The organism is Flavobacterium sp. KY-23415 (genome assembly GCF_055384985.1).
On the sequence record NZ_AP044001.1, the window covers coordinates 1,268,775 to 1,499,460 of the forward strand.

At 30.4% G+C, this 230,686-nt stretch carries 201 protein-coding genes and 1 pseudogene (2 of these 202 only partly in view); 105 read left to right on the forward strand and 97 right to left on the reverse strand.

Going from position 1 to position 230,686, the window contains the following annotated elements:
• Positions 1-282 carry the 5' portion of a superoxide dismutase gene (locus ACZ49Z_RS05660; protein WP_464307213.1) on the reverse strand. Its footprint begins 327 nt before the window's first position, so the window shows 282 of its 609 coding nt (coding positions 1-282); the start codon lies at positions 280-282; the stop codon falls past the left edge of the window.
• 103 nt (positions 283-385) lie between these two features.
• Between ACZ49Z_RS05660 and ACZ49Z_RS05665 the strand changes: the two genes are divergently transcribed.
• The 5 genes from ACZ49Z_RS05665 to ACZ49Z_RS05685 all read left to right on the forward strand — a co-directional run bounded on the left by ACZ49Z_RS05665 (position 386) and on the right by ACZ49Z_RS05685 (position 9,972).
• Positions 386-3,544 (forward strand): UvrD-helicase domain-containing protein, encoded by a 3,159-nt coding sequence (locus ACZ49Z_RS05665; RefSeq protein WP_464307214.1) that lies wholly within the window; start codon positions 386-388, stop codon positions 3,542-3,544.
• Positions 3,545-3,572: 28 nt separating this feature from the next.
• On the forward strand, positions 3,573-4,769 hold the full coding sequence (kbl, locus tag ACZ49Z_RS05670) for a glycine C-acetyltransferase (protein ID WP_464307215.1): 1,197 nt from the start codon (positions 3,573-3,575) through the stop codon (positions 4,767-4,769).
• 101 nt (positions 4,770-4,870) lie between these two features.
• The gene (locus ACZ49Z_RS05675) at positions 4,871-6,274 is read left to right on the forward strand and encodes an OmpA family protein (protein WP_464307216.1); all 1,404 of its coding nucleotides are present in this window, start codon (positions 4,871-4,873) and stop codon (positions 6,272-6,274) included.
• A 65-nt stretch (positions 6,275-6,339) separates the two neighbouring features.
• The gene (locus tag ACZ49Z_RS05680; RefSeq protein WP_464307217.1) at positions 6,340-9,120 is read left to right on the forward strand and encodes a PD-(D/E)XK nuclease family protein; all 2,781 of its coding nucleotides are present in this window, start codon (positions 6,340-6,342) and stop codon (positions 9,118-9,120) included.
• Positions 9,121-9,129: 9 nt separating this feature from the next.
• On the forward strand, positions 9,130-9,972 hold the full coding sequence (locus ACZ49Z_RS05685; protein ID WP_464307218.1) for a mechanosensitive ion channel family protein: 843 nt from the start codon (positions 9,130-9,132) through the stop codon (positions 9,970-9,972).
• Positions 9,973-9,975: 3 nt separating this feature from the next.
• Here the strand turns inward: ACZ49Z_RS05685 and ACZ49Z_RS05690 are convergent, their stop codons facing one another.
• Entirely contained in the window at positions 9,976-10,764 is a 789-nt protein-coding gene (locus ACZ49Z_RS05690; RefSeq protein ID WP_464307219.1) for an alpha/beta fold hydrolase, read from the reverse strand.
• Between the two features lie 527 nt (positions 10,765-11,291).
• On the opposite strand from ACZ49Z_RS05690, the gene ACZ49Z_RS05695 reads away from it, so the two are divergent.
• Positions 11,292-11,642, forward strand: coding sequence for a hypothetical protein (locus tag ACZ49Z_RS05695; RefSeq protein ID WP_464307220.1), 351 nt, complete (start codon positions 11,292-11,294; stop codon positions 11,640-11,642).
• 89 nt (positions 11,643-11,731) lie between these two features.
• Here the strand turns inward: ACZ49Z_RS05695 and ACZ49Z_RS05700 are convergent, their stop codons facing one another.
• Both ACZ49Z_RS05700 and ACZ49Z_RS05705 read right to left on the reverse strand, forming a co-directional pair.
• The gene (locus ACZ49Z_RS05700) at positions 11,732-13,024 is read right to left on the reverse strand and encodes an aminopeptidase P family protein (RefSeq protein ID WP_464307221.1); all 1,293 of its coding nucleotides are present in this window, start codon (positions 13,022-13,024) and stop codon (positions 11,732-11,734) included.
• Positions 13,025-13,095: 71 nt separating this feature from the next.
• Positions 13,096-13,686, reverse strand: a complete 591-nt coding sequence (locus ACZ49Z_RS05705; protein ID WP_464307222.1) for a Crp/Fnr family transcriptional regulator — start codon at positions 13,684-13,686, stop codon at positions 13,096-13,098.
• A gap of 119 nt (positions 13,687-13,805) precedes the next feature.
• Here ACZ49Z_RS05705 and ACZ49Z_RS05710 point away from each other — a divergent pair, with 119 nt between their 5' ends.
• A complete protein-coding gene (locus ACZ49Z_RS05710) occupies positions 13,806-16,604 on the forward strand; it encodes a VPS10 domain-containing protein (protein WP_464307223.1) in 2,799 nt (932 codons plus the stop codon).
• A gap of 542 nt (positions 16,605-17,146) precedes the next feature.
• Here the strand turns inward: ACZ49Z_RS05710 and ACZ49Z_RS05715 are convergent.
• The 8 genes from ACZ49Z_RS05715 to gdhA all read right to left on the reverse strand — a co-directional run bounded on the left by ACZ49Z_RS05715 (position 17,147) and on the right by gdhA (position 29,246).
• Positions 17,147-19,045: an amidophosphoribosyltransferase gene (locus ACZ49Z_RS05715; protein WP_464307224.1), complete on the reverse strand. Its 1,899-nt coding sequence runs from the start codon at positions 19,043-19,045 to the stop codon at positions 17,147-17,149.
• 84 nt (positions 19,046-19,129) lie between these two features.
• Positions 19,130-20,056 carry a PfkB family carbohydrate kinase gene (locus ACZ49Z_RS05720; protein ID WP_464307225.1) on the reverse strand — a complete coding sequence of 309 codons (927 nt, stop codon included), beginning with the start codon at positions 20,054-20,056 and terminating at the stop codon, positions 19,130-19,132.
• A gap of 94 nt (positions 20,057-20,150) precedes the next feature.
• Complete coding sequence (locus tag ACZ49Z_RS05725; protein ID WP_464307226.1) at positions 20,151-20,750, reverse strand: lipoprotein signal peptidase; 600 nt, start codon at positions 20,748-20,750, stop codon at positions 20,151-20,153.
• Positions 20,751-20,833: 83 nt separating this feature from the next.
• Positions 20,834-21,214, reverse strand: a complete 381-nt coding sequence (locus ACZ49Z_RS05730; protein WP_464307227.1) for a TraR/DksA family transcriptional regulator — start codon at positions 21,212-21,214, stop codon at positions 20,834-20,836.
• Positions 21,215-21,275: 61 nt separating this feature from the next.
• Positions 21,276-24,677: an isoleucine--tRNA ligase gene (ileS, locus tag ACZ49Z_RS05735; RefSeq protein ID WP_464307228.1), complete on the reverse strand. Its 3,402-nt coding sequence runs from the start codon at positions 24,675-24,677 to the stop codon at positions 21,276-21,278.
• 106 nt (positions 24,678-24,783) lie between these two features.
• A complete protein-coding gene (gene recO / locus ACZ49Z_RS05740) occupies positions 24,784-25,497 on the reverse strand; it encodes a DNA repair protein RecO (RefSeq protein ID WP_464307229.1) in 714 nt (237 codons plus the stop codon).
• Positions 25,497-27,776 (reverse strand): type IX secretion system anionic LPS delivery protein PorZ, encoded by a 2,280-nt coding sequence (porZ, locus tag ACZ49Z_RS05745; protein WP_464307230.1) that lies wholly within the window; start codon positions 27,774-27,776, stop codon positions 25,497-25,499. The genes recO and porZ overlap by 1 nt, the downstream gene beginning before the upstream one ends.
• Positions 27,777-27,902: 126 nt before the next feature.
• On the reverse strand, positions 27,903-29,246 hold the full coding sequence (gdhA, locus tag ACZ49Z_RS05750) for an NADP-specific glutamate dehydrogenase (RefSeq protein WP_464307231.1): 1,344 nt from the start codon (positions 29,244-29,246) through the stop codon (positions 27,903-27,905).
• 229 nt (positions 29,247-29,475) lie between these two features.
• Here gdhA and ACZ49Z_RS05755 point away from each other — a divergent pair, with 229 nt between their 5' ends.
• Positions 29,476-30,258 (forward strand): THC0290_0291 family protein, encoded by a 783-nt coding sequence (locus ACZ49Z_RS05755; RefSeq protein ID WP_464307232.1) that lies wholly within the window; start codon positions 29,476-29,478, stop codon positions 30,256-30,258.
• Between the two features lie 66 nt (positions 30,259-30,324).
• Here ACZ49Z_RS05755 and ACZ49Z_RS05760 read toward each other — a convergent pair whose 3' ends face one another.
• Both ACZ49Z_RS05760 and ACZ49Z_RS05765 read right to left on the reverse strand, forming a co-directional pair.
• Positions 30,325-31,473 (reverse strand): cystathionine gamma-synthase, encoded by a 1,149-nt coding sequence (locus tag ACZ49Z_RS05760; protein ID WP_464307233.1) that lies wholly within the window; start codon positions 31,471-31,473, stop codon positions 30,325-30,327.
• 26 nt (positions 31,474-31,499) lie between these two features.
• Complete coding sequence (locus ACZ49Z_RS05765) at positions 31,500-31,955, reverse strand: DinB family protein (RefSeq protein ID WP_464307234.1); 456 nt, start codon at positions 31,953-31,955, stop codon at positions 31,500-31,502.
• A 193-nt stretch (positions 31,956-32,148) separates the two neighbouring features.
• Between ACZ49Z_RS05765 and ACZ49Z_RS05770 the strand changes: the two genes are divergently transcribed.
• The 7 genes from ACZ49Z_RS05770 to ACZ49Z_RS05800 all read left to right on the forward strand — a co-directional run bounded on the left by ACZ49Z_RS05770 (position 32,149) and on the right by ACZ49Z_RS05800 (position 37,872).
• Positions 32,149-32,499 carry an arsenate reductase family protein gene (locus ACZ49Z_RS05770; RefSeq protein ID WP_464307235.1) on the forward strand — a complete coding sequence of 117 codons (351 nt, stop codon included), beginning with the start codon at positions 32,149-32,151 and terminating at the stop codon, positions 32,497-32,499.
• Entirely contained in the window at positions 32,499-33,386 is an 888-nt protein-coding gene (locus ACZ49Z_RS05775; protein WP_464307236.1) for a DMT family transporter, read from the forward strand. Before ACZ49Z_RS05770 ends, ACZ49Z_RS05775 begins: the two co-directional genes overlap by 1 nt.
• A gap of 80 nt (positions 33,387-33,466) precedes the next feature.
• Positions 33,467-34,327: a YicC/YloC family endoribonuclease gene (locus ACZ49Z_RS05780; RefSeq protein ID WP_464307237.1), complete on the forward strand. Its 861-nt coding sequence runs from the start codon at positions 33,467-33,469 to the stop codon at positions 34,325-34,327.
• Positions 34,328-34,372: 45 nt separating this feature from the next.
• Positions 34,373-34,945 (forward strand): guanylate kinase, encoded by a 573-nt coding sequence (gene gmk / locus ACZ49Z_RS05785; protein WP_464307238.1) that lies wholly within the window; start codon positions 34,373-34,375, stop codon positions 34,943-34,945.
• A gap of 88 nt (positions 34,946-35,033) precedes the next feature.
• Complete coding sequence (nadD, locus tag ACZ49Z_RS05790) at positions 35,034-35,615, forward strand: nicotinate (nicotinamide) nucleotide adenylyltransferase (protein WP_464307239.1); 582 nt, start codon at positions 35,034-35,036, stop codon at positions 35,613-35,615.
• A 232-nt stretch (positions 35,616-35,847) separates the two neighbouring features.
• On the forward strand, positions 35,848-36,426 hold the full coding sequence (locus ACZ49Z_RS05795; RefSeq protein ID WP_464307240.1) for a hypothetical protein: 579 nt from the start codon (positions 35,848-35,850) through the stop codon (positions 36,424-36,426).
• Positions 36,427-36,438: 12 nt separating this feature from the next.
• On the forward strand, positions 36,439-37,872 hold the full coding sequence (locus tag ACZ49Z_RS05800; RefSeq protein WP_464307241.1) for a hypothetical protein: 1,434 nt from the start codon (positions 36,439-36,441) through the stop codon (positions 37,870-37,872).
• Between the two features lie 86 nt (positions 37,873-37,958).
• Here the strand turns inward: ACZ49Z_RS05800 and ACZ49Z_RS05805 are convergent, their stop codons facing one another.
• The 26 genes from ACZ49Z_RS05805 to ACZ49Z_RS05930 all read right to left on the reverse strand — a co-directional run bounded on the left by ACZ49Z_RS05805 (position 37,959) and on the right by ACZ49Z_RS05930 (position 58,035).
• On the reverse strand, positions 37,959-39,407 hold the full coding sequence (locus ACZ49Z_RS05805; protein WP_464307242.1) for a nicotinate phosphoribosyltransferase: 1,449 nt from the start codon (positions 39,405-39,407) through the stop codon (positions 37,959-37,961).
• 4 nt (positions 39,408-39,411) lie between these two features.
• Complete coding sequence (locus tag ACZ49Z_RS05810; RefSeq protein ID WP_464307243.1) at positions 39,412-41,055, reverse strand: hypothetical protein; 1,644 nt, start codon at positions 41,053-41,055, stop codon at positions 39,412-39,414.
• Between the two features lie 36 nt (positions 41,056-41,091).
• A complete protein-coding gene (locus ACZ49Z_RS05815; protein WP_464307244.1) occupies positions 41,092-42,162 on the reverse strand; it encodes an adenylosuccinate synthetase in 1,071 nt (356 codons plus the stop codon).
• Entirely contained in the window at positions 42,163-43,026 is an 864-nt protein-coding gene (locus tag ACZ49Z_RS05820) for a hypothetical protein (protein WP_464307245.1), read from the reverse strand.
• Positions 43,027-43,028: 2 nt separating this feature from the next.
• Positions 43,029-43,364, reverse strand: a complete 336-nt coding sequence (locus ACZ49Z_RS05825) for a hypothetical protein (protein ID WP_464307246.1) — start codon at positions 43,362-43,364, stop codon at positions 43,029-43,031.
• A 108-nt stretch (positions 43,365-43,472) separates the two neighbouring features.
• Positions 43,473-44,201 (reverse strand): metallophosphoesterase family protein, encoded by a 729-nt coding sequence (locus tag ACZ49Z_RS05830; RefSeq protein WP_464307247.1) that lies wholly within the window; start codon positions 44,199-44,201, stop codon positions 43,473-43,475.
• 1 nt (position 44,202) lies between these two features.
• Entirely contained in the window at positions 44,203-44,805 is a 603-nt protein-coding gene (locus ACZ49Z_RS05835; RefSeq protein ID WP_464307248.1) for a macro domain-containing protein, read from the reverse strand.
• Positions 44,806-44,807: 2 nt separating this feature from the next.
• The gene (locus ACZ49Z_RS05840; protein ID WP_464307249.1) at positions 44,808-45,350 is read right to left on the reverse strand and encodes an RNA 2'-phosphotransferase; all 543 of its coding nucleotides are present in this window, start codon (positions 45,348-45,350) and stop codon (positions 44,808-44,810) included.
• A 122-nt stretch (positions 45,351-45,472) separates the two neighbouring features.
• Positions 45,473-45,976 carry an O-acetyl-ADP-ribose deacetylase gene (locus ACZ49Z_RS05845; protein WP_464307250.1) on the reverse strand — a complete coding sequence of 168 codons (504 nt, stop codon included), beginning with the start codon at positions 45,974-45,976 and terminating at the stop codon, positions 45,473-45,475.
• A 2-nt stretch (positions 45,977-45,978) separates the two neighbouring features.
• The gene (locus ACZ49Z_RS05850) at positions 45,979-46,449 is read right to left on the reverse strand and encodes a macro domain-containing protein (RefSeq protein WP_464307251.1); all 471 of its coding nucleotides are present in this window, start codon (positions 46,447-46,449) and stop codon (positions 45,979-45,981) included.
• A gap of 10 nt (positions 46,450-46,459) precedes the next feature.
• Positions 46,460-47,347 (reverse strand): MBL fold metallo-hydrolase, encoded by an 888-nt coding sequence (locus ACZ49Z_RS05855; protein ID WP_464307252.1) that lies wholly within the window; start codon positions 47,345-47,347, stop codon positions 46,460-46,462.
• Positions 47,348-47,398: 51 nt separating this feature from the next.
• Positions 47,399-47,605, reverse strand: a complete 207-nt coding sequence (locus tag ACZ49Z_RS05860; protein ID WP_464307253.1) for a hypothetical protein — start codon at positions 47,603-47,605, stop codon at positions 47,399-47,401.
• A gap of 146 nt (positions 47,606-47,751) precedes the next feature.
• Positions 47,752-48,441 carry an SIR2 family NAD-dependent protein deacylase gene (locus ACZ49Z_RS05865; protein WP_464307254.1) on the reverse strand — a complete coding sequence of 230 codons (690 nt, stop codon included), beginning with the start codon at positions 48,439-48,441 and terminating at the stop codon, positions 47,752-47,754.
• A gap of 108 nt (positions 48,442-48,549) precedes the next feature.
• Positions 48,550-48,966, reverse strand: coding sequence for an ADP-ribosylation/crystallin J1 (locus ACZ49Z_RS05870; RefSeq protein ID WP_464307255.1), 417 nt, complete (start codon positions 48,964-48,966; stop codon positions 48,550-48,552).
• Entirely contained in the window at positions 48,963-49,427 is a 465-nt protein-coding gene (locus ACZ49Z_RS05875; RefSeq protein ID WP_464307256.1) for a nucleoside 2-deoxyribosyltransferase domain-containing protein, read from the reverse strand. Before ACZ49Z_RS05875 ends, ACZ49Z_RS05870 begins: the two co-directional genes overlap by 4 nt.
• Positions 49,411-49,983: a prolyl hydroxylase family protein gene (locus ACZ49Z_RS05880; RefSeq protein WP_464307257.1), complete on the reverse strand. Its 573-nt coding sequence runs from the start codon at positions 49,981-49,983 to the stop codon at positions 49,411-49,413. The genes ACZ49Z_RS05875 and ACZ49Z_RS05880 overlap by 17 nt, the downstream gene beginning before the upstream one ends.
• 18 nt (positions 49,984-50,001) lie before the next feature.
• Complete coding sequence (locus ACZ49Z_RS05885; RefSeq protein ID WP_464307258.1) at positions 50,002-50,601, reverse strand: nucleoside 2-deoxyribosyltransferase domain-containing protein; 600 nt, start codon at positions 50,599-50,601, stop codon at positions 50,002-50,004.
• Positions 50,602-50,617: 16 nt separating this feature from the next.
• Complete coding sequence (locus tag ACZ49Z_RS05890) at positions 50,618-51,433, reverse strand: TIGR02452 family protein (protein ID WP_464307259.1); 816 nt, start codon at positions 51,431-51,433, stop codon at positions 50,618-50,620.
• 30 nt (positions 51,434-51,463) lie between these two features.
• Positions 51,464-51,994, reverse strand: a complete 531-nt coding sequence (locus ACZ49Z_RS05895; protein ID WP_464307260.1) for an NADAR family protein — start codon at positions 51,992-51,994, stop codon at positions 51,464-51,466.
• A gap of 50 nt (positions 51,995-52,044) precedes the next feature.
• Entirely contained in the window at positions 52,045-53,025 is a 981-nt protein-coding gene (locus tag ACZ49Z_RS05900; RefSeq protein ID WP_464307261.1) for an ADP-ribosylglycohydrolase family protein, read from the reverse strand.
• A gap of 2 nt (positions 53,026-53,027) precedes the next feature.
• Positions 53,028-53,675 (reverse strand): DUF4291 domain-containing protein, encoded by a 648-nt coding sequence (locus tag ACZ49Z_RS05905; RefSeq protein WP_464307262.1) that lies wholly within the window; start codon positions 53,673-53,675, stop codon positions 53,028-53,030.
• Between the two features lie 34 nt (positions 53,676-53,709).
• Positions 53,710-54,555 carry an ADP-ribosylglycohydrolase family protein gene (locus ACZ49Z_RS05910; protein WP_464307263.1) on the reverse strand — a complete coding sequence of 282 codons (846 nt, stop codon included), beginning with the start codon at positions 54,553-54,555 and terminating at the stop codon, positions 53,710-53,712.
• A gap of 83 nt (positions 54,556-54,638) precedes the next feature.
• Positions 54,639-55,469, reverse strand: a complete 831-nt coding sequence (gene prs / locus ACZ49Z_RS05915; RefSeq protein ID WP_464307264.1) for a ribose-phosphate diphosphokinase — start codon at positions 55,467-55,469, stop codon at positions 54,639-54,641.
• A 71-nt stretch (positions 55,470-55,540) separates the two neighbouring features.
• Entirely contained in the window at positions 55,541-56,236 is a 696-nt protein-coding gene (locus tag ACZ49Z_RS05920; protein ID WP_464307265.1) for an NUDIX hydrolase, read from the reverse strand.
• Positions 56,237-56,597: 361 nt separating this feature from the next.
• The gene (locus ACZ49Z_RS05925) at positions 56,598-56,762 is read right to left on the reverse strand and encodes a hypothetical protein (RefSeq protein ID WP_464307266.1); all 165 of its coding nucleotides are present in this window, start codon (positions 56,760-56,762) and stop codon (positions 56,598-56,600) included.
• Between the two features lie 376 nt (positions 56,763-57,138).
• Complete coding sequence (locus ACZ49Z_RS05930) at positions 57,139-58,035, reverse strand: LysR family transcriptional regulator (RefSeq protein ID WP_464307267.1); 897 nt, start codon at positions 58,033-58,035, stop codon at positions 57,139-57,141.
• A gap of 86 nt (positions 58,036-58,121) precedes the next feature.
• On the opposite strand from ACZ49Z_RS05930, the gene ACZ49Z_RS05935 reads away from it, so the two are divergent.
• Positions 58,122-58,913 carry a type 1 glutamine amidotransferase domain-containing protein gene (locus ACZ49Z_RS05935; RefSeq protein ID WP_464307268.1) on the forward strand — a complete coding sequence of 264 codons (792 nt, stop codon included), beginning with the start codon at positions 58,122-58,124 and terminating at the stop codon, positions 58,911-58,913.
• Positions 58,914-58,918: 5 nt separating this feature from the next.
• A complete protein-coding gene (locus ACZ49Z_RS05940) occupies positions 58,919-60,097 on the forward strand; it encodes an iron-containing alcohol dehydrogenase (RefSeq protein WP_464307269.1) in 1,179 nt (392 codons plus the stop codon).
• Here ACZ49Z_RS05940 and ACZ49Z_RS05945 read toward each other — a convergent pair.
• The gene (locus tag ACZ49Z_RS05945) at positions 60,094-61,650 is read right to left on the reverse strand and encodes a T9SS type A sorting domain-containing protein (protein WP_464307270.1); all 1,557 of its coding nucleotides are present in this window, start codon (positions 61,648-61,650) and stop codon (positions 60,094-60,096) included. The two genes, ACZ49Z_RS05940 and ACZ49Z_RS05945, sit on opposite strands and share 4 nt — an antisense overlap.
• A gap of 254 nt (positions 61,651-61,904) precedes the next feature.
• Here ACZ49Z_RS05945 and ACZ49Z_RS05950 point away from each other — a divergent pair, with 254 nt between their 5' ends.
• The 4 genes from ACZ49Z_RS05950 to ACZ49Z_RS05965 all read left to right on the forward strand — a co-directional run bounded on the left by ACZ49Z_RS05950 (position 61,905) and on the right by ACZ49Z_RS05965 (position 66,127).
• On the forward strand, positions 61,905-62,897 hold the full coding sequence (locus tag ACZ49Z_RS05950) for an NAD(P)H-dependent glycerol-3-phosphate dehydrogenase (RefSeq protein ID WP_464307271.1): 993 nt from the start codon (positions 61,905-61,907) through the stop codon (positions 62,895-62,897).
• A gap of 174 nt (positions 62,898-63,071) precedes the next feature.
• Positions 63,072-64,049 carry a TerC/Alx family metal homeostasis membrane protein gene (locus ACZ49Z_RS05955; RefSeq protein ID WP_464307272.1) on the forward strand — a complete coding sequence of 326 codons (978 nt, stop codon included), beginning with the start codon at positions 63,072-63,074 and terminating at the stop codon, positions 64,047-64,049.
• 168 nt (positions 64,050-64,217) lie between these two features.
• Positions 64,218-64,514, forward strand: coding sequence for a hypothetical protein (locus ACZ49Z_RS05960; RefSeq protein ID WP_464307273.1), 297 nt, complete (start codon positions 64,218-64,220; stop codon positions 64,512-64,514).
• 272 nt (positions 64,515-64,786) lie between these two features.
• Positions 64,787-66,127 carry a sigma-54-dependent transcriptional regulator gene (locus tag ACZ49Z_RS05965; protein ID WP_464307274.1) on the forward strand — a complete coding sequence of 447 codons (1,341 nt, stop codon included), beginning with the start codon at positions 64,787-64,789 and terminating at the stop codon, positions 66,125-66,127.
• Here the strand turns inward: ACZ49Z_RS05965 and ACZ49Z_RS05970 are convergent.
• The 6 genes from ACZ49Z_RS05970 to ACZ49Z_RS05995 all read right to left on the reverse strand — a co-directional run bounded on the left by ACZ49Z_RS05970 (position 66,105) and on the right by ACZ49Z_RS05995 (position 74,444).
• Positions 66,105-68,489 (reverse strand): ATP-binding response regulator, encoded by a 2,385-nt coding sequence (locus ACZ49Z_RS05970; protein WP_464307275.1) that lies wholly within the window; start codon positions 68,487-68,489, stop codon positions 66,105-66,107. The genes ACZ49Z_RS05965 and ACZ49Z_RS05970 overlap by 23 nt on opposite strands.
• A gap of 76 nt (positions 68,490-68,565) precedes the next feature.
• Positions 68,566-71,355: a GH92 family glycosyl hydrolase gene (locus ACZ49Z_RS05975; protein ID WP_464307276.1), complete on the reverse strand. Its 2,790-nt coding sequence runs from the start codon at positions 71,353-71,355 to the stop codon at positions 68,566-68,568.
• Between the two features lie 135 nt (positions 71,356-71,490).
• The gene (locus ACZ49Z_RS05980) at positions 71,491-71,898 is read right to left on the reverse strand and encodes a hypothetical protein (protein WP_464307277.1); all 408 of its coding nucleotides are present in this window, start codon (positions 71,896-71,898) and stop codon (positions 71,491-71,493) included.
• Positions 71,899-71,992: 94 nt separating this feature from the next.
• On the reverse strand, positions 71,993-73,012 hold the full coding sequence (gene pheS / locus ACZ49Z_RS05985) for a phenylalanine--tRNA ligase subunit alpha (protein ID WP_464307278.1): 1,020 nt from the start codon (positions 73,010-73,012) through the stop codon (positions 71,993-71,995).
• 103 nt (positions 73,013-73,115) lie between these two features.
• Positions 73,116-74,072, reverse strand: coding sequence for a bile acid:sodium symporter family protein (locus tag ACZ49Z_RS05990; RefSeq protein WP_464307279.1), 957 nt, complete (start codon positions 74,070-74,072; stop codon positions 73,116-73,118).
• Positions 74,073-74,087: 15 nt separating this feature from the next.
• The gene (locus ACZ49Z_RS05995; protein ID WP_464307280.1) at positions 74,088-74,444 is read right to left on the reverse strand and encodes a hypothetical protein; all 357 of its coding nucleotides are present in this window, start codon (positions 74,442-74,444) and stop codon (positions 74,088-74,090) included.
• 140 nt (positions 74,445-74,584) lie between these two features.
• Here ACZ49Z_RS05995 and ACZ49Z_RS06000 point away from each other — a divergent pair, with 140 nt between their 5' ends.
• Complete coding sequence (locus ACZ49Z_RS06000; RefSeq protein WP_464307281.1) at positions 74,585-75,139, forward strand: CvpA family protein; 555 nt, start codon at positions 74,585-74,587, stop codon at positions 75,137-75,139.
• Between the two features lie 22 nt (positions 75,140-75,161).
• Here the strand turns inward: ACZ49Z_RS06000 and ACZ49Z_RS06005 are convergent, their stop codons facing one another.
• From ACZ49Z_RS06005 to ACZ49Z_RS06050, 10 genes are all read right to left on the reverse strand, one after another.
• Complete coding sequence (locus tag ACZ49Z_RS06005; RefSeq protein WP_464307282.1) at positions 75,162-76,538, reverse strand: hypothetical protein; 1,377 nt, start codon at positions 76,536-76,538, stop codon at positions 75,162-75,164.
• Between the two features lie 42 nt (positions 76,539-76,580).
• Positions 76,581-77,342: a tetratricopeptide repeat protein gene (locus ACZ49Z_RS06010; RefSeq protein WP_464307283.1), complete on the reverse strand. Its 762-nt coding sequence runs from the start codon at positions 77,340-77,342 to the stop codon at positions 76,581-76,583.
• Positions 77,343-77,348: 6 nt separating this feature from the next.
• A complete protein-coding gene (locus ACZ49Z_RS06015; RefSeq protein ID WP_464307284.1) occupies positions 77,349-79,130 on the reverse strand; it encodes a BatD family protein in 1,782 nt (593 codons plus the stop codon).
• 1 nt (position 79,131) lies between these two features.
• Positions 79,132-79,941, reverse strand: coding sequence for a tetratricopeptide repeat protein (locus ACZ49Z_RS06020; RefSeq protein WP_464307285.1), 810 nt, complete (start codon positions 79,939-79,941; stop codon positions 79,132-79,134).
• Between the two features lies 1 nt (position 79,942).
• On the reverse strand, positions 79,943-80,980 hold the full coding sequence (locus ACZ49Z_RS06025) for a VWA domain-containing protein (protein WP_464307286.1): 1,038 nt from the start codon (positions 80,978-80,980) through the stop codon (positions 79,943-79,945).
• A gap of 11 nt (positions 80,981-80,991) precedes the next feature.
• Complete coding sequence (locus tag ACZ49Z_RS06030; RefSeq protein WP_464307287.1) at positions 80,992-81,999, reverse strand: vWA domain-containing protein; 1,008 nt, start codon at positions 81,997-81,999, stop codon at positions 80,992-80,994.
• Complete coding sequence (locus ACZ49Z_RS06035; RefSeq protein ID WP_464307288.1) at positions 81,999-83,618, reverse strand: BatD family protein; 1,620 nt, start codon at positions 83,616-83,618, stop codon at positions 81,999-82,001. The genes ACZ49Z_RS06030 and ACZ49Z_RS06035 overlap by 1 nt, the downstream gene beginning before the upstream one ends.
• 1 nt (position 83,619) lies before the next feature.
• On the reverse strand, positions 83,620-84,486 hold the full coding sequence (locus ACZ49Z_RS06040) for a DUF58 domain-containing protein (RefSeq protein ID WP_464307289.1): 867 nt from the start codon (positions 84,484-84,486) through the stop codon (positions 83,620-83,622).
• A gap of 84 nt (positions 84,487-84,570) precedes the next feature.
• The gene (locus tag ACZ49Z_RS06045) at positions 84,571-85,575 is read right to left on the reverse strand and encodes an AAA family ATPase (RefSeq protein WP_464307290.1); all 1,005 of its coding nucleotides are present in this window, start codon (positions 85,573-85,575) and stop codon (positions 84,571-84,573) included.
• 273 nt (positions 85,576-85,848) lie between these two features.
• Positions 85,849-86,949 carry a DUF3103 family protein gene (locus ACZ49Z_RS06050; RefSeq protein WP_464307291.1) on the reverse strand — a complete coding sequence of 367 codons (1,101 nt, stop codon included), beginning with the start codon at positions 86,947-86,949 and terminating at the stop codon, positions 85,849-85,851.
• 226 nt (positions 86,950-87,175) lie between these two features.
• Here ACZ49Z_RS06050 and ACZ49Z_RS06055 point away from each other — a divergent pair, with 226 nt between their 5' ends.
• Positions 87,176-88,315, forward strand: coding sequence for a DUF5929 domain-containing protein (locus ACZ49Z_RS06055; protein ID WP_464307292.1), 1,140 nt, complete (start codon positions 87,176-87,178; stop codon positions 88,313-88,315).
• A gap of 336 nt (positions 88,316-88,651) precedes the next feature.
• Here the strand turns inward: ACZ49Z_RS06055 and ACZ49Z_RS06060 are convergent, their stop codons facing one another.
• From ACZ49Z_RS06060 to ACZ49Z_RS06080, 5 genes are all read right to left on the reverse strand, one after another.
• Positions 88,652-89,329, reverse strand: coding sequence for a response regulator (locus ACZ49Z_RS06060; RefSeq protein ID WP_464307293.1), 678 nt, complete (start codon positions 89,327-89,329; stop codon positions 88,652-88,654).
• A 10-nt stretch (positions 89,330-89,339) separates the two neighbouring features.
• Positions 89,340-91,355, reverse strand: a complete 2,016-nt coding sequence (locus ACZ49Z_RS06065) for a tetratricopeptide repeat-containing sensor histidine kinase (protein ID WP_464307294.1) — start codon at positions 91,353-91,355, stop codon at positions 89,340-89,342.
• Positions 91,356-91,584: 229 nt separating this feature from the next.
• Positions 91,585-91,803: a hypothetical protein gene (locus ACZ49Z_RS06070; protein ID WP_464307295.1), complete on the reverse strand. Its 219-nt coding sequence runs from the start codon at positions 91,801-91,803 to the stop codon at positions 91,585-91,587.
• 51 nt (positions 91,804-91,854) lie between these two features.
• Positions 91,855-92,079, reverse strand: a complete 225-nt coding sequence (locus ACZ49Z_RS06075; RefSeq protein ID WP_464307296.1) for a hypothetical protein — start codon at positions 92,077-92,079, stop codon at positions 91,855-91,857.
• Positions 92,080-92,129: 50 nt separating this feature from the next.
• Positions 92,130-92,351: a hypothetical protein gene (locus ACZ49Z_RS06080; RefSeq protein WP_464307297.1), complete on the reverse strand. Its 222-nt coding sequence runs from the start codon at positions 92,349-92,351 to the stop codon at positions 92,130-92,132.
• A 411-nt stretch (positions 92,352-92,762) separates the two neighbouring features.
• On the opposite strand from ACZ49Z_RS06080, the gene ACZ49Z_RS06085 reads away from it, so the two are divergent.
• From ACZ49Z_RS06085 to ACZ49Z_RS06095, 3 genes are read left to right on the forward strand one after another with little or no spacing between them, the layout of a single operon-like run.
• Positions 92,763-93,497: a metallophosphoesterase family protein gene (locus ACZ49Z_RS06085; protein WP_464307298.1), complete on the forward strand. Its 735-nt coding sequence runs from the start codon at positions 92,763-92,765 to the stop codon at positions 93,495-93,497.
• 35 nt (positions 93,498-93,532) lie between these two features.
• Positions 93,533-94,027: a DUF6646 family protein gene (locus tag ACZ49Z_RS06090; protein ID WP_464307299.1), complete on the forward strand. Its 495-nt coding sequence runs from the start codon at positions 93,533-93,535 to the stop codon at positions 94,025-94,027.
• 2 nt (positions 94,028-94,029) lie between these two features.
• Complete coding sequence (locus ACZ49Z_RS06095; RefSeq protein ID WP_464307300.1) at positions 94,030-94,602, forward strand: PhnA domain-containing protein; 573 nt, start codon at positions 94,030-94,032, stop codon at positions 94,600-94,602.
• Between the two features lie 86 nt (positions 94,603-94,688).
• On the opposite strand, the gene amaB is transcribed toward ACZ49Z_RS06095, so the two are convergent.
• The 3 genes from amaB to ACZ49Z_RS06110 form a co-directional block, all read right to left on the reverse strand.
• The gene (amaB, locus tag ACZ49Z_RS06100; protein ID WP_464307301.1) at positions 94,689-96,242 is read right to left on the reverse strand and encodes an L-piperidine-6-carboxylate dehydrogenase; all 1,554 of its coding nucleotides are present in this window, start codon (positions 96,240-96,242) and stop codon (positions 94,689-94,691) included.
• A gap of 87 nt (positions 96,243-96,329) precedes the next feature.
• Positions 96,330-96,860: a 3-hydroxyanthranilate 3,4-dioxygenase gene (locus ACZ49Z_RS06105; RefSeq protein ID WP_464307302.1), complete on the reverse strand. Its 531-nt coding sequence runs from the start codon at positions 96,858-96,860 to the stop codon at positions 96,330-96,332.
• A 99-nt stretch (positions 96,861-96,959) separates the two neighbouring features.
• Positions 96,960-98,066 (reverse strand): endonuclease/exonuclease/phosphatase family protein, encoded by a 1,107-nt coding sequence (locus ACZ49Z_RS06110; protein ID WP_464307303.1) that lies wholly within the window; start codon positions 98,064-98,066, stop codon positions 96,960-96,962.
• Positions 98,067-98,204: 138 nt separating this feature from the next.
• Between ACZ49Z_RS06110 and ACZ49Z_RS06115 the strand changes: the two genes are divergently transcribed.
• From ACZ49Z_RS06115 to hflX, 9 genes are all read left to right on the forward strand, one after another.
• The gene (locus ACZ49Z_RS06115) at positions 98,205-101,006 is read left to right on the forward strand and encodes a carboxypeptidase-like regulatory domain-containing protein (RefSeq protein WP_464307304.1); all 2,802 of its coding nucleotides are present in this window, start codon (positions 98,205-98,207) and stop codon (positions 101,004-101,006) included.
• 10 nt (positions 101,007-101,016) lie between these two features.
• Entirely contained in the window at positions 101,017-101,634 is a 618-nt protein-coding gene (locus ACZ49Z_RS06120) for a hypothetical protein (protein ID WP_464307305.1), read from the forward strand.
• Positions 101,635-101,640: 6 nt separating this feature from the next.
• Positions 101,641-103,050: a DUF5689 domain-containing protein gene (locus ACZ49Z_RS06125; protein WP_464307306.1), complete on the forward strand. Its 1,410-nt coding sequence runs from the start codon at positions 101,641-101,643 to the stop codon at positions 103,048-103,050.
• Between the two features lie 133 nt (positions 103,051-103,183).
• Positions 103,184-106,270: a hypothetical protein gene (locus ACZ49Z_RS06130; protein ID WP_464307307.1), complete on the forward strand. Its 3,087-nt coding sequence runs from the start codon at positions 103,184-103,186 to the stop codon at positions 106,268-106,270.
• Positions 106,239-110,252 carry a DUF6443 domain-containing protein gene (locus ACZ49Z_RS06135; RefSeq protein WP_464307308.1) on the forward strand — a complete coding sequence of 1,338 codons (4,014 nt, stop codon included), beginning with the start codon at positions 106,239-106,241 and terminating at the stop codon, positions 110,250-110,252. The genes ACZ49Z_RS06130 and ACZ49Z_RS06135 overlap by 32 nt, the downstream gene beginning before the upstream one ends.
• Positions 110,253-110,262: 10 nt before the next feature.
• On the forward strand, positions 110,263-110,898 hold the full coding sequence (locus ACZ49Z_RS06140; RefSeq protein ID WP_464307309.1) for an Imm26 family immunity protein: 636 nt from the start codon (positions 110,263-110,265) through the stop codon (positions 110,896-110,898).
• A 356-nt stretch (positions 110,899-111,254) separates the two neighbouring features.
• Entirely contained in the window at positions 111,255-112,616 is a 1,362-nt protein-coding gene (locus tag ACZ49Z_RS06145) for a transposase family protein (protein ID WP_464304430.1), read from the forward strand.
• A 247-nt stretch (positions 112,617-112,863) separates the two neighbouring features.
• Complete coding sequence (locus tag ACZ49Z_RS06150) at positions 112,864-113,922, forward strand: transposase family protein (RefSeq protein WP_464307310.1); 1,059 nt, start codon at positions 112,864-112,866, stop codon at positions 113,920-113,922.
• Positions 113,923-113,981: 59 nt separating this feature from the next.
• Positions 113,982-115,205: a GTPase HflX gene (hflX, locus tag ACZ49Z_RS06155; RefSeq protein ID WP_464307311.1), complete on the forward strand. Its 1,224-nt coding sequence runs from the start codon at positions 113,982-113,984 to the stop codon at positions 115,203-115,205.
• A 54-nt stretch (positions 115,206-115,259) separates the two neighbouring features.
• Here hflX and ACZ49Z_RS06160 read toward each other — a convergent pair whose 3' ends face one another.
• The 12 genes from ACZ49Z_RS06160 to ACZ49Z_RS06215 form a co-directional block, all read right to left on the reverse strand.
• A complete protein-coding gene (locus tag ACZ49Z_RS06160; protein WP_464307312.1) occupies positions 115,260-116,192 on the reverse strand; it encodes a DUF3078 domain-containing protein in 933 nt (310 codons plus the stop codon).
• A gap of 117 nt (positions 116,193-116,309) precedes the next feature.
• A complete protein-coding gene (locus ACZ49Z_RS06165) occupies positions 116,310-116,816 on the reverse strand; it encodes a DUF2480 family protein (protein ID WP_464307313.1) in 507 nt (168 codons plus the stop codon).
• An 8-nt stretch (positions 116,817-116,824) separates the two neighbouring features.
• Entirely contained in the window at positions 116,825-118,660 is a 1,836-nt protein-coding gene (locus tag ACZ49Z_RS06170; protein WP_464307314.1) for an ABC transporter ATP-binding protein, read from the reverse strand.
• 62 nt (positions 118,661-118,722) lie between these two features.
• Positions 118,723-119,046, reverse strand: coding sequence for an SUF system Fe-S cluster assembly protein (locus tag ACZ49Z_RS06175; RefSeq protein ID WP_464307315.1), 324 nt, complete (start codon positions 119,044-119,046; stop codon positions 118,723-118,725).
• A 46-nt stretch (positions 119,047-119,092) separates the two neighbouring features.
• Entirely contained in the window at positions 119,093-119,512 is a 420-nt protein-coding gene (locus ACZ49Z_RS06180; protein ID WP_464307316.1) for a SufE family protein, read from the reverse strand.
• A gap of 4 nt (positions 119,513-119,516) precedes the next feature.
• Positions 119,517-120,050 carry a hypothetical protein gene (locus ACZ49Z_RS06185; RefSeq protein WP_464307317.1) on the reverse strand — a complete coding sequence of 178 codons (534 nt, stop codon included), beginning with the start codon at positions 120,048-120,050 and terminating at the stop codon, positions 119,517-119,519.
• Positions 120,051-120,163: 113 nt separating this feature from the next.
• A complete protein-coding gene (locus ACZ49Z_RS06190; RefSeq protein WP_464307318.1) occupies positions 120,164-121,384 on the reverse strand; it encodes an aminotransferase class V-fold PLP-dependent enzyme in 1,221 nt (406 codons plus the stop codon).
• A gap of 180 nt (positions 121,385-121,564) precedes the next feature.
• Positions 121,565-122,881 carry a Fe-S cluster assembly protein SufD gene (sufD, locus tag ACZ49Z_RS06195; protein ID WP_464307319.1) on the reverse strand — a complete coding sequence of 439 codons (1,317 nt, stop codon included), beginning with the start codon at positions 122,879-122,881 and terminating at the stop codon, positions 121,565-121,567.
• Positions 122,882-122,923: 42 nt separating this feature from the next.
• On the reverse strand, positions 122,924-123,673 hold the full coding sequence (gene sufC, locus ACZ49Z_RS06200; protein ID WP_464307320.1) for a Fe-S cluster assembly ATPase SufC: 750 nt from the start codon (positions 123,671-123,673) through the stop codon (positions 122,924-122,926).
• 10 nt (positions 123,674-123,683) lie between these two features.
• Entirely contained in the window at positions 123,684-124,181 is a 498-nt protein-coding gene (locus ACZ49Z_RS06205; protein WP_464307321.1) for a flavodoxin family protein, read from the reverse strand.
• Entirely contained in the window at positions 124,174-125,622 is a 1,449-nt protein-coding gene (gene sufB, locus ACZ49Z_RS06210) for a Fe-S cluster assembly protein SufB (protein ID WP_464307322.1), read from the reverse strand. Before sufB ends, ACZ49Z_RS06205 begins: the two co-directional genes overlap by 8 nt.
• Positions 125,623-125,694: 72 nt before the next feature.
• A complete protein-coding gene (locus ACZ49Z_RS06215) occupies positions 125,695-126,024 on the reverse strand; it encodes a HesB/IscA family protein (protein WP_464307323.1) in 330 nt (109 codons plus the stop codon).
• 164 nt (positions 126,025-126,188) lie between these two features.
• Between ACZ49Z_RS06215 and ACZ49Z_RS06220 the strand changes: the two genes are divergently transcribed.
• The 13 genes from ACZ49Z_RS06220 to ACZ49Z_RS06280 all read left to right on the forward strand — a co-directional run bounded on the left by ACZ49Z_RS06220 (position 126,189) and on the right by ACZ49Z_RS06280 (position 142,626).
• A complete protein-coding gene (locus tag ACZ49Z_RS06220; protein WP_464307324.1) occupies positions 126,189-127,049 on the forward strand; it encodes an MBL fold metallo-hydrolase in 861 nt (286 codons plus the stop codon).
• 84 nt (positions 127,050-127,133) lie between these two features.
• Positions 127,134-128,735, forward strand: a complete 1,602-nt coding sequence (locus ACZ49Z_RS06225; protein ID WP_464307325.1) for a S8 family peptidase — start codon at positions 127,134-127,136, stop codon at positions 128,733-128,735.
• 72 nt (positions 128,736-128,807) lie between these two features.
• The gene (locus ACZ49Z_RS06230; RefSeq protein WP_464307326.1) at positions 128,808-130,688 is read left to right on the forward strand and encodes a M1 family metallopeptidase; all 1,881 of its coding nucleotides are present in this window, start codon (positions 128,808-128,810) and stop codon (positions 130,686-130,688) included.
• Positions 130,689-131,605: 917 nt separating this feature from the next.
• A complete protein-coding gene (locus tag ACZ49Z_RS06235) occupies positions 131,606-135,271 on the forward strand; it encodes a hypothetical protein (RefSeq protein WP_464307327.1) in 3,666 nt (1,221 codons plus the stop codon).
• A gap of 77 nt (positions 135,272-135,348) precedes the next feature.
• On the forward strand, positions 135,349-137,715 hold the full coding sequence (locus tag ACZ49Z_RS06240) for a hypothetical protein (protein WP_464307328.1): 2,367 nt from the start codon (positions 135,349-135,351) through the stop codon (positions 137,713-137,715).
• Between the two features lie 22 nt (positions 137,716-137,737).
• A complete protein-coding gene (locus ACZ49Z_RS06245; RefSeq protein ID WP_464307329.1) occupies positions 137,738-138,037 on the forward strand; it encodes a hypothetical protein in 300 nt (99 codons plus the stop codon).
• A 278-nt stretch (positions 138,038-138,315) separates the two neighbouring features.
• Positions 138,316-138,870 carry an REP-associated tyrosine transposase gene (locus ACZ49Z_RS06250; RefSeq protein WP_464307330.1) on the forward strand — a complete coding sequence of 185 codons (555 nt, stop codon included), beginning with the start codon at positions 138,316-138,318 and terminating at the stop codon, positions 138,868-138,870.
• 218 nt (positions 138,871-139,088) lie between these two features.
• Positions 139,089-140,192 (forward strand): zincin-like metallopeptidase toxin domain-containing protein, encoded by a 1,104-nt coding sequence (locus ACZ49Z_RS06255; protein WP_464307331.1) that lies wholly within the window; start codon positions 139,089-139,091, stop codon positions 140,190-140,192.
• Positions 140,193-140,196: 4 nt separating this feature from the next.
• The gene (locus tag ACZ49Z_RS06260) at positions 140,197-140,466 is read left to right on the forward strand and encodes a hypothetical protein (RefSeq protein WP_445712371.1); all 270 of its coding nucleotides are present in this window, start codon (positions 140,197-140,199) and stop codon (positions 140,464-140,466) included.
• A 19-nt stretch (positions 140,467-140,485) separates the two neighbouring features.
• Complete coding sequence (locus ACZ49Z_RS06265) at positions 140,486-140,809, forward strand: YrhB domain-containing protein (RefSeq protein ID WP_464307332.1); 324 nt, start codon at positions 140,486-140,488, stop codon at positions 140,807-140,809.
• Between the two features lie 190 nt (positions 140,810-140,999).
• Positions 141,000-141,554 carry an REP-associated tyrosine transposase gene (locus ACZ49Z_RS06270; RefSeq protein ID WP_464307333.1) on the forward strand — a complete coding sequence of 185 codons (555 nt, stop codon included), beginning with the start codon at positions 141,000-141,002 and terminating at the stop codon, positions 141,552-141,554.
• A 234-nt stretch (positions 141,555-141,788) separates the two neighbouring features.
• Positions 141,789-142,232 (forward strand): hypothetical protein, encoded by a 444-nt coding sequence (locus tag ACZ49Z_RS06275; protein WP_464307334.1) that lies wholly within the window; start codon positions 141,789-141,791, stop codon positions 142,230-142,232.
• Positions 142,233-142,290: 58 nt separating this feature from the next.
• Positions 142,291-142,626, forward strand: a complete 336-nt coding sequence (locus tag ACZ49Z_RS06280; RefSeq protein WP_464307335.1) for a hypothetical protein — start codon at positions 142,291-142,293, stop codon at positions 142,624-142,626.
• Between the two features lie 145 nt (positions 142,627-142,771).
• On the opposite strand, the gene ACZ49Z_RS06285 is transcribed toward ACZ49Z_RS06280, so the two are convergent.
• Positions 142,772-143,470, reverse strand: a complete 699-nt coding sequence (locus ACZ49Z_RS06285) for a S24 family peptidase (protein ID WP_464307336.1) — start codon at positions 143,468-143,470, stop codon at positions 142,772-142,774.
• Positions 143,471-143,989: 519 nt separating this feature from the next.
• Between ACZ49Z_RS06285 and ACZ49Z_RS06290 the strand changes: the two genes are divergently transcribed.
• The 22 genes from ACZ49Z_RS06290 to ACZ49Z_RS06395 all read left to right on the forward strand — a co-directional run bounded on the left by ACZ49Z_RS06290 (position 143,990) and on the right by ACZ49Z_RS06395 (position 161,282).
• Positions 143,990-147,571, forward strand: coding sequence for a hypothetical protein (locus ACZ49Z_RS06290; protein WP_464307337.1), 3,582 nt, complete (start codon positions 143,990-143,992; stop codon positions 147,569-147,571).
• A 58-nt stretch (positions 147,572-147,629) separates the two neighbouring features.
• A complete protein-coding gene (locus ACZ49Z_RS06295) occupies positions 147,630-150,272 on the forward strand; it encodes a hypothetical protein (RefSeq protein ID WP_464307338.1) in 2,643 nt (880 codons plus the stop codon).
• A gap of 13 nt (positions 150,273-150,285) precedes the next feature.
• A complete protein-coding gene (locus tag ACZ49Z_RS06300) occupies positions 150,286-150,723 on the forward strand; it encodes a hypothetical protein (protein ID WP_464307339.1) in 438 nt (145 codons plus the stop codon).
• Between the two features lie 59 nt (positions 150,724-150,782).
• Complete coding sequence (locus tag ACZ49Z_RS06305; RefSeq protein ID WP_464307340.1) at positions 150,783-151,466, forward strand: zincin-like metallopeptidase toxin domain-containing protein; 684 nt, start codon at positions 150,783-150,785, stop codon at positions 151,464-151,466.
• Positions 151,463-151,771, forward strand: coding sequence for a hypothetical protein (locus tag ACZ49Z_RS06310; protein ID WP_045970483.1), 309 nt, complete (start codon positions 151,463-151,465; stop codon positions 151,769-151,771). Before ACZ49Z_RS06305 ends, ACZ49Z_RS06310 begins: the two co-directional genes overlap by 4 nt.
• 61 nt (positions 151,772-151,832) lie before the next feature.
• Positions 151,833-152,564 (forward strand): hypothetical protein, encoded by a 732-nt coding sequence (locus tag ACZ49Z_RS06315; protein ID WP_464307341.1) that lies wholly within the window; start codon positions 151,833-151,835, stop codon positions 152,562-152,564.
• 25 nt (positions 152,565-152,589) lie between these two features.
• On the forward strand, positions 152,590-153,027 hold the full coding sequence (locus ACZ49Z_RS06320; protein ID WP_464307342.1) for a hypothetical protein: 438 nt from the start codon (positions 152,590-152,592) through the stop codon (positions 153,025-153,027).
• Positions 153,028-153,240: 213 nt separating this feature from the next.
• Positions 153,241-153,663, forward strand: coding sequence for a hypothetical protein (locus ACZ49Z_RS06325; protein ID WP_464307343.1), 423 nt, complete (start codon positions 153,241-153,243; stop codon positions 153,661-153,663).
• A 120-nt stretch (positions 153,664-153,783) separates the two neighbouring features.
• Positions 153,784-153,924: a hypothetical protein gene (locus ACZ49Z_RS06330; RefSeq protein ID WP_464307344.1), complete on the forward strand. Its 141-nt coding sequence runs from the start codon at positions 153,784-153,786 to the stop codon at positions 153,922-153,924.
• A gap of 196 nt (positions 153,925-154,120) precedes the next feature.
• The gene (locus ACZ49Z_RS06335; RefSeq protein ID WP_464307345.1) at positions 154,121-154,864 is read left to right on the forward strand and encodes a hypothetical protein; all 744 of its coding nucleotides are present in this window, start codon (positions 154,121-154,123) and stop codon (positions 154,862-154,864) included.
• A gap of 12 nt (positions 154,865-154,876) precedes the next feature.
• On the forward strand, positions 154,877-155,215 hold the full coding sequence (locus ACZ49Z_RS06340; RefSeq protein ID WP_464307346.1) for a hypothetical protein: 339 nt from the start codon (positions 154,877-154,879) through the stop codon (positions 155,213-155,215).
• Positions 155,216-155,298: 83 nt separating this feature from the next.
• Positions 155,299-155,988 carry a hypothetical protein gene (locus ACZ49Z_RS06345; RefSeq protein WP_464307347.1) on the forward strand — a complete coding sequence of 230 codons (690 nt, stop codon included), beginning with the start codon at positions 155,299-155,301 and terminating at the stop codon, positions 155,986-155,988.
• Positions 155,989-155,999: 11 nt separating this feature from the next.
• Entirely contained in the window at positions 156,000-156,386 is a 387-nt protein-coding gene (locus tag ACZ49Z_RS06350) for a hypothetical protein (RefSeq protein WP_464307348.1), read from the forward strand.
• A 60-nt stretch (positions 156,387-156,446) separates the two neighbouring features.
• Entirely contained in the window at positions 156,447-156,758 is a 312-nt protein-coding gene (locus tag ACZ49Z_RS06355; protein WP_464307349.1) for a hypothetical protein, read from the forward strand.
• Positions 156,736-157,131: a hypothetical protein gene (locus ACZ49Z_RS06360; protein ID WP_464307350.1), complete on the forward strand. Its 396-nt coding sequence runs from the start codon at positions 156,736-156,738 to the stop codon at positions 157,129-157,131. Before ACZ49Z_RS06355 ends, ACZ49Z_RS06360 begins: the two co-directional genes overlap by 23 nt.
• A 2-nt stretch (positions 157,132-157,133) precedes the next feature.
• A complete protein-coding gene (locus tag ACZ49Z_RS06365; RefSeq protein ID WP_464307351.1) occupies positions 157,134-157,481 on the forward strand; it encodes a hypothetical protein in 348 nt (115 codons plus the stop codon).
• A 63-nt stretch (positions 157,482-157,544) separates the two neighbouring features.
• Positions 157,545-158,198: a hypothetical protein gene (locus ACZ49Z_RS06370; protein ID WP_464307352.1), complete on the forward strand. Its 654-nt coding sequence runs from the start codon at positions 157,545-157,547 to the stop codon at positions 158,196-158,198.
• Between the two features lie 9 nt (positions 158,199-158,207).
• On the forward strand, positions 158,208-158,612 hold the full coding sequence (locus tag ACZ49Z_RS06375; RefSeq protein ID WP_464307353.1) for a hypothetical protein: 405 nt from the start codon (positions 158,208-158,210) through the stop codon (positions 158,610-158,612).
• A gap of 65 nt (positions 158,613-158,677) precedes the next feature.
• On the forward strand, positions 158,678-159,367 hold the full coding sequence (locus ACZ49Z_RS06380; RefSeq protein ID WP_464307354.1) for a hypothetical protein: 690 nt from the start codon (positions 158,678-158,680) through the stop codon (positions 159,365-159,367).
• A gap of 12 nt (positions 159,368-159,379) precedes the next feature.
• On the forward strand, positions 159,380-159,961 hold the full coding sequence (locus ACZ49Z_RS06385) for a hypothetical protein (protein WP_464307355.1): 582 nt from the start codon (positions 159,380-159,382) through the stop codon (positions 159,959-159,961).
• 394 nt (positions 159,962-160,355) lie between these two features.
• Positions 160,356-160,730: a hypothetical protein gene (locus ACZ49Z_RS06390; RefSeq protein ID WP_464307356.1), complete on the forward strand. Its 375-nt coding sequence runs from the start codon at positions 160,356-160,358 to the stop codon at positions 160,728-160,730.
• A gap of 6 nt (positions 160,731-160,736) precedes the next feature.
• A complete protein-coding gene (locus tag ACZ49Z_RS06395; protein WP_464307357.1) occupies positions 160,737-161,282 on the forward strand; it encodes a hypothetical protein in 546 nt (181 codons plus the stop codon).
• Positions 161,283-161,469: 187 nt separating this feature from the next.
• Here the strand turns inward: ACZ49Z_RS06395 and ACZ49Z_RS06400 are convergent, their stop codons facing one another.
• Positions 161,470-162,654, reverse strand: a complete 1,185-nt coding sequence (locus ACZ49Z_RS06400) for an IS4 family transposase (protein ID WP_464307358.1) — start codon at positions 162,652-162,654, stop codon at positions 161,470-161,472.
• Between the two features lie 77 nt (positions 162,655-162,731).
• On the opposite strand from ACZ49Z_RS06400, the gene ACZ49Z_RS06405 reads away from it, so the two are divergent.
• The 19 genes from ACZ49Z_RS06405 to ACZ49Z_RS06495 all read left to right on the forward strand — a co-directional run bounded on the left by ACZ49Z_RS06405 (position 162,732) and on the right by ACZ49Z_RS06495 (position 180,552).
• Positions 162,732-163,004: a hypothetical protein gene (locus ACZ49Z_RS06405; protein ID WP_464307359.1), complete on the forward strand. Its 273-nt coding sequence runs from the start codon at positions 162,732-162,734 to the stop codon at positions 163,002-163,004.
• 22 nt (positions 163,005-163,026) lie between these two features.
• Entirely contained in the window at positions 163,027-163,458 is a 432-nt protein-coding gene (locus ACZ49Z_RS06410) for a hypothetical protein (protein ID WP_464307360.1), read from the forward strand.
• A gap of 83 nt (positions 163,459-163,541) precedes the next feature.
• Complete coding sequence (locus tag ACZ49Z_RS06415) at positions 163,542-164,297, forward strand: hypothetical protein (protein ID WP_464307361.1); 756 nt, start codon at positions 163,542-163,544, stop codon at positions 164,295-164,297.
• Between the two features lie 2 nt (positions 164,298-164,299).
• Positions 164,300-164,806, forward strand: coding sequence for a hypothetical protein (locus ACZ49Z_RS06420; RefSeq protein WP_464307362.1), 507 nt, complete (start codon positions 164,300-164,302; stop codon positions 164,804-164,806).
• 110 nt (positions 164,807-164,916) lie between these two features.
• Positions 164,917-166,686, forward strand: coding sequence for a hypothetical protein (locus tag ACZ49Z_RS06425; protein WP_464307363.1), 1,770 nt, complete (start codon positions 164,917-164,919; stop codon positions 166,684-166,686).
• A gap of 6 nt (positions 166,687-166,692) precedes the next feature.
• Positions 166,693-167,238 (forward strand): hypothetical protein, encoded by a 546-nt coding sequence (locus tag ACZ49Z_RS06430; RefSeq protein WP_464307364.1) that lies wholly within the window; start codon positions 166,693-166,695, stop codon positions 167,236-167,238.
• Between the two features lie 243 nt (positions 167,239-167,481).
• Positions 167,482-168,666, forward strand: coding sequence for an IS4 family transposase (locus tag ACZ49Z_RS06435; RefSeq protein WP_464307358.1), 1,185 nt, complete (start codon positions 167,482-167,484; stop codon positions 168,664-168,666).
• A 21-nt stretch (positions 168,667-168,687) separates the two neighbouring features.
• Positions 168,688-171,615, forward strand: a complete 2,928-nt coding sequence (locus ACZ49Z_RS06440; protein ID WP_464307365.1) for a hypothetical protein — start codon at positions 168,688-168,690, stop codon at positions 171,613-171,615.
• A 58-nt stretch (positions 171,616-171,673) separates the two neighbouring features.
• Positions 171,674-174,400 carry a hypothetical protein gene (locus ACZ49Z_RS06445; RefSeq protein ID WP_464307366.1) on the forward strand — a complete coding sequence of 909 codons (2,727 nt, stop codon included), beginning with the start codon at positions 171,674-171,676 and terminating at the stop codon, positions 174,398-174,400.
• The gene (locus ACZ49Z_RS06450) at positions 174,390-174,833 is read left to right on the forward strand and encodes a hypothetical protein (RefSeq protein WP_464307367.1); all 444 of its coding nucleotides are present in this window, start codon (positions 174,390-174,392) and stop codon (positions 174,831-174,833) included. The genes ACZ49Z_RS06445 and ACZ49Z_RS06450 overlap by 11 nt, the downstream gene beginning before the upstream one ends.
• A gap of 201 nt (positions 174,834-175,034) precedes the next feature.
• Positions 175,035-175,478 (forward strand): hypothetical protein, encoded by a 444-nt coding sequence (locus tag ACZ49Z_RS06455; protein ID WP_464307368.1) that lies wholly within the window; start codon positions 175,035-175,037, stop codon positions 175,476-175,478.
• Positions 175,479-175,535: 57 nt separating this feature from the next.
• Positions 175,536-175,760: a hypothetical protein gene (locus ACZ49Z_RS06460; RefSeq protein ID WP_464307369.1), complete on the forward strand. Its 225-nt coding sequence runs from the start codon at positions 175,536-175,538 to the stop codon at positions 175,758-175,760.
• Positions 175,750-176,235 carry an SMI1/KNR4 family protein gene (locus ACZ49Z_RS06465; RefSeq protein ID WP_464307370.1) on the forward strand — a complete coding sequence of 162 codons (486 nt, stop codon included), beginning with the start codon at positions 175,750-175,752 and terminating at the stop codon, positions 176,233-176,235. Before ACZ49Z_RS06460 ends, ACZ49Z_RS06465 begins: the two co-directional genes overlap by 11 nt.
• Before the next feature lie 248 nt (positions 176,236-176,483).
• Positions 176,484-177,089: a hypothetical protein gene (locus ACZ49Z_RS06470; protein WP_464307371.1), complete on the forward strand. Its 606-nt coding sequence runs from the start codon at positions 176,484-176,486 to the stop codon at positions 177,087-177,089.
• Between the two features lie 4 nt (positions 177,090-177,093).
• On the forward strand, positions 177,094-177,393 hold the full coding sequence (locus ACZ49Z_RS06475; RefSeq protein WP_462679930.1) for a hypothetical protein: 300 nt from the start codon (positions 177,094-177,096) through the stop codon (positions 177,391-177,393).
• 131 nt (positions 177,394-177,524) lie between these two features.
• The gene (locus ACZ49Z_RS06480) at positions 177,525-178,061 is read left to right on the forward strand and encodes an SUKH-3 domain-containing protein (protein WP_464307372.1); all 537 of its coding nucleotides are present in this window, start codon (positions 177,525-177,527) and stop codon (positions 178,059-178,061) included.
• A 192-nt stretch (positions 178,062-178,253) separates the two neighbouring features.
• Positions 178,254-178,697, forward strand: a complete 444-nt coding sequence (locus ACZ49Z_RS06485; RefSeq protein ID WP_464307373.1) for a hypothetical protein — start codon at positions 178,254-178,256, stop codon at positions 178,695-178,697.
• A gap of 100 nt (positions 178,698-178,797) precedes the next feature.
• Positions 178,798-178,938, forward strand: a complete 141-nt coding sequence (locus tag ACZ49Z_RS06490; protein ID WP_464307374.1) for a hypothetical protein — start codon at positions 178,798-178,800, stop codon at positions 178,936-178,938.
• Between the two features lie 252 nt (positions 178,939-179,190).
• Entirely contained in the window at positions 179,191-180,552 is a 1,362-nt protein-coding gene (locus ACZ49Z_RS06495) for a transposase family protein (protein WP_464304430.1), read from the forward strand.
• Positions 180,553-181,459: 907 nt separating this feature from the next.
• On the opposite strand, the gene ACZ49Z_RS06500 is transcribed toward ACZ49Z_RS06495, so the two are convergent.
• Positions 181,460-182,230: a DUF5995 family protein gene (locus tag ACZ49Z_RS06500; protein ID WP_464307375.1), complete on the reverse strand. Its 771-nt coding sequence runs from the start codon at positions 182,228-182,230 to the stop codon at positions 181,460-181,462.
• Positions 182,231-182,446: 216 nt separating this feature from the next.
• Here ACZ49Z_RS06500 and ACZ49Z_RS06505 point away from each other — a divergent pair, with 216 nt between their 5' ends.
• The 9 genes from ACZ49Z_RS06505 (at position 182,447) to ACZ49Z_RS06545 (ending at position 188,190) form a co-directional block, all read left to right on the forward strand.
• The gene (locus ACZ49Z_RS06505; RefSeq protein WP_462679287.1) at positions 182,447-182,935 is read left to right on the forward strand and encodes a M15 family metallopeptidase; all 489 of its coding nucleotides are present in this window, start codon (positions 182,447-182,449) and stop codon (positions 182,933-182,935) included.
• Positions 182,936-183,084: 149 nt separating this feature from the next.
• Entirely contained in the window at positions 183,085-183,540 is a 456-nt protein-coding gene (locus tag ACZ49Z_RS06510; RefSeq protein WP_464307376.1) for a hypothetical protein, read from the forward strand.
• Positions 183,541-183,554: 14 nt separating this feature from the next.
• The gene (locus ACZ49Z_RS06515) at positions 183,555-183,881 is read left to right on the forward strand and encodes a hypothetical protein (RefSeq protein ID WP_464307377.1); all 327 of its coding nucleotides are present in this window, start codon (positions 183,555-183,557) and stop codon (positions 183,879-183,881) included.
• Between the two features lie 27 nt (positions 183,882-183,908).
• Positions 183,909-184,946, forward strand: coding sequence for a patatin-like phospholipase family protein (locus ACZ49Z_RS06520; RefSeq protein ID WP_462679284.1), 1,038 nt, complete (start codon positions 183,909-183,911; stop codon positions 184,944-184,946).
• A 40-nt stretch (positions 184,947-184,986) separates the two neighbouring features.
• Positions 184,987-186,018, forward strand: coding sequence for a T9SS type A sorting domain-containing protein (locus tag ACZ49Z_RS06525; protein WP_464307378.1), 1,032 nt, complete (start codon positions 184,987-184,989; stop codon positions 186,016-186,018).
• Between the two features lie 43 nt (positions 186,019-186,061).
• Positions 186,062-186,721 (forward strand): hypothetical protein, encoded by a 660-nt coding sequence (locus ACZ49Z_RS06530; RefSeq protein WP_464307379.1) that lies wholly within the window; start codon positions 186,062-186,064, stop codon positions 186,719-186,721.
• 7 nt (positions 186,722-186,728) lie between these two features.
• Entirely contained in the window at positions 186,729-187,166 is a 438-nt protein-coding gene (locus ACZ49Z_RS06535) for a hypothetical protein (RefSeq protein WP_464307380.1), read from the forward strand.
• A 107-nt stretch (positions 187,167-187,273) separates the two neighbouring features.
• Entirely contained in the window at positions 187,274-187,903 is a 630-nt protein-coding gene (locus tag ACZ49Z_RS06540; RefSeq protein WP_464307381.1) for a zincin-like metallopeptidase toxin domain-containing protein, read from the forward strand.
• 5 nt (positions 187,904-187,908) lie between these two features.
• On the forward strand, positions 187,909-188,190 hold the full coding sequence (locus tag ACZ49Z_RS06545) for a hypothetical protein (RefSeq protein WP_462679281.1): 282 nt from the start codon (positions 187,909-187,911) through the stop codon (positions 188,188-188,190).
• Positions 188,191-188,382: 192 nt separating this feature from the next.
• Here the strand turns inward: ACZ49Z_RS06545 and ACZ49Z_RS06550 are convergent.
• Positions 188,383-189,894: pseudogene (locus ACZ49Z_RS06550) on the reverse strand (IS1182 family transposase); the annotation flags it as partial.
• A gap of 185 nt (positions 189,895-190,079) precedes the next feature.
• Between ACZ49Z_RS06550 and ACZ49Z_RS06555 the strand changes: the two are divergent.
• Positions 190,080-190,517, forward strand: a complete 438-nt coding sequence (locus ACZ49Z_RS06555) for a plastocyanin/azurin family copper-binding protein (RefSeq protein WP_464307382.1) — start codon at positions 190,080-190,082, stop codon at positions 190,515-190,517.
• Between the two features lie 70 nt (positions 190,518-190,587).
• Here ACZ49Z_RS06555 and ACZ49Z_RS06560 read toward each other — a convergent pair whose 3' ends face one another.
• The 5 genes from ACZ49Z_RS06560 to pelF all read right to left on the reverse strand — a co-directional run bounded on the left by ACZ49Z_RS06560 (position 190,588) and on the right by pelF (position 200,253).
• Entirely contained in the window at positions 190,588-194,382 is a 3,795-nt protein-coding gene (locus ACZ49Z_RS06560) for a DUF2194 domain-containing protein (protein WP_464307383.1), read from the reverse strand.
• A 1-nt stretch (position 194,383) separates the two neighbouring features.
• Complete coding sequence (locus ACZ49Z_RS06565; protein WP_464307384.1) at positions 194,384-196,189, reverse strand: hypothetical protein; 1,806 nt, start codon at positions 196,187-196,189, stop codon at positions 194,384-194,386.
• Positions 196,190-196,341: 152 nt separating this feature from the next.
• A complete protein-coding gene (locus ACZ49Z_RS06570) occupies positions 196,342-197,109 on the reverse strand; it encodes an endo alpha-1,4 polygalactosaminidase (RefSeq protein WP_464307385.1) in 768 nt (255 codons plus the stop codon).
• A gap of 7 nt (positions 197,110-197,116) precedes the next feature.
• Positions 197,117-198,715: a hypothetical protein gene (locus ACZ49Z_RS06575; protein ID WP_464307386.1), complete on the reverse strand. Its 1,599-nt coding sequence runs from the start codon at positions 198,713-198,715 to the stop codon at positions 197,117-197,119.
• 11 nt (positions 198,716-198,726) lie between these two features.
• On the reverse strand, positions 198,727-200,253 hold the full coding sequence (gene pelF, locus ACZ49Z_RS06580) for a GT4 family glycosyltransferase PelF (RefSeq protein ID WP_464307387.1): 1,527 nt from the start codon (positions 200,251-200,253) through the stop codon (positions 198,727-198,729).
• A 223-nt stretch (positions 200,254-200,476) separates the two neighbouring features.
• On the opposite strand from pelF, the gene rnpA reads away from it, so the two are divergent.
• The 4 genes from rnpA to ACZ49Z_RS06600 all read left to right on the forward strand — a co-directional run bounded on the left by rnpA (position 200,477) and on the right by ACZ49Z_RS06600 (position 204,219).
• Complete coding sequence (rnpA, locus tag ACZ49Z_RS06585) at positions 200,477-200,848, forward strand: ribonuclease P protein component (protein ID WP_464307388.1); 372 nt, start codon at positions 200,477-200,479, stop codon at positions 200,846-200,848.
• Between the two features lie 63 nt (positions 200,849-200,911).
• The gene (locus tag ACZ49Z_RS06590; RefSeq protein ID WP_464307389.1) at positions 200,912-201,757 is read left to right on the forward strand and encodes a DUF4349 domain-containing protein; all 846 of its coding nucleotides are present in this window, start codon (positions 200,912-200,914) and stop codon (positions 201,755-201,757) included.
• A complete protein-coding gene (locus ACZ49Z_RS06595) occupies positions 201,757-203,391 on the forward strand; it encodes a S41 family peptidase (protein ID WP_464307390.1) in 1,635 nt (544 codons plus the stop codon). Before ACZ49Z_RS06590 ends, ACZ49Z_RS06595 begins: the two co-directional genes overlap by 1 nt.
• A gap of 3 nt (positions 203,392-203,394) precedes the next feature.
• The gene (locus ACZ49Z_RS06600) at positions 203,395-204,219 is read left to right on the forward strand and encodes an OmpA family protein (protein WP_464307391.1); all 825 of its coding nucleotides are present in this window, start codon (positions 203,395-203,397) and stop codon (positions 204,217-204,219) included.
• On the opposite strand, the gene ACZ49Z_RS06605 is transcribed toward ACZ49Z_RS06600, so the two are convergent.
• The 10 genes from ACZ49Z_RS06605 to ACZ49Z_RS06650 all read right to left on the reverse strand — a co-directional run bounded on the left by ACZ49Z_RS06605 (position 204,216) and on the right by ACZ49Z_RS06650 (position 226,611).
• Positions 204,216-204,659, reverse strand: coding sequence for a GNAT family N-acetyltransferase (locus ACZ49Z_RS06605; protein WP_464307392.1), 444 nt, complete (start codon positions 204,657-204,659; stop codon positions 204,216-204,218). The genes ACZ49Z_RS06600 and ACZ49Z_RS06605 overlap by 4 nt on opposite strands.
• A gap of 103 nt (positions 204,660-204,762) precedes the next feature.
• On the reverse strand, positions 204,763-205,743 hold the full coding sequence (locus ACZ49Z_RS06610; RefSeq protein WP_464307393.1) for a DUF4837 family protein: 981 nt from the start codon (positions 205,741-205,743) through the stop codon (positions 204,763-204,765).
• Positions 205,744-205,755: 12 nt separating this feature from the next.
• Positions 205,756-207,255, reverse strand: a complete 1,500-nt coding sequence (locus tag ACZ49Z_RS06615) for a lytic transglycosylase domain-containing protein (protein WP_464307394.1) — start codon at positions 207,253-207,255, stop codon at positions 205,756-205,758.
• 36 nt (positions 207,256-207,291) lie between these two features.
• On the reverse strand, positions 207,292-208,476 hold the full coding sequence (locus tag ACZ49Z_RS06620; protein WP_464307395.1) for a phosphoglycerate kinase: 1,185 nt from the start codon (positions 208,474-208,476) through the stop codon (positions 207,292-207,294).
• Positions 208,477-208,572: 96 nt separating this feature from the next.
• A complete protein-coding gene (locus ACZ49Z_RS06625) occupies positions 208,573-209,526 on the reverse strand; it encodes a PorP/SprF family type IX secretion system membrane protein (protein ID WP_464307396.1) in 954 nt (317 codons plus the stop codon).
• 60 nt (positions 209,527-209,586) lie between these two features.
• A complete protein-coding gene (locus tag ACZ49Z_RS06630) occupies positions 209,587-220,035 on the reverse strand; it encodes a T9SS type B sorting domain-containing protein (RefSeq protein ID WP_464307397.1) in 10,449 nt (3,482 codons plus the stop codon).
• A gap of 63 nt (positions 220,036-220,098) precedes the next feature.
• Positions 220,099-223,266, reverse strand: a complete 3,168-nt coding sequence (locus tag ACZ49Z_RS06635; protein ID WP_464307398.1) for a PorP/SprF family type IX secretion system membrane protein — start codon at positions 223,264-223,266, stop codon at positions 220,099-220,101.
• Between the two features lie 15 nt (positions 223,267-223,281).
• Positions 223,282-224,760: a T9SS type B sorting domain-containing protein gene (locus tag ACZ49Z_RS06640; RefSeq protein ID WP_464307399.1), complete on the reverse strand. Its 1,479-nt coding sequence runs from the start codon at positions 224,758-224,760 to the stop codon at positions 223,282-223,284.
• A 111-nt stretch (positions 224,761-224,871) separates the two neighbouring features.
• Positions 224,872-226,149, reverse strand: a complete 1,278-nt coding sequence (locus tag ACZ49Z_RS06645) for a hypothetical protein (protein ID WP_464307400.1) — start codon at positions 226,147-226,149, stop codon at positions 224,872-224,874.
• A gap of 27 nt (positions 226,150-226,176) precedes the next feature.
• Complete coding sequence (locus ACZ49Z_RS06650) at positions 226,177-226,611, reverse strand: hypothetical protein (RefSeq protein WP_464307401.1); 435 nt, start codon at positions 226,609-226,611, stop codon at positions 226,177-226,179.
• A 541-nt stretch (positions 226,612-227,152) separates the two neighbouring features.
• On the opposite strand from ACZ49Z_RS06650, the gene ACZ49Z_RS06655 reads away from it, so the two are divergent.
• Positions 227,153-228,301, forward strand: a complete 1,149-nt coding sequence (locus tag ACZ49Z_RS06655) for a DNA polymerase III subunit (RefSeq protein WP_464307402.1) — start codon at positions 227,153-227,155, stop codon at positions 228,299-228,301.
• Between the two features lie 4 nt (positions 228,302-228,305).
• Positions 228,306-228,689 carry a DoxX family protein gene (locus tag ACZ49Z_RS06660; RefSeq protein WP_464307403.1) on the forward strand — a complete coding sequence of 128 codons (384 nt, stop codon included), beginning with the start codon at positions 228,306-228,308 and terminating at the stop codon, positions 228,687-228,689.
• A gap of 1 nt (position 228,690) precedes the next feature.
• Here ACZ49Z_RS06660 and ACZ49Z_RS06665 read toward each other — a convergent pair whose 3' ends face one another.
• Positions 228,691-230,686, reverse strand: partial view of a helix-turn-helix domain-containing protein gene (locus ACZ49Z_RS06665; protein ID WP_464307404.1) — the 3' portion only. The gene runs 284 nt beyond the window's last position; the window shows 1,996 of its 2,280 coding nt (coding positions 285-2,280); the start codon falls outside the window, past its right edge; its stop codon occupies positions 228,691-228,693.

A 230,686-nucleotide genomic window follows, 5' to 3' on the forward strand; every position in this document is an offset into this window, starting at 1 on the left:
TCCAGTAGGATTTCCTCCACCGTTCGGAGACATCACTGTCCAAAAAAGGTTGTGATTGTAATATCCTCCACCATTATTTCTAACAGCTCCGTTATTAAGATCTAAATTAATTAGAATATCTTCAATAGATTTCCCCTCTAAATCTGTACCTGAAATAGCATTATTCAAGTTTGTTGTGTAACCATTATGATGTTTAGAATGGTGTATTTCCATTGTTCTAGCATCAATATGTGGTTCCAATGCATCATATGCATAAGGTAATTTTGGTAATTCAAAAGCCATAATATTATTTTTTATTAGTATTAGCGAATCCAAATTTATACATTTAACTTTGGAATAAAAAATAGATTGTTCTTATAGAGCAATAATTAAGATAAATAAACATTTGGAAAAAGCTGCTTTTACTCTGTATGATGCCTCTGCTGGGTCTGGAAAAACATATACTTTAACTAAAGAATATTTAAAAATATTATTTTTAGCAACAACTGATGATGCCTATAAGCGTATTTTAGCTATAACATTTACAAATAAAGCGGTTGAAGAGATGAAATCTAGAATCGTAGATAATTTGTATGAGTTTTCCAAAGAACATTCATCTGATAAAGCTTTTGACTTCCTAAAAGTAATTAGTAGTGAAACTGGTCTTACCGTTGCAACTTTAAAAGATAAAGCCAAAGCAATAATAAAAAATATAATCCATAATTATGCAGCATTTGGAATATCTACAATAGATAAATTCACACATAAAGTAATACGTTCTTTTGCTCAAGATTTAAATTTACCTCCAAATTTCGAAGTAAGTCTAGATACCGATGCAATTCTTCAAGAAGCTGTAGATTTAGTTATATCCAAGGTGGGAGAAGACGCATTTTTAACAAAATTGTTAGTCGATTTCACACGAGACAAAACGGATGATGACAAAAATTGGGATATATCAAGAGAGCTAATCGAAGTGTCTAAACTTTTAGTAAACGAAAATGACGCAAATGAAATTAACGAATTTGAAACAAAATCGTTTGAAGATTTTTCCATTATCAAAGAAGTTTTAAAGAAAAAAATTGCCGAATTTGAAGAAGCAAATAAAACAATAGCCACAGCATGCTTTCAGTTATTATCTAATTCAGACATAGATCTTGCTTCTTTTTCTAGAAAAACATTTCCTAATCATATTGAAAAAATTGGGCAAAATATTTTGCCATTAAAAGATAATTATAAATATTCTTCTTTTGAAGACATCGCAATTAACAAAACAGCCAAAGACAAAGCCACGATAGAAAATTTATCTGAAACTTTGTTAGAGCATTTAACTAGAGCATATTATAATATTTCAAAAATAGCATTTTACGAAGCATTTTTACAAAACATAAATCCACTTTCACTATTAAACACAATCAATCAAGAATTCAAAAAAATACAACAAGAAAAAAACATCCTTTCAATATCCGATTTTAATAAAATTATCTTTAACGAAATTCAAAACCAACCAGCTCCTTTTATTTACGAAAGATTGGGTGAAAAATACAGACATTTTTTCATAGATGAATTTCAAGACACCTCTATAATGCAGTGGCAAAATCTAATTCCGTTAATAGATAATGCACTATCAAGTGAAGACAATGGAATTAAAGGAAGTTTGATGCTTGTTGGAGATCCTAAACAATCCATCTATAGATGGAGAGGGGGCAAAGCAGAGCAATTTATTGCGTTAGGAAAAGAAGGCATTAATCCATTTTCAAATAAAGACAAACAAATAATTAAGCTTGACACCAACTATAGAAGTTATGCAGAAGTAATAAAATTCAACAATCATTTCTTTTCTTTTTTGTCTAGTAAATTTGACAATGAAGACTACAAATTGCTTTATTTGGAAAATAGTTTTCAAAAAACAAATAATAAAGAAGGGGGCTACGTTAACATTTCTTTTATAAATACAGATGAAGAAGAATTTTCAGTTGAAGAAGAAGACAAAGAATACTCATTAAAAACAAAACACTATCTAGAAAAAACCCTACTAACTATAGAGAATGTGTTAGAAAAAGGTTTTGAATATAGAGACATCGTACTACTAACAAGAAGAAAGCAAGATGGTGTCTATTTAGCTAATTATTTAACTGAAAGCAATATCCCAATTTTGTCTTCTGAAACATTGTTAATTCAGAATGCAACAGAAGTAAAATTGATTATTGATGTTTTACGCTTTTTAAAAAACAGTAAAGATCAAGAAGCAAAAGTGAAAATGTTGTATTTTATTGGAAAATACAATCAATCAACAGTTGAAATTCATGACTTTATACTTTCTACCAAGGATTTGTTCGAGGTAGAGTTAGAAAAGCATTTAGAAACACTTAATCTGAAAATTTCATTTAAAAATTGCAGGAAAAAATCGCTTTATGAAGCAGTTGAAATTATAATTGCAACATTTATTAAAGGAAAAACAAATACGTCCTATGTGCAATATTTTTTAGATTTAGTACTAGAAAGAGATAATAAAACACAATCTGGTATTTCAGATTTTTTAGATTATTGGGATAAAATTGGATATAAAAAAAGTATCCCTTCTCCAGAAGGCAACAATGCTGTTCGAATAATGACAATTCATAAATCTAAAGGCTTGGAGTTTCCAATAGTAATCTATCCTTTTGCAGAAGAAAACTTTTCTGCAAATAATAGAAATAAATTATGGGTTAATTTTGATGAAACTGAACAAATAGATTTTCCAAAAGCTTTAGTAAACCAAAAGAAAGATGTGATTAATTATGGAGAAAAAGCAAAGTATATATATGAAGAAAAAACTCAAGAAGAGATATTAGACATTGTGAATGTCCTTTATGTAGCTTTAACAAGAGCCGAAGAGCAATTATATGTAATATCTAATCACCTGACCAACAAAACAGGTTTACCAAACAATCTATCTTCCTATTTTATTGAGTTTTTGCAAAAAGAAGGATTGTACCAAGAAGACAAATTAGAATATGAATTTGGAGATGTTTCTAAAAAATCAACAGAAGAACATGTTTCTAAAAAACAAAAATATATTGAGTTAGTTGCAAAAAAACTAGAACAAAAAAAAATAAAAATTGCACAAAGAGAAGCTTTAATGTGGGATTCTGAACAACAAAAAGCTATTGAATTTGGAAACTTGCTTCATGAAATATTAGCATTTGTTGCAACCCATCAAGATATTAATTTAGCTGTAGGTATAGCCATTGAAAATGGATTAATTTCTGTTTTACAAAGAGAAAACATAACGAAAATCGTCACTCAAATCGTTAATCAAAATGAATTGAAAGACTTTTTTGACGGAGAAGGAGTAGTTTTTAACGAGCAAACAATCATTAAAAAAGGCTATGGGAATACAAAGCCAGATAAAGTAGTAGTTAAGGGGAATGATGCTTTTTTATTAGATTATAAAACAGGAGAACAAGATATTAAACATGCAGATCAATTGAATGGCTATGCTGCTTTAATTGAAGAAATGGGATTTAAAATTAGAAAAAAAGCATTGGTTTATGTCGGAGAGAAAATAGAAATAGTACTTTTGTAGACACTATGAAACTTTATAAATATTTAAAATGTACGGTAAAGTAAAACAACACTTAGAAGAAGAATTAAACGCTATTCAAGAAAATGGATTGTTTAAAAAAGAGAGAATAATAACCTCACCACAAGGAGCAGAAATACAAATTTCAACAGGCGAAACAGTTTTAAACTTTTGCGCAAATAATTATTTAGGACTGTCTTCACATCCTGAAGTTGTTCAAGCGGCAAAGGATGCTTTAGATTCTCACGGATTTGGAATGTCTTCTGTACGATTTATTTGTGGAACGCAAGATATTCATAAAGAATTAGAACAAAAAGTAGCACAGTTTTATAGAACAGAAGATACAATTCTTTACGCTGCTGCATTCGATGCGAATGGAGGTGTCTTTGAACCGTTATTAGGTGAACAAGATTGCATTATTTCTGACAGTCTTAATCATGCTTCTATAATCGACGGAGTTCGTTTGTGTAAAGCAGCTCGTTATCGCTATCAGAATAATGACATGAACGACTTGGAAGCTCAATTAATTAAAGCGACAGAAGCAGGGCATAGATTTAAACTTATTGTTACTGATGGTGTCTTTTCTATGGATGGCTTAGTGGCTCCTTTGGATAAAATTTGTGATTTAGCAGACAAATACGAAGCTATGGTTATGGTTGATGAATGTCATGCTGCTGGCTTTATTGGAGCAACAGGAAAAGGAACTCTTGAAGCTAAAAACGTAATGGGAAGAGTAGATATCATTACAGGTACATTTGGAAAAGCTTTAGGAGGTGCAATGGGAGGTTATACGACTGCAAAAAAAGAGATTATAGAAATTTTAAGACAGCGTTCTAGACCTTATTTATTTTCAAACTCATTAGCTCCTTCAATCGTTGGTGCTTCATTAAAAGTTTTTGAACTGTTAGAGAAAGATACTTCTTTAAGAGATAAGCTAGAATGGAATACTAACTATTTTAAAGAAGGAATGAAAAATGCAGGTTTTGATATTATAGACGGAGATGCTGCAATCGTTCCTGTTATGCTTTATGATGCAAAATTGTCACAGATAATGGCAGAAGAACTATTAAAGAAAGGAATTTATGTTATTGGATTCTTTTTCCCAGTAGTACCAAAAGACAAAGCAAGAATAAGAGTGCAGCTTTCTGCTGCTCATTCAAAAGAACATCTAGATAAGGCGATTAAAGCATTTGTAGAAGTTGGAAAATCGTTAAAAATTATTAATTAGAACGCAAATAGACTTGACTTTTTTTAACAAAACTTTTTGTATTTAAAAAAAAATAGTATTTTTGTTCCAATTATAACGCATTGTAATTTAAAAAATAAAGTATGAAACATCTAAACAAATTATTTGCTGCTGGTTTATTGTTTGCTGGTTTAACATCGCAAGCACAAAACGGTGACAATCCATGGGCAGTGTCCTTTGGTGCAAATGGTGTAGATACCAAGGTTAGTGCCGAAGGTAATTCTAAACCGCAATTTATCCAATTAGCTAACGCTAGAGATAATTGGAATATTTTACCATCTGTGTCTTATTTAAACGTATCTAGATATGTAGGTGATGGTTTTTCATTAGGGTTAACAGGTTCTGTTAACAAAATTGACAAATGGTTAGAAAGAGTTCCTGGAACTGAAAGTACAGATGCTGTATTAAATCCTGGGAATTTATCTTACTATGCAATAGATGCAGTTGTTAAGTATAGCTTTCAAGACTTAATCAAATTAACTTGGTTAGACCCTTCTATCAATGTTGGTGGAGGTTATAATTTCTTTGGAGATGCTTCTGCAGGTACAGTTAATGGAGGTTTAGGATTAACTTTCTGGGTAACAGAAGGTGTTGGTATTCAATTACAGTCTACTTACAAGCATTCATTTGACGAAAATAGAGTTGCTGATTTAGACGTTCCTACTCATATCCAACATTTTGCAGGTCTTACTTTCAGATTTGGAGGTAAAGATACTGACGGTGACGGAATCTATGACAAAGAGGACGCTTGTATCAATGAGCCAGGTCTTAAAGAATTAATGGGTTGTCCTGATACTGATGGTGACAAAATCGCTGATAAAGACGATGCTTGTCCTGAAGTAGCTGGTACTCCAGAACACAATGGTTGTCCTGATACTGACGGAGATGGAATCATCGATAATGAAGATGCTTGTCCTGAAGTAGCTGGAACTAAAATCATGAAAGGTTGTCCAGATGCAGACGGTGACGGTGTAGCTGATAAAGATGACAAATGTCCTAACCAAAAAGGAGCTAGAGATAACGGTGGTTGTCCATGGCCAGATACTGACGGTGACGGAGTATTAGACAAAGATGATAAATGTCCTAATGTAGCTGGTACTGTTGCAAATAATGGTTGTCCTGAAGTTTCTGACGAAGCTGTTAAAAAATTAAACGATTATGCTAAAACTATCTTGTTTAATTCAGGAAAAGCAACTTTCCAACAACAAACTTTCCCAGTTTTACAAGCGATTACTGCTATCTTAAAAGAGTATCCTTCTTCTAAATTCTCTATTGAAGGTCATACTGATAGTGACGGTTCTGAAGCCAACAACTTAAAGTTATCTGAAGATAGAGCTGCAGCTGTTAAAAATTATTTAATTGAGAACGGAATTGATGCTTCTAGATTAGCTTCTAAAGGTTTCGGAGAATCTACACCAATTGATTCAAACAAAACTGCAAAAGGTAAAGCAAACAACAGAAGAGTAGAAGTGAAATTAGTAAAATAATTTCTTCACTAAAATATCTTTAAAAACGCTCCGATTTATCGGGGCGTTTTTTTTATTTTTATACTATGAATAATGAATCTTTTTTAGACAAACTTTCCAAGGAAATAATCGCAAAATATGATGGGGAATTACAAAATATAATCGTTGTACTACCAAACAAAAGAGCTAAAGTATTTTTACTTGATAGCCTTAATAAATTTACTTCAAAAACTATTTTCGCTCCCCATATTACTAGTATAGAAGATTTAATACAAGAAATTTCAGAAATAAGAGTAATAGACTCCATTGAATTACTTTTTGAATTTTATGAGGTTTATCTTTCTATAACAAAGAAAGAAAACCAACAATCCTTTGATGTTTTTTCTAATTGGGCAAAAACTTTAATTCAAGATTTTAATGAAATCGATCGCTACCTTTTAGACTCTAAACATGTTTTTTCGTATTTAAAGGATATTGAAGCATTAAAACGTTGGGATTTAGAACCATCAGAAACTACTGAATTAATAGATAATCATTTGGATTTCTGGAGAAAAATTCCAGAATATTATTCAGCATTCTATAATTATTTAAAGAATAAAAAAATTGGCTATCAAGGTTTAATTTACAGAGAATCAGTAAAAAAAATTGCTGAGTATTCGAATAATTTAGGTCATAAAAAAATTGTTTTTGCAGGTTTTAATGCATTAAATCAAGCAGAAGAAAAAATTATACTGCATTTAATGACAGAAGCAAAAGCACATGTCTATTGGGATATTGATGGCTTTTTTATAAATAATTTTTATCATGATGCAGGTTTGTTTATTAGAAAATTTAAGTCGCAATGGAAAAATTATTTTTCACAACCTTTTGAGTGGATTTCTGAAGATTTTCAGCAACAAAAGAATATTACTATTATTGGAACTCCCAAGACTGTCGGACAAGCAAAAATTGCTGGAAAAATAATTGAAGAACTTAGTATTGAAAAGGATACTAAAAACAAAACCGCCATAATATTGGGCGATGAGAACCTGCTTATACCCATTTTGTATTCTTTACCAAATACTGTTGACTCATTAAATATTACAATGGGCTACTCGGGTAAAAACAACCCAGCGCAATTATTAATTAATAAGTTATTTAAGCTTCATTCTAATGCTGTAAAGAGACAATCTTCAAGCTATATACTTTATTACAAAGAAGTTTTGGAAATTCTAAACCATCCTTTGGTTGAGCCTTACCTTGGTGTAAATGAAGTAATTCAAACAATACATAATAATAATTTTACTTTCTTTTCAGTTGAAACGCTATTTCGAATAAAAGAAGAAAAATACCCCGATACTAAAAATGAATATTTTGATTTACTCTTTTCTAAATGGGATGGAGATGTTATAGAAACACTCAATAAAATTGCATCTATACTTTTAAAAATTAAAAGTTTTTTAAACGATACAGAAGAGCAAGAAAAAATTTCAAAGTCATTTATTTATGCAGTTTACAAAGTAATAAATAAACTAATTAGTTATTGCGACACCTATAAGCGAATTAGCAGTTTAGATTCGCTTTATGAAATGTATAAACAAGTAATAGATATAGCAGAAGTATCTTTTGAAGGAGAACCATTGACTGGTTTGCAAATTATGGGAGTGCTTGAAAGCAGAGTTTTGGATTTTGACAATGTCATTATTACTTCTGTTAATGAAGGAAAATTTCCATCTGGTAAGAGTCAAAATTCATTTATCCCTTATGATGTGAAACGAGAATTAGGGTTGCCAACATATAAAGAAAAAGATGCTATTTATAGCTATCATTTCTATCACTTATTATTTAGGGCTAAAAATGTTTTTATTCTTTATAACACAGATAACGAAGGTATTGATGCTGGTGAAAAAAGTAGGTTCATTACTCAATTAGAAATTGAAAAGCAACAAAATCATACCATCACACATGAAATTTACAATGCAGTACTTCCAGAAAAAGCATATAGTATTATTCGAGTGCCTAAATCTGAAAAATTATTAGAACGATTAAAGGAAATTGCTACAGTTAAAGGCTTTTCACCCTCTTCATTAACAGCCTATATCAGAAACCCTATTCAATTTTATTTTCAACGTGTTCTGAGAATTAACGAAATGGAAGAGGTAGAAGAAAATATTGCAATTAACACTTTAGGAACAATTATTCACGAGGCTCTAGAAAGTCTTTATAAGTCATATATTGATAAGTTTTTAACAGTTGAAGATGTAGATGCTATGATGTTGAAAATTGATGACGTTACCATAGAACAGTTTAAATTAGTCTATAAAGAAGGGGAAATTAAAAAAGGTAAAAACCTCCTAGCATTTGAAGTAGCAAAAAGAAACATTTATAATTTTCTTCAATTGGAGAAAAAAGCCATTCTTGCTGGAGATGCCATTAAAATTATATCACTAGAAGAAAAGTTAAGCACAGTCATTGAAGATGAAAAACTACCTTTTCCTGTTATTATTTCAGGTAACGTAGATCGAATAGAAATAAGGAATAATAAAATTCGAATTATTGATTATAAAACAGGTAAAGTAGAACCAAACACTTTAAAAATAATTGATTTTGAAGGATTGACAACAGTACTTAAAAATGAAAAAATCATTCAAATATTATGCTATGCCTTAATGTTTAGGCAAAAAACAGCCTTTTCTAATCATGAAATTGAAGCAGGTATTATTTCTTTTAAGAATATGAAAGCTGGATTTATGCCTTTCGGATTAGGACGCGGTAAGGAGGTGGTTAACAACATTGATCAAACAATTTTAGAAGATTTTAAAGCAGAATTAGTTAATTTGATTCTTAGAATATTAGACCCTGAAACACCTTTTAAAGAAACCTTATAACGATTCATAATGGAGAAAATTATCGAAAAACTACAGTTCTATTATAATGTAATTATTGAAAATGCTTTCACATTTTTGACTGGATTAGTGATTTTGTTATTGGGTTTTTGGATCGCTAATTTCATTAAAACTTTCACTCAAAAACATATTAAGACAAGAGTTGAAAATACATTGTCTGGTTTGTTCATCGCTCAAATATTAAGCATTGTAATCAAGTTGTTTGTAACAATACTTTTTCTGGATTTAATCGGTTTTCAGGACATTACAACCAAGATTTTAGCAGGTGCAGGAATAGTAACCTTTGTAATTGGATTTGCTTTTAAAGATATTGGAGAAAATTTCTTAGCTGGAATGTTATTAGCATTTAAAAGCCCATTTAAAGAAAATGACTTAATTGAAACTGAAAATTTGATTGGCTACGTAAAAGAATTACGCATAAGGGAAACCGTAATCAAAACAACCGATGGGAAAGATGTTTTTATCCCTAATTCTCAAATTTTGAAAACTCCACTTATAAATTATACCATAGATGGTTTTTTGAGAAACGATTTTATAATTGGAATAGATTATGGAAGCAATCTAGATGAAGCAATCGCACTAATTATTGATACAGTATCCAAAGTAGATGGCGTTTTAATACAAGACAAAAAGCCCTCAGTAATTATTGACGAATTTGCCGCAAGCACGATTAATTTAAAAATATTTTTTTGGTTAGACACCTTTAAAAGTGCTTCAAAAAGCTATCATTTAAGCGTAAGAACAAAGGTTATGAAAAATGTTTTGTCTAATCTAGTAGAACAAGGCTTCTCACTTCCTTCAGAAATTATTGAAATTAAACAATACGAAAAATAATAATTATACTTTTTTCAAGAAAGATTGTAATGCAAAAATTAATTCTTCTTTGTTTTCAAAATGACTCATGTGCCCGTCATTGAAAGTGATTAGTTCTGTATTTGTGTTTGTTACTTGTGCTTTATTTTCTTCATAACTCAAAACAGGATCTTTTTTACCTAAAACAATCATTTTAGGATAGGAAGTGGTGTGCAAAAGCATTTCCCTATCATTTCTTCTTTTCATGCCTTCTTGGGCAGCAATAATGCCTTGCAATGGAGTTTGTAAAGCTTCATTCTTTGCCCATTCAATTTCTTGAACTAATCGAGCTCTGTTTTCTTCACTAAACAAATTTGCAATCGACATACAAATGGCAGCTTTGTAATTTTGTTTTACAGCTAAAATAGCACGATCTCTATTGGCTTTTCGCTCTGGGCTGTCTTCTTTTGTAGTAGAATTTACCAAAACCAAACCCTTCATCATTTCAGGAAACAATTCTGCAAAAGCCAAAGCAACATAGCCACCCATTGAATGCCCTACTAAAACCACTTTTCTTAGTTTTAATTCATGGAGAATGTGGTGTACTGCATCTGCCATGTCTTCCATGGTGTGTATGTAGCTTAGAGAATCACTTTTTCCATGACCTAATAAATCAATACAAATGACTCTGTTTTTTTTAGACAATTCAGGAAGTAAAGCTTGCCACATAGAACTGTTTTCTAAAAAACCATGTAGTAAGATTACAGCAGTTCCTTTTCCTTCATCTGTGTAAGAAAGAATGCTATTTTTATATTGGATTTGTTGGTAATGCACGATTGGTGTTTAAAACTATTTTTTTTGCAAAAGTAAAGTTTCTGTTTTTAAAAATGTAAATTTGAGAATAGCAATTTTTAGATTTATGAATAGATTATTTATTATTGGAAACGGATTTGATTTAGCAAATGTCACACAGCATCTTACAGGAATTTTGATAATACTACTCTCAAACCTGTTATTTCAAAGAAAAAGAAAAACCCACTAGAACACACTTATCAATCAAATTTGAATAAAATTCTCCTTTGCCACTTAAAATTAAACCTTAAAAGCAACTTCATTTAGTTAAAACACTCTTATTTTGACATAAAAAATATTACTTTTGACACTTTTTATGTCATTCTGAATACTATAATAATGATATTCAATATATAAAATATCAAAAAATAAATTAAAAGTGTTGTTATACTAACTTTAAATATTAAATTTGATATAAAAAGTAAGACTATTGAATATAAAACAGTCAATTAAAATGCATTTAATGTGACTTGAATATTTAATTGCTTCACCAAAATTGTAAAAAGAATATGAAAAGAGGAAAAAACAATATTGACACAGGGAAAATATTAGGAAATTACATAAGAACGCATAAAATTAACAAAACCGAACTAGGAAATGCGATCAATAGAAGAGGACTTTCAATTTTAAATTATACTAGAAATAATAGTATTCAAACCGGTATATTAATTGAGATTTGCTATGCCTTAAAGCACAATTTTTTTAAAGAAATTGCAGACCAACTTCCAGAAGATTTTACAACTACAAACAAGAAAGACAAAAAATTGGTTTCTGAAAAGGATCAGATCATAGCCCAATTACAAGAAGAAAACAAAGTGCTTAAAATTCAAAATGATTTATTAATGAAGTTGAGAGGTTAATAGGTTAAAATTTCATATAAGTGTATAAAAAAACGGTTCACTTTCGCAAACCGTTTAACTGACAACAGATATCCGAGAACAGACAACTGTTAACTATTCATAATTGATTCTATTTCATCTACTTCAATAGGAATATTGCGCATTAAATTAAATGGCTCTCCTTTTGCTTGTATTACAACATCATCTTCCAGACGAACACCAAAACCTTCTTTAGGAATATAAATACCTGGTTCCACAGTGAAAACCATGTTTGGTTGCATGGGTTCGTGAAGTAATCCATAATCGTGAGTATCTAACCCCATATGATGTGATGTTCCATGCATGAAATATTTTTTATATGCGGGCCAATCTGGATTTTCATTTTGAACATCTGCTTTGTCAATTAGACCCAAACCTAATAATTCAGACGTCATTAATTTACCCACTTCAACATGATATTGTTTCCAAATTGTCCCTGGAACCAACATTTTTGTTGCTTCGTTTTTCACATTCAAAACTGCATTATAAACGGCTTTCTGACGGTCATTGAATTTTCCAGAAACAGGAATTGTTCTTGTCATGTCGCTAGAATAGTTCGCATATTCTGCACCAACATCTAACAATAATAAGTCTCCAGGATTACATTGCTTGTTGTTTTCAATATAATGCAACACATTAGCGCTATTTCCAGAAGCAATAATAGGTGTATAGGCAAAACCTTTAGAACGATTTCTTAAAAATTCATGTGCAAATTCTGCTTCAATTTCATATTCCATTACATTAGGTTTTACGAAGTTTAATATTCTTCGGAAACCTTTTTCTGTAATATCACACGCTTTTTGGATCAAATCTAACTCTTCGCTTTCTTTCACAGAACGAATGCGTTGAAGAATTGGATTCGATTTTTCTACTTTATGTGCAGGATAATTTTCTTTCCACCATTTTACAAAGCGTGCTTCACGAGTTTCGGTCTCAATAGTAGCGCGGTAATGTTCGTTGGTATTAATATACATTGTTTCTGCATGAGCCATTATTTCTTTTAATGTCTTATGAAAATCTTGTAACCAAATTACTGTTTTAATTCCAGAAACTTCAAAAGCTCTCTCTTTGGTTAGTTTTTCACCTTCCCAAACTGCAATATGATCGTTTGTTTCTCTTAAAAATAAAATTTCTTTTAAATGGTCATGAGGAGCATCTGGAAAAAGTAATAAAACACTTTCTTCTTGATCAACCCCGCTAAGATAAAAGATGTCTCTATGTTGAGCAAAAGGTAATGTACTATCTGCACTTACTGGGTAAATGTCGTTAGAGTTAAAAACAGCAACGCTGTTAGGTTTCATTTGAGAAATAAATTTTTTTCGATTTTTCACAAATAAATCACGCTCTATTTGATGGTATTTCATAATTATATATGGTTTATGTTGTTGCTTTCAAAATTAGCGATGTTTACCCTAAAACAAGTAGCCAAATGGCGTTATTTTATATTTTTCCTAATCCTACTCATATGTCGCGTTGAAATGCCTAAAAAAGAAGCTAAGTAATGCAGTGGAACTTCTTGAAGTAGTTTTGGTTCATTAATTAATAATTTTTTATAACGCTCTTCTGGAGTTAGCGTCAATAAATCCACTCTGTAATCATCAATTAAACAAAGTTGACGTTCAATTAGGTTAAAATAAAACTGATGAAAAGTAGTATTGTTTTGGATTAAATTCTTAAAAGACTCTAAATCAATAATCCACAAAGTACAATCACAAATAGCTTTAATGTTTTTTCTTGAAGGAACTTTATTGATAAAGCTATTTAACGAGCTTGTAACCGAATTTTTCAAAGCTAAATAACTTGTTTTTTCTTCCCCTAGAACCATTATAGAATGTTGTAAAATACCACTTTCTACATAGCAGAAGTAAGGACAAATTTCTCCTTCTTTTATGAAATAATTATTTTTATCCAACTCTATTCTAGAAAATTGTCTTAGAGCTAAATCAACTTCATTTTCAGAAATAGCTTCTTTAATAAAAGATTTTATATAGTCGGCAAAATGCTTTGAGGTATTTTTAATTTCCATTGCAAATACTATTTGGAAATTCAAAGTTATAAAGATATTGAAAAGAACAGCTGTTAAAATGAAAATAAAAATTTTGCGAACCTTTATAAATTCAGTATTTTTCAGCAAATTTTTTTATAATGAAAAGTAAATTTCTTCTCTTAGGTTTGTTTCTCCAAAGTTTAATTTGGGCGCAAAACGATATGTTTTCAGATGTAAAACTTCAAAATATTGGACCAACTATTATGAGTGGTCGAATTGTTGATGTAGCAGTTAATCCCGAAAATCCAACAGAATTTTATGCAGCTTATGCTTCTGGAGGGCTTTGGTACACTAATAACAATGGAACAAGTTTTGAACCAGTTATGGATAGTGCACCAACATTAAATTGTGGTTCGGTCACTGTAGATTGGAAAACAGAAACAATTTGGGTTGGAACAGGAGAAGTAAATTCTTCTCGATCTTCTTATGCTGGAATTGGGGTTTTAAAATCTACAGACAAAGGAAAGACATGGCAAAATATTGGGCTAGAAGATAGTCATCATATTAGTCGCATTTGGGTAAACCCGAAAAACAATAACGAAATTGTAGTCGCTGCATTAGGTCATTTGTATTCTCCAAATGAGGAAAGAGGTGTTTTTAAAACACTAAATGGAGGGAAAACATGGCAAAAAACGTTGTTTATTAATCAAGATACTGGAATTGTAGATTTATCTGTTGCTTCAGACAATACAAATATAATGTATGCTGCAGTATGGGAAAGAGAACGTAAAGCTTGGAATTTTAAAGGAAATGGTAAAGGTTCTGGAATTTACAGAAGTGAAGATGCAGGAACTACTTGGAAGTTAATCTCAACAGACGCAAGTGGGTTTCCAAATAATGAAGGCGTTGGAAGAATAGGACTTGCAGTATTTAATCAGAATGTTTTATATGCAATTGTAGATAATCAAAACAATAGACCTGAGACAAAAACGAAAACAGATGATAAATTACCTAAGCCAGAAATGTTTAGTGCTCCCGGTGAGGTTTTTCTTCAAAAATCGAATAAAGAGATAAACGCCTATTTAAAGAAACATAATTTAGGAGAAAAATATAGAGCCGAAACTTTAAAGAATTGGGTAGAAAAAGGAGATATAAAACCCTCAGAAGTGAAAGCAATTCTTAAAGATGCAAATAAAGCACTTTTCGAAACAGAAGTTATTGGTTGTGAAATTTATAAATCTTTAGATGGTGGGAAAACATGGAATCGAACTCATGAAGGTTTTATTGACGATTTATATTATAGTTATGGTTATTATTTCGGAACTATAGCTGTTGATCCAAATAATGAAAATAGAATCTATTTTGGTGGTGTTCCACTTTTGTTCTCAGGAGATAGTGGAAAGACCATAGAAATTATTAGCAAAGAAAATGTTCATGCAGATCATCATGTAACTTGGATAAACCCTAAAAATCCAAATCATATTATCAATGGTAATGACGGCGGAATTAATATTAGTTATGATAATGGTGCGCATTGGATAAAATGCAACAATCAAGCAGTTGGACAGTTTTATGCTGTGAATGTTGACAACAAAGAATCGTATAATGTGTATGGAGGCTTGCAAGACAATGGTGTTTGGGTTGCGAATAACAATTATTATCCCTCAACTTCATGGCAACAAGAAGGCAAATACCCTTATGAAAGTTTAATGGGTGGCGATGGAATGCAAATTCAGATTGACAATAGGAATACTAATATTGTTTTTACAGGTTTTCAATTTGGTAACTATTACAAAATTGATCGTGCAAATCATAAAATGGACTTTATTTCTCCACAAGCAAAAAAAGATGAAGAACCATTGCGCTTCAATTGGCAAACACCAATACTATTATCTTCTCATAACCAAGATATCTTGTATATGGGATCTAACTTTTTACACCGATCAATGAATCAAGGAAAAAGCTGGGAAAAAATTTCTCCAGATCTAACTAAAGGTGCTGTTGAAGGGAATGTGGCTTTTGGAACAATTACATCTTTTTCAGAAAGTAAGTTTCAATTTGGTTTGTTCTATGTTGGTTCAGATGATGGTTTGGTTCATGTTTCTAAGGATGGCGGAACAACATGGCAAAAAATATCAGATAATTTACCTCAAGATTTATGGGTGTCTAGAGTAATTGCTTCAAGTCATGAAAAAGGACGTGTTTATGTCACTTTAAACGGATATCGAAATGATGATTTTAAAACCTATGTTTATGTTTCAGAAGATTATGGAACTACATGGAAAAATATAAAAGCTAATTTACCAGAAAGTGCTGTGAATGTCATTCTTGAAGACACAGAAAATGAAAACATCTTGTTTGTTGGCACCGACAATGGCTTGTTTGTTTCACTAGATAGAGGCGAATTATGGGAAGATTTTTCATCTGAAATGCCTAATGTAGCAGTGCATGATTTAGCTGTCCAACCAAAAGCAAAAGAACTAATTGTGGGCACACATGGTCGTTCGTTGTATAAAGTTGGAATAGATAAATTACAAAAACTAACTTCAAATATTACGAATAAATCTTTGCATGTTTTTGAAGTGCCTTCAATTAAAAAATCTGAACGTTGGGGAAATAGCTGGAGTGCTTGGGCAAAACCATTCGAACCTAAAACTTCAATTTGGTTTTATTCTAATTCAAATGAAGAAGTAGAAGTAACAATAGAGAATGAAAAAGGAATTGCTGTTTTTTCTAAAATAGTAACAGCAAAAAAAGGATTAAACATAGTTGAATATGATTATACTTTATCTGATGATGTGATTGCTAAATGGAAGAAAAAAGATAAAAAAGTGGTGTTTGAAAAAGCCAAAAACAAAAAACAATACCTCCTTCCTGCTAAATACTCAATTCGATTAGTCAAAAATAAAGAAGAGGTGAAAACAGAATTAGAGATTACCGAGAGCAAGAAGGTTTAGTTAATTTTGACATTAAATTTCACAAGAAAGCGATTGTATGAAAACTGCACTGCCCTCAAATAGTTAGACACTATTTGGGGGCAGTGTTGTATTAGGTAACCTTTAAAAAAACATGTACCTATCAGAAACCATTTATATAACAATTCTTGAAAAAGTAATTTGACTTTTTTGTACAGTCTCTTTCTCGCAAATAAAAAAAGGCAGAATTTCTTCTGCCTTTTTGCCCCAAATCTACCATAAAACTTAACCTACTAATTTTCTGGTAGTGCTAAAGTAGTACTGTTTATATATACAAACACAAAAAAATTGTTGAACAACAAAAAAAAACGATGAATAGTAGTTTTTAAGATTTCCCTTTCTATACAGTCTATCACTAGTAAAAATAAAAAAGGTGAAATGTTACTTTCACCCTTTTTGCCCCAAATCTACCATAAAACTTAACCTACTAATTTTCTGGTAGTGCTAAAGTAGTACGCTTTTTATGTACAAAAACAAAAAAATTGTTGAATGGCAAAAAAAAACGTTAAGCAGTTAATTTTTTATTAATATGCCCGAGCATTCTTTCCTTCATAGAAGTTCATAAACGCTCTATTAACAACTCTATTACCTCCAGCTGTTGGATAATCTCCTGTAAAATACCAATCTCCCAAATTCTTAGGACATGCTTTATGAAGATTTTCAACACTTTGATAAATTATTTCTACTTCTGCTTTAGTGTTTTCTGGCTTCAACATTTCGGATATTTTTGCAGAAATTTCTTCATCTGAAAATGGCGCATAAATTTCATTAACATAATTTATAACATCAATATCTTTAAAGTTTTCTTGAGCTTTAGATTTCTCATAGACCTCATCAACAATATGGTAAAGATTTCTTTCTTTAAGCAGCTCTAATGCAGCCCTAAAAGCCACTAATCCTTCTAATTTGGCCATATCAATACCATAACAGTCCGGAAATCTAATTTGCGGTGCAGAAGAAACTACTACAATTTTCTTCGGCTTTAATCTATCCATCATTTTAATGATACTTTGCTTCAAGGTTGTTCCTCTAACAATACTATCATCAATAATAACTAAATTATCTGTAGGCTTCACAACCCCATAGGTAACATCATACACATGAGCTACTAAATCATCTCTACTACTGTCTTCAGTAATAAAAGTACGTAGCTTTGCATCTTTAATTGCTACTTTTTCAGAACGTAATTTAACAGACAAAATTTCTTGAAGTTTTTCCTCGGATAATGTCTCTTTATTTTCCAAAATAGACTGGATCTTTCTTTGATTTAGAAAATCATTTGCTGCTTCAACCATTCCATAAAATGAAGTTTCTGCTGTGTTAGGAATAAAAGAAAAAACAGTGTTATCAGTATCATTATTTATTGATTTCAAAACTGATGGAAAAACTAATTTCCCTAACTCTTTTCTTTCTTTATAAATTTCTGAATCACTTCCTCTAGAAAAATAAATTCGTTCAAAAGAACATGCCTTTTTTTCTAAAGGTGTACGAATTTGATTAATAGATACATTCCCATTTTTCTTAACAATAATTGCACTTCCAGGCTCTAATTCTTGCACAGCATCAAAAGGCACATTAAAAACGGTTTGAATTACTGGTCGTTCAGACGCCACAACGACTACTTCATCATCTTTATAATAAAATGCAGGACGAATTCCGGCAGGATCTCTCATTACAAACGAGTCTCCATGACCTAATAATCCCGCCATAGCATAACCACCATCCCAATTTCTTGATGCTCTTTCTAAAATTCGAGGTATATTTAATCGTTCAGCAATTATTGGAGAAGCGTCCTTTTTATTAAATCCTTCATTTTTACATTCCTGATACAAGCCCGTCACTTCATCATCGAGAAAATGACCAATTTTTTCCATTACAGTTACTGTATCGGCTAATTCTTTTGGGTGCTGTCCTAAATTAACTAAATCTTGAAACAACTCCTTAACATTGGTCATGTTGAAATTACCTGCAACAATTAGATTTCTATGCATCCAATTGTTTTGTCGCAAGAAAGGGTGAACGCTTTCAATACTATTTTTCCCAAAAGTACCATAACGCACATGACCTAAAAAGAGCTCTCCTATGTATGGAATTTTTTCTTTTTGAAGCGCAACATTATTCAAATATTCTGGATTCTCTTCAAGTTCTGTGTTTATTCTTTCGTTAATTTGAGAAAATATATCCTTTATTGGTTGAGAGTCATTTGATCGAACTCTACTAATATATCTTTCTCCTGGATTAACATCTAATTTAATACTTGCCAATCCTGCTCCATCTTGCCCTCTATTATGTTGTTTTTCCATTAAAAGGTACATTTTCTGCACACCATAAAAAGAAGAGCCGTATTTCTCTTTATAATATTCTAATGGCTTTAATAATCTCAAAAGGGCAATGCCACATTCATGTTTAATAGCGTCGCTCATAAATTTGTTGTGTTGTTTTTGTTATTATAGTTAAGTCAATGAAACTTATATTAAAAATGCCCCGAAAAATCGAGGCATAAATATTTATTCTAATTCTATTTCGAACTGAGTCAACGCTTTAAATTGTTGCAAACGCGCTAAAACTTCTTCTTTTTTTAATTTTTCCATTCTCTCGGTTCCGAATTTTTCCACACAAAATGAAGCTAAATTTGAACCATAGATAATTCCGTTTTTCATATTATCAAATGAAATATTTTCGCTTTGCGCAATATATCCTGCAAAACCACCTGCAAAAGTATCGCCAGCTCCTGTTGGATCAAAAACTTCTTCTAAAGGTAAAGCTGGAGCAAAGAAAACCTCTTTATCATGAAACAATAACGCTCCATGTTCTCCTTTTTTAATTACAACATATTTTGGTCCCATTGCATGAATTTTTTCTGCGGCTTTAACTAAAGAATATTCTCCAGATAATTGACGAGCTTCTTCATCATTAATTGTGATTACATCTACACGTTTTATCACACTCATTAACTCTGGTAAGGCACAGTCCATCCAAAAATTCATTGTATCTAAAACAATTAATTTTGGCTTTTCAGTCATTTGATCTAGAACCCCAGCTTGAACAAGCGGATGCAAATTTCCTAATAAAACCACATCAGATTGCTTGTATGCTTCAGGAACTACTGGATTAAAATCTGCCAAAACATTAAGTTCTGTTACTAAAGTATCTCTAGAATTTAAATCATTATGATATTTTCCGCTCCAAAAGAAAGTTTTCCCTCCTTTTACAATTTCGATTCCTTCGATATTAACCCCTTTATTTTCTAATAAATCTAAATATTCCTTTGGAAAGTCTTCTCCTACTACAGAAACAATTGCTGCATCTACATTAAAAAATGAAGACGACAAGCCAATATACGTTGCTGCCCCGCCTAAAATCTTATCTGTTTTCCCGAAAGGTGTTTCAATAGCATCAAAAGCTACTGTTCCTACTATTAGTAATTTATTCATTATGTCCTTTTTGAAATAAGCCGCAAAGATAAAACTTTCCTTTAAAAGATTAAAGGTTTAATTTTAGATTTAGATAATTAAATCGGAAAGCTATTTATTTTGCAAATGCCCTTTTATTAAAAACAATCAAAATCCCAACACCTGTTGAGATTGCCATATCGGCAATGTTAAATATTGCATTAAAAAAAGAAAAGTCTTTCCCACCCCAAAAAGGCAACCATTCTGGCAATTTACCTTCCCAAAAAGGAAAATACAACATATCTACAACTTTACCATGAAACCAAGTTCCATAGGGAGCATCAGAAAACAAGGTTGCAACTTGTCCATTACTTTCATTAAAGATTACACCATAGAAAACAGAATCAATTATATTACCTATTGCACCAGCAAGAATTAGGGCAATTGCAGTAATTAAATAATTAGATTGTTCCTTTTTAATTGCATCCCACAACCACCAAGCAATACCTGGCACAACAATTAATCTAAACAAAGTAAGCGCTAATTTACCGTATTCGCCAGGAATAACAGCTCCCCAAGCCATACCTTCATTTTCTATAAAATGGATTCGAAACCAATCTAGATTAAGAACTTTTATATATTCTCCAATATGAAAATGTGTTTTAATATAAATTTTAGATATTTGATCTGCTAATAATATTAGGATTACTAAAAAATAGGCTTTCTTTAATGACATTTTTTAAAAATTTCAACAAAAATAATGATTTTACTAAACAAAAAACGCTCCTAAAGGAGCGTTTTTAAAATTTTATACAAACATTAACGTTGCAAATTCTTTGCTTCAATACTCATTGTAGCATGAGGCACAACTTTCAAGCGTTCCTTTGCAATTAGTTTCCCTGTTACTTTGCATATTCCATAGGTTTTGTTTTCAACACGAAATAGTGCATTTTTCAAATCTCTAATAAACTTTTCTTGACGAATTGCTAATTGAGAATTTGCTTCTTTCGACATTGTTTCACTTCCTTCTTCAAACGCTTTAAACGTAGGGGACGTATCATCTGTTCCATTATTTAAATCATTCATGTAAGCACTTCTAATCAAATCTAAATCAGCTTGTGCTTTTTCAATTTTCTTTAGCAAGATTTCTTTAAACTCAGCCAAATCAGCATCTGAGTATCTTAATTTGTCCTCTACCATAATTTCTAAAATATTAAGGTTAATAATTTAACATCAAAATACAAGAAACGATTGAACTATTCTATTTTGATATTAATACTTTTGTTTTTACTTCATCAAACTCAATTTCTGTACCATTTTTTAATTCTTCTACAAAAATCAGTTCCTTTGTTAATGTTTCCGATTTTATATATCCTTCATTTTCCTTAACAGCTTGTTCAATAATCTCATTATTTTGTATTTGAACTTTAATTTTATCTGTCACTTCAAATCCAGAATCTTTTCTTATGTTTTGAATTCTATTCACTAATTCCCTAGCTACTCCTTCATTGCGCAATTCATCAGAAATTGTAATATCTAATGCTACTGTTATTCCATTTACATTAGCTACCAACCAACCTGGAATATCTTGAGATGAAATCTCTACATCTTCGGTTGTTAAATTAACACTTTTTCCTGATATTTCAAGAACAATTTCTCCTTGTTTTTCAATAACTCCAATCTGCTCTTGGCTAAAATTTTGTATCTCTTTAGAAATCAGCCCCATATCCTTACCAAAACGTGGCCCTAGTGCTTTGAAATTTGGCTTAATATGTTTCACTAAAACGCCTGATGCATCATCTAATAATTCAATTTCTTTTACATTAACTTCTGCTTTAATCAGATCTGAAACTGCCTCAATTTCAAGTCTCTGCTTATCGTCTAGTACAGGAATCATAACCTTTTGCAATGGTTGACGCACTTTTATTTTTTCTTTAGCCCTTAACGACAACACCAAAGAAGAAACTGTTTGAGCCTTCAACATTTTGCTTTCCAAAGATTTATCAACAAAGTTTTCAACCGATTTTGGAAATTCGGCCAAATGTACACTATCAAAACTTTCTAACTGTGTAGTTGCTGTTAAATCTTTGTAAAGTTTATCCATAAAAAATGGAGCAACTGGAGCCGCTAATTTTGCAACAGTTACCAAGCAAGTATAAAGTGTTTGATATGCTGCAATCTTATCGGTACCATATTCACCTTTCCAAAAACGTCTTCTGCACAAACGCACATACCAATTACTCAAATTTTCCTGAACAAAATCTGAAATTGCACGAGATGCTTTTGTTGGTTCATAATCTGCATAAGCCTCATCAACAAGCTTAATTAAAGTATGCAACTCAGACAAAATCCAACGATCAATCTCTGGACGTTGCTCTAAAGGCACTTCTTCTTCAGAATGATTAAACTTATCAATATTAGCGTATAACGCAAAGAATGAATATGTATTATATAGTGTTCCGAAAAACTTTCTCCTTACTTCAGCAACTCCTTCAATATCAAACTTCAAGTTATCCCAAGGGTTTGCATTAGAAATCATATACCATCTTGTTGCATCAGGACCATAATCTGCGAGCGTAGTAAAAGGATCTACTGCATTACCAAGACGTTTAGACATTTTCTGCCCTTCTTTATCTAGCACCAGTCCGTTAGACACAACATTCTTATAGGCCACTTTATCAAAAACTAACGTTCCAATCGCATGCAAAGTATAGAACCACCCTCTTGTTTGATCTACACCTTCTGCGATAAAATCAGCAGGAAAATCCTGATTCCCATCAATTTTTTCTTTATTCTCAAAAGGATAATGCCATTGCGCATAGGGCATAGATCCTGAATCAAACCATACATCTATCAAATCTGTTTCACGCTTCATTGGCTTTCCAGTAGGAGAAACTAATACAATTTCATCTACTACATTTTTATGCAAATCGACTAAATCATAGTTATCTTCGCTCATATTTCCAATTTCAAACCCTTTGTATGGATTTTTAGTCATGAAACCAGCTTTTATAGCTTTTTCTATTTCATTGTACAATTCTTCTACAGAACCCACTAAAATTTCTTCTGTTCCTTCCTCATTTCTCCAAATTGGCAAAGGAATACCCCAATATCTTGAACGAGACAAATTCCAATCATTTGAATTCTTTAACCAATTTCCAAAACGTCCTTCACCAGTAGATTTAGGTTTCCAATTAATAGTTTCATTTAAATCGAACATTCTATCTCTCACCTCAGTTATCTTTATAAACCAGGAATCTAATGGATAGTACAAAATTGGCTTATCGGTTCTCCAACAATGAGGATAACTGTGTACATATTTTTCAACCTTAAAAGCTTTATTTTCTTCTTTTAATTGAATCGCAATTTCCACATCTATAGAACGCTCTGGAGCTTCTCCTTCAAGATAGTATTCATTTTTAACATATTTACCTGAATATTCTCCTAGACCTTGAATAAATTTTCCCTGCAAATCAACTAAAGGCACCAAATTATCATTAACATCTTTAACCAACATTGGAGGAATTTCTGGAATTGCCTCTTTAGCCACTTTAGCATCATCTGCTCCAAAAGTAGGAGCAGTGTGCACAATTCCTGTACCATCTTCTGTTGTAACAAAATCGCCTGCAATTACTCTAAAAGCATTTTCAGGATTATCATTTGGTAAAGCCAAAGGCATTAACTGTTCATATCGAATGCCTACTAAATCAACTCCTTTGAATTCCTTTATGATTTGGTAAGGTATTTTCTTATCCCCTTCTTTAAAGCTTTCAAAATCTGTAACATCAGAAGCCTCAAAAAAACCTTTCCCAAATTGTTTTCCTACCAAATTTTTAGCTAAAATTACTTTTATAGGTCTGAATGTATATTGATTGAAAGTCTCTATCAAAACATATTCAATTTTTGGACCAACTGTCAATGCAGTATTTGAAGGCAAAGTCCATGGAGTTGTTGTCCAAGCTAAAATATGAATATCATCAAACCCAGCTAAAAAATCTGGTAACGTTTCATTAATAGCTTTGAATTGAGCAACAACCGTAGTATCGGTAACATCTCTATAACTTCCTGGCTGATTTACTTCATTAGCACTTAAACCTGTTCCTGCTTTTGGTGAATAGGGTTGTATAGTATAACCCTTATACATCAAACCTTTATCATATATCTGTTTTAACAACCACCAAACTGTTTCCATGTATTTGGATTTATAAGTAACATATGGATTTTCCATATCTACCCAATAACCCATTTTTTCAGTAAGATCATTCCATACATCAGTATAACGCATTACTGTTTTTTTACATGCTTCATTATACTCAGCAACAGTAAGTTTTTTTCCTATGTCTTCTTTGGTTATACCTAACTCTTTTTCTGTGCCTAATTCTACTGGCAAACCATGAGTGTCCCAACCAGCTTTTCGTTTTACTTGAAATCCTTTTTGAGTTTTATAACGGCAAAAAATATCTTTAATAGCACGTGCCATTACGTGGTGAATACCAGGTAATCCATTCGCTGAAGGTGGTCCTTCAAAAAAAACATAAGGTTGATTTCCTTCTCTAGTTGTAACACTTTTCTCAAAGATGTTTTCTTTTTTCCAAAAATCTAGAACTTCTGACGCAACTTTCGGCAAGTCTAGTCCTTTGTATTCAGTAAATTTTGCGCTCATTTTATTGCTTTCTATAATCAAAGATGCGAAAATACTAAATTTCAAATAATTGTATGGATTTTTAAGCAAAAAGAAATTAAGAAAGCCATATAAAACCTCGACAAATTCAAGAAAAAACTTCTTTCAAAACTTGAAGTGATTTTGGATGTCTAAAATTTTCAAAATTAAAACTATAATATTGCATTAAAATTTTAAGTAATAATTGCCTTTGAGAAACAGAAAAAATCCGTTGATTATCATCCATTTTCAAATCCATTAGCTTTCTAAATAATGTTGTTTCCTCTAATGTTAACGAAGTAATGGTTTGGGAAGAAACAAATACCCCCTCAGAAATTTCAAAAAAAGTATTTGATTCTAAATTATTTTGAGGATAGACCCCTAAGTATTTTGTAATTTGAAGCAATAAAATTAGATGAAAATTAGCAATTTCATCATGATTATCAAACCACAAAAATGCCGCTTCTAAGAAAGAAAACAATTCTTCCGAACTCCCTTCTTCTTTAAGTACATTATGTAAAACTTCTGAAAGAAAAAGCGTGATTGTTGTTTTCTCGATATTCAAATATATACTTTGATATGGATTTACTATCTTTATTTCTTTAAACCGCTCTAAGACCCCTTTATTTTTATGATATGCCTCTATTTCAATTTGATTGAGTGGTTGAAATAAGGAATTTTTCTGTTTATTATTTTTTCCAGTAAACGCATTGTTAACAAAATAACTCTTTATTCCATCAGTTTTTGTTAAACATTTTACAATCAAACTTTTTTCTTGATATTTAAGAGAGGAAATTACAATAGCTTTGGTTTTAACTAACATTATCTAACAACCATTATCTTCTTAACTGTAGAATCTAAACCATCTTGAGAAGCAATAAAAACCATATATACCCCAGAAGCAACCTTATTACCTCCAAAAACAGTAGTATCCCATTCTATTGTTCCACCTGCAGAAGCAACTTCATAAACTAAATTCCCTTCAATATCAGTAATTTTCACATTTGCTTTATCGGTCAAACCAGCAATTTTTACCGTACCATTAAACTCAGGCCTCACAGGATTAGGATACACATAGACATTAGCTAAATCATCACTTGGCTTTGTAGAAGTCCCAAGAAAAGAAACCATGCCTTTGTCTGTTGCAAAAAACACTTCACCAGTTACTTCATCTATTTCAATATCTTTAACATTATTACTTGGAAGAGGCGAATTTTCTTTTGTGAACCTATAAATTGTCTGTTGTCCGTTTGAGGACACCAGAAAAACCCCTCCTTCTTCAATAGAAACCCACTTTCTATTGGCTCCATCTACTTTAATATCAAAAATATTCTGCTGGTAAAACAGCTCTTGTGCTAAATCTCCTTCTTGAATAATAATTGAATTGGTAGATAATTCGTTTTCAGAAACAAAACGATCAACACTAGAAAGCACTCTTAGCCCTTTCTCTGTACCAATCCATAATTGATTTCTTCTATCAATTGCAATACATTTTACAATATTTGTTGGCAAATTACCTGTTTCAAAATTTATCAAAAGTAATTTATTGCTTAGCCCTTCATTGAAACCAAGCACCCCTTTATCATATGCAGCAATCCACTTTGTATTATTTTTATCCACTTCGGTTAACCCAAATCTTATGGGTATAATATTTGTAAAAACACTCGACAGATTATAGGATTGCCATTGCCCATTTGACCTCATCACTTTTATTGCTTTTTCCACAAAAGCGTTAGTCATCCAAAGGTTATTGTTTTTATCAAAAGCCAATCCATTAAGTCTTATTGAACCATCAGATCCAGAAAAAACAGGCATTGTTTCCAACCCATTAGGACCAGTATTAGATTGATTAAATAAAGAAATATTTTCTCCATTTATCTTAAGTAACCCCGCATAATAGGAAGATGCAAAAACCTCATTAGAGTTATTTGGATTAACAACGATATCACAAATCGATTTTGCTCCTAACAAGTTTGTATAAGGAATATTTTCCCAGCCATTATTGTTAGAAAACTTACTAATTGGCAATTCATCCAAAGGGTAAGGGTTATAATCGAAAGTATAATCTCCATAAACCGCCCAAAGATAATTTGGAGCTTTCTTAACTCTAAAAATATTATTCCTAACTGGGCCATCTGGTGAAATATTATCAAAAGTGGTTGGATTTAAGAGACTTGTTACAAACAATCCCTCCTTAGTTGTGCCTATAAATAATTCATCCCCAACAACATTAGCGGCTGAAAAAATAGCATTATAGCCCGTAATTGCAGTAACATGAGCTAGTTGAACAAATTGATTATTTAAAACAAAAACATTATTTTGAGTAGTTATAACCAATTTATCATCATTTACTTTTATTTTTTTTCCTTGTTGAACATGATTTAAAACTTGCTGAAAACCTCCATTATACCTATAAGTTATACTATTCGCATTCATTGCAATTATCTGCTCATCAAACGTCACTATTCCAGACCAATAACCTCCGTCAAAAGTTTGCCATTGATTAAAATCGTACAAAAACTGATTTGACAAACTCGCTTTTCTAATTCCAGAATACCTAGTAACGGCATATATTTCATTATTTAACACAGTAGTTTGTAAAACTTGTGTTTCTTGACCCGAAGTTCCAATAAAATAAGTGCTAACAAACTCTGAAGTTGCCAAGTTTAATACAGAAATTCCATAATCTGTAGCAATATAAAGTCTCCCGTTAAATTCATAAATATCATTAATTCTTTTTTTATTTTGAGCAACAGGAACCTCTTCGATGATATCAACTTTTATTTGTGTATTTCCCTCATCATCAGATATTAAAATTAACCCATTAGAATTTCCTGCAATTGTTTTTTTAAATTCCTCTGAATAATGAATCGCAGTAATCAATTCTGGTTTGAAACCGTTTACCGAATTTAGAATGACAACATCTCCGTCTATACTATTCTTACTAAAAACAGCATTCTCTGTCGCTGCAAAAACTTTATCAGAAGTAGCTTCAAGATCTACAATCTCATTATAGGAAAAATACCCTTTCCAAAGTTGGTTCCCTTGCGCTGAAAGTAACTGGTTTAAAAATAAAAATAGTATTATATATTTAGATTTCATTTTTATTATTTTATACAAATATAAGATAAACGAAGAAAAACAAGTTTAGGTATATTTTAAAAATAAAAAAAGAGACTTTCATTTCTGAAAATCTCTTCTATATAATTTAGACGTATGCTTTAAAGATTAAACAACTCCTTGCGCTAACATTGCTTCAGCAACTTTAACGAAACCTGCAATATTTGCTCCTTTTACATAGTCAATATAACCATCAGCATCTTTACCATATTTCACACAAGCTTCGTGGATGTTTGACATAATTCCTTTAAGTTTTTCATCAACTTCTTCTCTTGTCCAGCTTAAACGTAATGAATTCTGAGACATTTCCAATCCAGAAGTTGCAACACCTCCAGCATTAGAAGCTTTCCCAGGTGCAAATAATATTTTAGCATGTTGAAAAACCTCAACTGCTTCAGGTGTAGAAGGCATGTTTGCTCCTTCAGCCACACAAATACATCCGTTTGCAACAAGTGTTTTAGCCTCTTCCTCATTCAACTCATTTTGAGTAGCACAAGGCAATGCAATATCGCATTTTACTTCCCATGGACGTTTACCTGCAACATATTTAGCATTAGGATATTTATTTAAATAATCACTAATTCTACCATAGTTTACATTTTTAATCTCCATAACATAAGCTAGTTTTTCAGCATCAATTCCTGCTTCATCATAAATGTAACCAGCAGAATCAGAAAAAGTAACAACTTTTCCTCCTAATTCAATAGCTTTTTCAGCTGCATATTGAGCCACATTTCCTGAACCAGAAATGACTACAGTTTTTCCAGAAAAACTTTCTCCTCTAGTTGCAAGCATGCTTTGAGCAAAATATACATCTCCATATCCTGTTGCTTCTGGACGAATTAAAGATCCTCCAAAAGAAATTCCTTTACCAGTTAAAACTCCCGTAAACTCATTTCTCAATCTTTTATATTGACCGAACATATAGCCAACTTCTCTTCCTCCAACACCAATATCTCCAGCAGGAACATCTGTATCAGCACCAATATGCTTAGACAATTCAGTCATAAAAGCTTGGCAAAAACGCATAATTTCATTATCTGATTTTCCTTTAGGGTCAAAATCAGCTCCTCCTTTACCACCACCCATTGGTAATGTAGTTAAACTATTTTTAAATGTCTGTTCGAAAGCAAGGAATTTTAAAATACTTAAATTTACTGATGGATGAAAACGAATTCCTCCTTTATAAGGACCAATCGCAGAATTCATCTGAATACGGTAACCTCTATTAACTTGAGTATTTCCAGCATCATCTTGCCAAACAACTCTAAACATAATTACTCTTTCAGCTTCTACCATTCGCTCTAAAAGCATTTTATTTTGGTATTTTTTATTTTCTTCAATAAAAGGAATAACAGTTTCTGCTACTTCTTTAACCGCCTGCATAAACTCAGGCTCATTTGAATTTCTTTTAGCTACTGCTTCAATAAAAGATGCTACACTTTCTTTCATGATATTTTGGTTTAAATTTGCTTTAATATTCGCTTCATTTATACTAAATGAAAACGTTTTCGTTTTGCGCAACAAATATACATTTTATTAAATCACAAGATCTTTTTTTTGAGAAAAAAATACGATGGCTCGCCTGTTTTAATTTTTTTTTAACGAAAAAAATAAAAAAAATTTTCATCTGACTTAAGTTTTCATATATTTGTTCTTAACTAATGAAAATACTAAAAGTATGCCTAAAATGATAAAACCCTTTATTTTACTAACTCTTTTTGCCAGTTTTTCAGTAAATGCGCAAAGAGGATTTTCTCACGAAATAGGAGCTTTCGTTGGTGGTGTTGCCTTTCAATCTGATTTTGGTGTTAGACATGATTTCGAAACCAATAAAGGTAATACTGGTTTTGCAGTCGGTCTTGTTCATTATTTAAACTTTTCATACGGTGCAGAATGTAATTGTTACACACCTGACACCTATTTTAATGACCACTTTAAATTACGCACTGAACTATCATACAATAGCACTAAATTAGAGCATTTTGGAGAATGGGCTGACAAAAATTCCCCAAATGGAATTAAGTTAAGAGCCATGAAGGGTGAAGCTAAAGTTACAGACATTGGTATGCAATTAGAATATTACCCTTGGAGTATTCGAGAGTTTACAGCAAATGACAATGGTGCGTTTGCTCCTTTCTTAGGTTTAGGTGCGCATTTCTCATTTTTTCAAAACAACACCTATTCTGAATTAGGCCCTTTAGGCACACTTGAAACTACATATGATAGATATTTACCTGACGGATATTCTTCTGAAGGAGGGAATACTTTTTCTGTAGTTGGTAGTCTTGGTACTCGTTATAAATTAACAGAACTATCTGATTTATTTTTAGAATTAAGATGGCAATATTACTTCTCTGACTGGGTTGATGGTTTAAGAAAGAATCCAGAAATATACAAGGAGAACAAAGCAAATGACTGGAATCTTTGGTTAAATTTCGGATATATCTATTATTTGGATTAAAAAATATTTTTTTTATTTTATATAAAATGCCTTGAAATAATCAAGGCATTTTTATTTTCAACCATTTTATTGTTTCAATGCTTGGTTTAAATCCTCAATTAAATCTTCGATATCCTCAATACCTACACTCAACCTAACTAAATCAGCAGTAATTCCAAACTCATTCCTCTTCTCTTCAGGCATAGATCCATGTGACATTGATACTGGGTGACTTGCTAAAGATTCTACTCCGCCAAGAGACTCTGCTAATGTGAAAATTTTTAACTTCTCTAAAAAAGCAATCGCATCTTCTGATTTCCCAGATTTAAAAGTAAAAGCCACCATTCCGCCAAAACCACCTATCATCTGTTTTTTTGCAATTTCATGATTCGGGTGTGATTTTAATCCAGGATAATAAACCCTATCAATTAAAGAATGACTTTCTAAAAAATTCGCAACGGCCATTCCATTTTCTGAATGACGTTGTACTCGTAAATGCAGTGTTTTAATACCTCTCAAGACTAAATAACTATCCATTGGGCCCAATATCCCTCCAGTTGCAAATTGAGCAAAGTGTAGTTTTTCTCCAAGTCCTTTATCTTTCACCACTAAAGCACCAGCCATAACATCTGAATGACCACCTAAATATTTTGTTGCGGAGTGCATAACAATATCTGCACCTAGATCTAAGGGTTTTTGCAAGTAGGGTGTTGCAAAAGTATTATCTACAGCTAAAAGTAATTTGTGTTTTTTAGCAATCTTAGCAACTTGTTCAATATCTGCTAATTTCATCATTGGGTTTGTTGGTGTTTCTACCCAAACCAACTTTGTTTTATCAGTAATTAAAGATTCAAGCTTTTGTATGTTGCTCATCTCTACATAATGAAATTTAATCCCAAAATCTTCATAAACTCTAGTAAACATTCTGTATGTTCCTCCATACAAATCTTCTGTAGCTATAACTTCATCACCAGATTTTAAAACCTTCATAATAGCATCTATTGCCGCCAAACCAGAAGCAAAAGCCAACCCTCTAGTTCCATTTTCTATGCTTGCTAAAGCCTCCTCCAAAGCTGTTCTTGTTGGATTAGCTCCTCTGCTATATTCATAATCGCCAATTGGTTTTCCGGGTGACATTTGTGCAAAAGTTGATGTTTGAAAAACTGGAGGCATAACTGAACCTGTAAGCTTTTCATGATGTTGTCCACCATGAATTGTCTTTGTGTTAAACTTCATTTTTATCTTTTTATTCTACATTCTATTTATAGAAACTTCTTAATCTGAAACATGATACCAAGATGAATTCCTTCATGATAGTTATTAAACTCAAACGCATTTTGAAGGTTAGCAATATAAAAACCCGTTTTTGTTTGATAAGGATTGAACGTTTTAAAAACACCTTGGTTGTAATCTTCTTCTGTCTTTTCTATTGTTGATACTAATATCGTTTTTATTGCTTCTAGTTCTTCAAAAGAAACTTCATTTACTGGCTTTGTTCCATTTTGATATTTATCGACCCAATGTTCTGCTATTTGTAGTGGTAATCCAGACAAAGCATAAACCAATTTTTGTTGAGAGACAACAACATGAGCTATATTCCAAATTAAATTATTACTAAATCCTTCTGGTATTTTGTTTAATTGTTCTAAAGAATGTTTATCTAATAGATCTAGATAGATTTTTCTACTTGTTTTCCAAATTTCAAAAGTTGTCTTCATAAAAAACTGTTTTTACGAAGGTAATAAAATGAAATATTAAAAAAATCCTAAAAGTTGGCTTTTTTACCCAAATGAAAGAGACTTCCTTTTCTTTTTCATTCAAAAAAGAAAAAGGCATAATGAACAGCAAGAAAATGGAAAACAAATAAAACAAATGGTTTCGGTTCAAATTTGTATTTTTGTAAAAAAAAGAATGAATACTATTTACTATTTGGCTTCTTGTGATACTTGTAGAAAAATCATAAAATCTTTACCAGAAAACAATGGACTTGCTTTTCATGACATTAAACAAGACCCTTTAACAGATGCTATTTTGGAAAGAATGTATTCGCTTTCGGGTAGTTATGAAGCGTTATTTAGCAAAAGAGCACAATTATACAAACAACGCGATTTGAAAAACCAAAAACTGACTGAAGAAGACTTCAAATCCTTAATATTGGAACATTATACTTTCTTAAGTCGCCCTGTTTTTATAATTAATGGTAAGATTTATATTGGCAATAATCAAAAAGTCATTAACGAAGTAATATCTGCCTTAAGCTAATGTCAAAAAGAAGACTAGCCGTCATTGGGGCAACCTTTGTTGCCATGATTTATGGTTCGACTTTTACTGTCGCCAAAGACGTTATGCCCAACTATGTGCAGCCTTTTGGATTTATTCTCATTAGAAGTATTGGTGCGACCTTGCTTTTTTGGTTTTTAACATTTTTTGGACCAAAAGAAAAGATTGACAAAAAGGACTTTCCAAGAATTATAGCTGCCGCTTTTTTTGGAGTAGCTTTCAATCAATTAACTTTTTTTAAAGGACTCAGCTACACGTCACCAATTAGCGCATCTGTAATAATGGTTACTGCTCCAATTATCGTCTTAATATTATCTGCAATTCTCATTAAAGAACGGATTGAATTAAAAAAAGGAATTGGAATTATTATCGGTTTAACCGGGACATCGATTTTAATACTTTATGGAAAATCTATTGAAAGTGGTTCAAATGCAAACTGGGGCAACTTTTTAGTATTTACAAATGCTTTTTCCTATGCAATTTACTTAATTATAGTAAAGAAATTAATTTCTAAATATCATGCTTTTACTTTTATAAAGTGGGTTTATTCTTTCGGGTTACTCTTTGTGATACCATTTGGTTATTCTGAATTTAATGCAATAGAATGGCAGGAACTACCCACTAATATATATTACAAAATTGGTTTTGTAGTTTTTTTTACAACATTTTTAGCCTACCTGATAAACTTAATGGCAATGAAACAATTAAAACCAACTACATTATCTGTTTTTATCTATTTACAACCACTTTTTGCTGCAAGTTTTGCTATTAGCTTAGGAAAGGATGAATTGAATTTAATTAAAATAATTTCAGCAATTTTAATCTTTATAGGTGTTTATCTTGTTACACAAAAAAAGAGTATTCCATAGGACAATGATTTTTGTTCTGAATTACCAAATTATTATTAATAGACACTTTTTCTTATCTTTGAAATCTTTTAAAGTAAATTATGATACTATCCATGACTGGCTTTGGTAAGGCTACGAAACAATTACCAAACAAAAAGATTAATGTTGAAATAAAATCATTAAATAGTAAAGGACTCGATTTAAACATGAGAATGCCTTCTATTTATAGAGAAATGGAATTAGGTCTTCGCAATGAAATTTCTCAAAAACTAGAGCGTGGTAAGGTTGATTTTTCTTTATTTATTGAAATTACTGGAGAAGAAACTTCATCTAAAATTAATGCACCTATCATAAAGGGATATATTAATCAGATGAAAGAGATACTTCCTGACGCAGATAATACTGAATTAATGAAAATGGCTGTTAGAATGCCTGATGCACTTAAAACAGAACGCGATGAAATTGATGAAAATGAATGGAAGGAAATTTCACAAGTAGTAAATGAAGCTTTAGAAAATATATTGACTTTTAGAAAAGACGAGGGTAAATCACTTGAAAAAGAATTTCAATTGCGTATTGCCAATATTCGTTTGTTTATGGAACAAGCCTTGTTGCTAGACCCAGAACGCGTTAAAAATATTAAAGAACGCTTACAAACGGCAATTGAAGAATTAAAAGTTACGGTTGACGAAAATCGATTTGAACAAGAATTAATTTATTATCTTGAAAAATTAGACATTACAGAAGAAAAAGTACGTTTAACAAATCATCTTGATTATTTCTTAGAAACCTTAAATGGTACAGAAGCGAATGGTAGAAAACTTGGCTTTATTACTCAAGAAATGGGAAGAGAAATTAATACAATGGGATCCAAATCGAATCATGCTGAAATGCAGAAACTTGTAGTAATGATGAAAGACGAGTTGGAAAAGATTAAAGAACAAGTTTTGAATGTTCTTTAAAGAAAATAGAGCAAAGAAAAAAAATAAAGACTACACAACACCACAATGACTAAAGGAAAATTATTTGTATTCTCAGCTCCGTCTGGTTCTGGAAAAACAACAATAGTACGACACTTATTAGGAAAAGAAGAGCTAAATTTAGAATTCTCTATATCATGTGCTACTCGTGAACCTAGAGGACAAGAAATAAATGGAACCGATTACTATTTTATTTCATGGGAACAGTTTAAACAACATATCAAGGACGAAGATTTCATTGAATGGGAAGAAGTATATACAGATAATTTCTATGGAACTTTAAAAAGTGAAGTAGAACGCATTTGGTCATTAGGTAAACATGTAATTTTCGACATAGACGTTGCTGGTGGTTTACGTATCAAACGCAAATTTCCAGAGCAAACATTAGCAGTCTTTGTAAAACCACCTAGTATAGATGAATTAAAGCGTAGATTGAAACTGCGCTCAACTGAAAGTGAAGACAAAATAAATATGCGTATTGCTAAAGCTTCAGTTGAATTAGCAACTGCACCTCAATTTGACACCATCATCAAAAATTACGATTTAGATACAGCAAAAGAAGAGGCATATCAGTTGGTGAAGAATTTTTTGCAAAAATAATATTACACAAAGCCTCGTAAAGATGCACAGAGATACACAAAGACTTTGTGAAACTTAGCGAAAACTCTGTGAAACTCTGTGAAACAATATGAAAATCGGATTATATTTTGGAACATTTAACCCTATTCACATCGGTCATTTAATCATTGCCAATCATATGGCGGAGCATTCCGATTTAGATCAAATTTGGATGGTAGTGACACCTCACAATCCTCATAAGAAGAAAAATTCTTTGTTGGATGATTATCATCGTTTGCATATGGTTCATTTGGCTTCGGAAGAATATTCTAAAATCCAACCATCTGACATTGAGTTCAAACTACCGCAACCTAATTATACGGTGCATACGTTAGCTCATTTACAAGAAAAATATCCGAAATATGAATTTTCATTAATCATGGGTGAAGACAACTTAAACTCGTTACACAAGTGGAAAAACTATGAGGTAATTCTACAAAATCATGACATTTATGTATATCCTAGATTAAATGCGGGTGACATGGATGACCAATTTGCCAATCACCCTAAAATCCACAGAATTGGAGCTCCAGTGATTGAATTGTCATCTACTTTTATTCGAAATAGCATTAAAAACAACAAAAATGTAGTACCGATGTTACCTAGCAAAGTTTGGAAATATGTGGAGCATAATTTGTTTTATAAGAAGTAAGCGAGAAGTATTAAGATTAGTGTATTAAGTAGCAAGATTTTTATGAAAAAAATAATTTTAGAAAACAATAAACTTCTTTTGAAAACCAAAAGAAGTAGCAACTGCAATTACTGCTAAAGAGCTAAAAAAACGTACTACTTCAACTTTAAAACAACAAAAAACTTAAGACTTTAATAATTATAAAAAACTTTAATTTAGCTATATTTGGCTTTTAAATTTACACCTATATTCTATGAATAAATTACTTATTTTTACTTTCGCTTTATTATTCTTTTCATGTAGCAAAGATGACAACGAAAACCCAAATCAATCCTCTACAAGTTTAGAGGTCAATGGTCAATCATATTACATTTCTAAAGCAACTGCCGTTGATAATCACAGATTTTCAAGTAACTCTCATGCTGAATTTGATTTTTTAATGACGAATGGAAATTTAACCATTTTAGCAGAACCTATGTCCTATTTTGGATTTGAAGCTACAAATGCATCAATTTTATTAAATGTTCGAATGTTTTCAAACAATACAGAATTTTCAAATGGAGTATATACCTATATCCAAAATGGGAATTTTTCAAATCCTCTGCCAGGATCTAACTTTTTTAATGAATTAGGTATTCATATAGACGGAAATAACAACAATGAACTTTATGACGCACAAGACAGGTACTTAACAGCCACTTCTGGCACAATTTCAGTATCAGGAACAAGTCCAAATTATACATTGGAAATAGATGTAACATTATCTAACAATGAAAATTTTAGATATACTTACAATGGTGGATTTGATTATTATAACAACAGAGGGAATTAATTTTTAATAAAAATGAAGAATATATTTGTAATAGTATTTTTAGTTTTCTCAATTTTTGGTAGATCACAGCAAGTTATTGTAGAAGAAAAATTTGAAAAAGACAATGTTCCTTTAGGTTATGAATTTTTACCAATTAAAAATCAAATAGCTATTAAAAAGGGTAAACATATTGGAATATCTCAAAATAGAGAGGTTAATAAGATTATGACTTTTGATTCTAAAGGTAAAGATAGCATTTGGTTTGAAAATAAAAATGTAATGAATCCTTTTTTTAATTATAGTGGAAATGTTTTGATTGCCGAAGATTACTCAAAACTAAGGCTTTCAGGTGACAACATCAATTTATTTGGAAAATTTGGAGTAAAAGTATTGGATGCAAAAAAATATTCACCTCAATATTATTTTGACAACCAAATGTTAATGTATAAAAAAGATAAAGACAAGTTCAATGTCATTTATCCTTATGAAGGTAACAAGACTTCAAAAGTTGAACTTAGTTTTAATGGATTTGAAAGGCTAGTAGGAGAAAATTTTTATAAGTCACAAAGAACTCCTGGAATTAGAACATTTATAAATAAAAACGGAAATATTGAAGTGATTTCTAAATCAATCTCAAAAGATTGTAAAGAATCAATAATATACAGAACAGAATATAATCCATCTGGTGAAAAAATAGGTGAGATACAATATAATTTATTACTAAAAGATTACAGTTTTATTCTATCAGTTACTGGTGGTGGTAGAATGGTTTTAAAATCGGTTGGAGGATTTAGTAACACTTTTACTAATCATGCTGGATTTAGTTATACAGTTAGCTCAGGACCAAGAACTTATTCAGATTTTGCAGATGATGGATCGATTAACAACTTATTTTTTGATTCCTCAGGAAATGTATATGTTTATGGAATGTTAGGCAATAAAGAAAAAGAAAATTTACTTTACAACAGAATAGTTGGCTATTATATTTATAAGTTTGACAAAGCAGGAAATTTATTATGGGAGAAGAAATTTCAAACTGATAAATTAGAAAAAATTCGTATAGCTTATTTAAACAACACTTACGTTAGAATGTTTAATATGAATGGGCAGTTACAGTTTTTATTCGCATCAACTCAGCCAGAAGAAATTTTAATGTTATCCGACATAAACGATAAAAACGGTGACTTTGTTAAAACTGATTTTTATTCGTTTAAGACAAATAATTCAAATGATATTCGAGACTTTATTTATGCTAATATTACTGATAAAGATCTTTTAAAAAATAAGATTATGGATTATGAGGCGTTAATGTTATATTATAAAAACAAAGATTTCAAATTATATATTGACTCTATTGATACAAAAAATAAAATCTATTTTAATACAATGGTAAGCAATGATGGAATTTGGCTAGTAGAATCTAATAACAAAGACTATTATAAAGTCTTAAATTTTAAGTCTAAATAAATTATCATTTTTAATAAAAAGAAATCCCACTAAGTATTAAAACCTAGTGGGATTTTTCCTTTCGTAAAAATAACAATTTTATAAAACTACCTCACTCTCTTACGAATATCCTCCAAAGCGTGATCCACCAACAATTTTCCATCTCGGAATACCTCTTGCATTTCTCCTTGTTGTTCCTCTTCCCAAGAAACCTCATCTTTTAAATTGTATTTTCCGTCAATAAGTTCAATTTTCATTAAGCCTTTTGCCGATTTTTTAGTACCATCATCAGTAACTGGATCTTTAAAAATAGCCCTTCCTTCTCCGTTTACTTCTCCATAAGTCGCTTTCATGGCAAAACCAAAAGTATCTCGTGTGTTGTATTGATAGGTAAACGAACCAATTCCTAGAACAACATTGGTAGACGCAAATCCTTTTTTCTTTAACTCTTCACAAATTTGAGTCGCTCTATCAATCGTAATACTATCGCCATAAATTGCTCCAATTTGAGGAATCAACTCTTTATAGCCTTTCGCATTAATCGTTCCTCCAAAAGTATCCCAAAGCAGCTCCACAACCCCTTTTCTTTCTTGTTCGGTTTTTCCATTCGGGTTACCGCATAAAATATAAATTGGATCACCACTATCTGGTCGAATTACTACTTTACCTTCTCTCGCTATAATTTCTTCTTTTAATCGTGGTAAATAATCCGTTAGTACTTTCCATAAATCCCAAGTATCGGAAACGATAGACACAATACCTTTTGGATACACCTCACAAATTAATCGTTTGAATGTGTCGTATTCTCCTTCAGTTGTTCCCATACACATTACCGAATGCTCTGTAGCTGCAACTGAACCACCAATTAACATGGCATCGGAATTGGCATTGTAATAGGTTTCCAGAAAATCAATGGCTGGAATGGTATCTGTTCCTGTAAAACTCAATAAATGTCCGGCTGCAGAAAGAACCGCTGCTTCAATACCAGCCATACCACGCATAGAGAAATCGTGTGCTTGCCAATCGACAAACTCTGGAATGGAAGCTGTGTCTTGCGCATATTGGTCTAAAATCTTACGATATTGTTTTGCAATAGTAGCCGAATTACAGGGCAACCAAACCACTGCTGAAAGTAACGTTTCAAAATAATTGGTCAACCAAAAGAATTCCGATTGGGTATTATACATGGTAAACATAGGTGTACGAATGGGCACACTCACTCCTTCAGGTAAAGCTTTGAATACCATTGGAATATATCCTAAATCATGTAAAGCAGCGATGTGTTGTGTACCTACTTGATTTTCGCCCAAATAGTTATTGATACGACGTGCATATTTTTGCACCACTTCTTCTTTAGGTTTTGCAAAAAAATGATTTTGAAAATCTTCTAAAATGTATTTTTTTATAAAATATTGTAATCCAAAGAATACCACTTCATTAACGCCTTCAATTCTTGATTTTCTAGGTGTCCAATTGGAATATACTAAACTTGTTCCATTTGGGTATTGTCTTCGGTGATCTACTTTATAACCGTCGGTTAATAATAATGGGTTCATATAATTATGCTTTATTGTAATTAGTAAATTGATTTAACATTTCTTCTGATAAATTTATTCTTTTTCGCCTTGAAAATGGAGCAATGCATTTTAATAGTTTAGATAGGTTTTCGTCTTGACTGTTTGAAGGAATAAATTTTTTGTTCATTTCAGAAATATGTAAATCAAGCCATTCTTGAAAATTTGTATCATTTTTTAATAAATAATTTTTTGAAGAAATTAATGTATCAATATCTATAATAACTAAATCCTTAATTCTTGCTGAATCATAATTAATTCCTAATTTATCTCTTATTTGCTTTTTGTAGTATTCATTTAAAATAAAATTTAATCCGTGAATATCAAAAATTCGTTCGCATAAAACCAAAATTGGATATATTTTATTTGAATTTCCGCAATTTAGTTTGTTATCAAATTTAAATTCATTATTTATGATCTTTTCAATGTGTAACGTTAGTTGTTGAATACCTTTGGGAGTAATAATTTTTTCTTCTATCGCCTTAATTAATTTCTCTAAATTTCTAGATTCTTTTACTTTTCCAGCAATCATGACATCTTTACACTCAAATATAAATATATCATTACTTTTTTTATTTCTTACATAGTAATCAGGTTCAAATTTTTCTTCTTTTTCATTTCTTTCTAAAACGATATAATTTCCATTTTTAAAAATATCATCACAAACAGAATGAAATAAATGTTTTTCTGAAAACTCAAGATTGTAAAATGAAAAGAAATCTCCATACTCCTTAATAAGGTTCACGTCATCATTGAATGCTTTTAGAATGTTGAACTTTATTCCTTTATAAAATCGATCTACAACAAAAAGATAGTCAAAATATGTATAATGTTTATCCGAGAGTTTAACAATTGGGTTTTCTTTTAATTTTTTAAAATCTTCGTCGATTTCAACATTATCAGAAATTAATGAATTGAAAAACAAAACATCCTTTTCTTTTAGTACTTTAAATTCATTACTATTCTCTATTTTAGTCGCAATAAATATTGTGTATAGTAATTGGTGTATATTTTGTATTAGTTCAGACTCATCATTAAAACTAAATTGCGTTATTAAATTTCTCTTCAATCCATTTAATCCTTTCACTTTAAGAAAAATGAATAATTTCTCCAACTTATATACTGTGGAATAGATATATTTTATCAAGTCTTCATTATTTCTATCAGCTTCAGTGTCTGCTGAAATAAATTTATTTAAAAGTATACTATATGAAAAATTCTCTTCAGGACTTATCTCTCTAAGGTTCATTATATATTGAAGTCCAAAATTTTCTTTTTCTTCTAAATCCTCATTGATTGATAGAAAAGCTTTAAAAATATTTTCTTCAAATTCACTTATGTCAATATTCTGATTTATTAAATTCTGATTTTGAGAAAGAATAATCTCAATTATTTTTAAATATCCAATGTCACTTATAAAATCTATCTCTTCATATTTTAGTTTAGAGATTCTTTGATTAACATTATCCTGTATATCATTATCTGAAAAAAAATTATCTAACCTTAATGTATTATTGTGTTTAAAGGGAATTATTCTTTTAATTTCGTCAAACGGAATATTTTTTAAATATTCTGTTGTGTCTTTTCTCGAATCATCGTAAACATCGGAATATTTTAATAAATATGTCATTTTTCAACTTTTTTAGGATAAATATTTGCCATTTCCTTATTTTATTTGTTTAAAAAAATTTGATTCTGGTCCATAAGAACCATAAATCGCATCAAATGTAGTACTTAATTTATCAATATTAAGTTTGTGCTTATATTGATCCAAACAAGTAATTACTAAACTCTTTTGGGTTGGTTTTGAATATATTTGATCTATTTGTAAAGCGTGAAGTAACAATTCTTCATCTACTTTTCCCAATCGCAATTCTTTTTGATACTCGTTAAACACACACGTTTCTTCCTCATTATTTATTAGTTCAAGCGTTTCTTCATTTGGCATCCATCCATTTCCATGTCTAGTAAGATAACATCTTGTCACATAGAATATTTCTATATCTTGAATATCTAATTGTTTACAAATCTCCATTGCGTTCTTGGAAGTTGTGTTCGCATAGGTTACATTAGGAAACACACCATGATTCATATCTAATAAAACGCCCTGACTTCCTTCAAAAATAAGAGTTTTATAGTTTTCTAAGAAATCATAATTAGAAATTTTCCAATCTACTTTTTCAATACATTCTAAGAAATAGGCAACTTCATTTTGCAATTCATTATCATTGGAAAACCCATAATAAGAAGCAATATTTTTTAATTTTTGGATAAGGAAATTTTGCGGTCCAATTAAGTCTATAGCAAATAACTTGTATGCGCCTTCATTGCGTTTCATCGTTGCACCAATTCCTTTCCCACAAGAACCGTGTGTTAGATTCTTTGTGTTATTTCGGTTTTGCCAAACATCAAAAGGTGTAGTTATTTTGGCTAACGGATGAATGTGCAAGTTGGTGTTTCCTCCTTTTTCTTTTAATTCTAAAAATTCATTGTACAAAAGAGACGGATGAATCGTGCAATGTTCGCTAAAATACGATGGCAAACCGCGCAATGCACCACTAGCAAAACTAGAATGAATATGCTTTTTCCCATTAAGCATTACCGTGTGTGCTGCTTGTTGTCCACCAGAAAAACGAACCACTATAGCTTCAGGATTTTGGCTACAAAGGAAATCGGTTGTAATGCCTTTACCTTCATCTCCAAATCCTAAACCTATCACAATTTTGGCCTTTTTCATTTATAACATATCAATGTGATCGAATCCTGTTGTTCCAGAAACACCTGAATCTCCAGTAAATCGAGCTTTATGTCTTTCACACACAATGTTTTTAATTACATCTGGAATCGTTTTATAATCTTCAACTGAAATGCAATTTTCTCCTAATACTTCTTTCCATCCAATTTCTGCTGTTTGAGCTCTTCCAGAATGTAAAACACTAATATGATACACTTCGTATCTTTTTTTAGCTTCTGCTAATAATTCTAAATCACTATACGTTTGTTCTCCATTACCCATGATTTCTTTAATAGCTGAAGCAGGTAATGTTTTTAAATTGGGTTCGTCTCCAATCGTAAATAACAAGCCTTTTTGACCTCTTTTTTCAAAAGCATCTGTTCGTGTATGGAAAGCTGCAAAATACCAAGCCAACAGATAACTCTCTCCAGCATTGCCTCCACCACCAGATTCGATATAAGTTCTGGTTAACCACATGTCTAATTCTTCATCACCCGATTCGAATTGGCCAACCTGTAAAGGAAAACTATCGCATTCATGGTCTCCAATACCCAGAAAAAGAAGTGCAGGATCTGGAACACCACCATCGATAATACCACCCATTAATTTGGGCAACCCTTCTTTTACTAATTCATGTGGAATATGCCCCATACTTCCAGTAACGTCTAATCCTAAAATGATAGGGTATGAATTAGGGTTTGCTTCAGAATCTCTTGCTTCTCTAAAGGTTACTCCATTAGGATTCATTGCTTCATGAGCTCTTCCTAACTGGTTTTGTTTAAAGATTTCGTTAGCAGCTTTTGAAGCATATCCTTCTGCTGCAGCTTTACTAAAACGTGCGCTAAAATTATATTTTGTTCCTCCCATAATTAGAATGTTTTACCAAATAAATATTCATATCTTGTTTTTGCTATTTCGAATTGAATTTTTAGATTTCTGATGTTTAAGGACAATTCGATATCCTTTTGTACAAAAGTATCTGGATTGAAATCGGCAAAAGTTAAACTATTTTTGTCTAACGGACTGATATCGATACTGCTTTCTTGTTCTCTTTCCAAACGTTTTATTTTCAATTCGATATCTTCAATACGTCTTCTGTAGATTAATTCTGAATCTTCAGCAATCGCATTTGCTCTGTCTTCTCTTATTTGATCGTTGTTTCTTCGTAAAGCATCAACAAATCTTGGTTTTAAATTATCGCTCATATTTTTAGTTTTTATAGTTTTTGTTCTTACTTTTCTAAAAGTATCCTTTTTTTCAAAGGTACAGTCATATTACCTGCTTTATATCGTTATAAATAATGATTTTCTTTTCTAATTTCTTCCTTTTTCATTTGGATATAATGATTGTACTGAATCACTTTGCCAAAATTCTTTCGTTTCTATATCTAAACACGATATTTTACCTGTAAAAGCTGCACCTGTATCGATATTCCAAACATTTGCTTTATTCATAGGTGTTGTAATTCCGTAATTTAATGTAGGAGTATGACCAATATAAATTTCGCTAAACAATTTTAATCGTTTTGGATAAAAAACACTGTCTTTTTCGATTCTTTCATCTAGTGCCAAAGCCATTTCCCACAAGGTTCTGTCCCAAGAATAATTAGTGGAATACGTTTCCTTACTAGGTCCATACATGGAAGAAAAACCAGCATGAATAAATAATCTATTTTGCTCATCCACATGATAATCTTTCATTCTTTCGAAGAAATTCAAATGTTTTATCTTCTCGATATTTCTATTATCATAACTTTCTACTGTTGCTGTTCCTCCATTAAAAAGCCACTCGTTCAAGGATTCATTAGTTTTTAGATAATGTTCGCACCAAGCGTCATGATTTCCTCTAATAAAAATGCAGTTATGCTTTTCTGTGATTTCTATTAAAAATTGTATGACCTCAGCAGATTCACTCCAACCATCGACATAATCTCCAAGGAAAATTAATTTATCATTAATAGTAATTTCAGCTCTTTCAAACAATTGTTGTAAAGCTCTTAAACCACCGTGGATATCTCCGAAAACGAGCGTTCTTTTTTTCATTTTAATAATCCCAAATTAATCCATTTTCATTTAATCTGTATTGAAACTTTTGCACGTCTCCAAATGTCTGATAGTCTTTGTAATTCCCATTGATTATTTCATCGTAAGCTAAAAACATTTGATTGGATGCGATGTGAAATGGCATTCTTCCACAACCTGTACACAAGCCAGGGATAGCAACTGTTTTAATAGCTTCATTGTTTTTACAAGCTATTAGAATGGCTTTCATTGCTAAATAAGCATTTACAGAAGTGGCAATATTAAAGCTCATAGGCACTCGCATTGTGGGTGCAGAAATTAAATATGGAATGGTGTCATTTCCTGTTTCAAGTGTAATGGATTTACCAATTAGTAATTCTTTTTCATCTAATTGAGCAATTTGAGCTTGTAGATTCTCTTGTAAATGCCAACCTAATTTCTCAGAAATATGTAAATCCAATCCACCATCCATAAAACCAAAAGAATTGGCCGGACTAACAATTGCATCGCAAGAAACTTCTAAAATATCTTGCCCAATGATTTCTACATTTGGACAATCTTTAAAATCTTCTTTCCAAGCGTTGCCTAATGCTTCCTCTCTGTAAACTAATTTAACTTGTAACATGTTTAAAATTCTATATATTCTGCTGGTACATGATCGGCTAACCAAACTCCGTTTTCTGATACGTAAAATTTGAATCCTTCTCGATGCATTTTAGGTGCATTGATACTCAAAACAATGGGTTTTCCTCTTCTACTACCAACTTTTATAGCTGTTTCTCTATCTTGACTCAAATGTACGTGTTGTCGGCTCATTTTTAGCAAGCCTTCTTTTCGAATGGCTTGTATGAATTTATCCACTGTTCCGTGGTATAGAAAATGAATGGGTTCGATTTCTTTTAATTCTAATTCGACCGAAATGGAATGCCCTTGACTCGCTCTTATTTTGGTTTTATCTTCATTGAAAGCGAATCTTTTTTTATCATTATTTTCTACTACGTAATCCAATAGCGCATGATCTAATTTCTTGTGGAATTTATTACATTGAATAATAAGTTCCTCTACATTTGCCCATCCGTTTTCATCTAGGGTTAAGGCTATTTTTTCTGGTGCATGCCTTAGTACTAAACTAAGGAATTTACTAGTGCTTTTTATTATATTTTCGTTCATATAAATTTAGTTTTGATTTTCCTTTTTCTTATAGAAAATCAATTATTAAAACGGTTCTCGATACATTTTTTGTTTCTTTTCTCTACACAAAAAACACTCGAACTGACGTTTTACGTTTTTTTTTATAAAAGTTGTTCATACAACTTGTAATTTTCTTCATCAAAACATACAAAGGTTATTTCTTGTATGCTTTCAACAGGAAATAGTTTTACCGTTTGTATTGCTATTTTTGCCGCTTCATTTTTAGGGAAACGATAAATCCCTGTGCTTATATTTGGAAAAGCGATTGATTTTAATTGATGTTTTTCAGCTAATTGTAAGCAATTGTTATAACAACTAGCTAATAACTGCTTTTTTTCTTCTTTATCACCATTCCAAACAGGACCAACAGTATGTATGACATATTTTGAAGGCAAATTTCCAGCAGTAGTAATAACCGCTTCTCCTACTTTACAACCGCCTTGCTTGTTTCTTATAGCCATACATGCTTCTAAAATGGCTTTTCCTCCTGCTTTATGAATGGCGCCATCTACACCGCTTCCACCTAATAAAGAAGTATTAGCAGCATTGACGATGGCGTCAACTTTTATTGTTGTAATATCTGCTTGTTTTACCTTAATTATCATCCCTAAAAATCATAAACCGTTACCTCAACATCTTTCTCAGAAAGCGTTTCCAAAATAATAGGTTCAATACATTCCCATTTCCCACCAGCTAATCCACAGCCAATTCTTGGCATATGAACGGATACTTGTTCATTTCTTGCAAAGTCTGAGACTTTGGCAAGTGCTTTTTTTACTGATTCATAACGAATAAGCGCTTCACCCTTTTCGTCTCTATTAATTTTATGCTGCGCAATCATATTAGCCACCCATATATTTTCTTCAACAGCTATAAATTGAACCTCTCCTAATTCAAAATTATCTTTAGATTTGAACCATTCTCTATATTGCTTTTCTGGAGTTTCCCATTTTTTTGAAAGCGCCATCACAAAGCCTTTTCCCCAACCTCCAATATCATTACATATATGAACGATTATTCTTTTATCATTCCCAATTGGAGTTGTTGCATCTCCTCTTACATATTGAATTTCTTTCATTTCCTTAAATTTAATTTATTGGTTTCCCATCCAAAATAGCTTTGCTTACTTTACCAATAGGTATTCGATACACGGGTATCTTTATTTTATAAAACGCAATTAATTCTTTTATCTTGTTATCAATTTCTTCTTGATAATATCGAGAAGAAAAATGTCCTAAAATCAACTGTTCTATATTACAATTCGCAACCATTTCAAAAACTTCTTCTAAAGAGCTATGCCTGTTTTTATCATTTTTAGTTTGCGTTTCCTCTTTAGTTAAAAAAGTAGCTTCATGAATTAATACTTTCGTACCGTCAAAACGAGCATAATCCACAACAGGAGTATCACCAGAATAGGATAATAAATTGGTTTTTTGTTCTTCCATCAAAAATGGTTCTCCTTTTTCTTCCCTTATCTTTTTAATCGTTTCAGAAGGCATTCCTAGAAATTCTGTTTTTAGTTTCTTTTTCGTTTCCCATACTTTATAACTCAAACTCTTAATGATTCCATTAGAAGTATAAACGTGTTCATTTTCTAAAGACTCTATTGAAATTCTTTCTTTTATTGCTACATGTTGTCCTTTGTCTATTGGTTCCCAAAATGTTCCTTGGATATGTGGATCAAATTTCTTTGAAAAAGCTTCTAAAAAAGGAAAAGATTGTGATCCTTTAGGATAATATATAGTTGGCCCAATATGAGAAAAGAGTTGGTTATATTGCAACAATCCCGTTAAATGATCTCGATCTGCATGAGAAATAAAAACTTTTTTTATTTTTCCACATTTCCCCATTAATCCTGATACCAGTCCATCACCTGCATCAAAAAGGATTCCAAGTTCTTCGATGAAATACCATGTAGCAAACAAAGCAGTTGAATATCCGTGTATAGTTAGTTTCATATATACATTTTGCTCCATTGGAGCTGTTTTTTTTATTATTATACATCAACTTTACTAAAGTTTATTATCTTATTGATTACTTCTTAACTTTTCAATTAACTGAATCGTTTCGGCTAGTTTTTCTTTGGTAAAACCTTCCCAATAATTTGTTTTCACCCATCTTTCTTTGATTAAAACAGAAAGATCAACCGTTGAGTCATCATCGTCATCATCACCAATAATGATATAATAAGTTGCCTTTGTTTTATCTTTTTTTCTTGATAAAAAAAGAAACAAAAAAATGAAGTCTTAGCTTCCTCATCGGTCAAATTTGTTTTTGAAGTCTAAAACAAAAGAACTCGCTTCGCTCAAACAACTTTTGTTTTTAAGACTTCTTCAAACATTTGACACTCGATTGCGGAAGCAAAGGACTCCCCAAAACACTATTTTTCTTCTTTTATCAAAACATCAAATACTTTTTGCATTCCAGTTGTTGCTTTCTCCTTTACATAAATAGCTCTTCCCCCATAGTTTCCTCCATCATGATCTGGGTTGATAATGATGAGTTGGGCATCGATTTTTATAAAGTTCAAAAGATTAGCTGCTGGATACACTTGCAAAGAGGTTCCTATAACCATAAAAATGTCGGCTTGTTTTACCATTTCAATAGCCACAGGATACAATGGCACATCTTCTCCAAACCAAACAATATCTGGCCTTAACTGAGAACCATCTGTTGCTTTGTCTCCTATTTTGATGTCATCAAAGCAATCATAACTTAATTTTCTGTTCAAAGAAGAACACATTTTATTTAATTCCCCATGAATGTGTAATACATTTTGAGAACCGGCTCTTTCATGCAAGTCATCGATATTTTGAGTAATGATTTGCACTTCAAAATGTTCTTCTAATTGTTTAACTAAACGATGCGCTTGATTAGGCACTACTTCTTTTAATTTTCGTCTTCTTTCATTATAGAATTCTAAAACTAATTCTCTATTTTTTCTCCATCCTTCTGGCGATGCCACATCTTCTACTCTATGGTTGTGCCATAAACCATCGGCATCTCTAAAGGTTTGAATTCCGCTTTCTGCACTTATTCCTGCTCCTGTTAATAGTACTATTTTCTTCATTTTTATATCTTTTTTTATTCTACTTTTTATTTATAATCGGTTCTCGATACATTTTTTACTCCACTTTGTTATGTAAAAAAACTTCGAACTGACACTGTTCTATAAGTACTAAAAAGTATTTTTATTATGTAATTTTTTATTCAAGGTTTCATTTTGAGAAGGTTTATACTTTTCTCCATAAAACACTTGTACAATCTTTATTTCTCCAACGATGTTTTCATTGAACGTTTCTAATTCTTCAGCAGGAATCCATAATTCGTTATGGTTTTTATCACCTACATTTTGAATTTCAAATTGTTGTAAATACTCACTAACCACTTCAAAAGCCGTAACGATACCACAATAGCTTGAAAATTCATCAGGTGTATTCCATTCTCTTGCGATTTGCGCTGCATATTCCTGATTCATTACTGGATAAAAAATAGGTTGCCATTCCAAACGAGGTGGAAAAGCCGAGAAATTACTTTCTGCAATTAATTCCATTTCTCTTAAACCTACTGGTCTGTATAAAGTTGTTGTTTTCATTCTTTTTCTTCTAATAAATGGTTATACAAAACCTCAAGTGAATCAAATTGTTCAATTTGATATCTTTCACAAACAATATCAATATTTCCTTTTCTCCAAAACCCTTCTTCAACTACTACTTTCATTTTGTTCGAATGAGCAAATAAGCCTAATTCTAATAATGAAATGGGTGATTTTGTATTATTTGCAAAAAACATAATTATGATATCAGATTGTTCTAATGCATTCAATTCCCATATAACCTGTTCCTTAAACTGAGGATTTTCTATCGACTGTTCCCAGCCTGTACTCCATGAGTCTCTTCTAGGATTAAAAATAACGTATTTTCTTGCTAATACTTCTTCGCTTCTTTTCTGCCAATTTACAGCCAAATCCATCTCAATAGAACCTGCTAGGAAAATTGATTTTCTTGTCTTGTCTCTATTATCAATGTTTTCTGGTGATTTATAGATTGTTTTCATTTTCATTTTTGATTTTATACATTACATCACTACGTAAAGCATATTTAAAACCACTTTCTATTATTCTTCCTTCATGCCTATATGGATGATAAAAAACCAACAAATCACCTGTTTTGGGTTGAATGGTAAACAAATCTTCAAATTCGGTTGCTCCACCTTCAAATTCTTCGTTGAGATACACTAAAAACGTAAAAAAACTCTTTTCCCTTTCATTTCGTTTAAAGCTTCCGTCTCTATGCATTTTAAAGCGTTGACCCGGACTGTATTTATAGAAGCGGAACATTTCATTAAGACCTATCTGATCATAATTACCAATTTCATTTGATAGAAATGGGAGTGCTCTTTGATACAGTTTATTTGCTAGCACCTCATCTTTATATAAAATTCTATCGTTATTTCTAACTCCTTTTAAAATAGATTGTCTATTTCCACCCATTTGTACTTTAGCTTCTTCATAACCTATTTGCTCACTTTTTTGAATGAGTTCCTCACATTCTTCTTTGGATAAAAAGTTTTCTATTACAAATATGTCTTTGTTGTAAATGATCTTTTTCATTGTTACTATCTTAATTTATTAGAAAACCCATTTGTTTTTTACTAATGTCGAAGCAATTTCTTCTATAAAAGAAGCTGCCACTTGCTTTTCTTTGTCTCCTTTTTCCAAAACATGCCACTTTATACCATGTGATGCGACTAACTTTTTAGCCCAGTTTATACTTTCGGCATCTTCTGGTGCACCCACAATAAAATGTTTTTTTTGTGGGGCTTTCAAATATTCTTGAAAATAATACCCAAATTCCCAACGACTGGTAGGTCCAATATTGGCAGGAAAGTTTTCAGATATACCTTTAGAAAAATAAGTGGGCAACCAAAAAGCTGTTATATCACATAATTGCAGATATTGCCATTCCCAAGCAATTTGATCATTATGTACTTTATTCAATAAACCGTTACTTGGTTTTTCAATAGTATTCCAATTTCCAGATTCTGGTTCGGGAGAAACAATTAACATACTTGGATCCAAACGTTCGTCTTTTAGCAACTTATCAACTATCACTCTTCTCCAACCTGATGTCATCCCTCCGTTTGGTGGTGTTGGTCCTGCTAAAAAAACGCCCAAATTAGGAAGTACCGTTTCATGTTCTCTTGAGAATAAAGTTCTTATTGTTTCCATTAAAACCTTTTGAATATTACTTGTCAATAATCTTTTTAAAAGTGTTGTATTTATCTCTTTCTTCCGAACTGTCATATACTGCAAATACAATTTTTGAAAAACAATTAACTACTTTTTCGTCAATTATTTTTTTAAAATATTGAGCAACTTCGTGTACTTCATTTTTAAAAACACCACAACCCCAAGCTCCTAAAATCAATACATCAATTTTATTTTGATAAGCTATCTTAAATACAAACTCTATTCTTTTTCGAAAAACATGATTTATTTGTTCTAATTCGTCTTCTCTATTATGTTGAATCATTGCGCCTTTATTCGGTGCTGGACATGTAACTACATCAACTTTTATTTTCTCGTTAAGTGATTCTCCTTCATCATCAAACCAAAACAAAGTATCTGGACTATAAATAGAATAATTTGAATATATGAATTTTCCCCATTTTCTATTAAACTCATACATTTCCATTTGATTTCTAAGAGATGCATAAAGACTCGATGATCGTGCTAAACTTTCTTCTTGTGCTGACGCTCCTCCTAAAAAACCTCCACCAGGATTATTTGCTGAGGCAAAATTTAAAACGCCTATTTTACCATACATCCTATTTTCTACTATAGCCTGAATCGTAGAACTATTTATCACTTCTATTTGTTGATTTTCAACCTTAGGAGTTAAATCAATTTCAAGATATTCATTAAATTTATCTGGTGAAATTAAAAAAGTCTTATCAATATTATTCTGAATTTGTTCTTTTATACATAGTCCTTCAAACATCCCTGTTTCTATTATATTGAGTGTGCTTTCTGCAACTTTTCTTCTCTTTTTATTATTCATTTTTTCCATTTTTTACTATTGTCTCCTCTTTTACCTTCTTAATTCATCCCTAACTTCCATCAAAGCAAATCCTAGTAAATTTAATCCTTTCCACTGTTTTGGATTATGACAATCTTTATGGTCGCTTGCCATACCAATGCCCCAAATAGCATCCTCTGGACTGGCTTCTACAATGATTCTTTTATTGGTATTCAAAAGAAATTGCTTTAAATCTTCATGCTGACTGAACTTATGGAAGTTTCCTTCTTTTACTATTTGAAATCTATTGGCTAACCAAGTTTCGTTATCATAATTACGAACTTCTCTGCCTAGTTTTTTGGCTTCAGCTGGTGATTTACTATCTAAAACCTTTTGAGCCATTTCTTTATCTCCAAACAACTCCGCTTTCTTTGCCATCATCCAATGTTCGGCTGTTTTGTATTCAATTTCGTTCACTATGAAACTACTTTCCCACCATTGACTAAAACATGTTTTTGTAATTGTTCCGTCATTTGATGGTTGATGACCCCAAAAGAATAGAAACTTATTATCTGTATTTATGTTTTCAATTGTGTATTTCATATGTAGATAGTTATTTGATTTTAAAATTGTCATATGTTATCACCTAATCTTCATTTGTGTTTATTTGCAATAAACTTGTTGTTAGTGGTGATTTCATATTTCTTACTCATTTTATCGCATAACTTTGTGATGTCGTCTTTTCTAGCTAATACATTAATCCATTCTTCTGGAATGCTTTCGTATCCATATAACAATCCAGCTAAACCACCTGCAATAGCAGCTGTAGTATCGGTATCACCTCCTAGATTAACGGCTTTTAAAACCGTTTCTTCATAGGTATTGGAATTTAACAAACACCACAAACTGGCTTCGAGGCTGTGTAAAACATAACCGCTCGAATGGATTTTATTTTCTTCTAACTCATTAATATTTCCTTTTAAAATCCTATCAAATAATTGAATCTCTTTTTCATTAAAACCTTTATTTGAAATAAAATCATTAACAATTGCTTTAGTTTGTATATAGGTTTCAAATTTATTACGTCCTTTTAGTACTTCTAATGCGTAAACAATATATATAAAACAAGCCAAAACCGAACGAAAATGAGCATGTGTAATAGAAGAAACTTCTTTTACTTTTTGATAAATAACCGTAATATCCTTTTCTTCTTGAAGATGAAAGACTAAAGGTAAAATACGCATTAAAGAACCATTTCCATTATCTTCCTCAAAAAAATTCCCTGAAAACATAGCTGATTCCCCATTTTCAATTCTAGACAATGAATATCTTGTCGTACCTCCAATATCAAATACCTCATTATGAGCTCCCCAGTAACCTTCTTTTTTCCATCTAACAAAAAGGCGTCCTATTTCTTCAATATCAAAGCCATAACACAAACTCTCCGCCAAACAAAAAGTTAAGGAACTATCATCACTCCAAGTTCCTTTTGGTTGATTCCAAGCCATATAACCTAACATAGTTGTAACTGGATTTTCTCTAAGTTTTTCTCTTGATTTAAATTCCACAGGAACTCCTAATGCATCACCAACTGCAACCCCAAATAAAGCGCTATGTATTTTTGTTGTTTTCATTTTTAATTTACTTCATTTGCAATCTTCAACTTTTTATTTAATTCTACATCCTTAAAAACCAATGGTTTTTCTACTGGAATCATCAAGTTTTCTAGGGAATTATTCTTTACATTTTCATATTCCTTGGCTACAAAATTGCTGATATCTTCTATTAACAGGATGTCTTCTCTTGCAAATGTTTTTATAAACTCATTTCGTAACCCAATTTGAATGGCTCTTCGTTCTAATTTTGCACCATACGGATCGTGATCTGGATCCCATTGTAATCTAACATTTGATGTTTTTACTTCCTTTTGCCATTCTTCTCTTGTCATTCCTTCTACTTGATTGAAAGAGGAATAAACTGCATTTTTCAAGTAGGTTTCAAAAGCTTCTCTTTTTAGATGAATTGCCAAAACCACTTCTTGACCTTCTTTTGTTCCCCAACCGTTTCGGTACATCATCCAAAGAAAATTGGGTTTTATCCAAGTCATTCTTTCTAAACTAAATGCGCCACCAAAGTATTGGTTTTTGACTGCGAATTCTCCTATCTCTTTTCTGTAGGATTGATATACTACTATTTTATCTTCATCATATTGTGCCATGATGTGATAGCCTTCTTTTGGCCATTCTTGTATTTGTGTTATATATTTTTTTAATTCTAATTTCATGTTTACTTCATTTAATCCTTTCAAAGGATATCTGTTACGCTATACTAAATTTCTCTTCTAACTTTATATCTAATTTCTTTAGATATTCTTTACCGAAAGCTTCATTTTCTAATTCTTCTAACAAGAAAGAAGGTAAGGTTTTATCACAATCTTTTTTCTGACTTAAAATCGCCATACACAAGGCAGCGACTGTATCTGTATCTCCACCAAAATCGATTCCATATTGTAAACATTCTTCCATTGAAGTAGCTTCTGACACAATTTTTATTACCGCTTTAGTAGTAGGGTAACCGTGCATATCTATTGGCGAAACGACCTCGTAAACTTCATCTTCTTTTAAAGTTTCATTCAAGAAAGAGATTAAATCCGTTTTTTTATCGTAATCGTATCGATAAAAATGCACGGCTAATGCAATTCTTTTAGCGCATTGAATTCCTTCTTCAGTATTGTGAGATGTTCTTGCTTGAATTTCACAAAAAGAAAGTAATTTTTCTATATTCCTAATATAACCAATTGGATAAGCTCTCATCGCAGAGCCATTACCTGTACTTTGAAAAGTTAGATTACTAATAAACTCTTTACCATTTTTACTCCTATCGAGTGCATTGTAAACTCTGTCTGAATACCCTCTTCTCTTATCTCTGTGAAAAGCGGCTACAAATTTATTGGCTACTTTTTCTGCTGTCCAGTTGTCTTCTTCTAAAAGTAATTCGGCAATAGCAATTGCCATTTGCGTATCGTCTGTATATCTTTTATAGATTTCAGTGTACATTCCGTGTTTGTGATATTGAGTCAAATTGTTATACTTTTCAATATAATTCATTTCTTGAAACTCAAAACCTGCTCCATAAGCGTCTCCTATTGCTGCTTCTAAAATCATTTTTCCTTTTTTTTATGTGTTCTCGATACATTTTTATTCCATTTCATTGCATAAAAAATACTCGAACTGACGTGCACTACTATTTATTTTACTTCTAATTGAATCACTTCCACTTTTTCGTTTTCGATATCTTTAAAAGAATTGGTTGTAAAAATGCGTTCAAAAACTTGAAGACTCTCAAAACCTTTATTGAATATCCCATGACTCACTGCTAAGTATAAGCGACCGGCATTTTTATTTTTCAGCTCTTGGGCTAAACCAATAAAAGTACCTCCACCATCGCAAATGTCATCTACAATTAAGCAGTCTTTACCTTCTAAATCATCTGAATAGACCTTAAAGCCTGATAATTTTCCTGTTTTTACATCCCTACTTTTACTACATTCTACTACCTCAACACCTCCAAGATATTCAGATACTTTATAGATTTTCTTTAAAGCGCCTCCATCTGGTGAAATTAGCAAAACATTGTTTCCTATTGTTTTAATAACTTGTTGTATAAAATTATAATTGGTTATTACTTCACAATTATTCAACAAAGCAGGAGTTACTTCAGAATGGGGATCGAATACTTGGATTTTATTCAAATTCAAACTATTAATAATATCTGCATATACTTTAACAGACAAAGGTTCGCCAGGAATCATCACACGATCTTGTCTTGCCGCTGGAAAATAAGGAATAAAAGCATTGATGGTTTTTACCCCCATTCTTCTTAAAGCATCTATTGCCAAACAAAACAATCCTAGATCATTAAATGAATTGAGTCGGTGTGTAACGGTCACCGTTGCAGTAGTGTCAAAATTGGCTGTAATTTTTATATGAGGTTCTCCTCCTGAGAAAACAAAACTTTGAAATTCAATCGTGTTTTCTTTCCCTAGGGGGCTAAAATTAGTATCTAAATTAAGAATCATAATATTTGTGTTTATTTTACACAAAATTATAATTTAATTTTTTACTGACAAAATTTTATTTAGTGTTTTTTTTACACTAATTTGATTTCAAAGTGAATCCCCTCTTTTTCAAGCCTTTTGTACTCGGCAGTATTGAAGGTATATAATTTTGCTGGACGTCCCGATTTCTTATCTGCAAATTCATCTGTTTCGGTTATAAAACCAAAACTCATCATTTTTTTTCTAAAATTTCTTCGATCGATATCTTTTGCAATAATTGTTGTGTATAAGTTCTCTAGATCCGAAAACATGAATTTATTAGGCAACAAATCGAAACCTATTGGCTGATAGGTTAATTTATTTTTTAATCTTTTTATTGCCCTATTCACTATCTCATCATGATCGAAGGCTAGGTTTGGAATTTTATCGATTTCTACCCAAGAAACATGGTCTGCATCTGTATCTGCAATTAAAGTTAATTTTGAAGGATCTACTAAAGCAAAATAGGCTACAGAAATAACACGATTTCTTGGATCTCTAGAAATATCGTCTCCAAAAGTATATAATTGTTCCAAATAGTTTACTGAAACATTTGTTTCTTCTTTCAGTTCTCTTTTAACAGCTTCTAGTAAAGATTCATCTTCTTGAACCAAACCACCAGGCAAAGCCCAATAAGTATTTAGACTTCCAAATTTTTGTTGAATTAACAATACATATAACTTGTTTTCTTTGTATCCAAAAACGACTGCATCGACTGCTATTCTAATGTTTTGATGATTTGCTGACATAATAACGTGTATAAACAACACAAATATAGTTCATTTTGTTTTCTCTATATACTTTTGACTGTTTGTTTTACGTTTTCTCACGAATTTTTGTGGTACTACTTTCGAATTAGAGTTACTATAAAGTTACTATAACCTTACTATAAAGTCACTATAAGGTTACTATAAGATTACTATAAATAGTGTTTTATAATGAGTTTTCTAAAGACTATTGCGGTTTTAACCTTGATGAATGAATTTTAATGCAATAATTCTTTTTTCTTTTAACTATATGAATATGTTAGTAATTAATTTAAACACAAAATGCATATAGTGTAAATTAAAATTCACACTATATGCATTTCTTGCATTAAGTTTAAACTATTTATCTTTCTTCAGGATCGTGCATGCAAACATCTGTACATATTGGTCCCATTAAAATATAACATGGGTCGTTAAGAGTACACAAATAAGATGCAACACCTCCGTTTATCGCCTTTTGTTCTTTTTTACTTAAAACTTTACCTATTTTTAATATTGATTTTTTCATTCTATTTGTTTTTTTAAATTAATTCACATTTAGGATAATCCACTCTAAAGCACAAGCCTAAACTTGGGCAACATGCTTGCCCAGATGGACAATCATTGCGCGTGGAACAAAACTCGTGTACTCCACCCTGAATTGTTTTCTGCTGTTCTCTACTTAAGGTTTTCCCAAAGGTTAAAATTTGATTTTTCATAATTAGATATAATATTTGTTGATTAATACTTACAAATTTGTAAAAGCTTGATACATTATTTTTCATTTCAACTTTTAAACAATGAAATTGTTTAAATGGAATCAATACTAATATAAGTATTTTTAACTTAGTCACTTGGGTTTAATTCCAAAATATTGAAATTATCTCTTAGCATACCAATGAACATTATTTTAAATATGCTTTCAATTCCTCTATGACTTCCTCTAAAACATTATTTAAGGCTTCTTTTTTTCTAGACAATAAAAAAACTTTTGTAGTAGGCATTTTTGGACTATTCCAAAGTAATTGCACTTTTTTTTCTTTTATATATGATTTGACATTAACATCCCAAACGATAGCTAATCCAGAATTTTTTATCAACGCTTGAATTAAGTCACTTTCAGAAGGTATGATGTAGTTAGAAACTAGCGTAGGTCTTTTTTTATCAAAAACGTATAACCAAAATAATTTTACATGCGGTATTCTTGCATCATAATTATACCATTTTTGTTGATTTAACCAATTTTCAACATTCAAAAGATTGTGGTTTTCAATTTCTGTTATACAATTTTCTATATTTATATTATTACTCGCAATTATTATTTGCTTTATTTCTCCAATTTCTTTTTGAATGGTATCGAAAGTGTCATATTTTTTAGTTACTATAGCAAAATCTATTTTCTTCGAATCGACTAATTGAAAAAGAGTATCATTAGTTTCAAAAGTGAAATCAATAAAATCAAATTTAGAAAGTAATTGACAACCAATACTAGAAAACAAATGTTTTGAAATACCAACAGAAACCAGTTTATTCGCATTAAAGGCTTTTTCTCGAAATCCATTTTCAACATTTTCTAATCTGTCTAAAGCCTCAATAATTAAATTATTCAGTAGCTTAGCATACTCGGTAGGTTCCACTCCTTTTGATTTTCTATTGAACAATTTATATCCGATGTGGGCTTCTAACATGCCCATTTGTTGACTAACGGCTGGTTGACTTATAAAAAGTTCTTTGGCAGCATTGGAAAAATTACCGTTTTTATATACCGATTTAAATGTTCTGTACCATTCTAGATTGACCATGATATAAATATTTTTATCACAAACATAATTTAAATTATTTTTACTAATACCATTAATATCTTAATTTTGAATTAAATATTTATAACATGAAAAAAATAGCAATTGCATCAATCTTAGTGTTAACATTAGGATGTAAAGAAGAAAAAAAAGAAGAAACTATTACAAAAGAAGCAGCAGCGATAGAAACTTCTAAAGAGATCAAGAAAGTCCTTTTCGTTGTTACCAGTCATGATAAACTTGGTGATTCTGGAGAAAAAACTGGTTTTTGGATTGAAGAATTTGCAGCACCTTATTATGAATTAGCCGATAAAGGAATAGAAATAACCATTGCTTCTCCAAATGGTGGACAGCCTCCTATAGATCCAAAAAGTGAAGATACTGCATTTGCAACAGAAGACACCAAACGATTTGACAATGACAAAGACTTGCAAGAAAAGTTAGCAAACACAGTAAAACTAGCCACTATAAATCAAGCCGATTATGATGCTGTATTTTATCCGGGTGGTCATGGCCCGTTATGGGACTTAGCTTCTAGCGAAGCTTCAAAAAACCTGATTAGTTCTTTTTATACTAACAACAAGCCAGTTGCTTTCGTTTGTCATGCTCCTGCTGTTTTAAAAGACGTAAAAGTAAATGGAGAATTTTTAGTGAAAGGAAAAAAACTTACAGGTTTTACAAACGAAGAAGAAGCTGCTGTTGGTCTAACTAAAATAGTTCCTTTCTTATTAGAAGATGCTTTACAGGCAAATGGTGCCATTTATAGTAAAGGCGAAAGTTGGTCACCCTATGCCGTTGAGGATGGTTTGCTAATTACTGGTCAAAATCCTGCTTCTTCAAAAATGGTTGCGCAAAAATTATTCAAACAATTAAATAAATAAGAACTATGTTAAATTTTGATTTATACAACCCTGTAAACTATGTTTTTGGAAAAGGGCAGATAGAAAAGTTAAAAGACTTGGTGCCAAACGATACAAAAATTCTAATAGCTTATGGTGGTGGAAGTATTTTTAAAAACGGAGTTTATGATCAGGTAAAATCATCACTATCAAAACAGTTTGAAAAAAACAACATTATTGAATTTGGCGGCATTGAGCCTAATCCAAGATATGAAACATTAATGAAAGCTGTCAACATCATTCGTGAAGAAAAGATTGGTTTCATATTAGCTGTTGGTGGTGGTAGTGTTATTGATGGTGTTAAATTCATTTCTGCTGCTGTGAATTATAACGGTGATGCTGCTGAAATTTTAAGAAAGCGAATCTTATTCAAAGATGTCTCTAAGGTTATTCCATTTGGAACCGTTTTAACATTACCTGCAACAGGCTCTGAAATGAATTCTGGTGCAGTTGTAACTATTGAGGCTACACAAGAAAAGTTAACATTAGGAGGTAGTGCTTTGTTTCCTGTTTTTTCTATAGTTGACCCAACCGTTATTGTTTCTTTACCAAAAAGACAATTGCAAAATGGTGTTGTTGATGCTTTTACCCATGTAATGGAACAATACCTTACCTATACTCATGATGCACTTTTACAGGATAGAATTTCTGAAAGTATTTTGCAAACTTTAATTGAAATTGGTCCCGATGTGGTTGAAAACCCTTCTGATTATAGATTAGCTTCTAACTTTGTTTGGAGTGCAACAATGGCTTTGAATGGTTTGATTCAAAAAGGAGTTCCTTCGGATTGGGCAACCCATATGATTGGCCATGAATTAACTGCTTTGTATGAAATTGACCATGCTAGAACATTAGCTATCATTGGGCCTAACTTATATAAAGTGATGTTTGAAACTAAAAAAGACAAATTAGCACAATACGGGAAACGTGTTTGGAATATTACTGGAAATTCTACAGAAGCCATTGCAGAACAAGCCATCGAGAAAACAGTTGCTTTTTTCCATACTATGGGAATGAAAACTAAAATATCCGAAAACACAGATAATTATGAAAACACAGCAGATTTCATAGTGAATCGATTTGATGAAAGAGGTTGGAAAGCTATGGGAGAAAGACAAAACATTACACTAGAAAAAGTGAGAACAATCGTTGAAATGAGTTATTAGTCTTTTATTATCTTTATTAATTTAATTTTAGAATTTGATTCCAATTTAAGAAAATATATTCCTTTCTCAATTGCTGAGAAATCCATTTGAAAGTTTTCTTGATTTGGAATCATTTTTTCTACAACAACTCCAATTGTATTCGTTACTAAAACAGAAGTAATGATTTCTTTAGCTTCAATTTTTAAAGTTGTTTTGGTTGGGTTTGGGAAAACAATAAAATCGTCATTTTCAAAACTATCTACATCTAAAGCACCAACTTCAATACTCAGAACAAAAGAGCTGCTTCCATATTCATTTGATACAGAGACTACATATTCTGTCAATGGGGAATTTTCAATAGGCACACCACTAATTTCTCCAGTAACCTCATTAAAATTCAACCCATTTGGCAAATTAGGAACTATTAAATATCTGTAATTTTTTATTTTTCTAATCTTATGGTTGCCATAATCTGCAATAAAAATCTCGTCGTTAGAATTGATTGCAATTCCTGTTAAACCATTAAAAGTTGCTAATGAAACAACATCATCATTTGCACCTTGAATACCAGTTCCTGCAAAAGTAACAACTTCTCCGTTAGTCGTTATCGTTCTAATTTTATGGTTTCCTTCATCTGTCACATAACATTTATCATGACTATCAAACGCGAGAACAGCAGGATGGTTGAAAGAAGCTAATATGCCTATCCCGTCTATGTTTCCAGCAATTCCCGAACCAGCAAAAGTTTCAACAACACCATTTGTGTTGATTTTACGTATTCTATGATTTCCATAATCTGCAACATACAATATACCCTGAGAATCAAAGGCTAACCCAGTTGGCCCTTTAAATTGTGCTACTGCAGTAGTACCATCTTGAAAACCCGAAACACCAGTTCCTGAAAAAGTTGTTACCACACCACTTGGAGTAATTTTACGAATACGGTGATTACTATAGTCGGCAACATAAAGATTATCATTCCCGTCTATTGCCATAGCGGCAGGATAATAAAATTTTGTATTTGTTCCAATACCATCTTGAAAACCAGCCACTCCAGAACCCGCAAAAGTAGTTACTACTCCATTGTTATCTATTTTTCTAATTTTATGATTACTTTGATCTGTTATAAAAATATTTCCTTGCGAATCTACTATGGCACCATCTGGAAATTTAAAAGTTGCTACATTAGTATTTCCATCAGTGCTTCCAATAGTTCCTGTACCAGCAATAGTTTCTACATTTCCTTGAGTAGTAATTTTTCTTATTTTATGATTACTTCTATCTACTACAAGTAAATTATTCTGATTATCGAAAGTTACCACTGTTGGATAATTGAATGAAGCCACGTTGGCTAATCCATCGTTTGAACCTATTGTTCCTGTACCTGCAAGAGTTGAAACAATAGGTTCTTGAGGAATAGTTCCTCCAGAATTAACTGGCAATAACGAGACGACATCTTGATTACTAACAAAAAAATTAGGTGTATTATATGTGATATTAGGTACTTGCGCAAAAACACCTAAATAGGTCATGAAAATATAACAGAAGAAAATTGCTTGTTTATTTTGTTTCATAGTACTAACAAATGTAAAACAAAAAAGCGTTCAAGAAAAAAAAATGAACGCTTTTAACTAACCAACCAAAACTAAATAGATTAACCCAAACTATTTAAAATATATAGCTTTAACGCATGCAAAAACAAATAATTGCCTATTGATTCATTAAATAAATGTTAAAATTCAAATCATGAAAAACAAATTCAGAAAAACAGCGATTTCGAATATTGAAACTATTTCTTTACCTTTGAATTTCCTAAAATTTAAAAAAAATGGAAAAACCAAAGTTTGCTGTAATTGGTGGTGGAAGTTGGGCTACAGCGATTGCCAAAATGTTATGTGAAAACCAAGAAAAAATAGCTTGGTACATGAGAAGCACCTATGCATTAGAATGCATTAAACACCAAAAACACAATCCCAATTATTTAAGTTCAGTTCAGTTTGATAATGATAAATTAATTCTAACAAATGACATTAATGAAGCGGTACTATTTGCTGATTATGTTATTTTTGCCATACCCTCTGCTTTCTTAAAAGGAGAACTGGATAAACTAACTGTAGATTTGTCTGACAAAATTATTTTTTCGGCAATTAAAGGTATTGTTCCAGAAACTAGTCTTATTGTTGGTGAACATTTCCATTCAAAATATAATATCCCCTATGACAATATAGGTGTTCTAACTGGTCCTTGTCATGCAGAAGAGGTAGCCATGGAGCGTCTGTCTTATTTAACAATTGCATGTAGTGATAAAATAAAGGCTAAATATGTTGCAAAAAACTTGAGTTCCTATTATATTAAAGCAAAAACAACTGATGACATTATTGGTACAGAATATGCCGCAGTGCTTAAAAACATTTATTCAATTGCTGCTGGTATTGCACATGGTTTAGGTTATGGCGATAATTTTCAAGCCGTTTTGATGAGTAATGCTATTCGTGAAATGAAGAAGTTCATTCGAAAGGTTCATAAAATGAAAAGAAACATTAATAATTCTGCCTATTTAGGCGATTTGTTAGTAACAGGATATTCTGTATTTTCTCGAAACAGAATGTTTGGCAACATGATTGGCAAAGGATATACCGTAAAATCTGCGCAAATGGAAATGAGTATGGTTGCAGAAGGTTATTATGCTGCGAAAAGCGCTTATAAGTTGAACCAAGAATACAAAGCGGACACTCCTATAATTAATGCAGTATATCGCATTCTATATGAAGGAAAAGAGGCTAAAGTAGAATTTAAAAAACTTACTGAAAAATTAAATTAAAAAAATGCTTTTTTTTGGTTCTTCTGCAAAAAAACACAACTAACTAAAAGACAAAGCGTTACCTTTATTACTTAATGAAATTCATTTTTTTAAAAAATTGAAATACAATTACTTACAACCGATTCTCTTGGTGTAAAAAATAGATATTAATTTTGCAAAATAAACAAAAAAGTTATGGATTCATTAATTAATCATCCAGTTATCATAACGGTATTTACAATCGTAATTATCGCAATGTTATTACTAGATTTAGGTGTTCTGAATAAAAAAAGTCATGTAATTTCTAACAGAGAAGCAGCCTTCTGGTCCATCCTGTGGATTTCATTAGCTATGGGCTTTAGTGGAATTTTATATGTTTACATGGGCTTTGAAAAATTCGCTCAATTTCAAGGGGCTTATTGGATAGAAAAAGCACTTTCCATTGATAATTTATTCGTTTTTATATTAGTTTTTGGCTATTTTAATGTTGCCAAAGAATTGCAACACAAAGTTTTATTTTGGGGTGTTTTAGGTGCTTTATTTTTTAGAGCTATTTTTATTTTTTCAGGTGTTTGGATTTTAAATTACACTTATTTACCTGAAATGTCGTTATTTGGTCAAACTATCAAAATAAATTATCTGCTTACTGTTTTTGGAATTATACTTATTGTAGCAGGTATTAAATCTTGGTTTAGTGACGGAAGTGACGATGGAGACAAGGATTTTTCTAAAAGTCCAGGATCAAAATTAATACATCGTTTTTTTAAGGTTAGTCCAAAATTTGATGGCGATAAGTTTTTCACGGTAGAAAACGGGATAAAGATGGCTACACCTTTATTAGTTGTTGTAACCATAATAGAATTTACCGATTTACTTTTTGCTGTTGACAGTATTCCTGCGATTTTTGCTATTGCTCCAGATGATCCTTTTATTCTATATACTTCTAATATCTTCGCTATTTTAGGACTTCGATCACTCTATTTTCTATTGGCAAATTTTATGTATATGTTTAGCCGTTTACATTATGGATTGGCTATTATTCTGGCTTTCATTGGCGTTAAAATGATTATCGCACCGTTTTTTCACATCTCGTCTTTAGCCTCATTAGGTGTGGTTGGTGGTGTTTTAATTATCTCAATGATTTGGTCTTTAGTATCACCAATTAAAAAATAACAAATTACACTTGTGTATAAAATATACAATACCGTTACTATTATGTGTTTTTTACACATTCTAATAAGTAAGACAAAAAAGATAAAGCTTTATTAATCAATAAATTACCATTTTATTTTGTTTTTTAAAAGTTGGCACGTTTTTTTCATTCCTATCTAAAAAATTGCCATGAAAAAGATAATTTTACTGGTGGCGTTGAGTTTTGCCACAATTAATGCTTTATCAGTAGAAAAAAATCAAACTGAAAGAAGCCAAAACAACGTTCTACAGGAAGAGTTTAAAGAGTTTCCTGTCGATAAATTGCCAACAGCTGTAAAAGAAGCTGTAAAAAAGGGTTTTGAAAAAGCTATAATTACTAAAGCTTTTATTAACGAAGACAAAGAATTTAAGCTTGAACTATTACTTGACATTGTGAGTCAAACTGTGTTTATTGATGAAAATGGATATTGGCTAGAAAAAGAATAAATTCTCATTATTTATTTTATTTAAAAATGCTATCTCAATGAGATAGCATTTTTTATATTATATTTAACCCAAATAACGCATTAGAATTCTAATACGAAAAAACTGCTTTATATTTGCTTCTGTACTCTGTTTTACGCTCTCAATGTAGCTAATACTACATTTGTGGGTTGTAACTTCCATACTTCGCAACTATTTTGCATTTATTTCTCTCAAAACTGAGTCTAATGGGGAATTTGGTTTTAATCTGAAATAATTATTTAAAAGAGAATCAAATGCCAAAGATATTAATCATTGAAGATGATAATACTTTCAACAACATGCTTTTACATTTTTTAAAAAGGCATGATTATGACGTTGTGCAAACGTTTACCGCAAATGAAGCATTAGACCAAATAGCGCTTCAAAACTTTGATATAATTCTTTCTGACCTTCGATTACCAGATATTGATGGGTTGACATTATTATCTACTCTTAAAGAAAAACAAACAAAAACACCTTTTGTCTTAATGACTGCTTATGCTGATGTAAAAACAGCCGTTAAGGCAATGAAAATTGGTGCTTCCGATTATATTTCCAAACCATTTGTTCCTGAGGAAGCCCTTTTGGTTTTGCAAAAAATACTCTCTAATTCAAGAAATAAAACAACGTTAGCCAATAGGCCTGAAAGAAATAAAATTGAATCTTCTCATTCTAATTATTATTGGGGAAATGGAATTGCATCAATTACTTTAAAAAAACATATTGATTTGGTTGCCCCAACTACCCTTTCTGTTTTAATAACTGGAGAAAATGGAACGGGCAAAGAAGTAGCTGCAAAAACAATACATGACAAAAGCAATAAACATAATGGTCCCTTTGTGGCAGTAGATTGTGGAGCCATCCCTAAGGATATTGCTACTAGTGAATTTTTTGGACACATTAAAGGTTCTTTTACTGGTGCTATTAATGACAAAATGGGATGTTTTGAAGCTGCAAATGGTGGCACTTTGTTTTTAGATGAAATTGGGAATTTATCCTATGAAAATCAAATTTTACTTTTAAGAGCGATTCAAGAAAGAAAAATTAAAAAAATTGGCTCTAACAAAGAAATTGACATTAGTATCCGTTTAGTTACTGCAACTAACGAAAATTTAAAAAAAGCAGTAGAAAATGGCGTTTTTAGAGAAGATTTATACCACAGACTCAATGAATTTTCAATACACATTCCAGCTTTAAGAGACCGAAAAGAAGATTTAGAATCGTTTTCCTATCTTTTTTTAGAAAAAGCAGCTATTCAATTGGAAAAAAAAGTAACGAAGATATCAAAAGATGTTCTAACTGTTTTCTATCAATATCATTGGCCTGGAAACCTTCGTGAGCTACAAAATTATATTAAAAGAGCTACATTGTTGAGTAGTGGCGATACTATTGACGTTTTGAGTTTGCCAGAAGAATTAACAACTTCTGAAAAGCAAGAAAATAATTTTCAGTTTGGGCTGAAAGATGTTGCCGAAAAAGCGGCAATAGCGAATGCTTTGTCTATTGCGAAAGGAAATAAATCGAGAGCAGCGGAACTTTTAGGAATTTCTAGAAAAACACTTTATAATAAGATTAATCAGTATGAATTAACATAAGGTTTTCCTTGAAAATACTTAATTTTTTGAAAAGTAACTGTACTAATTTTATCAACTCATTATTGATACCTTTAGTTTTACAGTCAGATTCTATTGTGTTTAACAAAAAAAGAAGGTCTTTTTCTTTTAATTGCCCAACCATTGTTTGCATCTTGTGGCAAATTGAGATTATTATTTTCTCGTCTTTCTCATTTACTCCTTTTTTAAGATTTTCTATATCTAGGCTTAGCTCTTCAATATAATTTTTAACAAATTGACTGATGTCTTCTTCATTACTTCCCAAATAAGTTTCTAGAATAGCTTTGAAGGTTGTTTCATTCTTTTCAACTTTATCAATTTGTTTTCCAGATAAATTAGCAATACAATTTAGAAGTTGATTTGATGTGTATGGTTTAGGCAAAAATCCATCAAATGAAAATGATGATTTAACTACCTCTTCATAGGGCATTTGCCCACTAACAACAATAACTTGCACATTGTTTGCGGAAGGAATCTTTCGCAATTGTGTTAAAAAAGAATAGCCATTCATTTTAGGCATATGAATATCTGTCAAGACAAAAGAAGGTAGTTCCTTTTTACAAAAAGCAAGCGCTTCATTTCCATCGGAAAAGGTATAAACGGCTTCAAAGTGAGGTGTGAGTAGAGCCTTGGCGAGTTGAATTTGCGAATTGTCATCATCTAAAATAACACAACTCTTCAATTCTATTTCATTAATGTTTAGATTTTTTTCTTTGATTCTAAAAGGTAAATCTACGGTAAAAGTAGTACCTCTGTCCACTTCACTTTCTAGATCAATACTTCCTTCTAGCAAGTCGGTTAATCGCTTACAAATTGAGAGCCCCAAACCAGTTCCTCCATATAAAAGTTCTATTTCTTCATTTTCTTGAGTAAATGAATTAAATATTTTTTCGAATGATTCTGAAGGAATGCCTATTCCAGTATCTTTTATTGCAATTAATAGGCGCTCTTGTTCTATTCTCGTACTAATTGTTATACTTCCATTTAAGGTAAATTTATAAGCATTACTAATTAAGTTATATAAGATTTGTCTGGTTTTGTTATAATCACCAAAATAGACCAAATTTTCAGTTTCTTCAATATCATATAATAAATCGACTGTTTCCTTTTGATGCAAATCGGCTATGTTTTGACCTGTCTCCTCTAATAATTCATTCAAATCGAATTCTTGAAAGAGGACTTTAATTTTGCCTTTTTCCATTCTGACATAATCGAGCAAATCGAGCACCAATTGCTCAATATAGTGTGTTGCCGACTTTATTTTTAATAACTTTTCCCTTTTTTCGAAAGAACCCTCATTCTCTAACAACTGAGCACTATAACCAATTAATGATTGTAATGGTGTTTTTACATCGTGACTTACTGCTGCCATTAATTGTTCTCTCGATTCTAAAATCACTTCTGTTTTTTGTTTTTGCAACTCAAGCTCTTCTCTGTATTTTTTGTTTTTAAGAAAATCTAAAGACAATATAAAGAAGAAAAAAACCACAATTAGAAAACAAATTATCGCAGCTATAGATAAAAGTCGAAAAGATTTTTTTTGACTCTCCATTTTTTGCTTTTTGTTTTTAGCATGTACTACATCGCTCGTTGCACGAAGCTTTGCAATAATGTTTTCCATTTTTTTAGCTATAACAAGTTCATTCTCTAGTAGTTTTATTTCTTTACTTTTAATAGCCACGGAATGCTGACTCCTCTTTTTTTGAGACTCTAATAGTATAATTTTTGAAGCTGTTAATATAGAATCTGCTTCTTCATGTGAAATTGAATTCGTATTATCTTTTGGCACATTACTATTTAAATAATCAACATATTCTTGCGCTACTTTTCTTTGATAGGGTGTTAAGCTATTGGCGTTTTTGAAAATATTTTTAATTTTTAATTTCCCTTTTTCTGCTTCAATATTTTCAATTTTCTTTACAACTTGATCGATGGTTTGAGCGTTATTCCCTTTCATTTGAACATCTATCAGCATCAAAACATTGTACTCTTTATCTTTCAAACATTGTTCAAGAGAATCAATAATCACACGATCTTCTTTTAGTATATTGCTTTTTAAAGTGTCTAATTTTATGATTATGTCTTCGTTGTCTTTTAGAAAAGCAATAACATTGTCTCTTGTTTTGGTTTGCATTGCAACTTGCGACAAATTATCAGCTTCATAGAGGTCTTTTATTAATTCTGTATAGGCTATTTGTTTTTCATCGATAGCGTCAGATTTCAATAGCTCATTGAGTTTTGATTGTTGTTGAAACAAATACCAAACAGAAAAAGCCATTAACCCTAATAATAGTAGATAACTCGTTAGAAGTTTTAGCGAAGTATATTTAGAAATTGTATTCATTTAAATATTATAAAAACACAAATATAGTCTTTCAAAAAAACATCAATTCTATTTCAATTTAATTAAGAAAACACCGTTATTTCACCGTTATTTCATCTATAAAGATAAAAGCATCCCCGTCAAAAGGATATGCTTGATGTCCTGCTGGAAGTTTTCCGAAATTCTTTGCTATAATCTTAACATACCTAACATTTTTTACTTCTTTGTTTGTTACAAAAGGTGCAATTTTAATTTCATTATCTAATGGCCCAATTTCATTAAGAATAGGAGTGTTTACCAAAGTATAATTCTTATTGTCTGTCGAAGTATAAAAAGCTACTTCTTTTGGCATTAAAATCCAAGAGCGGCTATCTTGCAAGAAATTAGCACTAAAATAAGCAACTGTTTTATTTTCTCTTAAATCTACTATTGCTTCAAAATCTTGTGATTGATACCCTTGCCATTCTCCTTTTTTCCAGTTTTCATCTCCATAAATACCATCAATTAATCCTTCATCTCCACCAGCATGATATTGAGGGTTGTATTTTGATTTGATGTCAATTGAGTAATTATTAGGTTTTTTGAAGAATTGAGCGGAAATGGTGTCACTGATATTATATTGATTTTCATATAAATAAAAACGGATATCTCCTGATTCTTTTAACAAAATCTCTTTTTTAAATAATTCAAATTTTGAATTATTAATACTATAAAATATTTTCGCATTTTTATTCCAAGCTTTAAAATTAATTGGTAATTCATTCTTAAAGGATTTACTTTTTGCTTGAATTACTGGCACTTGAGTAATAGTTGGATCAGCTGCATATGCCAATATTTCCGTGGCTACTGAATCGAAATATTCGATACTTTTAATTTCTGAATCTATCAAAATAGATTTTGAAGTATTATTTTCTAAGTTAAGTTTAATTTTTTCAAAATAGGGTTTAGTCTTATTCCAAGAATTTCCAGCAGGTGTTACTTGATACATTCCCATAGAGCTCAACACATACCAAGCACTCATTTGTCCGCAATCTTCGTTACCTATTAGACCATCTGGGGTGTTTTTGTAGAAATTATCCAAGATGTATTTTACTTTTTCATTTGTTTTTTCGGGTTTGCCAATATAATTATACAAATAGGCCATGTGATGACTTGGTTCGTTTCCATGTGCATATTGCCCCATTAAACCCGTAACATCTACTTGCTCTCGACCTGTGGTTTTGCTTTCACTGTTAAACATTTCATCTAATTTAGCTTCAAATTTTTCTGGTCCACCATAAGCTTCAATCATTCCTTTAATATCTTGTGGCACAAAAAAGGTATATTGCCACGCATTGCCTTCGGTAAAATTATTATTCACTTCACGCGGATCGAAAGGATTGTCCCAACCACCATTTTTCTTGGGCCTGATAAACCCTGTTTCCCAATCGAACAAATTTTTCCAATTTTGAGAACGTTTCATGAAATACTGATAGTCTTCATGATTGTCTAATATAGCAGCCATTTGTGCAATGCACCAATCGTCATAAGCATATTCTACTGTTTTCGAAACACTTTCATGATCGTCGTCGATTGAAATGAATCCGTTTTTCTTATAGGCTTCTAATCCTAAAACATCTCGCATCGCAGAAGCTTTACTCGCTTCGTACGCTTTTTCGTAATCGAAACCTTTAATGCCTTTTGCCATCGCATCTGCAATTACAGAAACCGAATGATAACCAATCATGCAATCGGTTTCATTAGATGCTAATTCCCAAACGGGTAATCGTCCGCCTTGCTCATATTGCTTAATAAATGTATTGATATAATCTGCAGTACGTTTTTTATCTATTAGAGTATATAATGGATGCGCTGCTCTAAAGGTGTCCCAAAGCGAAAAAACGGTATAATAATCGAAGCCTTCTGCTGTGTAAATTTGGTGATCACGACCTCGATATTTTCCGTCTAAATCTTGTGCAATATTAGGTTGCATCATGGTATGATACAAAGCCGTGTAGAAAATAGCTAACTTATCTTTATCATCTGAAGTCACTTCAATCTTTGACAATTCTTTGTTCCAAAGTGCCACTGCCTCTTGATGCACTTTTTCGAAGTCCCAATGTTGAATTTCTGTACTATTTAATTTAGCTCCTTCATATCCTGTTGGAGAAAGCGCTACTTTTACCAATATTTTTTCTCCTTTTTTGACTTTTTTAGAAAAACTTAGAGCAACATTTTGACCGAAATATTCGTTTTTAGTACTTGTTGAATCAGCAGAAGTTTTACTTAATTTGAATGGCATATTGAATTCAATTCGAGCATACACATATTGATTGGTAGCCCAAGCTTCACTTCTTCGTAAAACCTCAACTGTTTTATCATCAATTATACGAACCTTCCCTTCTAATAATTTATCTCGGTGATTCAAATCCAAAATAATATTAGCTTGACCAGCTTTATTAAAAGTATATTCATGAAAACCTACACGAGTGGAAGCTGTCAGACGAACATTGATATTATGTTTCTCTAATTTTACGCTGTAAAATCCAGCGGAAGCTTTCTCATTCGCATGAGAAAAGGGTGAAGAATATACTTTATTATCGAATGAAGGTTCGCCCATGGTTGGCATGAGTAAAATATCTCCATAATCGGAAACTCCTGTTCCATTTAAATGCGTATGAGAAAATCCGTAAATGACATTATCTGAATAATGATAGCCAGAACAACCATCCCAACTACCATCTATTCTTGTGTCTGGAGACAATTGCACCATTCCATAGGGAGTGGTTGCACCAGGGAAAGTATGGCCATGTCCACCAGTACCAATAAATGGGTTAACATATTGTGCAAAATCCTGAGCAAATGTACAATTTGCGATAAAAAACAATGATAAAAGAAAATTCCTCATTTTATAGCTTGAATTAGACTATAAAAATGAGGAATTTTTATGAGTATTGCAATATTTTGTGTTCTCGTCTTAATTGAAAATGATGCTATTCGTTTTCATAAGGTTCTCGACTCCGCTTGAACTGAAAAATATATTTTAAACTCCCATTACACCACGTTTAGGAATAACTGGCAAATCGGATTGGGCTTTTTCATTGATACTATTCACTTTGAACATGAATTTTTTATCGAACATTTGATTCCCAATAAAATAGGACAGCATGAACTCATTATTCAACTGCAAAACGCTGTTCTCTAAAAATTCTATTTTAACCGCTGTTTGTGGTTCTACTTTAGCATATGCATGACGCAATTGCATGGTGTTTCTATTTTCTCCATTAATTAAACCATAGGCACGAGAAACTATCATTGCCATTTCTAGGGTTTCGTTAGTAGCATTCAACAAATAGGCATACCAACAATTTTCTTGAAAATCATCGCTCCATTCTTGTATGGCTACAATATGAACGTTTTCTACTTTTGGGATTATAATGTCTGCTTTCATTACTAGGTTTAGGTCTTAAAGTTTGAAAGTCGAAAGTCGTAAAACCAATGTGATTTACTCACTCAACTTTACGACTTTCAACTTTATGACTATTTTAAATTGAGGATTTAAATTGTTCTAGGAAACGTACGTCGTTTTCATAAAACATGCGAATGTCTCCAATTTGATACAACAACATGGCAATACGTTCTACTCCCATTCCGAAAGCAAATCCTGTATATTCATCAGCATTTATATTACAATTCTTCAAGACATTTGGATCTACCATTCCACAACCTCCAATTTCTAACCAACCTGTTCCTTTAGTAATTCTATAATCGGTTTCTGTCTTTAATCCCCAATAAATGTCTATTTCTGCACTTGGTTCTGTAAAAGGAAAATAAGAAGGTCTTAATCTGATCTTAGATTTTCCGAACATTTCTTTAGTAAAATATAACAACGTTTGCTTCAAATCGGCAAAGGAAACGTCTTTATCAATATATAAACCCTCTACTTGGTGGAAGATACAATGTGAACGTGAAGAGATATCCTCATTACGAAAAACGCGCCCTGGAGAAATAGTTCTAATAGGTGGCTGGTTGTTTTCCATATAACGTACTTGCACCGATGAAGTGTGTGTACGCAATAGTATATCTGGATTGGTTTGAATGAAGAAAGTATCTTGCATGTCTCTTGCAGGATGGTACTCTGGAAGATTTAAAGCGGTAAAATTATGCCAATCGTCTTCTATTTCTGGACCTTCTGAAACATTAAAACCTACATTAGAAAAAATATCGATAATTTGATTTTTAACAATAGAAATAGGATGACGAGAACCAATGTTTATTGACTCACCAGGACGTGTTAGGTCTCCATAAATTCCTTTTATTTCTTCTTTACTTTCTAATTGTTCTTGTATAGAAGCAACTTTTCCTTCTGCAGTGTTTTTTAACTCATTGACAATTAATCCAAAATCTTTTCGCATTTCATTTGGAACATTTCTCATATCTGCAAACAACTCTCTTAGTAAGCCTCTGCTACCTAAATATTTGATGCGGAATTCTTCTAGTTTCTCTTTACTATCAGTATGAAAAGCTTTAGCTTCTTCAATATGACTTTTAATCTTGTCTATCATTGCAAATCTTAAAATGGACTGCAAATTTACAAATTAAATTTTTTTGTTTTGATTTAATTCTAAAGTTTGTCTGTTTCTATAGTAAATCTATAAAAATTTAGTCTTATTCTCTTGTTCCTAGTTTGGAGGCTATGACACTAATAATGAAAATTTGAGTAGCGTGAAATAGCATTAATGGCAAAAGAATAATTCCTGTAGAAATAGTTGAAGGGAATAAAATTTTTGATAATACTGTTCCATGAACCAATGATTTTTTGGTTCCACAAAACTTTGCTGTTATTTGGTCTTCTTTGTTAAAATGGAGTTTTTTAGAAAAAAATCCAATTAAAGAATACACCACAAAAAAGAGCAATATATCTATCGTAAAAATCAATACTAAATCTACTATTTTAACCGATGTAAATACATTTTCCTCAAAAGATTCTGCAAAACTTTTATAAATAATTAATAAGATAATCGACTTATCAAACAAGGTCAATTGCTTGTTATATTTTGCAGCATATTTTCCGAAAAATCGTTGTAAACTAAGACCTAAAATAACTGGTAAAAGAATTTCTGTTGCTAATTTGATATAGATTACACCTAAATCAAAATCGGTTGAAGCTTGTTGTAAAAACAATCCCATCCAAAGTGGTGTAATTACTATTCCAATTAATCCTGAAATACTAGCATTGAAAATTGCTGCTGGAATATTACCATTAGCCATTGAAACCATTACAACTGAAGAAGAAACGGTTGAAGGCAAAGCTGCTAAAAATAAAAAAGCTAGCCAAATTATTTCTTGATTTTCTGAAGTTATAAAGGGCTTATAAACCAATACTAGAATTGGGAACAATAAAAAAGTAGACAACTGAACCAAAACATGCAATTTCCAATTCTTTAGTCCACTTTTAATTTTATCAGGATGCAATTTTAATCCGTAAAAGAAGAAAATCAAAGCAATACCTATGCTTCCTATTAAATCTAAAGGAATCTCGCTGTCTTTTGCACCCAACTGTGGAAAAAGATAGGCTAAAAGAACTATTGCTATAATAGCTAATACAAACTTATCTATTTTCATTTCTCTTGTTACAGATTAATTGATTAATTCTTTGTCTAAAAAATAATTTACAATAGCATCTTTCATTAGAATTGTTTGCTCTCCAGCTTTTAAAGGCGGTAATTCTTCTTTAACTTTATAATGTGGCCAGCCGTCATTATCAAAATATTCGAATTCGTAATACCCATAAGGTTCTAGTAAACGACAAATAGCAATGTGCATGAGATTTACTTTTTCGTCTTTTTTAAATTCTTGTTTAAATTTACCTAACTCCTGAATACCTATTAGATAAATAATGGCATCCAAATCGAGTTCTTCTCCATCTGCAAATTTTGTAGATAATATATTGACAACGTTTTCCCAACGTTCTTTTAATTGCTCGTCTCTTGACATTTTTTTTTAAGATAAATGAACAAAGATGAAAGCTAAAAAACTTTCACTTTGTGTTAATTTTAATTTTGGCAAAGATATAGCTGAAATTTGGTTTTAAATAATTTCTATTATCTTTATTGTTTAATCTATTATCATTTGATATGCGTTTTATTGATATTGTATTTGCTGTTTTGTTGTGTTATGCTTTGTATAAAGGGATTAAGAATGGTCTTTTTGTTGAATTAGCTTCTTTAATAGCTTTAGTTGCGGGGATATTTGTAGCCATTAAATTCTCTTTTTTTATAAAAAACATTTTAGAAACCAAAGTGAGTTGGGAGCCTAAATATATTGAAATAATGGCTTTTGCTTTAACTTTTATCCTAGTTGTTGTAATCATTCACCTTTCTGCTAAATTATTGACTAAAATAGCTGATTTTGCTTATTTGGGTTGGATTAACAAATTAGCTGGAGCTGTTTTTAGTGCTTTAAAAACTATTTTATTATTAAGTATCGTCATTTTATTATTTGAAAAAGTGAATGTGAACAATACATTAGTAAAGCAAGAAACATTGGATGCTTCAGTTTTTTATAATCCTACGAAAGAAATTTCAGCTTTAATTTATCCAAAGATTGAAGAATGGTATGAAAAAAGCGTTTCTAAAAAGCATGGTGAGAGCTATGAAATGAATGATAACGAACAAAATAGTGTTAAATAATTAGTTGTTTTAAAAAAACAAACTAATCTCCACCGCAGCCTCCACAACCACCACCGCAGGAACTACCACAACTTGAACCACAACTGCTACCACAGCTAGTTCCACAGCCAGAAAAATAGTTCGAACTAGTATAAGAATTTACTAAAGGAATAAATGCAGCAGACAATAAAGCTGTTCCATTTAAAAAATAATTCCATTCCCAACCTGTGTGTTCTATTTCGGTGTTTGGAATAATTTCGTTTTTAAAATGATCAGGAATTGTTATTTGAACGATCCTATAAAGTGTTTTTTTCAAATGAAGAAAAGAAACATAAAATGCGATTGCCAGTAAAAGTATTAGAAACAAAACTGCTTTTCCTCTTTGTATTCCTACAATTAACCTACTTAAACCAATAGCTAGAAAAAAGACAACAAAAACATAATTAGTAATAAACAATTGCATATTGTTTTTAGAAAAAATCAGTTCTTTTTTAATTACATCTGTAGCTTTTAAAATTGTTCTAAAAACAGGTTTACTAATAAGTGTAGTAAGCAATTCACCATATTTTAATATATTTTTACCTTCAAAAGTATCTATAATGGCTTTATCTATTTTATTATTTAATTCCTTTTGAGTATTTACTTTAGAGATTTCTTTTGAATCTCTTATTTTTAATTTTTTCCCTACTATTAAATTATTCACATATCCGTTAACTACTACTTTTATTTGATTTGTTTTTAAGCAGATTAATTCGCTTGCAGATAGTTTTTTGATTATTGTATTCGATAAAATTAATTTTGTTTTGTTTTGAATATTATTCTTACTATAACTATTTAAAATTTTAAAAAGGATGAAACCTAACAATGCATAGGACAATAAAAAAAACGCTCCATTTATCTTAATAAAAAGTCCATTAAAAAGAAATTGGAATACTGGCACTAAGAAAAAAAGAAATAGCGCCCCTGAAATAATAACCGTTTGAATTTCATATTTCGATTTTTCTATTTCAAGACCTGCCTTGAATGAATCATATTCCCAAAACTCTTTAGGTTGCACCCCAAAAACACTTTCATATAATTCTTTAGTACGTTTTTTAGCTACAAAAAACTTATCTTTTTCAGCTTTGTTATGTGTAGAAGGAATATGTTCTATTTTTTTGCCTAGGATGCCTCCAAATTCTTTGTAAGATTGCGTAAAAATTAAATGTTGATGCCAAACAATATCTACGATTTCTGAAGGAGAAACCATTTGGTCTGTAGTTGCAGCCAAATACATAAATTTCTTATACTCTTGAATTGCTTGTTTGGCAAAAAATTCAGTCCATTCGTTTTCATAAGCTAAACGAGTAGAAAAACCATATTCTGAAAGTGGAAAATCAAAATCGAATTTTTCGATTTCATTCCAAAGTGTTTTATCCATCTTTTTTAAGATTCCGTTTATTTCAAAAATAGGAAAAACTTCCTATTCTTTTAACTCAACAATTGCTTCGGATTTTATCCAACCTTCGGTTTTATCTGTTAGTTGTACCCGCTTCCAGTTACCTAAAACTTCTTTCACATATACTTTGGTTCCTTCATGCAGTAATTTTATGTTTTTAGAACTGTTCTTAGCTTCACTTTTAAGATTTGTTAGTTCTTCAAAAACAATGGCTGGTCGAATGGTTCTTTCAAATCTTTTTTGCAGAAAACCGAATGTTAAAGCTATTACTATGCAACCCAAAAAAACAAACATCCCTAAAAAAAATACTCTTTTTATTATCGTTTTTCCTGAGAAATAATAGACTATAAATGAAATTAAAAAAAATATTGATAGTATTACAGCCATCCAAGCCCAAACATCGTATTGAAACCAAAGAGTTATCTTATAAATAAAATTTGAAAAACCTACATCTGGAACAACGTTTATGTCATCTACAGCTTTTTTTTGAGCGAAAACTAAATTTGTTTTTATACTTAAATCGGTTGGATTTATTAGCAAAGCTTTTTCATAATTATAAATTGAAGGAGCTATTTTCCCAAGCTTGTAATAGCAATTTCCTAAATTAAAATATAATTCTGATGATTCTAACTTGTTGTTTTTTTCAATTAATTCATATTTTTTAATAGCTTCATTATATTTTTCATTTTTATAGAGCTCATTTGCTTCTTTAAACAATTTATCGGCTTCATTTTGAGCAAAAATGAAATTTGACAGTAGCATAATTATATAAACAATCTTTTTCATATGCATTTAAACTAATTGTTTTTCAAGTTCTGAAATAATTTCGACTGCTTTCTCAAAATCGTGTTGCATACTCTCATTTGTAGATGGTGCATAACGTGCAAACTCACAATCGTTCATTAAAATCATAAACTGGTCTATTACTTCTTGGCTTGCTTGTTTGTTTTCTAATAATTCTTGAATATTTTCCTTACTCATTTCGGTAGTTTCGATATGCAGTTTGGCTTTTAAGAAATTATGTAAAGCTCTTTCCATTGCCATATAAAAAGGTATTTTATTGCCTTTTTGTTTTTTAGCCTCTGAAAGATATTTTTTTGCTAATTTATTATTCCTTTTAATTCTGTTCCCAAATTCATCGGCATCTATGGCTTCTTTTTTCTTTCTTACTATAATAATTAGTGGAACAATCAAGAAAGGAATTAATAAAAAAGTATAAAACAAACGTGTTCCAAAAAAAGGTTTATTTTCTTTATTTTTAAATATTGTTTTCGTTTTTATATCCTGAAAAACCTCAGCTATTTTGTCTTTTTCCTTACCTTTTTCAGCTAAAGGACTTACCGTCGGTTTAAAATCTGGATTATCTAAAACATTAATTTCTATCTCTTCTGAACTAATAGTTTTGTAGCTTTTTGTATTCAAATCAAAATAAGAAAAAGAAATTGGTTTTAATTTATAATTGCCTTTATATTGTGGAACTATTGTATAAATATCTGAAATGGTTCCATTCATACCTGTAACAGGAACTACAACTTTTTCATTATGTTTTGGGTCATATACTTCAAATCCACTTGGGAATTCTGGCTTTGGCAATGTAAACAACTTTAAATTACCAGTTCCTGAAACACTAATTTCTAAATCTAGAGCTTCTCCACTTTTTAATTCTTTCTTAGAAGCCTTCATTGAAAGCTTGAATGCTCCAACAGCTCCATTAAAATCTAACGGTTTTCCTTGTTCTGGAAATGCTTTTACGGTTACTTTCTTGTTTCCTGTTGAAAGGTTTTTTGTTATTGGCACATAAACTGCCCTTATAAAAGGCCCTATTTGCTCTCTTTTAGGCACACTAATATCTAACGCTACTGAAAGCGCTTCTATCTCTTTATTTCCTGCTTCTAAGGGATATAACAACACTTTTTTTAGAATAGCCATTCCATATTGCTTTCCATCATATTCCACTAATTCATGTTGAATATTTTTAATATCTATATTTTGACTCCAAAAACCGTTATACTTAGGCGTCTCCAACTCTGTTAAATTGTGCAATCTGAAATTAGGATTATAATAGAGTTTATAAACCACAGTAATTGGTTCGTTTATAAATGGACTAGATTTTGACACTTCTGAAACCAAATGCACCCCTTCCCCAGCAATATAATCTACATCATTAGGATCTTTTGGCACTTCTCTTGGAGCAATAATTGTCACTTTTACTGGATTAGACCTATATATCTTCCCATTATATTCTATTTCAGCGGGTCCAATTGTAAAGGTTCCTTGCTTTTTTGCTGTTAAAAAATAAGTATATTGAGTGTTAACTACACGTTTTACCGTAGTTTGTCCATTTATTATTGTTGTTGTTGTTCCCCCTCCACTACTAAACAAAGGTCCTTCTGCAATAAAATTCTCAAAAGAAGGCGGGTTAAAATTATCTGCTCCAGAATTGATTGTAAATACTAAGCGTATCTTTTCATTTAGAGGATAAGTTGTTTTTTGTGTGACTGCTTCAAACTGAACTTCTTGAGAAAAAAGAAGTGCCTGAAGAAAAAGGAATCCGAATAAAAAAAGCTTTTTCATTTTACCAATCTTTTTCATTTGTTGAAGATCTCGCTTTTACTTTCTTAGCATTTACTTTATCTTGAATTTTCTTTTCTGCATTATTCACTGCGTTTAACAAATTTTCAATTTGTTGTTTGTTTGCTCCTGAAGGTTTTGGATTGCCATTTTCGTCTTCTTTTTTGTCTCCGTCTTGCTTATCTTTTTTATTGTCTCCTTCTTTGTTTTTATCGTCGTCTTTACCTTTATCAGAATCTTTTTTATCCTTATCTTTTCCGTTATCTTCTTTATCTTTTTTGTCCTGATTTTTGTCGTTTTGATCTTTTTTATCTTGATCTTTTTTGTCTTGATTTTGTTGGTCTTTATCTTTGTCTTTATCCTTATTCTTATCGTCTTTAGGTGGATTTTCTTTTAGTTTTTGTTTTGCTAAAGCATAATTATATCGTGTTTCTTCATCGGCAGGATTATTACGCAATGCGTTTTTATAGGCTTCTACCGCTCCTTGATAATTTTTTTCTAACATTAAAGTATTCCCTAAATTATGAAATGCTTTATGTTTTTCTTCTTTTGTTTTCGCAATTTCAATCGCATTCAAGAATTTATATTTTGCTTCTCCTGGTTGATTTTGTCTGTAAATACTGTTCCCTAAATTATAATTCGCAACTGCTTTTTTCTGTTCATTATTTGACTGAGAAACCCTAAAATCTGATTCTGCTGAAATATATTTTTTTTCCGCAAATGATTGAGTGCCTTCAAATAATTTTTTGTCTTTATTTTGAGAATAAGACATTGAAGATACAACCGAAATTATTCCTACTACTATCCTTTTCATACTACTTTTCATTAAATAAGTTTAATTTTTGTAACCATGAGGTTTTTCTTTCTAAAAAGAAAACATCGAGTAACAAAAGAAAAAATGCTACACCAATAAACCATTGAAATTGAGTTTGATATTCTGCAATTTCTTGAGAATCGAATTCAGTTTTTTCAATATTATCTAAAACATTTTTGGTTTGCTCTAAAACTTGTTTGGTATTATTCCCTTCAATATATGTACCTTTTGTACTTTTAGCTATATTTTGTAGAATTTCAGAATTTAGTTTGGTTATAACTATTTCTCCATTTCTATCTTTTTTATATTCTGCAATTACGTTATTATCTGCTCTAATCGGTATATTGCCTCCTTTTTCTGTCCCTACTCCAATGGTTAGGATTTTTATTCCTTTTTCTTTTGCTAATTCTGTTGCTTCTTCTGCTCCATCTCCATGATCTTCTCCGTCTGAAATTAGGATAATTAGTTTGCTGGTATCTACTGCGTCAAAATAGGTTGTTGCTAAATTTATTGCATCATTTAATGCTGTTCCTTGCGAAGACAACATGTTTGTATTCATATTTTGAAGATACATTTTTGCAATACTATAATCCGTTGTCATCGGTAAAACAGGATAAGCACTTCCTGCATAACCAACTATTCCAACTCTATCATTTCCAAGAGTGTTTATTATTTGGCTGATTAACTGTTTAGCTTTTTCTAATCGATTTGGAGCAATATCTTCAGCTAACATACTTTTAGAAATATCTAATGCAAAAACTATGTCTATCCCTTGACGTTTTACTGTTTCTATTTTTGTTCCTATTTTTGGGTTAACTAATGCAACGATAAGTGCTGTTAATGCCAAAATTAGAGTTACAAATTTTAATACAGGTTTAAATCTAGATTTTGTAGGGCATAATTGTTTTATTAAACCTAAATCTCCAAATTCTTTTTGTTTTTTCTTTTTCCAATATACCTGAAACAAGAACAGTCCTATTAGTATTGGAATTAATAGTAATAGATATAATAATATTGGTTCTTCTAGTTTATGATACATTTTTTCTTTTTTTAAACAAATCCTCTAAAAACAGTATTTCGTAAAGTAATTTCAATTAATAATAATGCGAAGGCAAACCAAACAAATGGTTTAAATTTCTCATCATAATTAAAATATTTTTTTTCTTCTACTTCTGTTGTTTCTAACTTATTAATTTCTGCATATATGGCTTTTAATTTCTTGTCGTCTGTAGCTCTAAAATATTTTCCATCTGTCATTTCAGCAATTTCTTTCATCAATTTTTCATCAATTTCCACTTTCATATTTCTAAATAGAAACTTACCCGTTTCTTCATCTTTTGCATAAGGAAAAAGTGCCATACCATTTGTGCCAATACCAATAGTATATACTTTTATACCATATTGTTTGGCAATATCTGCAGCCATTCTAGGGTCTATAGTTCCTGCGTTATTAACTCCATCTGTTAAAAGAATAATTACTCTACTTTTTGCTTTACTGTCTTTTATTCTGTTAATTGCTGTTGCAAGACCAACTCCAATTCCTGTCCCATCTGCTATAATAGAATCGTCATATTCGACAGTTTTTAAAGATTGTAAAATAACAGTCTTGTCTGATGTTATTGGAGTTCTTGTATAACTTTCTCCTGCATAAACAACCAACCCTATTCTATCATTTATCCTATCTTCAATAAAAGTAGAAGCAACCCTTTTTAGAGCATCAAGACGATTCGGTTTGAAATCTTTCGCCAACATACTTCCAGAAACGTCTATTGCCATTACAATATCTATTCCTTTTGTTGTTCTTGATTTTGCTGTTACATCTACGCTTCTGGGTCTAGCTAATGCAATAATTATTGAAGACAAAGCCAATAATCTAAAAATAAACAGCAGAGGCTTCAATCTAGACAATACTGTTTTAGTTTGTAAAAAAGGAGCTAAAGAGCTCATTTTTATTGTAGCTGAATCTTTTTTTCTCGTGAAAAAATACCAAGCTATTGCAAATGGTAATAGCAAAAACAACCAAAAAAAATCTGGATGTAAAAAAGTTACATTTTTCATTAATTTGATGTTTTTTTAAGTTCAACAGAATGCATTACTCTTTCCATTATTTGTTGCGCATATTCATCTTCTTCCCTATAAATCATGAGTAATTCTTGAGCTCCACCTGGTTGAGCAAACACAATAAAAGCATAATTCATTAGTTGTTTTTCACCGTTTTCTGGGTTAACTAATTCGAATGATCCATCTGCTTTTTTCCCTGTTAATCCATTGGCATCTTCATAGTCTTCTTCTTTGACTACTGTATTTTTTGCACCAAACTGTTCTAGTTGTTTTAACCCTTCTTCTAAGACAAGGTTTAAATCAACAACCGTAGTATCTTTAAAAGCAGTAGTATTCAAAACAATTGAAAAGTTATCTAACACACTACCATACATAAACTTTGCTGTAGCTCTAACATGTTCTGGTAAGTTGTTTTGAACTCTCTCATCGGTAACTCTTTTTAAAACTTTAGGTGTAGAGACAATAATTGCTGGGTCCCCATATTCCGAAGTTACCCATTCTTCTTCCAATAAAGATTTCGCATTATGTCCTAACCAATTTTCTCGCACATATGCAGTTCCTTTGTTCACCCCAACAAATACTCCAACTAAAACTAATAGAAATAATACTACTGATAGTGGAATTAAAATTCTTTTTGCCTTTTGGGAACGCCCTTTTTTTCGTTTCAATTCTTCTGTAAATAATCCTTCTGTTTCTTCTTCTGTTCTTGGAATTGCTTTATCCATAGACATTAAGAACGCATTGATCATTTTTTTATCATTTTCAATTTCGAAATCTAATGGTTTTGATTTTGCAAATTTTACTAAGTCTGCATTAGACATTACACGTTTAAACTTATCCAAAACTTCTTGGCTTAGCTTAATCTTTCTTTCTTTAACTGTTACTCTAAGTGCTTCATAAAGTTCATTTGAAGTACTTTCCATTGCTGGAATTTCTATGGCTTCTTCTAGATAATTCCTAGCAATATCTGTCAATTCTGAATAGTATGCTTTTGTTTCTCCTTTTTGCCAAAGCGATCTCCCTTCTAATGTTTCCAAATGTGCTAATGCTTTTTCAATTGGAGAAGCATAAATAATTTCTTCTTCTTTATTTTTTTTAACCTGATATTTTTTGATTAAAAAATAGAGTACTATTCCAATTAAAAATATTCCAATTATACCTAGTAAAACATATAACCAAAAATAATCTGTAGGCTTCTCAACAGATATAATTTCCTTAATATCATACATTTGTTGTTTTAGTGTATCTACAACTATATTATTAACAACGATAGGAAATGAATCTGTTCGAATAGTTTTTTGGTTAATTATTACTTGCAATGGCGGAATGACATATCGACCTGAATCAAATTGTGTAAGTCCGTATTTTTTAATTAATTCTAATTCATCATTATTTTTTATTGAATCTACCGGATAGGATTCTAGAACCTCTAATTGCCCAAAAAATGGTCCTTCTGGAAAAGTCACTTTATCTTTATTAGATACTTTTGCTTTAATTATTAAATTAAATTGTGATCCAATTTTTATCTGAGTAGAATCTATAGTTGATTGTATCGATTGTGAAAAAGCAAACGAACTAATGAAAAGATATAATAATATGTATATTTTTTTCGACATTTTAATTTCTTGCTTTAAAGTAACCTAAAAGTTTTTTTACGTAATTCTCATCTACTCTAGAACTTACAGTTCCTGAGCCACATTTTGAAAAAGTTTCTGTAAAATATTTCACGTTTTCGTTATGATATTTTTCATAATTTAAACGTACACTTTTTGAATTGGTATCTACTAAAAAAGAAGCTCCTGTTTCTGCATCTAACATGCTTACCATCCCCAAATTTGGAATTGATTCTTCTCTTTTATCATAGACCCTAATCCCAGTTACATCATGTTTCTTTGATGCTATTTTTAAAGTATGTTCATAATCTTTGACCATGAAATCTGAAATTAAGAAAACAATGGCTTTCTTTTTCATGATACTTGACAAAAACTTTAATGCTTGAGCTAAATCTGTTTTTTTGCTTTTAGGCTTAAATTCTATTAACTCCCTAATTATTCTTAAAACATGAGATTTTCCTTTTTTTGGAGGGATGTATAACTCAATAGTATCTGAAAAAAGTATCAACCCCACCTTATCATTATTCTGTGTTGAAGAAAATGCTAGGGTTGCAGCTATTTCTGTTATTACTTCGCTTTTAAACTGATTTGTAGTACCAAAACTTTCCGAACCACTACAATCAACCATTAACATCATGGTAAGCTCTCTTTCCTCTTCGAAAACTTTAATATAGGGCTCATTATAGCGTGCAGTAACATTCCAGTCAATTGCCCTAACATCATCTCCATATTGGTATTGACGCACTTCTGAAAAGGTCATTCCCCTTCCTTTAAATGACGTATGATATTCTCCCGAAAAGATATGATTACTCAACCTTTTGGTTTTAATTTCAATTTTACGAACTTTTTTAAGAATTTCTTTAGTATCCATTTTATTTAGTAGTTAGTGGTTAGTCATTAGTGATTAGTCAATAGATATTAATGCTAATTACTAATCTCCTGTTACTAGTTACTACTATGGTACTTCTACTTCGTTAACAATTTTATTAATTATATCTACAGAAGTAACGTTTTCTGCTTCTGCTTCATATGTTACTCCAATTCTATGACGCAATACATCATGAACTACAGCTCTAACATCTTCTGGGACTACATAGCCTCTTCTCTTAATAAAAGCATAACATTTGGCTGCTATTGCTAAATTAATACTTCCACGAGGTGATGCACCAAAACTAATTAAAGGTTTAAGATTTTCTAATTTATATTTTTCTGGATAACGTGTTGCAAAAATAATATCTAAGATATACTTTTCTATCTTTTCATCCATATATACTTCCCTAACAGCTTGTTGAGCTCTACTAATTTGTTCTACAGAAACAACAGGATTTACTTTTGTATATTCCCCAGCTAGGTTTTGACGAATTACCATTCTTTCATCTTCCATTTTCGGGTAATCTATAACCGTTTTTAGCATAAAACGATCCATTTGAGCTTCTGGCAAAGGATAAGTTCCTTCTTGTTCCACAGGATTTTGAGTTGCCATAACCAAAAAAGGTTTGTCTAACTTAAATGTTTCATCTCCAATAGTCACCTGCTTTTCTTGCATAGCTTCTAGCAAAGCAGACTGTACTTTTGCTGGAGCACGATTAATTTCATCTGCTAATACAAAGTTTGCAAATATTGGTCCTTTTTTAATAGTAAAATCGTTTTCTTTTATATTGTAAATCATAGTACCTACAACGTCGGCTGGCAAAAGATCTGGAGTGAACTGAATTCTACTAAAAGATCCTTGAACAGCTTGAGAAAGTGTATTGATTGCCAATGTTTTTGCTAAACCAGGAACTCCCTCCAGAAGAATATGTCCTTGTCCTAGAAGACCAATAAGTAATCTTTCGATCATATATTTCTGACCAACAATTACCTTATTCATTTCCATCGTTAGTAAATCAACAAATGCACTCTCTCTTTCTATTTTTTCATTAATTGCGCGAATGTCTAAAGCAGCTGTATTTTCTTCCATTGTCATATTATTTTGTGTCAAATTTTCAAAAAAAAATTAACAATTCAAAATTGAAAATTAATTTAGGACTACGATGTTAATATACCGTTAAAAAAATTGGAAAACTACTATTTTGAGAGTTATTTATGATTTTCTTTTTATTTTTTTAAGATTTTCCAATATCAGCATTACACTTTATCCCCTAAACATTTAACAATCAAATACTTTATTTTTTAAAAAAAGAAAAAGCACATTTAAAAAAATGTGCTTTTCAAAATTATTTTTTTTACTTCTCTACAAAGTTTCAAAAGAATATGTCATTGAAGCATTATTACTCGCTCCACTTTTTAATGTTGTAATGTTTTGCTTTCTAATGATGTAATATTGGTCTATCTCATCATCTGAATCTTTAGACCAACTTCCTTTTATTGCATCTAGAACAGCCGTTACAGTATTCACAACGAAAGGAGTCCAAACCACATCTCCTGTTCCAAGTGTTACTCCTGTTCCTATTGCTTGAACAACAATATTAATTACCGCTGAATAATCGAAGCCAGAATCTTCTTCCATTATTATCATTGTAGCGGCATTTCTAGTGTGTTCATTCCAAAAAACGAAAGGTTGCTCTGGTGTATATAAAACATTTTTTTTCTTGATATAAGGCATTTGTAAAACTCTAAGCGGTGGAACTGAAGGATCATTAAAGTTTTTATCAAAATTGAATACTATTGCATAAATTTCTGGATTTCCTTTAAACCATGGCTCTTGTACATCCGATAATTTTATTGAATCTATCTTATTAAAATCTACAGGTGTAGATTTATTCGCAACATTATTTGTCAGAGTATAATCATATCCTCTTCTCTTTAATTCTTCATTAAATAATTTCATGTTTTTCTGAAACTCAAATTTTCCATGCTGATCAATGAAAAGCATTGGTTTGTCTGAAGGCTTTAATGCATCTACAATTATTTTATTTCCATTAATATCTACTCCTTCTAATTTTTTCACATTATCATCAATCGGTACAAATAAAATTTGCAGATCATTTAAAAACTTAGAATTCATTTTCTCTTGGTTATAGACAAAGCATTCCAAAATTCCTTCATTTCTAACTTCTGAAGAAATGAATTCTTCACTATTCTTCATGTTTAAAGAATTAAAAACGTCAGTTAACAATACTTCTCCTTGGTCTTTAAATTTACTATCACTAAAAAGATTTATCCCGTTAGAACTTTTTATAGAATTAGCTATATATTTTGCTAACTCCATTTTATCTGAAGATAAATAACTCGATTGATTATTTTCATTTTCTACAACTGGTTCGTTGTTACAAGAAAAGAAAAAAGTAGAGATTGCTAATAATGAAGCAATTTTTCTAAAATTTGTTTTCATGATTTTCAATGTTTAGTTTAATTAATTTCTATTTTTTATAATTGTAAAACTACAACAGGAAGCTAATAATTCGGATATAGATTTTTTGCCTTTGTTGTTAAAGTTTAGTTCAATAATCTTTATAGTTAGAATACTTAACTACTACAAAAACAATGTTATAATTTATATTAAAACATTTTGAAACGGGATAAATAAAACAGTAAATTAGTAGCAAATATTTCCAGGGATGCTAAATAAAAGATTACTAATAAAAAATTTATTAGCTCACAATGATGAGAATAGTTTTTATGACAAAAAGCGTCAGTTAAACTTACATAGCAAGGAAGGAAAAGCTAAATTTTTGAAACATATTTGTGCCCTATCAAATTCTAATCCAGCGAATAATTCTTATATAGTTGTTGGAGTCGAAGATGATAACAATGAAATTGTGGGTGATGATTTTTTTGATGATAGCAAAATTCAAAATTTGGTAAATGCCTATTTAGAAAACCCGCCAAAAATTCAATATGAAAATGTTCCTTTTCCTAATTTACCTTTAAATAAAGTAGTTGGATTAGTTACAATAAAGCCTAAAAGTAAAACTTCTCGATTTAAGAAAGGGATTCATACTATAGTAGCAAATACCGTTTTTATTAGGCGAGGAAGTAATTCTACCCCTACCGAAGAAAAAGTTAGATTTTCTAAAGCGAATATAGAAACACTAATTAGCATTGAAAACAATTCGAGAAACAGCATAGAACACACACTAGATGGAGTTCTAGACTTTATAAACAACAAACACAAGAATATGAATTCTAACTATAAAGTTTTCAAGGAGCTATTTATTGTTTGCTGGGCTGGAATTCAGAAAAAGGTGCGTGAGACAACTTTTTATTCAAGAGTTGACATTGAACTTATTAACGAACAAATTAAACTTTTCTACTCTAATCAGGATGACGTGACAATTAACTATAATGAAAACTCATTTATAATTACAGAATATATTGCTTTAGGAATCAATGATAAAACGAGCTATTATCCTTTAGAAAAAGTAGTAATCTCTTTTTTTGATAATGGGTATTACAAAATTAATTCGGAAATGATTTTCAAACCTCCATTATACAACAAAAGAATTCTTCATCATATCTATAATTCCACAATTAGTTTAATAAAAAAATTAGAAAACAATACTACACTAAACTCAAGAGAGTTAAAAGACATAGAAAACATCCCCTCAACTTTAATGATTTGCTATTGGAATGGTTTTGAAGATGCTAAACTTAGGCTTATAAACTCAAAACCTCTTCTCAAACAACACCATTCCCCAGAAGCTTATAACAGTTTTAAAGAAACAATGAGAATTTTAAGAAAAATGAAATATAATTAATTAAAATGATGGTTGTTTTCATTGTTGTGTTTTATAAGTATCAATACAGAATAGGAAGTCACAATAATTACTCCCAATATATAAACTATTTTTAACTGCGTACTATAATCTAAGATTAACAATTTAGAATCAAACTCTTGAAATAGTATATTATACATTAACTCCATAACAGCACAAAACCATAACAAACTCATTACCTGTAGTAAAATTATTATTTTTAAAAAAAATGATGGTTTATTAAAGAATTGCATAAATGTTGTTATTAATCAACATAAATTTACAAACTTCAAAGCAATCAATTTTACAAGTTTATTATAAATTTTGTTAAACGTTTACTTACACAAATCCATGTTTTTTTGCTTCTCTAACAATATCTTCATCAGAACCTCCTTTAACACAAAAATAGTCTTTTATTTGTGCCTTTCTCTTGTCTATAGAACTCTGAGCAAGGTTAACATAATTTGGCAGGTTTTTAGACAAAACACCCTGTGCCAAAAGAGAAATTATCGTTCTATTGTTCTCATCTAAAAAAACGTTATTTCTTACAGCCAACATTTCCTGAATACTTTCATTCACAGTTTTGCTAACATATTTTTCTTTGTTAATAATCACTTCGAATGCCTTTAAAAATTCGTCTGCTGTAAAATCACTTTTTACGAGTAAACCATCTGGATCTATTGTTTTTTGGATATCAAATAAAATAAATGCTTCTGCATGAGAAGTTAGCATAACAATTTTTGCAAACGGATATTTTTTCCTTGCAAATAAAGCAAGATCTTGTCCAGAATTCATATTTGCTATTTCATAGGGTGGCAAACTAAGATCTAAAAAGATCATATCAAACTCATAAATATCCTCAGATTGTGACATTCTTTTATATGCCGTTTCACAATCAAACGCTGGTGTAACATTGATTTTATAACCTAGATCATTATAGGAAAGGATACTTTTATAACCTTCAATCATTGAAGGATGATCATCAACCATGAAAATGTTAATTGTTTTTGAGCTCATAATATTAATTTTATTTAATTGGTATTTTTAAAAACAGAGTTGTTCCCTTCCCTATTTCAGATTCAATATTTAATTCTCCATTAACAGCAGTTGTTCTTTGAAACATATTTTTAATTCCTATACCTTTTTTCGCTTTATTTAAATTAAATCCTTCTCCATCGTCTTGTATTTGTAAAGTTACAATTTTTTCTCGTTTTACAATACTCACACTTATAGTTTTAGCATTTGCATATTTATTACAGTTGTTTAAAGCTTCTTGAAGTATTCTATAAATATGCATTTTTGTTTCAACATCAAAAATATCCCATTGAATTTCTTTATCGATATTATACTCACATTCTGGGGCATATAGATTTTGTTGCTCTATTAATAATTCTGTAAGAATGCTTTTAAAATTACTTTTTTCTGAAAAAACCTCATTACTAAGTTCATGCGCAATTGCTCTTACTTCTTTTTCAATATTTTGAATTTCATTAATGTGTCCTATACATTTTTTGATTGTTTCTTCATCTGTTCTTCGTGTCAAAATATACAAATTAAGTCTTGTACTTGCTAATTTGTTCATGATCCCATCATGTAATTCTCTTGCAATTCTATTTTTTTCTATATGTTTCACCTCGTCCAATTTAACTTGCTGATCAAGCATTAATTGATAAATTTCTTCATTCGTCCGTTGCTGTTCTTGAATTAAAATCAGCTCTTTCTGTTTTGATCTTTGAAATAGAATTATATATAGTAGTGCAACAAATAATACTGTTAACACAGCAATAGTAATTATTCTTTTATTTTCACTTGAGATAGCTTCATTTTCATGCATGATTTCATCGGTTTCAAACTCAATTCTTGCTAATTTATTGCGTGTTGCTCTTTCAAGATCATACAAACTATCACTTAGTTTTATATATTTTTTAGCATAATAAAGTCCCTTTTTTGGAATTATCTTGGTATATAAATCCAATGTCTTTAATAAATCATCATTATAGCTAGATTTTAGAGCAAGTGCATTTGCTTCATCATTTAATTGTAGTGCTTTTGCAATGTTTCCTTTAGACAAATGGTATTCTGAAAGATGCATTTTACTTCTTATCATTCCCGCGACATTTCCAATACTATCTCTAATAAAAAGAGAACGATTTAACTCCTCATAACCTTCATTTTTATTCAACTTAAATTTTGAATAGGCTAAATTATCCATTAAGGCAGAATAAACGACTGGATGAATGCGTAAAAGATTGTTAACTGCCAACCCTTTTTGAAAATTTTCTATTGCCTTTTCATATTCCTTATTCTTTTGATAGACCAAACCAAGATTATTAAACGTTTGTGCCTTCATAGCATCATAGGAAGGATTTGTTTTAAGTTTATCTAATTGAATTAATGATTTACTGTGATAATAAAGTGCTCTATCAAAATTATCGAGCCCTAATAACGAACTACCTAAATTCACATAGCATTCGTATATTAAAACATCCTCCTGAATTTCTTTTGAAATGTCTAGTGCCCTTATAGTAGCAGTTTCGCTACCCATAAAATCTTTTTCATATAACAAAACATAAGCTTTATAAAGTATTAGTCTCGATAAATTTTCTTTATCATTTAAACTTCTATAAATTTTTTCAGATTTATTATAATACCAATAAGCACTGTCATTTTTTGCTTTTTCAAAGAAATAATCTCCCAAATAACAAAACGATTTTGCAATAGTTACAGAATCTTTACTGTTTTTACCAAGTTCTAAAGCTTTCTTTGCAGCTTTCTTATATTTCTCTAATTCATAGAGTGAAAAATATCGATTTGCAACTTTAAAATAATTTCTTCTTAGTGTAGAATCATTACTCTTTTGTTGAAGTTCTGCATACGCAGAATCACTATACTTCATTCTACTCTCATATGAATTAGTCCCATCTTGGGCACTTGACAGATAGCTATTTATTTTTTGATCAGAAACTGATATTTTTTGTTCTTCTTTTTGATTAGAACAACTTATGAAGAAAAAAAGTATTCCAATTTGTGCAATATATTTCAATTTACTCTGTTTTAATTTAGCTTTAAAAAACCAAATTTAATAATATCCTTTATAATACTTTTTACTTTTCGACTTTAAAACAATAAAGCATTCTAATAAAAGCTAAAAAAACATCACATATTCAGCATTTTATCAAACTAAGATAAAATTACACTCTAATTTTGTAATATTTTCACATTTTTAAAAATCATTTTACAAGATAGCTCTATTTCATTCAAAGAAATATAATCTAGTCTTTCTTTGGTTTTACGATTGGGTCTGTACTATCCCCAGCTGCCTCATCAGTTCCACCATCTTCAACTGTACCATCTCCGTCTTTATTCATCAATGGACTTATAACTTCAAGTTCATTGCTTTGATTTTCCACATCATAAGAATCTGTTGAGCATGAAATCATTACAATTGAAAACCCTAAAACCATTACGAAATATAGTATACTTTTTTTCATCTAACTTTTTATTTTTTAATTCTTAATTTTTTTATTTGTTTTTTATTCAATTTAGTCTTTCTTCGGTTTTACAATTGGATCTGTGCTTTCTTCTTCTTCTTCTGCTTCATTAGTGTCACCTTCTTCAACTACTCCATCTCCATCTTTATTCGCTAATGGACTTACAACCTCTAACGTACTTTTTTCATTTTGAACATCATATGCATCTGTTGAGCATGAGATAATCCCCATTGAAAAACCTAAAATTATTCCAAAATACAATATACCTTTTTTCATCTTATTTGTTTTTTAAAATTAATTGTAATTCTATTTTTTATCTCACGTATTTAGTCTTTCTTTGGCTTTACAATAGGATCTGTGCTATCTCCTTCTGTTTCATTATTACCATCTTCTTGAACTGTCCCATCTCCATCTTTATTCATTATTGGATGGCTTACAACTTCTTGGGTTGTTTTTTCAGTTTCCACATCATACGCATCTGTTGAACATGAAGTTATTCCTATTGAAAAACCTAAAATCATTACGAAATATGCTATACCTTTTTTCATCTTCTTTAATTTTTAATTATTATTAATTTATCTATTATTATTTCAAAAAAAATCAAACTCATAAATATCTTTCCAAGCATTTTAAAAATTTCACCCACAAAATAAAATCCCATTTTTATGTCTTATATTAATTAAAATTTTAACTAAAAAAAACACATTAAACTGGTTTACAATAAATTAAATCTCAAAATCAAATAACATTTTTTTATAGTCTTATTTTTTTTGTTTGCTTATATTGTTTTTTATTGCTATTTTTTATTGCTATTTTTTATTAATTGCAAGATTTTGATTTGTAACACCTTATTTTTGTTATTTCAAAAATAAGGTGTTACAAAATTTTAATTTTACAACTTTTCTGCCGATTTTGTTAAAGTTTTAAAACATGCAAACAACTGAAATACAACAAATTAAATGAAAAACAACAGAAAACTTGTCATAGGTGACATTCACGGAGGGTTCAAAGCACTGGTACAAATTATAAATAGAGCACAAATTTCAAAAAATGATGAATTACTTTTTTTAGGTGATTATGTAGATGGATGGAGTCAGTCTTTAGAAGTTATTGATTATTTAATTACATTAAAACAAACACACAATTGCATTTTTATTAAAGGAAATCACGATGATTTATTTCTTGATTTCCTAAAAACCAACACTTTTAGAAATGAATGGTTAATAAACGGAGGAAAAGCCACCATTGATTCCTATAAAGATACTAGTCGGTCAACAATTAATCAGCATATTGAATTTCTAGAATCGCTACTTCCCTATCATATTGACAATGAGAATAGATTATTTGTGCATGGCGGTTTTACAAATCAAAAAGGGGTTATGCATGAATTCTTCAAACCTATGTTCTATTGGGACAGAACATTATGGGAAACTGCAATTGCATTAAACCCAAAACTGTCTATTGATGATAAAGAATATCCAGAAAGACTAAGGCTGTATAAAGAAATTTTCATTGGACATACACCGGTTTTAAGAATAAATAAAGAAATACCACAGCAAGCGGCAAATGTTTGGAATATAGATACAGGAGCAGCATTCGAAGGAAAACTTAGCATTATGGATATTAATACAAAACAATTCTGGCAAAGCGATGCTTTACCCATCTTATATCCTAGTGAAAGAGGAAGAAATTAAGTTATATTTCTATATTTGTATAAAATATATACGTAATGAGAAAAATTTTAATATTAGCAATATTATTTACAGGTATTGCAAATGGACAGGTATTTTCTGGAAAAGGTGATGCTAAATTTCAAATTGGGGCAAATTTTCAGAATAAAGGAAATGGAATAATTGCAACATTTGACAAAGGAATTAATCAAAACATGTCATTTGGATTAACTTCATCCTATATTTTAGGCATTGAAGAAGTATTAGGAGAGAAACCAAACTTTGATGACCGTTTCGATATTAGAGCACGATTTAGTGCAAACATTGCAGATATTTTCAACATAGAAGACAAGTTTGATATTTATCCAGGATTAAATGTTGGGATTAAAAATTTTGGAGCTCATTTAGGAGGTCGCTACTATTTCACTGAGGCTTTTGGGCTTTATTCTGAAGTTCAATTCCCAATAGCATACTATGACAACAGTCCAGATAATTTTTTTGAAAAATACAACAACCAATTTAACTTCTCTATTGGAGCAAGTTTTAATCTATAAACATGAGTGTAATAGAAAAAAAATTAAAGGACAGAAGTCAGTCTAAATGTGAATTATGTGGCAACGAACATGATTTACTTGTTTTTAATGTTGCACCAAACACAATAGAAAGTTTAGAGCACTCAATATTAGCCTGTTCTACTTGTATAGATCAGATTGAGAATCCAGAAAACACTGATGTCACTCATTGGCATTGTTTAAACGATAGCATGTGGAATGAAAATCTTCCTGTACAAATTATTTCTTGGAGAATGCATGCGCGTTTAAAAAATCATGATATGTTAGACATGATGTATCTTGATGAAGAAGCATTAGAATGGGCAAAAGCTACTGGAGAAGGAGACGAAGAAGAAGGTAAAATTATACACAAAGACAGTAATGGTGTAATTCTACAAGATGGTGATTCGGTGGTCTTAATAAAAGATTTAGATGTAAAAGGAGCAACATTCACCGCTAAAAGAGGAGCTGCTGTACACAATATTAAATTAGTTTGGGACGATGCGAACCTAATTGAAGGTAGAGTTGAAAATCAAAGTATTTATATTTTAACGCAATATGTAAAGAAAACGAAATAGTTAATCTAAAAACATTTTCATTAAGAAAACCCCTGCAATGTTCAATTCTTGCAGGGGTTTTTGATTAATATATTTTGCGATAAAAATTATAAATCAAATTTAATCCCTTGTGCTAAAGGCAACTGATCAGAATAGTTTACTGTGTTAGTTTGTCTTCTCATATATACTTTCCAAGCATCAGATCCAGACTCACGTCCACCTCCTGTCTCTTTCTCACCACCAAATGCCCCACCAATTTCGGCACCAGAAGTACCAATATTAACGTTTGCAATTCCACAGTCAGAACCAGCGAATGACAAGAATTTTTCCGCTTCCTTCATTTCATTTGTCATAATTGCCGAAGACAACCCTTGAGCAACTCCATTTTGAAGTTCTATAGCATTTTCAACATCTCCAGAATATTTCATTATATATAATATAGGAGCAAAAGTTTCGTGTTGTACTATTTTAAAATGATTTTCTGCTTCTATGATTGCAGGTTTAACATAACAACCTGATTCATATCCTTCTCCAGAAAGAACCCCACCTTCAACTAATACTTTACCACCTTCTGCTTTTGCAGATTCTATAGCTGCTAAATAAGTATTTACTGCATCTTTATCAATAAGCGGTCCAATATGATTTTTTTGATCTAGTGGGTTCCCGATTGTTAATTGACCATAAGCACCAACAATAGCGTCTCTCACTTTATCATAAACTGATTCATGAATAATTAATCTTCTTGTAGAAGTACATCTTTGACCACAAGTTCCTACAGCTCCAAATACAGCTCCTGGAACAACAACTTTTAAATCGGCAGTTGGTGTAATAATGATTGCATTATTACCGCCTAATTCTAATAATGATTTACCAAAACGTTCTGCAACTGTAGCTCCAACAATTCTACCCATTCTTGTTGAACCAGTAGCAGATATTAAAGGAATTCTAGAATCAGTAGTCATCATCTCACCAACCTTATAATCACCATTAATAATACAAGAAATTCCCTCTGGTAAATTATTATCTTTTAATACTTGTGCAATTATATTTTGACAAGCTACTGCACATAGAGGAGCTTTCTCAGATCCTTTCCACACACAAACATCTCCACAAATCCATGCTAAAGCAGTATTCCATGCCCAAACAGCAACTGGAAAATTAAATGCCGAAATAATACCAACAACGCCAATTGAATGCCATTGTTCTCGCATTACATGACCAGGTCGCTCGGAAGGAATTGTTTGTCCGTTTAATTGACGAGACAAACCAACTGCAAAATCACAGATATCGATCATTTCTTGAACCTCTCCGTAACCTTCTTGTAAAGATTTACCCATTTCATAAGAAACTAATTTCCCTAGTGGTTCTTTTAATTCTCTTAGTTTATTACCAAACTGACGAACAATTTCTCCTCTTTGTGGAGCTGGCATTGCTCTAAAAATTTTGAAAGCAGTAGTGGCACTTTGCATTACTCTTTCATAATCTTCTCTTGTTGTTGTTTTTACTTTTCCTATTAATTGTCCATCTACGGGTGAGTAACTTTCAATAACGTCTCCATTTGAAAACCATTCACTTCCTGTTGATGTACCTTCATTAGTCGCTTTTACTCCTAATATTTCCAATGCTTCTTGCATTCCGAATTGTTGTGCTATTGTTGACATTGTAACTTTTTTACGTGTTTTTGTTATATTTTTACAAATGTATGAAATTGATTTTAATTATTATCTTTTGATAACTTCTTAGTTAATTTATAAAAACCTAGGATCTACTTTCATAATTGTATCACATTTATCACAGGTTCTTTTTTCTTCAGAAGTATAAAAATCTCTAAAATGACTTAAGAAATCTTTCTCAATATCATTTAATTCAAAATAAACTTCGTGTAATTTATGATTGCAATTATCACAATACCATAGCAGACCGTCTTTTCCTGGCAATTCATTTCTTTTTCTCTCTATTACTAATCCAATAGATCCCTCAGTTCTATTTGGAGAATGAGGAATCTTTGCAGGATGAAGATACATGTCTCCAGGAGTAAGTTTCATGGTTTTCTTTTTTCCATTTTCCTGAATAAATATTTCTATCTCTCCCTCCAACTGGTAAAATAATTCTTCGGTCTCATTATAATGATAATCTTTCCTGAAATTTGGACCACCAACAATCATTACAATATAATCTCCAGATTCTATATATAAATTCTTATTTGCCACAGGTGGTTTTAACAAATGTCTGTTATCTTCAATCCACTTAGTCAAATTAAAAGGTTTTTGCACACTCATCATTAAAAAATTTTAAACTATAAAATTAGTAAAAAAAGAAAAGGTTAATTAACAATTGAAAAATTATTAATTAACCTTTATCATTATTCAAATTACAATCTAGTTAACTTGTTTAATTAAATATAAATAAACAGGAAGGTGATCGCTAAATCCTGGAACGCCATTAGAATTTCTTTTAGGATAACCTTTCCATCTTCCTTCATTTTGAATTAAATATGGCTTTTTAAACACTTGTGCTTTCCAATAGGTCCAAGACATATAGTCCTTTCCTAATAAAGGTTCAGAAACAATCATTTGGTCAAAAATATTCCATGAATCTCTATAACCTAAAGTGCCAATTCCTTGTTTGTGCATTTTTTCCATAGGATTATACATATCAAACTCCTTAACATCTTCTTTTTTTCCAATTGCTTTTACTCCTTTTTTAACACTTTTATTTGTAGGATCATCATTTAAATCTCCCATAGTAATAATCTTTGCATTTGGATTAATCTTATACAATGAATCTATAATTGTTCTGTTCAAAGCACCAGCAGCTTCACGATTTGGGCTACTCTTCTTTTCTCCGCCAGAACGTGATGGCCAGTGATTCACAATAAAACTTATTTCCTCTCCTTCTAAATATCCCGTAACAAGTAGTTGATCTCTTGTGTAAATTCTCTTTGTTTTAGAATCAATTTCAACGTTATCGTCTGTTTTTTCTTCATTTTCTTCCTTCTCTTTTTTGCTATTTTTATCTCCATTTTCATAGATATATAAAGGCACATTGGTATAACTAGTAGGAGTGAAAAATTTCTCTTGATACAATAAAGCTACATCAATCCCCCTTTTATCTGGTGAATCAAAATGAATAATTTTATATCCTTTATCAATTATTTTCGGGTTTTTAACCAAATCTTCTAAAACTTGTCTGTTTTCAATTTCACATGCTCCTATAACCACAGGAGAATTAGATGGATTTTCATCGGTACCAATTTCACTAATTACTCTAGAAAGATTATCCAATTTCTTTTTATAATTTTTATACGTCCAACCATTAGTTGGCGTGTACTCCTCATCATAAGTATTAGGATCATTAATTGTGTCGAATAGATTCTCAAAATTGTAGAAAGCTACAGTATGAATTTTAAATTTCTTCTCTTGAGCAAAAGAGTGATTTATTTGAAAAATCACAAAAAAAACGGCTAATAGTTGTTTGGTTTTCATAAAATGAAATGTTACGTTATCATCAAGTTTTTTACAAAACGGGTGCCAAAGGTAGATAATATTATTAAAATTTGTACATTTACAGGCTGTTAAGTTTAAATCTTAACATTAAAATAATTTATAATTTTAATTAAATTTATGAAAAAAATTTTATTCAGTGCCTTACTGTGCCTATTTGGGTTTACTATGCATGCACAACAAAACCCAGCTCTGAAAGGTAAAGTCATTGATTCGAAAAATCAAAAACCACTACAAAATGTTGTTGCAACAATTCAAAGTACAAATCAGTCTGTAACAACTGATTTTGAAGGTAGTTTTTTCTTTCAAACACTGCCTACTGGCGAACCTATTTTACTTATTAGTTCTACTGGATACAAAACGAAAACATTTATATTAGAACCAACAAAAGGCGAAACTCTAGATTTAGGAGTAATTACCCTTGAGGAAGATATCACAACAGAACTTCAATTAAGTCTTGTTACGATAACAGAAAACGACTTAGGAGATGATAATTCTGGTTCAGAAAGCACTTCTGGTTTATTACAATCATCTAGAGACACCTACCAACAAGCAGCTGCATTTAATTGGGGACAAGCTAGATTTAGAATTCGTGGATTAGACAATGCTTATGGGAAGACTATGATTAATGGAATTTCTATGAACAAAATTTATGACGGAAGACCACAATGGAGCAACTGGGGTGGTCTAAACGATGCAACTCGTAATCAAGAATTCACAATGGGTTCAGGTACTTCTGACTATACATTTGGTGGTGCATTAGGAACTCAAGAAATCAACACTAGAGCCTCTTTCTATAGACCTGGTAATAGAATTACTATGTCTGGTACAAACACAAACTATAGCTGGAGAGCGATGGCAACACACGCATCTGGATTAAATAAAAATGGCTGGGCATTTGTTGTATCTGGATCAAGAAGATGGGCTCAAGAAGGATATTTCGAAGGAACAGATTATGCTGCAAACTCTTTATTTGCAAGTGTTGAAAAAAAAATAAATGATAACCATAGTATTAATTTCACATCTATTTATGCACAAAACAGTAGAGGTAAAAGCTCTCCAAATACTAAAGAAGTTACTGACTTAATGGGCGTAAAATATAACTCTTATTGGGGATGGCAAGATGGAAAAAAACGTAATTCTAGAGACAAGGATATTGCTGAACCAATAAATATGTTATCTCATTACTGGAAAATAAATGAAAACACTTCATTAAATACCAATGTTGCATACCAAGTAGGTACTATAGGAAACACTAGAATTGACAATCAAACAGCCAATAATCCAGACCCTACCTATTACAGAAATCTACCAAGTTATTATCTAAATACACATGACAATAATGGTGTATGGACTCCTAACAATGCACAAGCTGATATTGCTAAAAATTATTTCTTAAACAATAGTCAAATTAATTGGAATGCAATGTATCAAGCAAACCAAACCAGCGCTTCTTCAGGAAAAAGCTTGTATGTTTTATATGAAGACAGAACCGATGACAAATTGTGGAGTGCAAACTCTATTTTAAATACAAGCCTTTCGGATAATATTTCAATGAATGCAGCTGTAAATTTTAAAAGATTAAAATCACACAACCATCAAAATTTATTAGATTTATTAGGAGGTAGTTATTTCTTAGACATTGATCCATTTTTCACTGGTGATGCAATACAATCAGATTTAAACAATCCGAATAGACAAGTAAAAGAAGGAGACACTTATGGTTATAACTATAATCTTTTCGCTACTATTTTTGACGGATTTACACAATTTAAATTTGCATATGATAAAATTGATTTTTATTTGGCACAATCATTCTCTAGATCAGAATACAAAAGAGAAGGTTTGTATAAAAACGGAATATATGCAAATAATTCATACGGAATGAGTAACTCAAAAGTATTTGAAAACTTTGGCTTTAAAGGAGGAATGACATACAAAATCAATGGTCGTCATTTAGTTGATTTTAATGCTATGTATATGACAGCTGCACCAAATTTGAGAAATTCATTTTCTAATGCACGTTTAAACAATAGTTTTACTCCAAATCTTGAAAGCGAAGCAATAACAAGTACAGATTTAAGCTATATTATTAGAACACCTAAATTAAAAGCAAGACTTACTGGTTTTTATAACAAAATTAAAAACGCAACAGAAATATCTTTCTTCTATGGAGAAGGAATTGGAGAAGTAGATGCAAGTACAGGTGCAGCAGATGACTCATTTATTAGTGAAATTGTAACTAATTTAGACAAACAATCTCTAGGAACCGAATTAGGATTAGAATACCAAATTACATCTACTGTTAAAGCAACTGTAGCAGCTTCTTATGGTCAATATATTTATTCAGATAACGCTAAATTATTAACCAATGATGACGGAAGAGCTGCATTAGGATTAAATTCTATCAGAAACTTTGGAACTGCTTATCTAAAAAATTATAATCAACCAGGAATGCCACAACAAGCATATTCTTTTGGGCTAGAATATAGAGATCCACATTATTGGTGGGTTGGAGCAAATATCAATTATCTTTCAGATAGCTACTTAGATGTTTCAAGTATTGTTAGAACAAACAATTTCACAATAGATCCTGCAACAGGCATCTCTTATCCAGGAGCAAACGAAAGTAGTGTAAGGGATTTATTAAAACAGGAAAAATTTGATTCATTCATGCACTTGAATTTAGTTGGTGGAAAATCTTGGAGAATTAGCTCAAAAAACAGAAATACCTTTGGTTTTTTCGCCTCAATCAATAATGTACTTGATATAGAATATAAAACTGGTGGTTTTGAACAATCAAGAAAAGCAACATTTACAGATCTCCAACAAGATTATGCAAGTGGTACACGTGCCTTTGGACCAAAATATTTTTACGGTTATGGAAGAACGTATTTTGTAAACTTCTATATTAATTTCTAAAAAATATACTATGAAAAAAATTATAAAAAATATACTTATTCTAACATCAACAATTGTGCTAACAAGCTCTTGTGTTAGTAATGATGATTTTGACATTCCAAAATTAAGAATTCCATTTTTCCAAGAAGACTTTGAAACAGCAACAAACAACACCAATTTAGACATAACCGGCTGGACAAATTTTGCAGAAGAAGGAACTTGGCTTTGGAGAGAACGAGTTGTTCAAACAAAAGGATTTACAGAATTTAGTCCCTATAATTCTGGTTCAGCTTCAAATATAGCATGGTTGGTTTCTCCAGCAATAGATTTAAATAGTTATGCTTCACCTATTCTTAAATTTAGTATAGCACAACACCATTTAGATGTTGACTCACCAGATAACTCTTTACAGGTATTAATATCTACAGATTATGACGGAACAGATGTTTTAGCAGCCACTTGGACACCTGTAAATGCAAACATTCCAAACTCTACAGTTGATTGGTATCAATTTATAAAATCAACAGTAGCTTTGCCAACTACTAATGGAAATATCCACATTGCCTTTAAATTTAAAGGTTCTGGAACAAACACAACCTTAGATGGTGCATTTCAAGTAGATGATGTAATATTATATAATGAAAATTAAAAAAATATGAAAAAAATAATTTTTACAACAATGATTATCACAACTTTATTTAGTTGTGTAAATGACGATGATTACGGAAGACCAAATGATGATTGTATTGAACTCACAGTCAACACCTCAATTCAAGATGTAAGAAACTTAGCAAATTCCTCGCCTCAATTATATGATATGAATCCATCAACAGAAGATGTTTTAGAAGCATATATAACTTCAAGTGATGAAGGTGGAAATTTTTATAAATCAATATCATTAATTTCAACAGATGGCACAAAAGCATTCACAATACCTATAGATGATTACAATCTATACACTAAATTTGAACCAGGAAGAAAAGTTTTTGTCCACTTAGATTCATTATACTTTCACTATAATTCGCAAATATCTTCACTAGAAGTTGGAGATTTATATAATAATGACACTCCTTTAGATCTTTCAGATGATGAAGTTGGACGAATTCCAACTGTAAAGTACAAATCAGCAATAATAAGATCTTGTACAAAAGTGAGTGAAGAAGACATAATTAAAAACGTTACAATACAACAAGCAAAAGACAATCAATATTTAAATATGTTAATTGAATTTGATAACGTACAATTTACAGAAACATCCTTAAACCATACTTATTTTGATAGCGATTTAAATGCAGTTTCAACTTGGACTGGTACAAATCATAACATAACTGACGAATTTGGCAATACAATATACTTAAGAGCAAGTAAGTACGCATCATTTGCTTCCAGCCAAATACCGAACGGAAATGGAAAAATAAGAGGTGTTTTAACAAAATATAACAATGATTATCAATTATTAATTAGAACACTAAATGACGTACAATTAACCAATACAAGAGTAGAAATAGATTATTTCCCTCCTTTAGTAGGGTCATCACTTGTATATAGTGGTACATTAAATGAACCTTTCACAAGTTACACAAATTCAAATCAACAAAATTTCCCAGCATACATCAATGATGCATCTATAGGGAATAGATATTGGCAAGTTAAACAATACCCAGTAAATACAGGTAACAGATATATTCAAATGTCATCTTTTGGAGGCGGAAACATTGAAGCTAATCGCGCATTATTCATAGTTCCAGTAAATATGACTACTGCAAACACTTTTTCATTCAAAACAAAAGACGGCTATAATAATGGAAATGTTTTAAAAGTTTATTATTCTACAAACTACGTTCCTGGAAATCAAATTTCAACAGCAACATTAGTTGATATAACTTCAAATTTCACCATTTCCTCTGGAAACACTTCAGGTTATGGAGCAAACTTTATTAACAGTGGTACTTATAACATTCCAGCTTCTTTAACTGGAAATGGATATTTCATCTTTGAATATGTTGGAAACGGATCAACAGGTCCAACAACAACAATGCAAATTGATGATATTGTGGTTAATTAAAAAAATAAAGTTCTATAGAACCAAACGCCCTGAATTTCAGGGCGTCTTTTATTTAAACCAAATTAATCAATTAAAAATAATAATGATTAAATAAAAAAAGTTATTTTAGTAAAAAATTTAACATAAACAATTCATGAAAAAAATTTCTCTTGTTTTGATTTTAATATCAAACTTATTATTCTCACAAGAAGAATCTAATCCTTTTACTTCTAATGACAATGAAATAGAAAACATAGGAGAGCGGGTTTTATTATACAACATTGAAATGGATGGTTTAACAATTCCATTAGAGATAGTTTATAATCACAATGGATTTAAAGCTTTAGACATTCCAAGTATTGTAGGTTTAGGCTGGCAATTCCTTGATTTAGGCAAAATAAAAAGAACAGTTAACCATTTACCCGATGATTTACCTCCTTCAAGTACCTCATCTTTACCAAATAATGGTGGATGGCTTTTTAATGACAATAGTAAATTAAATATAGTTGGTAATTTTAGCAATAATAGTAATGGAGAACTAATTCGTAATTCTTATGACGTTAGACCCGATTTTTATAGTTTTTCAACTTCAACAGGCAAAAATGCTCTTTTTACTTTTGACAAAACAATAATCAATAATAATGTCAATTTAATACCTGTATTCTTAGATTCAAACGAGAATTATACCTTAAATACAAATTTTAATAATTTTCAGTATGGAATAAACGATTATCAAAATATTGTTTTTGATATAAATGATGAGAATGGTTTTACATATAGTTTTATTGGGGGTCCAACAAATCAAATTTATTTTAGAAACGGTAGTTCTTATAACACAAATACAAAAGATTATTATACTAAAAAAATAAAGTCAAATCATAATACAGATGAAATTAATATTACTTATTTGGCAAAAAATCATACAGCATATATAGTAAATGAAGAAGGATTCAAAACTACTTCTGGGACAGTAGCGGTAATTACATCTTCTGATTATTATCAAAAAGATGAAAATGAATTAGTTATTAGTGAAATTACAACTCCTAAAGAGAAAATTTATTTCGAATACTCAAACTATTCAATTGGAAATAATCAAAGTTATTCTCCAATAAACGTTCCAATTTTAAATACTATTTACATAAAGAATAATAATAACGAGATTATCACTAGTTATATTTTTGAATATAATGAATCAATAGGAGGGAAACCATTACTTACAGGTATTTATAAAGGAAAAAAAGAATATTCTTCTGATTACGATTATATAAACAATAGCATAAAAATAAAAGGATATGAATATTTTAATTATTCACAATTAGATTTGGATTTACAATATACAGATCCAACATTTAGTTTTAAAAATATGGATTCTTTTGGATATTACAATGGAGCACAAAACAATACACTATTCCCAGTAAATTTTAAGATCTGTGGTAGTCTCCCAAAAATATATAATGCAGCAGATAGAAAACCAAATTTATTATTCACAAAACAAGGTGTTTTAAAAAAAGTTATTAATAATTTAGGTGGCATAAAAGAATATGATTATCAATTAAATGCTGATTCAAATGCTGATTACAATATAGCTCTATATGGAGGAGGTTTAAAAATATCTAAAATAACAGATAAGCCTGACATAAACACATCTATCGAAACCAATTTTGAGTATCAAAATTACTCAGGCTTTGGAATACGTTTAAATATTCCAGAGGTTGACATGATGGGTTCTTTTTTTAATGGAGTACAACCAGTCAAAAGTTATATTAATAATGAGTTACATGATTTTTGTCAAGAAGCTGACTATGTTTCGCACTATCAAAAATCAGGAAATTATTTTGAGAAAATAATTTCTACAAGATTTATTAAAAACCTTATTGATCAAGGCACAAGCGATGTAGGAGTATTATATTTAAAAAAAGTAAATACATATAGACCTAATTATAAAACATTATTAAGAACTCCATTAATACAAAAAAAGGAAGTCTTTAATGACTATATATATGAGACATCAGGAGGTTCAGTACCAACAAGTAAAACAGACTATATTTATGGATTTGACTTACAAAATGTAAACTATACCTATTCTATAAATTCTAATAAAATTTACACAGGAGCCGTAGCTACATGCCAAGGAGACTATTACTATAACAATATTTCTATAACTAATAGTCCAATTCTTAAGTTAGAAATGCCTTTGAAATCAATTTTAACCGAAGATTATTTAAAAGCTGAAACTGATAATGGATTTGAAATTCAAACAAAGAAATCAAAAAAAGAAATTACATATTTTGGAGAGAATCATCCAAATTATCAACTAAATGTATTAAGACCAAGAGAAATTATAACATATACAAACGACATACCTGTTTTAAAGCTAAAATATAAATATTTATTAGAAGAGTTTATACCAAATGCAGGGCTTCAGGATTTAAACACTTTCAACAATGAAAGTAAAACGTTAGTATCTAATAAATCAACATGGACATATGATGGATCCCAATGGATATTATCTATGGCTGATTTTTATCAATACTACAATGATGGCAAAATAAAAACCACTGCTTCAACAGCAAAAACTGTAAACAATACATTTTTTACTGAATCTAATTTTAACCCATATTATTTTAACGGATCCTTAACAGGTGTTCCAGTACATAATGAAATAGAATATCAATATAACGATGATGGCAAAATTTCATTAATTAAAAATAATGAAACAAAAAAATTTAAAAAATTTTACAGAGATAATGACTTTGATACAAACTTAATTAATTCAATACTTGAAGGAAATAGTCTTCAAAATGAATTTGAAATGTATCGAAATAGTTTTGAAAACTCAATAGGAGTAGATTATTTAGAGACAAATAATGCTTATTCAGGTGATAAAGTTTTTGTTGGAGAAACATTTATTGTAGACAACGAATACCCACAAGGTTATATTGTTTCTTTCTGGTCTTATCGGGAATCTAAATGGATTTTCAATGAGTACATCCACGAAGGAGGAGTTGTAAAAATAAACATGCCTACAAATGCTAACTATATCGATGAGGTATGGGTAAGACCATCATACAGCTCCTTAGAAGGTAAAATATATAACAAATATTTTGAAACTTCATCTTTTATAAATGATAAAGGTTTTATTATTAAGAACATATATGATGACTATGGTAGACTTATTAAACAAGTAGATCAAGACGGAAATATCAACAATGAAAGAATTTATAATTTTACTCAAGAATAATAATATGAAATTAAAACTTATACTAATCATAGGATTTATTTTTAACATAGGGTATTCTCAGTTATCAAATGATAAAAATTATATATATATTAAAACATATAAAAATCAAGTTAATGAAGCAACAACCTCTACAAATGATGAAGATTATGACGAAGTTGTTACTTATATAGACGGTAAAGGAAGAAAAAAACAGACTACATTAATAAAAACTGGAGGTAATAATGAAGATATAATATTATACAATGAATATGACAATATAAACAGACAGTTAAAACAATTCTTACCTTATGTAAAAAATTCTGAAAATGGTTCCTATGTTGAAAACATCAACGCACTACAACAAACTTTTTACAATACTCCAAAGTATGAAAACACTATAAACCCATACAAAGAAATAGTATATGATGAATATAATATTTTTTCATCTCAAGAAATAGCACACGAAGGAAATGATTGGGAAATTTCAAATGGTAGAACTTTAAAGTCAAATTATTCTATCTACAATTATAATAGTCCTGAGGATATTGTATACAAATATTCAGTAGCATTTGATAATCAAAACAACCCATTTTTGTCAAGCAATGATACATATTTACCAAAAACACTAATTAAATATATATCAAAAAATGAGAATTGGGTTGCAACAGATAATAAAAATAACACAACAGAAACATTTAAAGACTTATTTGGTAGGATAATTCTTAAAAGATTATACAATAATGATATTGCTCATGATACTTACTATATTTATGATTCATTAGGAAACCTAACCTACATGATTCCTCCTGAAGTTGACCATTCGGATTTATTCAATAGTAATAATACACAAACTTCAAGCTATTTACAAACTATTGTAGATTTTTGTTTTCAATATAAGTACGATTATAAAAATCGTTTAATTGAAAAGAAAATACCAGGTAAAGGGTGGGTATATATTGTTTATGACAAATTAAATAGACTAACATTAACTCAAAATCAAAAACAAAGATTAGAAAATAAATGGAGTTTCATCGAATATGATGTTTATGGAAGAATAGTCTATGAAGGCGAATTAATTGATAGTAATGCTTTAACAAGAGATGCTACTCAAAATATAGTTTCTCAGCTAGATACTTATGTAACTTACGATGTAAACTTACCATTTTATTACACACACTATTTAAATCAATTTAATTTGTCAGTTAATCTAGTTAATTACTATGACAACTACAATTTTGATTTAGATCTAATTTTTGTACCAAATGGTAATTATTATAATGAAAAAATCACAACATTAAATAAAAACCTTATTACAGGAAAAAAAATAAGAACTCTTGGAAGGGAAGAATGGGAAACTAATGTCTTTTTTTATGATCGAAAAGAAAGAAATATCAAAATTGTATCAAAAAACCAAACACTAGAAACATTAAATAGTATTGATTATAAGTTAGACTTTTCTGGTAAAATAATAGAAACTAAATCAATCCAAAACAAAACCAATGTAACGAATTCATTTACATCAACAGATGAATATAGCTATGATAAAAATGACAGACTTGTTAAACATCAACAGTATGTAAACAATAAACCTAAAGAACTTATTTCAGCACTTAAATACGATGAATTAGGTAAGCTAATTGAAAAGAAAGTTGGTGGCAGTACAAATTTAATTTTAAATGGAATCTCAAATAATGATGGATTACTTCTAAAGTCAGGGTCAACAAACTCATGGACAAATGCGACATTGTATTCTCAGAATGGAATAAAAAAAGGGAAACTTAGCTTTGTTGCAAAATCAATGACAGGTTATCTTCGCATTGGACTATCCTATAATCCATCAATTACAAATTATAATCAAATTAATTACAGTTTTAATTTATCAAACTCTGATTTATTAAGGGTTGTTGAAAATGGTACCACTAAACTTTCAACTTATTATCATACCAATGATTTGCTAGAAATTGAGAGAAAAAACGATGAAATAATATACAAAAGAAATGGAATAAAAATATATTCTTCTTCGATAACAAGTGTTAATAAACTTTATGCAGATGGGCATTTTTATATAAATAACAGTACTGTTTCCAATCTTTCAATTGAAGATTATGACTATGAAAGTATCTCTGCTTTGCAAAAAATAGATTATAAGTATAACATTCAAGGAGACTTGACAAAAATTAACGATGTTAATACACTTGGAGATGATTTATTTGCTTTAGAAATAAGAAGAAATAATCCAACAACAACCGGTACACCATTGTATAATGGAAATGTGAGTCAAATACATTGGAAAACAGCAAATGATAATCAATTACGTTATTACGATTATAGTTATGATAAGATTAATAGAATTAAAAACGCTAAGTTTTATAATGTAGATAATCCATTACAAAACGATAGTTTTAACTTGCATACTGTTAATTACGATAAAAATGGAAATATAACATTTTTACATAGAGCAGGAGATAAAATGAATCAGGCTAATTTAGAATGGATGGATTTTATGACATATTCTTATGAAGGGAATCAATTGAAAAGGGTTAAAGAAGAAGGTCATGGTTATTTTGGGCATATTACAGAAGTTATAGCTTCAGATGTAACACCGCAATATGAATATGATGTAAATGGGGATTTAACAAAGGACAGAAACAAAAAAATAACTAACATTAGTTATAACCATTTAAGTTTACCAGTACTAATTACATTTGAAGGAACCGCAACAAAAACTATAGAATATGTATATGATGCATCTGGGAAGAAGCTTCAAAAAGTGGTGAATAATAACGGAAATATAACTACTACAGAATATGGCAATGGTTGTGTCTATAAAAAAGTAAACTCAAATCCTACAACATTAGAATACATTCAACAGGCTGAAGGATATATAATTCATAATAATGGCAGTCATAATTATGTTTACAACCATACTGACCATTTAGGGAATATTCGTTTAACTTATACTGATTCTAATCATGATGGTGTTGTGACTACAACAGAAATCTTAGAGGAGAATAATTATTATCCTTTTGGGATGAAACATAAAGGGTATAATAATGTTTATAATCCAATAGGAAGTACTACTTATAAATATGGTTTTGAAGGACAAGAACATCAAGAAGATTTTGATTTAAATTGGGTTCAATTCAAATGGAGAAATGAAGACCCTGCAATAGGAAGATTTTTTAATATCGATCCACTAGCTGAAAAATACAGTTATCAATCTACATATCAGTTTGCATCTAATCAACCTATACATGCAATGGAGTTAGAAGGTATGGAAAGTGATGAAGATTTAAATTATGAAGGTCCTGGTTGGGATGGTTGTGAAGGTCCAGCAGATGGCACTATGCTTAATGAATATGTCGGTTATGGTCAATATGGAGGTCGTGGAATAGGAGATGAATATGACGATGATTTATTAGGAGGAATTGACATAGATCAGGATTATGAAGGCAGCTATGGTGACGAGAATCTTGGGTCTTCTGCATTACGAATGGGTTCTAATTTTATACCTATATTGGGTTCTAGTTTAGATATTTATGAAGGAATAAGGGATGGTGATGGCTGGCAAGTAGCAATGGGCATTGGCTTTTTAGCCTTAGATATTGTTACTTTGGGAAGTAGCTCTGTTGTAAAAGGAAGTGTTGTGACAGCTGTTAAAGCAACTAAAAATGTTGATAAATTAGTTGATATTTATAAAGGCGTTAAGAATACAGGTAATTACTTTGGGCAATCTGTAAATTTAGCAAAAAGATATTCAAAAAAGGCACTTAGAGAAGAATTTACAAAAGCACCAGAAATATTAACTAAAGTTCCTAAAAGGTTAGCAAATGCAGTAGAACAACAGTTAATCTCTATTCATGGTACAACAAAATATGGTAATGGTTTTGGAGGAAATAAACGATTACAAATGTCTTTAAAAAACCAGATAAAAGATAAAGACTTAATGAAGGAAGCAATGGATTTTCTTGATAGTAATGTGCCTGGTTGGATGGGATTATAAATAAAATTTTATGAAAAAAATAATATTAAAAAGTGGTAATGTATTACAAATAAAACTAAATCATAATTTAGGGTATATTTATGCAAAAGTTGTAAATATGTGTGATTTTTCTGAATATGACCTTTCAACTACATTTCATTTAATTATTTATCCTTATAATTATATTGTCAAAAATGAAAAAGATTATTCCGAAGAAGATTTTATAAAATCTGAACCTTTAACTGGTCCTCTTTTTGTTGATGATATAATATGGGCAATTCGAAAAGATATTTACAAAATTAAAGGTGAGGTATCTTTAAAAGACTACGAAAAAAGGTTGCCTGCTTTTAGAGGTTTTACATCTACAGTGTTTAAGCTTCATTATTTTGAAGATGAAGCAACTGACTGGAACTATTTTGAAAAAGGCTCGCCATTTAAAAGAATTGCAACTACTTATGATAAGGTAAAGCATTTAGAAGGTAATGTTGCATTAGATCATAAGGATGTTGAAATGAGATTATCTATGGAAGTTCTTTATCGTTCTGAAAAAGAAATTAAAGATTTTTACAAGCTGGAAGATTGGACAGAGTTAAGATTATATAATAATATGCTATTTAAAACTCCGTTTAATGAAGTACAAGATGATGCAAAAGGGAGAGTAATATAGCTTCTATTATTTCCAAATAATGCACATAAACTTTTTATACAAGTTATTATTTTTATTATTATCAACTCTTTACTTGTCTTACAATGACACTAATGCAGTATTTTCAAAAGGTAAAGAGGGATTAAAAAGGAGTAATGTAGATACTGTTTTAGTGTTACAAGTTAAAGAGAAGGTAATTTACTATAATGAGGCACATTCATAATTAATTAAATACGTGCTTATCAGTTGTTTAATTTGTAGGCACATTCACAATTAAATAAATACTTGCTTATCAGTTATTTAATTTGTATTTTAGAAGAAATAAACCCCGAGAATGCTCAAAAAGAGTCAAAAACGGGGTTTTCTTTTAAATATGTATGTCAAAAATAATACGAATAAGTGAATTTCAGCACAAATTGCCTTTAAATATTATCAATGAAGATTTTAATGTTTTTTATGAGCAATTTCTAAAGTCTGATTTAGGTAAAATTCATCTAGCTACACCTTTTTCAGAACTTTCTCAAAGTTTTAAATTGAAAGCGTGCAAAAAAGGTCCAGATTGCATTTTTAGTACTAAAGGTAAGATTGCCTTGATGATGCTAAAAAACTATTATGGTTGTTCTGATGCTAAACTAATCGAGTTGTTAAACGGAAATGTTTACATGCAATACTTTTGTGATATTGTATTACCTCTAGATTCCCCGCTTACAAATTTTAAAATAGTTAGCCAAATAAGAATGGAATTAGCCAAAAAATTAGATGTTCGAAAAGTTCAAGAAACATTAGCTAAAAGCTGGCTACCTTATATGAATGATTTAGACAAAGTCTTGATAGATGCCACTTGTTATGAGAGTGAGTTGCGTTTTCCTACCAATGAGAAACTACTTTGGGAATGTATTGTGTGGAATTATAATCAAATGAAATCATTATGTGGCATTTTAAAAATAAAACTTCCAAGAACCAAATATATTGATTGGTGTAAACGCTACAATGAGTATTCTAGAAAAAGAAAAAAAACAGCAAAGCAACGAACAAAAATGACTCGTGGTCTTCTGAAATTATTATATAAACTTAATGGAGAATTGAGTAAAATTGAAAATCAATATTCCTTTGAGCCAACCACAAAATACAGCAAACAACGCAGAATAATCCGTCTTATTTACCAACAACAATCAAAAATTTTTGCAACAGGAAAAAGCGTTCCCGATAGAATTGTTAGCATAAATAAAAGTTATATTCGCCCAATTGTGCGTGGTAAAGAAGTAAAACAAGTAGAATTTGGAGCAAAAGTAAATAAAATTCAAATTGATGGAATCAATTTTATAGAACATATAGAATACCGTGCCTTTAACGAAGGAACTCGATTTCAAAACAGTATATTTTGCGCACAAAATCTAACTAAAACTAAAGTAAGAATTACTGGAGCTGATGCTATTTATGCCACAAATAAAAACAGAACTTTTTCGTCCACAAATAACATACAAACAGACTTTGTTAGAAAAGGAAAAGCTGGAAAACACGAAGAGCATAGAAAGAAGCTAGCCTCAGAAATTAAAAAAGAAAGAGCTACTCGATTAGAAGGTAGTTTTGGCAAAGAAAAAGAGCACTATAATTTACGAAAGATAAAAGCTAGAACCAAGAAAAGTGAAATGCTTTGGATTTTTTTCGGAATACATACAGCTAATGCTAAAGAAATAGGAAGAAGAATTTACAAAAATCAAACACAACTAGCAGCGTAAAGTATTCAAAAAAATACTTTATAGGAAAAGTGCGTCTTGTTGAGAAATATCAAATTTAAAAATCATAAAAACATATAATTTTTACTACAAAATAAAAAACCTCAATTATATTAATATGAATTGAGGTTTTTATTTAAAGTATTTTTCAAAAAATCTTGTTACTTCTGAATTTGCCTTTGTATTTTAGAAGAAAAAACCCCGAGAATGCTCAAAAAGAGTCAAAAACGGGGTTTTCTTTTAAATTTCTATGTCAAAAATAATAAGAATAAGTGAATTTCAGCACAAATTGCCTTTAAATATTATCAATGAAGATTTTAATGTTTTTTATGAGCAATTTCTAAAGTCTGATTTAGGTAAAATTCATCTAGCTACACCTTTTTCAGAACTTTCTCAAAGTTTTAAATTGAAAGCGTGCAAAAAAGGTCCAGATTGCATTTTTAGTACTAAAGGTAAGATTGCCTTGATGATGCTAAAAAACTATTATGGTTGTTCTGATGCTAAACTAATCGAGTTGTTAAACGGAAATGTTTACATGCAATACTTTTGTGATATTGTATTACCTCTAGATTCCCCGCTTACAAATTTTAAAATAGTTAGCCAAATAAGAATGGAATTAGCCAAAAAATTAGATGTTCGAAAAGTTCAAGAAACATTAGCTAAAAGCTGGCTACCTTATATGGATGATTTAGACAAAGTTTTGATAGATGCCACTTGTTATGAGAGTGAGTTGCGTTTTCCTACCAATCAAAAACTACTTTGGGAATGTATTGTGTGGAACTATAATCAAATGAAATCCTTATGTGGCATTTTAAAAATAAAACTTCCAAGAACCAAATATATTGATTGGTGCAAACGCTACAATCAGTATTCTAGAAAAAGAAAAAAAACAGCAAAGCAACGAACAAAAACGACTCGTGGTCTTCTGAAATTATTATATAAACTTAATGGAGAATTGAGTAAAATTGAAAATCAACATTCCTTTGAGCAAACCACAAAATACACTAAACAACGCGGAACAATCCGTCTTATTTACCAACAACAATCAAAAATTTTTACAACAGGAAAAAGCGTTCCCTATAGAATTGTTAGCATAGGTAAAAGTTATATTCGCCCAATTGTGCGTGGTAAAGAAGTAAAACAAGTAGAATTTGGAGCAAAAGTAAATAAAATTCAAATTGATGGAATCAATTTTATAGAACATATAGAGTACCGTGCCTTTAATAAAGGAACTAGATTTCAAAACAGTATATTCAGCGCACAAAATCTAACTAAAACTAAAGTGTCTAACTTTTTGGGTGCAGTCTAAATTTTAGACAACCTTTTTTATTCAATTTAATCTTACCTTTGCATTGATAAAGAAAGACTATGTTAGAAAAAAAAGAACATCAATTTGAAAAAACAGCCATTGTTGGTATTGTAACACAAAACCAAGATGAGGAAAAATTGAGAGAATATCTAGATGAGCTAGAATTCCTTACTTTCACTGCTGGAGGTGAAGTCGTGAAACGTTTTTCTCAAAAAATGGACAAACCAAATCCTAAAACATTTGTAGGAACTGGAAAGCTAGAAGAGATTAATTACTATATTAAAGACAATGACGTTAAAACAGTAATTTTTGATGATGAATTAACACCTTCACAATTAAAAAACATTACAAAAGAATTAGACTGTAAGGTTTTAGACCGCACCAATTTAATTTTAGATATTTTTGCACAACGTGCACAAACCTCCTATGCTAGGACACAAGTTGAATTAGCTCAATGTCAATATTTACTTCCAAGACTTACAGGTATGTGGACGCACCTTGAGCGTCAACGTGGAGGGATTGGAATGCGTGGTCCTGGTGAGACAGAAATTGAGACCGACAGACGTATTGTTAGAGATCGAATTTCATTATTAAAAGAAAAAATAAAAACGATAGACAAACAAATGTCTGTACAACGCGGAAATCGTGGAGCAATGGTTCGAGTTGCTCTAGTTGGTTATACAAACGTTGGTAAATCAACTTTAATGAATGCTGTTGGAAAAAGTGATGTATTTGTAGAAAATAAATTATTCGCTACTCTAGATACAACAGTTAGAAAAACAGTAATTAGAAATTTACCGTTTCTTTTAAGCGATACTGTAGGTTTTATTAGAAAACTACCAACACAACTGGTTGAATCCTTTAAAAGCACCTTAGATGAAGTTAGAGAGGCTGATTTACTGCTTCATGTGATTGACATTTCTCATCCTGATTTTGAAGATCATATCGCTTCGGTTAACGAGATATTAAAAGATATTAAAAGTGACAATAAACCCACTATTATGGTTTTTAATAAAATTGACGCATACAATCCTGTTTATTTTGATATTGATAATTTAGAAATTGAAAAAGAATCTAAACATTATACTTTAGAAGAGTGGAAACAAACTTGGATGAGTAAGATGGGAGAAACCAATACCTTGTTTATTTCTGCAACTGATAAATTAAACTTTGAAGAATTTAGAGAAAAAGTATATGAAGCCGTAAGAGAAATTCACATTACTCGATTTCCTTATAATAAATTCTTGTACCCAGAGTATAATGAAGCACTTGACACAGAATAACAAAAAAAGACCTCGAAAATGAGGTCTTTTTTGCTTTGTGAATAAATCCTTAAATTAAAATCCATAATTAAATCCTAAACCAAATACTTCTCTAATTTGAACATATTTGGAAGCATTGTCATCTTTTATAACTTGGAAAGCTAAGTTAGTTGATATGTATTTATTAATTTTCATCACTAAATTCATTTGATAATCTATATCTACATTTTGTGGTTTATCTAAATAATTAGAATAAAGATTCAAAATGTTTTCCATGGAAACATTCTTCATTATATTAAACTTGTAATATCCGTTTAAAGCAGCTCCAAATTCGAATCGAGAAGTTTTACCTTGTTCTACTCCAAAAGCTGAACCGAATTCTGTGAAATGTTTGTGAACAAAAATCAAACGAGAAGTTGCAGGAGCAAAATTAAACTTCAAATTATCACTTTTTTTCCATAATAAACCTGGCCCTGCTTGAAGATAGGCAGGAGAGAAAAAATGAGAAATAGTTACTCTTTGCTCAAAATCATCTGTTAATTCCGGTGTTCCATTATCATTTGTAACCTTTTTAAATCCAGCATCCATTTGAGTTCTAAAATTTAAAAATGCAGAATAAAACCAATAACCCTTTGCTTTTTTTCCTAATAAAGAAGTAAATTCTAAACGGTCATCAGACTTAGTAGTTTCCTGCCCTTTAATTTTAGTTAAACCGTAAGACGCAATAAATTTATTATCCCAAATTAAATCAGAAGTTTTATAATTAAAATCATAATTTAATCCAGCATTACCTGCTATATTAGAAGTCCCACCTCCTAACCATTCATTATTAAAGGCCGATTGATTAAAAAGGAAAACAAAATTCCCTGCTCTTTTCCAACCAGAATACGTTGTATCCACCGCTTTTTTTGCAGCTTCTGCTGTAACATTAATCAATTCGCCTTCTGTCTTTTGAGCATAAATACCTACCGAAGCAAATATAAATGCAAATAATAATGTTTTTTTCATTCGTAATCGTTTATTTTTTTATAAAACAAAGTTAGCATTATAAAATAAATAATGATTTGTGTATAGATAAACCAAAAGAAATTCATCGATTAACGGTAAAAAATAAACGATTAACGGTTATTTCGATTTAAATAAAGGTACAGCTGAACAAGCTTCACCAAACATAATACTTTTTGCAAATGGGCAAATTTTTTGAATAGCAAGTGTATAAATTTCTTGTGGAACATCTTTTTTAGAACAACCTTTCAAAATTAAAGGTTTATCTTTAAAAAGAGTATAATCGATTAAATTTAAAACTTTAGTATAATGAACCAATAAATAAGCCAATCTATTGCCATGTACAACTTGTATAGCATAGGGAAATAGATAAGAAGCTATTAATGCAAATGTCCAAGCGGGCAAAATTGCGTCTGTGCTACAAAAAAGTGTTACTCCTTTATTAGAGTACTGGTTCCAATCGAAGGTTTTTAGATTTTCTCTAAAATCTTTCTCTTTTAAAATAAAACCTTCATGAAGCCATTGAGAAATATCTAATGAAATAATTTCTTCTTTTGGAAAATAATCTTCCAAATCAAAAACTTCTAATTTACTATTGGCAACTTTATTTATAATTTCTTTTTCCATAATCTCTTTTATTGATATCCTTCAGCTTGTAGGGTAAATAATTCAGCATATAAACTTTTATTATTCATCAACTCTTCATGTGTTCCAGCTTCTAAAATCTTACCATCAGCTAAAACTATAATTCTATCTGCCTGACGAACCGTACTAAATCTATGAGAAATTATTATACTTGTTTTATTTTCGATTAAATGTATGAAACGTTCAAAAACTTCACTTTCGGCCTTAGCGTCTAAAGCAGAAGTAGGTTCATCTAATATCATTACTTCAGCATTTTTCATATATGCTCTAGCTAATGCAATTTTTTGCCATTGTCCGCCCGACAACTCTTGCCCTTTAACAAAGCGTTTTCCGAGTTGTTGTTCATAGCCCAAAGTTAATTCAGACACAACCTCATCTGCTAAACTTAATTGAGCTGCTTTTTCAATTCGTTCTTGGTTATTAATCTCATCTATCTTTCCAATAGCAATATTTTCTTTAACCGAAAATTCATAGCGAAAGAAATCCTGAAATAAAACCCCAAAATAGGCTTGATATTCTTTTTTATTATATTTATTAATATTGATGCCTTCAAGCAAAATTTCACCAGAAGTTGGCTCATAAAAACGAAGTAATAGTTTTGTAAGTGTCGTTTTCCCTGCTCCATTTTGTCCAACAAAAGCAATTTTCTCACCAGCTTTAATAACAAAACTTACATCTTTGAGTATCTGTTGTTCAGATTCAGGATAAGCAAAATAAACATTTTTAAATTCAAAACCAATTTCGATTTTAATAGGCAATGGTATATTCTCTTTTACTTTAGGTTCGCAAATAATATCAATAAAATCAAAATAATCCTTCAAATACAAAGCACTTTCAGAAATTCTTGTGAATCTTGCAAAGAAATCTTGTAAACTCTTCATTAATCTATTAAAACTACCAGATAGAAATGTTAATTCTCCTAATGTAATTACCCCAGACAAAACACGATAGATTATAAACACATAGGCTGCATAATAACTTATAGACCCTAAAACATTAAACAAAAAACCATAAGCGGAACGCTTTACAACTAGTTTTTTATTCAAGTTAAAATATTTATTGGCTAAGTTTTTAAAACGTTGAACAATAAAATCAGTTAGTCCAAATAGTTTTATCTCTTTAGCTGTTTTATCATTTGCCCCAATATATCTTAGATAATCTAACTCTCTTCTTTCTGATGTCCAACTTCTTGCTAAAGAATATTGTTGTTGACTAAAACGTATTTCATTAATAAAAGATGGAATAATACTTAATACTAATAAAATGATTAAATAAGGTTCAAAATAAATCAAACCAATAACCAAAGTAATAATAGATATTGTTGTTTGTGCTTGCCCTAAAACATTCGACATTAAGTCCACTCTCCCCATGGTTTGTGTTCTCGCTCTTTCTAGTTTGTCATAAAATTCAGGATTTTCAAGAAGACTAATATCTATTTCATTCGTTTTTTCAATGATTTGAATTGACGTTTGAATGTTGTATTGATCTCCAAGAACACCATCCGTTAAAGAAATAGCTCTACTTACTAAATCGGAAAGAATTACTAGTGCAAATTCAACAACTACTAACTTCCATAAATAATTATAATCAGTTTGAGCAGTTGTTGTAATATGAATAATCTCGTCTATTATTACTTTTCCTATCCAAAGTATAACGACCGGTAACAATGCTGCAATTATTCTACAAAATGCAGAAACAAGAAATAACTTTTTATTTGTTTTCCAGATTTCTTTAAAGAATCTTGGTATAAAAAAAAGAGATTTAAAAGTGTCTTTTAAACCTATTTTTTCTTTATCACTCAATGATTTGGGTTGAAAACGTACCATTTTTAAATTTTTCAGTCACAATTTATAGTCACATATAATTGTGACTGAAAATGTAACACTTTTTAAAGCATTCCTAATTCTAATTTTGCTTCTTCACTCATTAAATCTTTACTCCAAGGCGGATCGAAAGTAATTTCTACTTCACAAGTTTTTACCTCATCTATAGATTTTACTTTTTCTTCAACTTCTAAAGGTAATGATTCTGCTACGGGACAGTTTGGTGAAGTTAATGTCATTAAAATTTTAACATCATTATCTTCATTAATCATAACATCATAAATTAATCCTAATTCATAAATATCTACAGGGATTTCTGGGTCATAAATACTTTTTAAAACCTTTACAACATTTTCCCCTAAGTTTATCTCGTCTTTAAATTCTTCCATTATTATTTTTCTTGTTTTGCCTATTGCAATATCTAATTATTTTAGTTTACTGCTTTGCTTGGAATGCTAAAGCATACATTTTTATCTTTTTAATCATTGAAACTAATCCATTGGCTCTTGTTGGAGACAAATGCTCTTTCAGACCAATTTCATCAATAAAATCGGTATTAGCATCTAAGATAGCTTGAGGAGATTGATTTGAAAAAGCACGAATTAATATTGCAATAATTCCTTTTGTTAAAATAGCATCACTATCTGCAGTAAACACTATTTTATCTTCAATCATTTCTCCGTTAACCCAAACTTTAGATTGACAACCTTTAATAATATTATCTTCTGTTTTGAGACTTTCGTCTATTAAAGGTAGCGTTTTCCCTAATTCTATGATATATTCATAGCGCTGCATCCAATCATCAAACATAGAGAACTCTTCAATAATTTCTTCTTGTATGGCTTGTATATTCATTTTTTTAATTTAATTTTTTGGCAATTCTCAAAAGAGTATTAACTAACTTTTCAATATGTGCTGGTGGAGTGCCTCCATCAAAATCTGGAGTTAAAAATTCTTTTTCACCTTTGGTAATTTTTAAGCTCGTAATTGGAGCAGCATCATAAAAACGTTTTTCAGAAGGTGCTTTTAAATTTGGCAATTCTTCAACATTAATTGCTTTATAATCATTCTGAATTGCTTCATAATCTTCTGCTTTTAATTCCCAAAAAACAGGCTTAGCTTCTCTTGCGCTCTGGACATAAATCCTTTTTCCTTCAATTGTTATCATTCTAAAGAACCCTCTAGATGAAGATTCATAAACGATCAAAGGTAACTCTTGATTCTCACTCATAGTACTTGGTTTTTCAGAAACAATAGTTTTTTCAGTATTTTCTCCCACTAAAACTGTATCAGTAGCTTTCTTTTGGCAATTACAACTAGCGAATGTAATTAGTAACGTTGATAAAATGGTAATTAATTTCATATGTTTAGAATTTGTTTTTATTTGTAACATATGTTATCGCTTTTAATCTTTTGTGTTTATTTCACTAAATACTTTTAAATTTGTGTTTGGTGAATTTTGCTTGCAACAAACAATTATTTTTAATGGCGATTTCATAATATTATTTATGACAACATCGTTATAGCTCTTTTAACTGCTTCTACAAATATATCAATTTCTTCTTTAGAATTATAAAAAGCAAAACTTGCTCTTATTGTCCCAGGAATTTTAAAGAAATCCATAATTGGCTGTGCACAATGATGTCCAGTTCGTACAGCTATTCCTAATTTATCTATAATCGTGCCAATGTCATACGGATGAATACCTTCAACATTAAAAGATATTACAGAAGCTTTTCTATTTAAATCTTCAGGTCCATAGATTGTTAAATTTTCTATTTCCTGAAGACTTATAGTAGCATACTCTAATAATTCCCTTTCTTGTTTTGCAATTGCATCAAAGCCAATAGCATTCATATAATCTATTGCTACTCCAAAAGCGATTCCTCCACATATGTTTGGCGTTCCCGCTTCAAATTTATGAGGTAAATCTGCATAGGTAGTCTTTTCAAAAGTTACTGTTGCAATCATTTCACCTCCACCTTTGTAGGGCGGTAATTTTCGTAACCATTCTTCTTTGCCATATAACATACCTACACCTGTTGGTCCACACATTTTGTGTGCAGAAGTAACATAGAAATCGACATCTAAAGCTTGTACATCTGGTTTTAAATGCGGGCAAGCTTGTGCTCCATCAATTAAAACGGCCGCACCCACTTCATGTGCTTTTTCGATTATGTATTCTATAGGATTTAAAGTACCTAATGCATTCGATATATGATTACAAAAAACCAATTTCGTTTTATCTGAAAGCAATTTATCATATTCCGACATTATTAATTCTCCATGAATATCCATTGGAATAACTTTCAAAACAGCACCTGTATGTTCACATAACATTTGCCATGGTACAATATTACTATGATGCTCTAATGCTGAAACAACAACCTCATCATTTTTTTGTAAAATTGACGCAAACCCATTAGCTACTAAATTAATGCTTTCTGTGGTTCCCGAAGTTAAAATTATCTCATAGTTCTGCTTTGCATTAAAGTGCTTTTGAATCTTCAAACGCGCTTCTTCATAAGCATCTGTTGCTAACTGGCTTAAGGTATGCACTCCACGATGAATATTAGCGTTGTATTTGGAATAATAATCAACAATAGCATCAATTACTACTTGTGGTTTTTGAGAAGTAGCTCCATTATCGAAATATACTAGTTGTTTTCCATTTACTTTTTGAGATAAAATAGGAAAATCGGCTCTTACTTTTTGAATATCAAACATTGTAAATCAATTTGGCTACAAATTTACAACTTGATTATTTAAAATTGGAATAAATAAAGGTTAAAATGGATATAAAAAACATTAAAAAATCATATTGTCTTTAATTAAGAACATTGATTATATAATATGCAACAAAAGCCCTTAAACGGGCTTTTATTATATGTTATTTATCTTATAATTCTACAAATCAAAACCCATTTTTACACCTAACTTGGTAGCAATAATTTTTGTAATTCTTTGTTTTAATTCTGGGATCTTAATACTTGAAATAACTTCATTTGAAAAAGCATACATTAATAATGCACGTGCTTCTTTTTTAGGGATTCCACGTTGTTGCATATAAAACATGGCACTTTCATCTAATTGACCAATTGTACAACCATGTGAACACTTAACATCGTCTGCAAAAATTTCCAATTGCGGTTTTGCGTTAATAGTTGCTTTTTCACTAATTAAAATATTATTGTTTTGCTGAAAAGCATTTGTTTTTTGTGCTTCTTTCTCAACATATATTTTACCATTAAAGACTCCTGTAGCACTATCTCCAAAAATCCCTTTATAATCTTGATGGCTTTCACAGTTTGGTTGCGCATGATGCACTAAAGTATAATGATCTACATGTTGTTTATCTCCAATAATTGTAATCCCTTTCAAAGTAGAATCTATACGCTCTCCAAAATGATAGAAATTCAAATTATTTCTTGTAATATTTCCTCCAAAAGAGAAAGTGTGCACAGAAACTCTACTTTCTTGTTTTTGAGAAACATAAGTATTATCGATCAAATTAGCGGTCTGAACGTCATTCTGAATTTTGTAATAATCTACATTGGCTCTTTTTTGAGCAAAAATTTCAGTAACAGAATTTGTTAATACTGGATTTTCATTCAAACTTTGATGACGTTCGATAATTTGCACATGTGCATTTTCACCAACCACAATTAAATTTCTTGGTTGCGTCATTATAGCTGCTTCATTTCCTGTCGAAAAATAAATCATCTCAATAGGCTTATCGGCCACCTTACCTTTTGGAATATTTATGAAAGCACCTTCTTGAGCAAAAGCTGTATTTAGGGACGTTAAACTTTCATCTTTTTTAGCCACTTGGTTAAAGTAAGTTTCTAATACAAGTCTATATTTCGGTTTTGTTAACACTGAAGAAAGCAAACAAACATCTATTCCTTCATGTGTAGTTGAAGACAAAAAAGAACTGAATTTTCCATCTATAAAAACCAATTTATAGGTATCAATTTCATGTAGGAAATATTTTTTCACTGCAGGAAATTCTAAAGCATTTTCATGCTTTGGAAAAACAGAAAAATCATGTTTTAAAATTGCATTAAGTGAAGTATATTTCCATGCTTCTTCTTTCTTACTTGGAAAACCCTTTGTTTCAAAGTTTTTTATAGCTTGATTTCGCACATCATGTAGCGTAGAATCAATGTCAAATTTTTCTTCTAATGCTATGTATGACGAAAGTAACTTATCTTTTAAATCCATTATTTTTTTAGTTTACAGGTTAATGTTGAATAAGATGACTGATTATTGAATTTCAGCTTTTATCCAATCATATCCTTTTTCTTCAAGCTCTAAAGCTAGTGCTGCTGTACCAGATTTAACAATTTTCCCATCCATTAACACATGAACAAAATCAGGAACAATATAATCTAATAAGCGTTGATAATGTGTTATCACAACAACAGCGTTCTCTTTACTTTTTAATTTATTTACGCCATTTGCAACAATACGCAAAGCATCAATATCTAAACCAGAATCTGTTTCATCAAGGATTGCTACTTTAGGTTCTAACATTGCCATTTGAAAAATTTCATTTCTTTTTTTCTCTCCTCCAGAAAAACCTTCATTTAAAGAACGAGAAAGGAATTTTTTATCCATTTCTAATAGTTCTGATTTTTCTCGAATTTTTTTCAACATTTCATTAGCAGGCATATCTTCTAAACCCTTAGCTTTTCTGCTTTCATTAATTGCAGTTTTGATAAAGTTTGTTACTGAAACACCTGGAATTTCAACTGGATATTGAAATGATAAGAAAATCCCTTTATGAGCCCTTTCTTCAGGAGCTAACTCAGAAATATCTTCATTTTCTAATATAATTTCACCCTCAGTAACTTCGTAGTTTTCATTTCCAGCTATAATCGAAGAAAGTGTTGACTTTCCAGCACCGTTAGGCCCCATTATAGCATGAACTTCTCCTGCTTTTACTTCAAGATTAATTCCTTTTAATATTTCTTTATCTTCAACTGAAGCATGTAAATTTTTAATTTGTAACATTGTCTTTATTTTATAAAAATGCTAATTCTATTTTTTTTGTTTGATCTATATTATCAGGATTGAAATGATCATTACCTAAATAATTCATTCCTAGATATTCAGCCGATTTTCTAAACGGTAAATAATAATCATAATCTAATGCGTTATCATGAGAATTTGATACCATACCCATATTCTTACCTCTTAGTTTTCTTCCTAATTCTTTTTCATCTCTCAATAAATTTGAAAAACGATCGAAAAAAACTTTCATTATTCCACTCATACTGTACCAATATACTGGAGAAGCAAAAAGTAAGGTTGAGTAATTTTCAATAATTTTTTTAATCAAAGGCAGGAAATCATCAGACAGATTTTTGTTTTCATAATCATAATAGGAAAAATTATAATCACTTAAATTTATTAAATCCATATTGTATTCTTCCGCAATATATTGGGCAATACGAGTAGTATTTCCATTTTTGCGTGAAGATCCTATTATAATTACTTTATCTCTCTTTAAACTATCCAACACTTCCCTCTAATGATATTTCTAATAATTTTTGAGCTTCTACAGCAAATTCCATAGGAAGCTTATTCAATACTTCCTTGCTAAATCCATTAACTATTAAAGCAATCGCTTTTTCGGTAGGAATACCTCTTTGATTGCAATAAAAAACTTGATCTTCACCTATTTTTGAAGTTGTAGCTTCATGTTCAATTTTTGCTGTTGAATTTTTACTTTCAATATAAGGGAAAGTATGTGCACCACATTCATTACCCATTAACAAGCTATCACATTGTGAAAAATTGCGTGCATTTTCTGCTCTAGAAGAAATTTGCACTAAACCTCTATAACTATTTTGTGATTTTCCCGCAGATATACCTTTTGATATAATGGTTGATTTAGTATTTTTACCTAAATGAATCATTTTAGTTCCTGTATCGGCTTGCTGGAAATTGTTGGTTACAGCAATTGAATAAAACTCTCCTATCGAATTATCTCCCTTTAAAACACAAGAGGGATACTTCCAAGTTACAGCAGAACCAGTTTCAACTTGTGTCCAAGATATTTTTGCGTTTTTTTCACACAAACCTCTCTTTGTTACAAAATTATAAACACCACCTTTTCCTTCTTTATTCCCAGGAAACCAGTTTTGAACAGTTGAATATTTTATTTCCGCATTGTCCATTGCAATTAATTCTACAACTGCAGCATGCAATTGATTTTCATCACGACTGGGTGCTGTACATCCTTCTAAATATGAAACATAACTTCCTTCATCTGCAATTACCAAAGTTCTTTCAAACTGACCTGTCCCCGCTTGATTAATTCTAAAATAAGTAGAAAGTTCCATTGGACATTTCACTCCTTTTGGAATATAACAAAAACTCCCATCTGAAAAAACAGCAGAATTTAAAGCGGCATAGAAATTATCTTTAGTAGGAACCACAGTCCCTAAATGCTTGCGTACTAATTCTGGATGTTCTTTTATAGCTTCGGAAATACTCATAAAAATAATTCCTTTTTCTGCTAGTGTTTTTTTGAATGTAGTTGCTACAGAAACAGAATCAACCACAATGTCAATGGCTACATTATTGATTTTCTTTTGCTCATCAACAGAAATCCCTAACTTTTTATACATTTCTAAAAGCTCAGGATCCACATCATCTAGTGTTTTATTAGGGTCTGCTTTTTTTGGTGCAGAATAATAGGAAATTGATTGAAAATCTGGTTTTGCATAATGAACATTTGCCCATTCTGGTTCTACCATTTCCTCCCACACTCTAAAAGCATCTAGTCTCCAATCGGTCATCCATTGTGGCTCACCTTTCTTGTGTGAAATAGCACGAACAATATCTTCATTTAAACCTATCGGAAAAGTTTCCGAATCTAGTTCAGTATAAAATCCGTATTCGTATTCTTTGTTTTCTAATTCGACTTTCAAGTCGTCTTCTGTATACTTACTCATTTTTTTAGTCTTAAAATTTAAAAGTCTAAATTTTTAAAAGCATCTATGTGAACAATACTTTTATTTTTTAGACTACAATGAAAAAGATTCTCCGCAGCCACAAGTTCTTTGCGCATTTGGATTGTTAAAAACAAAACCTTTTCCGTTTAATCCTCCTGAATATTCTAATGTTGTTCCCACTAGATAAAGAAAACTCTTTTTCTCAACAGCAATTTTTACATTATTATCTTCAAAAACTTTATCATTTTCTCCTAATTCTTTGTCGAATTTTAATTCATAAGACAAACCAGAGCATCCTCCACTTTTAACACCTACTCTTACATAGTCTTGAGTAACATCAAAGCCATCCTCTTTCATCATGTCAATGATTTTTTTGCTAGCAGTATCTGAAACTTTAATCATACCTATTTTGATTTTGTCTAAATTAACTGCAAATATAATTCATATAATAGTTAATACAAGACTTCATAACATTTTTATAACTTATCGTTCAATAATTTTTATTTATAACAAGCATAAACATCAAATTCCTTTCGTTTTTTGTAAATTGCAAAAATTTTAATAAAATGAATCTTTACCCTATAGAATCTGGAAATTTCAAATTAGATGGTGGAGCCATGTTTGGAGTTGTACCGAAAGCAATTTGGAATAGAACTAATCCAGCCGACGCTAACAATCTTATTGACATTGCAGCCCGTTGTTTATTGATTGAAGATGGAGAGCGACTTATCTTAATTGACACAGGCATGGGAAACAAACAATCTGAAAAGTTTTTTGGTTATTATTCCCTTTGGGGAAACCACAACCTTGATACTTCTTTGAAAGAAAAAGGGTTTCATAGAGATGACATCACCGATGTTTTCATGACACATCTTCATTTTGACCATTGCGGTGGAAGTGTCAATTGGAACAATAGTAAAACTGGTTATGAAGTAGCTTTTAAAAACGCAAAATTTTGGACGAACGAAAACCATTGGAAATGGGCAACAGAACCAAATCCTAGAGAAAAAGCTTCTTTCCTGAAAGAAAACATTATGCCAATGCATGAAAGTGGGCAATTGAACTTCATCAATAGAGCAGAAAATGGATTTTTAGAAAAAAGTGATTTAGACTTCGGTATATTCTTTGCGGATGGACATACTGAAAAACAAATGATCCCTATGATTAACTATAAAGGAAAGACCATTTGTTTTATGGCAGATTTATTACCGACTGCTGGTCATATTCCATTACCCTATGTTACTGGATATGACACTAGACCTTTATTGTCTATGACCGAAAAAGATATTTTCCTAAGAAAAGCTGTTGAAAACAATTATTATCTTTTTCTTGAACATGATGCTCACAATGAAATTATAACATTACAAGACACTGAGAAAGGAATTCGTTTAAAAGATGTTTTTAAGTGTAATGAAATCTTAAAATAGTGTTAACAATACAATAAAATGTAACATATAAAGTCGATTTTTGTCAAATTAATATTAATATAATCAGATTAAAAAACCAAATACATGAGAAATTTAAAGCCAATCTATTTATCAGCAGCTTTTGCTTTAGCATTAGCTAGTTGTGGTGGTGCAAAACAAATGATTTCTACTCCTGTAGAAAATGTAGATAATTTAGCCTTAAAAGTTACTCCTTTAGCAGAAAAAGATTTACAAAGATGGAGTCATTTAGATCTAGTTAAAGATACAGTTCCTGGAATGAGCGTTGACAAAGCCTATGCTGAACTTTTAAAAGGAAAGAAAAGCACAACTGTAGTGGTTGGAATTGTAGATTCTGGAGTAGATACACGTCATGAAGATTTAAAAAGTGTAATTTGGGTAAATCCAAAAGAAATTGCAGGAAACGGTAAAGACGATGACAACAATGGCTATATTGACGATATCAACGGATGGAATTTCCTTGGAGACAGCAACAACGAGCAATTAGAAATGACTCGTATTGTTAAAAAAGGACCTGGAACACCAGATTATGACAAAGCAAAAGCCGAATTAGATGGTGAATTAAAAGAAGCAATGGGGCAAAAAATGTTCTATGAAAGTCTTTTAAAAGGAGGTAAAGATTTACAAACTTTTTTAAAGAAAGAAGATTTCACTGCTGAAGACTTAAAGGCAATGAAAACTGATAATGAAGAATTAAACAACTCAAAAAACTTCTTTTTAACTAGAGTATTTCCAAGATCAACTGTTGCAGAATTTATGGAACAAGTTAAAGGAGGTATTAATCATTTTAATGATCAATTAAACTATAACTTTAATGTTGATTTCGATGGTCGTAAAGTAGTTGGAGACAATCCAAATGATATTAACGATACTAAATATGGTAACAATAATGTTATTGGTTTAAATCCAGAAGACGCATTACACGGAACTCACGTTGCTGGTATTGTTGCACAAGTAAGAAACAATAAAAAAGGTGGAGATGGTGTTGCTAACAATGTTAAAATCATGGCAATTAGAGCTGTCCCTAACGGAGATGAATATGACAAAGACATTGCTTTAGGAATTCGTTATGCTGTTGATAATGGAGCAAAAGTAATTAATGGTTCTTTCGGGAAATATTATTCTCCTAATAAAGAATGGGTTCAAGATGCATTAAGATATGCTGCTAAAAAAGACGTTTTAGTTATTTTTGCTGCTGGAAACGATTCTAAAGACTTAGATGTAATCAATAAATACCCAAGTGATTCATATGATGGAGCAGAAGAAATTTCAGATAACGTGTTAATTATTGGTGCTTTAGCTCCTAGTTATGGGTCTAAAATGGTAGCTTCCTTCTCTAACTATGGTTCAAAAAATGTTGACATTTTTGCACCAGGAGTTCAAATTTATGCTACTACACCAAACCAATCTTATAAATACCTACAAGGAACATCTATGGCATCTCCTAACGTTGCTGGAGTAGCTGCTTTAATTCGTTCTTATTATCCTAAATTATCAGCTAAACAAGTGAAACAAATAATTATGGATAGCGGAACACCTTTAAAAAACAATGTAACTGTTGGTGCAGATGACAAAAAACACCAAGCAAGTTTTTCTACTGTTTCAAAAACTGGAAAAATAGTAAATGCCTACAATGCATTATTAATGGCAGAAAAAATGTCAAAATAATAAATCACGATAATTAATAAACAAACCACAAAGAAGACAAGCGTTAACTTTGTGGTTTTTAATTTTAAAACAATGAAAAAATTTCTATTAATAACTTTGCTCTCCGCATTAAGTTTTGGGCAAAACAATCCAAACCCAGGCTATTGGCAACAACATGTTGATTACAAAATGGAATTGGATATGAATGTTAAAAATTTTCAATACAATGGAAAGCAAGAATTAGTTTACACAAACAATTCAGCAGACACATTACATAAAGTTTTTTACCATCTCTATTTTAATGCTTTTCAACCAGGAAGCGAAATGGATAGCCGTCTAAAAACCATAGCAGATCCAGACAAAAGAATGGTTAAAACATTTAAAGTAGCAGACAAAGAAGTAAAAGAAAGTAGAATTAGCACTTTAAAACCCGAAGAAATTGGTTATTTAAAAATCAAAAACTTTAAACAGAACGGTAATGATGCTAGAACAAAAGTTATAGGAACAATTTTGGAAGTAACATTAAACCAACCTATTTTACCAAAACAGAAAACAACATTTACACTCGATTTTGAAGGACAAGTACCTTTGCAAGTGAGACGTTCGGGAAGAAATTCTGAAGAAGGAGTTGCATTATCTATGACACAATGGTATCCTAAAATGGCGGAATATGACTTTGAAGGATGGCATGCAGACCCATATATTGGAAGAGAATTTCACGGTGTTTGGGGAAATTTTGATGTCAAAATCAACATCGATAAAAACTATACTATTGGTAGTACAGGATATCTACAAAACAAAAACGAAATTGGCCATGGCTATCAAGATAAAGGTGTAGAAGTAAAACACTCCAAGAAAACGAAAACATTAACTTGGCATTTTATAGCGCCTAACGTTCATGATTTTGCTTGGGGAGCTGACGACAATTACATTCATGATATCACAATTGGACCAAACAATGTCGAATTGCATTTCTTTTATAAGAATAAGGCAGAAAATTTAGAAAATTGGAAAAACTTACAGCCAAAAACTGCAGAAATATTAGATTATTTAAATAAAAGTGTTGGCGAATATCCATACAAACAATATTCTGTTATTCAAGGAGGAGATGGCGGAATGGAATATGCAATGTGCACCTTAATTACAGGAAATAGAAGTTTCGGAAGCTTAGTTGGTGTAACAGCTCACGAATTTGCACATTCGTGGTTCCAACACATTTTAGCTTCAAACGAATCTAAACATGAATGGATGGATGAAGGTTTTACTTCTTTCATTTCAGATTTAGCAATGCAAACAGTACTTCCTTCATCGGAAGATGAACAAAATCCTTTTAAAGATGCTTATAACAACTATAGGTATCTTGTGAAAACTGGAAAAGAACAACCTCTATCAACCCATGCAGACAGATATGACATTAATATGGCATATGGAATTTCTGCATATAGCAAAGGAGAAGTGTTTTTAGCACAATTAGGTTATGTTATTGGTATCGAAAACTTAATGAAGACATTAAAACGCTATTACAGCGATTATAAATTTACTCACCCAACTCCTAATGACATTAAAAGAACAGCAGAAAAAATTTCTGGAGCAAATTTAGATTGGTATTTAGTAGATTGGACGCAAACTACCAACACGATTGACTATGCTATAAATGAAGTTACTGAAGAAAGCAACAAAACTAAAATTACTCTAGAAAGAATTGGAAGAATGCCAATGCCAATAGATATTTTAGTTGTATATACTGATGGCACACAAGAAACATTTTACATTCCAAACACATTAATGCGTTGGGAAAAACCAAATCCTTATCAAGGTTTGTCTAGAACAATTTTAAACGGCTGGGACTGGGCATATCCAACATATACTTTTGAGCTAGAAAAATCAAAATCAGACATCCAAGCTGTTGTTATTGATCCAAGTGAGTTAATGGCAGATGTGGAGTTAGGAAATAATGTTTATGAAAAAGAATAATCATCCATTATTTCATTAAGAAAAGTGAGTCTAATTAGGCTCGCTTTTTTTTTGGAAGACACATTTACGTTTCTCAACTCATGCTAACCTTACAAAAGAGAAACAGAAATACAATCGAATAAATTCTCACACTTGTTTTTTACTTAGGTTAACATATTCAATCTACATCGTTTCATTTTCTTGCTGGTATTCTCTAAACTAATTTCACAAATTCAATAATTTCAGATTTTGTGTTCCTTTCATAGCAATATATACCTCATCAGAACCATTCAAAACACAAGAAACATAGCACTTCTAAAAAAAGTATATTCCTCAATAAAATCAGTACTTTCTCTACTTAAATTCCTTATAAAATCTGACAAAAAGCAGAAAAAAATCTACAAAAACGCTTACGAATTGAAAAAAATCACCCAAACTAATCAAATAATCAGCTAATTAAGAAAATAATCAAAAATATATTGTGTTTTATTTGTTATTAAGATTTATTTCTTTTATATTTGTACTCGGTTAAGCAATTAATCAAATAAAAGTTGAAAAAAATCAAATAAAAAACAATGTATTACCATCAAGAAGAAGAAAATGTCAAAAAAAGAAGTTTTTTAAATGTAAAATATTACAACGATTCATAAAAATCTTTTTCATTCTTTAAAATATACCGACTATTAAAGTGAAAGACGATACATCTGTGTATTAAAAAGATCATTATACCAAGAATGCAATAAGCACTACAGCATAAGACTTCACCCATTATAAATTCTTTACACAATTAATTTAAAAACTGAATTATTCTTAAAAACAAGAATTACTCAGCAAGGAAACGCTATGCCTAATTGCTTTACAGAAAAGAAACGTAAAACCATATAAAACAGGAATTTACCCCAAAATAATTAACAAAAATAAATTTAAATTAAATCAATATGTCAACAAAAAATGATGCGTCACAAACGCTATTTAGAATGGTGAGTTTAAGAAACCCACAATTAACCGAAATTAAAAGCAGAAACTTAGGTTTTATTCAAAGACCAAAAGGAGCAACTGGTGTTTTTGATGTTGTTATTAAAAACCGACCAGCTAATAGTGGTAAGATTAGCGCTTTGGAAGCTTATGTTAAAACATCAGAATTTCAAAAAACAGCCTTCCAATCTGAAAAAGAATTAGAAGAAGGGCCATTTGGTCAATTATTAATCATAGGGAGAAAAATAAGCCGAAAAGAAAAACTAACCGACACAGATTGGCAATTTGCAAAAGATTTTTATAAAAGTCTTATTGATACCAATAAGGAGATAACAGAAGAAGGAATAAAGATATTTGAAAAGCTATGGAGTAACTTGATTTATCAAACCATTTCTCAAAAAGATTTCTACATTAAAGAAGCTGTTACAGATATTTTAAAAGCCATTCATTTAGGTTTTGCACAAAGCATGACCATAGATGAGGATTTCAAAAGAGTCAATGGAGAAAAAACATTCGAAAACGGATTAAACGGTAAAATTGTTTTACCAAAAGAACTGTTTGTTGAAGACGAAATTCCTAACAACCAAATAGCAGCAAAAGGAAGTGCAACTACAACATTATCAAAAACTACAGAACTTCGATTAATCAACGAAGCACAAGCAACTGTACAAGTTCAAAGTGCGATTCTAAAAAAAGAAAGTCTTAAAAAATTAGAAAACGAATTAAAAACGTTCCAAAAATCATTTTTTAAACAAAAGGAAGCTGCATATAAAGTATCTTATAACACCTATCTTGAAGAAAACAAATCGGCATTAAATGAATATGAAACAATAACAAATGAAATTGAACATCTAGTAGAACAAAAAGCTTCAGAAGAAGAATTACTGCCTTTGTATGAAAAAATAAACAATCTAGCTATTGCTCCACATGAATTTACATATAAAAATGAAATTGATGTTGCCGAATTTAACACTAGGCTATCCTCAAAATCATTTGACGTAATGATAGAAACAGTTGTAAACACTGAAATACAAAATATTTCAGAACAAAAAACAGCTGAAAACTTAGAAATTCTATCTAACAGAGAAATGCGTGTTGGCGAGAGCTTAATACAAATTAACGATGATTATGAAACAATAGACGATGTATTAACAAAAATTCAAGAGGAAATTTCTAGTTTAACACAAGTTACGCTAAACAATACTCCTTTAGAACAAGAACACTATATTAACTTAGGTGGAGCAACTATCCCTGTCAATCAAAACATTGAAAGAACACCACTTGCCTATGCTGCTACAATTGGGTTAGACAGATCGGGAGCTTTTATAAGTTTTTCATTTGAAGTAGAAGACACTACTTGGAACGTTGCCACTGCGAAGATCATTGCCGATACAGATTATGGTCATTATGAAGAAAGTTATAGCAACCTACTTGTAAGAAACAACAGAATCGTTTTCCCACCTGTTTTAGTTAAAAAATTCAAAGCATCTCCAAGTTTCAAAATCGAAATTGTTTTCACAAACGAAAGAGAAGTCTTTGCACAAATAGACACTATTGCATACAACACTGTAAAAACAGGAATGCTATTATTGAAAGCTATTGATAAAAACACATCACAGAATGCTGATTCTACAAGAAAAAACTTTGGAATTAAACGATTAGGTATTGCAGATTATCTAAAGGTAGTTCAAAGCGTTCATGCCTATGTGCCAGGCTTAGTTTCTAACATAGAAAATGTAATGGCTAGTGAGCTAAGACACAAATCCTCAGTTTCTAGAGATTATTCAGAAGTAACCGATACCACTTCAAAATTTCAAGAAAACGAGAAACTTTCAGACACCTCTAAGACTTCAAGAACCGACATGCAAACTGAAATTGCTAAGGAAATTGACAAGCAAAAGAGCATAACTGCCAACACAAGATTTAGCTATGATACTGGGGTTTATAATTTCGAAATATCAGGTGGTTTTGCCAATAACACAGCACAACATGATAGCACCCGCCAAGCAGTAATGAAATCGCAAGAAGTTACTGAAAAAGCAATGGAAAGAGTGTTGACTAAAATTTCGGAAGAACGTGTACAAAAAATTATTAAAGAATATACCGAAACAAACGTACATGAATTTGACAACAGAGGAAAAGTAACCGAAACCGACAATGCAGAAGCAGCACAGCCAAAGCATATTTCAGGAGTTTATCGTTGGATTGACATTAAATATAAAAATCAGATTTATAACTACGGTAAACGCACCATGTTTGAGTTTATGATTCCAGAGCCAGCGAAATTACATCGACTTGCATTGGCAACATCTAAAGCACAAATTCTTACCGCTCCAATCGACCCAAGAAAAGCAGAAGATAGCCTAAAAATGATAGATGCTAAAACAGCTACAAAAGAATTGCTTGAATATTGGGCACAAATTTATAAAGTAGAGGTAACGTCAATTTTACCAAACACCAAACAGGTACTACATCAAGCAATTAGTCGTCCAGATACAGATAATGGTTTTGGTCCAGATTACACAAGTTTTGAAATTCCAGAAAATTATATAGGCAAAAACGCAAAATTTATTTGTAATTCAAAGAGAAATAAAGGTGGTGGAATATATGGATCTAGATATTCACTAATGGAATATAGTAACCTTAAAGGAGGTTTTATCAGTAAACTTAAATATGGGAGTGTTAATTTTGAACAAGATATTTTTGGCTTGAATGTAAGTGGCAATGTTGATTTTGGAGTAAAAGGACATAATGTTGATAATTATAATATTTCTGTAACAGTCAATTGTGAATTGAGCAGTCAATATGTTGAACAATGGAAAAAAGAAAACTTCAATGCTATAATTAATGCCTATGAAGAAGCATATGCTAACTTTAAAGAAGAACAAGCAAAATTAGACGAAGAGCAAAAGAAAAAAGAACAAGAAGCAAAAGATAAAATGGGGCAATTTTATCGCTACATGGAACACGATGTGTTAAAACACAATTGTATTGCTTACTTATTACAAGATTATGCTAATATTTTAGGAACAAGCTTTACGCAAGGCGATAAAATGGAAGATTTTCAAGTTCTTTTAGGAGAAGACCTAGACAAATATACCGCTTTAGCCAAGTTCATGGAACAAGCCTTTGAATGGGAAGTTATGGATTATACTTTTTACTCCTACTATTGGGCAAAAAGAGCAATGTGGAAAGAAATGTACATTTCAGATTCAGTAGATCCTTTGTTTAGAAGCTTTTTACAAGCAGGATTAGCCAGAGTGATTGTAACCGTGAAACCTGGTTTTGAAGATGCCGTACAGTTTTTCATGACCACTGGAAAAATATGGAACGGAGGGGAAGTACCTGTAATTGGCGACCCATTATACATGAGTATTGTAGATGAAATGAAAGCTCCAGTAGGCGAACCACAAGGAAAATACTGGATTACCAAATTACCTTCTACATTAACCATCCTACAAGATAAGTCCACTGGTTTACCTGTAGAACGACCTTTACCTATTTTCCCAGAAAATGACCCAGAACAATGCGAAAATCCAAACGAGTTGGAAAATAATTCTAGCTTTAGACTGGATGAAGCAAATTTGTTAAGATCAGATAAAACTGAAAGTACGTTACCTAAAAATTAGGATGTTTCATAAAATTTAGCGGTGTTTCAATCACCGCTAAATTTTCATTAAAAAAATTAAGTGAAATAAAAAGAAATATGGATCAGCCTAAAAAAATAAAAATAAAAGCATTAAGACTGCCTGAAAACACATTAGGATCTGTTAACCCTCAAGCTTCTAAAAATGCTTATAAAGACGACTTTTATGGAAACAACGAAAAAGATGGGGTTGACTTCCCTGCTTTGTTACAGCTAATAAACAAAGTAAACACAAATCCTAAATGCATTTTCAAATGGAACGATTTTGAAAGACAACCAACTATTCGCACATATAACACAAGAGATGGTGAAGGTGGGACAATTCAAAGAATGAAAATTACCGCTAACAACATCCCATTTACCTATAAAAACGAATTTGGTCAAACAATAGAAACAGCGTTACAAGCCAAACTTAATAGAAGAATAGATTTCATCGATTCCCAATGGGGTCATAAGATAGACATAGATGCAAAAAGAAATAAGATTTTTGCACAGTTGTCATTTTATTATGTCAATACTGAAAAATTTAGAAAAGAAGTAGAATCAACATCAAATCCGAATGATTTTAGTATAAATGATAAATATAGAGCGATTATTTTTCAAACGGAAAACTTAACCGACTTTGCCTATTTAATAAAAGAAATTGACTCAAACTATTCTGATCATATAAAAGAGAAAATAACAGAAAAAATGGTGGCGGCATTAAAAGCTACCAAAGATAAAGAAGAAATTGTGTTTCTGTTTGAAAATGCTCCAAGTTGGATTGCTGAAAACTTCACTAGCGAAGAGTTAATAAACTATTTGCAATTCATATTAAGTTATGATGTGGATGGTTTTTGGAGCGGCTATGTAGATGGAAGTTCTGCATTTATCAATGCATTAAGAGGATTTAATACACAAGAAAAATGTGTCGATTTATATACTTTTTTTAAAAACAATCCTGAGAAATTAAAAAAAATCTATCATGCATTAGATGGAACTTCCGTTTGGGAAGGAACTCAAATGGCCAACAAAACCATTTTTGCCTCTTTCCTAGTAAGTTTATGTTATGCGAATTATGATAAGTTAGAATTTGCTTCGAAAACATTTTTTATTGGTGATGGCTATAAGGTCAATACATCTGCCATAGGAGCTTTAGATTTTAATGAAACCCAATATTTTTTAAAACAGGAAAGAACAAAATTGATAACAATGATTCCATTGCCAAATTTTGCGTACTATCCTTTAATGTATGATGAAGATTTAGAAGAAGGTCAATATTATGATCCACTAGAAATGGTTACCATTTATGATCTTGGTAAAAAAGGGGCTTCAACTCATTCAAAATCAATTCCTATGGTTGTACCCGCTATTTTCTTGCATGATTTAGCCTCAAGAGAAGAATTGGCTGAGATTTTAAAAGCAGTTCGTATAGGTGCAAATATATTTGTTATAGCCCTTTCGGTTGCTTCCTTTGGTTCTGCTAGTCCATTAGTAGCCCTGATGCTAGGGGTAGATATTGCGCTGGCTACTACCGATACTATAATTGCGTTGGTAGAAGACCAACTTTCGCAAGAGTTTCTAGAAACATGGAGTAAAATTTATTTAATAGGGGGTGCTGTAGCAGCAACTCCATTACTATTAGATAAAATTTTCAAAATAGGAATAAAAGTATTGAATGGCACAGTGAAGGCAGAATTTAAAAATTTTGTAAGAGCCTTTATATTTAAAATAATTATTGAAAAAAATATTGCTAATTTTACAAAGAATACAATTAAAGAAATTCTTTTTGTAGAAGAAACAATAATTTCCAAAGGAGTTAGAATTGAATTTGCAAATATTACCCGATTACAAAAAGCTGGAACAACTTTTATAAAAGGAATTGGTTTTGATGGAAAAGTAAAAGGTTATGCTGTAATTTATAAAGGAGAAGAAATTGCGAGTGGAACAGCTAAGGAAGTTCGAGAAACTTTAAAAGAAGCTTGGAAAGCTAGTGGAAGTAAATTAATTGAGGTTTTAGATAATATTTGGTTAAATAAATCATATAAACTAATCGAAATTTTGGATGAAACTAGAAAGCCAATTGGGGAATTTGATGAGATTTTTCATAATCGAAGGTTATTTGTTGAAGATAAATCAGCTGAAGGAATACTTAGAAATATAAACCCTATAACTGGTAAACCTTGGTCTACATTTGAAAATTGGGCTAAAAAACAAATTTATGAGAAAACTTATAATAGAATTAAAGCTCTGGAAAAAGCAAAATCTACTCGCCCGAGATTACCTATTGGTTCTGCACCTAAAATTGAAAAAATTAGACACATAAGAAAGTTAATGTTTCACGTCTTAGAAACTGATATTGGAATTCAAAAAGCAGTTTCAAATCAGATAAAACTATTAGAGAAAGAGTTTCCAAATTGGGAATTTACATCTAAATTTGGTAAATAAACTTTTAAAAAACAGATTAAAAATGGCATATTGCATCATAAAAAAAACGAAGAAAGGTATTATAAGTGAGATTCCAATTTCAACTTATGATTTATTTCATGAATATTGGCTACCACTTTTTGAAAAACAGGGCTTGGTAAATTTATCAAATTTTAGATTTTCTCATGATCTGGAGAAAGAGGAAATTAAAGATATAATTCATGAATTGAGTTCATTAATTCCTTACATAAATGGTGAATGGGAAATAGAGAGAGCCAAATTTATTCTTAGTGAATTAAAATTGATAAATTTTGATGATTATGAATATATAAATATTGGTTAAAGTACAAGAAATATAATGAAATACGGTTATTCATTTTTTTGAGGTGCTATGAAAAATACCTGATGAAGATAGGTTTGGCTCAAGATAATTTGTGGGTGGTGAAGATAATAAACAAACCCGATAGCTCGGATTTATACAATCCAAATATAAGCGTTTAGTTTTCAACGCAACAGTTAGTGCGGAAATGCTTTCCGTGCCCTCAAAGACGAGAAAACAAACTAAAAAAACACAATTATAATTGTGTTTTTTTAGTTTTGTAATAAATATTTATATAAGCCATGTCGACAAAATACAAAGCCACTACAACAGAAGAGTGTTATTTTATTACCATTACAACTGTAGGTTGGATAGATGTTTTTACACGATTAAATCAAAAGCAAAACATCATCAAAGCACTGCAATACTGCCAATTAAATAAAAGTTTGGAGATTTATGCCTATTGCATTATGTCAAATCACATACATATACTTTGTAAAGCCACAGAAGGTTTTATACTAAGTGATATTATTCGTGATTTCAAAAAATTTACTTCCAAGAAAATTATTCAAACTATCATTGACCAACCTGAGAGCAGACGCGAATGGATGTTGGATTATTTTAAAAAATATTGTGAACATTTAAAAAGACATCAAACGTATAAAGTTTGGCAAGATGGATATCACGCAGAACATATTTTCAGCAATAAATTTATAAAACAAAAATTGGAATATATTCATCATAATCCTGTAAAAGATCAAATTGTAGTAATGCCTGAAGATTATTATTTTAGTTCTGCTAGAAATTATGCTGGATTAGAAAATGATTTAGAAGTGATACTTTTATCTATGTTTTAAAAGCCAATAGGAATGGGCACGGAAAGCATTTCCGCGCTAACTGTTGTGTTGAGAAATGCGTTGAGTAAATCGGAACGATCTGGTTAAAATTTACACGATATAATGACAAGGGAGAAGCTATAGAAATGAATGTCCCAGCAATTTTTGTAAAATATGCTTCAGATGTTAAGGAATGGGAAAAAGTTAATGAAGGTGTTCGTTAGGGAACAAATATACTTATGCTAGTATTGGGACCAGCTGCTCTAATCTCTAGTGTGGGTTCATTGATGCTCTATGCTGCCATTGCAGATATAGGATTGGCCTATATAGATATTATTGTGCAAGGCGAAAAAGAAAATTTAAAACGAAGTGAAGAAGGAAAAGCGTTTTTAGAAAGTTGGGAAAAAATATATACCGTTGGTAGTGTAGCAACTTTCAGTCCTATTGCTATAAAAGCAGTTACCACCTATGGGCCAAAAATGCTAAAATCTGGAGCAAGGTTGTTACAAGTACCTGGTAAGATTATTACAAATCCTGAGGTCTATAAGAAAATTAAAGACCTTACCACCAAAGCTATATACAGTATAGAAATACCCAATTTTAATAAAACAGGTTTGGAAATACTAGAAATAGGTATTAAGGAATTTGCCGAATTAAAAAATGCTGAAAAACTTCAAAAATTAGGTGTTATATTTGTAAAAGGAGCAGAGGGTACCTTAGCCGTTATATACAAGGGTGTTTCTTTGATGGCTGGTAAGGTAGATGAAATCACAGAAAAACTACAAACGGCATTAAATAAACTGAATGTTAAAAAGCTTGAAAAATATGTAGATGAGCTTCTTGAAGTTGCATTGGATAATATAAAAGGTAAAGGATTATATGGTGGAAAAATTTTATCACAAGCAGATTTAGATGTATGGGCAAAAACTTTATTGAAAAAATATGGTACCAAACTGGAAAAAGTAGATAGTTTTGATAAACCAGGTATTTTAGCACAATTTGATTCAAACACCAATACGATTCTATACAAAGATGATGTTACAGAATATTTTATGCTTCATGAATCTTTTCATGCAGAAGAAATGTATAAAATAGGTTTTACCGAATATGTGAAAAACGCACCTTTAAAAGGTATAAAAGAAGATCAATGGACAAATGAAAATTGGATTAGGCTTTATAAAAGAGAAAAATATGTCTACGATAGGTTAGTTGAGAGTGCAAAAAAATATAATTTGAACCCACAAGAAGTATCAACTCCGCCGTATGGACATGCTTTTCAATATTTTGATAGATTCGTAGTCTTAGAATTAGAGACTAGAAACATTCCAATACCTAAAATTTAAAATTATGATAGAACAGAAATTAGAAGAAAAATTAAGAAATTTTTTAAAAGATAATAATAGAGAATATTACAAAGATTCTATTAGATATAAAGGTTTAAGAGAATCGGGATATATTGATGGTACAATAAGAAATTTTCATATAGTTTCCTATATGGTTTCCGTTTCAGACTTACAATATGACTCAGATTGGATTTTTTATGCATCTTTCGACGAAAAAAATCATAATCTAATCGAGATTATTGGTCCTCAATCATATGAAAATTTTGAAAAATAATATGTTAACAGATGAACAAATGCTACAAATAGCAGAACGTTATTTACAAAGATTAGAAAAAGATAATGATATAGAAATGTTAATTTATCCTGATGAAATAATTAAAAAACCTTATGGAAATATTTATTTATTTGATGCTAAAGAATACCTTCTCACAGCAAATCCAGACAAACAATTGGTTGGTAATGGTCCGTTTTTAGTTGAAAAAAAGACAGGAAGAGTTGTTAGATTTGGGACTTTAGGCACAATAGAAAATCAATTAAAAGACTATGAAAATGGTACAATAGAAAGGACATTAACTCGTTATTGGTATCCTGATGAAGATAGGTTTGGCTCAAGATAATTTGTGGGTGGTGAAGATAATAAACAAACCCGATAGCTCGGATTTATACAATCCGAATATAAGCGTTTAGTTTTCAACGCAACAGTTAGCGCGGAAATGCTTTCCGTGCCCTCAAAGACAAGAAAACAAACTAAAAAAACACAATTATAATTGTGTTTTTTTAGTTTTGTAATAAATATTTATATAAGCCATGTCGACAAAATACAAAGCCACTACAACAGAAGAGTGTTATTTTATTACCATTACAACTGTAGGTTGGATAGATGTTTTTACACGATTAAGTCAAAAGCAAAACATCATCAAAGCACTGCAATATTGTCAATTAAACAAAGGTTTGGAGATTTATGCCTATTGCATTATGTCAAATCACATACATATACTTTGTAAAGCCACAGAAGGTTTTATACTAAGTGATATTATTCGTGATTTCAAAAAATTTACTTCCAAGAAAATTATTCAAACTATCATTGACCAACCCGAGAGCAGACGCAAATGGATATTGGATTATTTTAAAAAATCTTGTGAACATTTAAAAAGACATCAAACGTATAAAATTTGGCAAGATGGATATCACGCAGAACATATTTTTAGCAATAAATTTTTAAAACAAAAATTGGAATATATTCATCTTAATCCTGTAAAAGATCAAATTGTAGTAATGCCTGAAGATTATTATTTTAGTTCTGCTAGAAATTATGCTGGATTAGAAAATGATTTAGAAGTGATACTTTTATCTTTGTTTTAAAAGCCAATAGGAATGGGCTCGGAAAACATTTCCGCGCTAACTGTTGTGTTGAGAAATGCGTTGAGTAAATCGGAGCGATCTGGTTTATATAAATCTTAATGGCAGAAAATGTGTTTTGGCAATAAAATCATTTAAAGATAATGCAATTGATATTACACATCCAGTTTTTAAAGCACTTCAAAGAAAAGGTGTGGTAATTATAACAGATTTACAACAAATTAAAAATTTAAGATAATGGGAAATACAATTAACATCATAAGTAAAGAATATTTAAAAACGACAGAATTAATTATCGTAATTGAAAAAATTGCAAAGAAGTTAATTTATCAAACTGGAAAGTCGTACTCTGAAGAATATGATATTACTGATATTGGTTTGTTTAAGGAAAATTCAAATGATTATTTAAGCGTTAGAATTAGCTGTAAATCTGATTATAACGATACATTTAACAATCTTTATGGAATTAATAATTATGGAATTATGATAAGCATTGAGTATACTTATGAAGATAAAATGCTCATTCCTTTTCTAAAGGAAATAATGTCTGAAATACCAAATATTTTAATATACAATGAAGAAACTACTAAAGGAATAGATAGTATTATATTTAATAAATCTCAAGTTTTGAATTTTCCTCAGAAAGACACTTACACTCTATTAAATACACCATTAAATTAAATTGTTTTAGTTAAGATAATTTCTAAAAAAAATTAATACAAAAAGGCAGGAAACCATTATGTTAACAGATGAACAAATACAACAAATTGCAAATAAATATTTGTCATTTTTAGAGAATGAAATGAAAACCGAATTAATGTTTTTTGACGGATTCGACAAAAAACCGTATGGAAATATTTATCATTATTTTGCAAAAAAAGATTATGATAGAGTCAATGGAACTGTTTTTGTTTTTAATGGGCCTTTTTTAGTAGAAAAAGCTACAGGTAGAATTGTTATTTTTGGAACAGCTTACCCTGAAGAACACTATGTAAGAGCATATGAAAATGATGCATTAGAGCCTTGTTTAAGGGGTTATTGGTATCCCGAAATAGAAACCTATAGTCATAAATAAATCTATTTTAGCTACTACTAAAAATTACAAAAGCTAGTTTAATATAAAAACATGAATTAGTTTATTTTCTAAAAAAATAACTTAGATTATTTACATTATAATAGAGAAAAGACTGTGCAGATTGCACAGCCTTTTCTCTATTATATTAATGCATAGAATTAATTCTTATGCTTGCTTTTACTAGGGCTAATGCTTTTATTTTCGTCATTTCAACATCTTTATCTTGGTGATGTTTGTTCTGACTTACTAATTTCACAAATCCTGGCTGTTCCGATTTTTGTATGTACTTTACAGTTATATACTCTTCTCCGCTCATGTCCATACTTAACAAATACATCTCTCCCCAAAAAATTTCATTTCTAATGTCATTTACTTCTTTGTAAAGAACAATATCACCACTTTTTAATAAAGGATACATACTGTCTCCTGTTACATAAACTGCCCCATCACATTTTGGCAATCTAGGTATCGAAATATAATCTAAAGGCGTTTGTGTTGTTCTGTCTTGAAACAAAGGTACCAAACCAGCAACTGCTTCAATATCATATAAAGGAATTTGTTGACCATCGATACTTTTGTCTGTACGAAGACCATAGGTTTCTATCTTTTTATTCAATAAAAAATCTTCTTCTTCTTTATACATAGTACCCATGCCTGTTAATAACCATATCGGATTTAAATCAGTATAGATCGATAGAATATTTTCTATAACATTAGAACCGATACTTTTTCCTTCTTTAACTGCTTTAGAAATGCTACCTCTACCAGCACCTAAACTGTTTTCAAAAGCATAAAAACTTAATCCTTTTTTTTCTATATATTGACCTAAACGTTCTGAAACCATGATTTTTGTCTTTAAAATTTAAACAAAAATATGAAAATTTTCAATATAAATAAAAATATCAGATTTTTTTCATTTAAAAAATATTTCAACCCCAGATCTTACAGTTAAGATTCTAATCCAATAAATTTAGAATCAACCCTTTTACGACGACATTATCTAAGACCTTTTCCCTAATCAAGCAATACTAAAAATCCTTTTTTTCTTAATCCTAAAAAAAATAGGGAGATCTAAGAAAGATTATATTGGTAATTATTACTGCTTTTTCTAAAACATTAACCAAGATCAATTTAAAAAAAGAATAAAATCAAATTAAAAAAGAATATTTTCTTTTTAAATGCGTAAATAATCAAACAATTAGGCATATTTAAGAATATTTTCTGTATTTTATTTGTTATATTGAATATTTTCTTTTACATTTGCAGTGTTATTATGATTTAAAGCTTAATAATTAGAATATATTCTTTTAAAAATAATAAGATGCGCAGCTTATTATCAAATTTTAAAATAAAAGATAAAAAAATGAGTACACAAATTAAAAACACGCTCTTCAGATTTGTAACCATGAGAGCACCCGAGTTAATTGAAAAAGAAAAAGTAGAAGCAGGTTTTGTAAAACATCCTGAAGCTGAAAAAACGTCAAATGAAGTTTTTCAAAGTAGCTTTCTTGAACAAATTGCTCGAAATCCAGAAAAGAATAAAAATCAATTATTAAAAGATGTTTCAAAAGAATATGAAGCTGTAGCTTTATTAAAAAAAGAAGTACTTGTAGAAAAAGGTTTGGTTTCGCAAAAAATCTATGATTTTTCCATCTGGTTAACCAAAAACAGAGCTACGCTAACATTAGAATCGTTTTCCAAAAAAATTACAGAACTTGGTGAGACAGAAAAAATTGATAACGATTCACTAATCAAACTTTGGGACAATCTATTCTTTCAAATAGTAACATCTAAATCTGCCTATCTTAGAGACGCAATACTCTCTGTTTTGGTTGCCGATTTTTTTCTTCAAAACTATACATCCATAAAAGGTGAAGTAGCGCTCTTGAGAAAATTAGCACAAGCTAGAGTAATCATGCCAAAAATACTATTTGGAAAAACAGAAATCGCTTCAACGGTAAGTGCTAAAACCGCTACTTCAAACAGAGCGACTATAGATCAATTAACAAAAGAAGTAGAAACGATTAAGGCAAACGAAAAAATTGCTCAATTAAATGCCACAATAGATGAATTAAAGAGGGCTGAAAAAACCTATCAAAAGGAAAATCAAATTGCCTATGATGAAGCCTGCAAATGCCATCAACAAAATGTAGAAGAAGCCTATGCAGCAGCAACTAAAGTAGAAAAAACAATTATAGATCCGGTAACAAATACGGAAAAAACAATTGTTGAATATGAAAACTTAAACTTGCCTACTTTCAGCTTTAACAAAGCAGCGCAACTAGATTCTGAAACACTTAGCAGTCGTGTTTCTACTACTACTTTACAAGTTGTGGAAAAAATTGTAGCAGAGAACAGTTATACTTCTTTTGATGAAGTAATCAATGAATTAAAACAAGAAGTGGGCACAACAACCCAAACGTTATTTGCTAACAATCAATTATCGCAAGCAATTGTAAGCGCAAATGGCATTTTGCTTCCAGTGGCTAACACAACCAACATTACCAATGTTTTTGTGTTAACAAATACTGGTCTTAATTTTAATGGAACCACTTCTTTGCAATTATTATTTAGTGGAATTCCAAATTTAGAAAATGTCGTTTCTTCAAATTACAAACTAATTATAGATAATAATTCTGTTCCTGTTGAAGCGATTTCCTTCCAAAGCGAAATTAATAATGGAAAACTAGCTGTTAAAATTTTCACAGATGGAATTGACCTGTCAACAAGCAAAAACATCCAATTATCGGGTACTTTCATTTTGGAGAATGATGACAAAATAGTATTTAGTGGTAATGCAAGCATAACTAGAAGTGCCACAAGAGAATTAATTAGTTATACCGTTTCGGGCAAAGGCACCTATGAACTAACATTAGGGAATACTGACATTGGCGATAATGGCAACCAATCTAACAATAGTTTAGACTATATTCCTTCTGGTTATGGCATTAACCGTTTGGGAATTGCAGACTACAGAAAAGTAGAACAAGAAGTGTGTTGCTACGTTCCTGGAGAAGTATCGCATGTAGAAAACATAATGGCTCGTGAATATAAAGAAAAAACAACCCGCCGTTTAAGAAGGTCTGAAGATACAACTACAACAAGCAAAGAACAAGAAATTGAAAAACTGACAGATACCTCAACGACCGATCGTTTCGAAATGAACCAAGAAGTGAGTTCTCTATTGGCTGAAGACACACATCAAGGGGTATTTGTTAACGCAGGTTATTCAAACCAAGCTGCAGGATACTCTTTAAATGCTGGTGCCGATTTTGCCACCAACACCACGTCTGAAGAGTCCAATTCGCAAGCGGTTACCCATGCTAAAGAAATTACAGAAAGAGCATTAGACCGAGTTGTTAAAAAGGCTAAAGAGGAACGTATTTCTAAGATTATTGAAGAATATTCAGAAGAAAACACACATGGTTTCGATAACAGAAAAGGAGACAGTCATGTTTCGGGTGTATATCGTTGGATCGACAAGATCTACAAAAATAAAGTTGTGAATTATGGAAAACGACTAATGTATGAGTTCATGATTCCTGAACCTGCTAATTTTCATAATGTAGCATCAGAAAACTCTAAAAATGAAAAATACAACATCATACTTGAAAAACCTATTGATCCTAGAAAATCAAAAGAGAACCCAGTATTAAAACTAGATAGCAGTTTTGACGAGAACTATAAATATTGGGCAATTAAGTACAATGCGAATGTTAGTCCAAAACCTGAAACAAAAATAAAGGTAGGTAAATCATTTACATATGGTGAACACACTCTTGATATTGCCAAAGCTGAAACAGACAGTATTAAGATACCAGACGGATATGTTTCAAAAGAGGTTCAGGTAGTATATAAGTCTTATATGTCTCCAACGCCAACTCATATAGATAACAGATGGAAAAGAAGTTATTTAATTGTTGGTAATGTTTTTAGAGATATTAATCAGAGTAGTTTGCTTTCTAATACAGACGGTCAGTTTTTCCCAATAAATGATTATCGAAAAGAAGTTCCTGTTTCTCTTTCACATGTAAATGTTTATATAACAAATATTTCAGTTTCATTAATTTGTGAAATGGAAGATTCATACTATAAAAGTTGGCAGATTGAAACATTCAATACGATTATTAGAGCATATGAAGAAAAATTAGCCGAATACAACGCAAAATTAGCCGAATTAAAATCGATGCAAGCAGAAAAAGCGAAAACAAACCCTGCTTTTTATCGTCAGATAGAAAACATGGTTTTAAGAAAAAATTGTATCGAATATTTAATTAGTCAAGAAGCATTAGGAAAAGAATCATTAATTACAGGAAGCCATGTTACAGACACGCATGTGAAGTATGATGCACCACTGTTAGGAACCTATGCAGGAAAAGTGAAATTCTTTGAACAAGCTTTTGAGTGGGATTTAATGAGCTATAATTTCTACCCATTCTATTGGGCAAGCAAAGAAAACTGGGCAAGTTTATATAACATTAACGATATAGACGACCCTACTTTTAGAGCCTTTTTACAAAGCGGAATGGCAAGAGTAATTCTTACAGTGCGTCCAGGGTTTGAAGAAGCCGTTAACTGGTATATGGCAACGGGACAAGTATGGAATGGTGGACAAGTGCCAACAATGGACGATGAACTATTCGTCTCCATCATAGAAGAGCTTCGCGTTAAGGAAGGAGAAGTGGAAGAAACTTGGGAAAGCCGAGTACCTACTTCTTTAACAGTAATACAAGCAGGAAGCATTGGTTTAAACGTGCAAGGATTGCCTTGCAATACCGATTGCGACGATCATTTACTATTTGGTTCAGATGGAAACCCCATTAAACAAAATGTAGATACCAACGGAAACGATGTAGTATTAGGAAACAGTCAAAATAGCACCACAACAACCGACCCAGATGGTCTTGTGGGGGGAGCTAGACCTGTAGAAGAAGGAGCCGCCTAATGGTATTGTATAACCCAAAACCCCAACAAATTGTTGGGGTTTTTAAACTAATTGAATGATGAGCGATTTCAAACAAATTATAAATTATTTAAAGTTTTTTAGACGATCAGAAGACGCTGCTTTAAATAACAAATATAAAGAAGCAATTATTGTAGATGAAAGTTATAAACACAAAGAAATACCGCACGAGGACGATTTTATTTTTGTAGAAAAAAAAGCTGTAGAAAGCCAAAATGGATATGTCTATTTAGATCATGAAATTGAAGACACAATATATCTTCAACAACAATCCAATGGAATAATTGAATATTATATTAAAAAAGATTTTCAAATTAATAATGAAACCATTGCAAAATATAAAAGAATCCCATTATATTTTAATGATTCATGGGAAGAAAAAGAAGGAGTAGAATTTGTAGAAATTGAAACACCTGGAAACTATTATTACAGTCAAGCTATAGATAGAATTGTAGAAATCTCTCTCGATAGTGTTTTTGTATTCCCAGATTATTTTGTATACCACCCAAATGACCTACAAGACATTACAAATGGCGATTATCGTTTTAACTACAAAGATGAAGAAGGTTACACTAGCGATTATAGCGACCTAGCATTAAGAGCTTTACTTTCTACCGGTTATAACTTAGTGAGTTCGGAAACAAAACGAAACATCGGTTTTCACAAAAACGACAAAGCAGGTTTTGTGTTTCTTTTACCAAAAATAAGTCAAAGAGGAGGTAAATATTATTTAGAATATACCTATTACCAAAAAGGAATATCCTATAACAGTTTTATAACCGAAACCGCAATACGGCTAGAGTTCAACTATTTTGGAGCCCTTTTGGAGTATCTAAACCAAACTGTTTTTTATGGCTTAGACGATTTAGACGCATTTAATAGTAACGCAAAAAAGTTATTTTTAGAAGATTACACCGTTTTTGTAGAAAACCTTCTCCATTTTTCTAGTGGCACTAAAATTCTAGAAACACTCTATTTTGTACCTATCTTCTTCTTTAAGAAAATAGATCCTAACTTCCTATGGTATGTTTTAGAAAAGACATTAGAATATAGTGTAACAAACATTGGTTTAAACAAAGAAGACATTGTTTTGCGTATATTAGAAGGCATCTATGAAGGCTCAAAAAGTGACACAATTTTTCTTCAAGAAGTTGTAAACAAAAGAACCAAAGGTAAAAAATCACTCCTCCATGAATTAATTCATAGTATAGATGGCGATAATTTTAAAAAAATGCTACAATTTTTATGGAATATCTGGAAAAATTCCGATTTTAGCACAATAGATCCAGAAAAAAACAAGTTCATTGATATAACCGATAAAAACCCTGTTTTAATTGACTATCGTTCAACTAAAAAACTAGGTTTTCACACAGATAACACTGCTATAGAATGGAAATTAAGCAGCAATAGCATAGCGCTAAAGGTTGTTTCTGGCACAGGTATTTATAAGGAAATTACTGTACGTACTGCCGATGGAAACGATATCCGATTTGTTGAGGAGAAAATAACGCATGATTATGATTACCACCCACTATCTCCTCTAGCAATAATCGCGGCAGACAATCCTACTTTTATTCTCAAAGATGAAGAACAACAAGAAGATAGTAAATTTACAAATTTACCCGCTTTTGTGCTATATGCTAATAAAGAAAGTGCTTTTTGGGAAAATATAATGACGGGTGGTGAATATGCTATCGATGTGCTAACAACACTTTCTGGAGTAGGGAACATTTTAAAAGTAGGTCGTTTAGCAAAAATACTAAAAGCAGGACATTCACTAATAGGAAAGTCTAAAGCTGTCTCCAATGTAATTACAGGTGTAAAAGCCTTTGCTGGAGTTGTTGAAATTAGTAGTGGTGTGGGTAATGCATTATTAAAGCTATTAGATGTAAACGACACCGAATTAGGTAGAGAAATAGCCGAATATTTGTTTTATTTAGAAATGATTTCCTTATCGGGAGAAATTACTGTTGCATTACATGCTGGATTGAAAAAAAAGGCAAAGAAATTAGTAGGAGATGCAAAAAACAAAGCTAAATTAGAAAAAAAATTAGACGATTTAGTAGATCAAAAGCAAATTTCTAAATCAGAAGCAGATGAGGTAATTGAGCATTTGGAGGAAACTTCAAGGAACTTTAAAATTGATAATTTTATAGAGAGAGGGATTAAAAATGGCAAAAAGATAGGTGATATTTCTAAAGACATAATTGTTAGAGAATTACGTAATGTAACTACTACAGCTACAGAAGTTGCAAGAGCTATAGATAAAGGAAAAATAAAACTGGTTAAGCTAAACGATGCAGACTTTTACAATACAATTAAAGATCCTTTTGAAAAATTAGAAGACATTAAAGATGTTGTTGCATCACAAATAAAGGATAAAATTTATATAAAAAATAGCACTTCTTTAGATAAAGCATTTGGAGAAATAGTTCACGAAGGAAAACACGCATTAGATTATAAACAAGGTTTATTTGAAAACCCTAAATTGCTAAGAGAAGAATCTATACATTTAGTACACGACAAAATACCTATGAAAAGCTTTGTAGATAAGATGACAGATAAACAAGTTGTAGAATTAAGAGCAAGAATAGCGGAAAGAGAGTTCCAATTAGAGGCGAAGCAACCCTTAGACTTTCAATCAGTATCAGAAATGATAAGTGAAATTTTTAAAAAATATTAAAAAATAATGAATAATGAAACCAATTATTAAAAAAATGTTGCTAGAAATGATGTCATATAGCAATACAAGAAAGTTTACAAAAGATGATATTTACATTAAAAAAGCCTATGAACAATTAGGCAATGAAATAATAATTACACGAGCTAATAATTTGTTGTTAAATTTTTTAGACCCTAGATACCATCATTTTGAATTTCCAAATTTAGAAAAATTAGAAATCCACGAAGAACATATGAGTTATGCTACCTTTAAAGAAGTTTACGAAGAGTATAAATTATTATTCGAGCATTTACCAGAATTAAAAGAAATATATGTTTTAAAAGAGAAACATATAGAATTTAATCCATCATTAAGTAAAAGTGACATCCAAGAATTATATAATTTTGTAAAGGATAATTTTGTTATAAATCCAAAGCATATCACTCGCTATATAAGACCTAATAAAGATTAATTTTTAACCACCTTCGGGTGGTTTTTTATGCTTTATAATTAGCGCTTCAAATCTTATCTTTGGGAGGTGAGTTAATGGCAGCCATCAAAGGAGGTTTACGTAAAAGTGCCAAAGAAGTTCTAGAACATACTGATGATCTAAAGAAAACCGCAAAAAATGCTGATGAAGCTAAGCAGATTGATGAGGTAATTGAACATTTGGAGGAGGTTGCAGAGATTGATTTTATGGCTAAACCAGCAGAAATTGGAAGGTTTGGAGGTAGAAAATTAACAGCTTCACAAATTAGAAAATATAAAGGTTGGTTAAAGCGAAATGGTGTAGAAACTTTCTTTGAAGAAGACCTCATACTTAATAAATTTGGAAAAATAACAAATAAAGAAGCCTTAAATAAGTTTAAACCTTTTATGAGTGATGGAATTCAATTTGACACATTGCAAGATTTCTATTCATATATGAAACAAGAAGGTGGTTTAGGAGTATTTCACGCAAAAACGAAACAATTATTCTTAACTAAGGAACCAACAGGATTAATGTCTTTTCATGAAAAAATGCACGTAAAACATTATTTAGAAATAGGTGAAAAATATCATACTTTACCCTCTTGGGATAAAGAAACATATGTTTTTTTAGAAATTTGGAAACAAAAACATCTATTTACTAAAGAAGAATTAGGATTCTCTTTAAAATATGTTGATCTATATAGAAAAGAAGCAGGACAAAAACTATTAAATTATAAAATATGAAATATACCGAAGAGCAAATTAAAGAAAAAGCCCATCAAATAATGAAAGACTTAAATGGCAAATATTATTTTGAAAATTGTGTTAACAAAGCAATTTTTCAAAAAGACGAAATAGTTTTTGCGGGTAAAATGAAAGGAAAAGAAATACCCTCTTGGCTAATAAGTATTAAAGCAATCGCTGACCAGTTGTGTTTTTTGCATATATCCGATGAAACAGGAGAACCATTATATTATATGAATTTCAGTATGGTTTGTTTTAATGTAGAAAAAGATAAAAACGGCAAATATTTTAAAACAGAGATTTAATATTTAACCACCTTCGGGTGGTTTTTTTATGCTCAATAGGTAATAATGATAATTACTATCTTTGGGAACAGAATTAACAGCTGCCATAAAAGGAGGTTTACGCAAAAGCACCAAAGAAGTTCTAGAACATACTGATGAGTTGAAGAAAGAGTTAGACAATCTTGTTATTGAAGAGAACAATGTAAAAAGAAAACTAACGCAAGCTGAAAAAGATGAGATTATAAAACATTTGGATGAAGTTTCTGGAAACTTCAAAATAGATAATTTCATATTGAGAAACGGTGGAAAAGCAATTAAAGAAATTAGTAAAAAAATAATAATTCAAGAATTAAGAGGTGCAACAAAAACGGCAACGGAAGTTGCAGAAGCACTTGGTAAAAGAAAAATTAAGTTATTTAAATTAAATAAAGAAGATTTATTAGCAAAAGTAAAAGATATAGATCCTAAATGCAAAAAACCTGAAGAGGTAGTAGCAACGCAATTTAATGATGAAATCTACATATTAGAAGATACATCGGTAGATAAAGCCTTTGGAGAGATAGTACATGAAGGAAAGCATGCTTTAGATCATAGAAATGGTTTATTTGATGACATTACCAAATTAAGAGAAGAAACTAAATTAATAGTTCATGATAAATATCCCATGAAAAGTACGGTAGATAAAATGACAAACAAACAGGTAATTGAGCTAAGAGCAAGAATAGCGGAAAGAGAGTTTCAGTTAGCTGCTAAACAAAAACCAGATTTTCAATCGGTTCCAGAGATGATTAGTTTTATTATCAGAGAATATTAATAACCTATTAAAAAAAAAATACAAAATGAATACTTTAACAAAAAAATTAATATTAGAAATCCTGACTTTTTTAGATACAAGAAAGTTTAACGATGGTGACATTTATGTTAAAAAAGCGTGCAACAAACTAGAAAATGAAATTGTATTAGACAGATTATTAGATTTATCAACTTTGATAGACCCTGTACGTCATAATAAAGATAGAGGTTTGGGTAAATACGTATATTATGATGATGAATTTATGTCAGAAGATGTTATACAAAATATTTACAATGAATTTGTGCTGTTGTTTAAATATTTACCAGAATTAAAAGAAATATTTGTATTAAAGGAAAGACATATAGAGTTTAACTCAAATCTTAGTAAAAGTGATATACAAGAAATTTATCAATTTGTTCTAGATTACTATGAAGCAAATCCTAGAAAATTTAACCACATTTTTAAAAAACCTTATGAAAAATAGATTGGTGTTTTTAGATAAAAACCAAAAAAGCTACTTTCGAGTAGCTTTTTTAATTTTGTACAAAAAGAGCATTTGTAAATTCATAATTTAAAGGATAGATTTAGATGCTAACGTAAAAAAGTTCAAACTATTTTTGGAAGAGAAGTTGAGTATTTAAAACAAAACGGATATAAAATAGAAAACGAATTAGCAATTAAAATAAAAAAATAGAACATGGAAAATGATGAATTGTATATTCCTGATGGGTATCTTTCTGTTAAGATGATTGAGGAAGTAATGACAGAATTTAACTGGCCTGTAAAGTATAAAATAGTAGAACTAAGTAAAGATTTAGGTCTTTTTAAGATTCAATTTCCAACTTCTGAAATTGAATTCCTAGATGTTCCTGAAACTGGAGTAAAATTAACTTTTTTAACCTATGATTCAGGTAAAAAGTTAAACGTAGATTATGCTGATGTTGTTGCTTTAGATTGCATTGAAAATTATGACCCTGTTAGAGATTTAGATTTAGAACTTGGGTATACCGATTTGGAGGATAGAACACGTAAGATTTTAAGAAATAAATTTAAAAACTTACAGTTTTACCATATGGGTTTTATTACAGGAGAAGATTACACCTGGTTCATAGGTATTTAGAACGTAAGCATACATTGTAAAAGTTGATAAATAAAAAATGGAAAAAAATTTTATATATGTGGATTAAGACCTGTTATAGTTGAAATTCATAAAGATTATAGCGATTATTTCTCTTTAAATATGGAAACTGGGGTTTTTGAAGAAAATTTAAGATATTTTCATCAAATTAATTTTGACTCAAATGGAAATGTTGAAGAGAAAAAAGAATCTGAATTTAATCGCTATGTTGAAAAGCTTAAAAAAGAAAAAGGATTAATCTAAAAAAACTTTCTAATGAACATTCCCAAAAAGTTAAATACTATTTGAGGTATTTTTATGAGAAGAAAAACCAGTACCTACTCCAATAGAATTAGATGAAAAAGGGAATTATGTTTGGGGAAAGAATAGAATTATTTAACAATTTAACCACCTTCGGGTGGTTTTTTATGCTTTATAATTAGCCATTCAAATCTTATCTTTGACTGGAGAATTAACCATTGCTATAAAAGGAGGCTTACGCAAAAGTGCCAAAGAAGTTCTAGAACATACTGATGATGTAAAGAAAGAGTTAGACAATCTGGTTATTGAAGAAAATAATGTAAAAAGAAAACTAACCCAAGCTGAAAAAGATGAGGTTATAAAACATTTGGATGAGGTAGTTGGCGGAAATAATTATGGAAGATCTATAGTGGAAACTAGAGACCCTGTAAAAGTTCAGGAATTTATTGAAGGATTAGCAAAACTTAAAAAAATAAAAATTACTGAACCCTTAGAACATATAAAAGAAGCGATAAAATATTTTAACCATAAATTGATTGATGGTGAGATAATTCAAATAAGTAAAACAAATTGCGGAAATACAGTAGAATCTGTTGTAAACTTCCTCAAAACTGGAAAAATAAAATTAGCAGAGCCTTCTTTAATGCAAGGTATTGAAGGTGTTTCAGCAAAGTTTGGAGGAGGAAGTTTTAGTGATATCACAATTCCTAGACTAAAAGAAATTTTGAATGATGGTGAAATTTCTATAATTTATGGACCTAAAAAGTATCTGCCAAGTGGGAAAGTTGAAGGACATTATTTTGTAGCAATGAAAAAAAACAGCCAATTGTATTTATTTGATGGACAAACAGGTGAATACGTAATTTTTTCTCAAACTGACAGAAACTATGCTAATTTTATACAAAGAAATTATATTAAATTTCAATATTTAAAAGTAAAATAAAAAAATAATATTATGTTAACAGATCAGGAAATGCTAGAAATAGCAGAGCGTTTTACAAGAAAGATTGTAGACCAAAATATTGAACCTATGATTTATCAGAGAGATATAGTTAAAAAACCTTATGGCAATATTTATTTTTTTGATTCTAAAGAATATGTATTAACAGGTGAATTTAATAAATCTTTAGTAGGAGGCGGACCTTTTTTAGTAGAAAACAAAAGTGGAAGAGTCGTTACTTTTGGAACTTCAGTTAGTTTAGAGGATAATATCAAGGATTATGAAAACGGGACTATGGGCAAAAGTTTAGATTTATATTGGTATCCTGATGAGGATAGGTTCGATTATAAATAAAATTTTAACAGATAAAACCAAAAAAGCTGCTTTCGAACAGCTTTTTTTTATGCCTAAAAACTAAAAAATTACATTTATTATCTTTGGGAACAGAATTAACCGTTGCCATAAAAGGAGGTTTACGCAAAAGTGCCAAAGAAGTTCTAGAACATAGTGATGATTTAAAGAAAACAGCAAAAAATACAGATGAAGCTAAGGAAATAGAGGAAGTTATTAAGCATTTAGAGGAGGTTTCTGGAATACAAAGAAAAACTGCTATAGAATTTCAAGCTTTTGTAAATAAATGGAAAGGTAAATCTATTAAAGGATTGAGCAAAATAGAAATTTCTAAAGCATTAAGAGGTACTACTGAACAGGCTAATAAAATAGCAGATATTATCGAAAATGGTAAAATGAAGTTTACAGTATGGGATGATGCAGAGTTTGAAAGATATTTAATAAGTGAAGGGGATACAATTGACGAAGCTACACACACTGCAGCATTTACAATGGGTGATAGAACATACTATAGAGCTTCAACTCCTGTAGATGAATTTATGAGTGAAATAGTACATGAAGGTACACATGCATTGGATAATTTGAAGATCAGAGAATTAAAAGATTTAGGTAAATCACAAAGAGAAATAGATGTTATTATGGGTAATAATTGGTCCAGTGAAAAAAGAGCCTATTTTCATGAAAGAGCTTTTCAAAAAGCTACAGGTATGAGAGTAGAGTATGATTCTACTGAAGAAATGCTAGACCACATCTATACTAATTACAATAAACATTAATAAAAAATATTATGAAAGAAAAAATAAAAGAGATTTTAAAAGAAATGACAGATTTAGGTAAAATATCTTTTGAAAAACATCTTCTCAAGGAAGCTTATGAAAATTTAGGTTTTACAGAATTAAATAGTTTAATTGAAAGTATATTAACTTGGCATAAAGTAATTATGCATCTTCCACCAACAGAGGAATTTCAACTAGATAAATTTATTCTTGATAATACAGACCAAAAAAGATACCCTCATTTATTTAACCATTGTACTGAGTTAAGCGAAATCTACACTTTACATACTAATAAAATTACGTTTAATGAAAATCTATCAGAAGAAGAAAAACAAGAAATATTAAAATATATAGATGATAACCACTCCCTTATTGTAAGAAAAAGAAGGAGAAAATAGCTTTTAACCACCTTCGGGTGGTTTTTTTATGCTTAAAAAATATCCCTTCAAATCTTATCTTTGGGAACAGAATTAACCGTTGCCGTAAAAAATGGCTTGCAAAAAAGTGCCAAAGAAGTTCTAGAACATACTGATGATTTAAAGAAAACCGCAAAAAATGCTGATGAAGCTAAACAGATTGATGAGGTAATTGAGCATTTGGAGGAAATTCATAAGTTTTATGACATTACTGGTGCAAGTGGTACAATTTACAAAGAAGTAAGAACTTTAGAGAAAATGTATACAGAAGGTTCTAAAGTTAATTTTGAAAGAGGTGTTAAATATTTAAATGAAACAGAGAGAATAGAATTTGAAAATATTTGTTCAGTTTGATAAAATTGTAGATAAAAATGGTAAGCTTTTTGATACAGCAAAATCAGTAAACAAGGGAATTGACGGTGAGATTAAGCTAACAAATAAATCAATTTTTGTAATGTCTGAAAATGGAAAAATTTATATCTCTAAATCTAATGAATATGGTAAATTTCATCATTCAAGTTTTTTAGCTGGTGAAAAAGTGGCTGCTGCAGGAGAAATAGTGATTGAAAAAGGGGTTGTTAAATTAATTAATAACGGTAGTGGACATTATACTCCAAATATTGATACTGTTAAGAAAAATATTTTAACAGAATTAGACAAAAGAGATTATTTCTACCCTGCTACTGACCATAAAAAAGAAAGTATAATTTTTAAAACAGAGTTTTAGTAATGGAAGCAAAAAGATTAAATGAGGTAATCCATGGTGCCATTTTTGGCAAAAACATACGAGATTATAAAGAAGTTAAAGATTTCTATAAAGATGCAATATCTGATGTGGATATTTCAGGTTTAAAAATAAATATTATTAGTGAAGAAAAAGAAGTATTGGAATGGATCTTAGATCATCCTGAATTTGATTTTAATTCTCTTTTTGATAATTATTATTTAGAAAATGAAAGTTATAGTTATAAAAATGAAGAATTACTTCAATATTTTAAAGTTTATTATGAGACTTTAATTTTTAAACTCAATAAATATAATAAAAAGGAGTTTTTAATAAAATTATCAGAATTTTGAGAACATTAACCACCTTCGGGTGGTTTTTTTATGCTTATTAAATAGTAATTGTAATTATTATCTTTGGGAGGAGAAATAACCGCTGCCATAAAAGGAGGTTTACGCAAAAGTGCCAAAGAAGTTCTAGAACATACTGATGATGTAAAGAAAGAGTTAGACAATCTTGTTATTGAAGAGAACAATGTAAAAAGAAAACTAACGCAAGCTGAAAAAGATGAGATTATAAAACATTTGGATGAAGTTGCTGAAAGGAAAAAACAAATAATTCCAAATGGAGGAATAACAAAAGGGTTTTCAATTATCAACCCTAAAGTAATGAAGTATTGGATGAATTTTCTTGAAAAAAAAGGTGTTAAATTTGAAATTGGAACTGAAAAGGCTAAAAAAATTTTAAAAGAAGAAAGAGCTTTAGGAATTCACGAAAGAAAATTCATCAATCCAGAAACTAATGAATTTGAACAAACAATTTATCTTTATGAAAACCCATCAACATCAACTTTTTTAGAAGAGTGTTATCATGCCGTACAAGCTATTGAAGGCTTACCAAAGTATATTGAGCCAATTTATATTAATGGAAAAATTTATGAAAATGTTGATGCTTGGGAATATTTAGCAAAAAAAAGAATCCTTGACGAAGCTAGTAAAAATGGGATTACTTATGAAGAATATCGATTCATTGAAGACCAACTTCAAGATGTTTTAGATAGAAATTATTAAAAAGAATTTATGGAAAATTTTAGAGTTACATTAGTAAATAAGATTAAACAAAAAGAATTTAATCTTCAATTAGTTTTTGAACCAATACGAAATGAAAATATCGAATTTGAATTTGGAAATTCTTCTAAAAGTTTAGAAAGGAAAAATTTAGAATTTTTAGATGAAAAATTTAATATAATTGAACCTAGTGGTTATAGAGTAATTAATCCTGTTAAATATGAAAAGGAAAGTATAGTGATTTCTAAAGACAAACCATTTACATATGATATATTAGGTAAAATAGAAATATTTAACACTAAAGCATTAATTAAATTAGTGTCAGCTGAATATGTTTTAGATTTAAATAAAAAATATTTTGTTCAATTTGACTATTTAGGAAAGAAAAGTAATAGAATTGATTTTGAAATAAAATAATCTTTTCAAAAACCACCTTCAGGTGGTTTTTTTATACTTTATAATTAGTCCTTCAAATCTTATCTTTGGGAGGTGCGTTAACGGCAGCCATAAAAGGAGGTTTATGCAAAAGTGCCAAAGAAGTTCTAGAACATACTGATGATGTAAAGAAAGAGTTAGAGAATCTTGTTATTGAAGAGAACAATGTAAAAAGAAAACTAACGCAAGCTGAAAAAGTAGATGTTATTGAGCATTTATATAAGTTGAATGACCATGGCACTGCATATAATAGTTCGAAATATGCTACTAAAGTTAGTAAACTAAAAGATAATGCGTCTCAAAAAATAAAAGATTTTGAAATAATTCACTCTAACTCAAGTTTAGAAAATGCATTGATATACAATCCAGAAACAAAATTAGCCGATTTTTGGACATCAAATTTACCAGATAGGATTAATTTTCCACAAAAACTGATAATGAAAATGCGTAAAGCTGTGGTAACGCATAATCACCCTGGAGGAAGTGGATTAAGTATTTCAGATATAGAAACATTCTTACAAGGTAATTTACATGAAATAAGAGCCGTTACACCAAACGGTAGTGTCTTTAGCATAAAAAATAAATCATTAAGTAGTAAAGAAATGCGAAGTTTTGCAAAAGATATTCAAAAAATAAATCTGGATTATGCTGAAAAAGGTGGTTCTCGACAAGATGAATTTGATGAAATATATAATTTAATTAAAGATAAAATAGAATATTTACATTATATAAATTAAAAAAAGAAAATTATGAATATAGATTTTGAATTAGACTTCTTTTACTATAGAGAAGAAATAGGGTTGGATTATGAAGATCAACATATGAAAAAACTATATCCACAGATTAGTAATGCAATAGATTTTGTTGCAGGTGAATCATTAGGGAATGTTTTTAGGTTATTTACTAGAACTTATGCAAAAAAATACCCTTTAACTGATAATTGGTTCGGTTTGTTTTTAATAAAATATTCTAGCAAATATATAGTTAAAGATCCTGATTATGTAGATGATGAATTGGATTTCTTTATTTCTGATGCAATGAATAGTAGATCTGATATATCTTCTATATATTTTAAACAAATAAGGGATGAAAAATCAGGCTTATTGTATTTAGAGTATACAGAATTTATTTTTAAAAATCCTGAAAATGTTTTAGTAATAGCCAACGCAATTGAAAAAGAATTAGACGGATTGACTTATAATAAACAAACAGGAGATGAAACAATTTATGAGGTTTTAAATTCTCCTATTAAAAAGATTGAACTATCATCCTCTAAATTTAAATTAACTGTAAATAAAGATTATTGGGATAAAAGTTTAGGGTCATTTTAATACAATTTTGAAATGATGTAAAGTCATGTAATAATAAGCTACTTTCGAGTAGCTTTTTTTTATACCTAAAACTAGAGTAAACCGAATTAGGCAGGGAAATAACCGAATATTTGTTTTATTTAGAAATGATTTCCTTATCGGGAGAAATTACTGTTGCATTACATGCTGGATTGAAAAAAAAGGCAAAGAAATTAGTAGGAGACACAAAAAAGGAGAAAAATATATTTATGAATTAGAAGAATTTCAAGATTTCAAACCAAAATGGAATGCAAGCGCTAAAGATCCTTCAGATAAATTTGATTGTACCATAAAATTTGCAGAAAAAGGACATCATACTGATGGTAAAAATATTTTGTATGCCGATTTATTTATACCCAAAAAATTAGGGGATTTTATGTCGTCATATAAAGGAACTGGTTTTAAAGACATAAGCTTAGGAAAAACCATGTTAGATGATGGTTATGTTATGTTAAAAAAAGAAATAGGCAAAGATTTAGATGGTATTTATGCGGAATGGTTAAAATCTTCTGCTTACAAAGATTTTCCTAATTCTGAATCTGTTAACCTATATGATTTAAAAACAGCTATGAAAGGCAAAAAAATCACCAAAGAAAACCTAGAAGAAGCTGCATTTAAAACATTTACAGGAAGCTGGGCTAAAAGCAAAGGATTTACGAAAGCAGTAGTGGTTTCAAAAGCAGATATTTATGAAGAACTTAATGATAATATAAATCTATTAAAACAATTAGAAGTAATATTTATAAAATAGCAAATTATGGAAGATAAAAGATTAAAATATGTAATTATTGCAATACAAGATTATAGAGTACACGGTTATTCGAACACTTTACATACAGACAAAGGGTATTTAATTGTAGTTGAAGATTATCCAGGTGGGAATTCAAACATTAATAACCTCACAAATTATAGAAGAGTATCATTTGAAAAAGTGTTAGGTAATAAGTTCGGGAGTGAAGCTATTGTATTAGAACCTAAAAGTGCTTTATTTCTACAGTTATTACAAGAGATGGAATTAAAAATTAAAGAATTATCAAAAGATAATCCTAAAGAGTTCTTAGATCACGAACTTGATAGATATGATGAAAAAGTTGCTTTTTTTGGAGAAGAAATTGTAGTGAATGCAAGAAATAAATATGATAGAGAGTTGGTTAATTTTTATGAGTTTTATGAAAAAATTAAACGATTTTATGATTATAACTATCCCTTGTATCTTGTACCTGCTACTAAAGAAGATGAAGAAAAGTACTACGGAGATCATGAAAGAGGAAATTATTACAAACCTATTTCACCTCAAAAGTAAATACTTCTTGTTTAACAAAACCACCCCGCTGCGGCAAAATCTCCTGACTTTGCATTAAGATAATTAAATGCCACAGTATTTACATTGTGGCATTTTTATTCGAAATCTAATAAGTTCATTTTGGAAAAATATGTTTATTTGTAGTAGCTCAAAGTCAGGAGACCAAGACTGTAAGGAACTTTCTTTTTCAAGTTTTTAAACTAATTAATTTATTAGGATCTCCACCACAGTGTATTATCATTTGATTAATAATGTCATTTTGCATTTGATTGCAAAATGACATTTTAGGGATTTTATATCCTTTTAATTTATTAAGTTTTATATATGCTAAAAGTAATATTGACGCTATCAAAATTATATAAATCATCACTTGGATTCCATTCCATTGTCTTGAAAAATAATGCTTGAAATTTAATTCTTGTTTTATAAACCTAAAAAATCTTTCTATATCCCAACGTCTTTTATAAATTTCTATTATCTGCTCTGCATTAAATTCATTTTCAGGCAGATTACTTAAAAAAAGTATTTTTTCTCCATCTGACTTTAATATTCCTTCAACTAATCGGAAAATTGTTTCAGTTTTTTTACCATTGCAATAGAGATGTACTTTGCTGTGTTTTGTGAGACTAATTATTTCATTTTCAAAATTTAAAATAGTTTCTATACTGTCTTTTTCAACTTCATATTTTGATGCTTTATAGATTCTAGTTACAAAATATTTTTGCTGATTTGAGAGTTCGACCATTTTCTTTCTCTCTTTCATTCCTCTGTCAAAAACAGCAATATCTTCCTTATTAGCAATATGATCCTTAAGAATATCACCTAAAGCTAAATCCTCGCTAATCATCTTCTGATCTTTATGAATTTTTACATTAAATGGTAACTCATTAAATCCAACTGTAAACTTTATACTATTTCTACCTTGTTCTCCTTTTTTGTTTTTACACCCATTCTGCATTCCAAAATGTAACAATGAAGCTGATAAACTAGTAATCGTTGAATCATACAAACTTAATCTTAATTTGTCTTTTTCATTGAGTTTGTCTTGAAAAACAGCAACAGTGTGATTGTATAATTTTTTAAAATATTCAACATTTATACTGCCAATTCTATCAGCAATACTGCTATGACTAACAGTTTTATCTTTTGGAATTTGAGCATACTTGCAAAAGAAATGATTTTCATAAAAATTTTCAAAGACCCTTGAACTAGCTCTGTTTTCATTCAAAATGCCAAAAACACAAAGTTTAAACAACTCTTTCCCTTTTAGTTTTTTTGCATTCCAATCAACCATTGTTTCTTGAGCAAAAAAATCAAGCTTATCCTCAGAAATATATCCCAATATTTCATTTACTCCAGTATTGATCTTCATTTTCTATATACGTTATTGATATGTAGAAAAGTAAAAATAACACTTTTTTATTACATATGTAAAAGTTCCTTACAGTCTTGGTCAGGAGACTTTGCGCAGCGGGAGAAATAGTACATGAAGGAAAACATGTGCTAGATGACGGGGTGAGTATCGCAAAATTAAGGGAAGAAACCAAATTAATTGTTCATGATAAATATCCTATGAAAAGTACGGTAGATAAAATGACAAACCAACAGGTAATTGAGCTAAGAGCAAGAATAGCGGAAAGAGAGTTTCAGTTAGCTGCTAAACAAAAACCAGATTTTCAATCGGTTCCAGAAATGATTAGTTTTATTGCCAGAGAATATTAACAAATTATGAAGTCAACAAATTATGAAGTCAATTATTAAAAAAATATTGCAAGAAATACTGTCTTTTTCATATACATATGAAATAAAAAAAAGTGATATATACATAAAAAAAGTATTTGAAAAATTAGGGAAGCAGAGATTACGTATTAGATTAAATGATTTAATAGGTTGGATAGACCCAGTAGACCATTTAAAAGATACCGATTTAGAAAAATATGTATATTTTGATGATGAATTTATGACAGAAGATGTTATACAAAATATTTACAATGAATTTGTGCTGTTGTTTAAATATTTACCAGAATTAAAAGAAATATTTGTATTAAAGGAAAGACATATAGAGTTTAACTCAAATCTTAGTAAAAGTGATATACAAGAAATTTATCAATTTGTATTAGATTTTTATAAAGAAAACCCTAGAAAAGCTACTTTTTATATACCTTATGAAAAATAGATTGGTGTTTTTAGATAAAAACCAAAAAAGCTACTTTCGAGTACCTTTTTTTATGCTTAAAAATAGCACTTCAAATCTTATCTTTGAATGTAGAAATAACGGTAGCCATAAAAGGAGGTTTACGCAAAAGTGCCAAAGAAGTTCTAGAACATAGTGATGATTTAAAGAAAACAGCAAAAAATACAGATGAAGCTAAGGAAATAGAGGAAGTTATTAAGCATTTGGAAGAGGTGGCTGAAATTTCAGAAGGTTTTGGATCAATAAAATATCTTATAAAAGAAAAGGTTTTAGATAGATTTGGAAAGTTTGAAGATGTATTAAAATTTGAAAATGAGATAAGAAATTTAGACTATGAAGTTGCAATGTTTTTTGATGAAATTGGTTCTATTCTATCAAAGCCTATTACTCAAAAAAGCAGTAATTCAGTTAGTTTTGGAATTTTAGAAATAAATGATATCATAAAAAAATATGGAAAAGATTCTAAGAAAATAATAGTTTCTCATAACCATCCTACTTCCACTGGAATAAGTATTGACGATATAGGTCTAGTTATTGATAATAAATTAGGTGGAATAAGAGCAATTGCAAAAGATGGGTCAAATTATTTGTTATTAAATATTGGGAAAATGAATGATAAGAGCTTAAATATTCTTAAGCACAAAATAGCTCAACGAGTTAAAAACAAGTACCCTAAATTAGTTAAAAAAGGAGGAAGAAAAGACATTTTAGGAAGGCCAATTCATAGAGCAAGTAGTAAAAAATTAGCTCAAGTATTAACAGATGAATTGGTGGAAGAATTAATTTATTTAAAACAAATCGAATATATAAAATATCAATAATTATGGATAAACATACAGTAAAAATAGACCATTTATATAATCCTGCAAAATTTGGATTAGGACAATTATATGAAGATGTGTTAGAAGGATGGGAAATTCAGCATAAATTTTATTTAGATCAAGTTGAATTATCAAAATTTATTAACACTTGTAAATTAGAAGATGCAATTTTTGTAATTATAAAAGCATATAAAGATAGATATCCAACAAGTTATTTTTCAAGAGTTTATGATAATTTCAGAGAGCCTTTATATCCTTTAAGAAAAGACACTAAAATAGAATGGATTGCAAATCAAGAAACCTACGATTGTGAAAAAGTAGTTTTTACTTTTCAAGAAATTCAAGAAATTCAATTGTTGAAATCTACAATTGAAGAAGTTCTAACAAATAATATTTATGAACAAAGAGATAATAGTTACTATGTTAAAAATAGCCCAATAATAAGTATAGAAGTTTTTAATACAGAACTAAAAATAAATTTAGACATTTCAAAAGCTATTAAATATTAATTCAAAGAGGGCGGTGCATTATGTACCGCTTTTTTTATTCCAAAATAGACGGATAGCTATCGGAAAACATTTTCATATAAACGATTTTCTCGGAAAGACAAATTGACTTCTTGGACAGTCTCTTTTTCATACCAGAAAAAAACAAGTTCATTGATATAACCGATAAAAACCCTGTTTTAATTGATTATCGTTCAACTAAAAAACTAGGTTTTCACACAGATAACACTGCTATAGAATGGAAACTAAGCAGCAATAGCATAGCACTAAGGGTAGTTTCTGGCACAGGTATTTATAAGGAAATTAATGTACGCACTGCCGATGGAAACGATATCCGATTTGTTGAGGAGAAAATAACGCATGATTATGATTACCACCCACTATCTCCTCTAGCAATAATCGCGGCAGACAATCCTACTTTTATTCTCAAAGATGAAGAACAACAAGAAGATAGTAAATTTACAAATTTACCCGCTTTTGTGCTATATGCTAATAAAGAAAGTGCTTTTTGGGAAAATATAATGACGGGTGGTGAATATGCTATCGATGTGCTAACAACACTTTCTGGAGTAGGAAACATTTTAAAAGTAGGTCGTTTAGCAAAAATACTAAAAGCAGGACATTCACTAATAGGAAAGTCTAAAGCTGTCTCCAATGTAATTACAGGTGTAAAAGCCTTTGCTGGAGTTGTTGAAATTAGTAGTGGTGTGGGTAATGCATTATTAAAGCTGTTAGATGTAAACGACACCGAATTAGGTAGAGAAATAGCCGAATATTTGTTTTATTTAGAAATGATTTCCTTATCGGGAGAAATTACTGTTGCATTACATGCTGGATTGAAAAAAAAGGCAAAGAAATTAGTAGGAGATGCAAAAAACAAAGCTAAATTAGAAAAAAAATTAGACGATTTAGTAGATCAAAAGCAGATTTCTAAATCAGAAGCAGACGAGGTAATTGAGCATTTAAAAATTGTGGCAAATGAGGTAGAAAAAATTAGTTATATTCCACTACGATTTGACAAACTATATAGTATTTCTGCAGCTGCATTAGATACTGCATTAAATGTATCAAAAAATATATTTTTCTATCTCAAAAACCTAACAAAAGCAAATACAGAAACGGTATTTTATAAAGGAGTTGAAATATTTACAGATTCACCAGCAAAAGTAAAAGTTTTTTTAGATGATGCAGCAAAGGTTTTAAATACCAAAGGGGTAAAAGGAGTAGAAGAGTTTTTTGAAAATACAGGTTCTGTTTTAACTAGAAAAAGATTACATTCACAAACTGGAGAAGATTATTTAGCAACATTAGTAAGACACAAAAAAGGAGAAAAATATATTTATGAATTAGAAGAATTTCAAGATTTCAAACCAAAATGGAATGCAAGCGCTAAAGATCCTTCAGATAAATTTGATTGTACCATAAAATTTGCAGAAAAAGGACATCATACTGATGGTAAAAATATTTTGTATGCCGATTTATTTATACCCAAAAAATTAGGGGATTTTATGTCGTCATATAAAGGAACTGGTTTTAAAGACATAAGCTTAGGAAAAACCATGTTAGATGATGGTTATGTTATGTTAAAAAAAGAAATAGGCAAAGATTTAGATGGTATTTATGCGGAATGGTTAAAATCTTCTGCTTACAAAGATTTTCCTAATTCTGAATCTGTTAACCTATATGATTTAAAAACAGCTATGAAAGGCAAAAAAATCACCAAAGAAAACCTAGAAGAAGCTGCATTTAAAACATTTACAGGAAGCTGGGCTAAAAGCAAAGGATTTACGAAAGCAGTAGTGGTTTCAAAAGCAGATATTTATGAAGAACTTAATGATAATATAAATCTATTAAAACAATTAGAAGTAATATTTATAAAATAGCAAATTATGGAAGATAAAAGATTAAAATATGTAATTATTGCAATACAAGATTATAGAGTACACGGTTATTCGAACACTTTACATACAGACAAAGGGTATTTAATTGTAGTTGAAGATTATCCAGGTGGGAATTCAAACATTAATAACCTCACAAATTATAGAAGAGTATCATTTGAAAAAGTGTTAGGTAATAAGTTCGGGAGTGAAGCTATTGTATTAGAACCTAAAAGTGCTTTATTTCTACAGTTATTACAAGAGATGGAATTAAAAATTAAAGAATTATCAAAAGATAATCCTAAAGAGTTCTTAGATCACGAACTTGATAGATATGATGAAAAAGTTACTTTTTTTGGAGAAGAAATTGTAGTGAATGCAAGAAATAAATATGATAGAGAGTTGGTTGATTTTTATGAGTTTTATGAAAAAATTAAACGATTTTATGATTATAACTATCCCTTGTATCTTGTACCTGCTACTAAAGAAGATGAAGAAAAGTACTACGGAGATCATGAAAGAGGAAATTATTACAAACCTATTTCACCTCAAAAGTAAATACTTCTTGTTTAACAAAACCACCCCGCTGCGGCAAAATCTCCTGACTTTGCATTAAGATAATTAAATGCCACAGTATTTACATTGTGGCATTTTTATTCGAAATCTAATAAGTTCATTTTGGAAAAATATGTTTATTTGTAGTAGCTCAAAGTCAGGAGACCAAGACTGTAAGGAACTTTTACATATGTAATAAAAAAGTGTTATTTTTACTTTTCTACATATCAATAACGTATATAGAAAATGAAGATCAATACTGGAGTAAATGAAATATTGGGATATATTTCTGAGGATAAGCTTGATTTTTTTGCTCAAGAAACAATGGTTGATTGGAATGCAAAAAAACTAAAAGGGAAAGAGTTGTTTAAACTTTGTGTTTTTGGCATTTTGAATGAAAACAGAGCTAGTTCAAGGGTCTTTGAAAATTTTTATGAAAATCATTTCTTTTGCAAGTATGCTCAAATTCCAAAAGATAAAACTGTTAGTCATAGCAGTATTGCTGATAGAATTGGCAGTATAAATGTTGAATATTTTAAAAAATTATACAATCACACTGTTGCTGTTTTTCAAGACAAACTCAATGAAAAAGACAAATTAAGATTAAGTTTGTATGATTCAACGATTACTAGTTTATCAGCTTCATTGTTACATTTTGGAATGCAGAATGGGTGTAAAAACAAAAAAGGAGAACAAGGTAGAAATAGTATAAAGTTTACAGTTGGATTTAATGAGTTACCATTTAATGTAAAAATTCATAAAGATCAGAAGATGATTAGCGAGGATTTAGCTTTAGGTGATATTCTTAAGGATCATATTGCTAATAAGGAAGATATTGCTGTTTTTGACAGAGGAATGAAAGAGAGAAAGAAAATGGTCGAACTCTCAAATCAGCAAAAATATTTTGTAACTAGAATCTATAAAGCATCAAAATATGAAGTTGAAAAAGACAGTATAGAAACTATTTTAAATTTTGAAAATGAAATAATTAGTCTCACAAAACACAGCAAAGTACATCTCTATTGCAATGGTAAAAAAACTGAAACAATTTTCCGATTAGTTGAAGGAATATTAAAGTCAGATGGAGAAAAAATACTTTTTTTAAGTAATCTGCCTGAAAATGAATTTAATGCAGAGCAGATAATAGAAATTTATAAAAGACGTTGGGATATAGAAAGATTTTTTAGGTTTATAAAACAAGAATTAAATTTCAAGCATTATTTTTCAAGACAATGGAATGGAATCCAAGTGATGATTTATATAATTTTGATAGCGTCAATATTACTTTTAGCATATATAAAACTTAATAAATTAAAAGGATATAAAATCCCTAAAATGTCATTTTGCAATCAAATGCAAAATGACATTATTAATCAAATGATAATACACTGTGGTGGAGATCCTAATAAATTAATTAGTTTAAAAACTTGAAAAAGAAAGTTCCTTACAGTCTTGGTCAGGAGACTTTGCGCAGCGGGAGCGACTATAGATCAATTAACAAAAGAAGTAGAAACGATTAAGGCAAACGAAAAAATTGCTCAATTAAATGCCACAATAGATGAATTAAAGAGGGCTGAAAAAACCTATCAAAAGGAAAATCAAATTGCCTATGATGAAGCCTGCAAATGCCATCAACAAAATGTAGAAGAAGCCTATGCAGCAGCAACTAAAGTAGAAAAAACAATTATAGATCCGGTAACAAATACGGAAAAAACAATTGTTGAATATGAAAACTTAAACTTGCCTACTTTCAGCTTTAACAAAGCAGCGCAACTAGATTCTGAAACACTTAGCAGTCGTGTTTCTACTACTACTTTACAAGTTGTGGAAAAAATTGTAGCAGAGAACAGTTATACTTCTTTTGATGAAGTAATCAATGAATTAAAACAAGAAGTGGGCACAACAACCCAAACGTTATTTGCTAACAATCAATTATCGCAAGCAATTGTAAGCGCAAATGGCATTTTGCTTCCAGTGGCTAACACAACCAACATTACCAATGTTTTTGTGTTAACAAATACTGGTCTTAATTTTAATGGAACCACTTCTTTGCAATTATTATTTAGTGGAATTCCAAATTTAGAAAATGTCGTTTCTTCAAATTACAAACTAATTATAGATAATAATTCTGTTCCTGTTGAAGCGATTTCCTTCCAAAGCGAAATTAATAATGGAAAACTAGCTGTTAAAATTTTCACAGATGGAATTGACCTGTCAACAAGCAAAAACATCCAATTATCGGGTACTTTCATTTTGGAGAATGATGACAAAATAGTATTTAGTGGTAATGCAAGCATAACTAGAAGTGCCACAAGAGAATTAATTAGTTATACCGTTTCGGGCAAAGGCACCTATGAACTAACATTAGGGAATACTGACATTGGCGATAATGGCAACCAATCTAACAATAGTTTAGACTATATTCCTTCTGGTTATGGCATTAACCGTTTGGGAATTGCAGACTACAGAAAAGTAGAACAAGAAGTGTGTTGCTACGTTCCTGGAGAAGTATCGCATGTAGAAAACATAATGGCTCGTGAATATAAAGAAAAAACAACCCGCCGTTTAAGAAGGTCTGAAGATACAACTACAACAAGCAAAGAACAAGAAATTGAAAAACTGACAGATACCTCAACGACCGATCGTTTCGAAATGAACCAAGAAGTGAGTTCTCTATTGGCTGAAGACACACATCAAGGGGTATTTGTTAACGCAGGTTATTCAAACCAAGCTGCAGGATACTCTTTAAATGCTGGTGCCGATTTTGCCACCAACACCACGTCTGAAGAGTCCAATTCGCAAGCGGTTACCCATGCTAAAGAAATTACAGAAAGAGCATTAGACCGAGTTGTTAAAAAGGCTAAAGAGGAACGTATTTCTAAGATTATTGAAGAATATTCAGAAGAAAACACACATGGTTTCGATAACAGAAAAGGAGACAGTCATGTTTCGGGTGTATATCGTTGGATCGACAAGATCTACAAAAATAAAGTTGTGAATTATGGAAAACGACTAATGTATGAGTTCATGATTCCAGAGCCTGCTAATTTTCATAATGTAGCAGCAAGCAAAGAAAAAAAGAACGATTATGAAGTGGTTTTAGAAAAACCAATTGATCCAAGAACTGCCAATAATGAAGTAGCCTTAAAACTAGATGATACTTTTATATTTAGATACAAAAATTGGATTTCGCATTATAACGTAACAGTAGCACCAGAGCCAGTAAAAGAAAAATGGAAAAGTGCAGCCATAATAACAGATGTTTCAACAAATTCATACAAAGTAGAAGTTCCAGAAGGTTACCATTTAGTATATTATAAAGTAAGTTCTGGAGGAAGCTATAGTAATGCAGGCTATAATATTGCAGGAAACTATAATTATGTTTCTGGAAATAATGCTAGAGTATGGGACGGCACCGTCGATTCAAGATTATATGAAGACACCATTCATTTTGGAGCGCATTTAATTGATGGTAAACCTGGACATATTACCCTAGATTTAAAATTCGAAAGAAATGCTTATACCTATGAGCAATGGCAATTAGAAACATTTAATGCTATTATTAAAGCATATGAAGAAAAATTAGCCGAATACAATGGGAAATTAGCCGAATTAAAATCGGTGCAAGCAGAAAAAGCGAAAACAAACCCTGCTTTTTATCGCCAGATAGAAAACATGGTTTTAAGAAAAAATTGTATCGAATATTTAATTAGTCAAGAAGCATTAGGAAAAGAATCATTAATTACAGGAAGCCATGTTACAGACACACATGTGAAGTATGATGCACCACTGTTAGGAACCTATGCAGGAAAAGTGAAATTCTTTGAACAAGCTTTTGAGTGGGATTTAATGAGCTATAATTTCTACCCATTCTATTGGGCAAGCAAAGAAAACTGGGCGAGTTTATATAATATTAACGACATAGACGACCCTACTTTTAGAGCCTTTTTACAAAGTGGAATGGCAAGAGTAATTCTTACAGTGCGTCCAGGGTTTGAAGAAGCAGTTAACTGGTATATGGCAACGGGACAAGTATGGAATGGTGGACAAGTGCCAACAATGGACGATGAACTATTCGTCTCCATCATAGAAGAGCTTCGCGTTAAGGAAGGAGAAGTGGAAGAAACTTGGGAAAGCCGAGTACCTACCTCTTTAACAGTAATACAAGCAGGAAGTATTGGTTTAAACGTGCAAGGATTACCTTGTAATACCGATTGCGACGATCATTTACTATTTGGTTCAGATGGAAACCCCATTAAACAAAATGTAGATGCCAACGGAAACGATGTAGTATTAGGAAACAGTCAAAATAGCACCACAACAACCGACCCAGATGGTCTTGTGGGAGGAGCTAGACCTGTAGAAGAAGGAGCTGCCTAATGGTATTGTATAACCCAAAACCCCAACAATTTGTTGGGGTTTTTAAACTAATGTAATAATGAGAGCAATAGACTATGGAATACAACATTTTGGACATTACTCCTACAGCAACAATAAATCTAACATATATGTTTTTAATGAAGATATTCGATTAGATGATGATAGTAATGAATTTAAAAATGAAACCGAAGAAATAGACAATAATGTCTATTACAAAGAAATTGAATTTACAAATAATGAACAAACAAAATTTCATTATGTTCTAGATGGAGAAATACTATCTGAAGACACAATAAATTATATAAAACTAAGCGGCATAACTCCTTACTTAGAAAAAAACTTTGAATATAATGATGAATATGACCCAAATAATGAATTCAATTATTTAAACACTAAAACAATTGAATTTGAAAACAAGGTATTTTTAAAATTAAACAAAAATCAATTCCCATTAGACAGTATTAACGTATTTGGTCAATCGAAAAAGAAAAAAGACAAACCTCTTTTTTTACTTAACCAAGACTTAAACAAGAAAAATAATAGTGTAATTGTATTCATATCAGATGATGGTTCAAAATTAGAACGTGCCTACCAAAACATAGAATGCTATCAAAACGAAGTTATTCTCTTTTTAGAAAGCGATTTTGGAAGCAATATCTTCGGGTCATTGTTGCGTGTAAAAACAGGAAATAATGTTACAGATGCTAATCAAATTCCAGCTAAAGCAATTGCAAAAGTAGTAAATGCGTTTAAAATGAATATAGATATCGATGTAGCAACATTAACAAAAGCTATTCAAACGCAAATATCAAGCAAAAGCGGATTAATGCATTTTGTAAAACAACGATTTATACTAACCGACAGGTTAATTTCAATCCCTGTCAATTTCACTTTTGATGCTGTAATTGGCTATATGAACACAGTTTCTGAAGGTGTTGAAGAACATTTAAAATTCAAAGAGCATCGTTGGCAATACTACAACTCAGACGGAACCATAAACCCAGACGCCAATTTACTGTTTTTTGACCCAAGTGTTTTTGACAATCTAGAAGAGAAAGCAAAAAGAAAAGAAGGAAAAAACATTGTTAAAAAAGCACTCGACGAAGTTGACTTGTTTGAAGCCGCACTTTTTCAAAAAATAGAACAAAGTGAACAAAAAACAGAATTTAACGAATTCAACGAATATGTAACCAAAGCGCTAAAGAAAACATCCAAAATATTAAAAACATTAAAAGACTACATTAGAAATCCAGAGTTATTAGCCATAGCAATTACAAAAAACACACTAATAGCCTTAAATGCTTTCTTGGTAGGGTTACTAAACAGTATTTTTGATGTTTTTAAATGTATTTTCGACATCATTAGTTTGCTTTGTCAAGGTCTAAAAGCAGTAAGAGAAAAAGGAATTAGCCTAATTGCAAACTGGAGTTCCTATTTAGGTTTTTTTATCGAAACACTAGAAAACATTATCGACACCGCTATCAACCTTTTTAGTATAGAGAACCTAAAAGCTTTTTTTGAATTTTTAATTAAAACACAAAAATTCCTTTTCGAACTACCTGTCTATCTAACGAAGCTCGCTATCGATAATGAAACAGTAGTAACAGCAGACCGCATTGGTTATTATACAGGCTATATTATAGGAATGTTTATAGACGTTATTCTAGGAGCCATTGCTACTGGAGGAATTAAAACCTCAGCCGATGTTTTTAGAGTAATAGCAAAACAATTGCAAGACCTATTTCGTTTGGGCAAAAAAGTTTTAGAAAAAAGTTTTACATTTGCTGGTAACGTTATTGAAAGTTTTGTTGCTGTAGTAACCGCTATAAGAAAAGGAGCTAAAAATATCAAACCTTTTTTAGACGAGGTTAATAAGTTCATTGAAGAATTATTCTTTAAGGTAAACGTAATAAAAGCAGAAATAGCAGCTTGGTTGGTTAGACAACATAAAGTTTCGGAAGCTACTCTAGATCTTTTAAACGAACTAGGAGTAATTATTTATAGGAAAATTGATGAGAACTTACATGGTGTTAGAGTTCCTGTTTTTGCCGAAGGTTACTTAGCAAATTACAACGATAGAACTATTTTTGAAGGAACAGAAGAAGCTCTAGGAAATTTCGTTAAAAAGTTGGACGACATTCGACAGTCTGGAGGGAATGGGAAGAAGAAAGTTAAAAAATATTTGGATGATTTTACAGATCAATTTGGCAAAACATTAAATGTTATTTTAGATGGCAAAATTGTAGGCAAATTTACGAGAGGAAAAGAAATTGAAATATTAGATAAAAATTTTAAAATTAGTTTTGGAGGTTCTAAAATAATACTTAAAGAAAACGAAACGATTGCCATAACTGGTTTGTTAGATGATGTTTTAAAAATAAAGAAAATGGGTAGAAAAATGCCCGGTTTGTGGAAAAATGGTGTAAACATCGGTGGAACAGATTTGTTATCATCAAGAGTATGGGAAGATTTAGGCGTGAAATATAAACATTTATTAACTGAAAATCCGAAATTGTTTTGGAAAAACCGTACAGATGACTTTTGGGAGCTTGTGAACAAGCCTTGGTTAGATGAAGTTATCAAAAGAGGCGATGACGTTCGTTTTGTAACCAACCCGAATTTAGAAAAATCTAAATATGTTTATCTTGATGATTTAGATGCATTTGCTACAGGCTTAGATGGTAAAAAAGTTCAAACCATTTTTGGTAGAGAAGTTGAGTATTTAAAACAAAATGGATATAAAATAGAAAACGAATTAGCAATTAAAATAAAAAATGGAAAATGATGAATTGTATATTCCTGATGGATATCTTTCTGTAAAGATGATTGAGGAAGTAATGGCAGAATTTAACTGGGCTGTAAAGTATAAAATAGTAGAACTAAGTAAAGATTTAGGTCTTTTTAAGATTCAATTTCCAACTTCTGAAATTGAATTCCTAGATGTTCCTGAAACTGGAGTAAAATTAACTTTTTTAACCTATGATTCAGGTAAAAAGTTAAACGTAGATTATGCTGATGTTGTTGCTTTAGATTGCATTGAAAATTATGACCCTGTTAGAGATTTAGATTTAGAACTTGGGTATACCGATTTGGAGGATAGAACACGTAAGATTTTAAGAAATAAATTTAAAAACTTACAGTTTTACCATATGGGTTTTATTACAGGAGAAGATTACACCTGGGTTCATAGGTATTTAGAACGCAAGCATACATTGTAAAATTTAATAGCTATAAAGCTGTCTTCGGGCAGCTTTTTTAATTTTGTACTAAAAGAACATTTGTAAATTCATAATTTAAAGGATTGAGGTAGATGCAAACGTAAAAAAGTTCAAACCATTTTTGGTAGAGAAGTTGACTATTTAAAACAAAACGGATATAAAATTGAAAACGAATTAGCAATTAAAATAAAAAAATAGAACATGAATAAAAATGAAATGTTTTTTCCTGAAAGACATCTTTCTGTTAAGATGATTGAGGAAGTAATGGCTGAGTTTAATTGGCCAGTAAAATATACAGTAATAGAAGAAAACGAACTGTTTGCACTTTTTTTAATAAAATTTCCAACTTGTGAAATTGAATTGCAAGATATTCCTGAAACTGGGGCAAATTTAACTTTTTTAACCTATGATTCAGGTAAAAAGTTAAACGCAGACTATGCTGATGTTGTTGCTTTAGATTGCATTGATAATTACTCTCCATCAATAGATTTAGATTTAGAACTTGCATATACCGATTTAGAGGATAGAACACGTAAGATTTTAAGAAATAAATTTAAAAATTTACAGTTTTACCATATGGGTTTTATTACAGGAGAGGATTACACATGGGTTCATAGGTATTTAGAACGCAAGCATACATTGTAAAAGTTAATAGCTATAAAGCTGTCTTCGGGCAGCTTTTTTATTTTTGTACTATTATGTTTGTATATTTTTTTAAAAGAGCATCTACACACAGCCGATGAATTTATAATAGAAACAAAAAATATATTTTATGCTTGTAGTAGTTGCCAACGAGAGTTTTTAATCCTACAAGAATATGTCACTAAAATGGGTAAAAAAATGAAGATTACAATTTATGGAGATGAAGCAATTGAAGGTTCTACAGATTTATTAGATATCATAAAAAAATACAATTATGGAAATTAAATTTTTAAAAAGCTATAGAGATAATCCTATTTTAAAAACAAGAAAAGCAAAAGGGTTAACCATTGAAAGAATCAAAGAATTAGAAAAAAAATTGAATAATGGAAAATCATTTCCTAAAACCTTTTCAGAATTCTTATTCATTGGGGGAGATTATAGTGCTTTAGGCTTTGACTACGAAGGTTATTATGAAAATGGTGAGCAATATATTGCGCTAAAAGACCACTATGAAGATATAATGCCAAAATATAAAGCCTCATTAAATAGACCTTATGCAATTTTAGATTCTTATGATGGATTAACTTTTATGTTTATTTTTTTGGATGAAGGCGATGATCCCAGAGTTTATAATTTTGGTGTTCATCCTGATTATAGAGGCGAAAACGGAGAAGTAATTTATCCTATACCAGAAAAAACTTTTAGTGAACTCATCAATCGTTTAGTAGATTATGCATTACGAGGGTTACAACCTTGGTAAAACAAATTAAAGCTGTCTTCGGGCAGCTTTTTTTACAATATAAAAAGCTAAAATTTTATTCATAGTTTTAAACGTTCATTAGAGAATTATTTGTTAAGGCAAAAGACAAACTAGCTACTTTCCCAAAAGCAATAAGAGAAATCTTTGAAAAGCATGGTTTTGAAATTAGAGAAGTTCCCAAAAGTCCAGTACTTGCTTCAGTAGAAGGAGTCATAATAACACTTCTTGAAAAAGGAGAGTATGTTTTAATGAAAGACGGAAAAGAGATTTTTCGAGGTACAAAAGAAGAGATCGATGCTATAGCGGAGAAGCTAAAAGGGATGAGTGATGATGTGGCAAGGAAGTATTTGGATGAACTGAAAGACTTATCTAAAAAAGCTAAATTGTTCAATTTTAAGAAAAAGGAATTATTAGATATTTATTTAAATGAAAATAAAGGCATTAATAGCTGGATTGCTCCACTAAAAGTTAAATATCTTGATGAAGCTGAAAAATTAAAACATCAGCTTTTAATAAAAGAAGGAAAATTGTTGGATGTTAATGGTAAACCTTTTAATTCTCTCGATTTAGATAATAGATTTAATAATGGTAAAGCCATTTTTGTAATGGACGAATATGGTAGAATGTTTGCTTCAACAAAAAACAAACCTACTTTTTTTCACCATTCAAGTTTTTTAGCAGGAAAACCAGTTTCTTTTGCAGGAGAGATTGAGGTTATTGATGGCATTATTCTTAGTATTAGTAATAATAGCGGACATTATCAACCAGGAGAAGAGTTTTTAAGTCAGTTTTTTGACTTTTTAAATTATTCAAAAGTTGATACTAATTCAATTGAAAAAATTTTAATAAAATAAAAATATGAAAAATAAAAATGTTTTGGCAATACCATTATGGCTATTATTTAATGTAGAATCAATTGATGAAATAAAATTTGATGCAGTATTAGCTAATAATATTAGTGAATATGAACTCAAAGATAGAAAATACCTTTATTCTGTAATTAATTCAATAAGTGAAGAGTTTAAGTTTGATGATATAATAAGTAATATCCCAAATAAAGAAAAAATCAAATTTTCAAATGAAGAAATTTATATTTACTTATCAAAATTTAAGAATTTTATGGAAGATAAAAAATTTGGTTTATTAATAGAACGCTAATTACTTAAAAAAATAACGTTCGATAAATATTGAAAAGAGATTGTATTTCATTGATGACAATCTCTTTTTAATTTAAACAAATAATCTAAAAACTTTAAAAAACCGATGAGTCAGAACTAAAAATATAAAAAATGAGTTTTACAAAACAAATGGAAAATCATCTAAAAACTATGGGATGGTATCCAAACAGAAAGATAACGACCTATGATGAATTTATGGAAAAGTACAATTATCCAGAATTTATTAGAGAATTTATTAGAGGATATGGAGGATTAAAGTTGAAAACACTTAATAAACTTCAGGGAGATGGTATTTTGAAAGAGATGTATAGGGTTAGTTTAAATCCTTTAGATTCAGATGGAATGGATTCAGATTCAGTTGCAGAAGATTGGGCAACAGATTTAGGAAGAAAACTTTATGTTATTGGACTATATTCCCCTGAAAATTTTGATATTGCTGTAGATGCTAATGGTGCTGTGTATTTTTTAGGCCAAGATTGTTATTGCTTAGGTAAAAATATTTATCAAGGTTTAGAAAGTATTATTCGTATTGATCAATGGTCTTCAATACAGTTAGATGCAACAGATCCAACTTCGGGTTTATGGTATATCTCCAAAGATAAAACAGTAGACTTTGATTCTTACGAATTTAAGTATAGAACTTTTTAAAATTTAAAGCTGTCTTCGGGCAGCTTTTTTAATTTTGTACTAAAAGAACATTTGTAAATTCATAATTTAAAGGATAGATTTAGATGCTAACGTAAAAAAGTTCAAACTATTTTTGGAAGAGAAGTTGACTATTTAAAACAAAACGGATATAAAATAGAAAACGAATTAGCAATTAAAATAAAAAAATAAAAAATGGAAAATGATGAATTGTATATTCCTGATGGGTATCTTTCTGTTAAGATGATTGAGGAAGTAATGGCAGAATTTAACTGGCCTGTAAAGTATAAAATAATAGAAAAAAATGAACTGTTTGGGATTTTTCTAATAAAATTTCCAACTTCTGAAATTGAATTATTGGATGTTCCAGAAGACGGAATTAGTTTAACTTTTTTAACCTATGATTCAGGTAAAAAGTTAAACGCAGACTATGCTGATGTTGTTGCTTTAGATTCCATTGATAATTACTCTCCATCAAGCGATTTAGATTTAGAACTTGCATATACCGATTTAGAAGACAAAACACGTAAATCACTAAGAAACGATATGAAAAACTTACAGTTTTACCATATGGGTTTTATTACAGGAGAAGATTACACCTGGGTTCATAGGTATTTAGAACGCAAGCATACATTGTAAAAGTTGATAAATAAAAAATGGAAAAAAATTTTATATATGCGGATTAAGACCTGCTATAGTTGAAATTCATAAAGATTATAGCCATTATTTCGCTTTAAATATGGAAACTGGGGTTTTTGAAGAAAATTTAAGATATTTTCATCAAATTAATTTTGACCCAAATGGAGATGTTGAAGAGAAAAAAGAATCTGAATTTAATCGCTATGTTAAAAAGCTTAAAAAAGAAAAAGGATTAATCTAAAAAAGCTTTGTAATGAACATTCCCAAAAAGTTAAATACTATTTGGGGTATTTTTATGAGAAGAAAAACCAGTACCTACTGCAATAGAATTAGATGAAAAAGGGAATTATGTTTGGGGAAAGAATAGAATTATTTAGGCACATTCACAATTAAATAAATACTTGCTTATCAGTTATTTAATTTGTATTTTAGAAGAAATAAACCCCGAGAATGCTCAAAAAGAGTCAAAAACGGGGTTTTCTTTTAAATATGTATGTCAAAAATAATACGAATAAGTGAATTTCAGCACAAATTGCCTTTAAATATTATCAATGAAGATTTTAATGTTTTTTATGAGCAATTTCTAAAGTCTGATTTAGGTAAAATTCATCTAGCTACACCTTTTTCAGAACTTTCTCAAAGTTTTAAATTGAAAGCGTGCAAAAAAGGTCCAGATTGCATTTTTAGTACTAAAGGTAAGATTGCCTTGATGATGCTAAAAAACTATTATGGTTGTTCTGATGCTAAACTAATCGAGTTGTTAAACGGAAATGTTTACATGCAATACTTTTGTGATATTGTATTACCTCTAGATTCCCCGCTTACAAATTTTAAAATAGTTAGCCAAATAAGAATGGAATTAGCCAAAAAATTAGATGTTCGAAAAGTTCAAGAAACATTAGCTAAAAGCTGGCTACCTTATATGAATGATTTAGACAAAGTCTTGATAGATGCCACTTGTTATGAGAGTGAGTTGCGTTTTCCTACCAATGAGAAACTACTTTGGGAATGTATTGTGTGGAATTACAATCAAATGAAATCATTATGTGGAATTTTAAAAATAAAACTTCCAAGAACCAAATATATTGATTGGTGTAAACGCTACAATGAGTATTCTAGAAAAAGAAAAAAAACAGCAAAGCAACGAACAAAAATGACTCGTGGTCTTCTGAAATTATTATATAAACTTAATGGAGAATTGAGTAAAATTGAAAATCAATATTCCTTTGAGCCAACCACAAAATACAGCAAACAACGCAGAATAATCCGTCTTATTTACCAACAACAATCAAAAATTTTTGCAACAGGAAAAAGCGTTCCCGATAGAATTGTTAGCATAAATAAAAGTTATATTCGCCCAATTGTGCGTGGTAAAGAAGTAAAACAAGTAGAATTTGGAGCAAAAGTAAATAAAATTCAAATTGATGGAATCAATTTTATAGAACATATAGAATACCGTGCCTTTAACGAAGGAACTCGATTTCAAAACAGTATATTTTGCGCACAAAATCTAACTAAAACTAAAGTAAGAATTACTGGAGCTGATGCTATTTATGCCACAAATAAAAACAGAACTTTTTCGTCCACAAATAACATACAAACAGACTTTGTTAGAAAAGGAAAAGCTGGAAAACACGAAGAGCATAGAAAGAAGCTAGCCTCAGAAATTAAAAAAGAAAGAGCTACTCGATTAGAAGGTAGTTTTGGCAAAGAAAAAGAGCACTATAATTTACGAAAGATAAAAGCTAGAACCAAGAAAAGTGAAATGCTTTGGATTTTTTTCGGAATACATACAGCTAATGCTAAAGAAATAGGAAGAAGAATTTACAAAAATCAAACACAACTAGCAGCGTAAAGTATTCAAAAAAATACTTTATAGGAAAAGTGCGTCTTGTTGAGAAATATCAAATTTAAAAATCATAAAAACATATAATTTTTACTACAAAATAAAAAACCTCAATTATATTAATATGAATTGAGGTTTTTATTTAAAGTATTTTTCAAAAAATCTTGTTACTTCTGAATTTGCCTATTTAACAATTTAACCACCTTCAGGTGGTTTTTTTATGCTTAAAAGGTAATTATGTAATTCTATCTTTGGAAACAGAATAATCTACTGCCATAAAAGGAGGGTTTCGCAAAAGTGCCAAAGAAGATTTATTGGCAATAGATATGTATCTCCTTTTTCTTGGTAATGTTTAAATAAGCTTTTCTTAAATATTAAATTAAATAGCGCAGTTATTAAACTTTATAGCGCAGTTATGAAACTTAATAGCACATTTATTAAACTTTATAGTGCAGTTATTAAATTAAATAGCACATTTATTAAATTAAATAGCACAGTTATTAAACTTTATAGCACAGTTATTAAACTTTATAGCACAGTTATTAAACTTTATAGCACAGTTATTAAACTTTATAGCACAGTTATTAAACTTTATAGCACAGTTATTAAACTTTATAGCACAGTTATTAAACTTTATAGCACAGTTATTAAACTTTATAGCGCAGTTATTAAATTAAATAGCACATTTATTAAATTAAATAGCACATTTATTAAATTAAATAGCACATTTATTAAATTAAATAGCACATTTATTAAATTAAATAGCACATTTATTAAATTAAATAGCACAGTTACTAAACTTTATAGCACAGTTACTAAACTTTATAGCACAGTTATTAAATTAAATAGCGCATTTATTAAACTTTATAGCACAAATACTAATTTAAATTAACGACAAGCAATAAAAAAGAGCAGTCTAAATTACACTTCTTAACTTCTCAATTTTAGAGACAACACTTCCTCTTTCAAACAAACGCAAAATTTTAAAAAGTAAAGACGGAATATAACCAGGATTAGTAATCAAATCGGCAATTTTAGTAATAGAAATATCGCGCTCTTTTATTTTTTGTGTTAATATTACACTATCTAGTGGAGCTAATGAAACTGCAAACTTCCACGCTCCGTTTCGTGCTTCTTGCATACTAAAATCAATAAGAAAGGTATCTACTTTTTGGGTTTTCTTTAAAATCCATTTCAAAATTGGCCAAACATCAGATAAGGCAGTTTCCACATTTGCAACTAAACCAGATAAAATGGTATTAATAGTATCAAAATCGTTTTTAAGATCTTCAATGGCATCGCCTGGTGCCACCTGAGCAGCAGCCACACCCAAGTCTAAATTAATATGAGCATTCATCCCTAATAATAAATGTTGCAAAACAATCATCCAAAAATCGTTTGCATGTTTAAAAGCCACTTCCCAGCAAGATGAAGCTGCTTCTCCGTTGCTATATTGATAGTAGGCTTTAATATATCTGTTGGCAAAAATGACATCTAACTGCTCCATTCTAGGACCGTTTTCAAACATTCCTTGTGCAATTCCTTCTTTTACTTTCTCGGTTACTTTGCAATACAAAACAGCAAAATACCCCATAGTACTATGCTCTTTAATCGCTTCATCAATTATGGTATTTAAAATAATGATTACCTCATCTATGGTATTAGCTTGTGGTATATTTTTAGGCATTACATACAAATTTTTAAAAAAAGTAAATATAAACACTTTTAAATTATAAAACAGTAGTCAAAAATCATCAAAAAAACCATAGCAGAGACTATATTCGCAGAAATAAATCAAAAAGAGTAGAAATAAATCTATTTATATTGACTATTTTCTTTTTTATATTTGATTATTAAGATTATTTTCTTTATCTTTGTAGTGTATAATTTTAATAAAAAAAGTATGGACACACACACGAAAAGAAGAATTGAAAAACTACATCCTTTAGTAAGAGATGAGGTTGAAAAAATCATTAACGAATGCAATGAAGCTTTGACGGGGAATGCCAAAGTAAGAATTACACAAGGGCTACGAACCTTTGAAGAACAAAGGCTTTTGCACAATAAAGGCAGAATTGCACCAGGGAAAAAAGTAACCAATGCAAAAGCAGGACAATCGATACACAATTATGGTTTTGCAGTAGATATTTGCCTCATTATAGACGACAAAATTGCCTCTTGGAACACGGTAAAAGATTGGGATAACGACACCGTTGCAGACTGGTATGAATGTGTGAAAATTTTCTCAAAATATGATTGGGAATGGGGTGGCAATTGGAAAACTTTCAAAGACCTTCCTCATTTCGAAAAAAGAGGTTATAACAATTGGAGAAAACTCATAAAAATGGAAAAAGACCAAAATGGTTATGTCATTATAGAAAAAAAACAATAATATAAAAACATGAAATTCCATATACTAATAGTTTGAATATGCCAAAATATTCCTAGAAATCCACTATAAACAAACGTTTAGTAAAAAAGATACTCCTACAAATAAAGCGATAACACATGGTTATCTATAACAAATAAAATTTTACACCCATGAAAACACTAAAAACAAAACTCATTCTATTCACATTGATGGTTATGGCAAGTTGTCAGTCAATAAAAACAGTTCTTTTTGATCATTATTCCTACCAAAAAACCACAGCAATAAAAACAGAAATGCTTTTATTAATGGATAAATCGGATTTTGCGTATGAATTACAAAAAGAGAATGTTGCTCAATTATTATTAGAAATTGCAAAATTGAAGGAATATGAAAGGAACAAACCAAATAATGAAATTACCTATGAAATGTGGAACCTATTGACCGATACAGAAAAAAACTTAATAGGCGGCTACTTTAAATTTTGGGAAGAAAAACAAACATTATCGCCAGAATTTACGCAAGAAGCAAAAATACAAATCACAGAAGCGCTAGATGTTCTCATTCAATATGAAATTAAAAAAGACAAAACATCCAAAGACAATTTATTAGCAATACTAACCCAATAAAAACAAATAGCACCATGAATACAGAAATTGTAATAAAAGAACTAAAAGAAGCACTTTTAGGTCTTCTTGAAAAAAAATATTCAGAACTAAAACCAGAAATTCGGGAAGATATTAATGATTTTTTAGATAAATCTAAAGAAAAACTAGAACGTTGGTCACTACTAGTTTTAGAAAATGCCATAACAGCAAAAGAATTTGAATGGCTACTAAAAAGCCAGAAAGACATTATGCTTCTCAAGGCCTTATATAGTGCTGGTGTTTCAAAAATTAGATTGAATACTATTAAAAACAGCATTATCAAAACAACTTTTGATGTTGTTTTGACTTCAATAATCAAATAATAAACAAACAATAAACAAACAAAACATATGACAAAAAAAATCAGAATACTAAGTCTAGATGGTGGAGGAATTAGAGGAATTATTAGCTGTGTAGTGCTGAAATATATTCAGGAGCAATTACAAAAAATTGACAATCCGAATGCAAAAATTGGTGATTATTTTGATTTAATTGCTGGAAGTAGCACGGGTGGTTTGCTAACTGCAATATTATTATTTCCAGACAATACCAACAATGCAAAATTCTCTATTGAAGCCGCTTTAGATCTCTATGCAAAAAAAGGTGACACTATTTTTAATGTCTCCTTTTGGGAAGAAATAATAAACCCTTTTGGGTTGTTTAATGAAAAAATATCGCAGCGCAATTTAGAAAGACAATTGCACGAAGTGTTTGGCAATCTCGAATTGAGAGCTTTAATAAAACCATGCTTAATAACCTCCTATGATATTAACCAAAGGAAAGCAAAGTTCTTTTGTAGCCATGAAGCCAATTCTTCGTTAGAAAATTTCTATGTGAAAGACGTTTGCAGAGCCACGAGTGCTGCTCCAACCTATTTTGAACCAGCCAAAATTAAATCGCTCTACGATCAAGAATTCACCCTAATAGACGGAGGTGTCTATGCCAATAATCCGGCTTTGTGTGCCTATGCTGAAGCGAGAAAAATTCCGTTTTCGAAAATATTAAAAGATGCCGAAAAAGTGGATTATCCAGACATTAATGACATGATGATTGTTTCCATTGGAACTGGTGAAGTTTTGAAACCTTATACGTTTGAGAAATTTGAAAATGCAGGAAAAATTAAATGGATTTCTCCTTTGATAGATATTTTACTTTCTGCCAATGTTGAAACGGTTAATTATCATCTTTCAAAGATGTTTGAATCTTTAGGCCCAAGAAACAGAAAGAATTACTATCGACTGATGCCTCAATTACACAATGCTTCACCCGAAATGGACGATACTTCAAAGAAAAACATCTTTGAATTGATACAAGCAGGTTTGTATTTTGTGGATCAAAACAGAAAAACATTAAATGAAGTTGCTAAGAAATTGGTGAAGTATAAATAAAATACTAAAAAAAATCTTACTTTTGCAAAAAAATATTATTATGAAATTAAAAAAATTACACATTTTTGTTTGCATTACATTATCTAGTTTGGGCTTTGCTCAATCAACTTACACAAACGGATCAATAGCCACAGGGCAGATCACAAAAAGCGGTGTTTTAGCCCCAACTTTACCAGCACAACATCAATGGAGTGAGCTGCAAAACAATAGTGGGAATACAACACAAACCAATAATATTTCTGGATATGATGGATACTTTAATGGTGGCAATACTGATTTAAGGGTTTTTGATGATTTCACTGTCCCGTTTGGACAAACTTGGAATATTGAGAATGTAGATGTTTTTTGTTATCAATTGGATTTTTTAGGGAGTGCGTCACCATTAGATATTTTGAGAGTTCGAATTTGGAGTGGTTTTCCTTATTTAAATACTTCAACGGTAGTTGCTGGTAATATGACAACAAACATAATTGATTTAGCAAATTGTGAAGACACTTATACACTTAGAATTAGCAATACACAAATACCAAACCCTGGAACTCCACCTACAGAAAACAAAAGAATTTGGAAAATAAGAGGAAATCTAACTGCAAGTTTAACTGCTGGAAGGTATTGGATAGAATATCAAGGAAAAGCAGTAAACAACGCTAGTTTTAAATTTATACCAACTACGACAATAGACTCAAGAGGGAATGGCAATGCAAATCAATACAATGTGATTTCGAATACTTTTAGTTCTTTATCAGATACAGGATCTCCCTATTCATCTCCAGATGTTCAACAAGATTTGGCTTTTAATATAAATTACACTACTCCGCTTAGTACTGTATTAAATAGTAAAACTAATTTTTCTATTTACCCAAATCCTGCATCTGATATTCTTAATATAGAAGTTGAAAATAAAAATGATAACTATAATTATCAAATAAATGACATAATGGGAAAAGTTATCAAATCAGGGATTGTATCATCAGAAAGTATATTAATTGATGATTTAAAAAATGGAGTATATTTTCTAAGTTTGAGCTCAGAAAACGAAAGATTGAACATCAAATTTATTAAACAAAACTAAAAAAATAAAACAATTTCAAAAAAGCTACTTTCGAGTAGCTTTTTTGCTTTCTATAACAAAATCTAAAACAGGAAAATGGTTTGTGAGCCATTGGGGAATTATTAGTTTTTGTGTAAGTTTAGGAACTATTTCCTATTATCTAGCCAAAGGTATTGCAAAGTATGGGAAACAGTTTAAAACCCAAGTGCAAAACGAACCTCAACTAACCAAACAAGTTGATGAATTGGTTGAGGAGAGTAAGAAAGTTGCGGATGATTTTGACAATATAGGTCTATTAAATAAAATTGTTAAATCACATAATGGAATAAAATATGAAATATTAATATTTCAAGATAGAATACGTTTTAATTTATTAACAAAAAACAACAATTGGGATAATTCTGCGAGACTATGGGGTGGAGAATTAGAATTTGATTTTAATATAAGTGGCGTAAAAGGGTTAGGTCAAAAATGGACAGATGATGCCTTTGAGATTTTTAAAGAAAGAGTTAAAAGTGTTAAAGTTGAATGGAAGCAATTACCTGATTATCCAGAAGGAACGTCTCTTGGTTACAAACAGTTTAATAAAGTATTTGAAGATACATATGACATGTATGAAGCAGCAAAAGCAACTAGATTTTATGAAACTATGAGTAAAAAAGGATTTAATAATATAAAACATGTAGACTCTCAAGAAAGTATAATAGTGATTTTAACAAAATAATTAAAAAATGAAACCATATTATTTAGTATTTAATACAAAAGGTAAATTAATCTCTGGAACAGATTTAGAGATGACATTTAAAAGATACTCAGAATTAGCAATTAATTCTAATTTGAAAGAAAGTTTAAAAAAAAGAATTTATGCAGAACAAGATTTTGAAGTTACAATTCAAGAACTTAAAGAAATAGAAAAAACTTTTGACCAAAAAATAGAAGATTGTTTAAAACATCCCGACTTTAATCCTTTTAAAGAAAAATTAAGAGAACGATTTCCAAATCAATATGGAAGTCAACCGTTTAAACATAAAGGAACTACTTATTATTTATATCATAAAGGTAGAGAATTTTATATTGATAGTTTGATCATTAAAACTTTAGGTTTTAAAGAATTAGTTGAGGCATATCTTAAAGCAGACAAACCATTAAAATATATTTATAAAAAATAAAATAAGGCTACTTTCGAGTAGCTTCTTTTTTTTGTGTAAGTTTAGCAACAATTTCTTATTATCTAGCCAAAGGTATTGCAAAATATGGGAAACAGTTTAAAACCCAGGTGCAAAACGAACCTCAACTAACCAAACAAGTTGATGAATTGGTTGAGGAGAGTAAAAGGGTTGTTGAGATAGATTATTTAGCAAATGTAAGTGGAAGAGGAAGAAGATTAGGTCAAATATGGTCAAAGTCAAGTTTAAATGAGTTAGCAAATTATTTAAAAAAACAAAAAGTTGATTTTGAAATTTTTCCAGAAAAAGGCAGTTATGAAATAAAAGATTTTTTTGGCTCAGATGGTAAACCTGCAATATTACCTAATGGAAAACAAGCAGCTTATGTTTATACAGCAAAAGAAGCAAAATTTGTTGTGCGTGATAAAGCAACACTTTTTGAGACTTTACATGAATTTATACATTTTAAACATTCTAAAAGTATTGGCTTAAAACAATATTATAACTTAGGAGGTGCTGATACAGCAGGAGAGTTAATAAAAGAGCAACATGTTTTTGATAGATTAATAGAATACAAAGATTTATTGACAAAAGATGAACTAAAATGGTCATTAGCTTATTTAAATAAATATATTTATAATCCAAGAGGAATAAATCCAATTGATTTTTCTTTTGATATAAATAAAATCCCTGAAGTCAGAAAAGAGATAGACATAAAATCCATTTTTAATTTAAAATAAAAGAAATGATAGCTAAAGAAAAAATAAAAGAAAAAGTCGAGAAATATCTGAAAGAAAAAAAAATTCAATACACAAAATTAGCGACTGATGTTAATAAAATTACTCTTTGGAAAAATGATGAAATCTTATGGGGTAAAAGAAAAGGAGAAATTATAGATATGTATACTTATCCTTATTTAGCAATGTGGACTCAAGAAGAAAAATACATGGGAGTACATGTTGATGCTAAAACAGGAGAGTTATTATATATTATGACACCTCATGGTTGTATTGATATAGAAGATTAACATTAGGGGGCTGTCCGAAAAGGACAGCTTTTTTTATGTAGCTATTTTTAAGCTATTTTGTTTTGAAGAAAAAATAATAGCAAAATAACTTTGAGTTACTTTAACAAGGCAAATTTTAGTTTTAAAATAGGCTAGATAAGTGTGAATTTTGGTTTTGAAAACAAATTTTGGCAAGTCTGTCTTGAATGCATTCATTTTTCTAAAGTTGTGTCCAAGGGCCATTAGTAAAAACTCTAATGTTACTTTTTCTAATCCCTTCATTGTGAATCGATTGAATTTATTATTGCTTTTAAGTTGACCAAAAACTGCTTCTACCTCTATTGGACGTTTACTTCGATGTTTTAGTCCTTTTTCACTCATTAGTAGCTTTCTTGCTTTTTCTTTTAATTCATTTAATCGATGATTGACTGATAAAATTCTATTACCTTTTGCTTGATGACATTGACTTCGTAAAGGACATCCTTGGCATCTTTTGGCTTGATAATATGTAATTTGTGATTCATATCCAGTACTGGTTTCACGTTTTCCTACTCCTGTTTTTTGCATAATTTGCCCCATTGGACAAACATAAAAATCGTGTTCTTCGTTGTAGAATAAGTTTTGAACAAGAAAAGGATTGTTTTTTATCTTTCTTTTTTGTTCTTGATGAAAATAGTTGTATTTAACATAAGCATCAGCCTTTTTTTCTTCAAGCATTTGATAATTTTCTTCACTGCCATAACCTGCATCTGCAACGATTTCCTTGCTCTGTTTTTGATAAGCTTTTTCAAAACCTTCAAGATGAGAACTTAAGGTTGTAGTGTCATTTGTTGTTTGATGAACAGATACATGTGTAATGAATTGATTTTCTGTAGATATTTGCGGATTGTAAGCGGGTTTTAATTGACCGTTTTTCATATGATCTTCTTTCATTCTCATAAAGGTAGCTTCGGGATCCGTTTTACTATAAGAGTTCCTATTTTCCATTGTAGCTAAGTCTTTTTCATATTTTTCAAGCTTTGGAAGATGCTCCTCTTGAAGTTTTTGTAACTCTTTTTCCTGCTTTTTGGTAGGCATTTTGAGCTTTTTATTAAGAATCGAAAGCTTTTCTTTTAATCTTTCCGAATCTATTGATTTTGGTAATTCTTCTATATTTAGTTCTTGATTATCAGATTGAATACTATTTTCAATAGTTGATAAAATATGACTAATTTTAATTTCTAGTTTTTCTTTATATTTCTCAATGGAGCCTCTCCATACAAAAGTATATTTATTAGCTTTAGATTCTATCTTTGTACCATCAATATACTGAACATCTAGGCTTACATATTTCATTTCAACCAACATTTTTACCACTTCTGCAAAAAGAGTTTGAATGTGATTTTTTAGAACTTTACCCCTAAAATCGTTTATCGTTCTAAAATCAGGAGTCGAGTTGCCCGAAATATACATAAAATGAATGTTCTCCTGAAGTGCTTTTGCAATTTTTCTGCAAGAATATACATTAGATAAATAACTGTAAAACAAAACCTTAATCATCATTCTTGGATGGTAAGCTGAAGTACCTCCACCTTTATAGTGCTTTAAAATTTCACTTATATCTAACTGATTAACAACTTGTTCCACTAAGCGAACTGGATGGTTTTGCGGTATTCTATCGAAAATATTGATAGGAAATAACTCTGGAGAATTGCCTGTTTGATTTTTAAAAACTATCTTAGCCATTGTGTATTTTTGTCTCAATTCTAAGATACTAATTTTAGAGAAAAATACAACAAAAAAAGGCTGTCCTTACTTTTTGGACAGCCTCTTTGCTTTCTATAACAAAAAAACCACTTATGTAATCTAGCCAACATTTCAAAAAAAAGCCATGGGCTACATTTGCAGTATAATTTATTAAGATAAAAAAAATGAAAAAAAGTATTTTAGCAATTAGTGCATTCGTAGTAATGCTTTTCGCATCTTGTAATGAGAAAAAAACAGAAGAAGTAATGGCAGAAGAAACTCCTGTTACAGAAGAAGTAATGGTTGAGGAAACTCCTGCAACAGAAATTGTAAAACTAGAAGAAGTGGAGGGTGCTTTTACGACAACAGAATTAAAATTGAAGCCAGGTAGCTATTCTTTCGAAGTAACAAACAAAGGAATTGACCATGAAGTGGCTTTTGTTTTAGCTCCTAATAAGGAAAACCTTCAAGAATCTGATTTTATTGCAGATGCCATGTTAACGCAAACTATTAAAGACGGTGAAACAGCTTCTTCAAAAATGCCTGTAACACTAGAAAAAGGAGAATATGTATATTTTTGTCCGTTGAACAATACTCCAAAATACAAGTTAATTGTTGAATAATTCATTCATTGCAATTTAGATCATCTTACTACAAAAAAGCACATCATACATTTTGATGTGCTTTTTTTATTTAGAAAATGTATTTAAATCCTAGCTGTAAGGTATTCGAGTAGTATTTGTCTTGAAAATACAAATCATAGGATCCTTTTACAAAAGTATATTTTAAAAATTCATACTCTAGATTTCCTCTTAAATTGATGAAGGTGTCTGAAAATGTATCAAAATAATAGGCTCCGTAACTAGAGAATGTGAACTTATCTTCTTCCCTTCCTAAAAAGAAACCAGTTCCTAAGCCAATAAAAGCTTGTTCTTTTAATATAAAATATGGATAAAAACGATTCTCTTTTACAGATGATTTAGACACGAATGCTTCTGTAAAGGGTATTGCTCTAAACCATTTCTTTTTATTTTGTTGCATCATTAATCGTGTGGTTAAACTAGTAGAAAAAATTCCATGGTCTGTGTAGTATTTAGATTCGGAATAGTTTTCTAGTTGAAAAACACTTAAAGGAAAAGTGTTGTATATTCTTAATTGTAAATTATAGTTGTTTTTTTCATAACTAGCACTTGTGTTTACAGGTAAATATTCTAAATCTATTGAGGTTGTTGAGGTTTTTTTATCTAAAGATGCTCCTACTCCAACGTTATAATACAATTTAGAATGTTGATCTACTTCTGCTCCAAAAGAAGCATAATATGCTAGTTTTGTGTTGTACTTATTCTTGTATTTCTTTATTTTATAGGCTAACCCGTTTACTTTTTTAAACACATTATCATTATCCAAACTAGTTTCTAATTCTTGAAGTGGAAAAAGTTCTGTGTGCTTCACTTTGAACGAATGGAGATTTTTTAAAGAATCGTATTTGTTAAAAGTAATTTCATTCTCAAAATTCATTTTGTCTTTTAGAAAAGTTGAAAGCGATGATTTTGATTCTAAGAAATTGCCATATTTTTTTCTTTTTCTATCTAGCAAATATGCTTTACTATTTTCGGTGAAAAATTCAGGATGTGATGCTAACAGTTCTTCTTGGACTACCTCATCTAAATAAATTATTTCTGTATTGAATCCTTTTTTTAGCGTTTCTTTCAATGGTCCTTCTGGCAGACTTGTCGCTAATTGCCATGCTTCTTTATGTTTTCCTAATGTTTGATAGATTTCTGCCATTTTAGCTATTGTGTTATAATCTTCTGGATGTTGTTCTATATAATCATTGTAAGCATAAAAAAGGGTTTTAAATTGCCTTGTTTTATAGAGCCATTCTAATTTTGTTTCAAAAGACAACAAAGAAGTGTATTCATACCAATAAAGTGCGTCATGATAATCCTCTAAATTAGCATATAGCCACGCAATATCTGCAACTAGTTCCTTAGAGAAATTAGGTTTGTTTGGTTCTATGTTTCTTAATTCTTTTATTGCTTCTTCTTTGTTATATAGCACTAAATGAGAAACGTAGTTTTCATAGTTTTTTTGTGTTGGTTCTAGTGTGTATATTTTCTTTAGTATTTTTTCAATTTCTTCAAAATTTGCTGTTGTAATTATACTATTTAAATATTCTTTTAAAATGCTTAATCGTTCAGGATTCCATTGATATTGTAGCAGTATCCAAGAATTATGAATTTCATCATTAGGATAACCTAATATTTTTTCTAATTCGAAGGAATAGTTAATATTGTGTTTGGAAGGATTGACTTTGCAGTGTTTTGAAAGTAGTGTCCATACTTGTTCTCCTTCATTATTCCACGATAAGTAATTGGCATATTTATTCCATGTTTGATAATTTATTTTACTTTCATTTAGCATTTTAGTTAACAATTCTTTCTTTTCTTTTTCAATTTTTTCTAAAAAATCTTTTTCGTTATTGCCTCCTTTAAAATAGGCTTCTTGCTGAACTCTATAGGTTTTGTATGCTTCTGCAACTGCATTTTCTTTTTGTTTTGAACCTTTTTCATTAACAATCGACAGACTGAATGACAGGTGTGGGTTTTTACTTTCGATTTGAAATAATTTTCCATCTAAAAAATCGATGGAATGATACCTGAGTGCTTGTTCTTTTATTTCGGTTTCTGCTTTTTCAACATTTTCTTTTTCAAAATAAACAAACCAATAATTTGCCTTTGTTTTGGTAATGGTTTGCTTCTCTACTGTATATTTCTTTTCGTCTTGAGAATGAACATACTTGCTTTTTCTCCAATCCATTACAATTGGAACGGCTTCTTTTGCTGCTAAGTATCTTGAAAGTGGATAGAGTGTGTTAAAGTCGTTCAGATACTCATCAAACATAGAATATAATGACTTTTTCCCAGGAACGTCTTTATGCCAAAATCTGTTTTCTTTATTTCTCAGTCCGTAAACACTATTTTTGTTTATGAATCCTTTTTTAATTTGGTACACGTCGTCTGGATGAATAAAATGGGTCCAAATTCCTGTATAGATATACATAGATTGCAAGTTGTATCTGTGATAATCTTCTAGCGTAAAACCACTTGAAATTCTAGGATAGTCAAAAATTTGGTCATCATAAGGATCAAAATCAAATTCTCTATCTTCTCCTTCAGATCGGTCTCCTAAGTATAAGCTACACAAATATTGAATTGAAGGCATGTTTTTCTTTAAATTATGAATGCCGTAGGCATCTATTTTATTAGAAGGAGGAACATAGGTTACTGGAAAATCTCCAAAATCACTTACCAACCATTTTTTCTTAACTGCGTTGAATGATAGTTGCAATTGTGTAGTATCTTTCCAATCGTGTTGCAATAATGACACATGATTATAGCCATGAAACCCTATTTCATAACCGTTTTCTGCAACTTGTTTCATTAACCAATTGGGAAGAATTTCTTTTTGTTTGCTAAATACTCTTTTTTCAGCGTCCCATTGTTCAAACAAAAAAGGAGCAGTAACATTACTATCATAATCAAAAGTTGAAAGAGCAGTATATTTAATGTTGTATTTTTTTCCTAAGGTTACAATGTCTTTCCACCAAACTTTATGCACAAAATCTGCATTCGACAGGTTCATTTCGGACTTTATTGGCTCGCTTATTTCGGAATATACTGGTGATGGAAAATCATCTAAAAAGACAGTATTTGTGTTTGCAATTGGATAGGGAATTCCATTGAGTCCGTTTAAAATCCCAGAAAAAAGCAATCCTCGATCTCCTTTCTCCAAAAAAACGCCAGTATTAAAATAGACAACTTTTCCATTGCCAATCGTGTTGGTTAGAATGACTGGCAACTTTTTAGTTTGATCTGCCCAAGCATGAACTTTAATTTTATTGTTAAAATTTGATCCTTTTAATGCAAAATTACCTTGCTCTTCTTTGATTGTAATTTTATTGGTTTTAGGCAAGAAAGTGCCTTCCAAATAAACTCCTTTTGAAACAATATCGACCTCTAATGAAGCATCTGGCTTAACACCTATTAGGAAATTAAACCTTTTGTCTTCTATTGCACTTAAAATAAAAAGTGTTCCTCCTTTGGCTACAAAATTCACAATGCTATCGACTGTTTTAGATTTAATTGGTTTGGTATCAAATAGCACTAAGGTTCTTGTGGATTTTTCTAATTTTGAACTGTCATTCCATTTTGAAATAGTTTTGAAGTTGAAAGGAATTTTTGCATAATCGCATACTTTTCTGCAATTATTTAAATAGGATATAGAAGGTTTTGAATTGGGGTCTAACAAATATTCTACTACAGGTTTATCACTCAGTTCTGCTAATTTATACTTTTTTAAATAGGTTTCTTTTTGAACGCTCTCTAACCATTCGTTTTTTGTTTTGTATAGTGAATCTATTTTATCGCAACTTGCTATAAAAACAATTATTGTGATTATTAGCATAACTTTTATTGTCTTTTTCATATTAAAAAACCATTTCAGAAACTTTACTCGCATTCGCTTTATTAATAATTTCATATACTTCAAAAAAACCTGATTTATAGATTTTTCTCACTCCTCTTCCTTTATTTTTTAATTCCTTTATTCGGGTTATTATTTCTTCTTTACTATAAGAAGGTGAATCGATTTGCTTTTTATAAACAAAAACTATCATGCTTGATGGCACAACAATCTCGGGATGATTAGATAAGTATGCATGATTATCTTTATATTTGGCAAACAAAGAATCGCTACGCATGTATTTTTCACTAAGAAAATAGGAGTATTCTGCAAAAAAACGATTGCCACTACTAAGCCTGCTTAAATTGCTTTTGTTTGTTACCATATAGGACCTGTCTAAATAATTTTTCAAAATCATTTCGTTTGCCAACAGAAGCTCCTCGTTTAGTAGATCATTTCTGTCTTTTTCTATCAACAAATATTTCGTTTGAGCAAAGCCAAAAAAAGACACTAACCCAAAGAAAACAATAATTACTCTTGAGTTCAAATAGATTCGTTTTCGACAAACTATTTTGAAAAAATCAAGGAATATTGAGATTAAAATCCCAAACTGAATAGGCAGGAACAATAGCATAATACTATATAATATGTCTATATCTACCCATTTTAAATGTACTTGCGATAAAATGTAAATGCTAAAACCAAATAAAAATAACACACTTCTTTTTTTCCATCTTATTCTATAAAAAACAGCAATTATTCTATTAAAAAGGAAACCAATTAGAAAAAAAACCTGATATTTAAATAATAATTCATCGATATTTAGATTCAGATATGGATTAAAGAAAAACAAATCAATGTCTATAATGTTTCTTCTTAAAAAAGTATAAAAGCATTCTTCTCTCAATTTTACTAGTAAATAATAACCAATAAAAGAGGTTGCTAAAGTAGCTACATAAGCACTCAGAATTATTAATCTTTCTTTTGTGTTTTGCTTCTTTAGAAAAATACAAACCAGCAAAAAGAATAAAGGGAAAACACAAACTAACGTATAAAGGCTTATTAATGCAATAGCAGAGAATAATATTGTGAACCAAACAAAAAGTATTTTTTTAGAAAATTTTAGGTTTTTAGGATTAATAAAATAATAAAAAACAGGCAAAACAATTATAAACGAAAAATGGATTGTACTGCTTTGAAAAAAAGAATTTATAGATACTGGTAAAAAAGAAAAACCTAACAAAAAGAATACGCCAACAGATAATGGAACAATTATTTGTGATTTTGTAACTTTAAAAACAAACCAATACATTATGATTACCAAAAGAACTAGTTGAAATATAGAATAGACATATATTGTTATTTCTGTAGAGGCATTTGTTATTCTCGATAAATAATTAATAAATGCATATTGTCCTTCTGGATATACCATTTCTGTAAAAAAATGCTGCTCATTTTTGGCATTTACCATTTTTAGGGTTTCAAACCATGTAGATGAAAACAAATAATGATCATACTTTAAATAGAAAAAAGAACAAAAGATTACTAAAAGAATTAGCAGCAAAACTGACAGTAAAATTATTCTGTTTCTCTTAGAAAAGAGCATGTTTTTTCTAAGCTCTTTTATGTTAATAAAACTACCATATTTCTCTAAATTTTCAATAATTTGAATCAACGTTACTTTTGTTTCTTTCTTTATTTTGTGAAATATGAAAACAAGCTTTGTTGTTCTGTGATGCTCAAAAAACAAATACAACAGAAAAAGGAAAGACACTAAAATTCCGTCATAAAAGCCAAATTGAATAGTGATTGCTAAAAGTATAATTAACACGCACAGATGCTGAACTCCTTTTTTAATTGCTACATCAAAAAGCGAGTGAAAATCATTGTGTCTTTTAATAAACCTAAATTTCAAAAATAGAAAGATGAGGTAGATTAATATCAACTTAAATAAACTAAATGCAATTAATTTGTACATTACTATTAATCAAAAGGGAGCTCTTGAAGGTTTATATCGCTAATTAAAAATGAAAATTTTGTTTTTTGGGCTTTTTTAAAAACTTGTCTATTTAGACGTTTTGAATCTGAGTATTCTAAAAGAATTACTGGGAGTTTGCTTGGTCCACAAATTGAGTCTATTTTTTTGAGATATTTCTGAGTTTCTTTTTCTTCTCTTAACTTGTATTTTTTGTCATCAAAAGTAAAATTTGTTATCACCGACTCAATGAGAATACTATCGATATTTTTTCTTGTTTTACTCACCAATTCTAAACCAGCATTTTGAACGATGTAGCTTTTAGGGTACTTTACTTTTAGGGTATCTATAAAAGTTATTAACTCATTTTGTTGTTCTTTTTGTGCACCAAAAGCACAAAAATTATCTATATTGTCTAGGAACAAACCATCATATCCCATAAATAGAATAGCATCAATTTTATTATTTAGAAATTGAACCGTTTCTTCAGAAGTGAGATCGAGATAATAACTATCCCAATCTGTGTTACTTCCTAATGTTTTATTTTTAAAAAAATTATACTCGACTGCATTTTTGTTTACTTCTCCAAGACTAATGTAGGCCACAACTTTTTTATTGTTTTTCTTCAATTGGGCTACTTCATAAAAATTAAAAAAACTCGATTCAACGATTACTAAATCATAACCTTGAACCTTTTCTACTTCAAATTTACCATAACAAACTAAAACTTTTTGTTTTGGTGATGAAAAGAAAAAGGGAACTATAAATGACATCATAAAAAAATTAATAAGCCGCATAATAATGATAATCCATTGAGTTAAAAAAACGTAAAACCTTTTTAGTAGTAATCAACATAAAAACAAGACTTCCAATCATAAATCCATACACACTATAATGGTAAAAGAACAAACGACTTAATAAAAGACCAATAAGCAAATTGCAAAAAAATGAAATTAACAAACTATTGAGTGCTATTTTAGGTTGTCCTAATGTGAAAAAATACAGCACATTCAATACTGCCCATGAAAGGAAAAAATAACCTATTGAACCAATTATACAAATCTCTATGTTTAAGCTATTCAATTGTTCGTCAAATTGAAAAGTGTAGCCGTAGGAAGAATAAACCATAATAAACTGTATTAAAAAAGAACCTATTCCTGTAGCAATTAATAAGACTATATTTTTCCAATAATCTTTTATAAAAAGCTGGTTGTATTCTTTATAGTTTTCAAGCGTCACTTTATTTTGTAAATTATCTAGTTGCAATGTGAATTTTCCAATACTATATTCTAAAACGCCAGCCGAAAAAATATAGGACAAAATGGCTAAATCCATACCAATTTCATAGTCTTTTTCAAAAAAAATAAAATAAGAAAATCTTTCGTTTTTAAGGACAGACCAAGCTAAAATTCTATCTAAAAAAATATACAGGTAGAAGAAAGATCCGTAAAAAAAATAAACATAATTGTTATAGACCATGAATGATGAAGAAACATTTTTAGAATTTAAAAATCCACTAAACGATTGGTTCTTCCCCTTGAAATAGATAATCAATGTAATTACCAAAAATAGAATTACAACAAACATTCCTATAAAATGCGTCACATAAACATGTAATGATGTAAAAAACCGTAAAAAAAGTGAAATAGTTGATCCTGAAACAATTGCGCATGTTATAGCCCATCTCCTTTTTACAACATGTAAAGGTGCAATAAATAACAATATTGTTCCTATGGAAAGCGAATAAACTGTACTTAACAGCATCATTTCAAAAGAAAAAAAACCAAGTAAAAAAGAAAATATTAAAATGAGGATGTTAATGATGAATAAAAACTGTAATCCTCTTTTTATAAAATAAACAGTCGTATTAAAAACCATTTCATCATTTTTATGGTTCCAATAGAATGAAATTTGTTTACTTATAACTGATACTATTCCTCCAGTAAAAACAAAAGATGTTATTACCCCAACAACCACCGATGTTGATTGTAGAATATTAAACTCTTTTGCCGTCCAGAGTGAATAACCAAATAGTATAATCGATAGAATTTGTATAAAAATGGGCAATAAATGAAAAGTACCCACAAAATATTGCGTTACAAAAACTTTAAGTTTCACAACAAAATAATCGCTACTAAATACCATTTCATTCTTTTTAGAAAAAGAATGTTTTTTCTCTTTTTTATTTTGGTTTATAATACTTTCATGCACTTGTTTTGCAAGCATTTCTATAGTATCAATCCCAAAATCATCAAGTACATCAACTTGTCTAATTCCAAAAGATTCTATAATGGCTTGTGTGACACTAACATTTACAGGTTTATTAACTCTTTCTTTTACTTGTTTAGTTAAAGTTAAAAGATTCTTTTCCAAAGATTCCATTCTCATAACTTTTAGTAGGTAGCGTCACTCGCAACTAAGTCTTCATTAATTTCAACAGGCATGTTCTTGTCACATAGTTCTTTATAAATATCATTATATTGCTTAATAAACTTATCAATCGTGAAATTTTCTTCTATTCTTTTTCTTGAGTTTCTACTCATCGCCTGCCTTAAGTCTTTATCTTGCAATAATTTTAAAACTGCTTTGCCAATTGCAATTGGGTCTTTTGGTTTACACAAAATACCGCAATCAGCATTTAAAGCTTCGTAAACACCACCTACATCTGTTGAAACCACAGGAACACCACAACTCATAGATTCTATTATTGTGTATGGAAACCCCTCAGAAATAGATGTTAAAATAGATATATCGCCTTCGCAAAACACTTTTTCTGGAAAACGATGAGGTCCTAATAATTTAAAATTTTCTTGAAGGTCTAATTTTTCAATTAGTTGCATACATTTCTTCGTATATTCTGGAACTGCGTTGTTTTCTCCATAGACACGATATTGAACATTGGGTAAAGTTTCCTTAACTACCTTACAGGATTCAATCATTGTTAAAATATCTTTTAACTCAAATATTCTTGCCATAGCAACAACAGTAGGAATGTCTTGCAATTCTTTTGGTTTTTCTAAAGGAACAAATCTCATATGATCTATACCATTATAGACAACTCTTAATTGTTCTTCCTTTGCACCATACATTAATTCCCATTTAAAGTTAAACTTATTCACAGAAAGAATTACATCGGATCTAGAATAGGCTAATTTAGAAATGCATTCTGAGAAACGAATTAAAAAATCTTTTAAAAAATAGGAGCTTTCAGATTGGCTTATTGCAATAAGTCTTTCTCTAATAAAAACACCGTGTTCTGTTAATGCAATGGGTGTTCTATATAAATGTTTCTGAATTACAGCGGGCAGGATTAAAAAACCAGAAAGGGTTAAATGAATTACTGATGATTTTGGAAAATCTATAGATAAGGGCATTAAAAAATGATAAATCCATCGCATTGCCACAGTTATATCTAAGAGAACAACATCATCAATTTCTTCTCGCTCAACTATTTCAATAATTTCTTCTTTAAAACATTCCCAAACTGCATGATTTTTCATGGTTAATTTATAATCATTAACCTGAAAAAAATACCACAATTCAATAATTACCTCTTCAAACTCATTTACCTCTAATTTTTCAACATATATTAGATGAAGTAATCTTTTTAATAAAGGGATAAAGATTAATGAAATTTCAGTTTGATTTGTATTTTCTTTTTTCTTAATAAAACCTGAGTAATTGTCTTCATATCTCAAAACATCTCTTGGTTCCAATGCATACCACATTGGCAATTGAACAACACTTTCAATAGATTCACTTAAATCATACTTTGGTGTTTTTTCCAAAAGTGCATTAACCGAATATAGCTTAAATTTAAAATCAGTAATTTCATTACAAAGTATGTGTGCCCAAGTTGAAACTCCACCTCCATGAAAAGGATAAGTTCCTTCTAAAGCTAGAAGTATTGTTTTATTCATAAATGTTTGTTACCTGTTTGCTGGACGAAATTATATCTAAATAATCTTATACAGAAAAAAAAACTAACAAAGAGTTGTCATTTTCGACAAAACACAATTCTTATCGATATAATGCAATTTTAAACACTAATAAAATCAGGTTTACTAAATAAAGAATCATTTTCCAAAATACAATCCTATTCTTTTTTTACATTTAATAAAATACCTTTTATATATTTGCTTAATGTTATTCACCTATTCAAAAAACGAAAAGCTAAAAAGCAAAAACACAATCGATTTACTCTTTTCTGAGGGCAAATCGGTTTCTAAATATCCATTACGATTAGTTTTTGTAGAAAACCCAACAGAAAGTGAGCTATTAAAATTTGGAGTTTCTGTTTCTAAGCGTTATTTCAAAAAAGCAGTTGATCGAAATTACTTCAAAAGATTACTTAGAGAATGTTATCGTTTGAATAAACATATTCTTTTAGAAAACATTGATAAACCTTATGCCATAATGTTTTTCTATCAAACGAAAGAGAAACTTTCCTATCATGAAATTCATGAAAAAACCGTTATTTTGTTTGAAAAATTCATTTCCGAAATAAAAAAATAATTTTTGGCTAAATTTTTGTGATTTGTTATATTTATTAATGAAAGTTTAAATAAACAAATTCCCATGAAAAAAATAGCAAGCAGTATTCTATTACTTTGTCTTTCGTTATCTTGTAGCAAAGAAGCTGAAAGAAGCAACAACTTAACTGAAGAGTCCGTTGAAAGTGTCGCTTCTAGTTCCTACAATTTTAAATCTTCCGATAGCGATTATAAACCATCTAATACTAGTAATTCAAAAGAAAAACAAGTTACAACGTTAAAGATTATAAAAACCGCAAATCTAGAATTTCAAACTACAAATTTATCTACCAGTTTTGCAACAATTGAAAATGCGTTAAAAAAACACAAAGCCTATATTCAAAACGATAACTCAGGAAAAAACTATGGCAGTACTTATAGAAACATAATTGTTCGTGTTCCAAACAATTACTTTGATTCTTTTATAAATGAGATAAGTAAAGGTGTAAAGCATTTTGATAGAAAAGAAATTTCAGCACAAGATGTAACTGAAGAATTTGTTGATTTAGAAGCACGTATAAAAGCAAAACGCACCTTGGAAAACAGGTATTTAGAAATATTAAAAAAAGCTAATAAAATTTCGGAAATATTAGAAATAGAAAATGAACTCGCAAAAATTCGTGAAGAAATAGAAGCTAAAGAAGGGAGATTGAAATATCTAGAAAACAAAGTGGGAATGAGTACTGTTAGTATAGAGATGTATACAGAAAACCCAACCGGATCAGAAAATACAGTTTCCTATGGTAGCAAAATGTGGAATGCTATTGCTTCGGGTTTTAACGGTTTATCAAGTTTCTTCTTAGGAATACTACAAATATGGCCATTAATCCTTATTTTCGTTGTATCGTTTTTCTTTATAAGAAAAAAATTAAAAAATAAAAAGACATCCTAATGAAATCATTATTTAAAAAAAAATACATTTTAACCTTTTTTAGTACTGCCTTTCTTTTCATAGCCGTAAGTTTTAAAAACGATTTCTTTGAAATTGCAAAGCAAATAGAAATATTTACATCAGCATTCAAAACAATAAATCAAAACTATGTCGATGAGACAAATCCAGGTGAATTAATGAATGTGGCAATTAAAAACATGCTAGCCGAATTAGACCCCTATACTGTTTTCTTTAATGAGCAAGATGTTTTGAAATTCAAAATCAACAACACCGGAGAATATACAGGAATTGGTGCTATGGTTCAAAGAAAAGAAGGACGTGTTTTTCTGAAAGAAATTTATAAAGGTTTCCCGGCTGACAAAGCAGGGTTAAAAGCAGGAGATGAAATTATTCAAATTGGAGATATTAATCTGAAAGAATATAAAGAAGATGCCTCTCAATTATTACAAGGAGTTAAGAATACAAAAGTTAATATTGCATTTGAGAGACAAGGAAAAAAACAAAACGCAACGATTATCTTAGATGAAATAGAAGTAAAAGCTGTTCCATATTATGCACTACTGCCCGATAATTCTGGATATATTGTGCTTTCAAAATTTACAGAAAAATCAAGTAGTGAAACTAAAGCTGCTTTTTTAGAATTAAAAGAAAAAGGTGCAACGAAAATTATTTTAGATTTGAGAGGCAATCCTGGTGGGTTACTTCATGAAGCTGTAAATATATGTAACTTCTTTGTACCTAAGGATGAAACTATTGTAACAACAAAATCAAAATCAGAAAAACACAATTCTATCTATAAAACAAAATTTGAACCCTTAGATTTGGAAATTCCTTTAGTAGTTATTATTAACGAAAGAAGTGCTTCCGCGTCTGAGATTGTTTCAGGAGCATTACAAGATCTGGACAGAGCTGTTATTGTTGGGAACAGAAGTTTTGGAAAAGGGCTTGTGCAAAGACCTATAAACTTATCCTATGGAACACAAGTAAAAGTAACTATTTCTAAATATTATACCCCTTCAGGAAGGTGCATTCAGGCATTAGATTATGCTCACAAAGATGAAAATGGTAAGGCTGTAAAGATTGACAAAGAAAACTTTAATGCCTTTAAAACTAAAGGAGGAAGAACCGTTTATGATGGTGGTGGAGTTTTACCAGATGTAATAATAACAGAAGCAAAAACAAGTACTGTTACCGATGCTCTGCTTAAGAATGATGCAATATTTGATTTTGCAACAACATTATATTATAAAAATCCTTCTTTATCTAATATTCCAAACGTAACAGATGCTGATTTTTCTACGTTTAAAAGCTTTATAAAACAAGAAAAATACAACTTAGACACAGAAACTGGTAAGGCACTAAAAACGTTCTTAGAAAAAGCTAAGAAAGAAAAAATTGACACTACTATTAGTAATGAGTACAAACTATTGCAAACTGCTTTAGAAAAAATTCAAGATCAGGAAATTACGAAGTATAAAAATGAATTTGTGAAGCTAATACAAGAAGAATTGATTACACGTTATCAGTATAAAGAAGGCTTGTATGAATACTATTCAAAAAATGATATAGAAATTAACAAAGCGAAAGCAGTACTAAACAATACAGCACAATATACCTCGCTACTTAAAAAATAAAAAATGAGATGGTTTGCACTTCTTCTATTTGCTTTAACACCTTTTTGCTTAAGAGCTCAAGAAGAAGAAGTGCATTCTATTTATTTTGAATTCGACAAATATGAACTAAAAGAAGCTCAAACTTTAGCTCTTTTTACTTTTGTAAAAAAATTAGACACTACAACCATTGAAACTATTGAAATATTTGGCTATTGTGATGATAGAGGAAAAGACGAATATAATTATAAGCTTTCAACCAACAGAGCCAATACTGTGAAAGAAAAATTAGTTTCTGAAGGAATAAAGAACAAGATTATTATTACCATTGAAGGTAAAGGTAGGATTTTAATTGATGATGATTTGTTAGACAATATTCCAGAAGTTCGTTCAAAAAATAGGCGTGTTGATATTGTTATTAACTATAAACCTGTAGTTATAGAAACATTAAAAATTCCAGGAGTATATAGTTCAATCCCAAAGAATCCAATTGTAGGTGATCGCATCTACTTGGATAAATTATTATTCGATAGAGGAAGTAGTAAATTACTTTATCCTGCAAAAAAAGAATTAGATCGAATTGCCAAACAACTTCATAAATTTAAAAATATCGAATTTGAAATTCAAGGACATGTTTGTTGCACGCCAAAATTTCATAAAGAAGCAATAGATAGAGGAACTAAAAAAAGGGAGCTTTCTGTTAATAGAGCATTAGAAGTTTATAAATATTTAAACCTTAAGAAAATTAAAAAAGAAAGAATGACCTATAAGGGCTATGGTAACAGCCAACCTCTTGGAAAAGGCCCTTCATTGGATAGACGTGTTGAAATTGTCATTACAAAAGTAAATTAAGAAATCTTCATCTGAATATGAGGTATATTGTCTTCTAAATACATTTCACTCGTTTGTACAAAACCTAAAGCGTTATAGAATTTAGTCAAATATTGTTGAGCAGATATAGTTATAGCTTTTTCATTAAAAAACTCTTCAACAGCTTTAATAGAAGCTTTCATTAAATCATAGCCCCATTTTCTATCTCTGTATTTTTCAGCTACCACTACTCTACCTATGGAAGCTTCATCAAAATAATCACCTTTATTAAATATTCTTGTATAAGCAACAACTTCATCATTAAAATAGCCAATTACATGCACAGCCTTTTCATCTTTACCATCTAAGTCTTGATAAACACAGTTTTGTTCCACTACAAAGACTTCTGCTCTAAGCTTAAGTACTTGATATAGTTCTGATAGAGAAAATTCGTTAAAACGCTTTATTTGAAATGTTATCATTTTGTTCTAGAATAGAAGTTAAAAATAAATAAAAAATTAAAACTTAATAAAAAACCCATTAAGCAAATCTACCTAATGGGATATCTTTTAATTGTAATATTTTTTACTTATAAAATTTCACTGATTTAATTATTGACTCCAGCTCGAAAACTAGGTCTCTTTTTGCTTTAGTTGGATTATAGGTAAAACCTTCTAAAATTAAAAATCTATTGTTTTTTTCATCTTTAATAGCATAATTAATAAACGGACCTGCCATAAAATCATTTTTAAGGTACCAGTTCCCTTTTGTTTCGTAGGCTTTTCTTCCAGCAATTTTAGAATTAAAGAAATAAGGAGAATACGCTTCTTCTGTTACCATCCAAGTGTCATTTAAAGTTCCGTGTATGAACTGTTTACCAATAGAGTCTCTTAATTTTACAACATTACTAGCAACATTAGAATCATTTTCGATGATATTCATTGGAACTTCATAAATTAATATGCTATTATATCCAGTTGAGAATTCTTTTCTAATCCAAAGGAATTTATCTTTAACCATGTCATATTTATAACCATGCCCAATTGTCAAACCAATACCAAATCTATCTTTAACTTTCTTATCATCAACTACAGATTTCCTAAGACGCACTTGGTTTTCAATGATTTCCGAATCTTTAATAGTTTTAATAATTTCGTTTGCGCGTTTTTCTAAACTTAACAAAATTTCTTCTTGATTTTTGCCAACTACATAAAACACATTTTGAGGTTTAGCAAATTCATCTTTTTTATAACTGAACCCAGACTTATCAGACTTTTGAACAATAATAATATTCCTGCTTTTTCTAACAATACCATCAAAAATTTTTGTAGGATATTGATTAAGATTAAACATTGGCTCTTCATTTAAAAGTCCATCTACAGGGGCTGCAAATTTTTTTCTAATAGAATCTCCAATTTCACCATTCCATAAATTTTCATCTATAATAATAGAAACATTATTAATCAATCCATTAGATTCAGTTAGAACAGCTTTGTTCTCTTCACTATTCTCTTTACACGAAATAAGAAGCAGTAAGCTAAAAAAAGTAATACATATTTTTTTCATAAAAATAATTTTTTATCCATTTATGTTTAGTGTCATTCCTGGTTTTATATTATTACCACTAATATCGTTCCATTTTTTAATGTCTTCAGCAGAAATTCCAGGAAATTTTTTAGCAATGGTATATAATGAATCACCCTTCTTCACCTTATACACCTGATTAGTAACGTTTTTAGCGTTATATTTACTTGATGTAGTGGACACTTTAACATTGTAATAAATTTTTAATTTTTTTCCTGCAATAATGTTATTACCTCTTATCCTATTCCATTTTCTTAAATTGGATACAGATACACCATATTTTTGAGCTATCGAACCAAGACTTTCTCCTTTTCTAATCTTATGATATTTAACATTTTCCACATAGGAACTTGGAGTAGAAAGATTATCCTCAAAATTCGTTTTTTCCTTTTTAGAATCTAAATAATCAATATAGGCATATACTTTTTCTTCATTTGAAACAAATAATCCAATTTTATCCTTTGGAAGTCTAAGAAAATGCATTTTGTCTTGTTGGTAAGGGATAATATTCAGCTTATAAATTGGATTTAAAAACTCAATTTGATCAACAGGAACATCTAACAAATCTGAAATATCCTTAAATGACATTCTTTTTTTAACAACAATAGTATCGGTTTCGAAATAGGTTAAATTAGCTTTTCTTGGTTCTAATTTATGCTCTTTTTGAAATTCATAAATATACATGGTAGCTAAAAAAGCTGGTACATAATTAGCTGTTTCTCTTGGAAGATTTTTTCTAATATTCCAATAATTTTGGCTTCCTCCAGATCTCCTTATGGCTTTAGATACATTACCAGGACCCGCATTATATGAAGCTAAAACCATGCTCCAATCGCCAAAAATTTTATATAAACTAGATAAATATTGACATGCAGCCTCAGTCGCTTTTAAAGGGTCATATCTTTCGTCAACATAAGAATTAACTTCAAGGTTAAACTGCTTACCTGTAGGATACATAAATTGCCATAAACCAGATGCTCCAACTCTAGATTTTGCTTTAGGATTTAAAGCAGATTCAACAATTGCAAGATATTTAATTTCTAGAGGCACATCATATTTAGCAAGATGTTCCTCAAACATTGGAAAATAATATTCAGATATAGCCATTAACCTCTCGAAAGAAGTTTTTCTTCTTTTCAAAAAAGATTTAATAACATTTTCTAATACAGGATTATATTCGATATGAAACGGTGATTTACTATTTAAAATCTCTAGCCTCTCTTTAAGTAATTCGGTAGATAATTCATAAGTAACTGTTGAATCAATATCAATTTCACTTATATCTTCATATATTTCTTGGAATATTTCTTCGTTTGCTAACTCTGCCAACCAACGCTCATCTATACAATTACTAGTCTTATGATCAGTAAAAGTAACTTTTATTGAATCTAAGAAAGATACTTTATTCTCAGATAAATCAACATTAGTTACCTCTTCTTGAGCAAAAAGACAAGTAAAAGATAAAAAAGCGATTATTATTTTTAATTTATGCATTGTATTCTCTATGGGTTAATAAACAAATCATTTTTTTTAGTCATTCAAAATTGCTTCAATTCCAGGCAATACTCTACCTTCTAACATTTCTAACATAGCACCACCACCTGTTGAAACATAACTCATTTTCTCTTCTAAACCAAACTGTTTAACAGCTGCAACACTGTCTCCGCCACCAACTAAAGAAAAAGCACCATTTTTAGTTGCCTTAGCAATAGACTCACCAAGTGCTATTGTTCCCTTAGCAAAAGATTCCATTTCAAAAACTCCTAATGGACCATTCCAAAGAATTGTTTTAGAATTACATAACAAAGTATCAAAAATAGCTAAAGATTTTGGACCAGCATCTAAACCTTGCCAACCATCAGGAATTGTATTCACATCAAAAACTTGAGTATTAGCATCATTAGAAAATGAATCAGCACCAATAACATCAACGGGTAAGTGAATTTGAACCCCTTTTTCTTTAGCTTTCTTTAAAATTTCAATTGCTAAATCTAACTTATCGTCTTCACATATTGAGTTACCAATTTTTCCTCCAAGTGCCTTTGTAAAAGTAAATGTCATACCTCCACCGATAATCAAATGATTAACCTTGTCAAGAATATTTTCGATTACAGTAATTTTTGAAGAAACTTTACTACCGCCTAAAATTGCAGTGACTGGCTTCTCCGAATTAGAAAGTACTTTATTAATACTTTCAATTTCTTTTGCTAACAAGAAACCAAAACATTTATTATTTGGAAAAAATTGTGCAATAATAGTTGTTGAAGCATGTGCCCTATGAGCAGTACCAAATGCATCATTAACATATATATCACCTAATTTCGCTAATTTTTCAGCAAAGTTAATATCTCCTTTTTCTTCTTCTGTATAAAAACGTAAATTTTCTAATAGTAATATCTCACCATTTTTTAAGTTCACTAATTCGTTCTCAACACCAATAGAATCATTAATAAACTTTACAGACCTATTTAATTTGTTTTCAACAGCTGAAACGATATGTTTTAGTGAAAATTTATTTTCAATTCCTTTCGGACGTCCTAAATGACTCATTAATATAACACTACCTCCATCATTGAGAATTTTATCAATAGTAGGTCTTGCTGCTTCAATTCTTGTAGTATCTGTAACATTAAAATTTTCATCTAATGGCACATTGAAATCTACTCTTATTATTGCTCTTTTATTATTAAAATTAAAGTCATTTAGTGTTTTCATCAAATCAATCTTGTTTTAATTATTAAAGTTTACTCCAACCAGCATATTAACCAGTAAAAGTAAACTTTAATAGTATTTGTTATATATAAAAAATTGTTAATAAACTATTCTATTTTGAGTACAAGGACAATTACTCAAACTTTGAAGGAAATCAAAACCTAATGTAATCATGTGGGTTCCTGAATTATAACCTAAAAGTTCATTAGTATTAATTTGGTATGAGTATCCAAAATAGAAATTACTTTTTCTCAAACCAACCATTGGACCAACAGTAACAGGAGTCATTGATTGTTCATTCAAAAAACGAGCTGTTGCTCCAATCCAGTAATAATCTTCATAAACATGTTTTTTAAACTTTAAGTTTAAATCTGTAGTAGAACGACCATCACTTTGAAAATATTGGAATAATGCAGAAGGTTCAATTTCAAAAGTAGATCCGCTATTTCTCAACTTACCTCCAACATATACCTGATGGTTTAATAATAAATCCGGCTCAAGAACATTTACCTCTTTTATGTTTTTGTCTAGAATATTTGAAGCGTTATAACTCAAGTAAAAATCTTTATTTCTATATAAAAAACCTATGTCGAAATTATAATTTTGATTAGCTCTATTATCTACAACAGATGGATCTAATTGATTCGTAAAATTATCTATATCAATTCTAAAATGGTTCAAATTGAAAGATAAACCTAAAGATAAATATTGTTCTGAATCATAGTCTAGAATAAGATGTTGTGCAAAAGAAAATTTAGCACCATATTGACGTGTGTTACCATTTTTATCATTATAAAAATAGGCTCCAACACCCGATCTATCAGCAATCCTAAAATCTACAGCAAGTGACTGGTTAATTGGTGAATCCTTAATACCTACCCATTGAGTTAATCCATTTAAGCGAATTCTAGCGTTATCACCTATTCCGGCAAAGGTTGGAGACATTGAGAATGGATTATCAGCTAAATACTGTGTTTGTTGAGGTATTGTTAACTCTTGTGCTTGCAATTGACCCAGACAACAAAGTATTAAAAATAATGCTACCTTTTTCATTTTATTTTTTTTATAATTTAATACTAAGCCTATAAAATATAGGCTTAGTATTTTTTACTATTATCTATATAATGTTATATTACCGATAAACTCTCTATCGTCTGTTTCACCATTCAATTTCAAGACATACCAATAATCACCAGATGGTAATTCATTTCCATTATAGGTACCATCCCATGATTCTCCAGGACGCAGCGTTTTAATTTTTCTACTATATCTATCGAAAATATAAGTCACCGCTTTAGGGAAATTATCTAAATATTGCGGGCTCCAACCGTCATTTGTTCCATCACCATCAGGAGTAAAGAAATTATCAATTTCAATATCATAGAACGTCATTGGTATTTGAGCAGTGTCTGTACAACCCAGTGCATCTGTTACTGTTACTGTATAAACATCAGTTTGATTTACTAAATAACTAGTATTTGTACCTGTATAAAGAAGTGTTCCAGCACTATTCCAGATTTGATATTCGTAAGCAGGTTGTCCACCTGTAGTTGACATCGTAAATGTGTTTAACGTTCCTGGTCCTGCTAATGTTAAAACAAGTTCATTGGCTAAATCAATAGTAAAGTTTATTACTTGTTGACAAGTATTTGCATGTGTAATGGTTACAAAATGATTACCTTCTGACAAACTAAAGAATTGATTACTTGACTGATCTGCACCACCATCTAAACTGAACATTAAATCTGTAGCCGGAATAAGTGTATTATAATTTACTGTTATGTTTGCATTTGGTAAATCATTCAAACAAGCATAATCAATAACCACATTACCTTGAATATCCTGACCTGGATTGAAATCATAAGAGAATTCAAAAATACAACCATTTGCATCTGTCGCCATAAAGTCATATGAACCGTGAGCTAAATTAGTAAATACAAAATTACCATTTAAAGATGTCAAAGTAGTTAACCCATTTGTAGCAGTATAACCAACAGTAGGTGTTGTTGTTCCTCCTGTAATTGTGAAATCTATGAATGCAGTATTATCATTTAAACAAACTTCATGTTCTACATCATTTAAAGTTAAGTCGAATACTGGAGGTGCCGTAATTGAAAACGTTAATGGCGCTAAAGAACAACCATTTTCGTCTTGAACATAAACTGTATATGTACCTACACCTAAATTATTAAATACTCCAGAATTAACAGTCTCATTCGGTGCTGATGATATTGAATACTGGATAGTACCAGTTCCACCAGAAGCAATAACTGTTATATTACCATCAACAGCCTCATTAGGACATGTAATGTTTGTAGAAGTAGCACTAACTAAAACTAAAGGATTAGGATTAGTAATTGTAAATGATGTTGAAGTACTGCTGCAATCTCCACTAGTCACTTGCACCGTATATGTCCCTGCGGGAACATTTGTGAAAACGCCAGCAGAATTTTGAATAGCACCATTATTAGGGATTAATGTATATACATAATTACCCAATCCGTTTGTTGCAGTAGCAGTAATAGTTGTAGTATTACCCGAACATAATATCATTGCATCTGTTGTATCCACAGTTACAGAGACAGGAATAACAGGCTCAACAATAATTTGAACAAAATCTTCAAAACAATTGTTAGCATCCATTACATAGTAACTATAAGTTCCAGCAGGAACATTTGTAAATGTAACATTATTAACAAATGTATTTGGATATGGTCCTCCAGGTGTTGTACCATAAGAATATGGACCAGTACCACCAGAAGCAGATAATACAATTGTTGCACCTGTAGTACAAGTTGGAGTAACAGTCATATTTATCGCAGCCTGAACATTTTCTGTTGGCTCATCAATAATTACACTTGTTGTTGTAAATGAACAATTAAATGAATCAGTAATACTTACCGTATAGTTTCCAGCTCCAACATTTGTAAATATATTACTTGTTTGAGGTCCGGATGATTCATTGTTTATTGTGTTAGTCAAAGTATATAAATATCCACTTCCAAAACCACCTGTTGTTCCGTTTACTGTAATTGTAGCATTTGTATCTCCTATACAATCTAACATTGTTGTAGATGCACTTATAGTAGCAGAAATAGGAGTTGGTATAGTAAGAGTAACATCTGTTGTTTCAATACATCCTCTAATATCTCTAACATTAACAGTATAAGTACCCGCAGCCAAATCTGTAAAAGTAGCTTGCGAAGACCAATCTACTAATATTGCACCTTGAACTAATTGGTATTCATAAGGTCCTCCCCATCCATGACTTCCAACTGCCGAGATACTTCCATCATTTCCTGGTACACAAGAAATTGGTGTAATAGTTGTAGCCAATGCAAGAGCTGTAGTTGGTTGCATTATTGTAAAGTTAGTTATTGCAGGACAAAATGGACTTCCAACAAGAGTTGTTTGAAGTTGATAGGTTCCGCTTGCCAAGCCATTAACTGTGAATGGTCCAGCATCTGAACTTGAACCTGTACTAACAACAGCATTCGTTACAGTATTAATAATCGTGTAATTAAATGCACCTGCATCATTAGTTGGTACAATATTTTGATCTACAAAAGTAAAACTTACACTTCCATCTGCACCACCAAAACATGTCACATTATTATTAACAGTTGCGTTAACAACAAAAGTGTTAGGGCTAAATACATAGTGTATTGTTTGTACACTACATCCTGTAGTTGCATTCTCAACAGTAATTTGGTAGTTCCCAACTGTTAATCCAGAAAAATTAGGATTATTTGTTTGTGTTACATTATAAGGATTTCCAATACCTACTACAGTATAATTTAATGTAGTTGGCACTCCACCCGTTGTTGTAATATTAATTGTAATATCTTCAGTATTTGTACAAGTAATTGGTGTTGTCACCGTAACTGTAGGGTTTGAAATACTTATAAACGGATTAATAGTTACAGTTGTTGTTTCAAAACATCCATTATTATCATAAACATTTATTGTATAAGTTCCACCAAGTACATTAGCTTCAGTATAAGTATTATTACTACCCGATTGAAGAACGTTGTTTGATGCATCTAAAAACTCATAGTTAACATACGTTCCTGATCCACCTGTTACACCATTCACTTCTATCGTTGCATTATTTACAGTATTTGAACCAGCATTACAAGCGAATTCCGTAACTACTGGTGTTGGAATAACAATTGGAGTGGCTTCACCAACTATAACTGTTTGTGTAGTGACACAATTTCTTCCAGATGTAACTTGAACATCATAACTTCCAGCAGATAATCCTGAAAACACATTTGAAGATTGTGGTACAAATGTTACTGGACCAGAAGTAATAGCATACATATAAACTGGGTCTGTATTTGTACCTGTTAAGTTTACTGTAATTGTACCATCACTACCTAAATTACAAGTAGCATCAGTAACGGCAGTATTGAATGTTGGAGCCGAAGGCTGAACTAATGTTATTGAACTATTTATTGAACAATTTGTTATGTTATCAGTTACCGTCACTGTGTATGTTCCTGCAGCAACATTTGAAAACACATTATTAGTTAGCGTAATTCCAGTATTTGGAGTTATCGTATATGTGTAATTAGTTGAACCAGAACCACCAGAAGCATTAACTGTTATTACTCCATCTGTTGCACCACAATCTAACGTTGCAGCTAATGTAGATAAAAGTGTATTGTTTAAAGGAGGTAATATTGTAATTGTTTCAGTCTCTGTACAACCATTAACATCTCTTATTATCACTGTATGTGTTCCTGCATTTAAATTAGTCAATTGGAATGAAAAAGCAGCATTTTCAGTATAAGAAGTAAAAGCAGCACCATCAACACTATAAGTAAATGGAGCAATACCTACTGTATTATCTCTTGTTACTGTTACAATATAATTTCCATCTGTAGCATTACATAACGTAGTAGCGTCTAAAGCTAATGAAATATTAGGGCTACTATCTGTTGGTACAACAACAGGAGTTGCAGATTGAATACAACCATTGGCATCCATTATATAAACATCATAATTACCACCTTCAACATTAAATACATTTGAAGATTGACCAGCCCAAGTAGCTTGAGTTGGTGCTGGACCACCAGCTGTAACAATTTGATATGAATATGGAGGTGTTCCATTTGAACCCGTTACTGCAATTTGACCCGCATTTACATTACAATTATCGTTTTTAACAACTGTAGCATTCACTGAAAGTAAAACCGCTGATTCAGAAATTGTAAATATTGCTGATGTTTGCGTACAAGCAGTATTTGGTCCATCATTTTCTGTAAATAATATGAAATAATCACCCGGAGGTAAAGAACCAAAATTGTTTACTGTAAAAGGTGTTCCAGTTAAACCAGTAGTAGTACCAGTTGTAACTGGTACAAAAGGAACTGCATTAAGTGCTACATATATTTGATATGACACACTCGTTCCAGAGTAACCATCTACTGTAAATGAAACACTTCCATCATTTGCTCCAGTACATGTTACGTTATTTGGATCTATAGTAGATGTGATAACAGAAGGAGTTGGTATTGGACCAGGTGCAGTTTGAAAATAATAACAATTTGTACCAGAATCGTAAACAATAAAACTATATGTTACACCAGGAATTAAATTAATAAAAGTTGAGCATAACCCTGTTGGATCTGAAGCATCTGCTGCCTGATATTCTGGACCAGGATACGTTGGATAACCAGGTAAAGTAGGTGATAAATCTTCATAAATTGCAAAATAATATGGTCCACCAATAACAGACGTATTTACACATACACGAACAGTACCACCAGCAGTACAATCTGTAGTTGCAGCACTAATATCAATATTTAAACTATTTGGTGGGGAAGCAATTCTTATATCTGAATTTATAGACTCACAACCATTTGCGTCAACTATTTTTACGGTATATACACCAAAGTTTAAAATATTAAATACATGATCTTCACTAGATACAGCAGAATAACTTGTTGTAAATGTTCCAGTACTATTAGATACTATATAAGTAAAAGGAGGAGTACCTCCTGTGACATTTGTTACAGTAATTGTACCAGGTTCTGTTCCAGAAGCACCACATTGAATATTTGTTGCAGGGCTTAAAAAACTAATTGGATCTGGTTGAGATAAAGTAATGTTAGCAGTATTAGTACAAGAATTTGCATCAGTAACTGTAACCGTATAATCACCTGCTGTTAACCCAGAAGTCTGAGTTCCGTAATTATTTCCAGTTGTTGTATTTACAATGTTTATAACATATGGTCCTTGACCTCCAGAAGGAGTTACAGAAATAGCAGCATTACTATCACCATTACATCTATTAAAAGCTGTTTGTACTAAAACTGGAGGATTTAAAACAGGTAAAGGAGCTATAGGAACATGTGTTTCCCTTGCTGCACGACAATTATTTGCATCGTTAACATAGAAAATATATGTTCCAGGATTCGAGGTAATATAATTAAAATTATTACCTGTAATATTAACTGCTGAAGACAGTGGACCACCATTATAACGAACTTGGTAAGTGTATGGAGGGTAACCGCCACTAATTGTAAAATCTATTATAGCTTCTGGAGAAGACGAACAATCCAATTGTTTTATAATATTAGCATCCCATGTAAAGAATGGAGCAATTGTTACTGTAGGCATTGTAAAAGTACAACCATAAGAATCTCTAACAACAATTGTATAGTTACCAGGAGTAAGATTTGTAAAAATGTGATTTGTTGCAAAATTTCCATTAACAAAAACCCCATTATTAAGGCTATATTGATATGGACCAACGCCTCCACTTGTAGTAACTCCAATTGATGCAGCATCAATACCGTCATAACAAAAATCTGATGCATTTGTTACTACTGCCGTAGGTGCCGTAGGTGTAGGGATATTAATTGCTACATTAATTGGATCTGAACAATTAAAAGCATCTCTAACACGAACAATATAATTACCTGGAGCTAAATTTGAAAAAACATTATTTGCTTGATAAGGCACTAAAATAACCGCCGCATTATTCTCTAATTGATATTGATAATTTGGAGTACCACCAGAAGCAGATGCTGTAATTACACCTCCATTTAAACATGTAGCTGGAGAAGTTAAAACTGCACTAGCATTTACAGCGGTAGGTTGAAAAATATTTCTAGTAATCGGGAAAGAACATGTTGTTCCATTCAAATCATAAGCAATTACTAAATTATATGTACCCGCTCCTAAACCTGTAATAGTATAAGGAGAAGTAGTAACTAAATTAAATGGGCCTGCTGCACCATTTAATGAATAATAATATCCTGTTGGTGCATAATTTTGAGCTGCAATAACTATTTTCCCATCAGTACTTCCATTACAAGAAGTATTGGTACTACTTGTTACTTGAGCCGAAAAAGCGGCGTTACAATCTACGTGAATTGGATATTTCACTTCAGTAATACAAGAAATTGGCTCTTGAAATACATTTAAATCATCAATAACTACATCATTTCCACTTGTAGCAGTATTATTTGATCTTATTACAAATGCTAAACTTGAATTTGCACCTGGATTAAGTGTTAAAATATAATTTTGCCAAGTTTCTGTTTTTGGAACATCACCTGTATCTTGAGAAGCTATTATGGTTTCAGTTGCTAAACCTAAGTCTTTTACTAATTGAATAGTTAGGTTTGGATTAAACTGTGTATTTCCAATAACCAATAAATTCATTGCCCAAATTGATGCTTGAACAGGTTGGTTTGGAATTATATCATTAATTTGTTTGCTGTATAAAATTCCTCCAACACCTGCTGTACCACCAATGTTAACACATAAAAATCTACCATTTGGATTTGTACCGTTTGAAGTATGATCTCGTGCATCTACCCATGCTCCAAACCTTGGATTAATTCTTCTTGTTACTGCATAATCACCATCGTTAATTTGAATACTTCCATTACATTGTGTTGCTACAACTTGTCTTTCAAAACAATATGCTGGATTAATTCCTGGAGAAGTTGTATTTGCACCTTCACCAAAATCTTCAAATAATAAATTACTATAAGTTGGTACTGCCAAGCTTTCATATTGAACAGTAATCTCGTGAGTACCACAAGGAACATTAGTAAAAACGTTATTATCTGGAGGTGTATTTAGATTTCCATTTAATAAATAAGTATAAGCAAAATTACCTCCATTATTATTAACAGTAACAGTAGTTGTTGCCGTTCCATCACAATTATAATCAGGAGCGGCTACAGATATTGTTGGATCTGTAGGAGCAGGATCTATAGTAACTGTAGTACAGAATGTACAATCATTTGAATCTTTTATACACACTGTGTGTGTGCCTGGCATTAAATAGGCTTCATTTGTTGCAACCCAAGTTGAACCTCCATCAAAACTATATTCATATCCTGGTACACCACCTTGAGGGTTTGTTATTCTCACTTTTCCTTCTCCAGATGGGCCACAACCTGCTAACTCAGAAACTCCTGCTGAAGCTGTTAATGCTTGGGCGGGTTCTGTTATAGTTATAGTCTGAACTGAAGTTGAACAAACAGCAGTGCCTAAAGTGTATCTTACAATAGTTTGATATGTTCCAGCAATTAAATTAGAAAAAATTGGATTTGTACTAAAGTTACCGCCATTATCTATACTATATTCTAAGGTATAACCATTAGTATTTGTAACATTAAATGCTATTTGTCCTGTAGCTTCACCATAACATAATATATTTGTTTGTGAAATAGTAAAAACTGGTTGAGGAATACTATTTATGGTTAAAGAAGTCGTTGCTGTACAGTTATTTGAATCGGTTACAGTAAATGTATATGTACCTGGTGTAGTAATTGTAAAATTTGGTAATGATTGAAATCCAGGAGTTCCACTAATCTCATAAGAAACATAAGGAAGAGTTCCTCCCGAAGGATAAACCGTTATTTCACCATCCTCACAAGTTAAAGGTGTAGTTACTGCAGCAGTAAGCGTTAATAAAGGAGGATCTATAATGGTTACAGTTTCAGAATAAGAACATCCATCAGTTGTTGAAACATTAATTCTATAAGTTCCAGCATTTAGATTAGGGAATGTGTAATCATTAGGATTAATTGGACCTGCACTATTCACTAAGGTAGCTCCTTGAAACAATTGATATGTATATTGAGGCTCAACATTATTCACTTGCACTCTAATACTACCTTGACCACCATTACACAATGGGTCAGTTACAATCACATCGACATTAAAATCTCTATCTAGTATTTGGATGTTAGGAACATCAAAAATACAATTTCCAACTCCACCTCCAATTTGTTGAATATATACTGTATGAGAACCAGCTGAAACATTGTTGAAGAAATTTGAAGATTGCCAATCTGATGTATTATCTAAACTAAACTCATATCCTGCAGGCACTCCATTTACAGTAATTGTACCTGGTGTTGAACAAATAATATCTGTAGCAGTTACTGTAGGAGTAAATAAATTTTTATAAACATTAAAATAGTATGTTCTAAAACATCCATTTTGGAATGTAATTGTTACTCTATATTGACCTGCATTTACAGCATTAAAATTTGGACCGTTAGGACCTGCTGAATTCCATGTACAAGTATTAGATGTATTCGGGCAACTTGTATTTGTAACTGCTGTACAACTTCCTTCGTCTAGTACTTCCCATATTATAGAAGTAGCATTTAAAATATTTGTCTGAATCAATTGAGAATCATTTGCTCCACATAAATAAATCTTTGGAAGGTCTGAACCATCATTAGGACAAACATCTACTTGATCTGCATAAGGTATTACTGGATTTGGTACAACACCATTAAAATCTACAACATTAAATATTTCAGTAATTGACAAACAAGGTGCAGGTGCTGTATTTACAACACTATATGTACCAGTTGCTGTAACTGTATAAGATTGATTTGTTGCCCCTGCAATAGCATTTGCTGCTGTAGGAGGAGAACCATTATGCCACTGATATGAGGTATAACCATTACCAGCAGTTAAAGTTACACTACTACCACACAATACTTCTTCTCTTTGATAGATACAATCATCAATATCTGCAATGAAGTTTGTTGTTCCAGGAGATATAATTAAACAAGAATTAATTCCAGAAGCACTTGGCTGTTGATTTTCGACAACGTTTCCAGAATTTAAACTACTATAGGTTTTATATGCTTGATTTGTTATTTCATTTGAACAAGCATCTCTTAGATCATTACACGATTCTACAACTTTAACTTTTATTCTTATCTGATAATTAGCACCACCTTGCGTTACTAAGTTATCTGGAATATTAAATGTAATTGTATTAGAAGGAAGCCCAGAAAAAGTATAAGTAACCCCAGGAGGTAATACTAAATCTGAAGGTAAAAAAGTGACATTTAAAGGCAACTGATCGGTAATTGTGAAATTTGTTGCCCCATCATTCCCAATGTTTTGGAAGTTTAGCTCATAGAATAATTCTTGACCAAGAGCAATCGTTTGATTACCTACATCATTATTTGCTAAATCACGTACAATTTTAATTAAATTAATTTGAGGCTGAATAACTTCAATAGAAAAAGCATTAAGAAAATATAAATAGGCATCACCAGTAGAAAGTAGACTTATTGTCGCACTAGTTGCATTATTACCTATAATAGAATTTCCAGGATTAGGAATATTAATTATTCCAGAATCGTAACCTAGAGTATTACTACTATTAGGTACTCTATCAGTGAAAGCACCTGAAATAGTATTAATCGTACTGTTGAAAAAATTACTAGCAGGTCTTAAAGGAGTAGACATATTGACCCCATTAATTCTTAGCCTATCGCCAGTTAGCCCCCTATCACCTTCAATTGCAGCAAAAGCTAATTGTGCTCTAACGGGTCCAACAGGTATGGAAGTAAAACCAGAAATTGGAATATTTAATGTAGTAGTACCACTAATTGATGAATACCCATCAAAAAGAGTAATATTTTTAGCTGTAGCTAACGGATCTTCATAGACCACAAAAAGTGACCAACCACCTGCAACTGCAGAACCTAATCCACATTTTACATCTGCTACTGTATAAGTTCCATTTGCATCTGCTAATCCTTGGAGCATTGTTGTAACATCAAAATAGGCTACATAATTTCTTATCCCAGAAATTGGATACGGTGTATCTTGAATAACAGTACCAGTTAAGTCGCTATATGTACTACTTCCGGGTAGTTTAAATTTTACATTTCCAAAATTACTAAATCCTTGATTGGTATAATACAAGCCGCCCCAATATAACATTGCATATTTGATTTGATAACATGAAGCATTTGCAACAGGAATCGTCAAATTTGCAGATGAAGAATTAAATGTTGCAGCATCACTATCTATATCAATATTTTGCATATCTACACCTGAAGTACCATTGTCATCAGAACCATTATATGGAACATTTGGCCCATCAGTCGAAGTACTTCGATTCAAAATGTTATTCCCAATAAGAAGCATATCTCCTTTAATCTTAGTATTATATCTAGAATTAAATGGTACATAATTTTGAGAAAATAGATTAATACTTACCATACAAATGACGGCAAATAGTAATTTTTTTAGTTGAGTATTTTTATATTCCATAGCTAATGTGTTTTAAGACCTTTAAAAGTAATAAAAATTTATTTAATTAGTAACACTTTTTATTTATTCAACCTTTACAATAGACATTCTTTTGTTATACGATTTAGTTCCTCTTGCTTGTAATCCTTTCATTGCCGCAGGTAACTCATCGAATCTATCGATATATACATAGTACGTTGCGTCATAAATATTATAGAATAGCGTTACACTAGTGCCTCCTCCTGCTACAACTTGTCTTACAAAAGCATCTCTTTCTGGAATACTTTTAAATTTACCTAAAACTAGATAAAAACCAGAGGCAACTCCATTCAGTTTTTTAATGATTGAAATATCATTTGACACTTCTTCTTCTTGTCCTGTTACATTTGAAGTTGAAGTATTGGTAGATTGACTCGTACTGTTTTTAATTTGTTCTAAAGATCTTTGATCTTCTTCGATTCTTCCAACTTCATTAACGTATTCAGCACGTTTAATTCGTTTTAACCTTTCTTCCTCTTTATCGGCAATTACCTTTTTAATTCTTTCATCGGCAATTTTTTCAAATTGAAGATATTGTTGTTTCTTATTTTTAAGATCTGCAATTACAGTATCATAATATTTATTAAGTTCTCTAGCATCTTCATCACTAACACCATTCTTTTTCAATTCATCTAATCTTCTTCTATTTGCACTTTCAAAATCGACAATTAAATCATCAAATACTTTCTTATTAGCAGCAATCTCGTTCTTAATTGCATTCAATTGCGCATTTTGTTGTGAAGTACTCACGAATTTTTGAGGTCCAGCTTTAAAATTAGGATCATTTTCAGAAATATATGCTTGTAGATCAAGCTCTCTAACTTTCACAATTGAATCTAGTCTCTTTATTAAATTGTCAGAGTTTTTAGTTTTTTGCGCTATCTCTCTTTTATAATTATCTAAAACTTTATTGGATACATTCAATTTAGTCTCAATGCTTAATACTTTTTCTTCAATTGATTGATTTGATTTTACAGCTTCTTTAGCTAATCTCTCTTTCTCTGCCTGTGCTTTCAATGCAGCTTCTCTAGCCAATCTGTCTTTTTCAGCTTGTGCTTCTGCAGCTTCTTTCGCTAATCTCTCTTTCTCCGCCTGTGCTCTCAATGCAGCTTCTCTAGCCAATCTGTCTTTTTCAGCTTGTGCTTCTGCTGCTTCTTTTGCCAATCTCTCTTTCTCTGCCTGTGCTTTCAATGCAGCTTCTCTAGCCAATCTATCTTTTTCAGCTTGTGCTTCTGCAGCTTCTTTAGCTAATCTCTCTTTCTCTGCCTGTGCTTTCAATGCAGCTTCTCTAGCCAATCTATCTTTTTCAGCTTGTGCTTCTGCAGCTTCTTTTGCCAATCTCTCTTTCTCTGCCTGTGCTTTCAATGCAGCTTCTCTAGCCAATCTATCTTTTTCAGCTTGTGCTTCTGCAGCTTCTTTTGCCAATCTGTCTTTTTCAGCTTGAGCTCTTTCCGCTGCTTCTTTTGCCAATCTGTCTTTTTCAGCTTGTGCTTCTGCTGCTTCTTTTGCCAATCTGTCTTTTTCAGCTTGAGCTCTTTCCGCTGCTTCTTTTGCCAATCTGTCTTTTTCAGCTTGAGCTCTTTCCGCTGCTTCTTTCGCTAATCTGTCTTTTTCAGCTTGAGCTCTTTCTGCTGCTTCTTTCGCTAGTCTATCTTTCTCAGCTTGTGCTCTTTCTGCTGCTTCTTTTGCCAATCTATCTTTCTCAGCTTGTGCTCTTTCTGCTGCTTCTTTTGCTAATCTGTCTTTTTCAGCTTGAGCTCTTTCTGCTGCTTCTTTTGCTAATCTATCTTTCTCAGCTTGTGCTCTTTCTGCTGCTTCTTTCGCCAATCTATCTTTCTCAGCTTTTGATTTTGCAGCTTCAATTGCTAATCTATCTCTTTCAGCTTGTGCTTTTGCTTCAGCTGCCTCTTTTGCTAATCTATCTTTTTCCGCCTGCGCTCTTTCTGCAGCTTCCTTAGCTAATCTATCTTTCTCCGCCTGCGCTCTTTCTGCAGCTTCTTTCGCTAGTCTATCTTTCTCAGCTTTGTCTGCATTATTTTGCTCTTCAATTTTTGTTTTATTATCTAACAAAGCTTTAGCTTTAGCATCTGCCGCTTCTTTAGCTAATCTAACTTTCTCTTCTTTAGCAAGTTTTGCTTCTTCTCTTTGTAATCTTAATTCTTCTAATCTATCCTTTCTTGCTTGTTCTTTATCTAATTTATCTGCTAGATCAGTTGAATTATCTTTTTTAGGTGATTGACCATTTGCTTTTGTAGCTGTTTTTTCTCTTAATTTTTGCGCTCTTTTAATAAAATTATAAGAATCACTATACTCTCTGAAACTATATGAAAGAGAAAATTCATGACTAGACCCAAAAAATAATGAATTATTTAATGACAAATTATATGAATAACCAATAAAAAATTTCTTAGATACAGCAATACCAACTCCTGCATTAGCTCCTCTAATAGTATTATAACCTACTTCTAACCAACCTAAATCTCTTTGATCAATTAAAATATTTCCAGAAATAGCAGTACCATCTTTTCTATTATCTAATTGAATCATAGTTGAAAGATTACTACCGTCAAGAATATTATAAAAACTACTAATTTCTTTTGTGTACATTAAATGACCAGAAAATGAACTTGAATTATTTTCTTGTACAGACTCGCTTGTAGTTAAATTATATGAAATAATATTATTGGCAGAAATTCCAATATCAAAATTATTCAATTGTAAATTTATTCCTGGTTTTACACTAATTAATGTAGTTGCAGTTAAATCACTAAATAATGGTTCAGTAGTTTCTGTTATAGCTCTATTTGTATCTAAATTACTACTTGAAAAATATGCATTTACTCCAAATGTTAAATTCGATTCATTTTCCATTGGTACATTCAAAGCATAATTCAATAACCCTCCATTATTTTTTAATAAACCTATTGATTGAGAATAAACTCCAATTCCAAATCTAGATTCATTACTTAATCGACCTTGATAATTTAAAAAATATAATACAGGTGAATCCTCAAATTTTACCCATTGTCTTTTATTTGCTAAATTTATAGAAGGTGCAATTTCTCTTGCGTAACTAAAGGCAGGGTTAATCAGAAATCTATTTAATTTGATCGAGTTATTCAATGAAACATCAAAAGATGAGTAAGCATTTTCCTGTGAAAACACTACAATTGATAACATCGATAAAATTAGTCCTAGGTATAAATTTTTCAATTGGTTAATATAGTTTTATTTGATGATAGTTAATATTCCCTCTTTAATTAATTGATTTTCTTTAGTTAATTTAAAATAAAAAAATGCTTTTGATTGAAAAATTTCATTAGTGTCTTCTGGCCAATTATTCTGATAATTGTCAGTTACATAAATTTGTTTTCCAGCCGAATTATAAATTTCTAAACTTAAATTATTTGAACTTATTAATTCAAATGGGACTTTGAATTTATCATTAAAACCGTCGTCGTTTGGGCTTATTAAATTGGGAATTTGATCGACATCTGGTCCTATAACTTGAAGAATTAATTCTTTTACAATAATACAACCTACAGTTTGAGTAACTTTGACTTTATACTCTCCTGTTTGAGTAATTGTTAGTGTGCTATTTGTTTCACCTGTTAATATATTATCATTTAAAAACCATTGATAAGCAGGCGTATTTGCATCTGTTGTTACAGAAGCAACTACTGAACCTCCTATAGGAAGTTCATAAGGAGAATTGAGATCTAAAGATGCATTAAAGGATATTGCATTCAATACATATGGTTGCGATTCTGCGATACAAGAACCATTATCAACTGAAGCATAGTATGAACCAGCAACTAATGCATTATGAGTATTTGATGTTTCTCCATTAATTAATTCCCCGTTTAAATACCAAGCTATTGTATAGGCAGGATTATTGGTTACATTCAAAGATAATAATACGCCATTTCCTTCACAAATTGTATTTGTGACTGGATTTGTTGTTATAATAACAGAATTATTCCCTGCTTCCGTAACTGTGACTATTCTTGATTTTGAAAAAGAAGATCCTGAACACTGACCATAGTCTGTTTGTACATAATATTCTCCAGGTGACGAAACCGAAAGAGATGTACCAGTAGCAATAGGTTGGAATACTGCACCTACTTTTTTAAACCATGTATATGTTAAATTTGGATAGAATAAAGGAGATGAATTTGTTCCAGAATCAAAAATTGATAACGTATAACTAGACCCTGTACAATAAGAAACATTATCTACACCAACAGCATTATTCAATTTTATTTCTTGATTATGGCTCATAAAATAAGCATCAAAAGCTATAGATTTAGCACTAGTAGCCATTGGTGCAGTAGATCTTATTCTCAATTTATAACCCGTCCCAGCCACTGCACTATTAAGTGTAAAAGTCATGTTAAAAACATTTGTTGTCCCTACTTGTGTTGTATTACTTGTTAAAACAATAGGTGTAACAAAATCATCATTAGAAATTTCTAAAATGAATTGATTTCCAGCCTGTATACCTGAGGGTGAAAAAACTTGAAATTCTAAATTATGGATAGTGTTAATTGTTTGACTCTGACATAAGTATGTAAAATCAAAAGTAGGTACACCAATTACTATACTAGATGCTTTATCATTGAGCACCAAGTCGTTATTCTCAGCCTTAATTTTAGGTAGAAAAATTAATGATAGTACTACTAAATTCTTTAAAATTCTACTTAACATAATCCATTAACTTATTAGGTTCTAGCAATTTCTTTATAACAACTAAACTGTTAATATTAAAACATAACGTTTATAATATTAACAGTTAAAATATCATACAATATTAGTAGCTTAATTTATACTTCCGATTTTAAGTCTAAAATCAGGAGTTCTTTGATTGTTAGCATCTACAAATAAGTCTTCAGATTTTGTTTTGTCGTATCTATTAGCAAAACTTGGTTGTGCATAATAGAATTCTAAATCGTCGTTTGAAACACCACCAACTTCAGAAACAATATTCTTTTTACAGTTATTTATAAAAATTCTTTGTAATTTAATTTTAGATAAATTTGGATCTGAAATTTCTATATCTGAATTCAATAATAATGCTGAGTCAAAACCTGAAACAATACTGTTTTTGAAAGAGAACATACATTCTTTATTTATATATATAGCCTCTTTAATTAATCCATCTGTAGTAGATTTTCCATCGACTTCATTCACAATTGTAAAATTATTCATTGAAACATTTGTAGAAGCTTTAGTTAAATCTGTCATATCTTTGTTATCGAATGACTTAATAGTAACTGCTCTAAAGTTTGTGCTACCAGAAAAGAAAGGATTTCTTAATACAAGTCCATTTTCAAGATTAGCAACTGCCCCTTGAGTAAAGTAGAAATCACTACTACTTGATCTGAAAGAAACTAATTTTTTAGCTTTAGGATTACCACCCACAACTTTGAAAGAGTTACCACTTGACATACTTACTTGAACAGACTCAATTATTGTTGCATTACCAACACCAATTAAAGAAAGTGCATCATATACAGCATATCTGTCTTTACCTCTACCTGCAAATTCAATTCTTACATTTTTCAATGATCCTGAATTATCTGTAGCCACATCACCACCACCCACTCTAAAATTACTTGGAATTTCGCTTTCAATTCTTGCTATATTTCCATAAGTGTTAATTGGTGCATTTCCAAGAATAATAATTCCACCCCAATCTCCAGCCTTTCTCTCATTTACAGGTTTATCCGATGTAAAAACAATAGGATTAACCACTTCACCATCAGCAATTATTTTAGATCCTTTAGTTATGATTATTGCACTATACTCACTTGAGCTTGCTCTAATAATGGTACCAGGCTCAATTGTTAATTTTGCATTATTGGTTACATAAACTTCACCTACAAGATTATAAGTTTCCAGATTCGTTAATGTGATATCTGAAGATATATTTCCTGTTAAGATTTTTGTTGTTTGAGGATATTCTCTGCCTACTGGATTGAAAGAAGACCATCCATTTAACCAATTACTTCTCCCTACAATTCCCCAGTCATCTTGCTGAGCCTGTAGAGTTAGCCCTGTAAGAACTAATACAATTAATACGATAGTTTTTTTCATAACTTTAAAATTTTATTTATTCAACCATTATTCTACTTGTACTCTATGAACAAGCTTTAATACTTCTTCATAAAATAAAATTGCTTTTATAATATTACTCGTATCAGAGTACGGCAATATTCCTGTTAAAAATTGTTCATTATTCTTTAGAAAATTTTCTCTATTTTCTCCCTCAGCTTCTAATGCTTTAACGTTTTCCTTAGAAGTTGGTATACCTAAATCTGTGAATGTAACACCTGATTTATTTGTTACTCCAAAATATTGAATAACACTGAACAATATCTTCACTCTTTCTAGATACAAAGGCATCAATTGTCCCTTTGTCATAGATTCTAGTTCTTTTCTATCATGGTAAGTTCCAATACCCCTGATATCAATAACAACTTTCTGATCCTTTTGTGCTAATCCATCAATTGATGATAGCATAAATAATGCAATAATGCATACGTAAAATTTTCTCATAATAAAATTTGTTAATTTTCAGTAAATAGGCAAACCAAATACAAATATATGTAATAAAATCTTTTAACAAAACTTTTTAATAAAAATGTTGATAAAAATTTTAAAAAAACTTTTTTTAATTCTGTTTTTAATTCTATAATTAGTTTGCAAAAACACTCTTTTAATACTCAATATATTGATTTACTGATATACATTCAAAATGCGTGCCAAAAAATTTAATATTCTGAAAACAGTAATGAATTAACCATTTTAATTCCAAAAAAAATAAAAAAAATTAACATTACAAGTTGTTTACAATGAATTATTTATAGATTAAATGCAAAAAAAATAGATTATCGTCATTTTTATATTTTCATAAAGTTACGAAATTTTTCTTGTTTTTACTATTTTTTTTCAATTTTAACATCAGTATATTTTATCTGTTTTTTTTCTAAAAAAAATATTTTCTCAAAATTCAATTGTTAATAACTTTATTATCAGGATTATATCTGAATAGGAATTAATCTAATTTTTAAATTAATTAAGAGTCGTATATTTGCTCATGCTTTTTAAAAACATTTTAGGACAAGAACATATTAAAAACCACTTTATAAAAAGTGTTAGTTTAGGTAGAATACCTCATGCTCAATTATTTGTAGGACCAGAAGGTTGTGGAACACTTCCTTTAGCAATTGCCTATGCCCAATATATTTTATGTTCCAATAGTCATGGTGAAAATGACAATGGGAATAGTGCATGCAATCTTAAATTTGAAAATTATTCTCATCCTGATTTGCATTTTGTTTATCCTGTTGCCACTAATGAAAACGTAAAATCACATCCTGTTAGTTCAAATTTTATTGTACAATGGAGAGCTTTTCTAAAAGAAAATCCCTATGGCAGTTTATTTGATTGGTATAAATATATTGGCATTCAAAACAAGCAAGGTCAAATAGGAGTAGATGAAGCAAGTGAAATTAATAAGGCCTTATCTTTAAAAGCCTATGAAGGTGGCTATAAAGTGATGATTATTTGGATGGCAGAAAGAATGAATACTGCCGCATCGAATAAATTACTAAAACTTTTAGAAGAACCCCCTTCTAAAACAATTTTTATTCTTATTACTGAATCTTTAGATGATATACTACAAACCATAATTTCAAGATGTCAAATTATTGATTTTATTGGACTAAGTGAAGATAAAATTGCTCAAGGTTTAATAGCTAGAGAAAACAGTGATGAAAAAACAGCTTTAAAGATTGCACATCAAAGTGAAGGAAATTATAATAAAGCTTTACATCTTTTAAGAAATGATGAAAATGAATTTCCTTTTGAATCTTGGTTTATTCAATGGGTGAGGAGTGCCTTCAAAGCTAAAGGCAATGCTGCTGCAATTCAAGATTTAATAAGTTGGAGTGAAACTATTGCAGGATTGGGTAGGGAAGTGCAAAAACAATTTTTACATTATTGTATTCATTTTTTTAGACAAGCTTTACTTTCTAATTATCAAGCAACTAAACTAGTTTATTTTGAACCAACTGAAGCTAATTTTAGTTTAGAAAAATTTGCACCATTTGTAGATGGTACTAATATTAATGCTATTTTTAACGAATTAGAAACTGCTATTTATCATATTGAAAGAAATGGTAATAGCAAAATTATTCTTACTGATTTATCTATAAAACTAACACGTTTAATCCATAAAAAATAAAATTATGACACAAGCAACTCCTATTTTATTGTTAATGTTACTAAGTGTAACTTTTTTACAATCTGGCTACGACAAAATTAAAGATTGGAAAGGAAATGTTTCATGGCTTAAAAGTCATTTTGCACAAACTTTTTTAGCAAAACAAGTACCTATAGCTTTATTTATTATTTTGATTTTAGAAATATTTTCTGGAGTGCTTTGCGTATCTGGAATTATTGAATTATTTACTAAAACATCTAGTTTAGTAGCCTATTACGGTGCCATACTATCCTGTTTAACTTTAATTTTTCTTTTATTTGGACAAAGAATTGCTAAAGATTATGATGGTGCTAGAACTATAGTAATCTATTTTATTCCTGCAATTATTGCCGTTTATTTATTGAGTTAATTTATTTTATTGTTGCTTTAAATAATCTTAATTCATCCCAAGTGATTGATTCTCCATGTTTTTCTTTTAATTCGCTTAAGCTTTGATCGGAATAATCTTTAAAAACTGTTTTTAGTAGATCAATCCTATCTTGTGTTAAAATATTAGAAATATCTACGATTTCCATTTGAATTAATTTTGAAAAATGATTATATATAGTTTGAGTTGTTAATTTTCTACGATTCGCAATTTCTTCTATTGAAATATTTTGATTCCAAAGTGCTAAAGTTTCTTCTATTGTAGATTTCTTTGGTTCTTTGGATTTTTTCTTTTTAGGCTTTGCTTCATAATAACTATTATAGTCATTTTCTTCTTCTATTAAAGTTCCAAATTCTTTTCTAAAACGTTCAGAAACAATGACTAACTTATTAATTTTATAAGTTGCCATATCTTGAGAAGATAAATTTTCTTTGGTTATTTCTTTTCCTTCGGAAATTATTTTTGTAAGTAATTTCGCTTTTTTTATTTTTAAAATTGTATTAATATGAATTTCTTCTAAAATGCATAATTCATCAAAAAAAGCTTTAACTTTTTTTATACGTTTGATTTCTTCAATTTTTAAAAGTAAATCTTCTGAAATGTGATCTAAAATCTGAAAGAAAAAATCATAGGCGGCTATACATCTTTCATTAATATACTCTTTATCAATGCTCTCTTTGGAAAAAAGGGTGTGAAGTTGTGCTAAAAATTTTTCACTAAAAATTTCAATATTAGCCAATTTATCATATTGTAATTTTGCCCAATTTGCATGTTTGGATTTATGAGATTTAGGTGCTTCAGCTTTATAACTATAAAAGTGGTTTCTCCATTCTTGTATTAATTCTTTTAAATTAAACGCATTAGAAAGAGTATTAAAAACAAAATATTGTGTCTCCATTTCTAAAGCATCTTTTAAATTCTCTTCGGTGGATTTATTTTCTGCATATGTAAGTACAGTTGAATCGCTAGAAATACCATTCATTTGTATTTTTGAAAGCAAAATAAGCCCTTTTAAAGACCGTAAACGAGAAAAAGCTACATAAGCTTGCCCAGGTGCAAAAACTTTTGACACATCTAAAACAGCTTTGTCAAACGTTAATCCTTGACTTTTATGAACAGTTATTGCCCAAGCTAATTTGATAGGGTAGTGTACAAAAGTACCAATTACTTCTTCTTCAATTTCTTTTGTATCTTCATTAATTTTGAATCTAATGTTTTGCCATTCATATTTTTCTACATCAATTGTTTTATTTTCGTCTGGAAAATGTACTCGAATTTCTTCATTGGTTAGTGCACTAATAATTCCCATTTTTCCATTAAAATATTGTTTCTCATAACTTAAATCATTTTTTACAAACATGATTTGTGCACCAATTTTTAATTCTAGTTTTTCTTCTAATGGATATATTTTATCTGGAAAATCACCAACAATTTCAGCTTTATAAAAATAGGATTTTCCTTTTAATTCATTTAATGATTGTTCATTAATTGAATCTGCTTTTGAATTATGTGTAGTTAACGTTATGTAACCTTGATTATTTTTGAAATCAAAATCTGGTTGTACAAACTGATTCAAAATTGTAATATCATCCGAAGTAATTTTATTTTGTCGTAGATTATTTAAAATGCGAATGAATTGATCATCAGTTTGGCGATAAATAGTTTCTAATTCTATATAGAGTGGGGGATATTGTTGGATTACATGTGAATGAAAAAAAAACATTCCATTGTAATAATTTTTAAGTAATTGCCATTCTTCGTTTTTAACGACAGGCGGAAGTTGTAATAAATCACCAATAAATAAAACTTGTACACCACCAAATGGTTTTTCTGTTTTTCTAATTTTTCGAAGCATGAAATCTATGGCATCTAAAATATCAGCTCTAAGCATAGATACTTCATCTATGATTAATAATTCCATATTTCTCACAACCGATTTCTTTGAACCATTCATTTTAAAATGTCTTGCTAATGTAGCA

What these genes read in the sequence shown, in the direction of transcription:
- ACZ49Z_RS06115 (WP_464307304.1), top strand. Translation starts at nt 98,205, where the DNA reads ATGAAAAAAATTTTATTCAGTGCCTTACTGTGCCTATTTGGGTTTACT.
- ACZ49Z_RS06250 (WP_464307330.1), top strand. Translation starts at nt 138,316, where the DNA reads ATGTCGACAAAATACAAAGCCACTACAACAGAAGAGTGTTATTTTATT.
- ACZ49Z_RS05715 (WP_464307224.1), bottom strand. Translation starts at nt 19,045, where the DNA reads ATGAGCGACGCTATTAAACATGAATGTGGCATTGCCCTTTTGAGATTA.
- ACZ49Z_RS05710 (WP_464307223.1), top strand. Translation starts at nt 13,806, where the DNA reads ATGAAAAGTAAATTTCTTCTCTTAGGTTTGTTTCTCCAAAGTTTAATT.
- ACZ49Z_RS06150 (WP_464307310.1), top strand. Translation starts at nt 112,864, where the DNA reads ATGTCAAAAATAATAAGAATAAGTGAATTTCAGCACAAATTGCCTTTA.
- ACZ49Z_RS06445 (WP_464307366.1), top strand. Translation starts at nt 171,674, where the DNA reads ATGAGAGCAATAGACTATGGAATACAACATTTTGGACATTACTCCTAC.
- ACZ49Z_RS06075 (WP_464307296.1), bottom strand. Translation starts at nt 92,079, where the DNA reads ATGAAAAAAGGTATATTGTATTTTGGAATAATTTTAGGTTTTTCAATG.
- ACZ49Z_RS05700 (WP_464307221.1), bottom strand. Translation starts at nt 13,024, where the DNA reads ATGAAATACCATCAAATAGAGCGTGATTTATTTGTGAAAAATCGAAAA.
- ACZ49Z_RS06505 (WP_462679287.1), top strand. Translation starts at nt 182,447, where the DNA reads ATGGACACACACACGAAAAGAAGAATTGAAAAACTACATCCTTTAGTA.
- ACZ49Z_RS06285 (WP_464307336.1), bottom strand. Translation starts at nt 143,470, where the DNA reads ATGGTTTCAGAACGTTTAGGTCAATATATAGAAAAAAAAGGATTAAGT.
- ACZ49Z_RS06295 (WP_464307338.1), top strand. Translation starts at nt 147,630, where the DNA reads ATGAGCGATTTCAAACAAATTATAAATTATTTAAAGTTTTTTAGACGA.
- ACZ49Z_RS06230 (WP_464307326.1), top strand. Translation starts at nt 128,808, where the DNA reads ATGAAAAAATTTCTATTAATAACTTTGCTCTCCGCATTAAGTTTTGGG.
- ACZ49Z_RS05935 (WP_464307268.1), top strand. Translation starts at nt 58,122, where the DNA reads ATGAAAAAAATAGCAATTGCATCAATCTTAGTGTTAACATTAGGATGT.
- ACZ49Z_RS05930 (WP_464307267.1), bottom strand. Translation starts at nt 58,035, where the DNA reads ATGGTCAATCTAGAATGGTACAGAACATTTAAATCGGTATATAAAAAC.
- ACZ49Z_RS06105 (WP_464307302.1), bottom strand. Translation starts at nt 96,860, where the DNA reads ATGAGTGTGCAAAAACCTTTTAATTTGACTAAGTGGATTGAAGATAAC.
- sufB (WP_464307322.1), bottom strand. Translation starts at nt 125,622, where the DNA reads ATGAGTAAGTATACAGAAGACGACTTGAAAGTCGAATTAGAAAACAAA.
- ACZ49Z_RS05995 (WP_464307280.1), bottom strand. Translation starts at nt 74,444, where the DNA reads ATGTCAAGAGACGAGCAATTAAAAGAACGTTGGGAAAACGTTGTCAAT.
- ACZ49Z_RS05950 (WP_464307271.1), top strand. Translation starts at nt 61,905, where the DNA reads ATGGAAAAACCAAAGTTTGCTGTAATTGGTGGTGGAAGTTGGGCTACA.
- ACZ49Z_RS06420 (WP_464307362.1), top strand. Translation starts at nt 164,300, where the DNA reads ATGGATAAACATACAGTAAAAATAGACCATTTATATAATCCTGCAAAA.
- ACZ49Z_RS06080 (WP_464307297.1), bottom strand. Translation starts at nt 92,351, where the DNA reads ATGAAAAAAGGTATAGCATATTTCGTAATGATTTTAGGTTTTTCAATA.
- ACZ49Z_RS06435 (WP_464307358.1), top strand. Translation starts at nt 167,482, where the DNA reads ATGAAGATCAATACTGGAGTAAATGAAATATTGGGATATATTTCTGAG.
- ACZ49Z_RS05955 (WP_464307272.1), top strand. Translation starts at nt 63,072, where the DNA reads ATGGATTCATTAATTAATCATCCAGTTATCATAACGGTATTTACAATC.
- ACZ49Z_RS06365 (WP_464307351.1), top strand. Translation starts at nt 157,134, where the DNA reads ATGGAAGCAAAAAGATTAAATGAGGTAATCCATGGTGCCATTTTTGGC.
- ACZ49Z_RS06605 (WP_464307392.1), bottom strand. Translation starts at nt 204,659, where the DNA reads ATGATAACATTTCAAATAAAGCGTTTTAACGAATTTTCTCTATCAGAA.
- ACZ49Z_RS05755 (WP_464307232.1), top strand. Translation starts at nt 29,476, where the DNA reads ATGCCTAAAATGATAAAACCCTTTATTTTACTAACTCTTTTTGCCAGT.
- ACZ49Z_RS06465 (WP_464307370.1), top strand. Translation starts at nt 175,750, where the DNA reads ATGGAAATTAAATTTTTAAAAAGCTATAGAGATAATCCTATTTTAAAA.
- ACZ49Z_RS06140 (WP_464307309.1), top strand. Translation starts at nt 110,263, where the DNA reads ATGAAAAAAATAATATTAAAAAGTGGTAATGTATTACAAATAAAACTA.
- ACZ49Z_RS05675 (WP_464307216.1), top strand. Translation starts at nt 4,871, where the DNA reads ATGAAACATCTAAACAAATTATTTGCTGCTGGTTTATTGTTTGCTGGT.
- ACZ49Z_RS05695 (WP_464307220.1), top strand. Translation starts at nt 11,292, where the DNA reads ATGAAAAGAGGAAAAAACAATATTGACACAGGGAAAATATTAGGAAAT.
- ACZ49Z_RS06575 (WP_464307386.1), bottom strand. Translation starts at nt 198,715, where the DNA reads ATGGAATCTTTGGAAAAGAATCTTTTAACTTTAACTAAACAAGTAAAA.
- ACZ49Z_RS05805 (WP_464307242.1), bottom strand. Translation starts at nt 39,407, where the DNA reads ATGAACCCATTATTATTAACCGACGGTTATAAAGTAGATCACCGAAGA.
- ACZ49Z_RS06260 (WP_445712371.1), top strand. Translation starts at nt 140,197, where the DNA reads ATGATAGAACAGAAATTAGAAGAAAAATTAAGAAATTTTTTAAAAGAT.
- amaB (WP_464307301.1), bottom strand. Translation starts at nt 96,242, where the DNA reads ATGTCAACAATAGCACAACAATTCGGAATGCAAGAAGCATTGGAAATA.
- ACZ49Z_RS06475 (WP_462679930.1), top strand. Translation starts at nt 177,094, where the DNA reads ATGAAAAATAAAAATGTTTTGGCAATACCATTATGGCTATTATTTAAT.
- ACZ49Z_RS06130 (WP_464307307.1), top strand. Translation starts at nt 103,184, where the DNA reads ATGAAAAAAATTTCTCTTGTTTTGATTTTAATATCAAACTTATTATTC.
- ACZ49Z_RS06120 (WP_464307305.1), top strand. Translation starts at nt 101,017, where the DNA reads ATGAAAAAAATTATAAAAAATATACTTATTCTAACATCAACAATTGTG.
- ACZ49Z_RS05795 (WP_464307240.1), top strand. Translation starts at nt 35,848, where the DNA reads ATGAATAAATTACTTATTTTTACTTTCGCTTTATTATTCTTTTCATGT.
- ACZ49Z_RS06485 (WP_464307373.1), top strand. Translation starts at nt 178,254, where the DNA reads ATGGAAAATGATGAATTGTATATTCCTGATGGGTATCTTTCTGTTAAG.
- ACZ49Z_RS06170 (WP_464307314.1), bottom strand. Translation starts at nt 118,660, where the DNA reads ATGGTACGTTTTCAACCCAAATCATTGAGTGATAAAGAAAAAATAGGT.
- ACZ49Z_RS06450 (WP_464307367.1), top strand. Translation starts at nt 174,390, where the DNA reads ATGGAAAATGATGAATTGTATATTCCTGATGGATATCTTTCTGTAAAG.
- ACZ49Z_RS05870 (WP_464307255.1), bottom strand. Translation starts at nt 48,966, where the DNA reads ATGAAAACAACAACTTTATACAGACCAGTAGGTTTAAGAGAAATGGAA.
- ACZ49Z_RS06270 (WP_464307333.1), top strand. Translation starts at nt 141,000, where the DNA reads ATGTCGACAAAATACAAAGCCACTACAACAGAAGAGTGTTATTTTATT.
- ACZ49Z_RS06430 (WP_464307364.1), top strand. Translation starts at nt 166,693, where the DNA reads ATGGAAGATAAAAGATTAAAATATGTAATTATTGCAATACAAGATTAT.
- ACZ49Z_RS06225 (WP_464307325.1), top strand. Translation starts at nt 127,134, where the DNA reads ATGAGAAATTTAAAGCCAATCTATTTATCAGCAGCTTTTGCTTTAGCA.
- ACZ49Z_RS06090 (WP_464307299.1), top strand. Translation starts at nt 93,533, where the DNA reads ATGAGAAAAATTTTAATATTAGCAATATTATTTACAGGTATTGCAAAT.
- sufD (WP_464307319.1), bottom strand. Translation starts at nt 122,881, where the DNA reads ATGGATTTAAAAGATAAGTTACTTTCGTCATACATAGCATTAGAAGAA.
- ACZ49Z_RS05940 (WP_464307269.1), top strand. Translation starts at nt 58,919, where the DNA reads ATGTTAAATTTTGATTTATACAACCCTGTAAACTATGTTTTTGGAAAA.
- ACZ49Z_RS06055 (WP_464307292.1), top strand. Translation starts at nt 87,176, where the DNA reads ATGCTAAATAAAAGATTACTAATAAAAAATTTATTAGCTCACAATGAT.
- ACZ49Z_RS06545 (WP_462679281.1), top strand. Translation starts at nt 187,909, where the DNA reads ATGATAGCTAAAGAAAAAATAAAAGAAAAAGTCGAGAAATATCTGAAA.
- ACZ49Z_RS05725 (WP_464307226.1), bottom strand. Translation starts at nt 20,750, where the DNA reads ATGTCATTAAAGAAAGCCTATTTTTTAGTAATCCTAATATTATTAGCA.
- ACZ49Z_RS05905 (WP_464307262.1), bottom strand. Translation starts at nt 53,675, where the DNA reads ATGAAATTAGAATTAAAAAAATATATAACACAAATACAAGAATGGCCA.
- ACZ49Z_RS06010 (WP_464307283.1), bottom strand. Translation starts at nt 77,342, where the DNA reads ATGAAAAAGATTGTTTATATAATTATGCTACTGTCAAATTTCATTTTT.
- hflX (WP_464307311.1), top strand. Translation starts at nt 113,982, where the DNA reads ATGTTAGAAAAAAAAGAACATCAATTTGAAAAAACAGCCATTGTTGGT.
- ACZ49Z_RS06085 (WP_464307298.1), top strand. Translation starts at nt 92,763, where the DNA reads ATGAAAAACAACAGAAAACTTGTCATAGGTGACATTCACGGAGGGTTC.
- ACZ49Z_RS06555 (WP_464307382.1), top strand. Translation starts at nt 190,080, where the DNA reads ATGAAAAAAAGTATTTTAGCAATTAGTGCATTCGTAGTAATGCTTTTC.
- ACZ49Z_RS06535 (WP_464307380.1), top strand. Translation starts at nt 186,729, where the DNA reads ATGAAACCATATTATTTAGTATTTAATACAAAAGGTAAATTAATCTCT.
- ACZ49Z_RS06180 (WP_464307316.1), bottom strand. Translation starts at nt 119,512, where the DNA reads ATGAATATACAAGCCATACAAGAAGAAATTATTGAAGAGTTCTCTATG.
- ACZ49Z_RS06375 (WP_464307353.1), top strand. Translation starts at nt 158,208, where the DNA reads ATGGAAAATTTTAGAGTTACATTAGTAAATAAGATTAAACAAAAAGAA.
- ACZ49Z_RS06620 (WP_464307395.1), bottom strand. Translation starts at nt 208,476, where the DNA reads ATGAAAACACTAAATGACTTTAATTTTAATAATAAAAGAGCAATAATA.
- ACZ49Z_RS05890 (WP_464307259.1), bottom strand. Translation starts at nt 51,433, where the DNA reads ATGAATAATAAAAAGAGAAGAAAAGTTGCAGAAAGCACACTCAATATA.
- ACZ49Z_RS06615 (WP_464307394.1), bottom strand. Translation starts at nt 207,255, where the DNA reads ATGCATAAATTAAAAATAATAATCGCTTTTTTATCTTTTACTTGTCTT.
- ACZ49Z_RS06050 (WP_464307291.1), bottom strand. Translation starts at nt 86,949, where the DNA reads ATGAAAACAAATTTTAGAAAAATTGCTTCATTATTAGCAATCTCTACT.
- pheS (WP_464307278.1), bottom strand. Translation starts at nt 73,012, where the DNA reads ATGATAGACAAGATTAAAAGTCATATTGAAGAAGCTAAAGCTTTTCAT.
- ACZ49Z_RS05685 (WP_464307218.1), top strand. Translation starts at nt 9,130, where the DNA reads ATGGAGAAAATTATCGAAAAACTACAGTTCTATTATAATGTAATTATT.
- ACZ49Z_RS05920 (WP_464307265.1), bottom strand. Translation starts at nt 56,236, where the DNA reads ATGTCAGCAAATCATCAAAACATTAGAATAGCAGTCGATGCAGTCGTT.
- ACZ49Z_RS05960 (WP_464307273.1), top strand. Translation starts at nt 64,218, where the DNA reads ATGAAAAAGATAATTTTACTGGTGGCGTTGAGTTTTGCCACAATTAAT.
- ACZ49Z_RS06340 (WP_464307346.1), top strand. Translation starts at nt 154,877, where the DNA reads ATGTTAACAGATCAGGAAATGCTAGAAATAGCAGAGCGTTTTACAAGA.
- ACZ49Z_RS06035 (WP_464307288.1), bottom strand. Translation starts at nt 83,618, where the DNA reads ATGTCGAAAAAAATATACATATTATTATATCTTTTCATTAGTTCGTTT.
- ACZ49Z_RS06185 (WP_464307317.1), bottom strand. Translation starts at nt 120,050, where the DNA reads ATGTTACAAATAAAAACAAATTCTAAACATATGAAATTAATTACCATT.
- ACZ49Z_RS06590 (WP_464307389.1), top strand. Translation starts at nt 200,912, where the DNA reads ATGAAAAAAATAGCAAGCAGTATTCTATTACTTTGTCTTTCGTTATCT.
- ACZ49Z_RS06020 (WP_464307285.1), bottom strand. Translation starts at nt 79,941, where the DNA reads ATGAAAAGGATAGTAGTAGGAATAATTTCGGTTGTATCTTCAATGTCT.
- ACZ49Z_RS06560 (WP_464307383.1), bottom strand. Translation starts at nt 194,382, where the DNA reads ATGAAAAAGACAATAAAAGTTATGCTAATAATCACAATAATTGTTTTT.
- ACZ49Z_RS06275 (WP_464307334.1), top strand. Translation starts at nt 141,789, where the DNA reads ATGGGAAATACAATTAACATCATAAGTAAAGAATATTTAAAAACGACA.
- ACZ49Z_RS05840 (WP_464307249.1), bottom strand. Translation starts at nt 45,350, where the DNA reads ATGAACGAAAATATAATAAAAAGCACTAGTAAATTCCTTAGTTTAGTA.
- ACZ49Z_RS06480 (WP_464307372.1), top strand. Translation starts at nt 177,525, where the DNA reads ATGAGTTTTACAAAACAAATGGAAAATCATCTAAAAACTATGGGATGG.
- ACZ49Z_RS05970 (WP_464307275.1), bottom strand. Translation starts at nt 68,489, where the DNA reads ATGAATACAATTTCTAAATATACTTCGCTAAAACTTCTAACGAGTTAT.
- pelF (WP_464307387.1), bottom strand. Translation starts at nt 200,253, where the DNA reads ATGAATAAAACAATACTTCTAGCTTTAGAAGGAACTTATCCTTTTCAT.
- ACZ49Z_RS05975 (WP_464307276.1), bottom strand. Translation starts at nt 71,355, where the DNA reads ATGAGGAATTTTCTTTTATCATTGTTTTTTATCGCAAATTGTACATTT.
- ACZ49Z_RS06655 (WP_464307402.1), top strand. Translation starts at nt 227,153, where the DNA reads ATGCTTTTTAAAAACATTTTAGGACAAGAACATATTAAAAACCACTTT.
- ACZ49Z_RS06570 (WP_464307385.1), bottom strand. Translation starts at nt 197,109, where the DNA reads ATGATGTCATTTATAGTTCCCTTTTTCTTTTCATCACCAAAACAAAAA.
- ACZ49Z_RS06410 (WP_464307360.1), top strand. Translation starts at nt 163,027, where the DNA reads ATGAAGTCAATTATTAAAAAAATATTGCAAGAAATACTGTCTTTTTCA.
- ACZ49Z_RS06395 (WP_464307357.1), top strand. Translation starts at nt 160,737, where the DNA reads ATGGAAGATAAAAGATTAAAATATGTAATTATTGCAATACAAGATTAT.
- ACZ49Z_RS06310 (WP_045970483.1), top strand. Translation starts at nt 151,463, where the DNA reads ATGAAATATACCGAAGAGCAAATTAAAGAAAAAGCCCATCAAATAATG.
- ACZ49Z_RS06030 (WP_464307287.1), bottom strand. Translation starts at nt 81,999, where the DNA reads ATGAAAAATGTAACTTTTTTACATCCAGATTTTTTTTGGTTGTTTTTG.
- ACZ49Z_RS05705 (WP_464307222.1), bottom strand. Translation starts at nt 13,686, where the DNA reads ATGGAAATTAAAAATACCTCAAAGCATTTTGCCGACTATATAAAATCT.
- ACZ49Z_RS06015 (WP_464307284.1), bottom strand. Translation starts at nt 79,130, where the DNA reads ATGAAAAAGCTTTTTTTATTCGGATTCCTTTTTCTTCAGGCACTTCTT.
- ACZ49Z_RS05910 (WP_464307263.1), bottom strand. Translation starts at nt 54,555, where the DNA reads ATGATTTTAGAAGCAGCAATAGGAGACGCTTATGGAGCAGGTTTTGAG.
- ACZ49Z_RS05780 (WP_464307237.1), top strand. Translation starts at nt 33,467, where the DNA reads ATGATACTATCCATGACTGGCTTTGGTAAGGCTACGAAACAATTACCA.
- ACZ49Z_RS06630 (WP_464307397.1), bottom strand. Translation starts at nt 220,035, where the DNA reads ATGGAATATAAAAATACTCAACTAAAAAAATTACTATTTGCCGTCATT.
- ACZ49Z_RS06160 (WP_464307312.1), bottom strand. Translation starts at nt 116,192, where the DNA reads ATGAAAAAAACATTATTATTTGCATTTATATTTGCTTCGGTAGGTATT.
- ACZ49Z_RS06520 (WP_462679284.1), top strand. Translation starts at nt 183,909, where the DNA reads ATGACAAAAAAAATCAGAATACTAAGTCTAGATGGTGGAGGAATTAGA.
- ACZ49Z_RS06255 (WP_464307331.1), top strand. Translation starts at nt 139,089, where the DNA reads ATGCTAGTATTGGGACCAGCTGCTCTAATCTCTAGTGTGGGTTCATTG.
- ileS (WP_464307228.1), bottom strand. Translation starts at nt 24,677, where the DNA reads ATGAGCGCAAAATTTACTGAATACAAAGGACTAGACTTGCCGAAAGTT.
- ACZ49Z_RS06240 (WP_464307328.1), top strand. Translation starts at nt 135,349, where the DNA reads ATGGATCAGCCTAAAAAAATAAAAATAAAAGCATTAAGACTGCCTGAA.
- ACZ49Z_RS06490 (WP_464307374.1), top strand. Translation starts at nt 178,798, where the DNA reads ATGGAAACTGGGGTTTTTGAAGAAAATTTAAGATATTTTCATCAAATT.
- porZ (WP_464307230.1), bottom strand. Translation starts at nt 27,776, where the DNA reads ATGAAATCTAAATATATAATACTATTTTTATTTTTAAACCAGTTACTT.
- ACZ49Z_RS05865 (WP_464307254.1), bottom strand. Translation starts at nt 48,441, where the DNA reads ATGAAGAAAATAGTACTATTAACAGGAGCAGGAATAAGTGCAGAAAGC.
- rnpA (WP_464307388.1), top strand. Translation starts at nt 200,477, where the DNA reads ATGTTATTCACCTATTCAAAAAACGAAAAGCTAAAAAGCAAAAACACA.
- ACZ49Z_RS06245 (WP_464307329.1), top strand. Translation starts at nt 137,738, where the DNA reads ATGGCATATTGCATCATAAAAAAAACGAAGAAAGGTATTATAAGTGAG.
- ACZ49Z_RS06290 (WP_464307337.1), top strand. Translation starts at nt 143,990, where the DNA reads ATGAGTACACAAATTAAAAACACGCTCTTCAGATTTGTAACCATGAGA.
- ACZ49Z_RS06390 (WP_464307356.1), top strand. Translation starts at nt 160,356, where the DNA reads ATGTCGTCATATAAAGGAACTGGTTTTAAAGACATAAGCTTAGGAAAA.
- ACZ49Z_RS06640 (WP_464307399.1), bottom strand. Translation starts at nt 224,760, where the DNA reads ATGTTAAGTAGAATTTTAAAGAATTTAGTAGTACTATCATTAATTTTT.
- ACZ49Z_RS06220 (WP_464307324.1), top strand. Translation starts at nt 126,189, where the DNA reads ATGAATCTTTACCCTATAGAATCTGGAAATTTCAAATTAGATGGTGGA.
- ACZ49Z_RS06495 (WP_464304430.1), top strand. Translation starts at nt 179,191, where the DNA reads ATGTCAAAAATAATACGAATAAGTGAATTTCAGCACAAATTGCCTTTA.
- ACZ49Z_RS06455 (WP_464307368.1), top strand. Translation starts at nt 175,035, where the DNA reads ATGAATAAAAATGAAATGTTTTTTCCTGAAAGACATCTTTCTGTTAAG.
- ACZ49Z_RS05835 (WP_464307248.1), bottom strand. Translation starts at nt 44,805, where the DNA reads ATGTTACAAGTTAAATTAGTTTACAGAGAGGAAGCATTAGGCAACGCT.
- ACZ49Z_RS06135 (WP_464307308.1), top strand. Translation starts at nt 106,239, where the DNA reads ATGAAAGAATTTATAATTTTACTCAAGAATAATAATATGAAATTAAAA.
- ACZ49Z_RS06025 (WP_464307286.1), bottom strand. Translation starts at nt 80,980, where the DNA reads ATGTATCATAAACTAGAAGAACCAATATTATTATATCTATTACTATTA.
- ACZ49Z_RS06320 (WP_464307342.1), top strand. Translation starts at nt 152,590, where the DNA reads ATGAATACTTTAACAAAAAAATTAATATTAGAAATCCTGACTTTTTTA.
- ACZ49Z_RS06610 (WP_464307393.1), bottom strand. Translation starts at nt 205,743, where the DNA reads ATGAAAAAAATATGTATTACTTTTTTTAGCTTACTGCTTCTTATTTCG.
- ACZ49Z_RS05825 (WP_464307246.1), bottom strand. Translation starts at nt 43,364, where the DNA reads ATGAGCGATAATTTAAAACCAAGATTTGTTGATGCTTTACGAAGAAAC.
- sufC (WP_464307320.1), bottom strand. Translation starts at nt 123,673, where the DNA reads ATGTTACAAATTAAAAATTTACATGCTTCAGTTGAAGATAAAGAAATA.
- ACZ49Z_RS05815 (WP_464307244.1), bottom strand. Translation starts at nt 42,162, where the DNA reads ATGAAAAAGGCCAAAATTGTGATAGGTTTAGGATTTGGAGATGAAGGT.
- ACZ49Z_RS06500 (WP_464307375.1), bottom strand. Translation starts at nt 182,230, where the DNA reads ATGCCTAAAAATATACCACAAGCTAATACCATAGATGAGGTAATCATT.
- ACZ49Z_RS05980 (WP_464307277.1), bottom strand. Translation starts at nt 71,898, where the DNA reads ATGAAAGCAGACATTATAATCCCAAAAGTAGAAAACGTTCATATTGTA.
- ACZ49Z_RS05885 (WP_464307258.1), bottom strand. Translation starts at nt 50,601, where the DNA reads ATGGAAACAATAAGAACTTTATTCTCAAGAGAACATGAAACGGTACTT.
- ACZ49Z_RS06175 (WP_464307315.1), bottom strand. Translation starts at nt 119,046, where the DNA reads ATGGAAGAATTTAAAGACGAGATAAACTTAGGGGAAAATGTTGTAAAG.
- ACZ49Z_RS06145 (WP_464304430.1), top strand. Translation starts at nt 111,255, where the DNA reads ATGTCAAAAATAATACGAATAAGTGAATTTCAGCACAAATTGCCTTTA.
- ACZ49Z_RS06060 (WP_464307293.1), bottom strand. Translation starts at nt 89,329, where the DNA reads ATGAGCTCAAAAACAATTAACATTTTCATGGTTGATGATCATCCTTCA.
- ACZ49Z_RS06005 (WP_464307282.1), bottom strand. Translation starts at nt 76,538, where the DNA reads ATGGATAAAACACTTTGGAATGAAATCGAAAAATTCGATTTTGATTTT.
- ACZ49Z_RS06300 (WP_464307339.1), top strand. Translation starts at nt 150,286, where the DNA reads ATGAAACCAATTATTAAAAAAATGTTGCTAGAAATGATGTCATATAGC.
- ACZ49Z_RS06525 (WP_464307378.1), top strand. Translation starts at nt 184,987, where the DNA reads ATGAAATTAAAAAAATTACACATTTTTGTTTGCATTACATTATCTAGT.
- ACZ49Z_RS06000 (WP_464307281.1), top strand. Translation starts at nt 74,585, where the DNA reads ATGCGTTTTATTGATATTGTATTTGCTGTTTTGTTGTGTTATGCTTTG.
- ACZ49Z_RS05760 (WP_464307233.1), bottom strand. Translation starts at nt 31,473, where the DNA reads ATGAAGTTTAACACAAAGACAATTCATGGTGGACAACATCATGAAAAG.
- ACZ49Z_RS06070 (WP_464307295.1), bottom strand. Translation starts at nt 91,803, where the DNA reads ATGAAAAAAAGTATACTATATTTCGTAATGGTTTTAGGGTTTTCAATT.
- ACZ49Z_RS05965 (WP_464307274.1), top strand. Translation starts at nt 64,787, where the DNA reads ATGCCAAAGATATTAATCATTGAAGATGATAATACTTTCAACAACATG.
- ACZ49Z_RS06265 (WP_464307332.1), top strand. Translation starts at nt 140,486, where the DNA reads ATGCTACAAATAGCAGAACGTTATTTACAAAGATTAGAAAAAGATAAT.
- ACZ49Z_RS06125 (WP_464307306.1), top strand. Translation starts at nt 101,641, where the DNA reads ATGAAAAAAATAATTTTTACAACAATGATTATCACAACTTTATTTAGT.
- ACZ49Z_RS06625 (WP_464307396.1), bottom strand. Translation starts at nt 209,526, where the DNA reads ATGAAAAAGGTAGCATTATTTTTAATACTTTGTTGTCTGGGTCAATTG.
- ACZ49Z_RS05875 (WP_464307256.1), bottom strand. Translation starts at nt 49,427, where the DNA reads ATGAAAACAATCTATAAATCACCAGAAAACATTGATAATAGAGACAAG.
- ACZ49Z_RS05820 (WP_464307245.1), bottom strand. Translation starts at nt 43,026, where the DNA reads ATGGGAGGAACAAAATATAATTTTAGCGCACGTTTTAGTAAAGCTGCA.
- ACZ49Z_RS05925 (WP_464307266.1), bottom strand. Translation starts at nt 56,762, where the DNA reads ATGAAAAAATCAATATTAAAAATAGGTAAAGTTTTAAGTAAAAAAGAA.
- ACZ49Z_RS05945 (WP_464307270.1), bottom strand. Translation starts at nt 61,650, where the DNA reads ATGAAACAAAATAAACAAGCAATTTTCTTCTGTTATATTTTCATGACC.
- ACZ49Z_RS05830 (WP_464307247.1), bottom strand. Translation starts at nt 44,201, where the DNA reads ATGAAAAAAAGAACGCTCGTTTTCGGAGATATCCACGGTGGTTTAAGA.
- ACZ49Z_RS05850 (WP_464307251.1), bottom strand. Translation starts at nt 46,449, where the DNA reads ATGAAAGAAATTCAATATGTAAGAGGAGATGCAACAACTCCAATTGGG.
- ACZ49Z_RS05855 (WP_464307252.1), bottom strand. Translation starts at nt 47,347, where the DNA reads ATGGAGCAAAATGTATATATGAAACTAACTATACACGGATATTCAACT.
- gmk (WP_464307238.1), top strand. Translation starts at nt 34,373, where the DNA reads ATGACTAAAGGAAAATTATTTGTATTCTCAGCTCCGTCTGGTTCTGGA.
- ACZ49Z_RS06650 (WP_464307401.1), bottom strand. Translation starts at nt 226,611, where the DNA reads ATGAGAAAATTTTACGTATGCATTATTGCATTATTTATGCTATCATCA.
- ACZ49Z_RS05800 (WP_464307241.1), top strand. Translation starts at nt 36,439, where the DNA reads ATGAAGAATATATTTGTAATAGTATTTTTAGTTTTCTCAATTTTTGGT.
- ACZ49Z_RS06280 (WP_464307335.1), top strand. Translation starts at nt 142,291, where the DNA reads ATGTTAACAGATGAACAAATACAACAAATTGCAAATAAATATTTGTCA.
- ACZ49Z_RS06515 (WP_464307377.1), top strand. Translation starts at nt 183,555, where the DNA reads ATGAATACAGAAATTGTAATAAAAGAACTAAAAGAAGCACTTTTAGGT.
- ACZ49Z_RS06095 (WP_464307300.1), top strand. Translation starts at nt 94,030, where the DNA reads ATGAGTGTAATAGAAAAAAAATTAAAGGACAGAAGTCAGTCTAAATGT.
- ACZ49Z_RS06645 (WP_464307400.1), bottom strand. Translation starts at nt 226,149, where the DNA reads ATGAAAAAAACTATCGTATTAATTGTATTAGTTCTTACAGGGCTAACT.
- ACZ49Z_RS05845 (WP_464307250.1), bottom strand. Translation starts at nt 45,976, where the DNA reads ATGATAATTAAGGTAAAACAAGCAGATATTACAACAATAAAAGTTGAC.
- ACZ49Z_RS05990 (WP_464307279.1), bottom strand. Translation starts at nt 74,072, where the DNA reads ATGAAAATAGATAAGTTTGTATTAGCTATTATAGCAATAGTTCTTTTA.
- ACZ49Z_RS05900 (WP_464307261.1), bottom strand. Translation starts at nt 53,025, where the DNA reads ATGAAAACAACAAAAATACATAGCGCTTTATTTGGGGTTGCAGTTGGT.
- ACZ49Z_RS05770 (WP_464307235.1), top strand. Translation starts at nt 32,149, where the DNA reads ATGAATACTATTTACTATTTGGCTTCTTGTGATACTTGTAGAAAAATC.
- ACZ49Z_RS05895 (WP_464307260.1), bottom strand. Translation starts at nt 51,994, where the DNA reads ATGAAATACACAATTGAAAACATAAATACAGATAATAAGTTTCTATTC.
- ACZ49Z_RS06235 (WP_464307327.1), top strand. Translation starts at nt 131,606, where the DNA reads ATGTCAACAAAAAATGATGCGTCACAAACGCTATTTAGAATGGTGAGT.
- ACZ49Z_RS05775 (WP_464307236.1), top strand. Translation starts at nt 32,499, where the DNA reads ATGTCAAAAAGAAGACTAGCCGTCATTGGGGCAACCTTTGTTGCCATG.
- ACZ49Z_RS06190 (WP_464307318.1), bottom strand. Translation starts at nt 121,384, where the DNA reads ATGTTTGATATTCAAAAAGTAAGAGCCGATTTTCCTATTTTATCTCAA.
- gdhA (WP_464307231.1), bottom strand. Translation starts at nt 29,246, where the DNA reads ATGAAAGAAAGTGTAGCATCTTTTATTGAAGCAGTAGCTAAAAGAAAT.
- ACZ49Z_RS06215 (WP_464307323.1), bottom strand. Translation starts at nt 126,024, where the DNA reads ATGATTAAAGTTTCAGATACTGCTAGCAAAAAAATCATTGACATGATG.
- recO (WP_464307229.1), bottom strand. Translation starts at nt 25,497, where the DNA reads ATGTTAGTTAAAACCAAAGCTATTGTAATTTCCTCTCTTAAATATCAA.
- ACZ49Z_RS05765 (WP_464307234.1), bottom strand. Translation starts at nt 31,955, where the DNA reads ATGAAGACAACTTTTGAAATTTGGAAAACAAGTAGAAAAATCTATCTA.
- ACZ49Z_RS06165 (WP_464307313.1), bottom strand. Translation starts at nt 116,816, where the DNA reads ATGGAAAAAGAAATTATAAATAAAGTTGCCAATAGTAAATTAGAAGTT.
- ACZ49Z_RS06110 (WP_464307303.1), bottom strand. Translation starts at nt 98,066, where the DNA reads ATGAAAACCAAACAACTATTAGCCGTTTTTTTTGTGATTTTTCAAATA.
- ACZ49Z_RS06040 (WP_464307289.1), bottom strand. Translation starts at nt 84,486, where the DNA reads ATGGATACTAAAGAAATTCTTAAAAAAGTTCGTAAAATTGAAATTAAA.
- ACZ49Z_RS05680 (WP_464307217.1), top strand. Translation starts at nt 6,340, where the DNA reads ATGAATAATGAATCTTTTTTAGACAAACTTTCCAAGGAAATAATCGCA.
- nadD (WP_464307239.1), top strand. Translation starts at nt 35,034, where the DNA reads ATGAAAATCGGATTATATTTTGGAACATTTAACCCTATTCACATCGGT.
- ACZ49Z_RS06660 (WP_464307403.1), top strand. Translation starts at nt 228,306, where the DNA reads ATGACACAAGCAACTCCTATTTTATTGTTAATGTTACTAAGTGTAACT.
- ACZ49Z_RS06385 (WP_464307355.1), top strand. Translation starts at nt 159,380, where the DNA reads ATGAATATAGATTTTGAATTAGACTTCTTTTACTATAGAGAAGAAATA.
- ACZ49Z_RS06510 (WP_464307376.1), top strand. Translation starts at nt 183,085, where the DNA reads ATGAAAACACTAAAAACAAAACTCATTCTATTCACATTGATGGTTATG.
- ACZ49Z_RS06330 (WP_464307344.1), top strand. Translation starts at nt 153,784, where the DNA reads ATGGAAACTGGGGTTTTTGAAGAAAATTTAAGATATTTTCATCAAATT.
- ACZ49Z_RS05730 (WP_464307227.1), bottom strand. Translation starts at nt 21,214, where the DNA reads ATGGTAGAGGACAAATTAAGATACTCAGATGCTGATTTGGCTGAGTTT.
- prs (WP_464307264.1), bottom strand. Translation starts at nt 55,469, where the DNA reads ATGATTCTTAATTTAGATACTAATTTTAGCCCCCTAGGGAAAGAAAAC.
- ACZ49Z_RS05810 (WP_464307243.1), bottom strand. Translation starts at nt 41,055, where the DNA reads ATGACATATTTATTAAAATATTCCGATGTTTACGATGATTCGAGAAAA.
- ACZ49Z_RS05720 (WP_464307225.1), bottom strand. Translation starts at nt 20,056, where the DNA reads ATGAATAAATTACTAATAGTAGGAACAGTAGCTTTTGATGCTATTGAA.
- ACZ49Z_RS06400 (WP_464307358.1), bottom strand. Translation starts at nt 162,654, where the DNA reads ATGAAGATCAATACTGGAGTAAATGAAATATTGGGATATATTTCTGAG.
- ACZ49Z_RS06595 (WP_464307390.1), top strand. Translation starts at nt 201,757, where the DNA reads ATGAAATCATTATTTAAAAAAAAATACATTTTAACCTTTTTTAGTACT.
- kbl (WP_464307215.1), top strand. Translation starts at nt 3,573, where the DNA reads ATGTACGGTAAAGTAAAACAACACTTAGAAGAAGAATTAAACGCTATT.
- ACZ49Z_RS06045 (WP_464307290.1), bottom strand. Translation starts at nt 85,575, where the DNA reads ATGGAAGAAAATACAGCTGCTTTAGACATTCGCGCAATTAATGAAAAA.
- ACZ49Z_RS06325 (WP_464307343.1), top strand. Translation starts at nt 153,241, where the DNA reads ATGGAAAATGATGAATTGTATATTCCTGATGGGTATCTTTCTGTTAAG.
- ACZ49Z_RS06470 (WP_464307371.1), top strand. Translation starts at nt 176,484, where the DNA reads ATGAAAGACGGAAAAGAGATTTTTCGAGGTACAAAAGAAGAGATCGAT.
- ACZ49Z_RS06600 (WP_464307391.1), top strand. Translation starts at nt 203,395, where the DNA reads ATGAGATGGTTTGCACTTCTTCTATTTGCTTTAACACCTTTTTGCTTA.
- ACZ49Z_RS05880 (WP_464307257.1), bottom strand. Translation starts at nt 49,983, where the DNA reads ATGAAAAAGATCATTTACAACAAAGACATATTTGTAATAGAAAACTTT.
- ACZ49Z_RS06350 (WP_464307348.1), top strand. Translation starts at nt 156,000, where the DNA reads ATGAAAGAAAAAATAAAAGAGATTTTAAAAGAAATGACAGATTTAGGT.